The organism is Halomonas sediminis (assembly GCF_044871105.1).
GTDB lineage: Bacteria > Pseudomonadota > Gammaproteobacteria > Pseudomonadales > Halomonadaceae > Vreelandella > Vreelandella zhuhanensis.
Map to the genome: position 1 here is coordinate 282,121 of NZ_CP085246.1, position 230,686 is coordinate 512,806.

Consider the following 230,686-nt stretch of genomic DNA (forward strand, 5'->3'; position numbering starts at 1 on the left):
TGAGCATCGGTTTTTTCATGCTACGCGCCTGGTGGTCGGTGCGCGAGTCGCCCATGCTCGGGCAACGTTGGGTGAGGGTGTTACCCCACGTGATTGACACCAGCTTGCTTGCCCTGGGTGTCACTCTGATGGTGATGCTCTCAATGTGGCCACACCAGCCCCCGTGGTTGGCTGCAAAACTGATCGCTTTAGTGGTCTATATCGGAGTGGGGACGATCGCCATCAAGCGTGGCCCGACACCACTGGTTCGTGGCGTGGGCGCGCTTGTGGCGGTGGCGGTATTTATTTACATGCTGGGGGCGGCTATTCACCATAGTCCCCTTTCCTGGTTGGGTTGAGGGTTGAGAAGTGTTGGGCTGAGGCCTTCACCGGATCATTCGAAGGTGTCGCAGACCGGGGCCTGTTCCACGGGAGCATGCCGCGCCACTTCGATCATATCCCCGCTGGGCTCGCCGAGCGGAATACGCCATTGATGGTCGATATCCACAGGGTCGCAAACCCCTTCTTTACCGCCACCAAAGTTGGAATCGATCCAGTAATGCAGATCGTAGAGTTTGCCTTCTTCGAGTGCGTCAGAGAAGTGGAAAAAGAAGGCGGGGTCTTCGGTACCCGAAATGGTCTCCGACTGCTTGGCCACGACCTCATCAGCATGGATATCGACGATAGCCGCGTGAACGCTGTGGCCGGCATGAGGTATGGAAAAGCTGCCATCACCCTCAAACGTCAGGTCGTAGCTTTCGTTTGCCATGGCTTGAAGAGCGACGAAACATAAAGGAAGAAGCAACCAACGTTTCGTTGAGCTGGAGAGAAGAGCTGGGATTGGCATGAGTCACCTCGCTAAACAGACGTTATGAAATATTCCAGACCACCTTATCTCCAGCATAGACTCGATTTCCAGGCCATGCCTGCGGTCTATCCATAATTCAATGACTAAAAATCCGGGCTATTGAAGCACCTGATGGCTGAAGTAACTCAAGGATTCAGCTCTTCGAACTGGTTCGATAGCTTACCGCTACCAGCTACCGCCGCTTGTGAACTTGGTTACTGAAGCCCCGGCGTTACCGGCACCGAAAATGCCCATGACCAGGCCTTGACGATCCTTTTCGTACCATTTGGCAGTGTAAGTGATACCTACAGAGAAGGAACCGCCAGCCAGGCCGATAAAGCCACCAAGTACCAGAAACTGCCAGTATTCGGTGGCGAACTGCACCATCCAGATCGGCGGTACGATGAGCATCAGGATCATGAAGAATACCGAACTGGGTACCGTTGAGCGCTAGTTGTTCGGCAATAGACACGCCGATTTCGCCGAACATGGTCCAAACCATGAAACACATGGTAAAGGCGAAGGTATTGGCGATGAGTACTGAAGTCAGTTTGAAACGCTGGGAAGCCATGAGATTTTCTGCAAAAACTGAAAAGGACGATGGCCGGTTGCCGGCCATCGTCCGGGCTGAGAATGATCAGCCTTTTTGCGGTTTTACTTCTGTACCTTGGCAGTTCCCTGTTCCTCGAGCATGCGATCGACAGAGGAGACATAGTATTCTTCGTCAAAGCCGCCTTCCGGTTCCTTGAGCCAGAGAAAGCAGATCAACCAGCTGAGGAAGGCGCCGGCGGCGATAATGTAGAAGAACTGGGTGGGCGTGACGAAGGTGTAGATGGTCAGATAGACCACCGCCCCCACGTTGCCGTAGGCACCGGCCATTCCCGAGATCTGCCCGGTGATGCGGCGCTTGATCGAAGGGAGGATGCCGAAGGTCGCGCCTTCCGCTCCCTGCACGAAGAAGGAGGTGAAGATGGTAATGGCCACCGCCACGATCAGCGGCCAGCTTGAATTGAGCATGGCCATCATCACAAAGCCGATGCCGATGCCGAACATGTAGCTGAGCATGACGAAACGGCGGTTGCCCATGCGATCCGACACCATGCCGCCCATCGGGCGGGCCACCAGGTTGACGAAGGCGAACGAGGCAGCGATCACCCCAGCCATGGCGGCACTGAGTCCCCATGTTTCCTCGAAGAACATCGGTAGCATCGAGACCACTGCAAGCTCGGCGCCGAAGTTGGCGAAGTAGGTGCTGTTGAGTGCAGCCACACTGCTGAAGGGATACTTGTCGTCCTCCGGCACACCTTTTTTCAGAATTGGAATGTTAACTCTGAGAATCTGCACAATCTGATAGATAATGATGGCCACAATCGCCAAGTAGGCGACCATCGCCCCTGTGGTGGAAAGGTAGCCCATGTCCTGAATGCGCCAGACAAGAATGCCGAGCACCCCGACTAGCGGAATCGTCCAGATGATCAGCTTGATCATATCGGCCCAGGTACTGACTTCCATGGCGGCCGCCTTGCGTGGCTTGCGGTGGGCCTTGGGGTCAGGGCCATCGGTAATGCCGAACCAGTAATAGACGCCATAGGCGGCCATCACGATGGCGCTTTGGGCAATGGCCCAGCGCCAGCCGTCATCACCACCGTACATGGTGATGGCGATGGTGGGCAGGGTCATGGCCGCGGCGGCGGAACCGAAGTTGCCCCAGCCGGCATAGAAGCCCTCGGCAAAGCCAATATCGCGGGGTTTGAACCACAGTGCGGTCATGTGGATACCCACCACGAAGCTCGCACCGATGGAACTCAGCACCAGCCGCGAGATGAGAAGCTGCGCCATGGTGTTGCCGAAGGCGAACACCAGTGCCGGAATTGACATGGTCACCATCAGCACGGAGAACACCCGGCGCGGGCCGAAGCGGTCCAGTGCCATGCCCACGATGATGCGCGCCGGAATGGTCAGGGCGACGTTGCATATGGCGAATAATTTGAGGTCGTCCGAGGTCAGCCAGTCAACGCTCTTGAGCATGCTCGACGCCAGTGGCGCCATGTTGAACCACACATAGAAGGTGATGAAGAAGGCGATCCAGGTCAGGTGCAGAGCCCTGATCTCCGGATTTTTTACCTTGAACACGGCAGAGGCTTTCATGGTCGTCTATTCCTTGTTTCCGGTGTCGCCTGTGGGAAGAATCAGAAGCGGACACTCGGCCCGGCGGGTCAGAAATGAGCTGACGCTGCCGAAGGTCATGTAGTCGAACTCGTCGAAGATAGCGTTGAGCGACTTGGCGATAAAGCTCGGGTCGGGTTCGTGGCTGTGGCGTGCAATCACCAGCAGGTCGGGTTTCTGCTTGTGGGTGGCCTGCAGGAGTAGCTTGCGCGGATCGCCCTCGGCGATCAGGAGCTCGGCTTCGAAGCCTTCCTTGACAGCGATCTCGACGCCTTCCTTCAAATGCCCCTTGAGCTCCTCATATTCCTCCTCAAACATGTCCTCGTTGGCATCCGTGGCATCCCGGGGGTTTTCCACCACGCCCACCAGCATCAGGGTGGGTTCGCTTGGGCGAAACATCTTTATGGTCTCCTCCAAGGCCAGTCTGGCGTTCCGGGAGCCGTCATAGGCAAGCATGATCTTCATTTTGGTGACCTCGAACGGATAGCGGCGAGGCACCCGTCGTGGGCGCCTCTCGACGGATTCAGGGATTCTTCACATAGGCGTTCTTGCGCAGGTAGAACCACCAGTTGACCACTAGGCAGAGCGCGTAGAAGATCGCGAAGCCGTACATGGCAAGTTCGGGGGTGCCGGCCTGGATCTGCTCGCCCATCACCCGTGGGGCGATGAAGGCGCCATAGGCGGCCACAGCCGAAGTCCAGCCCAGTACCGGGCCCTTCTGCTGCGCGTCGAATATCACCCCGATGCTGCGGAACGTGGAGCCGTTGCCGATGCCGCTGGCGGCGAACAGCGCGATGAACAGGATCAGGAAGATGGGGAAGTAGCTGTTGGGATCAGTGGCGTTGTAGGCCAACATCATCACGTAACCCACGGCCGCGGAAGCCAGGACCATCACCACCGAGATTGCCTGGGTGACGATGGCGCCGCCTACCTTGTCGGAAATCCAGCCGCCTACCGGGCGAATCAGCGCGCCGACGAAGGGTCCTATCCAAGCCCAGGTCAAGGCACTCGGACCTTCGGGGTTGTCGACTCGCGTCATGATGCCATCGGCACCCATCTCCATCATGCCGCCGAAGATGACATTGATGGACAGCGGCAGGGCCGCGGAGAACCCGATGAAGGAACCGAAGGTGGCGATATAGAGCACCGTCATCGACCAGGTATGCTTGTTGTTGAAGATGGCGAACTGTTTCTGGATATTGGGCTGAATGTCGCCGGGAATCAGGCGCAGTGCGAATACCGTGATCAGGATGGTCAGCGGCAGCGCGATCCACATGTTAAGCCACACCAGCGCCAGCATGCCGATCACCGAGGTCACAAGCCCTACACCATAGAGTCCCAGGATCTTGCCGAAAGCCTGGGCTGGTGTGCCCGGGTTGGGCGTGATAGTGCGCAGGTTGTTCATGCCGAACCAGCCGGCGAAGGCCAGCGGAATCAGAAACACCAGCCAGATGAAGGCGGCGTTCTGGATCCAGGTTTCGGTGCCTGCCTCTATGCGCCCGATCAGGGTGCCGCTCGCGCTTTCAAGGGCCATGGGTGCCCCGGCAAGGCCGCCGAAGATGCCCACCGTCATCACCAGAGGAATCAGGATCTGCATGGTGGTGACGCCGAAGTTGCCCAGGCCCGCGTTCATACCCAAGGCATAGCCTTGCTGCTTCTTCGGGAAGAACGTGGAGATATTGCTCATGGAGGCGGCGAAGTTGCCCCCGCCAATGCCGGAGAGCAGCGCCAGTGCCTGAAATACCCAGAAAGGCGTGCCGGGGTTCATCAGCGCGATACCGGTGCCCAGCGCCGGGATCATCAGTAGTGCCGTGGTCAAAAAGATAGTGTTGCGCCCGCCGGCGATGCGAATCATGAAGGAAGCGGGAATGCGCAGGGTGGCGCCGGCAAGCCCGGCAAGGGCAGTCAGGGTGAACAGCTGGTCGATGCTGTAGGGGTAGCCCAGGTTCTGCATCTGGGTGGTGATCATGCCCCACATCAGCCAGACGGCAAAGCCCATCAAGAGACTGGGAATGGAGATCCAGAGGTTGCGGTTGGCAACCTTCTTGCCCTCCTGCTCCCAGAATTGTTCATCCTCGACATCCCAGCGTTCGATGTCGGCATTTTTTTTGCTCATGGCGATTCCCCTTCGTGGAACGACGCTTTCATTTGAATGGCGGTGCCGTATTTTCGGCATGCACATCAAAGGTCTGTTGAAAATGATCCTTGAGGCGAAAGATACGTCACGATGGCGAAAGAGGAAATGGCTCAAGAAAGGCATAAAAACACCCCTATACCTCTCTGTAGGTATAGGGGTGTTTTTGTATATATCTGATTTAAAAGTGATTAATGGCGATATGCCTCTCTAGTGGAGAGGCCTTGTCGGCCTGAGGGGTATTTGGAGGTATCCAGTATTGGCGACGGGCCTGCTCAGTGCTCGAGGCCCTCCTGGACGGCCCAGACTGCTGCCTCCACTCGCGAGCGCAGGTTGAGCTTCTTCAAGAGGTGCTTGACGTGAACCTTGACCGTGCCCTCGGTGATGTTGAGTTTGCGCGCGATCAGCTTGTTCGAAAGGCCGCCTGCAAGCTCGCGGAGAATCTCGCGTTCACGCTGGGTGAGGCTATGAATATCGGGTGTTGCGGGCGCGGTGCGCTGGTTACGCAGGGCTTCGGCGAGCAAGGCGGTCAAGCTGTCGCTGATCACCATACGCCCGAGTGCGGCCTGGCGGAGCTGGCGCACCATGTCCTCGGGTTCCATGTCCTTGAGCAGGTAGCCATCGGCACCGGTGCGCAGGGCGGCGACCACATCATCCTCATGGTCTGAGACGGTAAACATCACCACACGCCCGCTGTAGTCGGCGTCGCGCAGGCGGCGCAGAACTTCCAGCCCATTCATCCCCGGCATATTCAGGTCGAGCAACACGACATCAGGTTCGAACTTGAGTGCCAGTTCAATGCCTTCTTCAGGTTTGCCGGTTTCGCCGACCAGTTCGAGATCATCTTCCAGTTCGAGCAATTGGGCGACCCCACGACGCAATAAAGGGTGGTCGTCGATGATCAACAGGGTGGCGGGCGGCTCGGTGGTGGTTGGCTCTGTGGCTGGCGTTAGCGTCATGACGATGTTCTCGTTCCAGGTTGAGAGGCGAAAGCGTCTTCCATATCAGGCTGTTGTTGAATCAAGCGAGCGGTAGTGGGCGTGAATTCGAACTCGATTTTAACCCCCCCCGCCTGACGGTTGCTGATGTGTAATTCTCCGCCTAGGGTCTCGGCCCGGTCGCGCATGATGACCAGGCCATAATGCAGGGGTGGAGAGCGGTCATCAATCAGGCCGATGCCGTCATCTTCAACGCTCACCCATAGCCGCGCATGCGCGAAACGCACGGTGACGGCGGCCCAATGCGCGCGGGCGTGTTTATGGGTATTGGCCAGCGCCTCCCGAACGATCTGCAAGACGTGGATTTCCTCGTTCGGGTTCAGCAGATAAGGCGGCACGTCATAGAAAAGTTCCACCGGCACTGCCATGCGGTCGGCGAATTCGCCGGTGGTCTGGCGCAGCGCCGAGTGCAGGCCGGGAGCATCCAGTTTGAGGCGGAACGTGGTGAGTAGCTCGCGCAATTGGCGGTAGGCACTGTTGAGACCGGTGCGCAGCTCATCGAAGACCGCGCTCTGGGCCTCGCGTGGAACTTCCTTCTCCTGCATACGCTCCAGGCGTGCCACCTGCATTTTGAGATAAGACAGTGATTGAGCCAGAGAGTCGTGAAGCTCCCGGGCGATAGTGGTGCGCTCGTTGATAAGTGTTACTTGCTGCTGCTCCTCGATACGGCGTTGCAGATATACTGCAGTGGCCAACTGATCTGCCAGTACGGTCAGTAAGCGCCGAGTGCTGTCGGCGAGCTGCTTTTGTGGATGCCAGATTTCCAGGGTGCCAAGCATGGCATCGCCCACGCTGATAGGCAGGAGTAAACACTGAGCCTGGTCGCTTGCCATGATCTCCAGGGGCTGAGGGTCGATCAGGCAGGCATGACATTCCTGATCCCGACAATACACCGGACGTGTATGTGAATGCGTTTCCAGGACGGGCATTTGCCGATGATCGACAGGATCATTAAGCGACAGCCGGATGGGGCCCAGCCCAAGCAGGGTTTCCAGCTGGCGCAGCATGGGGGCGGCACTTGAGCATAGATCGTTGCCCCCACCATACAAGGTGCGGCTAGCATCGTGCATCAACTGCATCGCCTGATTGCTGCGCTCGAGTTCCTGTTTCTTGCGTGAGACTTTTTCTTCCAGGGTGGCGTAGCTTGCCGCCAGCTGCTCGGACATATCGTCGAAAGTGCGACCCAGCAAGGCAAGTTCGTCGCTACCCTTGAGGTGGGTGCGGTATTGGAAGTTATGATGTGCAGTCTCTCTGGCAAGTATCACCAACTGATGCAGAGGGCGCGTCAGGTTGTGGCGAATATCAAAAAGCGCAATCGCTACCACCGCGATGGTAAGCCCCAGGAAAAGTAACTGCAGTGCGCTCAATAAATGAATCTTGGCTTCGGTATTTTGCTCAAGAAGCGTCACCAACGTCTCAATATCGGCGACCAAGCTGTCGAGCGTCTGGTTGAGCGCTATGTTGCTTACTGGCTCACCCCCAATGGCGGCTTCCAGCTGCGGGGACAGCTCTTGCTCCCAGCGTTGGATGATCAGTTGGTGCTGCTCCTGGAGGTCATGATTTGCATCGTCGGGAATCGCGTTGGTCAGTTCGATGCTTGTCAGGCGCGAATCAAAGCGTTGGGTCAGCGCTTGTACCTGCTGACGATTTTCTGCGCCTGGCTGCTGCTGATAACGTTGAAGCGCGGCGACGATCTGGTAGGTATGCATACGTAGCGAACCCGCCATATTGATGGCGGCGGCGTCGCCGCGGCTGCTTCCCGCGACCACGATGGTCACCACGATGCTGATCACCACCATGCTGCTGATGGCTAACAGCGAAGCAATGATACGAGCAACCAACGAGCGTTGGAGTAATTTCATCGGGTCGAACGACCTCCGCACAGGCATGACGAATGGCATGGTGGCTTGGAATAGTGGCTTGGAGTGGTATCAAAACCACTCAATTATACCCTACTAGGTAGGCGCAGCCTCCCTTAAAGAATACCTCCAATGCCCTTTTGACGGTTCGCGTGGTTATGACGAGAATCCAGCAATATCCTCGCGAGTTCAACCCTATGATACCTGCCAAGGAAGCCCTCATCGCTGAGGTGTCCAATGGCTATCGCTCGCTGGTGGTGGTGGTGTTGTCTCCACTGGCATTTGCGCTGGTTTTCGCTTGTTGGACGATTTTCGCCGTGTTGGGTATAGAGCTGCAAGACGCATTGGGCTTTGGGGATGTGGCTTTCGCCGTGCTACTGACGGTACCCATGCTGACCGGTGCCTTGGCGAGCTTACCCATGGCGCGCCTGGCGGAGCGTAAGGGGGGTGGGCGCGTGATGGTCGGGTGTCTGCTGCTGATCTGCCCCTTTTTATGGTGGATCGGACATGCCGTTAACTACCGAGAGTTTATCGCCGCTGGTGCGGGGCTGGGCTTGGGTGCCGGCTCGCTGGCGGCCGGGTTGGTGTACGTGGCGCGTTGGTGCCCGCGTCAACGCGTCGGTCTGGCGCTTGGCCTGTATGGTGCCGGCATGTTAGGGGCGGGCTTGAGTTATTTGTTGCTGCCTTTGATCAGCGAAGCCTATGGGTGGCGAATGGCGCCCAAGCTTTATTTGTTGCCGGTATTGGTGGTAGCGGTGCTGTTATGGCTGTTTGCCGATCACGATGCCGATTCGATAGATAGACGACACCCGTCCTCCTCTCGCAAGACATATTCATTGGCGATAACCAGCCTGTTCGGACGCCAGGTCTGGCGCTTGGCGCTTATCTATAGTTACTTCTTCGGTGCTTTTGTGGCGTTAACCCTATGGTTACCGGGCTATCTGGCGGCGCAATATCAATTGCCGCTTAAAACAGCCGCCTTGTGGGCACTGTTGTTCCCACTTTCCGGGGGAGTCGGTCAGGTTCTGGGAGGAATGCTGGCCGACTGGCGAGATTTTCGTACGCTGCGCTGGTGGGTGAGCGCCTGCGTGCTGGCGTGCCTGTTCTTGCTTTCCTACCCCTCATTCGAGATGCGCATCGAGGGGGTGCACGGCGAAGTGATGGTGCACGTAAGCACCTCCTTATCGGTCTTCGTCGGTTTATTGGTGGTCATGGGTATGGCCATGGGCATTGGCAAGGGCAGCTTGATGCGTCTGATACACCGAGATCATGTCAATCAAATGGCGTTGGTCGGTGGCCTGGCAGTGACCTTGGGTAGCCTGTTCGCGGCCGTGGTGCCGTTGATGTTCGTGCTAGGCAATGAATGGATTGGTATTCGTACCGCCGGCTTCATGTTCCTGTATGGCGCCTTGGTCGTCTGTATGTTGCTGATGCTGTGGGACCATGCCAACCCCACCTCCGCTAGTCTCTCTTCCTGATATCTGTCTTTTGAACGCTCGGGCGGGTGTCGGTACTTTCATGGAAAGCCTTCTTTTTATTCTTTTGATGATTGGGATATCGGCTTATCCCCCTGGTTTCAGGCATCTATCCCCTTGGAGGTAGAGAGGGTGTATATGGAGGTAATCACGCAGTAATCCGCTGGTCGTTCCCTCACAATCGACTCCATGGAACCTGTCCAGCAGGTAACAAAAAATTTTCGAGGAGCCTGGAGATCGACCATGAGTCATTTCATAGATCGGCTGAATTTCTTCCGCAAGGCCCGTGTGCCTTTCGCTAACGACCACGGCGAAAGCCGTGATGAATCCCGTAGCTGGGAGGATGGTTACCGCTCCCGCTGGCAGCATGACAAGGTGGTGCGCTCCACTCACGGGGTGAACTGTACCGGCTCGTGCAGCTGGAAAATCTACGTCAAGAACGGCCTGGTCACTTGGGAAACCCAGCAGACCGATTACCCGCGTACCCGCCCCGACCTGCCCAACCACGAACCGCGTGGCTGCCCGCGTGGCGCGAGCTACTCCTGGTATCTCTACAGCGCCAACCGCCTCAAGTATCCCTTGGTTCGCAAGCCGCTGCTGGCGCTGTGGCGCGAAGCGCTCAAGGCGCACCCTGACCCGGTCGATGCCTGGGCCTCCATCGTCGAGGATCCGGCCAAGACCAAACAGTACAAGCGTGCCCGCGGCATGGGCGGTTTCGTGCGCGGCGACTGGGACGAGCTCAACGAACTGGTCGCGGCCTCGAACGTCTATACCGCCAAGGAGTTCGGCCCCGACCGCATCCTGGGCTTCTCGCCGATTCCCGCCATGTCGATGGTTTCCTACGCCGCCGGCAGCCGTTACCTGTCGTTGATCGGCGGCGTCTGCATGAGCTTCTACGACTGGTATTGCGATCTGCCGCCGGCCTCGCCGATGACCTGGGGTGAGCAGACCGATGTGCCCGAATCCGCCGACTGGTACAACTCCGGCTACATCATCGCCTGGGGCTCCAACGTACCCCAGACGCGTACCCCGGATGCGCACTTCTTCACCGAAGTCCGCTACAAGGGCACCAAGACGGTCTCGATCACTCCGGACTACGCCGAGGTCTCCAAGCTGACCGACGAGTGGCTGTCCGCCAAGCAGGGTACCGATGCGGCCCTGGCCATGGCCATGGGTCATGTGATCCTCAAGGAGTTCCACCTCGACAAGCCCAGTGCCTATTTCACCGACTACGTGCGTCGTTATACCGACATGCCGTTTCTGGTGGAACTCGAAGCGCGTGAGGATGGAAGCTTCGCCCCGGGCCGCCAGTTGCGCGCCAGCGACTTCGATGCCGCCCTGGGTCAGGAAAACAACCCCGAGTGGAAAACCGTCGCCTGGGACGAAACCCGCGACCAGCTGGTGGTGCCACGTGGCTCCATCGGTTTCCGTTGGGGCGAGACCGGCGACGAAGTGGGCAAGTGGAACCTCGAATCGCTGGACGCCGAAGGCACCGAGATCAAGCCGCTGCTCAGTTTGGCCGAGCACCACGATAGCGTCGCGCGAGTGGCCTTCCCCTATTTCGGCGGCATCGAACACGAGCACTTCGAGCATGTAAAGGGCGCAGGCGCGGGTGCCGCCGATGATCTGCTGTTCCACAACCTGCCCGTCAAGCGCCTGAAGAAGGCCGATGGCAGCGATATGCTGGCGGTCACCGTATTCGACCTGATGTGCGCCAACTACGGCATCGACCGTGGCTTCACCGGTGACGGCGAAGATGATGGCGCGACTTCTTATGATCAGATTCGACCCTACACGCCGGCCTGGCAGGAGAAGATCACCGGTGTGTCGGCTGCGCAGTGCACGCGCATCGCCCGGGAATTCGCCGACAACGCCCACAAGACCAACGGGCGTAGCATGATCATCGTCGGTGCCGGCATGAACCACTGGTACCACATGGACATGAACTACCGCGGCCTGATCAACATGCTGGTCATGTGTGGCTGTGTCGGCCAGAGTGGTGGTGGCTGGGCCCACTATGTGGGGCAGGAGAAGTTGCGCCCGCAAACCGGCTGGACCCCGCTGGCCTTCGGCCTCGACTGGCAGCGTCCGCCGCGTCACATGAATTCCACCTCGTTCTTCTACAACCACTCCTCCCAGTGGCGCTACGAGAAACTCGAGATCAAGGAAATCCTGTCGCCGCTGGCCAAGGCCGAGGACTACCCGGGCAGCCTGATCGACTTCAACGTGCGCTCCGAGCGCATGGGCTGGCTGCCGTCGGCGCCTCAGTTGGATACCAACCCGCTGCGCCTGGCCAAGGCCGCCGAAGCCGCTGGTATGTCCACCGCCGACTATGCTGTTCAACAACTCAAGAGTGGCGAGCTGCGCTTTGCCGCGGAAGACCCGGACAGCCCGCAGAACTTCCCGCGCAACATGTTCATCTGGCGCTCCAACCTGCTGGGCAGCTCCGGCAAGGGCCACGAGTACATGCTCAAGTACCTGCTGGGTACGCGTCACGGCATTCAAGGCAAGGACTTGGGCGATTTTGGCGGCCAGAAGCCCGAAGAAGTCGTGTGGCATGACGAAGCGCCGGAAGGCAAGCTTGACCTGCTGGTGACGCTGGACTTCCGCATGTCCACCACCTGCCTGTACTCGGATGTGGTGCTGCCCACCGCGACCTGGTACGAGAAGGACGACCTCAACACCTCCGACATGCACCCCTTCATCCACCCCTTGACCGCGGCGACCGACCCGGCCTGGGAATCGCGCAGCGACTGGGATATCTACAAGGGCATCGCCAAGGCGTTCTCCAAGGTGTGCGTGGGGCACCTGGGCGAGGAGACCGACCTGGTCACCCTGCCGCACCAGCACGACTCCCCGGCGGAACTGGCTCAGGTGGAGGTCAAGGACTGGAAGAAGGGCGAGTGCGAGCCGATTCCCGGCAAGACCATGCCCGCGCTTATCGAGGTCAAGCGCAACTACCCGGAAACCTACGAGCGCTTCACGTCCATCGGGCCGCTTCTGGAAAGCATCGGCAACGGCGGCAAAGGCATCGCCTGGAATACCGACGCTGAAGTCGAGCTGCTGGGCAAGCTCAACCATCGCAAGCTGGACGGACCGCACAAGGGGCGCCCGCTGATCGAGAGCGCCATCGATGCCGCCGAAATGATTCTGACCCTGGCGCCGGAAACCAACGGCCAGGTAGCTCTCAAGGCATGGGGTGCCCTGGGCAAGATTACCGGGCGGGATCACTCTCACCTGGCGCTGCCCAAGGAAGACGAGAAGATTCGCTTTCGCGATATCGTCGCCCAGCCGCGCAAGATCATTTCCAGCCCGACCTGGTCAGGTCTGGAAGATGAACATGTCTCCTATAACGCTGGTTATACCAACGTTCACGAGATGATTCCGTGGCGCACCGTCAGCGGCCGTCAGCAGTTCTACCAGGATCACCCCTGGATGCGCGCCTTCGGCGAAAGCCTGCTGGTCTATCGTCCGCCGATCGACACCAAGGCGGCCAAAGGCTTCAAACTGCCCGAAGACAACGGCAACCCGAGCAAGGCGCTGAACTTCATCACGCCGCATCAGAAGTGGGGTATCCACTCCACCTACAGCGACAACCTGATGATGCTGACGCTGAATCGCGGCGGCCCGGTGGTCTGGCTTTCCGAACCCGATGCGGCATCGATCGGTATAGAAGACAACGACTGGATCGAGGTCTACAACGCCAACGGTGCCATCGCAGCGCGGGCGGTGGTCAGCCAACGGGTCAAGGACGGCATGGTGATGATGTATCACGCCCAGGAGCGCACCGTGAACGTGCCCGGCTCCGAAGTGACCGGTACCCGTGGCGGCATTCACAACTCCGTGACGCGAGTGTGCCCCAAACCGACCCACATGATCGGTGGCTATGCGCAGCTTTCCTATAGCTTCAACTACTACGGCACCGTCGGCTCCAACCGTGACGAATTCGTTCTGGTTCGCAAGATGAAGAACATCGACTGGCTGGATGGCGAAGGTAATGACAGCGTGCAGGAGGCCGTCAAATGAAGATTCGTTCCCAGGTAGGCATGGTCCTCAACCTTGATAAATGCATCGGGTGTCACACCTGCTCGGTGACCTGCAAGAATGTCTGGACCAGCCGCGAAGGCATGGAATACGCCTGGTTCAACAACGTCGAGACCAAACCGGGTATCGGCTATCCCAAAGAGTGGGAAAACCAGAAGAAGTGGAAGGGCGGTTGGTTGCGGCGCAAGGACGGCAAGATCGAGCCGCGTATTGGTGGCAAATGGCGGGTGTTGGCGAATATCTTCGCCAACCCTGACCTACCGGAAATGGACGACTACTACGAGCCGTTCACCTTCGACTATCAGCATCTGCACACCGCCAAGATCGGTGATCACCAGCCGGTGGCGCGCCCCCGTTCGCTGATCTCCGGTCAGCGCATGAAGAAGATTGAGTGGGGTCCCAACTGGGAGGAAATCCTGGGCACCGAGTTTGCCAAGCGGCGCAAGGATGCCAACTTCGAACAGGTGCAGGCCGACATTTACGGCCAGTTCGAAAATACCTTCATGATGTATCTGCCGCGCCTGTGCGAGCACTGCCTGAACCCGACCTGTGTGGCGAGCTGCCCCAGCGGTGCGATCTACAAGCGTGAAGAGGACGGCATCGTCCTGATCGACCAGGACAAGTGCCGCGGCTGGCGGATGTGTATCTCCGGCTGCCCGTACAAGAAGATCTATTACAACTGGAAGACCGGCAAGTCCGAAAAGTGCATCTTCTGCTATCCGCGCATCGAAGCCGGTATGCCGACCGTGTGCTCCGAGACATGCGTGGGGCGTATTCGCTACCTCGGCGTGCTGCTGTATGACGCCGACCGTATCGAGGAAGTAGCCAGCTCGCCGGACGAGCGCGACCTCTATCATCGTCAGTGCGAAATCTTCCTCGATCCCAATGATCCGGAAGTGGTTGCTCAAGCCAAGCGGGATGGTATCCAGGAGAATGTGATCAAGGCCGCTCAGGCGTCGCCGGTTTACAAGATGGCGATCGAGTGGGGCCTGGCGCTGCCGCTGCACCCGGAATATCGCACCCTGCCGATGGTCTGGTACGTGCCGCCGCTGTCGCCGATTCAGTCCGCCGCCGAATCCGGCAAGGTCGAGTACGACGGCGTGATGCCCAAGATCGAATCCTTGCGCATTCCGGTCAGGTATCTTGCCAACATGCTCACCGCCGGCGAAGAAGAACCCGTGGTGCTGGCCCTCAAGCGTTTGATGGCGATGCGTGTCTACATGCGCGGCAAGCATGTGGAAGGCAAGACCGATGCCAAGGTGCTCGATGCCGTCGGCTTAAGCGAAGCTCAAGTGGAAGAAATGTATCGCTACCTGGCGATTGCCAACTACGAGGATCGCTTCGTGATCCCCACCAGCCATCGCGAAATGGCCACCGAAGCCTTCCCCGAACGCGGCGGTTGCGGCTTCAGCTTCGGTGACGGCTGCCATGGCGAGAGTAAGCCCAGCCTGTTCAATGGCCGGTCTCAGACTACTACCCTGGTCCAGCCGGTGGATGTCTTCGACCCAAAAAAACAAACCGAGGAGGCTCGTCATGACTGATGCCACTATCCAGTTGACGCCGACCGAACCGACGTTCGAACCGGCACTCGGCATGCGTAGCCTGCGCGTACTGGCCCGCTTGCTGGACTATCCGACAGAGGCGCTTCAGGATACCTGTGGCGAATTGATCGAAGTCATCAACGCTGAGTGCCGCCTGGGGGCGGCTCTCAAGACCGCGCTGATGGACTGGTGCCAGCGTACTCAGGAAGGTGAGCTGCTCGAGCTTCAGGCCGAGTATGTGGCGTTGTTCGACAAGGGCCGTGCCACCTCGCTGCTGTTGTTCGAACACGTGCATGGCGAATCGCGTGACCGCGGTCAGGCGATGGTCGACCTGATGGCCGAATATAGTGCCGCCGGTTTTGAACTGGATGCTCGCGAGCTACCCGACCATTTGCCGGTCTTTTTGGAATACCTTTCGCATTGCGACGAGGCCGAGATCGGCCGCTGGTTGGGCGAAATTCGCCATATCCTGGCGCTGCTCACCGCGCGCCTTGAAGAACGTGATGCCGATCATGCCCTGGTGCCGTTGGCGCTGCTGGCGCTGATCGGGGCCGAGGGCGATGTCGAGATGCATCGTTCCAAGGTCAAGGAAGAAGTGCCGGATGATACCCCCGAAGCGCTGGATGCGGTCTGGGAAGAGGAGGCGGTGCGCTTTTCCGCGACATCCGACGAGGACTGTGCATTGCAGTCCGCCGAAGGACGGCGGCTTGCCGAGCGCAAGAATGCCGTGCATAGCGATCCCGTCAGAATCATGCCGTCCGCCGGGGGGACTTCCCCTTCCTCAACCGTGGCCGATCGCTAAAAAGGAGAATCGCCATGTTCATTGAATACCTGCAACATCTTATCTACGGCTACTATCCGTATCTGGTCGGCACGGTATTTCTGCTCGGCAGCCTGATGCGCTACGATCATGGCCAGTTCACCTGGAAGGCAGGCTCCAGCCAGATGCTGTCCTCGAAAAACATGCGCCTGGCGAGTAATCTCTTCCATGTCGGCATCATCGTGATCTTCTTCGGCCATCTGTTCGGCATGCTGACGCCCCATTGGGTCTATGAGCCCTTCCTGCATGCCGGTACCAAGCAACTGATTGCCATCGTGGTTGGCGGCATCGCCGGCGCCATGTGCGTGGTGGGCGGCGCCATGTTGCTCTATCGACGCCTGACAAACTCACGCGTGAAGGCGTCGTCGAGCATGATGGATACATTGATTCTCGGCTTGATCGTCTTCCAGGCGGCGCTGGGCATGGTGACCATCATTTTCTCGCTGGGTCACTTGGATGGTGAAATGATGCTGACACTCTCCAGCTGGGCGCAATCCATCGTGTTCTTCAGTGGGGGTGCGGCTGACTACATGGCCGAGGTTCACTGGATCTACAAGCTGCATATCTTCATCGGCCTGACCATTATTCTGTTATTCCCCTTCACTCGTCTGGTGCATGTGTGGAGCGTGCCGTTCGGTTATGTTACTCGGCGCTATCAGATTGTCCGCCGCCGCGGCTAAACACTGGTTTTGCCCGGCCATGCGTAAAGGAAAAATGACATGCAAATGATCGATATCGAACAGCTACCCGGGGGCGTAAGCCCCCCACCGGTTCGGGTCGGTGAGACTCTTATCGAAGAGGCAAGCATCGCTCAGGAAATGCAATACCACCCGGCAGACAGCGCGGGCACCGCACAGCTGAAGGCCGCACGTGCCCTGGTGGTGCGCGAGCTTTTGATCCAGCGCGCCATCGAGCTTGGCCTGATGGAGGCAGGTGCAGACGTTTGTGGAATGGAAGATGAAAGCGATGCGGTGATCGCTGAACTGCTGGAGCAGGAGCTGGATGTGCCTGCCCCCTCGGAGGAAGATTGCCGTCGCTTTCATGCATCCTACCCGGCGCGTTTCAGCGAGCCGTCCCAGATGAGCGTTCGCCACATTCTGTTGGCAGCGGCACCCGACGACGCCTCGGCGCGCGATGCCCAATACCGGCTAGGCGAGTCACTGGTCAAGGAGCTCCAGTCGATTCCCGAGCGCTTCGACGAGTTTGCTCAACGCCACTCCGCCTGCCCGTCAAAGGAGATGGGCGGTGACTTGGGTTGGCTGGTGCCGGGTCAGACGGTGGGCGAGTTGGACCGCGCCCTGCAGCACCTGCCCGAAGGCCTGCACGAGCGGCCTCTGGCATCTCGCTATGGCTGGCATGTGGTGTTGATCGACAAGCGCATTGAAGGGCGTGAGTTACCCTTCGAGCAAGTCGCCGACCATGTACGCCACAGCCTGCGCGAGCAAGCCACCCGCCGGGCGTTGCGCCATTACCTTCTGGCGTTGGAAGCCGATATCGGCGTCGAGGGCGTCACCCTGGATGACGATGCCGCCGGTTCATTGATGCAGTAGTGGAGATTGCCATGGCCCATGTTCATGCACAGACCCCTTTCGTTGCGCTAGGGCTTGCGGTATTGACCGTCTCGGATACCCGCGGTTTCGACCAGGACGGCAGCGGCGACCTGCTCAGCGAACGCCTGCTCACGGCAGGTCATGTGCTGGTCGAACGCCGGATCGTTGCTGATGATATCTATCGTATCCGTGCGGTGGTCAGCGGATGGATCGCCCGCGAGGATATCCAGGCGGTGCTGGTCAACGGTGGTACGGGCTTCACGGTGCGTGACACCACGCCGGAAGCGCTGGCGCCGCTGTTCGACAAGACCATCGATGGCTATGGCGAGCTATTCCGCCAGCGCTCTTATGCGACTATCGGTGGCTCAACGATTCAATCGCGTGCGGTGGCCGGCGTGGCCAACCGCACGCTGATCTTCGCCATGCCGGGGTCACCCAAGGCCTGCGCCACTGCCTGGAATGACATTATCGCGGCGCAACTGGATGCACGGACCCGGCCCTGCAATTTCGTGGCCATGGTACTGCCTGGTATTCAGCACTGTGCCAGCCGCTCCACCGAAATAGCGCAGGAGGTCAGCATATGAACTGTGGCTGTGCGGATAATCCCACCACCGGCCTGCTTGACCTATGGGACGCTCGCGCCCGGCTGATCGAAGCCGCCGTGCCGCTCATGGACAGCGAGACGTTGCCACTTTCTCAGGCCGCAGGACGCGTGTTGGCGACATCCGCCCTGGCAGCCCTGGATCTGCCCAGCGAAGATAACAGCGCCATGGATGGTTATGCCATGCGCCTGGCCGAGCTTGAGCAGAGCCAACGCCAAGGAAACGGCCTGCCGGTGATGGTGCGTGTTCCCGCCGGTGCCGGTGTGATGAGCCTGCCAAGTGGCGGTTGTGCGCGCATCTTCACCGGGGCTCCCGTCCCCCAGGGAGCCGATGTCGTGGTTCCCCAGGAACGGGTCCACTGCGATGAGCAGGGACGGGTACATGTCGCTCAGGAAGTGACGCTCGGCGCCAACATTCGCCGCCGTGGGGAAGAAGCCCGTTTTGGCGACCTAGTGCTGGCGGCGGGTGAGCGGTTGAGTCCGGCGGCCATCGGGCTGCTTGCCAGTCATGGCATTGCCGAGGTCGTCGTGAAGCGGCGGTTGCGGGTGGCGCTGCTATCCACGGGTGACGAATTGATCGAGCCGGGCACGCCACGCCTGCCGGGCCAGGTGTACAACAGTAATGCGGCCATGCTGAAAGCCTTGCTGGCGGAGCAGGGCTGCGAGGTGGTGGATAAAGGCATCATTGCGGATACCGCCGAAGCGCTAAGAACGGCATTGAGCCAGGCACGCGACAGCGCCGACATGGTGATCTGTACCGGCGGTGTGTCGGTCGGTGAGGAAGACCATGTGCGGCCGGTACTGGATGCCTTGGGCAGCCTGCATTTTCATGGCATCGCGCTCAAACCCGGCAAGCCTTTCACCTTCGGCACCCTGCACGATGCTAGCGCCGCCGGCGTGCCGCTGATCGGCCTGCCGGGCAATCCCGTGGCCTCGTTGGTGGGCTGGCAGTTACTCACCTTGCCATTCGTTCAGGGCTGTCAGGGACGCTCATCGCATCGGCTTGAACGTTTTACCGTCAAAGCAGGCTTTGCGCATCGTGCCAACCGCCAACGCTACGAATGTCTGCGGGTGGTACTCGAGGATTCCGAGCAAGGGCCGGTGGCGTTGCTCGCAGGTGGCCAGGGGTCGCACATGTTGAGCGCCGCAGCGGTGGCCCATGGCTACCTGATCATAGACCCAAGTAGTGAGGTGAAAAAAGGCGATGACGTTACCTATTGCCCCTGCAGCCAATTCCTCACCTGAGGGGCCGCCAAATGCAGCCGACCTGCAGGAGCTGATCCGGGGGGTCAGCTGGCTGGCGGCACTTGAGATCAACGACGTGGAAATGCTACTGAAGCATTCTCACGTACAGACGCTGAAAGCGCATGAGTGGATTTTTCACCAGAACGGGCAAGCGGACTGGCTGTATGTCGTGCTCAGTGGCGCCGTGCGTCTGGTGCATGGTGTCGGTGAGAAACGCTTGGCTACCGTACGTTGCGTGGAGCATGGAGGCACCCTGGGCGAACTGAGCATGGCATCGCACACCGGGTTTTATCTCTACTCGGCGGAAGCCTTGCGTAATACCCGAGTGCTGGCGATTCCCGCTGAACAATGTCGCCAACAGCTGGATGCCTACCCGGCCTGTCGTGCTGAGTTCATGAGCCGCATGGCCCTTGAGTTGAGTGAGCGCCTGGAAGACCTGGTGCTGGTGACTCAGTCCGACGCCATGGCCAGGCTGGTCAGTTATTTGCTACGCCAATTGCCCCCGGGGCGCCATCAGCGCCCCAAGACATTGCCATTGACCATACCCCGCTACTGGCTTGCCGCTCAGCTTTCCATGACGCCGGAAACGCTGTCACGCTTGCTGGCCAAGTTGCGTGACCAGGGCATCATGCAAGTGGACCGCCGCCATTTAGCGATCATCGATGAGGAACGCTTGCGTCACTGCTTGATAGAAGGAGATACCTAATGCCACAACGTGCCCGTCAAAAGACCGCCACCACCCTGGTGTATGCCTGCTCTGGCTGCTCCGATGTAGCGCAGTTGGCCAATGACGTGGCACTGCGCCTGGATCATGGCGGCGTAGCGGAAATGTCCTGTATCGCCGGTGTCGGCGGCGGTGTGAAAGGGTTGGTACGCACGGCACGCTCCGGTCGTCCTATCGTTGCGATCGACGGTTGTCAGCTACATTGCGCCAGTCATTGCCTGGCCAATGCAGGCGTTGAACCCACCGAACACGTCAAGCTCTATGAACGTGGGTTTCGCAAGCGGCGCGGAATGCTCTATGGTGAGGATGAAGTGACTGAAGTTTCAGCTGATGTCGGTGAGCTGATCGCCCGACTGCAGGTGTCTATGGAGAATACCCAATGAGTGTCCTGGTTGACGGTTTCGGCCGCACGATTCGCTATGTTCGGTTATCGGTGACCGACCGTTGTGATTTTCGCTGTGTCTATTGCATGGCCGAGGAGATGACCTTCCTGCCACGCGCTCAAGTGCTGACCCTTGAGGAAATCGCCACGGTATCGCAAGCCTTCGTCGAGCTGGGCGTGGAGAAGATCCGTCTCACCGGCGGCGAGCCGCTGGTGCGTCAGGGGATCGAAACGCTCGTCGGGTCAATTGGTCGCCTTGAAGGGCTGCGTGATTTCGCCATGACTACCAATGGCAGCGGCCTGGTCAAGCATGCCAAAGCGCTGCACCAGGGCGGCCTTGCCCGGCTCAACATCAGCCTTGATTCACTGGTGCCCGAGCGCTTCCGGGCACTCACTCGCACCGGCGACCTCAAGCGGGTCATTGACGGCATCCGTGCGGCCCGCGAGGCGGGCTTTACCCGCATCAAGCTCAACGCCGTGATTCTCAAGGGGCGCAATGACGACGAAATTCTCGATCTGGTCGACTTCGCCCGCAACGAAAACGTGGATATCAGCTTTATCGAGGAAATGCCACTGGGGCAGGTGAGCGAGCACGATCGTGCTGAGACATTCTGTTCCAGTGACGAGGTGCGCAGCATCATCGAAGCCCAGCACGCGCTATTACCCACCACCGAAACCACCCTAGGCCCGTCGCGCTATTACCGAATGGCCGACAGTGAGTCGCGCATCGGTTTTATCTCGCCGCACAGCCATAACTTCTGCGAGGCCTGCAACCGGGTACGCGTCACCGCCGAGGGGCGTTTGCTGCTGTGCCTGGGCAATGAGCATTCGGTCGATTTGCGCAGCGTGATACGCCGCCATCCCGGTGACATGGAGCGCCTCAAGGCAGCGATTGTCGATGCCATGCGTTTCAAGCCCGAACGTCATCATTTCACCACCGACGGTGATGTGCAGGTGGTGCGCTTCATGAACATGACCGGCGGCTGAGAGCCTGCGTTATTTAACGGTGATGTTGTTTTCTACCGCATTCACCTGCTCATGGTCCCGCGTAATGGCTTCAGCCCGTTCGCGCTGCTGCGAGGTCTCGACGAAACCGCCCAGAATGGCTCGGTCGCCCTCCAGATCGACGTCGATGGCCGAACCGGCCAGGTCCGGTGCTTCGAGAAGCCGGGCCTTGATCTGTACCGCTTCAGCCGAATCTTGCTGCGCGAGCCTGGCGGATTCATTGACCGGGGTGTCGGCACAGCCGACCAGAAGCCCGGCTAGGAGTAGCCCTCCTAGCATCAGGGCGCTGAACCAGTGGCATTGACGCATTATTCGATGCCCCCCTCTTGTATCGCTTCGCGAGAACGATTGATCAAGCCTTGGCAATATTGCATGTCAGGACCTGTACCTACATCCACTAGCGGCAAGAGGGCGGTAATGGGGCCGGCAAGGGCGCCAAGCGCAGCGCTGGTGCCGGTTCGCATTATAAGCTCTTCGCTATGCACGCTCACTTCGATGTTATCGAAGGTGCCCCCTAGGTGAAGCGGCGACCGTCCGACAAAGACACTAGGGTCTTGGGGATGGGTTATGAGGCTGATATCCAGGCGTTCCGTATTCAGATCCACCTGGCCGCCCACCGTGAATGTGGTGTCGTCAGTATCCACCACGAAAGTATCCAGGTGGGTAACGCCGTTTCTCGCCTGAAGATCGGCGTACGCGCAATCAATCGGGATGGGGTCACGCCCCCGCACCCAACTCAGAAACGTCTGACCGGCATCCAGGCCGGCGATTTCCACAAGCAATGCTTCGAGTCTTCCACCAGTCATCAGCAAGACCACGCCGCCATCGGCGGAAGCCAATAACTCGGCGACTGAAGCGCCTTCAACCCAGAGTTTGCCGCGTCCCCCGATGGTGCCGACACTGTCGTCAGCCAGATCCCAGTTGCGTAGCGCATCGTTGAGATCCACTCCCTGCACTTCCACTTGCATCGTGCCGCTGGGGGGTTGGGTGCCGGCGTCCAGGTCGAGGGTGAGATCGACACTTCCTTCGCCAACTCCAAAGCCCACGGGTTCGAACTGCCCGCGCCCGTCCTGAAGAGCAAAGTCGATGACCACGTTGCTTAATGGAATATCCCTGGCGCGCACGGATTGCCCCCTGTAGCTTACATCCGCCGACACCCTTTGCCATGCCTCGGTAATGATGGGTGTGTCGGGCAGGACGAAACGATCATCGGTTTGGGTTTCCTCCGGCGTTACTCCGGCGAGAAAGCCCAGATCCGCGATATCGAGATGCTCGGAGCTCAGCTCCCCGCTCAGTCGAGGCGGCCTGACGTTTGTGTCGAGTGCCAGGCGCCCATTGAGATCACTATCGCCAATCACCCCCTGCATGTCGGTGAACGTCCAGCGCTGCTCTTCCAGGTCCAGACTTCCCGATACCGAATAGGCAGGGAGCTGCGGCAGCGCAAAGCCCAGCAGGCGGCTCAGACGTTGTGGGTTCGGACCTTCTAGAGCGAGTTCAAGGTCCAGCCCTTCCAGCGCAAGAGGACGCAGAAGCGTCCCTTGGAGCCTCAATTGAGTGTCGACGATATCCGCCTCGAGATCCACCGCATAGGGGCGGTCCGGGTCGCGGGCATTGAGCAAGGGGTCGCCTCGTAGACTGAGCGAGGCCGGTGCGCCATCGTAGCGCCCTTCACCTTGCATTTGGAGCGTTTGCGCCCCAGCGGCGGGGCCTTGGGTTTCAAGGCTCAGGGTCAGTCGGGTGTCGGCCTGTGGGTCACTGAAACGCAGCTCCGAAGGCTCGAAACTCAGACGGCCGATGAACGGCAACAGCAAATCATCGCGTCTGTCGCCGGGGAGCGTTTCACTCATTGCCAGGTGCAGCTCTCCGGAAACTTTGCCAAGCCGGTCCTCGATGGGGGTGAAGGTGTCAGCCAGCCTGGCCAATGAAATGTCGTCGAAATCGACATCCATCTGCCCCGAGGCGGGTAGCTGCGTCGCGTCCAGTGCAAGGTTAGCGATAACTGAACCTTCTCCCAGGCGAAACTGGAGAGGCTCTGCCTGTAGCCTGCCTTCTTCCAGTTCGGCGTTCAGCGCAAGCTCATTCAGCTCGAGCCCGTTGGGTAACACCAACGTATTGGCGTTTAGCTCCAGCTGTCCATCGAAGCTGCGCAGCGGCGCCAGCAGGGAGTCGTCCTGTGCTTCATCAGCCTGTGCTTCATCGTCCGACGCTTGAGTCGTAGCGGAAATCAACTGGGCGATATCGATGCGCCCGGCTTCAAGGTCGACGTTCACTGCCGGGCGTTCGGTAGTGAAAACTTCAACGTTTCCGCTGACATTGGTCGAGCCTATCTCACCTTCAAGCCCAGTGACGTTCCATTGTTCATGATCACGGCTCAAGCGGCCCGCGAGACGAAACTCGGGCAAAGGAGGCAAAACTGGGCCGAGCCAGGCTTCCAGGGCCCGGCTACTATCCGCGTCGAGGACCACATCCGCTTCAAGCGTCTGAGGTGCCAGGATCGAGGCCAGGGTGGTGTCCGCCTGAACAAACAAGCCGTTTGAGGTGGCTTCGGCTTCAAGCGGGTAATCCTGTTGCAGCGAGCCATCTTCCAGGTCGACCAAGCTGGGTAGCGGAGCCCCTCTGACCTGCATGTCCAGCGGCTTGTCGCGGAAGGTGCCATTCACATTGAGCAGCAGCCGTGGCGGCTCTTGCTCGCCGGTGGTCTCGAGTGTCGCCTCGAGGTCACTGCCGGCCTCGGCGTTGCGATAAGCCAGACGAGCATTGTCGATACGTAACTGGGCAAGCAGCGTATTGAGCTCGAACGTCGAGCGTTGCTCGAGTGGCTGAAGCTCAAGAGAGAGTTCGGCGTCCAGGGTGTCGCCGGCGGGCAGGGTACTGCTTAGTTTCGTCATGTCCAGATTCTGCAGGCTGATCTGGGCCTCTGCGGTAACCCTTTCAGGGCTACTGGTCAGGCTTGCCTGTGCCTCGACATTGCCGTCTGCAATCTCAAACGTCAGGGGTTCAAGCGCAACCGAGTGTTCGGCAAGCTGCACCTGAGTTTGAACGTTCTGAAGTACCGCTTGCTCCAGTATCAGACGGTCTACGGACAGAGCAACGTCTCCGCGTAGATCGGGTAACACGGGCACGGATAGGCCCTCTTCCTCGGATTCCGGCAAGGCTGCGCGTAGAGCAGCGACATCGAGTTGCGATGAGTGCAGTTGACCATCAAGGCTGGGCGCTTCACCGGCGGTATCCATCGTCAGCTCGCCGGTTACCCGGTTCTGGGCGATTGCTGTGTCGATGTCGTGTAATCGCCATTCGCTGCCTTGGCGTTCCAGGCGTGCCGCTATCTCGAGGCTATCCAACTCGACCTGAGGTAATTTCAGCCATTGTGACCAGTCGGCGAGATTGTGCAGGCTGAGCTCTCCATTCGCCTCTAATCGATCCAATACCGGCGCTTGGGGAACCTCAAAGGTGCTGGTGAGCTGGCTCTCGCCGGAGCTGAGCGTAAACTCGCCACCGAATGCCTGGGCATCGTCGATGAAGGCCTCGATGGGGTCAGTTTGTGCTTGTAGTTCAAAGCGTCGTTGCTGAAATGTCAGTGTCGCCTGGGTGTGCAAGGTTTCGTCATCCGCTTGCATCTGCAGAGATGAAACGGAGAGTTCGAGCGGAGTGTCGGCCTCGGCAGTCCAGTAACGCACCTCTGAGTCGGATAGCGAGAGGTTGCGGATATCCAAAGGCGAGGCGGTGTCTTCATCGGCTTGCGCTTGTCGATTGGCTGGTTCACCAAGCACCCAATTACCGGGAGCCTCAGTACGTCGCTCCAGATTCAGGGTCGAGCCGGCAATTTCAATGTTATCCAGCACGACCTCACCTTGGATCAGGTCGCTGAGTGATGGTGAAATACTGACGCGCTGCGCCTTGAGGATGTGCGAGGAACCGGCCCATTCGGGGTTGTCGAGCTCGATTTCGTGAAGCGACAGCTGCGGACGAGGAAATAGGCTGATTCCCACATCGCCGTGAATGGCTGCCGAGCGCCCGGTTGCCTCCTGGATACGCTCGGTGATGACAGGCTTTAAAAAATTCCAGGACATTAGTTCCACCGCAGCGACGATAAGCGCCACCAGAATGACCGGGACAAGCCACCACCAACGTAGGAACCTTGAAGCTCGATGTTGCATTATGTCGGCTACCTTGCACCATGAAGTTTACGCGCATCGACACCTCGCCATGCGCAGGGTTCATTGCAGTTTTTTTCTCAGGCCCACCTTTCTCATAATTAATGTAGTCGCTGAGCCTTGGAACTGCATTTAGTCAGTTTGGAAGTTGTAGTAGCAAGAATGACATGCCTTGTTCCTATTTTTTATGGCCATTCGAGAAAATAGACTGAATTTTTTAGTCAATAATATTTTAAAGTAACGTTTATTTAATAGGTGGTGATTGTTTGAAAAAATAAAGCGTGCCTATTTTTAATTTGCAGAAATGGCAGCTAGCTTGATTGCTGTATGGCTTGGCTATGACACCCTTCAAGCTACACTTGAGTTTCGTCTAATGACTAAAGGAGATGGTCATGTTCAAGAAGCTACTCATTACAGCAGCAATTTCGACCGCACTGGCGACTACCGGGTCTGCTATGGCGCAGCAATGGGACCAAGATAATCGGTGGCAAGATCAAGATCGCAATCGTTCCTACAGCCAGGACAATCAGTGGCACGATCAGGACCGTGATCGCTATCAGCAGGATCGTCGGGATGACCGCTGGCGCGACCAGGATCGTCGGGATGACCGCTGGCGCGGCCAGGACCGTCGGGATGACCGTTGGCGCGGCCAGGATCGTCGGGATGACCAGTGGCGCGGCCAGGACCGTCGTGATGACCAGTGGCGCGGCCAGGATCGTCGTGATGACCGCTGGCGCGGTCAGGATCATCGTGATGACCACTGGCGCGGTCAGGATCGTCGTGATGAGCAGTGGCGCGGCCAGGATCGTCGTGATGACCGCTGGCGTGATGAGGATCGCAACCGCTATAACCAGTACCGCAACTAAGCCAGTTCTGACAGCTAGTGATTAAGTACCAGCTGCTTTAAACCAAGTGGTTAATCGTTTTTCGGAGGAGTTATGTTTAAAAAACTGGTCATTGCGACTGCCGTGTCGACTGCACTTGCTACAAACATGGCGGTTGCACAACAAGATAGCCGCAGCGATGGCTACGGTTACGATAATATGCAAAGAAATCAGCAAAGTTATCAATCAAGGGATAACCAGGATCGTCAGCAATATCGTGACGAACGCTACGGCGGTGATTACGACCAAAGGGATCGCCAGCGCGCCCAGGGTTGGGAGGATCAACGCCGTCAATACCGAAGCGACAGCAATGGCTATGATGATGATTACGGCCGAAGAGACCCGCAGCGTAGCCGGCCATGGGATGAGCAACAAGACCGTCAGCAATATCGGCGCGATAGCGATAGATATGACCACGGGCAGAGATATCAGCAGGATCGCCGGTATGACCAGTCGCAAGGTCGCAATCAGGAAGATGCTCACATTTTCTTGCAGGGCTACATCGAGGGTAAGGAAGAAGGGCTTGAGCAAGGCCTGATAAGAGGTTACCGGCAGGGCTATATACAGGGACTGCAAGATGCCGCTCGCCAGAACGCAAGCGTTAATCAGCAAGGCGACACCAACCAGCGCAACAGGCTTGATACCGAAAACCAGACCCCGCCGTCCCCCGTGGGGACAGAAGGCACCGAAGGCCCAGCCGACATGCTGAGTCCGGAAGATCAAAACGACACGAATACCGACGACACGGATACTGAACAGGAGTAACCAAACTGTAATGGGTGCCGGGGTGAAACAAAAGGTGCATGCTATCGATGCACCTTTTTCAGCAGTGCTTGCGGTTAATGCTGTGTCTCAGGCGCAGGTGCGCCCGCAGGCGGCGAGCGAGGATATCTACGCCGATGTTGAGCAAGGCGGTGATCAGGATCAGCAGCATGGCGCGGTCGAAGCGGATTTCCTGAATAGCGCTGTCGACGTAGAAACCCAGGGTGGCGATGCCCAGAATGCCGAGAATCGCCGTTTCGCGCATGATGATTTCCCAGCGATAGAAAAGTAACCCCATGAAGGGCCCGTAGACCCGAGGAGCGATCTCATAGGCGTAACGGTTGATGCCCTTGGGTGCATCCTGGCGCAGCTGAATTGTGTTGCTGCGCCTGCCCACAAGATGGCCGATGATGCCGCCGTTATGCAGCGCCAGCGCCACCACGGCGGGCAGCATGGAAGGCCCCCACAGCTGCAGCAGGATGAATGCCAGCAGATATTCCGGGGTGGCACGCATCACCACCAGAATTACATAGCCGCAAGTTCCGCTGAGCTTTCCGGTGAAGTGGCGTGAAATCAATGGAAATAGCGCCATGGCGAGTATTCCGGTCAGCGCCAAGGCTATCTGGGTAAGCAGCAGGGTATTCCAGATGCCCGGCAGCGCCTGGTTGAGCATAAGCTCACCGAGCCAGGGTAGTAGACCCTCGATACCTTCACCCTGGCGAAGCGGGGCGGGAATGATGTCGTGAGTGAAGAAACGCGAGACGTTGCTCCACATGATGGGAAGACCTGTGCCCAGACAGAAGGGCGCTACGATCAGGTATAAGGGCAGCAACCGCGGGCGCACCCAGTACCGCAGCGTACCGATCAGAAGGTAGAACAGAATCAGCAAGGCGCCGACGGTGTTGTAGTGGCCTTGGGCAAAAGCGCCCGCCAGGTGAAAACCGAGAGTGGGCATGCCGACGAAGCCGATCACCGCACTCGAACGCAGGCCGCATTCCAGGCGGTAAGACGTGTAGCTGACCAGATGTGGCCAGGCTTGGCTGATTCGGCTGTAAAGCAGTGCCGAGAACCGCCCGGCTCGATGGGGCAAGGTGCGGGCGGGCTCTGGGTCGGTCTCGTCGAGAATTTCCGCGTAAACCTTGGCGAAAATACCCGCATAGGGAATGGCGATGGCCAGTACCCCGGTAATGGGGTGCAGGCCGAAGCTCTGCAGAAAGATCAATGCCCAGAACAGCTCGTGAATCGCCCGGATGAATGCGCAGAAGGTGCGCACCCAGAGATGTTGAAAGGCAAGCGCCAGCAGAAAGCCGGCGCCGGCACCCAGCCCCACCCCGACGAAGGCGAAGGCCAGGGTACGCAGGATCGCCTCGCCGAGAAAGTCGACGCGTGACAGGTCCGGCTGAACCAGACCCATGAAGAGTCGCCCAAGCGCTTGCCAGGGAGCGTGAGTGCTGATCTCGAAATCGCCCAGTGACAGGCATACCAGTGCGAGCGCTATCAGGCTCAGGCTGACACGTGCGGTCGGGGTCAAGGGCATCAGTAGAGCGGCATGAGATCGGCAGTCGTCAGCGTTCGGCTGGGCGCATCCACGGCGATGGCGCCATCCTGTATACCGATGACCCGGGTGCAAAAATGCAGTGCCAGGTCGAGATCGTGCATGGCCAGCACCGACATCGAATAAGTCGCGAGTAATGCCCGGATGACGCTTTCCGCCTGAGGGCCGTCCAGCGCCGAGACGGGTTCGTCGGCCAGCAGTATCCTGCCCTGTTGATAGAGCACTCGGGCGGCGGCGACGCGCTGGCGCTGACCGCCGGAGAGTTCACCGCAGGGCGTCCAGCACTTTTCTGGAATACCGAGCTGAGTGAGCAGAGCGTCGATCTCGGCAATATCACCTTTCAAGGGGCGGGCCAGGGTAAGCAGGTTGCGCCACCAGGGGTGGCGGTCCAGGCGTCCCATATAGACGTTGTGAAACACCGAAAGATTGGCGACCAGCCCCAGGTCCTGGGGCATCAGGGCCGCGCCTTGCGCATGCCAGTGATCGTACATTACCGCGAGCAGGCTCGACTTGCCGGCGCCGCTCTTGCCCACCAGCGCCAGATGTTCGCCGGGCGCAAGGCTCAGATTCAAGGGGCCGAGCACGCGCACCTCGCCGTAGTCGGCGACAGCGTTTTTCAAGGCAAATATGGGCAAGGCAGTGGTCATCAGTCGAGCAGGTCGAGCTGACGAGCGACCTTGATCAGCTCCTGATAGTCGGCGTTTTCCGCAGGAATGAAGCCGCTGCGCGGGAAACTTGCCAGGAGTTCGGGATCGTCCATATCAATTAGCGCCCGTTGCAGGCGTTGAGTAAAACCTTCGCCAAAGCGCGCATCGACGTCGCCACGTACCGTCCATTGATAGTCGGGGTAAGTGGGCGTTTCCCAGACCACCTGGACGCGATCCAGATCGACAGCGCCGTTTTCCACTTCATTTTCCCAGGCCTTGTAGCTGACCACGCCGGCCTGATAGGCACCCGATTGCACCAGGGAAATAGTGCGGCTGTGGTTGCCGCTGAAGCCGACACGCTCGAAAAGTGCCTCGGGCGAGGCGCCCAGGTGCTCACGCAGGAAGTATTCGGGCATCAAACGGCCGGACGTCGAGCTTTGCGAGCCGAAGCTGAAGGTCACGCCGCGCAGCGCTTGCGGGGCGGTGTCTCCTTCGTGGGGCTCGATGCCAGTGGCATGGTTGGCGATGAAGTAGCTCTTGTATTCGGGGTCTTCAACGCCCTGGGCGATAGCGATGGAGCCGGGGACCATGCGGCGCGCCTGAACCCCGGTGAAGCCGCCGAACCAGGCGAGCTGTACCTGATTGTTGCGAAAGGCGGTGACAGAAGCGGCGTAGGAGGTGACCGGGATGAAGCGTACATCCACTTCGAGCGCTTCGGAAAGATAGTCAGCGACGCTCTGAAAGCGTTCCTGTAAACGGGTCTCGTCTTCGTCGGGAATGGCGGTGAACACCAAGGTATTGGCGACAGCCAAGGGGGTGGCTGCCAGCGTGAAGAGCGTGGCGAAGAGAGTGACGAGCGCCAATGCAAGCCGACGAGACATGAAGTGTCCTTGATGAAAGTGGGGTGAATTTTCCGGGCGAAGCATACCGCACCGCCTTGTCCCGTGCATTGTCGTGCATAGCCATTATCGAAAGTGGTTCTTCGGCGGGGGTGTTTGCTTGAGGCGTTCAAGAGGCTAAGCTGGACTAGGTGGCTTGCTCATACCTTGATTTCGTCATTCCTCTTTAGAAGGAAAATTTCATGTCTAAACAAGAACTTCCATCCGGTGCCGGCCAAGTGGCCGAGCAGTACCCTGATGTCTGGGACGCCTACGCAGCGTTGGGCAAGGCGTGTGCCGATACTGGCCCGCTGGATGAACGTACCCGCCGCCTGGTCAAACTGGCATTATCTGTGGGCGCAGGTTCTGAAGGCGCGGTGCATTCTCATGTGCGGCGCGGCCTGGAAGAAGGCGAGTCGCCGGAAGCTCTGAAACAGGTGGCCATATTGGCCATTCCCACCTTGGGGCTACCTAGCGGTGTCGCCGCTCTGACCTGGATCGAGGATATCACTGACTAGAAATGCTAGTCAGGCGTGATAACAAACAGTCCGCGCATCAATGTCTCGACGATAGCGTCACGCTCTTCGGCAAGCGAATATTGATCAATGTCTTGCAGCCAGTCGAAGCAGGCGCCGATCAGGAACATATGGAACTGGCGTCGGGCGCTGGTCGGGGACAGGCCAGCGCGCAGCGTGCCTTGCTGCTTGGCATCTTCGAAAAGCCGTTCCACCCGGGTTTGGGCATGCTGGGATAGTCGTGTGATGACGCTGATCCGGGGGTGGTAGTCTTCAAGCTTTTCGCAGCGGTGAAAGACGATGGTGGAAACGCGTTGCAGTTGTCGATCGTCGTGCATCCTTTCCAAGGCGCCCAGGGCGATTTGCCGTAACCGCTCGGCAGGAAAAGCCGGTGCACCTTGCTCGGCCAGATCGACAATTTCATCGATGGGAATGCGCACGCGCTCCAGCAGGGCGTCGAAGAGTGCCGCCTTGTCTTCGAAATGCCAGTAAATAGCCCCGCGCGTCACCCCGGCGGCCTGGGCAATGTGCGCCAAGGTAGTGCGTGATACGCCTTGAGCCAGAAAGGTGGCTTCGGCGGCATCGAGAATCGTCTCGCGTGTACGTTCGGCTTCTTCCTTCCTTCGAGTCATGACAGCTCCCGTTAAATTATCCCTATCTTGTCATCGACACATGGCAAAGTCGCCTCGTGGTGATTAGTATACCCACATTCACTGACATTCATGAATGTCAGTGAATGTGCACTCACCCTAAATGCGCTTGCTGTTTTCGATTGCTGAGCGTTCATTTCCCGAGGAGCTGTCACCGTGCCTGTCATCCGTATACGCCTGCTGTTGGGGGTTCTGGCTTTGCTGACGTTGGCTGGCTGTGAAAAGTCGCAAACGCTTGAGCCCGCTTCAGCCCGGCCAGTCAAGCTGCTCACCCTGGACGATGCCGGCGCTGCATTGATGCGCCACTTTCCGGCTCGTGTTGAAGCCTCCACCCGCAGCGATCTGTCGTTTCGCATGGCTGGCGAGCTGCTGGAACTCAATGTCGCGGCGGGCCAGCGAATCTCAGCCGGTGAGATGATTGCCCGTATCGACGATAGCAATGCGCGGAGCCAGCTCGAAAGCGCTCGTTCCAGCCTGGAGCTGGCCGAGGCGACTTTCGAGCGCATGCGCTACACCCTGGAGCGGGGCGCTATCAGCCAGGTGCGTTTCGACGAGGCTAAAAGCCAATTGCGTGCGGCCCGTTCAGCCTTTGAGCAGGCCGATGAGCAGCTTGAGCATACCCGTTTGCGTGCTCCCTATGACGGTGTGATTGCTCGCGTTCCTGTTGATAACCGCCAAATGGTGCAGGTCAAGGAAACGGTGGCAGTGATCCAGCAGCCCGGCCAATTGGATGTGGTGTTTCACTTGCCGGAGCAGATCGTACGGCGAATAGTTCCCGCCAACGACAGCGCGCTTCCCTTTGGCAACATGCTGGCTCATGAGGTGTATTTTTCGCAGGATGGCTCTGCCTACCTGGCGCAACTCAAGTCTTACACCACTCAGGCCGACGCCCAAAGTCTGGCCTATGAAATCACGCTCACGTTGTCCCAGCCAGACGACATCACCTTGCTCGATGGAATGAGTGCCACCGTCCGGTTGGATTTGAGTGCCTGGATGCCTCAAGACGTGACACCGGTGTGGCGGGTTCCCCCCGAGGCGGTGAGCTATGCGGGCGAAAACCCCGATCAGGCCCGCGTGTGGCGTTTTCAAAGCCCCGACAGCATCGAGTCGGTTCCGGTAGAAGTCGGCTCGCTGACCTCGGCCGGTCTCGAAGTCAGGGGGGAACTGGCGCCCGACGATCGCTTGGTGGCGGCGGGAGCGAGTCGCTTACGTGCCGAGATATCGGTCATCCCCTGGGAAAAGGAACAGGGTCTCTAGATGGTCGATTATTTTCTACGCCATAAGGCGGTTAGCTGGTTGATGACCGTGGTGCTGCTCGTCGGCGGGACGCTGTCCTTTCTTGACATGGGCCAGCTCGAGTTTCCCGAGTTCACTATTCGCAACGCCTTGGTGACGACGGCGTATCCCGGCGCCACTCCCAGGGAAGTGGAGCAGGAGGTCACTTCCACGCTTGAAGAATCGATCCAGGGCATGCCCAGCATCAAGCGCATCAGCTCGATCAGTTCCGATGGTTTGTCGCAGATCACCATAGAGTTGCAAAGCACCGTGCAGGAGGATGAGCTCCAGCAGTTATGGGATTCATTGCGGCGCAAGGTGGAAGACGCCCAGCCTCGTTTGCCGCCGGGAGCGCGTCAATCGCACATAAACGATGACTTCGGCGATGTCTTCGGCTTGATGGTCAATCTCACCGGCGAAGGCTATGCGATGGCCGACCTGGCGGATCATGCCGATTTTCTCAAGCGTGAGTTGGCGCTGGTCGATGGGGTGAAAAAGGTCTCGCTGGGAGGGGAGCATCCGGAACGCATCTACGTCGAGGTCGATCGTGAACGCCTGAGCGCCTTGAATATTCCCCTTGCGCGCCTGCAACAATTACTCGATACCCAGAATGCCGTCGCTGATGCCGGCCACCTGAAGCAGAATGGACGCCGCTTTCTGGTTTCTCCCACGGGAAGTGCTGCCGATATCGAAGACTTGCGGGCATTGATCGTCAGTGAAGGCAATGGAGAGCTGGTCCGGCTGAGCGATATTGCCAAGGTTTACCGTGATCTGGCCGATCAACCGCAACAGCTGTATCGCGACATGGGCCGCCCGGCGCTGTCACTGGGGGTATCGTTCAAGAGCGGCGTGAATGTCGTCGATGTCGGGGAGCGTCTCGACCGGCGCCTGACCGAGCTCGAGGCCCGTACCCCGGTGGGCATGGAACTCAACGTGGTCTACGACCAGCCGCAGGTCGTAGACGATGCCGTCTCTGGTTTCTTGATCAGCCTGATCCAGGCGGTGGCCATCGTTATCGTGGTGCTGATGCTGTTCATGGGCTGGCGCAGCGGTATCCTGATGGGGTCGATTCTGCTGATTACCATCATCGGTACTTTCATGATGATGCGCATTCACGGCCTGCAGCTCGAAAAAATCTCTCTGGGGGCGCTGATCATCGCTTTGGGAATGCTGGTCGACAATGCCATTGTGGTGACCGAAGGCATGCTGGTGGGACTCAAGCGCGGCTTGACGGTGCATGAGGCTGCTCATCAGGTCGTCCGCCAGAATGCCTGGCCCCTGCTCGCGGCAACCTTGATTGCCGTGGCGGCATTCGCGCCTATCGGGCTTTCACCGGACACCACCGGCGAATTCATCGGCTCGCTGTTCTTCGTGCTGCTTTATTCGCTGCTGTTGAGTTGGGTGACGGCGCTGACCTTGACCCCGTTCTTCTTTGCAATGTTCTTTCGCAATGTCAGCGGGGGAGACGCGCAGCAGGACCCCTATCGTGGCGCGGTGTACCAGCTGTTTCGCCGCCTGATTACCCTCGGTATCCGCCTGCGTTGGGTAACGTTGGTCATGGTAGGACTGGTGCTGATGAGCGCCGGCTATGGTTTCACCTTCGTCAAGGATGCCTTTTTCCCGGCCTCCAATACGCCGATCTTCTTCGTCGATTACTGGATGCCGGAGGGTACCGATATCCTCGAGACCCAGCGGCGGATAAGTGAGCTCGAAGAGACGGTGATGGCGATGGAAGGTATCGAGCATCTGACCACCGTGGTAGGTGGTGGTGCACAGCGCTTTACCCTGACCTATTCACCTGAAGAGCGTTATGCCAGCTATGCGCAACTGATTGTGGAAACGCCGGACAAGCAGACTCAACATCAGCGCATGGGCGAGGTGGAGGCGGCGCTTGAACGTTACCACCCTGACGTCGATTACAAGATCATGCCGCTGGAAGTCGGCCCTGCGCCCAAGGCCAAGCTCGAGGCGCGGCTCTACGGCAGCGACCCCGAGGTGCTGCGTCAACTTGGTGCCGACGTCGAGGCGCTGTTCCATGACGAGCCCCTGGCAACCAGTGTGCGACAGAGTTGGCGCAACCGGGTGCAAGTCATCAAACCGGTATTTCTCGAGGATGCCGCGCGTCGCCTCGGTGTCACTCGCGCCGGCCTGGCCGATACCCTGGCGCTCAATACCAGTGGCGCCCAGGTGGGTATCTACCGCGATGGCAGTGACCTGATTCCAATTATCGCTCGGGCGGGGCCCGGGCAGCGTCACGACGTGGATAACGTCGGTTCATTGAATGTCTGGAGCGAGGAGCGCGGTCGCTATATTGCCGCTGATCAAGTCATCGAGCGGGTCACCACCCAGGTCGCCGACCCGCTGATATTGCGCCGCAATCGTCAGGGCATGCTGGCGGTGTATGCCGAACCGCATCCGCTGAGCGGCGTTACCGCAGCAAGCGTTCTGGAGCGGATTCGACCCGAAGTCGAGGCGCTTGAATTGCCTCCGGGCTACCGGCTGGAATGGGGTGGCGAGTACGAAACCGCGGGCGAAGCGCAGAGCGGCCTGTTCGCCTCCCTGCCGCTGGGGCTGGTGGTCATGTTCATCATCACGGTGGTGCTGTTCAACAACCTGCGCCAGGCACTGGCGATCTGGTCGTTGGTACCGCTGACGATAATCGGCGTGGTCGGGGCTCTGTTGCTGACTGGCTTGCCTTTCTCGTTCATGGCGCTGCTGGGAACCTTGAGCCTGATCGGCATGGTGCTCAAGAACGCCATTGTGCTGGTCGAGGAAATCAACGTGCAATTGCCGCTACACGAGCATCGTTACCATGCCGTGGTGCGTGCAGCGGTAAGCCGCGTGCGCCCGGTAGCCATGGCGGCGCTGACCACCATGCTGGGCATGATTCCGCTGATCAACGATGCGTTTTTCTCCAGCATGGCCGTGGCCCTGATCGGCGGCCTGGGTGTGGCAACGCTATTAACACTGGTGGTACTGCCGGTGGTGTATTGCGTGTTGTATCGTATTCGGGTACAGGCGTGATGACTTAGTTTGATCAAGCAATTCTTGGTAATTTTTGGTTATTAGATGGGGCGCTTTTCATTTTCATGAGCTACGTTTTCATGTTGTTTGGCTGGCTGGATTCCTATGAGAGTACGCTATAGTTGGGTCATTTTTGCAGTAATCCTGATGTTTTCGTGTGCTTCTTTCGCGCAGGACGAGGAAGAGAGCGAGCGTCTCTGGTTCTCGGCTGACTCCCTGAACGAAGGGTTAGGTGAGGTGCCGGAAGAGGTCGAGCGCTCGACACCAAGAGAGGCGATAAGAAGTTTCATCGAACTCACCGAAAACGATGAGCATTCTGCCGCCGCTCACATCCTCAATCTTTCGGACATTCCAGCCTCCGAGCAGAAAAGCAGAGGAAGCCGGTTGGCAATGCAGCTTTCGTCGGTTCTCAGGCGCGGGGAGTGGATCAATATATCGAGTCTTCCAGGGCGGCAGGATGCTCTAGTTCAGGACCCGAGCGGTAAGCACCCGCGAGCCGGGGAGCCACGACGTTACCTCGAGGTGGTCTCGCTCAAGGCCCAAGGGCAAACCTATGATGTTCATCTAACGCGTTACAAGGTAGCGGAACAGGATCCGGTTTGGCTGATTTCGCCGGAAACAGTCGACATCATTCCAATCCTCTACGAAAAATTCGGCCCCTCCTGGATAGAGCAGTATATCCCCGAGCGATACAAACAGTCGCTTGGCATGCTGCAGCTGTGGGAGTGGATTGCGATTCCGGTGTTTCTTGTTCTTATCGGGTCGCTCGGTTTTGGCGTATATGCCCTTGTTGGACTGGTGAAACGGTGGCTGCCCCCGGGCATGTACAGCATGTTTGCCGGTAGGATCGGGATGCCTATGGCCTTCATCGTGATGGCTATCGTGACCCAGATTCTTCTTGGCTATGTGGTTTCGTTTTCAGGCGCCGGCACTACTTTCTTCAGGTTGCTTTTGGCGGTCATCACGGCCTGGGGGGCCGCTCTCATAGCCCTGCATCTGGTGGATACGATGTTGCTCAAGGTGACTGCACGCCTCGTGGGCGATATCGATGATACGAAATACAAGGATGAGCGGAAGTTACTGACCTCCCTATATACGTTGCGCCGCACAATCATTCTGGTCACCGTGGTCGCTGCAGTGATCTATGTGCTGATAAAGATTGAAATCTTCGAGACGCTGGGGACGACGCTACTTGCATCAGCGAGTGTCGCGGCAGTGCTGGCGGGGATTGCCGGTCAGGCAGTGCTGGGTAATATCATGGCATCGTTTCAAGTATCGTTGGCGAAGCCTATCCGTATCGGCGACAGCATTCTCTTCGAGGGGCAATGGTGCTATGTGGAAGGTATCTTTTATACCTACATCCGTCTGAGGGTCTGGGATGATCGCCGACTCATCGTGCCAGTGAAGTACTTTGTTTCACAACCGTTCGAGAACTGGTCGGCCAAGAGTGCCAAAACCTACCGGAATATCGTGTTGACCCTTCACCTCAATGCGGATGTGGAATACTTGAGAGAGAAGTTCAAGACGTTTGCCAAGCAGGAAGAGGGCGTCATCGAACATGACAAGCTTTTATGCTTCGTGACCGGGCAGACGGCTGCCGCCCAGGAAATCACGTTCTACCTGATGACGCCGGAGCCAATGGCCGGATGGGTTGCGGAAATGAACGTGCGGGAAAAGTTGCTGGCTTTTATCAGGGATAACCATCCCGAATGGTGGCCCAGAGACGTGGTGGTCATCAGTCAGCAGGACGTAACGCGTGGCGATGAGAAAAGCGACCACTGAGGGGTGTCTATGTAGTAAGCCAATTTGCGGTCACCAGCACAGGTATTCCTGGGAGAGTACACAGGAGCCTTGAACACGACAAGTGCTGCGCTTATTGCTTGAATTCAAGCCAGGCAGTAATCTCTTTTACAAAGAGCCATCAGATTCCAGGGAAAATGAGGAGAGGAAAGCTTGGTTGAGTTGATCACGCACTCGTCCTTCACGGAAATTGCGGCACTTCTGGTGCTGGCAGCCCTCCTGGGTTTCGTTGGCTTATTGCTGAGGCAACCACTGATTGTGAGCTTTATTGCCGTTGGCCTGATTGCGGGGCCATCGGTTCTGGATATTGTCCATTCCGAGGAGCAGATCGAACTGCTTTCCGAACTGGGGATCGCTGTCCTGCTGTTTCTGGTGGGTATAAAGCTGGATGTAAAGCTCATTCGGTCCATCGGCGGTGTGTCCCTGCTCACGGGGCTTGGGCAGGTCGCCTTCACTTCCATCATCGGTTATTTCATCGGGCTGGCTGTTGGCCTGGATCACATTGCCAGTATCTATGTGGCGGTCGCGCTGACGTTTTCATCCACAATCATCATCGTCAAGTTGCTGTCGGATAAACGGGAAATCGACTCACTGCACGGTCAGATTGCGCTGGGTTTTCTAATTGTTCAGGATCTTGTTGTGGTTTTGGCGATGATCGTTCTGGCGGCTATCGGCATAGGTGCCGGGCAGGGGGACGCGGACAGCGCATCCATGTGGCAGGTGACGCTCTCTGGCATCGGTTTGCTGTTATTTGTCATCGTGTTTGTCCGATACATCGCCAACCCACTCACTGAGCATCTGGCGAAATCTCCGGAACTGCTGGTCATTTACGCGATCGCGCAAGCCGCCCTGTTTGCAGCGATCGGTGATCTGATCGGCCTGGGCATGGAAGTGGGTGGCCTGCTGGCCGGTGTCGCACTGGCATCCACCCGCTATCGCGAAAGCATCTCTGCCAGGCTTGCACCGTTAAGGGACTTTTTGCTGCTGTTTTTCTTTATCGCATTGGGGGCGTCTCTGGATTTGTCGCTTATGAATGCCCATATCCCCGGAGCAATCATATTCTCCCTGTTTGTGCTGATCGGTAACCCGCTTATTGTGCTGGCCATTATGGGGGCGTTGGGCTACCGCAAAAGGACCGGATTTCTGGCGGGCTTGACTGTGGCACAGATCAGCGAATTTTCCCTGATTTTCATTGCCATGGGCGTGAGTCTGGGGCATGTGCAACAGGATGTGCTGGGCCTGGTAACTCTGGTCGGCATCGTCACCATTGCGGCATCGACTTACATGATCACCTATTCCCACAGCCTCTACACGCTTCTCGAACCGCTAATAGGCGTTTTTGAGCGCACAGGCACCCCACGCGAACAATCTACGGAGCAGCATCCAGGGGGGCATTATCAGGTCGTCATTTTCGGGCTGGGCCGCCTGGGCACCGCCATTGCCGCACGACTCAGGGAAAATGGCATCAAGGTGCTGGGGCTGGACTTCAATCCTTCGGCCATCAAATATTGGAATTCTCTAGGGTTGGATACAGCCTACGGAGATGTGAAGGATGCCGAGTTTATGGGGGAGTTGCCGCTTCGCAATGCGCATTGGGTTGTGTCCACGATACCGCATCACCATACCGGGGTTTCGACCGAAGATACGATAAAAACTATCATACAATTAACCCGGTCGGCAGGATTCACCGGTAATCTGGCGGCGGTATCGCAAAGCAGAACAGAGACTGAAGAGTTAAAATTGCTGGGTGTAGAGCTTGTACTTGAGCCCTTTCAGGATGCTGCTGATCGAGCTACGGAATTGCTATTGGAAGGCCTTGTTTCCGAACCCCGTCACCCCTGATTTTCAAGGAGCGCTGCTCTATGAAAAGGTTCAAGAACATTCTTTTCGTGCTGGGCAATCGCACCGATGAAACCTCGCCGTCGTTGATGCGTGCCATTGCTCTGGCCAAAACCAACCAGGCTGATTTGACGCTGCTATATGTACTTCCGAAGCTTTCATTAACATCCTATTCAAAAAAAATTGGTATTAGCAGTCAGCAGCTCAAGGAAAAGGTGCAGGAACACGAGGAGGCCAGATTACATCAGCTTTTCTCTTCGCTGGAGCCGGATCTTGGGATCAGAACAGAGCTGAAGGTTGGTAAAAGATACCTCGAAAGTATTCGTGCAGTGCAGTCCGAGAGCTTCGATCTGGTTATCAAGGAGGCCGACGCCATCGACTGGTTTTCTCGATTTCTCGGTAGCGACGACATGCATCTCCTGCGCAAGTGCCCCTGCCCGGTTTGGCTGATGAAAAAAGATGAAAAAGCCGATTATCGCAACATCATGGCGGCTGTTGATTTTGACACTGGCAAGGATAAACCGAGCAGCGATGCCCTTAATCAGACCATACTTGATCTTGCCTGCTCATTGTCATTGTCAGAACTGGCAGCGGTTCATGCCGTGAACGTTTATGACGTACCTGAATCCGGATTTATCAGCCTGTGGGTAGAAAATGCGGATAAAGTTGAGCAGGAACTGGCGGAAGATGAGCGTCGTCATAGGCAGTACAGAATGGATGCACTTCTTGACGAGTTAAAAGGCAGAATGGGGGAAGAGACCTATCATTATCTGTCACTGCGTACTCATGTTGTTCCGGGAATTCCAGGTCGTGATCTGCCCAAAATGGTAGAAACTATCAAAGCCGATCTAGTGGTGATGGGAACGGTCGCCCGCACCGGGGTTGCCGGCGTTATTATTGGCAATACCGCAGAGGCCGTTCTTTCACAACTCAACTGTTCCGTGCTGGCGATCAAGCCAAAAGGTTTTGAGTCTCCGATATTCTAGTAGCTTTGAAGTCATGCCCCGGCAAGCTGACGCATCTACAGAATTTTTTTAACAAGGGCTTACGCAGGCCAAGATGTAGGAAATAGGGGCTTGCCTGCGGAGCCAAGCGAAAATGTTCGACCCTCTTCCCGCAGCAGGCAACGTGTCACCCATTTGTCACCTTGCACAGAGCCCAACAAAAAACGGCCACTTGCTCGATGAGCTAAGTGACCGTTTTTACTGAATTTTTTGGTCGGAATAGCAGGATTCGAACCTACGACCTCTGCCTCCCGAAGGCAGCGCTCTACCAAGCTGAGCTATATTCCGATATTGCATCAAACCGCTGTGTGGCTCGACGGTGGTGGATAATACGCATTCTTCTGAGACTTTTCAAGCCTTTTGGGGGCAATTCGTTGCGTTTACGCCTTGCGATCCACTGCAAGATGGGCCAGCTCAACCATGCTGTCGCGGTACGGGCTGGAGGGGATAATCGCCAATTGTTCCAAGGCCTTGGTTGCCATTTCTTCAGCACGGGCACGGGTGTATTCCAGTGCGCCGGTGGCATTGACGATATCCAGCACAGCCTCCAGCTGGTCGAGCCCGCCCTGGCGAATGGCTTGGCGAATCAACTTGGCCTGTTCCGGAGTGCCGTTGGCCATGGCGTGGATCAGCGGCAGGGTGGGTTTGCCTTCAGCCAGATCATCTCCCACGTTTTTGCCCATGGCCGTGGCGTCGCCTTGGTAGTCGAGCAGATCATCGATCAACTGGAAGGCCAGGCCCAGGTAGCGACCGTAATGCTGGAGAGCGCTTTCCTGTTCCGGTGTGGCGTCGGCGAGCACGGCACCGCTGTGGGAGGCCGCCTCGAACAGCATGGCGGTCTTGCCCTGAATGGTTTCGAAGTACTCGGCTTCCGAGATGTTCGGATTGCCCACGTTGGTCAGTTGCTGCACTTCGCCTTCCGCGATGACACAGGTAGCACTGGAGAGAATGCTCATGATGCGCATCGAGCCGACATTCACCATCATCTGGAAGGAGCGCGAATAAAGAAAGTCGCCGACAAGCACCGAGGGCGCGTTGCCCCAGGCTTCATTGGCGGTTTTCTTGCCGCGACGCATGTGAGACTCGTCGACCACGTCGTCGTGCAGCAACGTCGAGGTGTGCATGAACTCGATCAGCGTGGCCAGGGTGATGTGCTTGTCCTGGTCATAGCCCAGCGAGCGGGCGGCCAGCAACACCAGCAAGGGGCGCAAACGTTTTCCGCCGCTTTCAATAATGTACTGGCCAATGGTTTCCACCAGCGGAATCTTGGAGGCGAGCTGTTCGATAATTGTACGATTGACTGCCATGAAGTCATCCGCCACCACGGCGTGCAGCGGAGAAGGGGAAGGGCTGGCAGGCTGGGAGGACGAGGCTGTGGCTGACATGAGTTCCATCATCGCGGGTAGTGGAGGCGGCAATGGCCGACTGTATTTCGGTTCATGCTATGGGGCTACCCGTGAGGCGTCAAGGTGATGAAGGTTTCTCGTTGACGAGAGGGTGGCCGTTGTGTTGATGATAGTTGTGGTAGGGTGCAATTGTCGTTATAATCCGCGACCCACTCATCATGCTCCCTGTCAGATGGTTGCCAAAAGAGGCGCCACTCGCCGCAGGTCTATCAAGAGCACGACTCGAAAGAGCGTAAGGCGATGAGAGCCGGAACGCCCGGCATTCACGACAGTCCCGGAGAGAGACATGTACGCAGTTATCAAAAGCGGCGGTAAGCAGTACCGTGTAAAGGAAGGCCAGACGCTCAAGCTCGAGAAACTGGAAATTCCTACCGGTGAAAGCATTGAATTTGACGAAGTGCTGATGGTTGCCGATGGCGAAGACGTCAAAATCGGTGCGCCGATGCTGGAAGGTGCCAAAGTGGCCGCGGAAATCGTGTCTCACGGCCGCGGCGATAAGATCACCATTATCAAGTTCCGTCGTCGTAAGCACAGCATGAAGCGTCAGGGCCACCGTCAGTGGTTCACTGAAGTCAAGATTACTGGAATTTCCGCGTAAGCGGCCAATTCTTCTAGATCAACTTGCTATAGGAGTATTTTGCAATGGCTCATAAGAAGGCAGCCGGCTCCACGCGTAACGGTCGCGATTCCGAATCCAAACGCCTTGGCGTCAAGTTGTATGGTGGCCAGGCGGCAATTGCCGGCAACATTATCGTGCGTCAGCGTGGCACCAAGTTCCACGCCGGTACCGGCGTCGGTTTGGGTCGCGATCACACCCTGTTCGCATTGAACGATGGCGTGATCAAGTTCGAGACCAAGGGTCCGAAAAATCGTAAGTTCGTCAGTGTCGTTTCTGCATAAACGCCCGAACCTGCGATAAAAAAGGCCCCGCCATGGCGGGGCCTTTTTGTCCCTCATTGTTTTTCAAGTGCATATTTTTCAAGTGCACGTTTTTTAAGTACACGTTTTTATGTGCCTGAATGACTCTTTCAGGTACAGGGCGGCGGAAGCGGCCAGGAGAGAGAACCATGCAATTCGTCGATGAAGCCTCGATCATTGTCGAGGCGGGGAAAGGCGGGAATGGCTGCCTGAGCTTTCGCCGCGAGAAATACGTGCCCAAGGGTGGTCCGGATGGCGGTGATGGCGGCCATGGCGGAAGCGTTTACCTGATTGGGGACGATGCTCTCAATACCTTGATTGACTTCAAGTTCCAGCGTTTTTACAAAGCCGAGAACGGCCAGGGCGGCATGGGTCGTCAGATGAGCGGCAAGGCGGGGGAAGACCTGCACGTCAAGGTACCGGTGGGTACCACGGTCATTGATGAAGATACCCTGGAAGTGATCGCCGACGTTACCGAAATCGGCCAGGTAGTCCTGGTGGGACAAGGTGGGCGTCGAGGTCTGGGTAACATCCATTTCAAATCCTCGACCAACCGCGCGCCACGCAGAATCACCCCGGGTACGGAAGGTGAGCGCCGCAACTTGCGCCTGGAAATGAAGGTGATGGCGGATGTCGGCCTGCTGGGCATGCCTAACGCCGGCAAGTCCACATTGATTCGCTCGGTGTCGGCGGCCAAGCCCAAGGTGGCCAATTATCCTTTCACCACCCTGGTACCCAATCTGGGTGTGGTGAAACTCGGCCTGCACGAACACTTCGTGATGGCGGATGTGCCGGGCTTGATCGAAGGTGCTTCCGATGGCGCCGGCCTGGGCTTGCGCTTTCTCAAGCACCTGACCCGTACCCGCTTGCTGTTGCATGTGGTGGACGTGGCACCGTTTGATGAATCCGACCCGGTCGAGGCTGCCGAGGCGATTATCCACGAGTTGGGACAGTTCTCCCCGACGCTCGCCGAGCTGCCTCGCTGGCTGGTACTCAACAAGCTGGACCTAGTGCCAGAAGAGGACCGCCAAGCGGTGGGCGATGAGATCGTCCAGCGCCTGGGCTGGGAAGGGCCGGTATTTCGTATTTCGGCGATCAGCAGTGAGGGCACCGACGCCCTGGTGCAGGCGGTACACCGCTGGCTCACCGAGCAGCAGCGCCTCGAGCATGAAGATGAAGAGGTTCACGCCCGCGAGCAGGAAATGCGTCGGCGCATGGAAGAAGAATCCGTCGCCCGTACTGAAGCGCGTCTGGGTCGTCGGCGCAAGCCCGCCGAAGGCGAGGAAAGCGATGACGACTTCGACGATGATGATTACGATGTCGAGGTTGAATACGCGCCCTGACAGAAGAGCAATGGATGAGGCTTTCAGGAGATAAGCGGTGAGCGATGAGCAAGGCCTCGGGCGCGAAGCGTTGGTGCAGGCCAGGCGTGTGGTGATCAAGATCGGCAGTGCCTTGCTGACCAATGATGGCCGTGGATTGGATGAAGCAGCGATCGGCGGCTGGGTCGACCAGGTGGCTGCCCTGCATCGTCGCGGCATCGATGTGGTACTGGTGTCTTCCGGCGCGGTAGCGGCCGGCATGGTACGCCTGGGCTGGCAGGCAAGGCCGAGCGCGGTGCATGAATTGCAGGCTGCGGCCGCAGTGGGACAGAATGGCTTGACGCAGTGCTACGAGCAGCATTTTGCCCGCCACGGCCTGGTCACCGCCCAGGTGTTGCTGACCCATGATGACCTTTCCAATCGCAAGCGTTATCTGAATGCACTTTCCGCGCTGCGCACCTTGGTCGACTTGCGCGTGGTGCCGGTGATCAACGAAAACGATACCGTGGTTACCGATGAAATTCGCTTTGGTGACAACGATACCTTGGGGGCGCTGGTCGCCAATCTGCTGGAAGCCGATGCCTTGATCATTCTTACCGATCAGGAGGGCTTGTTCGATGCCGACCCGCGCCATGATCCCGCCGCAAGGTTGATTGCCGAAGGCGATGCCGACGACCCGGCCCTGGCGGCGGTGGCCGGTGGTGGCGGCGCTCTGGGGCGCGGCGGCATGAGCACCAAGGTGCGCGCCGCCACCTTGGCCGCTCGTTCGGGGGCGGTGACCGCGATTGCCAGTGGACGCCAGGCGAATGTGATTACCCGGCTGGTGGATGGCGAAACCCTGGGTACCTTGTTGCGCCCCAAACAGGCCCCCATGGCGGCGCGCAAGCGCTGGCTGGCCGGGCAACTGCAAGTGCGCGGCAGCCTGACGCTGGACGCCGGTGCGGTAAAAGTGTTGCGCGGCCAAGCCAGTCTGCTTCCGGTGGGCGTCACGGCGGTTTCCGGGAATTTCGTGCGCGGCGACATGGTGGTGTGTGTCGACGAGCACGGTGAACCGGTGGCGAAGGGCCTGGTCAATTACGGCGTTGACGATGCCCGACGGCTCCTGGGCCAGCCGAGCCATCAGATAGAAGCCATTCTGGGCTATGTTGAAGCGCCGGAGCTTATCCATCGTGACAACCTGGTAGTGCTTTGAGGCGGGATGATGGCGCTGGCAAGGCTGAAAACAGCGTGATAGAATGCGCCATCCTCTCAGACAAGACCCGTGAACAGGCAGCTTGAACGACAATGCCTGTTGCACCTTATGGCCCACCAATCGTTAGACGATGGTTAGCCAAATCAATCGGTTATTACGCAAGGGCTGTGTGTCAGCAGCCGGCTAATAGTTAATCCGTCGTCCTAGACGACAACCTTTATTCTCCAAGGAGATACTCAGTGGCGAACAGCAAGCAAGCACGCAAGCGCGCCCGTCAGGCCGAGAACCGTCGCGTCCTGAAATCCAGCCAGCGCAGCATGGTCCGCACTTATATCAAGCGCGTGATCAAGGCGATCAGCACCGGTGACCACGCCCAGGCGATGGAGCAGTTCAAAGCCGCTCAGCCGGTGATTGACCGTATCGCTGACAAGGACGTGCTTTCCAAGAAGAAAGCCGCGCGCCTGAAGAGCCGCTTGAACAAGCGTATCAAGGCACTGGCGGCGTAAGCCGGCAAGCGCCAGAAAAAACCGGCTTAGGCCGGTTTTTTTGTGTCTGGATGATCTCATGAACTCCTCTCAGCAAGCCGATGCCTCCCCGCCGTCCGCTTCGCCACCCCCGCGCCGGGGACTGATGCGTTCGGGCCTGATCGTCAGCGCCATGACCATGCTCTCGCGGGTGATGGGACTGGTGCGTGATGTCGTGGTGGCCACGTTCCTGGGTGCCGGAAATGGGGCGGATGCCTTCTTTGTGGCATTCAAGATTCCCAATTTCCTGCGCCGGCTGTTTGCCGAAGGGGCGTTCAACCAGGCGTTCGTGCCGGTGCTGTCGGAATATTCCACCCAGCGCACCCGCCAGGAAATCCGGGAACTACTCAATGCCGTGGCGGGGAGTCTCACCGCCGTACTGGCGTTGATCACCGCCGTGGCGATGCTGGCGGCCCCTTGGCTGGCGTGGGTATTTGCCCCCGGCTTCGGGCGTGACCCGGAAAAGTTGGCGCTCACGGCGGACATGCTGCGGCTGACGTTTCCTTATCTGCTGTTGATCTCGCTCACGGCGTTTTCGGGCAGCGTGCTCAATACCTGGAACCGTTTTGCAGTGCCGGCCTTCACCCCGGTGCTGCTCAATCTCTCCTTGATTGGCTCGGCACTGTTGTTGATGCCGTTGATGAAAGAGCCGGCCATGGCGCTGGCCTGGGGGGTGCTGATAGCCGGGGCGGCGCAGCTGGTGTTTCAGGTGCCGTTCCTGTTGCGTCTGGGATTGATGCCGACCCCTTGGCCCCACTTTGCTCATGAAGGGGTCAAGCGGATACTCAAGCTGATGGTGCCGGCACTGTTCGGGGTTTCGGTGTCCCAGATCAATCTGCTGCTGGATACCGTCCTGGCGTCGTTGCTGACTGCCGGGAGCGTTTCCTGGCTGTACTATTCGGACCGCCTGGTGGAGTTGCCGCTGGGGGTGTTCGGGGTGGCCATTGGCACGGTGATTCTGCCGGCGCTTTCCCGGCGGCATGCCGAGCAGTCGCCGGGTCACTTTGCCGCCATGCTCGACTGGGCCATTCGTACCGTGCTGCTGCTCGGCTTGCCTGCCGCCTTAGCGTTGGCGATTCTTGCCGAACCGCTGCTGATAACCCTGTTTCATTATGGGGCGATGACCGATCACGATATCGCCATGGCGGCAATGAGCTTGCGTGCTTACTCCTTCGGTTTGGTGGCCTTCATGTTGATCAAGGTGCTGGCACCGGGGTTTTTCGCGCGCCAGGATACCGCGACCCCGGTGAAAGTGGGTATCGTGGCGATGGTCGCCAATATGGCGCTCAACCTGATGTTGATCTGGTCGTTGGCGCATGCGGGACTGGCGCTGGCCACCGCGCTCTCGGCATTCCTTAATGCTGGGCTTCTGGGATACCTGTTGCACAAGCAGAAAGTACTGGTGTTTCAGCCTGGCTGGGGGCGATATGCTGTGCAACTGCTGGGTGGCTGCATACTGATGAGCGTGTTGCTTGGGTGGCTGTCCCCCGCCTGGAATGAATGGCTGGGGTGGGGGCTATGGCAACGCATCAGATGGATCAGCCTATTGGTGGTACTGGGGGCGGGCAGTTATTTCGCCTGGCTGGTGGCCTTGGGCATGCGCTGGCGGCATTTTCGTATCGCCGGCTAAATTTTCGCATCGCAGGCTGAGGCGTCACGCCATGGCTGCCAGTCGCCGGGCATTTCGTTATAATCGGTGGTCTTTTGTGGGCCACGTCAACCAGGGCTGAACGGATTTCATGCGCGTCATTCGAGGACTGCACAATCTGCGTGAATCGCATCGTGGCTGCGTGGCGACCATCGGCAATTTCGATGGCGTGCATCGCGGCCATCAGGCGATCCTGGAACAATGCCGCGAACATGCAGCACGGCTTGGCGTGCAGGTTACCGTGGTGGTCTTCGAGCCTCAGCCACGTGAGTTCTTTGCCGGTGACCAGGCGCCGCCACGCCTGACGCGCTTGCGGGAAAAGGTTCGCTTGCTGGCGGAGCACGGCGCCGAGCAGGTGTTGTGCCTACCGTTCAATGACGCCCTGCGCAGCCTCACCGCACGGGAATTCATCGATCAGGTGTTGATCGAAGGGCTGGGTGTACGCCACCTGGTCGTGGGGGATGACTTTCGTTACGGCTGCGATCGCCGCGGCGATTTCACCTTGCTGGAAGCGGTGGGGCGCGAGCATGGCTTCGGTGTCGAGCACACCCGCACCTTTACCCTGGATGACGAACGGGTTTCCAGCAGCCGGGTACGCACATTGCTCCTGAGCGGCAATTTTTCCGCCACCGCCCGTCTGTTGGGGCGCCCTTACAGCGTTTCAGGGCGGGTGGTACGTGATCAACAACTAGGGCGCACCATCGGCGTGCCCACCGCCAATATCCCCTTGTTGCCCCAGCCGCTGACGCTGCGCGGCGTGTACGTGGTGTTCGCCGAACTTGCCGACGGGCGCTATTACGGCGGGGTGGCCAATGTCGGTTGGCGGCCTACGGTCGGGGCGGACCGTCCCACCCTGGAAGTGCATTTGTTCGATTTCGAAGGCGACCTCTATGGCGAACGGCTTACGGTCTATCCTTGCGCGCGGCTGCGCGGTGAAATCAAGTTTGACGGTCTCCAGGCCCTTAAAGCGCAGATAAACCACGACCAGGCACGCGCACGGGACTACCTGGCGGCGCATCCCGGCTTGGCCGATGGCACCTTGCATCTGGCTGACGGCTCTTTTCCGCTGGCATCCGCGCCGTTGGGGCGTGATGCAGTAACTTCTTCTGAATCTTCGTCGGCGGGACGTTCCGCCGATCATAACGACGGCTGACCGGACTATGGATTACAAGCACACGCTGAACTTGCCCGAAACCGAATTTCCCATGCGCGGCATGCTGCCCAAGCGTGAGCCGGGCCGGGTTTCCCAGTGGCAGGATATGAAGCTCTACCAGCGCCTGCGCGAAGAGCGGGCGGGAAAACCGCTGTTCGTGCTGCACGATGGCCCTCCTTATGCCAACGGCAGCATTCATATCGGTCACGCCGTCAACAAGATTCTCAAGGATATCATCGTCAAGTCGAAGAACCTGGCGGGTTTCGATGCACCCTATGTGCCGGGCTGGGATTGCCACGGCCTGCCTATCGAACACAAGGTGGAAACCACCCACGGCAAGCACCTGGAACCCGAAAAAGCACGCGGTCTATGCCGTGACTACGCCGCTGCCCAGATCGAAACCCAGTTGACCGATTTCGTGCGCCTGGGCGTGGTGGGTGACTGGGATAATCCTTACCGTTCGATGGATTACGTCAACGAAGCCGGGGAAATTCGCGCTCTGGCTGACATGGTCGAGGCAGGCTATGTCTTCAAGGGCTTGAAGCCGGTCAACTGGTGTTTCGATTGCGGCTCGGCGCTGGCCGAGGCCGAAGTCGAGTACGCCGACAAGAAATCCGACGCCATCGATGTCGCCTTCCCGGTGGAAGATGCCGACAAGCTGGCGGCAGCCTTTGGCTTGAGCGAACTGCCCAAGCCTGCTGCCGTGGTGATCTGGACCACCACCCCCTGGACGATTCCCGCCAACCAGGCGCTCAACGTCCATCCTGAATTCACCTACGCCCTGGTGGACGTGGGCGAGCGCTTGTTGCTGCTGGTGGAAGACCTGGTGGCCTCGTGCCTGGAGCGCTTCGGCCTGGAAGGCGAGGTGATTGCCACGGCCAAGGGGGAAAGTCTCGACCTGATCAATTTCCGCCATCCGTTTTATGCGCGTCTCTCGCCGGTGTACCTGGCGGAGTATGTGGAAGCCGAGGTCGGCAGCACCGGTATCGTTCACTCGGCGCCCGCCTACGGCATGGACGATTTCATCACCTGCCGTGAGCACGGCATGAGCTTCGACGATATCGAAAGCCCGGTACAGGGCAACGGCGTCTATTCCGATGAACTGCCGTTCTTCGGTGGGCAAATGATCTGGAAGGCCAATCCGCATATCATCGAAAAACTGCGCGAAGTGGGTGCGTTGATGGCGCATACGCCTATCAAGCACAGCTACATGCACTGCTGGCGTCACAAGACGCCTGTGATCTATCGCGCCACCGCCCAGTGGTTCGTGGGCATGGACGTGGCGGGCAAGGACGGCAAGACCCTGCGTGAACGAGCGCTTGAAGGTATCGAGGCCACCGAATTCACGCCCGCCTGGGGTCAGGCGCGTTTGCACTCGATGATCGCCAACCGCCCGGACTGGTGCATCTCGCGCCAGCGTAACTGGGGCGTGCCGATTCCGTTCTTCCTCGACAAGGCCAGCGGCGAACTGCATCCGCGCACTGTCGAGCTGATGGAAGAAGCCGCCAAGCGTGTCGAGAAGGAAGGCATCGATGCCTGGTTCCGTCTCGAGCCCGCCGAGCTTCTCGGCGAAGAAGCGGATAATTACGAAAAAGTCACCGATACCCTGGACGTCTGGTTCGATTCCGGCACCACCCATCGCCACGTGCTGCGCGGTTCGCACCCCCACGGCCACGACCAGGGGCCGATCGCGGATCTGTACCTGGAGGGTTCCGACCAGCACCGCGGCTGGTTCCACTCCTCGCTGCTGACGGGGTGCGCCATTGACGGTCATCCGCCTTATCGTCAACTGCTGACCCATGGTTTCACCGTGGACGCTCAGGGTCGCAAGATGTCCAAGTCGGTCGGCAACGTGGTCGCGCCTCAGACCGTCATGGACAAGCTCGGCGCGGATATCCTGCGCCTCTGGGTGGCCTCCACCGATTATTCCGGTGAAATGGCGGTTTCGGATGAAATCCTCACGCGTACCGCTGATGTGTATCGCCGGATTCGCAACACCTCGCGTTTTCTGCTTTCCAACCTGAATGGCTTCGAGCCGCAGCGTGATCAGGTGGCGTTCGAGGACATGCTGGCGCTGGATCAGTGGGTGGTGGATCGTGCCGCGCAACTCCAGGCGCGTATCGACAAGGCCTATGAAGAGTACCGCTTCCTGGATGTCTATCAGCAAGTGCATGGTTTCTGTGCCCGCGAGCTGGGCGGCTTCTACCTGGATGTGATCAAGGACCGTCAGTACACCACCCAGGCCGACTCGCTGGCCCGGCGCAGCGCTCAAACCGCGCTGTATCAGGTCGTCGAAGCGCTTTCCCGCTGGGTGGCACCGATCCTTTCCTTCACTGCCGAGGAAATCTACGAGCATATCCCCGGCAAACGTGGCGACAGTGTGCTGCTGGAAACCTACTACACCGGCCTGGGCATGCTTGAGGCTGACGCCTCCATGGGGCGTGATTTCTGGGAGCAGGTGCTGGACGTCAAGCAAGCGGTCAACAAGCGCCTGGAAGATGCGCGTAACGCCAAGCTGATCAAAGGCAGCCTGGCCGCCGAAGTGACCTTGTTCGTGGATGACTCGCTGCGCGCCACCCTGGAGAAGCTGGGCGATGAACTGCGTTTCGTGATGCTGACCAGCGACGTGACGCTGGCGCCCTTGGCCGAGGCAGGCAGTGCCGAAGCCACCGAGCTTGACGGCTTGAAAGTCGCGGTTGCCACGAGCCCGCACCAGAAGTGCGAACGTTGCTGGCATCACCGTGAAGACGTAGGCACCCATGCCGATCATCCCGACCTCTGTGGTCGCTGTATCAGCAACCTGCCGGAAGGACCGGGTGAAGTGCGTCACTATGCTTGAAGAAAACATGCCACCCATGCGCCAGCCACTGCGCTGGCTGTGGCTGTCCCTGACGGTGATCGTGCTGGATCTGGCCACCAAATACGCCGCCAGCGCCATGCTCGGCTATGCTCAACCGGTGGAAGTGCTGCCGTTTTTCAACTTGACGCTGCTGCATAACACCGGTGCCGCCTTCAGCTTCCTGGCAAGCCACCCCGGCTGGCAGCGATGGTTCTTCGCCGTAGTCGCTATTGGGGCCAGTGTGGGCTTGACTATCTGGTTGCGTCGGCTCAAGGCCGATGAAACCCTGTTGGCAGGCTCACTGGCATTGATCATCGGCGGGGCGCTGGGCAATCTGTATGACCGCCTTGTGCATGGCTATGTGGTGGATTTTCTCTCCTTCCATGTGGCGGGCTGGTACTACCCGGCCTTCAACGTGGCGGATATCGCGATTACCCTGGGTGCCGCCGGTTTGATCTGGGAGTCGCTGTTCGGTGAAAAGCGCAGACGCAGCCAGCGCCAATCCTAATCCTGTATTTTGACGACGAGTGCCCTATGACCGATTATCCGATAGATGAAAACATGGAAGTCACCCTGCACTTCACCCTGAAACTGGAAGATGGCACGGTGGTGGATACCACGCGGGAGAAAGCGCCCGCCACCTTTCAGTTCGGTGACGGCAACCTGCCGCCGGGGTTTGAAAACCCGCTGAAAGGGCTGAAAAAAGGCGAAACCGGCTGTTTCACCATTACCCCGGAGCACGCTTTCGGCCAGCAGAATCCTCAGAATGTCCAGCTGCTCAAGCTTGACGATTTTGCTGATGAAACGCCGGAAATCGGCATGGTGATGTCGTTTGCCGATGCCGCGGGGGGTGAACTGCCCGGGGTGGTCAAGAGCATCGAGGGCAATCAGGTGGAAGTGGACTTTAACCATCCGCTGGCGGGGCGTACCCTGATGTTTGATGTAGAAGTGCTGGAGGTGACGCCCGTTACGACTCACTAACGGTCGCTCCTTTATAGCGTACTTCCCGTTATCACTCGACACGATGCCCACCGGCATCAAGGCAAGGCTTCTTTATGCAAACCCCGCCTGTGGAACAGACCTCCATGCAAATCAAGCTCGCCAACCCGCGTGGCTTCTGCGCCGGTGTGGATCGTGCCATCGAAATCGTCAATCGCGCCCTGGATGTGTTCGGCCCGCCGATCTACGTGCGCCATGAAGTCGTGCATAATCGCTTCGTGGTGGAAACGCTGCGCGAACGCGGCGCGATTTTCGTCGAAGAACTACACGAAGTACCGGATGACGTCATCGTGATCTTCTCGGCTCACGGGGTTTCCCGCGCGGTTCAGGAAGATGCCCAGCGACGTGGGCTGAAAGTGTTCGATGCTACCTGCCCGTTAGTCACCAAGGTGCATATGGAAGTGCTGCGCTACGCCAAGCGCGGCCAGGAATGTGTGCTGATCGGCCACGAAGGCCATCCGGAAGTGGAAGGCACCATGGGGCGTTACGATGCCCGGCATGGCGGCCACATCTATCTGGTGGAAGACGAAGCGGATGCCGCTCGGCTTGAGGTCAAGAATCCGAGCACCCTGGCGTTCGTCACCCAGACGACGCTCTCCATGGACGACACTGCCAAGGTGATCGATGTGCTGCGCGGAAAGTTTCCCGAGATCCAGGGTCCGCGCAAGGATGACATTTGCTACGCCACTCAAAACCGCCAGGACGCCGTGCGCGAGCTTGCCGCGGAAAGTGATTTACTGCTGGTGGTGGGAAGCCCGAACAGCTCCAATTCCAACCGCTTGCGTGAGCTTTCCGAGCGTATGGGCACCCCGGCTTATCTGATCGACAACGCCGAGCAGATTCAGCCGGATTGGCTCGAAGGGGTAAGCAATATCGGCATTACCGCCGGCGCCAGTGCACCGGAAGTATTGGTCAAGGGCGTGATAGAGCGGTTGCAGTCCCTGGGTGCGACAGTGCCGCAAGAGCTTGCCGGGCGTGAAGAAACCATCACCTTTTCCATGCCGACCGAGCTGCGTCAAGCGGTGATCGCCAGCAGTTGATGCAAACCGTACCAGTTTGAGACATACTGAAACGGTATGAAAAAACTGGTACAGGAGAGCATCCGCGTGACCAGAATCCTCCTTTCTCATCGCGCTGGCCGGCCCACCGCCCGCCAGCGTGGCTTTACCCTGATCGAGCTGATGATCGTCGTAGCGATTATCGGCATCATCGCCTCCGTGGCCTATCCCAGCTACACCCGCTATGTGGAACGCTCGATACGCACTGATGCCTACGCTGGTCTATCCCAAGCTGCCTCCGACTTGGAACGTTGCTACACCCAAAATTATAGTTATGCGGGCTGTAGTGGTTTTCTCAAGTTTTCTCCCGAGGAGTACTACACCATCAGTCTCGATACGGATGGAGCGAATGACGGTGGCTATACCTTGACGGCTACTCAGGCTACGGGGCGCGACGATGGATGCGATGAGTCCCTGACACTGGATGCACTCGGCAAGCGTCAACCTGACGGTTGTTGGTAGCTTATGAAAAAATCTGGTTTCACTCTGATTGAACTGCTGATTACCCTGGCCATCGCCGCGATTTTGGCCACGGTGGCCGTCCCTGCGTTTTCCACTTTCCTTGCCCGCCAGCAGCTGGCCAGCGATGTGAATGAAATGATCTCGGTGCTCAGCTTGGCCCGCAGTGAAGCCATCAAGCAGCGGCGTGATATGAAAGTGGTGTTTTCGCCGCGAGAAGTGAGTAACCCCCGTGGTGTGTGCAATGAAGGGCAGAGTGAAAAGCTAGATAGTGAGGGTGTGACTCGTTATATTTATCCCTCGTGGTGTTATTGGGTTAAACCTGTCAATGAAGCTAGTGAAGATAAGGTGCTTCGCATCGGTCAAACAAATAATATTAGCCATAATGCGAGTAGCAGTGAGTTAGAAATTATCTTTGAATCGCTGGGGAATGCAGAAACGTCTAGCTGCCTAAATTCTGTCTGCCAAATCACAATAAGCTCGCGTCAAGATAATCCATCAATTGATCCTGTGACACTGGCAGTTCGCACCACGGGCAGTATCCGCAACAAGGAGAGTGGGTCATGAGGCGCCAGCGAGGCTTTAGCCTTATCGAAGCGTTGGTAGCGCTGTTGGTGCTGTCATTTGGTCTTGTCGGGGTGGCAGCGATGCAGCTTAAAGCACTGCAAAGCGCCACCGCTGGTTATCAGCGCTCGGTGGCAACGCTGGCCGCTGTGGATGCCCAGGAAAGACTATGGGCGGAGTTGGTGAAAATGGATCAAGATTCAGAAGATACTCGCCAAGATTGCTCTGAAATTGAAGATGATTATGTAAAAGGTATTGAAACCAATTGGCAAGAAGACTGGTTTGAGTCAAGCACAGCAACTCCACTTCGACAGTTCTCGGGTAATATTAGCGGCGGGGATGAAGAGTGTGAGTTTAATATTGAGATAGTTTTTGATAGTGATCCCGATAGCCAGGATTCCTTTATGTACACCTTCCGTCTTCCAAAACTGGAGGAATCCTAATGTCATTCTATCGGCAAAAAGGCTTCACCCTTGTCGAACTGATGGTCGCGATGGTGATCGGTACCATTATTGTCCTTGGGGCTGGGCAACTGTTTCTTACTACCTTTCAAACCTTTCGCCAAGTTGATGAGCTGAGTCGTAAACAAGAAACGTTGATTTTTGCAGCGAATACGCTGGTCAGAAGTATACGAAGAGGTGAAATAGCTCGGTTTGAAATAAGATCTCCTGATGATAGTGATTGGGATGCCCACACGATTTACGATACACAAGAAAATGACCATGTTGTTGGTGGATTGAGAGAATGTGGTGAAGAAGTGTTAATAGTTGAAGATTCTGTGCTTTCCAATGTCTATATAGTGACATTGTGTCTAGAAAACGAAGAAACGCCTATCGTGTTTCGTGTTGCCGATCGCCGCACCATCATAAACAATTAGATGATTTTTTATTCGAAAAGCACCTTTTTAAGACGACAAACTATCGAGGAGTGGTCATGAAAAAACAACAAGGTGCCGCACTCATTATCGTTCTCGCCCTTTTAGCCGGCTCATTAATGCTCGGCCTTTCTGGTATGAACTCCGCCTTGATTGATGAACGGTTGGCGGGAAATTATCGAGCGTCAGCGCTGGCGCAGATGGCGGCTGAGTGGGGAGGTAGTGGACTTGATAGTAGTGATATTGATAGTAGTAATAGTCAAGGAAATTGTAGTGCGCTTTTAAGTGATGGTAATGCATTTGATATGGGGGGAGGTGGCGATGTCGATAGCCTTTCTTCTTACAAGTATGTTACTTGTAATAATGATAGTGGTGGTTATTCTTTGTTAGTCAGAGGACAGGTTTTAGATGCTTCTTCTGTTAGCTTTATATTGCTTATTTTTCCTGGTGGAATAGATATTGATGATTTCTTTGAATGGGTGGATGATAATTCAAACTCATTTTTTTATGCTTGCGATTCGGCTGCTATAAATGGTCCTGGTGTTTATTATTGCAATGGAGACTTTACAGATAAGACCAATAGTAGTTTCGATGGTGTCACTTTGATAGTAAGTGGAAATTTTGATTCGAATGTTCAAGATGATATATCAGGTTTGACAGTTATTGTTAAAAAAATGACGACTTTTAAAGGTATAGGGAATGATGACGTTGGTGCTAATATTTGGTCTGGGGGTGAAGTAACTATGAGTGGTGACGGTGCACAGGCAGTACTTGATTTAGAAATTTGTGCTCCTGATGCAAGAGTTGATGGTGTTGGGGATGCTGATAATAATAACTGTGAATGGGTAGAAGTTTTTCTAGAAGATAGTGACTATGAAGGTGGTAGTACAGACTGGGTACAGCTATGACCATTAATGAACTCTAGCTGTTTCTCGAAGCATAAATTGATAACATCGTCGCACGTTTTTTGATTTTACAGGTAGCCGCATTCCAATGACCCAACCCAAAACCCGTGTTCTCACCGGTATCACCACCACCGGTACCCCGCACCTTGGTAACTACGTCGGGGCGATCAAGCCGGCGATTGAAGCCAGCCAGGACCCCAACGTCCAGTCGTTCTACTTTCTGGCCGATTACCACGCCCTGATCAAGTGCCAGGACCCCAAGCGGGTGCAGGAATCGCGCCTGGAAAGCGCCGTCACCTGGCTGGCGCTGGGGCTGGATACCGACAATGCCATCTTCTATCGCCAGTCGGATATTCTGGAAATTCCCGAACTCACCTGGATGCTCTCCTGCGTGTGCGCCAAGGGCTTGATGAACCGTGCCCATGCCTATAAGGCCGCGGTGGCGGAAAATGAGGCGGCGGAAAATCAGGATGCCGATAAAGGCATCACCATGGGATTGTTCGGTTACCCGGTGCTGATGGCCGCGGATATTCTGATGTTCAATGCCAATAAAGTGCCTGTGGGGCGCGATCAGATTCAGCATATCGAGATGGCGCGCGATATCGCCGGGCGCTTCAATCACCTCTACAAGGGGCAGTATTTCACCTTGCCGGAAGCCGTGGTCGATGAAAAAGTCGAAGTGCTGGCTGGCCTGGACGGGCGCAAGATGTCCAAGAGTTACAACAACACCATTCCGCTGTTCGTCCCCGAGAAAAAGCTCCAGAAACTGGTGCGCAAGATCAAGACCAACTCCCTTGAGCCCGGTGAACCCAAGGACCCGGATAGCTGTACCCTGTTTCAGATCTATTCGGCGTTCGCCACTGCCGAGGAAACTGCTGCCATGCGCACCGACTATGCCAACGGCATCGGCTGGGGCCAAGCCAAGGATCGCGTCTTCGAGTATTTGAATGAACATCTGCGTGAGCCACGCGAGCGCTACAACCGCTTGATGGAAGATCCTGCCCATATCGAAAGCGTGCTGCATAAAGGCGCCGAGCGTGCACGGGCCGAGGCGGCAACCACCATGGAGCGTCTACGTTCTACCGTGGGCTTGGGACGCTTCGTCTAACAGCGCCGCTGCCAGCAAAACAGCCTGCTGCCTACGGCTAGTCGGGCACTGATGCCTGAAGCAGGCATCATGTCTATTGTGTGGCCATGTTTGTTGAAAGACGCCACGAAAGAGCGTCATATGTATCGAACCGGCCCAATTGCCTGCAGATAGAGAGTGTCTTCATGACGACCAAGAGCAAACGCCCCTTATATATTCCTTATGCCGGCCCCTCATTGCTGGAAATGCCGTTGCTCAACAAAGGCAGCGCCTTCACCCAAGAAGAGCGCCTGGCGTTCAACTTGATTGGTCTGCTGCCGCAAAAAGTGGAAACCATCGAGGATCAGTTGGAGCGGGTCTATCGTCAATACCAGCAGTGTCATGGTGACCTTGAACGCCATATCCACCTGCGGGCGGTTCAGGATGACAATGAGACGCTGTATTTTCGTATGGTATCGCAACATCTCGAAGAGATGCTGCCGATCATCTACACCCCGACGGTCGGTAAGGCGTGTCAGGAATTTTCCAATATCTACCGCAATCACCGGGGACTGTTCATCAGTTACCAGGATCGCGAGCACATGGAAGATATCCTGCGCAGTGCGACCAAGGACAATGTCAAAGTGATCGTGGTCACCGATGGCGAGCGTATCCTGGGGCTAGGAGATCAGGGTATCGGGGGGATGGGTATTCCCATCGGGAAGCTGGCGCTGTACACCGCCTGCGGCGGTATCAGCCCAGCCTACACCTTGCCGATCATGCTTGATGTGGGGACCAATAACCAGATGCTGCTGGATGACCCCATGTACATGGGGTGGCGCCACGAGCGTGTTGACCAGGAAGACTATGACGTTTTCATGGAAGAATTCATCACCGCGGTGAAACGGCGCTGGCCGGATGTCCTGCTGCAGTTCGAAGACTTTGCACAGGCCAATGCCATGCCACTTCTGGAGCGCTACCGCGATGAACTCTGTTGTTTCAACGACGACGTTCAGGGCACGGCCTCGGTCGTTGTGGGCACCTTGATGGCAGCGTGCCAGGCCCGCGGTGAAACTATTGCCGATCAGCGGGTGGTGTTCGTGGGAGGTGGCTCCGCCGGCTGTGGTATTGCCGAGCAAGTCGTCGTGGCCATGCAGGCACAAGGGCTTTCGGAAAGCGCAGCCCGCCAACGCATAGGCATGGTGGACCGCGATGGCCTGATGACCACCGACCAGGCGTGGCAACGAGAATTTCAACGCCGCCTGGCCCACGACCCGGCCCTGGTGGCCGAATGGAATGGCCAAGGGCTGGAAGAGACCGTTGCCCAGCTCAAACCGACTGTGTTGATCGGGGTTTGCGGGCGTAAAGGCATCTTTACCGAGTCGGTGATTCGTACCATGCATGCCGGTTGTGAGAATCCTGTGATCATGCCGCTTTCCAATCCGACCTCTCAAGCGGAAGCGCTGCCGGAAGACGTCATTCGTTGGACTGATGGCAAGGCATTGGTGGCCACCGGCAGTCCCTTTGCACCGGTGGTATATGAGGGGCGTACCTACCCTATCGCTCAGTGCAACAATGCGTATATCTTCCCCGGTATCGGTCTGGGCGTGGTGGCGGCCAGGGCAACCCGCGTGACTGACGACATGTTGATGAGTGCATCCAGGGCGTTGGCGCGTGAAGCACCGCTGGTCAAGGAGGGTAAAGGCAGCTTGTTGCCGCCCTTGTCGCGCATCAAGGAAATCAGCAAGTCGATTGCCTTTGAAGTGGCCGCGCAGGCCCAGCAGAACGGGGTGGCCTTGAAAACCGGCGGCACCGAGCTGCGTCATGCCATTGAGCGTGCCAGCTGGACCCCTGAGTACCGTGAGTACCGGCGTCGCGCTTTTTGATTCGTTTTCTGTTGCAGACAAAATGTTGCAGGCAAAAAAACCCCCACCGAGGTGGGGGTTGCAAGCATTGGCAAGTTCTTACTTCAGGCTGCGCCGATCATCTTGCGCAGCACGTAGTGGAGGATACCACCATGGCGGTAGTAAGCCAGCTCGTCGGCGGTATCAATTCGGCACTTGGCTTCAACGGTCGTTTCCCCATCGGCACCTTCGATAATCACATTGACTGTGCCCCCCGGCGTGAGATCCGCCAATCCAGCGATGGAAATCTTTTCATCACCGGTTAGGCCCAGGCTCTTGCGGTCCTGGCCTTCGGGGAATTGCAGCGGGACGACGCCCATGCCGATCAGGTTGGAGCGGTGAATACGTTCAAAGGACTCCGCCAGCACAGCACGTACCCCGAGCAGCCGCGTACCCTTGGCCGCCCAGTCACGGCTGGAACCGGTGCCGTATTCCTTCCCCGCAATCACTACCAGGGGGGTGCCTTCTTCGGCGTACTTCATTGCCGCGTCATAGATTGGCATCTGTTCGCCTGACGGTACGTGACGCGTTTCGCCACCCACGACGTCCTCGAGCATTTCATTTCTGATACGCACATTGGCAAAGGTGCCGCGCATCATGACTTCGTGGCTGCCACGGCGAGAACCGTAGGAGTTGAAGTCCACCGGCTTGACGCCGTGCTCTTGAAGATAACGCCCAGCGGGGCTATCGGGCTTGATTGCCCCGGCGGGGGAGATATGGTCGGTGGTCACGGAGTCGCCGAGCATGGCCAAGACGCGGGCGTCGCTGACGTCTTCGATCGCCTCGGGCTCGCGGCCCATGCCTTCAAAGAACGGCGGATGCTGAATGTAGGTGGACTCCGGCCACTGGTAGACCTTGCTTTCAGGCACCTGGATATTCTTCCAGACGGCATCGCCTTCGAACACTTCGGCATATTCCTTGCGGAACATCTCGGTATTGACCTTTTCCACGGCCTCGGCGATCTCTGCCTGAGTGGGCCAGATATCCTTGAGATAGACGGGGTTGCCGTCACTATCGTTGCCCAACGGCTCCTGAATGAGGTCACGGCGCATGTTGCCGGCCAAGGCATAGGCTACCACCAAGGGGGGCGAGGCCAGCCAGTTGGTCTTGACCATCGGATGAATGCGCCCTTCGAAATTACGGTTGCCCGAAAGCACCGATGCTACCGTGAGATCGCCTTTTTCAATGGCTTCGTCAATGGCTTCCGGAAGCGGACCGGAGTTGCCGATACAGGTGGTGCAGCCGTAGCCCACCAGATTGAAGCCCAGGGCGTTGAGGTCTTCGGTAAACCCGGCGGCGGCGAGGTAATCGGTGACCACCTTGGAACCCGGCGCCAGGGAGGTCTTGACCCAAGGCTTGGTGGAGAGACCCTTTTCGCGGGCTTTGCGCGCCACGAGCCCGGCGGCCATCATGACGCTGGGATTTGAAGTATTGGTACAGGAGGTAATGGCGGCGATCACTACTGCGCCAGGGTCGAGATGGAAGCTGTTGCCCTCGAGATTGACTTCCTGGCTGTCGGTATGCGAAAGACTCCGTTCAGCGCCTACCGCGGTTTGGCCACCGCCTTCGGAAAGTAGCTTGCCTTTTTCCGTGGAGGAAGGCTTATCGTCGTCGGACATGACGCTTTCGAACGCGGTTTGCATGTCTTTCAGCGCGACACGATCCTGCGGCCGCTTGGGCCCGGCCAGGCTGGCTTCGACCTCGCTCATGTCCAGCTGCAGGCTATCGCTGAAAACCGGTTCATCCCCGGGCTCGCGCCACAGTCCCTGGGCTTTGCTGTAGGCTTCGACCAGCGCGACGTGTTCATCTTCACGACCGGTTAGGCGCAGGTAGTTCAGGGTTTCTGCATCGACCGGGAAAAAACCGCAGGTGGCGCCGTATTCCGGGGCCATATTGGCGATAGTGGCGCGGTCGGCGAGCGGCAGGTCGTCGAGGCCGTCACCATAGAATTCCACGAACTTGCCCACGACCCCTTTGCTGCGCAACATCTGGGTCACGGTGAGTACCAGGTCGGTGGCCGTGATCCCTTCCTTGAGCTTGCCGGTCAATTTGAAGCCAACCACCTCGGGAATCAACATGGAAATCGGCTGACCCAGCATGGCGGCTTCAGCCTCGATACCGCCCACGCCCCAGCCGAGTACGCCCAGGCCGTTGATCATGGTGGTGTGGGAATCGGTGCCCACCAGGGTGTCGGGGTAAGCAAAGGTCTTGTCGCCCTCTTGCTTGGTCCACACCGTCCTGCCCAGATATTCCAGGTTGACCTGGTGGCAGATGCCGGTACCCGGCGGCACCACGCGGAAATTATCGAAAGCATCCTGGCCCCATCGCAAGAATTCATAGCGTTCCCGGTTACGCTGCATTTCGATGTCGACGTTTTCCTGAAAGGCGTCAGGGTCACCGAAATTATCCACCATGACGGAGTGGTCGATAACCAGATCTACCGGGGAGAGGGGGTTGATCCTTGAAGGATCTTCGCCGAGCTTTTCCACCGCTGCGCGCATCGAGGCAAGATCCACTACACCGGGAACGCCGGTGAAGTCCTGCATCAAAACCCGTGCCGGGCGGTAACCGATCTCGCGGGTCGAGCGGGCGTCTTTCTGCCAATCGACCAGCGCCTGCATGTCGTCCTGGGAAACACTTTCTTCGTCGACGAAACGTAGTTGATTTTCCAGCAGGATCTTGAGGGTCTTGGGCAGGCGGTCGATATTACCCAGTGTCTCGGCCGCTTGAGGAAGACTGTAGTAATGATAGGTAGTGCCACCTGCATCAAGCGTATGCAGGGTATCGGGTATCTTGCTCATGCAGTTCTCCTTCTTGGCTTTACCAGTTCGATGTTGCTTTCATTATGGCTCAACCTATCAATAACACATGGGCGTGTTAAGTGTGGGTTTCAAGAGGAAAGCCCAGCGCGAGGGGTTTCCTCTTGCCTTGGGTTGCGCTTGGCACCATTTCAGGCAGACTGCCCTCAGATTTCCCTTTGCCATCGCAGGGTCTTGCTACTGACTGCGTTAACGTTACGAGGATAGAGCATGCAAGAAGCACGTCATGAACGTTTGATTATTCTGGGTTCCGGCCCGGCTGGTTATACCGCAGCCGTTTATGCTGCCAGGGCGAACCTCAAGCCGCTGTTGATTACCGGTATTCAGGCCGGTGGACAGTTGACCACGACGACCGATGTGGATAACTGGCCGGGAGACGCCCAGGGCGTGCAAGGGCCGGAATTGATGGAGCGCATGAAACAGCATGCCGAACGCTTCGAGACCGAGGTGCTGTTCGACCATATCAATGCGGTCGATCTCAGCGAAAAACCGTTCACCTTGAAAGGCGATAGCGGTGCTTACACCTGTGATGCCTTGATCATTGCCACCGGTGCCAGCGCTCGCTACCTGGGTCTGGAAAGCGAACAGCAGTTCATGGGGCAGGGCGTATCGGCTTGTGCCACCTGTGACGGGTTTTTCTATCGCAATCAAGAAGTGGTGGTAGTGGGCGGCGGCAATACCGCAGTGGAAGAAGCGTTATATCTGGCCAATATCGCCTCGAAAGTTACCCTGGTGCATCGCCGCGACACGCTTCGTGCAGAGAAAATCCTGCAAGACAAGCTGATGGAAAAGGTCGAGGCCGGCAAGATTGTCTTGGAGTGGTTTCAGCAGGTGGATGAAGTGCTGGGCGACAACACCGGTGTGACCGGGGTGCGTTTGAAATCGACGCGTGATGGAAGCCTCAAGGAAGTCAACGCTCCGGGCCTGTTCATCGCGATCGGCCATAGCCCGAACACCGCCATTTTCAATGACCAATTGGAGATGACGGGAGGCTACATCAAGGTGCACTCCGGGTTGGAAGGCAATGCCACGGCCACCACCGTGCCGGGTGTGTTTGCCTGTGGTGACGTGATGGATCATGTGTATCGCCAAGCGATTACTTCCGCCGGTAGCGGCTGCATGGCGGCGCTGGATGCCGAACGCTATCTGGATGACTTATGAGTCGTCGCTGAATCGTTCTGAATACCCAGCAAACAGGGCTCAAGGCGGGCAGGGAATGTCCGCCTTTACCCTCACGCGGCCAAGCTGGCTGAGGATCACCTCGCTGCCATTACCTTGGGCGGGGCATACCGTAAAGCGACCATTGTAGCCACTGGCATGGCCTAGAATGTCATAACGCATACGCTTCCATTCGCGATTGTAGGTGACAGTGACATGGGGGGTGGCCGGGAGCGTGCGCAAGATCGTGTCAGCGCTGAACCCATCGCTTCCGCTCGGGTCGTCAATGATCATCAAGGGGCCGCTCCAGTTGTTTTCACAGGCATCGCCGCCTGCATTCGCCGGGCAAAGAGTAATCTTGCTCTGGCGTGTAATCGCTGTGTTGCGCGCCAGTGTAAGCGCCCTCTTGATTCGCATCACCTCGCTGCTGAGTGCCGTTCGTTCTCCCAATGCTTGAAAGCTGGGAATGCCCCAGGTCGCTATAATGGCAGCCAATGACAGGGCGACGAGAAGTTCAATCAAGCTCAGACCACATTGAGGATGGTTATAGTTCTGTGGGTCTGTTTTGGCGAACATGAGTAACTCCCGGAAACTTGACCTGGCCTTCGCGGTGGTTATGCTCGTCTCTCAAGGCACGGCCGGGGGTGAATAGTCTTATTGACCTTAGCTTGTAACCCCTCTTTTTCTGTAAGCCAAAGCGGATAATAGTGTGAGAGATTTCCTGATTATTGGTGGTGGCGTTATCGGAATGCTGACCACATTACAGCTGGCCGATGCCGGCCACTCTGTCACTCTGGTGGAACGAGGGACTTGTGGGCAAGAGGCCTCCTGGGCCGGGGGAGGTATCGTCTCACCGCTGTATCCGTGGCGTTATTCCGGGCCGATTTCTCGTCTGTCACGTTGGTCGGAAGGGGCCTATCCTTCGCTTTCCCTGCGGCTTCTGGAAGAAACCGGAATCGACCCCGAATACCGTCAGAAGGGGCTTTTGTACCTGAGCGTAAAGGATGAGCAGGAAGCACTGTCCTGGGCTCGCGAGATGGGCAAGCCACTGGAACGGGTGAATGGCGACTTCCTGTATGCCAAGGAGCCCCATGTCGCCCCGGGAATTGAGCAAGCACTTTGGATGCCGACCCTGGGTAGCGTACGTAACCCCCGCTTGGTACAGGCCTTGCGCGCGCGCCTGGCCGTCATGCAGCAGGTCAGCCTGCATGAGCAGTGCGCGGTACAGGGGTTTCAGCGACAGGGCACCCGCATTACCGGGGTGGTAACGCCTCAAAGCGTGATTCAGGGCGGCCAAGTGGTGGTCTGTGGCGGGGCTTGGGCGGCTTCTTTATTGGCAGAGCTTGAGGTGACAGTGCCGGTGCGCCCGGTGAAAGGGCAGATGATTGCCTATCAGACACCACCGGGTTTGGTGAACCGCGTGATACTCAAGGATGGGCGTTACGTGATTCCGCGGGCCGGTGGGTTGCTGCTTGCCGGCTCGACCCTGGAGGAAACCGGCTTTGATAAAAGCACCGATGACGCTGCCCTGATAGCGTTACGCCAAAGTGCTGAAGCTATCGTGCCCGAACTTGCCCAATGCAAGGTGGCGCATCAATGGGCAGGCTTGCGGCCGGGCTCACCCGACAACCTGCCGTTCATTGGTGCTGTGCCGGGGTGGGAAAACCTGCATGTCAATGCCGGGCATTATCGCAATGGCCTGGTATTGGCGCCTGCGGCCACCCATTTGCTGGTGGATCAGTTGCTCGGGCGTGAGCCGCTTGTCGACCCTGCGCCGTATCAGCTTACGCATGCACGCTTGGCCGACAAGCCGGAAAGCGCTTAACCTCAATTCTGTTTGTCTTCTTTCTGGTTGTCTTCGTTCTGGGTCTGTTCCTGAAGGTAGCGGTCACGATGAGCGCTGGAGCAGAACCACTGGCCCTGTTCGCGAAGGGCTTCATCTTCGGGAACATGCACCTCGCACCAACGACAGCGCACCATCTGGCCACCTTCGTGGCGGTCTTCCTTTTCCAGCAAGGCCTCCCGATCGAGTTTCCATTGGCGATACATGCCGTATAACTTCAAACCGGCAAAGAACAGCACAGCAAAAATAATCAAACGAATGATCAATAGGTTCATCCTTTTATAACTCCCAGGTTGGGAATAAATTGCTCACTCAGGCCTTTGCCAGGCGGCGGCCCTTGCGTGACAATGCATGATGACCTGAATTCTCAAGAGATTTCTACGCCCATGCAAGATTTAACGCTGGTAATGGCGCAACTCGATCCCCTGGTAGGGGATATTCCCGGTAATGCGGACCGGGCCATCGAGGCGGTACGCGAAGCCCGGATTGAGCACGGCGCTGATATTGTGGTATTTCCTGAACTTTTTCTTTCGGGCTATCCCCCGGAGGACCTGTTGCTGCGGCCTTCGATGGAGGCGCGCTTGCGCCATGCCCGTGCGCACATGGCGGAAAAGATGGCGCGTGACGTACTGGTAATCATCGGTTACCCCGGAGTGCGTGAAGGCAAACGCTATAATCTGGCGGGACTGCTGCATGATGGCCAATGGCAAGCCGAATACGCCAAGCAGGCACTGCCCAATTATGAGGTGTTCGATGAGCAGCGTTATTTCCTGCCCGGAACGACGCCGCTGGTATTCGAGCACAAGGGGGCATCGCTGGGCATTCTGATCTGTGAAGATCTATGGGATGGAGGACCAGTGCAAGCGGCGTGCGACGCCGGAGCCGATATCCTGGTTAGTTTGAATGCTTCGCCTTTTCATCATGATAAACCTAACGAACGGCGGCGCTTGCTGGAACAGCATGCTCAGGACGTTCAACGGCCGATTGTCTACGTCAATACCATCGGCGGCCAGGACGAGCTGGTCTTCGACGGCGGTTCCAGCTGTATGGACGGCTTCGGCCAGCTGCAAGTGTTGGCGCCTTGCTGGCAGGCGGGGTTGATGCCGGTCCAGTTCGTGCAGAACGAGGGTGGCTGGATACCGCAGTCGGGTGAGATCGAACCCGAGGTGGACGCTGAAGAAACGCTTTACTGCGCATTGGTCACCGGGGTACGCGACTACGTCAATAAAAGTGGTTTCAAGGGCGTGGTGCTGGGGCTTTCCGGGGGCATCGATTCGGCGCTTTCTCTGGCGATTGCGGTGGACGCCCTGGGGCCGCAGCGGGTGCAGGCGGTGATGATGCCCTATCATTATACGGCTGACATCTCGAAAGCCGATGCCGCGCAACAGGCTGAGTTGCTGGGGGTACATTACGAGATCATGCCGATCGAGCCGATGGTCGATGCTTTCATGGCGACGCTGGCGGAAAGCTTTGCCGGTACCGAGCGAGACACCACTGAGGAGAATCTTCAGTCACGTTGTCGCGGCGTGGTACTGATGGCAATTTCCAACAAGAAAGGCCTGATGGTGCTGACGACCGGCAACAAGAGTGAGATGGCGGTCGGCTACGCGACGCTCTATGGCGATATGGTGGGGGGTTACAACGCTCTCAAGGATGTCTATAAGAGTTGGGTGTATCGGTTGGCTCGCTGGCGTAATACGCAATCTTTAGCGATTCCCGAGCGCGTCATCGAACGCCCGCCGAGTGCCGAGCTGGCGCCGGACCAGCAGGATAGCGATTCACTGCCGGGTTACGACGTGCTCGATGCGATTCTGATGCGATATATCGAAGGCGACATGAGCGCCGAGGCGATCATTGATGCAGGCTACAAGGAAGAAGATGTCTATCAGGTGGTCAAGCTGGTGGACCGTAGCGAATACAAGCGTCGCCAGGCTCCGGTTGGGGTGAGGGTTACCCCGCGTGGCTTCGGCCGTGACCGTCGCTATCCCATCGTCAATGGGTGGCAGCCAGGCGACTAGCAACCACTTTGGCAAATGCCTTCTGGGCCGCAAAAAAAAACCACGCTTCGGCGTGGTTTGAGAAAAAGTGCCCTGCACAAGGCAGTTTGAAAAATGCTTGGACAAGCTTAATTCAAGGGGGTGCGCATGCTGAGATACTTCGGCTGGAAGCGCCGGCCATCGAGTTGGTCATGGTCAGGAGCGTTTTCGATCAGAACCGCTAAGGTCTCTTTAGCGCGGTCGCGCATTTCCAGACCCAGATAGCCTTCCACCATGGTCGCCAGGGCATCACGGGTGGCATTGGATTCGGGGTAGTTTTCCACCACCCAACGCCCGCGTTCCACCGCGGCCAGGTAAGCCCCCTTGCGCAGGTAGTAATCGGCCACATGCAGTTCATGGCGGGCCAGGATATCGCGCAGATAGACAATACGCTGTCGGGCATCGGCCACGTATTCGCTTTGCGGATAACGCTGAATCAGCTCGCGAAAATCCTGGTAGGCATCCCGGGATGCGCCGAGGTCACGTTTGGAAATGTCGATCAAGCGTAGGCGCTCAAGGCTGAAGCGTCCTGCCTGCCAAGCCGCCAGGCCACGCAGGTAATAGGCATAATCCACCTGGGAATGGTCCGGGTGCAGACGAATGAAGCGGCTGGCGGCTGCGCGGGCGGCTTCCCATTCACCATTTTCATAATAGGCGTAGATCAGCTCCAACTGGGCCTGTTCGGCATGCACACCGAAGGGATAGCGTGTATCCAGCGCCTCAAGCTTTTCAGTCGCAGTAGCATAGCGTCCGCTATCCAGCGCTGAGCGAGCTTGTTCGTAGAGCTCACGTTCGGCAACGTTGGCATATTCATCGTCGTCGGCATTGTTGGTATCGTTGCTGGCGCACCCGGCCAGCAAGGCAATAGCCAGCGTCAGGGCGGCAACACGGGTGGCAGCGGAAGAAACGCGCATGGTAGTCCTCATGTCAAACCAGCCGTCATCGGCAAAAAGCCAAAGCGGCCGTGATAGAATCAGTGGCAATTCGCCCACTATAAATCACCTCGACATAAAACGCAGGCCTTCCGGTCTTCGTGAATCATGTCGTCATCAAGGGGATCAACCCGCATGCCTCGGATTCTTGAAGCCAAATACCGCGTACCCGACACACTGGCAGGGTCGCGGCTCGATCAGGTGGCGGTGGAGTTGTTCGACGGCCACTCGCGGGAACGCTTGAAAGGCTGGATCAAGACGGGCGAGCTAAGCGTCGACGGTCTGCAGGCCAAGCCCAAGGACAAACTGCACGGTGGCGAGTACCTGGCTTTGCACGCCACCTTGGAAGACGATATGCGCTTCGAAGCGGAAGACATTCCGCTTGCCATCGTGTTCGAAGATGAACATGTCATCGTCATCGACAAGCCCGCGGGGTTGGTGGTGCACCCCGCCGCAGGTAATGCCAGCGGCACACTGCTCAATGCGCTGTTGCACCATTGTCCGACGCTGGCACAGATTCCGCGGGCGGGCATCGTGCATCGTCTGGACAAGGATACGACCGGGCTGATGGTAGTGGCCAAGACACTCACGGCACAGACGGCGCTGGTCGAACAGCTCCAGGCACGCACCATGTCACGCCATTACGATGCCGTGATCATCGGTACACCGGTGGCGGGTGGCAAGGTGGACGCACCGATTGGCCGACATCCCAAGGATCGCAAGCGCCAGGCGGTCAATGCCTCGGGAAAGCCTGCGGTGACCCATTACCGGGTAGTGGAGCGTTTTCGTGCCCATACCCATGTGCGTTGCAAGCTGGAGACCGGGCGCACTCACCAAATTCGTGTGCATATGGCGCATCAGCGCTATCCTCTGATTGGCGACCCTGTCTACGGCGGCCGGGCAAAGCTGCCACCGGGCGCTGCATTGCCGCTCAAGGAAATTCTGCGTGAATTCCCGCGTCAGGCATTGCATGCTCGCAAGCTCGCTTTTGTGCATCCTGAAAGTGGTAATGACGTCAGCTTTCTTGCGCCGTTGCCAGACGATCTGTTGTTGCTGCTGGACTACTTGCGTGAAGACAGCGAGACGATGCGATGAGTGATGCCATAGAACTGCACCCGACACTGATTAAGCCCGACTGGCCGGCACCGGCCAATGTGCGTGCTTTTGTCACTACCCGCGAGACCGGCCCCAGCCAAGGTGACTTTGCTGCTTTCAATCCGGCCCAGCATGTCGGCGACAACCCGGCGCATGTGGCGCTTTGCCGCCGTTTGCTGCACAAGGTGATCGGTGATGAGCGGCCTTTACTCTGGCTCAACCAGACCCATGGGGCGCGCATTCAGCAGCGTTATGAGGCGGATTGTCCCGAAGCCGATGCGGCGGTAGCCACCACGCAGGACTACGCTTGCGTGGTGTTGACCGCAGATTGTCTGCCGGTATTTTTCTGTGACCGAAACGGTACTCGGGTAGCCGTGGCGCACGCCGGCTGGCGGGGGCTTGCCGGCGGTGTGCTGGAAGCCACGGTGGCGGCGTTGGGTGTGGCGGCAGAGGATATCCTGGTGTGGCTGGGCCCGGCGATCTCCAATGCCCAGTTCGAAGTCGGCCCGGAAGTGCATAATGCCTTTGTTGCGGTGCATCCTGACGCGGAGGAGGCATTTGACCATAGCCCTTATCGCTTGAGTCATCACATGGCGGATCTTTATCGCCTGGCGCGCCTGCGCCTGGAAGCGCTGGGCGTCACCCAGATCAGTGGCGGGCACTTCTGTACGGCCTGCGAGCCACGCTTTTACTCCTATCGTTGCGATGAAGGGATTACCGGGCGGATGGCCAGTGTGATCTGGCTGGGTTGACCCTCCTAGATGCATGGAATAACTGCTTCAATATCGCTTTCTCCCCTTGAAACATGCCCAGGCTGATGCCATCTATATTGTCAAGTCTTGAGTCAGTTAATGACGGTTTTTCAAGAGTGTTTTTTTAGCCTATGTTTCGGGTCAAGCGGTGCGTCCGAACGCATCGCCATCCAGGGAGGAAGTAGATGCGATTCGACAAGTTCACTGCCAAATTACAAAACGCCATTGCTGAGGCGCAGTCTTTGGCCGTCGGCCACGGACATAATCAGCTTGAGCCCGGCCACTTGCTGTTGGCCCTGCTGGATGAGCGAGATACCGGGATCAAGGCGCTGATTCAAAAAGCCGGTGGCAACGCTAGCCAGCTGCGCGATGGGTTGGTGGCGCATCTCGATGATCTGCCCAAGGTCAGCGAATTCACCGGCGATGTTCAGCCCTCGCGCGATCTGCTCAAACTGTTCAATCTCACCGATCGGGAAGCCCAGAAACGTGGCGATCAATTTATCGCCAGCGAGCTGGTGCTGTTAGCTGCACTGGAGATGAGCCATCCGGTGAGCAAGCTATTGACTCACGCCGGGGTCAACCGCAAAGGGTTGGAAGCCGCCGTCGACAGCCTGCGTGGAGGAGAAACAGTCGATGACCCCAATGCCGAAGAGCAGCGCGAAGCGCTCAACAAGTACACACTGGATCTCAATCAGCGTGCCCTGGATGGCAAGCTTGATCCGGTCATCGGCCGCGATGATGAAATTCGTCGCACCATTCAAGTGCTTCAGCGGCGCACCAAGAACAACCCGGTGTTGATCGGGGAGCCGGGTGTGGGTAAAACCGCCATCGTCGAGGGGCTCGCCCAGCGTATCGTCAACGGTGAGGTGCCGGAGGGCTTGAAAAGCAAGCGCGTGCTGTCGCTGGACATGGGGTCGTTGCTGGCGGGCGCCAAGTTTCGCGGTGAGTTCGAGGAGCGCTTGAAAGCCGTACTCAAGGAGCTTTCACAGGAAGAAGGGCGCGTGATCCTGTTCATCGATGAGTTGCACACCATGGTCGGGGCCGGCAAGGCTGAAGGCGCCATGGATGCGGGCAATATGCTCAAGCCCGCCTTGGCTCGCGGTGAACTTCACTGCGTGGGCGCCACCACCCTGGATGAATATCGCAAGTACATCGAAAAAGACGCTGCCCTGGAACGGCGTTTCCAGAAGGTATTGGTGGATGAACCTACCGAAGAAGATACCGTGGCGATCCTGCGTGGCTTGAAAGAACGTTATGAAGTCCATCATGGCGTAGACATTACCGACTCGGCGATTATTGCCGCGGCCAAGCTTTCCACGCGCTATATCACCGACCGCCAGTTGCCCGATAAGGCTATCGATTTGATCGATGAGGCGGCATCGCGTATCCGTATGGAGTTGGATTCCAAGCCTGAGGAAATGGATCGCCTTGATCGCCGCTTGATTCAGCTGAAGATGGAGCGTGAGGCGCTGAAAAAAGAGACCGATGAGGCGACGAAAAAGCGCTTGGAGGGTCTGGAAAACCAAATACATGACCTGGAGCGCGAATACGCCGACCTCGATGAAATCTGGAAGGCGGAGAAAGCCAGTATCCAAGGGGCGGCTCAGTACAAGGCCGAGCTTGAACAGGCGCGTACTGACCTGGAGCAGGCCCGCCGCCAGAGCGATCTGGGGCGTATGTCGGAGCTTCAGTACGGCAAGATTCCAGAGCTTGAAAAGAAAATAGCCGAAAGCAACGATACCGCGGCGGATACCGCTAGCCATCAGCTGCTGCGTTCCAACGTCACCGAGGAAGAAATTGCCGAAGTGGTCTCGCGCTGGACCGGGATCCCCGTGACCAAGATGCTCGAAGGTGAGCGCGACAAGTTGCTGCGCATGGAAGAGGCGCTGCATCAGCGGGTTATCGGCCAGGAAGAGGCGGTGGAAGCGGTATCCAATGCCGTGCGTCGTTCGCGTGCTGGTCTTTCTGACCCCAATCGCCCCAACGGCTCGTTCCTGTTCCTGGGCCCCACCGGCGTGGGCAAGACCGAGCTTTGCAAGTCGCTGGCCAACTTCCTGTTCGACACCGAAGAAGCCATGGTGCGTATCGACATGTCCGAGTTCATGGAGAAGCATTCCGTGGCACGGCTGATCGGCGCGCCTCCCGGCTATGTCGGTTACGAGGAGGGTGGTTACCTCACCGAAGCCGTGCGGCGTAAGCCGTATTCGGTGTTGCTGCTCGATGAGGTCGAAAAGGCCCATCCGGATGTGTTCAACATCTTGCTGCAGGTGCTCGAAGACGGTCGCCTGACCGATGGTCAGGGGCGCACGGTGGACTTTCGCAACACCGTGATCGTAATGACCTCCAACATGGGCTCGGACATCATCCAGCGCATGGGTGGCGAAGAGACCGACTATCAGCAGATGAAGGACATGGTCATGGCGGTGGTGGGCGATCACTTCCGCCCCGAACTTATCAACCGCATCGATGAGGTCGTGGTCTTTCATGCCCTGGGTCAGGAGCAGATTCAGGCCATTGCCGGTATTCAGCTTGAACGCTTGAAGGCACGTCTGGCCGAACATGACCTCAAACTCGAAGTCAGTGACGATGCAATGGCGCAACTCGCGGTAATAGGCTTTGACCCGGTATTCGGGGCGCGGCCGCTCAAGCGGGCGATTCAGAGCCGTATCGAAAACCCGCTGGCGCAGGATCTGTTGGCAGGCAAGTTTGCCCCGGGCGAGACCATTCGTATTTCCGCTGAAGAAGGTAAACTTATTTTCGGCAGCTGACCTCTTGGTAGGTGCTTTGTTGAATTTCTGCCCCGCCCGGCTTAAGCCTGGCGGTGCTTTTTATATGCCTTTCTTGCTAGATGATGGGTGAGCTTGGGCGCTTGACGGTTGACATGCTGACAGCGCTAATGGAATCTTGACGCTTCCTGATTGCGGGCGCGGATCGAAGGGCAACCCCCAACTCCCGCGCGAAGGGTAGGCCAAGTGGCCTTTACCCGCCGAAGGACTTCCGGGTTTGGGTCAACCGCCCAACCTGGCCAACGCCCCGACGCGGCAATCCGCCGTGATGAGAGTGCAGGCCCCAACCGGGCCGAAAACTGCCAGGGTTTGGCATCAGGTGCCGGCACGGCCGGCAGTGGCATACCGCCGCACTCGACCCCGTGTTCCTTCAGTGAATACGGATCGCACTCGAGACCTCCAGGGGAGAAACACAGTGGAACTGCTTTCCGGCGCAGACATGATCGCCCGCTTCTTGCAAGATGAGGGCGTTGAGTACATTTATGGATATCCCGGTGGAGCCGCGCTGCATATTTATGATGCGCTGTTCCGCCAAGACAAGGTGAAGCATATTCTGGTGCGTCACGAACAGGCCGCCACGCATGCCGCCGACGGCTATGCCCGCGCTTCGGGCAAGCCCGGTGTCGTGCTGGTGACATCAGGTCCTGGTGCCACCAATGCGGTGACCGGCATTGCCACTGCCTACATGGACTCGATTCCCATGGTGGTGCTTTGCGGCCAGGTGATGAGCCACCTGATCGGTGACGACGCCTTTCAGGAAACCGATATTGTCGGCGTGACCCGACCGATCGTGAAACACAGTTTTTCAATTCGGCACCCGTCGGAAATTCCTGACGTATTGAAAAAGGCGTTCTATCTGGCAGCCACAGGGCGTCCCGGCCCGGTGGTGGTGGATATTCCCAAGGACATGACCGCTCCTACCGAGCGCTACGAGTACATCTACCCGAAAAAGGTCAAGATGCGCTCGTATAACCCGGTAACGCGTGGCCATACTGGCCAGATCAAGAAAGCGGTCGACATGATGCTTAAGGCCAAACGGCCGGTGTTCTACACCGGAGGCGGCGTGGTGCTCGGCAAGGCCTGCGAAGGGTTGACCGATCTGGTCCAGCGCCTTGATTACCCGATCACCACCACCTTGATGGGAATCGGCGCTTACCCGCAAAGTGACCGTCAGTGTCTGGGCTGGCTGGGAATGCACGGCTCCTATGAGTCGAACATGGCCATGCACCATGCTGATCTGGTGATTGCCATCGGGGCGCGCTTTGATGACCGTGTGACCAACAATACCTCCAAGTTCTGTCCTACGGCCAAGATCATTCATGTGGATATCGACCCCAGCTCGATCTCCAAGACGATACGCGCGGATGTACCTATCGTCGGTCCGGCGGCCAGCGTGATCAATGAAATGATCAGTCTGGTTCAGGGGCAAGACATCGCTAACCCCGATGCCTTGGCTCAGTGGTGGCAGCAGATCGATGGCTGGCGCGCAGAACGTATGGGCAAGCTTTACGAGCCTTCTGACGGCGGTGTGTTGAAATCCCAGGAAGTGGTCGAAGCGTTATGCCGTGTCACGCAGGGTGAAGCGTTCGTGACCACGGACGTTGGTCAGCATCAGATGTTCGCTGCCCAGTACTATAAGTTCGATAAACCCAATCGTCTGATCACCTCGGGAGGCTTGGGTACCATGGGGTTCGGTTTCCCCGCCGCCATGGGTATCAAGCAGAGCTACCCTGACGATCACGTCGTCTGCGTGACGGGGGAAGGTAGTTTCCAGATGATGATGCAGGAGCTTTCCACCTGTAAGCAGTACGCCATCGGGGTGAAAATCGTCAATCTCAACAATGCCTCGCTGGGGATGGTGCGCCAGTGGCAGGATCTCAACTATAAGTCCCGTCATGCGCATTCCTACATGGAATCATTGCCGGACTTTCACAAGTTGATCGAAGCCTATGGCTTTACCGCCATCACGGTGAATACGCTGGATGAGCTTGAGCCGGCGCTTGAACGCGCCTTTGCCGATAAGCATGAGTTGGTGTTTCTGGACGTGAAGGTAGATCCGCACGAGCACGTTTATCCGATGCAGGTGCCTTTGGGCTCCATGCGCGACATGCTGCTTTCCAAGACGGAGCGAACCTGATGCGTCATATCATCTCGATTCTGATGGAAAACGAACCCGGCGCCCTGTCCCGCGTGGTGGGGTTGTTTTCCCAGCGTAATTTCAACATTGAAACCTTGAACGTGGCCGCGACGGAAGATCCGTCATTGTCGCGCTTGACGGTTACCACCGTGGGTGATGATCGGGTGATCGAGCAGATCACCAAGCATCTCAACAAGTTGATCGATGTGATCAAATTGGTGGATCTCACCGAAGGCAATCATATCGAGCGCGAACTGATGTTGGTGAAAGTGAAGGCGCTAGGTGCGGCACGCGATGAAGTGAAGCGCACGGTGGATATTTTCCGGGCGCAGATCGTCGATGTCACGCCTAGCCTTTATACGGTTCAGATCACCGGCGACGCCACCAAGCTGGATGCGTTCTTGCAGGCAATGGGTCCGGTGGGAATATTGGAAGTGGCGCGTACCGGGGTGTCGGGCATCGCCCGCGGCGACAAGGTGCTGTCACTTTAACGCTTGTTATAAAAAAGCTTGCCGTAAGCAGTTGGTATCCATCTGCGTTCTGCAAGCCTTGTATTGATTAGCCGCCTTCGGGGCGGCTTTTTCATGTTCGTTCGTTGACTTCATCCCACAACGCCTGGGTCAGGGGGCTTTTTAAACGCCGGTTTAACACGCATAGCCCCACATCGTAGTGAGGTAGTTCGGGCTTGACTGCCAATATGCGTACTCGCTCGGCAAGGGGGCTGTTATCCAGCACAATTTTGGGAACCACACCTATGCCGAAACCCAGCCCGACCATGCTGACGATGGCTTCGTGACCGGCAACCTGGGCATAAATGCGGGGAGTGATACCTAGCGCCTTGAACCAGGTATCGGCATAGTCCCGCGAAAGGCCGGCCTCGGAAAGAATCATGGGTACATCTTGCCATTGAGTCGGCGTGGGACTTTCCGGTGTATCAGGTACCCAGTTCATAGCCGCCCCGGTCTTCGTGAAAGGGGCGATAAACACCAAGGGTGAGCGAGTCAAGGACTTGAAAGCCAGGGATGGCGGAAGCACGCGCGGTCGTGGCGTAATCGCCATATCGTCGTCTCCTGCCAATACTCGTGCCATGGAATCTGCCGGGTCGCCGGTGTGAAGTTTCAATTCAATGCCGGGGTGGCGGCTGCGAAAGGCACTGAGCAATTCGTAAAGAAAACTGTAGCTGGCGGTCACCGAGCAATAAATGCTGATCTCGCCAGTGAGCTGTGTCGCCTCGGCGGCCAAGGTATGACGTAGTGCCTCCCATTGCTCGAGTGTGTCACGGGCGTAGCGTTGCAGAATCAGCCCTTGGCGAGTCAAGGCTACATGCCGGTTGTCGCGTTCAAAAAGGGGGGCGTCGAGCGCTTCTTCCAATTGCCGGATTGAGCGACTCAAGGTCGAAGGGCTGACATGGCATAGCTCGCTGGCGCGGCCGAAATGCAGTGTTTCAGTCAGTGTCAGGAAGTGCTTGAGCTGGCGAAAGTCCATGGAAATCCACGTTGAGGTTATGCATTGCATATTATGCAATACAACGTTTCAAATATAGCGTTTTACGCAATAATCTGGCTGGCGTAGAGTTGGGCTCAGCGGCGTTACGCCTAGTATCCAACCACCTTTCCGGAGCACATCATGCGCGTTTTTTACGATAAAGATTGCGACCTTTCGTTGATCCAAGCCAAGAAAGTCACCATCGTCGGTTACGGCTCTCAGGGGCATGCCCATGCCAATAACCTGAAGGAATCCGGCGTTGACGTGACGGTTGCTCTGCGCAAGGGCTCTTCTTCCGCAGCCAAGGCTGAGGCGGCGGGTCTCAAGGTGGCCACTGTGCCTGAGGCCTGCAAAACCGCTGATGTAGTGATGATGCTTGCACCGGATGAAAATCAAAAAGCGATTTACGAGCAAGAAATCGAGCCGAATCTGAAAGAAGGCGCTACCTTGGCTTTTGCCCACGGTTTCAATATTCACTATAACCAGATCGAGCCGCGTAAAGATCTCGACGTCATCATGATTGCACCCAAAGCGCCGGGCCATACCGTGCGTTCCGAGTTCGTCAAGGGCGGCGGTATCCCTGACCTTATCGCTATCCATCAAGATGCTTCCGGTAAGGCCAAGGAGCTTTCGCTGTCTTACGCTGCCGGCGTGGGTGGGGGGCGTAGCGGTATCATCGAGACAACTTTTAAAGACGAAACCGAAACGGATCTGTTCGGTGAGCAAGCCGTGCTGTGTGGCGGCGCGGTGGAACTGGTCAAGGCCGGTTTCGAAACGCTGACTGAAGCAGGTTATGCGCCCGAAATGGCTTACTTCGAGTGTCTCCACGAACTCAAACTGATCGTCGACCTGATGTACGAGGGCGGCATTGCCAACATGAACTACTCCATCTCCAATAATGCGGAATATGGCGAGTACGTGACCGGCCCCGAGATCATTAACGACCAGTCACGCGCTGCGATGCGCAATGCACTCAAGCGCATCCAGACCGGTGAATATGCAAAAATGTTCATCAATGAAGGTAACAGCAACTATCCTTCGATGACCGCTCGCCGTCGTCTCAATGCAGAGCATGACATCGAGCAGGTCGGTGCCAAGCTTCGCGGTATGATGCCGTGGATTGCCGCGAATCAGTTGGTAGACAAATCCAAGAACTGATTTCCAGCAATCTGAGCTAGTGGCGGACAAGGGCGCGAATTATCGCGCCCTTGTTGCGTTTGTTCAGGCGTGTACTTCCTGCATCAATCTCACCGTGTAGAATGAAATCCATCACTGCTATGGTGAGCTCATTTTAAATGGACGACACGTATGACTCAGGAACCTCGTAATACGGAACAAGACCCCGGCGCTGATCGCGATACAGAGAAGCAGGACGCGGTGGGTAATGAAGACCTGACAGCAGCTTTTCTACGCGAGACAGAGGTTGTCGAAGAATCTGTCGAGGACGGGAAGAAGGTGCGTCGCAAGGGTATCTATTTACTACCTAACCTCTTCACTACCTCCGCACTTTTCTCGGGTTTTTTTGCTGTGGTGGCTGGTATCAATGGTGATTTTGCCGCTGCCGCCGTGGCTATCTTCATCGCGATGGTGCTGGATGGGCTGGATGGCCGAGTCGCTCGCATGACCAATACCCAAAGTGCCTTCGGTGCGGAATATGACAGCCTATCGGATATGCTTTCTTTTGGGGTGGCGCCTGCGCTGGTGGCATTTACCTGGATACTGCAGGATATCGGTAAGACGGGTTGGGTCGTGGCCTTCTTATATGTTGCCTGCGCGGCGCTGCGCCTGGCACGTTTCAATGTTCAAGTCGGCAGTACAGACAAGCGCTGGTTCATTGGCTTGCCCAGCCCTTCTGCTGCGGCCTTGATAGCTGCTTGTGTCTGGACGTTTTACCATTTCGATGCCGATGCACTGGGTTTCAAGCTGTTGATGCTGTTTGTTGTGGCCGCAGCAGCTGTCCTGATGGTGAGCAACATCCGTTATTACAGCTTCAAGGATGTCGATCTCAAAGGGCCAGTGCCCTTTGTGGTGCTATTGGCAGTAGTGATTGGCTTCGTTGTGATTTCTATCGAACCTTCCGTCATGCTGCTTCTGCTTTTCAGTGCTTACGTAATTTCGGGGCCAATATTGGCAATAATGCGCAAGGCAAAAAGCTAGAAACTGAAGTTTTTTACACGGAAGGCTTGCCAGTGTCCCGGCCAGGGGGTAGAGTACGCATCCGCTGCCGGGAACGCCAGGCGTTTCCAGCGGTGGAGCTTGCTGAAAAGCAAGCAGTGTCAAGGGGTTAGCGCTTTTTTTCAAAGCCTGGCTCGCCGAAGGAAGGAGATGAAATGATCGCCTTCAGTTCAATCGGTCCTTGACATTCTCGGTTAACGGCGTAGAATACGTCTTCCTCGCCGGGTGCTGATGAGGCGCAAGCCGGACAGCGACCGCGAGATGCTCTTTAACAATTGATCAGGTAATTCATGTGGGCGCTTGCCGATGAGGGTGACAATGTCACCGAAAATCAAGGCAAGCGACTCAAGCAATAAGGTTTTTCGGAACCTGTGTTGAATGAAATCGTTTGAACCTTGAGCCAAGTTTGATCCACTTCTGTGACTTTCGAGTGACAGGCAAGGATCACAATGATTTGAAACTGAAGAGTTTGATCATGGCTCAGATTGAACGCTGGCGGCAGGCCTAACACATGCAAGTCGAGCGGTAACAGGCCCTTCGGGGCGCTGACGAGCGGCGGACGGGTGAGTACTGCATAGGAATCTACCCGGTAGTGGGGGATAACCTGGGGAAACTCAGGCTAATACCGCATACGTCCTACGGGAGAAAGCAGGGGCCTTTTGGCCTTGCGCTATCGGATGAGCCTATGCCGGATTAGCTGGTTGGTGAGGTAATGGCTCACCAAGGCGACGATCCGTAGCTGGTCTGAGAGGATGATCAGCCACATCGGGACTGAGACACGGCCCGAACTCCTACGGGAGGCAGCAGTGGGGAATATTGGACAATGGGGGCAACCCTGATCCAGCCATGCCGCGTGTGTGAAGAAGGCCTTCGGGTTGTAAAGCACTTTCAGCGAGGAAGAACGCCTGGCGGTTAATACCCGCCAGGAAAGACATCACTCGCAGAAGAAGCACCGGCTAACTCCGTGCCAGCAGCCGCGGTAATACGGAGGGTGCGAGCGTTAATCGGAATTACTGGGCGTAAAGCGCGCGTAGGCGGCGTGATAAGCCGGTTGTGAAAGCCCTGGGCTCAACCTGGGAACTGCATCCGGAACTGTCAGGCTAGAGTGCAGGAGAGGAAGGTAGAATTCCCGGTGTAGCGGTGAAATGCGTAGAGATCGGGAGGAATACCAGTGGCGAAGGCGGCCTTCTGGACTGACACTGACGCTGAGGTGCGAAAGCGTGGGTAGCAAACAGGATTAGATACCCTGGTAGTCCACGCCGTAAACGATGTCGACCAGCCGTTGGGTGCCTTGAGCACTTTGTGGCGAAGTTAACGCGATAAGTCGACCGCCTGGGGAGTACGGCCGCAAGGTTAAAACTCAAATGAATTGACGGGGGCCCGCACAAGCGGTGGAGCATGTGGTTTAATTCGATGCAACGCGAAGAACCTTACCTACCCTTGACATCCTGCGAAGCCGGAAGAGATTCTGGTGTGCCTTCGGGAGCGCAGAGACAGGTGCTGCATGGCTGTCGTCAGCTCGTGTTGTGAAATGTTGGGTTAAGTCCCGTAACGAGCGCAACCCTTGTCCTTATTTGCCAGCGGGTCATGCCGGGAACTCTAAGGAGACTGCCGGTGACAAACCGGAGGAAGGTGGGGACGACGTCAAGTCATCATGGCCCTTACGGGTAGGGCTACACACGTGCTACAATGGCCGGTACAAAGGGTTGCGAGCTCGCGAGAGTCAGCGAATCCCAGAAAGCCGGTCTCAGTCCGGATCGGAGTCTGCAACTCGACTCCGTGAAGTCGGAATCGCTAGTAATCGTGAATCAGAATGTCACGGTGAATACGTTCCCGGGCCTTGTACACACCGCCCGTCACACCATGGGAGTGGACTGCACCAGAAGTGGTTAGCCTAACGCAAGAGGGCGATCACCACGGTGTGGTTCATGACTGGGGTGAAGTCGTAACAAGGTAGCCGTAGGGGAACCTGCGGCTGGATCACCTCCTTAAACGACACGTCAGCCCTTGCGGCAAGCGCTCACAATGAATTACCTGATCAAGACGCTGAGAGTAAGCAGTGAACAACCATCTAAGCGGTTAGCGATAGATGCTTTTTCACTGCTTATCAGCAGTCGCTCTTTAACAATGTATATCATGCTGATGAACGCAGAAGACGCAAGTCTTCTGCATGTTGTCATTGCGACCCAGACTCCTTCGGGTTATAGGGTCAAGCAATGAAGCGCACACGGTGGATGCCTAGGCAGCCAGAGGCGATGAAAGACGTGGCAGCCTGCGATAAGGCTCGGCGAGGTGGCAAACAACCTGTGACCCGGGCATTTCTGAATGGGGAAACCCACTCATCACAAGATGAGTATCGTGCACTGAATACATAGGTGTACGAGGCGAACCAGGGGAACTGAAACATCTAAGTACCCTGAGGAAAAGAAATCAACCGAGATTCCCCTAGTAGCGGCGAGCGAACGGGGACCAGCCCTTAAGCGTGTGACTGATTAGGCGAACAAGCTGGGAAGCTTGGCCGTAGCGGGTGATAGCCCCGTAGTCGAAAATCTGATCACGTGAAATCGAGTAGGTCGGGGCACGAGAAACCTTGACTGAACATGGGGGGACCATCCTCCAAGGCTAAATACTCCTGGCTGACCGATAGTGAACCAGTACCGTGAGGGAAAGGCGAAAAGAACCCCGGAGAGGGGAGTGAAATAGATCCTGAAACCGTGTGCGTACAAGCAGTCGGAGCCCACTTGTTGGGTGACGGCGTACCTTTTGTATAATGGGTCAGCGACTTATTTTCAGTGGCGAGGTTAACCGTATAGGGGAGCCGTAGGGAAACCGAGTCTTAACTGGGCGCGCTAGTCGCTGGAAATAGACCCGAAACCGGGCGATCTATCCATGAGCAGGGTGAAGGTTGAGTAACATCAACTGGAGGCCCGAACCAGGATCTGTTGAAAAAGATTTGGATGACTTGTGGATCGGAGTGAAAGGCTAATCAAGCCCGGAGATAGCTGGTTCTCCTCGAAAGCTATTTAGGTAGCGCCTCATGTATCACCACCGGGGGTAGAGCACTGTTTCGGCTAGGGGGTCATCCCGACTTACCAACCCGAGGCAAACTCCGAATACCGGTGAGTGCAGCGTGGGAGACACACAGCGGGTGCTAACGTCCGTTGTGAAAAGGGAAACAACCCAGACCGTCAGCTAAGGTCCCCAAATCCTGGTTAAGTGGGAAACGATGTGGGAAGGCTCAGACAGCTAGGAGGTTGGCTTAGAAGCAGCCACCCTTTAAAGAAAGCGTAATAGCTCACTAGTCGAGTCGGCCTGCGCGGAAGATGTAACGGGGCTAAACCAGGTACCGAAGCTACGGGTGCGTTCTTAGGAATGCGCGGTAGAGGAGCGTCGTGTACGCCGATGAAGGTGGATTGAGAAGTCTGCTGGAGGTATCACGAGTGCGAATGCTGACATGAGTAACGATAAAGGGCGTGAAAAACGCCCTCGCCGGAAGACCAAGGGTTTCTGTTCGACGCTAATCGGAGCAGAGTGAGTCGGCCCCTAAGGCGAGGCCGAAAGGCGTAGTCGATGGAAAACGGGTCAATATTCCCGTACCGGACATGATTGCGATGGGGGGACGGAGAAGGCTAGGTGGGCCAGGCGTTGGTTGTCCTGGTGAAAGTGAGTAGGCCGAGGTCCTAGGCAAATCCGGGACCTTAACGCCGAGACACGAGATGAACTGACTACGGTCAGGAAGTCACTGATGCCACGCTTCCAGGAAAAGCCTCTAAGCTTCAGATCATGTGCGACCGTACCCCAAACCGACACAGGTGGTCAGGGAGAGAATCCCAAGGCGCTTGAGAGAACTCGGGTGAAGGAACTAGGCAAAATGGTGCCGTAACTTCGGGAGAAGGCACGCCGGCGTAGGGTGACGGGACTTGCTCCCTGAGCCCGAACCGGTCGAAGATACCAGGTGGCTGCAACTGTTTATTAAAAACACAGCACTCTGCCAACGCGCAAGCGGACGTATAGGGTGTGACGCCTGCCCGGTGCCGGAAGGTTAAATGATGGTGTTAGCCCTCGGGCGAAGCTCTTGATTGAAGCCCCGGTAAACGGCGGCCGTAACTATAACGGTCCTAAGGTAGCGAAATTCCTTGTCGGGTAAGTTCCGACCTGCACGAATGGCGTAATGATGGCCACGCTGTCTCCACCCGAGACTCAGTGAAATTGAAATCGCCGTGAAGATGCGGTGTACCCGCGGCTAGACGGAAAGACCCCGTGAACCTTTACTATAGCTTCACACTGGACGCTGATGTTGCCTGTGTAGGATAGCTGGGAGGCTAGGAACCCCGGACGCCAGTTCGGGGGGAGCCAACCTTGAAATACCAGCCTGGCATCATTGGCGTTCTCACTCAGGTCCCTTATCGGGATCGAGGACAGTGTGTGGTGGGTAGTTTGACTGGGGCGGTCTCCTCCCAAAGCGTAACGGAGGAGCACGAAGGTACCCTCAGCACGGTCGGACATCGTGCATTGAGTGCAAGAGCATAAGGGTGCTTGACTGCGAGACAGACACGTCGAGCAGGTGCGAAAGCAGGTTCTAGTGATCCGGTGGTTCTGTATGGAAGGGCCATCGCTCAACGGATAAAAGGTACTCCGGGGATAACAGGCTGATACCGCCCAAGAGTTCACATCGACGGCGGTGTTTGGCACCTCGATGTCGGCTCATCACATCCTGGGGCTGAAGTCGGTCCCAAGGGTATGGCTGTTCGCCATTTAAAGTGGTACGCGAGCTGGGTTTAGAACGTCGTGAGACAGTTCGGTCCCTATCTGCCGTGGGCGTTGGACGTTTGAGAAGGGCTGCTCCTAGTACGAGAGGACCGGAGTGGACGACCCTCTGGTGTTCCGGTTGTCACGCCAGTGGCATTGCCGGGTAGCTATGGTCGGACGGGATAACCGCTGAAAGCATCTAAGCGGGAAGCCCCCTTCAAGATGAGACGTCCCCGAGGCCTTGAGCCTCCTGAAGGGCCCAGCGAGACCAGCTGGTTGATAGGCACGGTGTGGAAGCGCTGCAAGGCGTTGAGCTAACGTGTACTAATGGCCCGTGAGGCTTGACCCTATAACACCCAAGGGGTCTGATCGCAGGACAACAGACAATCGGCCCGCCGCCAAGGCGACGTGCCCATCAGCATGATAGACATTAAAGTTTTGCCTGACGACCATAGCGTCCGGGAACCACCTGATCCCTTGCCGAACTCAGTCGTGAAACCGTTCCGCGCCGATGGTAGTGTGGGGTCTCCCCATGCGAGAGTAGGTCATCGTCAGGCACCTATTCGAAAAAATCCCCCGAGGCTACCCGCCCGGGGGATTTTTTTTGCCTTGTATTCAAGAAGGTCCTGACTCACAAAAGTGATAACCTCTAGTTATCTTCAAAAGCGAAAGAGATAAACATGAGTAAAATATTGCATAAACTGATTCTTATCCTGTTGGTTAGCATACTGACTGCTGGGCTAACAGCTTGTCAGGATGAGCCGGGGCCGGCAGAGAAGGCAGGGCAGCAGTTTGATGAGGCAATGCAAGAAACGGGTGATAGCATCGAAGAATTGGGCCAAGATATGAGAGATGCCGCCGAAAAAGATTAAAAGGAACGCCAGGATGTTATTGAGCCGAGAAAAGAGCCTGATGTTGATGGTCGATTTGCAGGCGGGGTTGATTCCAGTCATCGATGGAGGCGCTCAGGCGGTGGAAGAAGCCGCCTGGATGGGGGGAGTTGCCGAAGCATTGGAAGTGCCAATGTGGGTGACCGAGCAATATCCTGAAAGACTAGGCGGAACGGCAACTGGCTTACTTAACGCCTTGCAAGATTATCGGTTATGGAAAAAGTGCCACTTCGGCATCATGGCGGAAACCGAGTTTGGTGACGCCCTGCGCGAAACCGGTCGGACCCAGATCGTTCTGTGTGGTACAGAAGCCCATATTTGCGTGTTGCAGACAGGATTAGGCCTGTTGGCTGCAGGTTATGAGGTCTACTGGCTGACGGAAGCCACCGCCAGCCGCCGCATGGAAGAAGCCCAACTGGCCCGCCAGCGGGCCTGTCAGGCAGGTGCCGTTGCGGTCAGTGCCGACATGGTGGCCTATGAATGGTTGCATCGTTGCGATACGTCAACCTTCAAGCAGGTTCATCAGGAATTCTTGAAACCACGTTCGGCTCGCCCACTGCGCTTTTTCTAACCCGTCACGCTTTTCCTAGCCATTACGTTTTTCTACGGGCAAGGAACTATCGGCTAGTTTCGTCACGCGTAAAGACATAGGTATTTGCTTCCGACATGGCAGCGTTATAACGATACCCTGCCACGTCGAATTCCTTGAGCCCTTCCGGATCGTCTAGGCGTTGCTGGATGATCCATGCCCCCATCAGCCCGCGCGCTTTTTTAGCGTAAAAACTGATGGTCTTGTAACTGCCATTTTTTTCATCCTTGAAGACTGGTGTAATCACTCGCGCATCAAGGGCTTTCGCATCGATGGCCTTGAAGTATTCATTGGATGCCAAGTTAACCAGTGCGGGTGAACCACTGGCCTGGATAGCTTCTTGGAGTGCCTGCGTTAGCTGAGGTCTCCAGTGCGCGTAGAGATCCTTGCCTGCTGGATTAGGCAGTTTAGTACCCATTTCCAGACGATATGGCTGAATCAGGTCCAGCGGGCGCAACAGACCGTAAAGTCCTGAAAGGATGCGCAGGTGGTCTTGAGCAAAACGGTTGTCACTCTCAGTGAATGTCTCTGCTTTCAGACCGGTGTAAACATCACCCTGAAAGGCTTGGGCAGCAGGTTTGGCATTGTCCAGATCGAAGGGTAGCTGCCATTGAGCAAAACGCGCTGCATTGAGGCCGGACAGCTTGTCGCTTATGCCCATGAGTTGGCCTAGCTGATGCGGTGAGTAATCCCTCAGGATATCTACTAGCTGCTGGCTATGTTCGAGAAAATCCGGCTGAGTGACATGGTCGGTAGTGGCGGGTGTCTCGAAATCGAGGGTCTTGGCAGGCGATATCACGCTCAGCATAGAAAAGCTCCTGTAGCGGCAAATAACAAGAGTATACCAAGCCCCGAGTAATCCCGGGGCTTGTCTCCAAAGCTATCTCCAGGGCTATCCACGCGATTTTGTGCGTTCAGGTTCAGGGGCAGGGATTTGGCATACGTTGATGGATGGCGTCGATAGCCTCAAACATCTCATTATCAAGCTTCAAGCTTTCGCTTTCCAAGTTGCTTTCCAGCTGCTCCATATTAGTGGCGCCAATAATATTGCTGGTAAGAAAGCTGCGTGAATTGACAAAGGCCAATGCCATTTGAGCGGGGTCTAAGCCATGCTCGCGGGCCAGCTCGACATAGGCGCGGGTGGCTGTCTCAGCTTGAGAGGACGTATAACGTTGAAAGCGTTCAAACAAGGTGAGGCGGGCATTTTCAGGTTGAGCCCCATTCAGGTACTTGCCGGAAAGCACACCGAAACCCAATGGTGAGTAAGCCAACAGTCCGACGTCTTCACGGTGGGCTATTTCAGCCAAACCGACTTCAAAGCTGCGGTTAAGCAAGTTATAGGGATTCTGAATGGAGACTACTCTGGGCAGACCCATGGTGTCGGCCAAGTGTAATGCGCGCATGACGCCCCAAGGCGTTTCGTTTGACAGGCCAATGGCGCGAACCTTGCCGGCATCGACCAGCTCCTTTAACGCTCCTAAACTTTCTTCCAACGCCACGGCATCCTCTTCCTTGTCATGGCGATAATCGAGCTTGCCGAAAAAATTGGTATTGCGATCCGGCCAATGTAATTGATAGAGGTCGATGTAGTCTGTGTTTAGTCGCTTGAGGTTTTCATCGGCGGCCTGAAGAATCTGGCGGCGAGTCAGGCGTGAGCCACCGCGTAGATAATCCATGCCCGGTCCGGTTACCTTACTGGCCAGAATGATATCGTCCCTTGATCCACGAGCCTTGAGCCAGCTGCCGATATAGGTTTCCGTCAGGCCTTGGGTTTCTGCCTTGGGAGGCACGGGGTACATTTCAGCGGTATCGATGAAATTGATACCAAAGGTCACCGCACGATCAAGTTGTTCGTGTGCATCAGCTTCACTGTTTTGTTCACCGAAGGTCATGGTGCCGAGGCAGAGTCGACTGACTTCAATGCCGGTTTTGCCGAGAGGGCGCGTCTGCATTCTTGAACTCCTTGAGGAGGTGGTTGTGCCTTGAATGGCGGCGGTGCCATGTCCGTCATGCATGGTAACGAGAGGCTACCTAACCAGCAAATCAAGGGGGGTTGAGTCGCTGGCAAGGCGGGCGTATGCTTGCCAGCCCATCCGCTGGCAGCTACCGCTGGCGACTCATGTGGTCAGGCGATTGGGACAAGGAGTTCCGCGCGTTGTTGAAGCGTCCCTGGTCCAAGGTAATTAGATTCAAAGGCAGGATGGTTTGCCATGCCCCAGGCAGCATCATTGTTCATTCGGCTTGAGTACGGTCTAGCCGAGAGACTATTTCATAATCGTTGGCTGTTGCCACGCTCGCCACGTGCGCAGCGTTTAACCATGCGCTTGTTCAAGCGCTGCGCCGAGGCAGGCCACCCCGTGGCATTATCGGTTTATGGCCATATCTTGTTCCATCGCAGCTTGTCACCGCAGGACAAGGCGCGTGGGGCACGCTATGTGATCGAAGCCGCTCATGCGGGTGATCTCAAGGCACAGTACCAGATCGCGCAGATATACGAGCATGGGTGTGTACAATATCCACGTCGGGAAGACTATGCTGTCACTTGGTATGCGCGGGCAGCACAGGCCGGCCATTATCTGGCTGCCGAGCGGCTGGCTCGGGCATATTGCTATGGCGAGCTGGATTTGGCGGTCGATAATGAAAAATCTACTTTTTGGCATCGTCAGGCTGACGCAAAGCAGGGTATTCAATCTGCTCCCGCTGCCTGATACATCATCAGCTTTCAATGGATAAGGTATCCCGTGTTCGAGACGCTACCAACAGTGCTGGATATTGAAGCGTCCGGATTCGGGCGTGGCAGTTATCCCATTGAAATCGGCCTGGCAAGAGCTGATGGAAGTAGCTGTGCCTTCCTGATTCAGCCATTGGATGAGTGGACGCATTGGGATCCCAAGGCTGAATTGTTGCATGGCATCGCTCGAGAACGTTTGGTACGCGAAGGTTATCCGGTGCGCCAAGTGGCGTGTTGGATCAATGATGAAATGGAGGGTATAGACAAGGCCTACAGTGACAGCTGGGGGTATGACAACACTTGGCTATCCTTGCTATTTCACCATGCTGGCATGTTGCCGCATTTTCGTCTCGAGGCGCTACGCATCTTGCTCAATGAAGCGCAGCAGGCCATGTGGAGTGACACCAAGGAAGCCATCATTACCGAATGTGGCATCCATCGTCACCGGGCTGGCGAAGATGCCCGGCTGCTGCAATTGACCTATCAGCGAACCTGCAAGTTGATCGAGAATGATTAACCCTCGCCGTTGATGCAAAGCAGTACCTTGCCGATGTTAGCGTCTTGCTGCAGATACTGATGAGCGGCCTCAGCGTCTTCGATTGACCAAGTGCGATCCACCAGTGGCTTGAGTTCGCCAGTCGTCAAACGTGGCCAGACGTGAGAATAGAGAGCATCCAGGATGGCACCCTTGGCAGCGGGTGGCTTGGCCCGTAATGTTGAACCAATGAAGCGCTGGCGTTTCATCAACATGCGGCCCATGTCCAACTCGGCATTTCTACCGCCCATCAGCCCGATCAGCACCAATCGCCCATCGGCATTGAGCACCTTTTGATTATCCGCCAGGTAGCTCGCGCCCACCGTATCCAGAATCACGTCCGCGCCGCCCCACGATTTGACCGCCTCGACAAAGCTCCCATCATGGCGATTCCAGCCAGCATCCGCCCCCAAGGCACGGCAAGCCGCAAGCTTTTCTGCGCTGCCGACGGTGACAAAACAAGGATGCTCGAAGGCACGGCATAGCTGAATGGCAGCGGTGCCCACCCCACTGGCGCCCGCGTGTAGAAGCACTCGCTCATGAGTGCGCAAGTTGCCTTCCATAAAGAGATTGAGCCAGGCGGTGGCAAACACTTCGGGTAGGGCGGCAGCATCGCGCAAGCTGATCGCGGGCGGCAGGGGAAGCACCTGCCGGGCATCGACCACCACTTCTTCGGCGTAGCCGCCACCGGCAAGCAGCGCACACACCCGGTCACCGGGACGAAAGCGACTAACATCGGAGCCTGTTTCCATGACGCTGCCGCTGACTTCCAGGCCCAGGATTTCGCTAGCGCCCGGGGGCGGTGGATAGTGGCCCGCACGTTGCATCAGATCAGCGCGATTGACGCCCGCCCAAGCCACGCGAATTCGCACCTCTTGAGCAGCCGGGCCGCTGGGCGCCGCAACCTCGCGCCAGGCAAGCTGCTGATTATCTATGCAGATGGCATACATGGCACACACTCCTTGTTTAAGCAGGATCAGCCTCGCAGATGGCTCTCCAGGGCGTCAAGCAGGGTACGAGGCGTTTCCGCATCCATCAGCATGTCGCGGGTAGTCGTGGCCATGAAGCCTTGCGTTACCGTGGCATCCAAAAAGGCCAAGAGCGGCGTGTAGAAGTCGTTGATATTGAGCAGAGCCAACGGTTTGTCATGCAGCCCCAGATAACCCCAGGTCCAGACTTCAAACAATTCTTCGAAGGTGCCGATGCCGCCAGGCAACGCAACGAAGGCATCCGCATGAGCCGCCATACTGGCTTTGCGCTCATGCATGTCGGTAACGCGAATCAACCGAGTCAGGCCCAGGTGCGCCTGTTCACGTTCAACAAGATGCGTCGGCATCACCCCGGTAACCTCACCTCCGGCTTCCAGCACGCTATTGGCCAGCTCCCCCATCAGCCCGATGCGCGCACCGCCGTAGACCAAGGTATGCCCGCGCTCGACCAGGCTGTGGCCGAGAGTTCGCGCTGTTTGGCGAAACTCCGGGTCGTGGCCCTCCCGGGAGCCTAGATACACACAGATTCGCGACATGGTGATAGCTATCCTTTCAAGGCAAGCAGTGAGTGACAGGGTAGTGTGCGTCCATCCATTGACCGATGACATTATCAGCCGGGCTATTACTGCCCAGATGATGGGCGTACTGGGTATGCAGGCAGCGTACCTGATCCCAGTTACTGATGCCGCCGATTCCCCGTTGGGTCAATACTTGGGTATAACCTAAGCGTGCCACCTCGGCTTTTTGTGGCCCGCTCATGAACGCCCAGCGGCTGGCTACGTAAGCATGATGGCTTTGATGATAAGTCGCCAGAAAGTCAGGTTCCTGTTGCAGGCGTTGTTCCAGTTGCTTGATCACTCCATCGGCTTCAATGTGTGAAATTTCGACCTTCAAGCGCTCAGAACACAGCCAGTACAGGGTAGGAAACGGCTTGTCATCGATAATGGGTGCCATACGCAGCACCAGCGGCGTGCCGCTATCATCGGTGGCGGCGACGGCCTCTATGCCGCGTGGGGCACGGCCCAGCTGTTCAGCGATGATCGCCAACTGACGGGCATCAGGAACTTGATTGGTTCGAATCACCATCGTTGGAGTCTCTTACAAACTTGTTGGAACGCCCGACGGCGCGAAAGAAACAGCGATTAAGCTGCTCGGGACTGGCAATGTATTGCCAATGACGCTCCGCATAGTCCGCTGCGCGCGCCATCAGCACATCATAAAGGCGATTGAACGGGGAGTCATAATCGTAGGGATCGGCACCGAACAAGCGGATATGCGGGTAATCGGCGAAGCGCTCCATGAAAAAACGTTCCAGATCGGCCTCGACAGCGCGATGCAACGGCGTGTTATCGGGGTCTAGCCACAAGGTGTAACGAATCGCCATGTGCGGCTCCTGCATGGCCCCGGTTTTCCGGGGCGAAGATAGCTTAGAGAGATGCCGGTGCCTTCTGGAGGTGTGCTTCAAGTGCTTGACGCAACTCGCCTTCGATGGGGACGGAACATTTTGCCTGGTGATCGTAGTGCACCATCACAGCGTGGCCAAGATTGGTCAGCTTGCCGTGTTGGCGTGCCTCCTGGGTGACCACAAAGGAGCTATTGCCCAGCCGGGTCAAATAGGTACGAAGTTCGATGTCATGACCGTAAAACAGTTCGGCGCGGTAGTCGATTTCCATGCGCGCAATGATCAGGCGCCATTTTTTGGGATCAAGGTCCGGGGTAAACAGTTTGAAGAGATCGTTGCGGGCCAGCTCGAACCATGCCGGCAAGCGCGTGTTGTTGATATGGCCCAGCGCATCGGTGTCGTAGAAGGCAGGCTCGATGGTGCGTGTGAACATAGGGAGATTGTCCTTGTTATGAATGGCGTCACAGGCGCTCAGGATTACCCCAAGCAAACGCTTGGTCAAGTATTGCCATTGGCCAGGCGCAAGGTTCTCCACGCCTGAAAGCGCATCCAGCCCCAAAGCCACAGGGTCGCCACGCTAAACCCGACAAGCGTTCCCCATACCAGTCCCAGAGACGAGTAGGTGAGTGAGACGCAGAGGGTATAGCTCAGCAACGATCCCAGGCCCATCGGGTAATGCTTGATCACCGTGGCTACCGGTGCCGCGCCGTGGCTCAAATGCAAGATCAGCAGGAACGGAAACATCGTGACCGGAAACGCAGCCAGCACGCCGGCCCAGGCGGGAGGCAGCCAGTGCGCCAGGCCAGTAATGGTAAAGATGATCAGCGTCGCGAGAGCCGCTCTCAGGCCCAGTGCCTGCCATGAAAAGACTCGGCTGGCGTTGACTCGGGCCTCGGGCACTTGACGATAAAGCCAACTGAAAAGACCGATAGCGGCCAGCGTGAACAGGGTGCCACTCAAGCGGGTAAAGCTGAATTGGGTCAATATCAGGCTCATCGCCAGCCAGGCGGCAAGCCCTCCCGCGCTACCGGCAACCAGCCCCTTGAGGCCATCTTGCCGCCCGCAGAGTAGGTAACCGCCCCCCAAGGCCAGGGTGGCAGTGAAGCCGGCCAGGGTATGCACGGCACTTTGGGTGGCGAACTGAGGCGAGATTTCCAGGCCGATGAAAAATAACGCCAGGGCGGTGCCCAAGGGGTAGCCTGCCAACAAGCCTGCCACACGCGGGCTGACCCTGACCGCCACCGCACCGAGCCCCAGCACCAAGGCGATAGACACGCACAATTTGGCCAATTGCCAACCGAGGGGAACATCTGCCACTGTTTTAATCCTTTTATAACGTGCTCTTGTGACGGGCTCTTGTGACGGGCTCTTGTAGAGGCTACGTCGATTGCTAAATCAGCCGTAGCCCTTGCTGGTCGGCCCATGCCGCTTCCAAAGGCTCAGCCAGAGGTGCTTGCAAGTGCTCGGGCAAAGCCGCTCTGGCGGTATCGATATCGCTGAACTGACGGTTGCGCAGCCAGCAGTAAGCCCAGGCAAAGGCTTCCGCTTCGCTGTAAGGCACTGGGCGAGCGGGCATCTGATTGAGCAGAAATACCGCGGTACAGGGTGCCCACAACGGGATATCGTGAGCTTCCGGGGCCTGGCTCCAGGTAACCAGGGTCTCACCGCTGGGAGTGCTCTCGGGTTCGGCAAGTTTGGCAACGCGTGCGGTTTCCGCAAGTAGCAACGCCAGTCGGTCATTATCGGCCTGGCCCACTGTCAACCATTGGTGGAGCAGGGCCGGCAGACCTCGGCGCACCTTGGCATAGAAGTCACTTTGCGGCATCGTCGACTGCATCTCTATATCCCTTTAGCGAGGAAGGTTCATGGAATTTGATTTTGCCACGCCTGTCGAGCGTCGCCACCCTGAAGGCCGTTGGCCTTCTCAGAAATGGCACCGTTATTCAGAGGATATCCTTCCCCTGTGGGTGGCGGACATGGATTTTCGCTCACCGCCGGCAGTGGTCGACGCCTTACAGCAACGAGTGGCTCATGGCGTCTACGGTTATGGCGAAGTGCCGGATTCGCTCAGGCAGACACTCTGTGAGTGGAGTGCCCACCATTATGACTGGAAAATCGCGCCTGAGTGGCAGCAGTGGCTGCCCGGTGTGGTGCCCGCCTTGCACCTGGCCAGCCGGGCGTTGACCCAGCCGGGCGAGGGGGTATTGACCCTTACCCCCATTTACCCACCCTTTCTCGACGTTGCCGCTCGTACCGGACGTTTATCCCAGCAAGCCGCCATGGCGCCGCCCGCTCATTCTGGCGAGCCATGGCGCCTGGATCTCGATGCGCTGGAAACCGCCATAACCCCGGCGACTCGTTTGTTGCTATGGTGCCAGCCCCACAACCCCACCGGCCGTGTATGGCGTCAAGCCGAGCTCACCGGTTTAGCCGAATTGGTGGAGCGCCATGATTTATGGGTGATCTCCGATGAATTGCATTGTGACCTGCTGCTCGAGGAGGGCGCTCGCCACCAGCCGCTGGCCGCGGCCTTTCCCGCGCTGGCGAAACGCATCGTGACACTCTGGGCACCGTCCAAGACGTTCAACCTGGCCGGGCTGACCACCGCCTGCGCAATTATTCCTGATGAGCACTTGCGAAAGCGTTTTGCTGCGGCCTCCAAGGGATTGTTGCCGGATGGCAATGTGCTGGGGTTGGTGGCGGCAGAAGCCGCGTATCGCCACGCCGAGCCATGGCGCCAGGTGTTGCTCAAGGTACTAAGGGATCATCGAGACACCTTGGATAAACGAGTGCAGACTTGGCCTGGGGTCAGCATGAGTACACCGCAAGCCACCTATCTGGCCTGGCTGGACATGCGCCAGGCCGGATTGGGAGACTGCCCGCAGAAAACATTGCTCAAGCAAGCCGGGGTGGCACTTTCCGATGGCGCGGCGTTCGGCGCGCCGGGGTTCGTGCGCCTCAACTTCGGCACCACCGCCGTTCAGTTGGAAGCGGCGTTGGCGCGTCTGGATCACCTACTGCGCTGAACCTGTTTAAAGGCTCAATACATCATGGTAAACAGCTTGCGGCGGTAGGCGACGGTCAGGGGATGATCGGCCCCCAGTGCATCGAATACCTGTAGCAGCATCTTGCGCGCCGCATCGTCGTTGTAGCCACGGTCCTGCTTCATCAGGGTAAGCAGGCTCTCCAGGCCAGCTTCATAATCGCCGTCGGCGACTTGGCGCAAGGCGCGCTGGAATTGCGCCTCGCTATCGTCACGGCCTTGCATGGCGTCTATCTCGGCATGAGAAAGCGCCTGCTCGCCGAAGGCGATACTGGCGCGTACACCACGCGCCGCCGGTGCCTCGCGCTCTTCCGGCGGCAGGTTGTCCAATAAACTGCGCGCATCTTCCGTCAAGCCTTCAGCAACCAGGGCGCGAGCCAAGGCCACTTGATAGGCGTAATGCTCGGGGTATTGCGCGACAAGCTGCTGATAAATTTCGCGTGCGGTCGCGGCGTCGCCTGCAGCAAGCGCTTTGGCAGCCTGGTCTTCCGGGCTGGGCGGGACATCTTCCGGAGCGGGGAAATAGCGTGCCAGCCACTCGCGAATCTGTTTTTCCGGCAAGGCTCCCTGGAAACTGTCCACCAGGCCGCCTTGGCTGACCAGCTTCACATCCGGCACCGAACGAACCCCTAACTGGCTGGATATTTCCGGATTGGCTTCCACGTCCAGCTTTGCCAGCAGGAAGGCGCCGTTATATTCGATGGCGAGCTTTTCCAGAATCGGGATCAAGGTCTTGCAGGGTTCGCACCAGGGAGCCCAGCAATCCAGTAGCACCGGTACCTGCATCGAGGCTTCGAGCACTTGCTGAATATTACCGGCATCCAGCTCGATGATGACATCTTCAGCGCGCAATGGCGCCGCATCGGCGGCGGGTTGAGTCGACGCCTCCTTGGGTGAGACCTGGGGTGAGGAAAGCGGCTCACCCGTACGGGGATCAACAATGGGCATGATAGGACCTTGCACAGAAATGGATTTGGTCTGGATATGCAGGCGATAGCGGCCGGATTCAAGGGTGAGGCTTTTTTCAACGGCACCACAGGTTTTTGGAAAGTAAATTTACATAAAGATACGTTCTAATTGTTTAGGTTGTTTTATTGTCATTTTTCCGGCCGTTTGGTTATTTTGGCTTAGTGGTGCCGATCAGGCTTATGAGCGGTAGGATGCTAGCCGATGGTAGCCAGCTGCTTTGGGAAGGGATGAATACTGATGACAGTTTTGCAGCGCGTATTGTACGTTGAGGACGACCCGGATATCAGTGAGATTGCCGCGCTGGCACTGGAGGCTGTAGGAGGCTTGACGCTCAAGGGCTGTGAGTCGGGTCATGAGGCGTTGGCCGAGGTCGACAGCTTTGCGCCGGACCTCATCTTACTGGATGTCATGATGCCCGGGATGGATGGCCCGGAAACGTTGGAGGCATTGCGCCGGCAGGGTTCAGTCACTTCAAATACGCCTGTGGTATTCGTGACGGCCAAGGTACATCCAGAAGACTTAAGCCGTTATCAAGAAATGGGGGTGATCGACGTAATTTCCAAGCCGTTTGACCCCATGACGCTTGCCAATGAATTACGTGCCATCTGGGAGCGTTTCCATGCCTGAGCAGAACGATCCGTCCGACCTTGAATCACGCATGACTTCGCTGCGGGCCGCCTATCGCCAGCGTCTGGTCAAGGATTTGGCTGAAATCGAATCGGTGGTAAGGCGTCTGCGGCCCGGCGCCGACAATAGCGAGGCGCTTGGCTTTCTGCATCACGCCTTGCACAAACTGGCAGGGTCGGCCGGCACCTTCGGCTTTGATAAACTGGGGCGACAGGCAAGGCAGCAGGAACAGGAAATCGAGCATTGGAAACAACGACTCAGCGGTTCGATAGGCGCGTTTGAGGTAACACAGCTCGGCCACTGGCTCGGGCGACTCAACGCCAGCCTTAGAGCCGACGAGATAAGTGCGGGTACCATGGCAGTGGAGTCACGCTCGGAAAAGGAAGGGGATAAACAGACCATCTGGCTGATCGAGCGCGATCGGATGCTGGCGGATTACATGGCCCAGCAACTGCGTAGTTTCGGCTTTGTTGTGCGGCATTATCTGAATGTCGAGCAGATAGAAGGCATCGATGATGAACAGCCAGATCTATTGTTGGCGGATCATCGCGCAAGCAACAACGGCGATGCCTTGCGCCAAGAACCGGTCACATTTTGGCAGGAGCGCCTGGCGCGATATCTCTGTCCGATCATCTTTACGGCGGGAGAAGAGAATTATACCTCACGGCTGACTGCCGTTCGCAGCGGTGCTGAGGGGTATTTCGTCAAGCCGATCGATGTGCCTCAGTTAGCCGCCCATGTCGCGCAGCTGCTCAAATCCGGCGATCAATCGCCGGAGCGGGTGTTGATTGTTGAAGGCGACCAAGCGCTGGCCGAGAGCTGTGTCGCCGTGTTGGCGCAGGCGGGTATGCAAGCTCGGTGCATTCACGATCCGCGGCACCTGATCCAAATCGCCAGTGAGTTTTCTCCCGAACTGATCCTGATGGATCTTCAGCTGCCGGGAGCGACGGGTGCTGAGCTGGGGATGATGCTTAGGCAGTTCGAGCGCTGGCAGCACCTGCCGATCATTTATCTGTCATCAGCGTCTTGTCAGTACCAGCGGGAAGAAGCCTTGATGCGCGGCGGCGATACCTTTCTGGAGAAGCCGGTGGATGCTCGGCTTCTGGTCAACACCTGCCGTGCCCGCGTGCAACGCGTGCGCAAGCTTGAAGAGGCGATGATCCGCGATGGACTGACTGGCCTGCTCAAGCACGCCAGCATCAAGGAAGCCCTAGCGGCGGAGTGGCGTTCAGCCCAGCGTAGCGGTAATCCTTTCAGTGTCGTCATGCTCGATATCGACCACTTCAAGTCGGTCAATGACACTCATGGGCATGCCGTGGGCGATTTGGTTATCAGTGCCGTGGGCACCTTGCTGCGCCAACACTTTCGCAGCACGGACCGGCTCGGTCGATATGGCGGTGAAGAATTTGCCCTGGTGCTACCAAACTGCGAGGTAGACGTTGCTGCCAGGTTAGTCGATAGCTTGCGAGATTCCTTTGCGGCGATTCAATTCGTGGGCGGCAATGATTTTTCCTGCACGCTATCGGCGGGTGTTGTCGATAACCAGCAATTGCCGGAAGGGCACGCAGGCGAGTTGCTTGAAGCCGCCGACAACGCGCTCTATCAGGCTAAAAATGCAGGGCGTAACCGAGGCTGTATCGCCCTGCCAAAAAGTGCGTGAAAACAAGTGCCTGAAAAACAATAAAAACAGGTGTCATGCTAAAACGAGGTCGTTTCATGCAAGAGCCAGCAATACCTGAGGACGAGCCTGCCCGACAGCAGGCGTTGGATGAAACCGGCTTGATCGACTCGAAAACCGAAGAACGTTTCGATCGTTTGACGCGTATGGCCTTGCGTCACTTTTCTTTGCCTATCGCCTTACTGACGCTGGTGGATGCTGAGCGGCAATGGTTCAAGTCCTGCCAGGGGCTGAATGTACTCGAAACGTCTCGAAATATTTCTTTTTGTGGGCACACCATTTTATTCGATGAGCCATTGTTGGTGGAAAATGCCCTCGAAGATGAGCGCTTTGCCGATAATCCCTTGGTACAGGGCGAGCCAAACATTCGTTTCTACGCCGGCATTCCCCTGCATGCCGCCTCCGGCCATCGCATCGGTACGTTTTGTATTATCGATCGCCAGCCAAGGACTTTTTCTGAAAAGGATGTTGAAGCGCTGCGTGACTTTGCCGGCGCGATCGAAGATATGATGCTCGCCGACGTGCTGGAGCGTCAGGCTCGCTCTTCGATACAGCACGCACTAGTGGACAATGAGCGGCGCGCGCGGTTGGTGATCGAAGGAACTCGGGTAGGCACCTGGCAGTGGAACGTCCAGACAGGTGAAACCGTATTTAACGAACGCTGGGCCGAGATCACAGGTTACACACTCAGCGAGTTGGCACCGATTTCTATCGAGACCTGGTTGAGTCTTGCCCACCCTGACGACCTGGCTCACTCCGAGACGTTGTTGAAGGAACATTTTTCGGGCGAGACGAGTGAGTACGATTGCAAGGCCCGGATGCGTCATCGCGACGGACATTGGGTTTGGGTGCATGACCGTGGGCGTCTGTTCGAGTGGACCCCGGACGGTCAGCCGCTATTGATGTTCGGCACCCATGCCGATATCACCGCAGAGGTCGAGGCCGAGCAGGCGCTTGTTGCAAGTCGAAATGAATACGCCTCCCTGGTGGCTAACATGCCTGGCATCACCTATCGGTGCCTGCCGAATGAATGCTGGACCATGCTCTACATGAGCGATCAGGCGGAACGCGTCACTGGGTACCCAGCCGCCCACCTGATCGATAATGTCCAACTCAGTTACGCGGAACTCGTTCATCCAGACGATACCGCTCGACTCGATACCGTCATTCGGAATGCCATGCGTTTGGGTGAAGAATGGCACCTTGAGTATCGTATTCAACATCGTGACGGTCGCTGGCGCTGGGTGGAGGAAAGGGGCCGGTCTCATGTTGAGGAGAATGAGCAGGGGGCGGTACTGGAAGGATTTATTATCGATATTACCCGCCAATACGAGGCCAGGGAGCAACTGGCTCACAACCATGAAGCATTGAGTCTGTTGAATCAGATCGCCTTTAACATCGAAGGTGATCTGGACGAGCGTATCAATCGGGCCCTATTGCTCGGGCGCGACTACCTTGGCATGGCGGTGGCTATCGTCAGCCAGATCGAAGCCGATGATTACATCGTTCGCTGGTGCGATACCACACAGGATTTCGCGTTGGCTCAAGGCCAACGCTTTTCGCTTGGGCAGACCTACTGCCAACTGACACTGGATCATGTGGGTGAACTTGCCATCAAGCACATGAATCGTTCGCCTTTTCACGGGCATCCCTGCTACCAGGCTTTTGCCCTGGAATCTTATGTGGGTATTGAGATTGAGGTTGAGGAAAAGTGTTTCGGTACACTGAGCTTTTCCTCTGCGCAGCCTCGTGAGGAAAACTTCAGTGATAGTGAGTTGCTATTCGTTCGCCTATTGGCACGCTGGTTGAGTGATACGCTGCGGCATTATTTCTCCAATGAGCGCTTGAACAAGCTGCTTGCCCAGGTGCCGGGAATGATCTATCAGTTCAGGCGCTTTCCTGGGGGGCGTGTCTGCTTTCCTTTTAGTTCGCCTGGCATTCAAATGATCCATGGCATCTCGCCCGAGTCAGCGGCCGCCGATGCCGGCTCAGCATTCGAGCGCATCCATCCTGATGATCTCCACAGTGTTGCTGAATCCATAGAGCACTCGGCAGAGACCCTGCAGACCTGGGCGGCACAATATCGGGTGCAAAATAGCAACGACGCCGGCTATCGCTGGGTGTCGGGCCAGGCACGCCCCGAACGTCTTACCGATGGAAGTGTGCTTTGGCATGGCTACATCCAGGATATCAATGAGCGTAAACAGGTCGAGTTGGCGCTGGAGTGCAGTGAAGCCAGGCTACGCAGCCTATTTGAGTTTGCACCTATCGGGATTGCACTCAATGACTTGGAAACCGGGCAGTTTATAGAGCTGAACGACGCCTTGGTTGCGCCGTCAGGCTATAGCCGAGAAGAGTTTTCCCGTTTGAGCTATTGGGATATCACGCCTCAGGAATATACAGCCGAAGAAGAGGACATCCTTAAAAGCCTGGAAATCTTGGGCCGCTACGGACCCTTTGAAAAAGAATATATTCGCAAGGACGGCACACGTTACCCGGTGCGTCTGCAAGGGATACTCAGCTACGATCCTGACGGTCGTCGAGTGGGCTGGTCCTTGATTGAGGATATCTCGGAGCGAAAGAAGCTTGATCAGATGAAGGATCAATTCATCGCCACGGTCAGCCACGAGCTGAGAACGCCGTTGACGTCGATCAGTGGCTCGCTAGGGCTGTTGTTGGGGGGTGCCGGTGGCGTGTTGTCTGACAAGGCGGAGCGATTGCTTGAGATTGCGCAACGTAATAGCCAGCGCCTTGCCATACTGATCAATGACTTGCTTGACATGGAAAAGTTGGTGGCGGGCAAGATGCCCATGCACCTGGAGGTGCAAGCCTTGATGCCTATCATCGATGAGGCACTGGAAGCCAATGCCGACTACGGCAGCCAGTACGGTGTGATTCTCCAACCACCTGACCAACGACCGGATGTCGCCGTGAAAGTTGATCGTCAGCGGCTGGTCCAGGCGCTTTCCAATCTACTGTCCAATGCCATCAAATTTTCTCCCGATCATGGTGTGGTCGACGTGCAGGTATCCATCGATGCGCATCAGGCGCTTATTAACGTGCGCGACCATGGCCCCGGTGTCGATGCCTTATTTCGAGACAAACTTTTTAAGCGGTTTTCCCAAGCCGATAGTGGGGATAAACGCAAGTTGCCGGGTACTGGCCTGGGGCTTGCCATTACGCGGGAAATCATGGAACAGATGAATGGGGCAGTCGACTATCAGGAGGCTGACGGTGGTGGCAGCTGTTTCTGGATACGCTTGCCTTGTCGGGAAAACGTCTGATGTTATTGCGCAATCGAATCATCCTGATCATATGCTTGGCCAGTGGGCTGACCATGACCGCCATGATGGTCACGGTTTATCAACTTCTATTAGACGATTATGAATCTTTGGTTGCCGAACATGAGTCAAGCAGCCTTGCAGACCTATCCCATCAAGTCGAACAAGGGTTGCAGCAGAGTCTTATCGCGCTGGAATCCGTCTCATGGCGTCTCGTCGATAGCAATACCGGTACCTTGTATCCTCTCAAGGAGCTGGAGGCGATCATGCAGCAAAGCAGGCTGGCAAACGACCGCTTTCCCGATGGCCTGCTGATCTTCGATGCTGACGCCACCGCAATCGCCGAGAACATACATGTGCCGGGGCGTCTAGGAACCAATTACGCAGATCGGGCACATTTCAGGCGGCTTTTCAAAAGCGGTGGGCCTATCATTTCTGAGCCGATTATAGGACGAACCACAGGGTTACCCCTGCTCTCCTTTCTTGTCCCGGTACTTTCCGATGAGGGGAAGCGCCTCGGGATCGTAGGGGGGGTTATAGATTTGTCGAAAAATAACATTCTCCCGGAGGGTATCGACGAAAATTGGCAAGATGACAATACCTTTCTCATTGTCGACGTCAATAACCGCTTGTTTGTCTCGATGCAGCAAAAGTTCGACGAGGTGCAACCTTTACCTCCGCCAGGTCAGAACGCTCTGGTGGACGCGGCGTCGCGTAACCTGCATTCCGGCCAGGTAACCACGGCCGATAACCAGCGTTATGTCGTGGTGACACGCGAGCTGGCCGATTTAGGTTGGGTAATGCTACGAGCCATCCCTTATCAGCGAGCGATCGCCCCAGCGCTGAAATCCTTTGCTAATTTTTCCATTATTAGCCTATTTGTCGCCATCACCGTGGCTATGATCGGGTGGTGGGTGGCTCGTTCTTTGACGAGGCCCCTTGAATATATTGCCCAGCGTATCGACAGCATGGCCGACGATCCCAGTGAGGTGAGTATACTCACGGCAAAAGGTGGGCCGGAGATTCAATCGCTGACGCGTGCCATGAACCGCCTGGCAAAAGAGCGTCAGGCCGTGGATCGGCTCAAGGATGACTTCATCTCGAGTGTCAGTCATGAGCTGCGCACCCCGATGACCTCGCTCCATGGAAGCCTCAAATTGCTCAATGCGGGCGTGACTGGCGACTTGCCAAGCAAAGCGCGCTCGATGATCGAGTTGGCCTTGAGAAACTCCGAGCGTCTTCAGCTACTGGTGCGTGATCTTCTCGACTTCAATAAATTGATTTCGGGTAATATCGTGTTTGAACGTCACTCCTTTGCGTTAAGCGAACTCTTGCAGCAAGCAGTCAATGATATCGGCCCGATGGCTGCCGAATGTGGGATTCGTTTCGACATCCATGACGATCAGCACTTAGATGCGTGGGCGGATGCGCAGCGGTTACGCCAAGTCGTGGACAATCTTCTCAGCAATGCAGTCAAGCATTCTCCGCAGGGAGGTGAGGTTCGAATCACGATCGAACCAGCGTCACCTGAACGTGTTCGCGTGACGGTAAGTGATCAGGGAGGTGGCGTTCCCGATGAATTTTCTCCCCGGATCTTTGAGCGCTTTGCACAGGCTGATCGCGGCTCGAAACGTGCCGCCACGGGCACGGGACTCGGTCTTGCCATCGCCAGGGAGCTCATCATGCGAATGGACGGCGCGATTGGTTTTTACAATAACAAAGGGGCGAATTTCTGGTTTGAACTGCCCAAGGCTAGGAAACGCCAACAGGAATCACAAGAAGAAAGTACGCTTGGTTAATGCCTGATAACTGATCTCGCCAGACACACGCCGAGCGAGCGGTCACGTATCAGAAGTCGTAAACCGAGATGGACGGGTCACGCATCATCTCGGCCATCGTTCCTGGTGCTGCCACGCCTACGCCTTCTAACAACTCATCTTCGCCGTACTCAGCGTTAGGTAGATAGATGGCGCATACATCCACTGTTACTCCCTTGCCCATCAACATCTGCAGGAGTCCTTCCGGCTTGACCTGCTCCATCGAATGCCCGGGCGGTGTGTTGATCGCTTCGGCGCTGAAATAGCCATCAACGGCCAAGTTGCCAGCGGCATCACACAGCAAGACATGCAAATCGGTGCCTTGCTCGCGCATGGCGTTGCCTAAGATCATGGCCATGCTCTGGGTTTGGACGGCATCACTGGTGACGATCATCAACGCTTGATCTTCCGCATTGCCGTGATTATCGGCAACGGCAAGCGTCGGCAGGGCGAAAGCTGTCAGGGTTGCCGCCGCAAAGTGTGAATAACGCATTGTTTCTCTCCTCATAAAAAAACGCTAAAAGTGGTGGTGAAAGTAAAGAACGATGTGTTGTAGCGTAGACTTTAAGTATAACAAAATCATCTATGTTAATAACGTTAACTTGGAGGATGGCTAAGAAAGCAAAGAGCCATATGCGGTGCTTTGTCGCAAGAGGGAAATCATTCTGGAGGATAGTAAAGATAGTAACGTGAGCCCACCACCTGGAGCGAGGCTTCAACGCCAAGAGTAAAAATAGCGACATCCATTGGTGAACAGCCTGGATGCGCGCGCACATTGAGATTGGCCGTGCGCTACAAGCATTGGCGCATGAAAATATGCTGGTGATTGGTTCCGGTTTCTCGTTTCACAATATGCAGGCGTTTTTTGCGCCCCATACTTCAGAGATTCAAACGCGTAATCAGGCGTTTGAGGATTGGTTGGAAGCTACCTGTACCGATACGCGTATGGATGAGTCGGAGCGAGCCGAACGTTTAGCGCAATGGGAGGATGCTCCTCATGCTCGGTTTTGCCATCCTCGTGAAGAGCACCTTCTACCATTGCATGTCTGTTGTGGGCTGGCGGGAAGAGCCAGTGATGTTCGTATTTCTTCAATCATCCTCGGCAAAGAATCGGGAATGTTTCATTAGCGCTCGGCCCAGCGAAGCTAGACTATTCACGTCACTATGAGCTAGTGTTAAGTGATTGATGTTACTCGTCACAAACTTGCGACTGTATTCTAATTAAGATGATGGTGCTAAATAAGGAATTTCATATAGAAAATTGGGTTGGCATTTAAAAGGAGGGCAATATCCTATGGGCTTATCGACGACATCTTCTGCACCTAGTAAGACCGCACGTGTCTTCCGCATGAAGACAGAGGAACATCTCTGTCCTTTTGGCCTTAAAACTGTAGATCTGCTCAAGCGAAAAGGTTATCAGGTCGAGGATAATCTTTTGACCTCGCGTCAGGAAATTGAAGATTTCAAGGAAAAGGCTGAGGTCGATACCACGCCGCAAGTCTATATTGGGCAAGAGCGAGTAGGGGGTTATGAAGAAGTTCGTGCCTACCTTGGCTTGAGTGTTCCGGGTGATAAGGAGACAACCTATCGGCCTGTCATCGCTATCTTTGCCACCTCCTTGTTGATTGGCCTGGCGGTTAGCTGGGTAGATAGTGGTCCTCTCCTATCACTGCGAATGCTTGAGTATGCCATTGCCGCTGCCATAATCCTCTTGGGTCTTCAGAAACTGCAGGATGTTGAAAGCTTCAGCAATATGTTTCTCAACTATGATCTGCTGGCCCAACGGCATGTGCCCTATAGTTACGTTTATCCCTACGCCGAAACCTTGGCCGGTGTCTTAATGCTGGCCGGGGCGCTGATATGGTTTGCTGCTCCATTGGCGCTGTTTGTCGGCACTGTGGGAGCGGTATCAGTATTCAAAGCGGTCTACATCGATAAACGTGAGCTGAAGTGTGCCTGTGTCGGTGGGAATAGCAACGTCCCACTGGGGTTTGTATCGTTAACCGAGAATCTTGTAATGATAGGGATGGGTATCTGGATGCCACTCAAATCCTTCATCTTATAGCACTGGGGGGAGGCTTAGATGTCCAAATCAATGGATAGAACGCCACAATACAAACAAAATAGCCTCTCCCTAGTGGGCGCGATTGCCTTAGGGACGGGGGTCATGATTGGTGCTGGCATTTTTGCCTTGACAGGACAGATGGCCGAAATGACAGGGAAGCTTTTCCCTCTCGCTTTTTTGTCATCGGCGCTGATCGTAGCCTTCAGCGCATACTCTTACGTGAAGATGTCCAATGCCTATCCGTCAGCGGGTGGAATCGGCATGTACCTCCAGAAAGCGTATGGCCCGACACTGCCCACCGCTTTTCATGCACTTTTAATGTATTTTTCCATGGTGATTGCCCAAAGTTTCCTGGCGAGAACGTTTGGGTCCTACACGCTTGAGCTTTTCGATGCAGGAGATAGGTCGTTGCTCGTCCCTTCATTGGGTGTTGCACTACTGCTAACGGCATTTTTAATCAACCTTGCTGCCAATAAGTTAATACAAGGTGTTGCGTCAGTACTTGGGTTCATAAAGATTGGTGGGATTATCCTGTTCGGGGTGGTCGGTGTCATCGTCGCTGACTCCGTCGGCATGAAGACCTCGGCGTCGGCACCTGAAGCATCCTTTACGGGATTCCTGGGTGCTACCGCTTTGGGTATCTTGGCCTTCAAGGGGTTCACGACGATCACTAACAGTGGGTCAGAGATAAAAGATCCGCATAAGAACGTGGGCAGGGCGATAATGATATCGATCAGCCTTTGCGTCGTGATCTATGCATTGGTGGGGTTTGCGGTAGCAAGTAACCTTTCCCTGACTGAAATTATCGAAACACAGGATTACTCGCTAGCGGCTGCTGCGAGGCCGGCTCTTGGAGAGACCGCTGTCTGGTTCACCGTCATTCTTGCCATGCTGGCCACTGCGGGAGGCATCATTGCCAGTATATTTGCCGTCTCGCGAATGTTGGCAATGCTGACTGAAATGAAGCTGGTGCCGCATCGTCACTTTCACATGCCAGGCAGTATTCAGAAGCATACCTTGGTTTACACGGTCGTGCTTGGTTTGGTCTTGACAGCATTTTTTGATCTTAGCCGCATTGCTGCGCTTGGTATCATTTTCTATTTAATCATGGATATAGGCATTCATTGGGGAGTGTTTCGCCATCTTCGAAAAGAAATTGATGCAAATGCCTCTATATTAGTGATGGCTATATTGCTTGATGTAATCGTTCTGGCAGGTTTCCTTTGGGTGAAGGCTACGACAGATCCTCTGGTACTTATCGTTGCAGCGGTAATGATGGTGGTTATCTTTTTGGCTGAGCGACTCTTTCTGTTTAGCAAAGGATCCTACAGCTTAAGCGATAATACTCATTCTCATTGATCTTCAAAGAAGAGGCGTTCGTTCAACTGCCCATCGTCGATAGGACGAGCAGAGCCACTCGTACGGAACGGCTGGATTGTGGTAGGTCCTCACGAAACGTGCTCTGTCTTAGCCAATAATCCTGTGCAATTCACAGCCCAGCGACCTGAGCATCGGGTATGCTCTTGGCCTGTCCATCCCTCGGCTGGTCATTGCATAGGAGGCTACTACCCATGTTTTCCCCACGACATATGGCGAGCAGAGCGCTTGTTATCATATTTTTGCTGCTTCCGCCCGCGCTGCTTGCGCAGGACGCCCACATTGGCAGTGTACGGACGGAGTTCAAGCTACTTGGTCCGAACAGTACCATCGAAGTGGAGCGCTTCGATGACCCGAAGGTACAAGGCATCTCTTGCTATATTTCCTATTCCCAGATTGGCGGGATCTCGGGTGCGGTGGGACTTGCTGAGGAGGCCAGTGAGGCTAGCGTGGCATGCCGGCAGACCGGAGAGGTTGTCTTCGAGGCCGCCGAAGTGGAGCAGCAAGAGGTGATTTTTACTCAGCGTCGTTCTGTGCTTTTCAAGAACATGCGCGTAGTACGCATGCACGACACGCAAACCCAGACCTTCATATACCTGACGTACAGCACCAAGCTTGTCGATGGCTCGCCGAAGAACGCGATTACTGCCGTTCACTATGGCGATCTGTAATTGCCTGAGCCGGCGCGGCGCGTAAGAACGCCACCAGCTCATCGCCGTGGTGGACAAGGCTTGCGCTCAAGTCGTGCCCGCCTTCCACCAAGCGCAGCGTCACATTAGTTCTCCCGGCGCTCGCAAGTATGTGTGCATCATCAGGCGGAATCAGCGTATCACTCACGCCATGTACCAAGAGCACCGGGCAGCGAATCCTGCCCAGCGTATTCACTGGTGCGATTGCATCGAAGCGGTGGCCGATCACACGCTCGACGTAGCGCAGCACGTACCAGCCCAACGGGAAAAACGGCAGGCCTTTCTGCGCTAGCCAGCGGCGCATCATGCTATCCGGGTGGGCAAAGCTTGCCAGACTCACCACGGCGGCAATATCGTCGCGGCGTGAGGCGGCGAGAAGCGTAGCCGCCGCTCCCACCGAGTGGCCGATCAGCGCGGTGGGAAGCGCAGCTTGCGTCTGTTTCAACCAGGCAAGCGCCGCGTCGATATCTTCGGCAAAGCGCGGCATGGAAGAGAACGTATCGCTGTCGCTGTTGCCATGATTGCGGACATCAAATAGCAACACATTCCAGCCAGCTTCAAGCAACAGCGGTGCAAGTGGCAGTAGGGTGGCACGGTTCGCACCCCAGCCGTGTGTCAGCACCACATGGCCTTGAGGCGATGCCGTGGGTAGCCACCAGCCCTCCAGCCATCGTCCGCGTTGACTGGGAAAGCGTGCCGCTTCACCGTGTAATCGGTGTGCTTCCAGCGTTGTTGCCACCGGCTCCCTTGGGGCGGCAAGCTCTCGCTGCAGGCGGCGATGAAAGCGCCTCCGCAGCGTCACCCCTCCTGCAACACCGCCCGCCAATATGTTCGCCACATAAAACCATATGCTCACTTTCACCTCCTGATTCAAGCGGGAATTGTAGTTGCTGCAAGGCATAACGTTAGCTATATCGTGTCAGCTTGCTTCGCTTGAGCCCACATAAAAAAGCCACCGGAATCATCAGGGTGATGCCAAGAGCGCGAACACGAGATTTTCTTCCACTGCCAGCTCTCCTCCGTCATTTTCGACTAGACTTGAGTCAAACCGCTGGTTCCTTTCAGGAGTGGCACGGTTGTCATCGCGCTTCTGGATGGTCATGGTCTCTGTCGGAGCTTTTATAAGTGGAATTCAAGGATTACTACCAAGTGCTCGGGGTGGCGAAGACCGCGACGACCGAGGAAATCAAGAAAGCCTACCGCAAGCTGGCGCGTAAGTTTCATCCCGACGTCAGCAAGGAGCCCGAAGCCGAACAGCGTATGCAAGAGCTTAATGAGGCCAAGGCAGTGCTGTCCGATCCGGAGAAGCGTCTCGCCTATGACCAGCTGGCTCAGCAATATCGGTCGGGACAGGATTTTCAGCCGCCCCCTGACTGGGATGCGGGCTTCGAGTTTAGCGGGCGTGGTTTCGAGGAGGCTGATTTCGGTGAGTTCAGTGACTTCTTTGCCAACCTGTTTGGTCAAGGTAGCCGGGCAGGGCGAAGGGGCCGCAGCTATCAGATGCGCGGCGAGGACCGTCACGCCAAGATCAATATCGACCTGGCGGATGCTTTCCATGGCGCGACCCGGGCGATCACTCTGCAAGTGCCCGAGCTTGATGCGCAAGGCCATGTGGTTTCCAGGGAACACACCCTGAGCGTGCGTATCCCCAAGGGCGTCAAGGAGGGCCAGCATATTCGCCTGACGGGGCAGGGCAGTCCCGGTGTTGGAGGTGGCCCGGCGGGTGACCTGTATCTGGAAATTCACTTCACGCCGGATTCGCGTTATCGGGTCGAGGGGCGGGATGTACATCAAAGAGTACCGGTGACACCTTGGGAGGCCGCTCTGGGGGCCAGTATCGAAACCCCGACTCCCTCGGGAATGGTGAAGCTTAAGGTGCCTGCCGGGTCACAGACCGGTCGCAGATTGCGCCTGAAGGGGCGGGGTATCCCAGGGCTGGAGCCGGGTGATCTTTATGTGGAACTCGAGGTGGTACTGCCCCCGGCCGATACCGACAAGGCACGCGAACTGTATAAGACCATGGCGCATGAACTCGCTTTCGACCCGCGCCAACGCAGGGGAGGTTAGGACATGATGCAGCAGCGTATCATCAGAGGCGAACTGATCGATGAGGCGACCCTGACCCTCGAGGATCTGGCTCGTGCCTGCTCGGTGGAAACCGATTGGGTCGTCGAGCGCATCGAGAGCGGTCTGCTGGCCGATGGTTCGCCCTATATGGCGAGCTGGCGCTTCACCAGTCATGACCTGACCCGTGCCCGACGGCTGAGTCAGCTGGAGCGTGACTTCGAGGCAGCGCCCGAGCTCGCCGCCCTGGCGACCGACCTGATCGAGGAGAACCAGCGCCTGAGGGATCGCTTGCGGGCCGCGGGACTGGTTGATGACTAGCACTGCTCACCCATGGCTGTGTCGATCAATACCGATTCTGCAAGCGTTGGTTCTCCTCAGGAATAGCGCCGGCGCTTGAAGGACACATCCCGCAGGTAGGCGGGATTCGTCCCGATCCGACGAAGGTTGGCCCAGGTCCCCTTGTAGTAGGGAATATGGTTGCGATCGGTCCATTCGCTGACAACGTCGCCCTGTACCCCGTTGGGATAGCCGAACATCATGAAGACCTGTCCGCGCTTCAAGTCGGGTTCCAGGTAGGCCATGGCGGTGGTTGCGCCGTAGTCGTTGTAAACCTCGACGATATCGCCGTTGGTGATGCCCAGAGTATCGGCATCCTGGGGGTGAATTTCAATCGGTGCCATGGGGTAGCGGCCCTTGCGAAAGGCCAAGTGCTGGTCGTGGTAGGCAGATTGCCAAATCTGGTTGGTGCGACCGTTGTTGATCCAAAAGTCATAGCGCTCTTTCTGGCGCTCGATCACCTCGGGGAAACCGTTCCAAGGCGATGGCTGGAAATGCGCCTTGCCGTCATCGGTATCGAAGTTATTGTCGGTGTAGAGCATCTCGGTGCCGATGAGTTTGCCGTCTTGGTACGCCTTGATGGGCAGTTGGACGCCGTTGTTGCCAGCTGCGCACAGTCGCTCATAGGTGGCCAGGTGCCCGGTCGGGCCACCCTGGCTGTCGATCTCCTTCTCGTGAGCCATGCGGAAGCCGTCGTTGAAGGCATCCTCATCGGTCGTCCAGTCGAACCCGGCGAAACGCTCGGCCATTGCCGTGTAGCCAGCCGACTCGTAGCGTTGCTTGAGGGCATTGGCCATGTTGGCCGCAATCAGCCAGTCTGGCCTTGCGATGCCGGGAGGGTCCATGAAGCGCTCGGACAGTCGTAGCCGCCGCTCGCCGTTCATGGAGGTCAGGTTCATCTCCCCAGGATGGGTCGCCGGCAGTACCAGATGGGAATATTCGGCGAACTTGGTGCGGTAGAGGTCGATATCGACGATGAACAGGCCGCCCTGGTTCTTGACGGCGTCATAGACGATATCGATAAGCTCATCAGTGGTGGCGCCACGCGCTTCGGCCAGTGCCTGGTTGACGATGGCGGCCCGACGCTTGATGACCTGACGATAGGTTTCGGCATTGAGGGTGGTCTGAAAAGCATTACAGGCCCAGACCGTCAGCATCATGCCGTTGCCCTTGATCAGTTCCTGATCGATATAGGGCGCCGGGCGCCCACCGGGATAAGGCGGGCGCGTATAGCCTTCCTGGTGACCGCCCATACGCACCACGCCGGTGCCTCGACGGCCCACGTTATGGGTCGCCACAACGAGATTGACGATGGCGGATTGAATCCGATAGTTGTCGTTGCCCCAGATCACGCCCTTCTCATAGGCGTGCATGGTGCGCGGGGCATGGCCGCTGGCCTTGGGTCGGTAGGCCCACTCGGCGGCCTTGATGATATCGGCCCGATTCACGCCGGTAATGCGGCTGCACGCGTCCAGCTCCATGCGATTGGCGGCGAGCATCTCATCAAAGCCGCTGGTGTGCTCGGCAATAAAGACCTGGTCGTGCCAACCCTGATCGACCACATAGGTGAGTAGCCCATTGAACAAGGCAGTATCGGTGCCCGGTTGGATCGCCAGGTGCAGGACATTTTCCTTCCCGGCAACGGTCTCGCAGATCGCCACGGTCGGCGTGCGCCGTGGGTCGACCAGGATGACTTTACCCTTGCCGACCGTCTCGGCGGGGAACCATTCCCGTTTTTTGGTGATGTTGGCACCCCTAAGGTTCGGCTCCCAGTGGGCCAGAAACCAGTTCGATTGCGTCTCGTAGGAGTTGCCGCCGATGGAAAAGATGACATCGCAGACTTCCGCATCTTCGTAGCTGTTATTGAGCTCACCGATGCCCATATCACGGCTGGCATGGCATTCCGAGTTGTAGGCGGGACGGTTGTGGATCCGCACCATTTTTGTCTGCATGCCATTGAAAATCAGCTTGCCAGTCGCCCAGGTATTCTCGAAGCCGCCGCCCGCACCGCCATGGTCGAAGAGGTTAAAAAACAGCTGGTCGGGCCCGTCATTATCGAGGATGCGTTGGGTCAGGCCGGCATACAGGACCATGGCGCGTTCCCAGTTGGTTTCCACCCAGTCGTCCCCGCTATACACCAGCGGATACTTGAGGCGCCGCTCGCCGATCGGGGTTTGTTCCGAATACATCACGCTGGCCATCTGGCCGCCCCGCGTCGAAGATAGTCCCTGGTTAACGCTGCACGCTTTGTCGGGCAGAATCATGATGTTGTATTCGCCTCCATCATGATCCTTGATCCGGTTGACCATGGCCGGTGTCATGGTGATCTGCATGGGAGGAAGCTGGCGGGTGAAGTCGAGCCCTAACGCATTCTGGCCAGCGGCCCTGCCGCCTTCTTGGTTGGCGGGCCACTTGTAGACATGGTAACCACAGCCGACGATGCAGAAATGGCAGGCCATATTGGTTTTCTGGGCATCCACCGGAGGCAGGGGGATACGATCCTTGAATTGGGTCATTGTTATTCTCCCGGTTCAGATGATATTGGCCTGGCGACCATAGATCAGGCCATCGACCGACACGGCAAGCAGGGTATCCTCGGCTTCGTCATACTCCAGAAGGATCCGGGGTAGGCCTTCGGTGGCATGGCCGATCACCATCTGGCCGGCGTTGTCAGGGTCGAAGATGCTGTAATGGCAGGGACACTTGAAGGTCTCCGCCTCCTGGTCGTAATTGACCGGGCAGCCCATGTGCGTGCATTGGGTGCTGTAGGCCACCACGTCTCTGTCCGGACCTGCCCCACCCTTGACCTCGCGGCCCTTGCGAATCAACACGCAGGGCGAGCGATTGTCGGGATAGTTGAAGTAGACGGGCTGATTGACGGTCACGTCGTCCAGCCGGGCAACCACATCACGCGGATAGGGTAGGGTGGTGCTGCCGGCGGGAGGCGAGGAACTGCCTTGCTGTGCCTGGACAACGGGAGATAGCGAAAGAGTGCCTAGAGCGGCACTGCTACCGGTCAACTTCAGGAAGTTACGGCGGCTCAATCGTGACATCGTCTGGCACTCCGGTGTTGTTGTTAGGGAGGCTTGTATCGGGATGGTTCCGTTGTGATATGTGGATATTCGTATTTGATGGTCTAAAATCTAGTTCTGTTCTGGCAGGTGTGCAAGGGCAGGTGGCCGAGTCGGCGAGGAGAACAGTAAGGCCAGGGTGATGCCTAATGAAATTTCCGCACTGGTAAAGCCCAGAAACAACGGGATGTTCGAGCAGGAATAGAAGGGGATGATGGCACCGAAGCCTGCACCGAGCCCATAACCGGCCAGTCCTGGCTTCTGCTGAAAGTAGTTGAGGTACCCGCTCCAGGTTCAGCGGAGCGCGCATCAGGGCGAAACCCTATGTCTATTCATGGTGCGCGCGATGACAGCCGTTGCGGGGGGCGCTGGGGCTCGGCCGTCATTTTGTCTCTCTACAGAAAACTTGTGGCAAGCCGCTGGCGCGTCGTGACATGCCAGCGGCCGAGCGTCAGAGGGTTTCCAGCGCCAGGGCGATGCCCTGACCACCGCCGATACACAAAGTGACGATGCCGCGGTGTTCGCCGTTACGCTGCATGGCATGTAACAGCCGGGTGGTCAGCACCGCGCCGGTGGCACCAATCGGATGGCCGTGAGCGATAGCGCCGCCCTCCACGTTGACGATCTCTTCCGGCAGGCCGAGTTCGCGCTGGCAGGCCAAGGCAATGGCGGCGAAGGCCTCGTTGATCTCCACCCGGTCCAGATCATCCACCGACCAGCCGGCGCGCTCAAGCGCCTGCTTGACTGCCGGTACCGGGCCGATGCCGAAGTAGCCAGGCTCCACGGCGCTGATGCCGAAAGCCACCAAGCGGGCCACGGGGGTGAGGCCCTGCTGCTCGGCCCAGTCGCGTTCGGCAACGATCATCGCCGCCGCGCCGCTGTTTAGACCCGGTGAATTACCTGCGGTGATGGTACCTTCTTTACGAAAAGCGGGCTTCATCTTACCCAGCGATTCCAGGGTGATATCCGGGCGGTTGTGCTCGTCGCGGGCGAAGGTGGTGGTACCCTTGCGGCTGGTGAGTTCCACCCCGGCAATTTCAGCATCGAAGTGGCCGGCTTCCTGGGCCTTGGAGAAGCGCTGCTGAGAGCGCAGCGCCCAAATGTCCTGGTCTTCGCGGGAGATGCTGTAGCGGCTCACTAGATCTTCGGTATGCCAGCCGGAGTGCTTGCCGCTGAAGGCGTCGTTGAGGCCATCAAGCAGCATAGTATCGTGCATGGTCACGTCGCCCATGCGTGCGCCCCAGCGCCCCTGGGGCATCACGTAGGGTGCGCGGTCCATGTTCTCCATACCGCCGGCAATCGCGCAGTCAGCCATGCCGCTCCAGATCTCCATGGCGGCGCTGACCACGGCTTGGGCCCCGGAGCCGCAGACCCGATTGACGGTAAGCGCCGGGACTTCCACGGGAAGCCCTCCGCCGATGCCGGCCTGACGGCCCGAGTTCATGCGACAGCCCGCCTGAATCACGTGACCCATCACCAGCGAATCCACCTTCTCGGCGGCAAGCCCCGAGCGGGAAAGCGTTTCCTGAATGACCCGTGCGCCCAGGTCGGTGGCGGGTGTGTCCTTGAGGCTGCCGCCATAGGTGCCGATGGCCGTGCGGACGGGATGGCAGATGACGACGTCGCGAGTTGACATAAGTACTCCTCTAATCGTTTGGGTAAACGGCCGGAGCGGCCGCAGATCAGGACATTTCACCTATAGCACTGAGTTGGCGCCGAGGCCATGGCAGGCCAACCAGCGTTCGCGTCAGAACGAAGTCAGCCGCCGAACTTTTCATTTTCGCCCAGGTTCGGGGTAGCGTCTTTCTTGACGTTGGCCTTGGCGATCTCATAGAGCTGGAACGTCTTGCTCTCCTTGGCCTTCCAGTGCTCACCCATCTGTACCTTGATTTCCAGTAACGCCACATCCGGGTCGTCCTTGCCTTCAGGGAACCAGGCCCCGATGAAGGGATTCCAGTATTTCTCGATCAGCTCGCGGTCATCGGTCAGGTTGGCCTGGCCCGAGAGCGACACGTACACGCCTTCTTCCTGATCGGAGAAGCTGAGGCAGACGTCGTGATCACTGGCGGTTTCAAAGACCTTCTCGGCACTGCGGCGGGTGAAGAACCACAGGGTGCCATCGTATTCATCCTGAACCAGGTGCATCGGCCGGGCACGAGGCATATCGCCATCCAGCGTAACCAGCATGCCGACTTTGATGCCCTTGATCATCTTCCAGATCTTCTGCTTGTGCTCAGGACTGGACATAGCTTCAATCTCCTGTCGAATACGGTGCGGCGAATAGGAAATGACGATGCTAATGCTAATGCATTGAACATCACTAGAATCAGCCTAGTTACCATTATTAACCTCGGCAAACCGAAGGGCGCGAGTATGCAATCACTATTAAACGAAAAAACGCAGGTCACCGAGGCGGCACTGAAAGCCATTGCCCACATGCCCACCGCCAGCCTGTCGGCGTTGATGGATGAGGCCTTCATTCGTCGCCTGAGCGATGCCGATTTCATGCGGGTCGCGGTGCTGCTGGCGCGCAAAAGTTATGACGAGGGCGGCTGTCCCATCGGCGCGGTGATTATCGACAACGTGACGCGGCGGATTGTTGGCAAGGGGCATAACACCCTGGTGCAGGAGAACCATCCTTACAACCATGGAGAGACCGCTGCCATGCGCGATGCGGGTCGTCTCGACTTCAGACAGACGACCCTGTTCACCTCCTTGAGCCCCTGCGAGATCTGCGCCACGCTGCTGCATATGCGCGGCGTCTCGCGTGTTGTGGTGGGCGATATCACCAATGCCGCGGGCACGGAAGCGCTGCTGCGTGAGAAGGGTGTTCAGGTCGATATTTTGGAAGACACCCAAGGTATTGCACTCTACGCGCGCTTCCGCGAAGAAAATCCTGCGCTTGAGCATGAAGACTGGAAGGGTATGCGGTAAGAAAGGCTAGCGCTGGGGGGAATAAACGGGGGGAGGAAAATGCTGGTCTGTCGCCTGAAGCTCATGCGATTTTTTGCGGCTCAAGGCGGTCAAAAAATGTGAACACAGAAAAGATCGAGAAGCCAAGCCAAAAAAAAGGCAGATCAGTAAGTGACTGATCTGCCTTTCGAAATATTGGTAGCGGGGACCGGATTTGAACCGATGACCTTCGGGTTATGAGCCCGACGAGCTACCAGACTGCTCCACCCCGCATCAACGTGAGATGCATACTACTCTTTTTCTGGATTATGTCAAGCGTGGCTTTAAAACGATTAGCTTATGGTAGTTGCTTTCATTCTGCTGCAACATGGTGATGTTAAGACTATGCTTGATTTACAAATGTGAAAAACTATAACGTCGCGGTCGTTGGGGCCTCATTAGAATCAGGGCATCGACCGCCAAGATTGTAATAAAAAAGCGCTTGAGCGCTTTTCACTAGAATGGCTTGCCTGCAAGCAGCATGCTGCCAAGTCATGAGTCATTATCAGGGAGGTAGTCAATGGCAAATCAAGTCCCCGTCGCCTGGGTAACTGGTGGAACTGGTGGTATCGGTACGGCAATTTGTCGTTCTTTGGCGGATGCGGGTTTTCAGGTGGTTGCGGGGTACCATAACCCGGATAAGGCTAAAACCTGGCTGGAGACACAAAAAGCCGATGGCTATACCAACATCGCTCTTTCCGGTATCGATCTTTCCGACCATGATGCCTGCCTCGAAGGCGCCCGTGAGATCAACGAAACGCATGGTCCTATCCAGGTGCTGGTCAATTGTGCCGGCATCACCCGCGACGGCACCATGAAGCGTATGACTTACGACCAGTGGTACCAAGTCATTGATACCAACCTTAATAGCGTTTTCAACACCTGCCGTGGTGTGGTTGAGTCGATGCTTGAGCAAAACTACGGGAGGATTATCAATATTTCCTCGATCAATGGGCGCAAGGGCCAGTTCGGCCAGGTTAACTATGCGGCTGCCAAAGCCGGTATGCATGGCCTGACGATGTCGTTGGCTCAGGAAACCGCCACCAAGGGTATTACCGTGAACACGGTATCGCCTGGCTATATTGCGACAGACATGATCATGAAGATTCCCGAAAAAGTCCGGGAAACCATTCGTGAAGGTATTCCCATCAAGCGCTTCGGTACACCGGAAGAAATCGGCCGTCTGGTTGCGTTTCTTGCTCACGAAGATTCGGGCTTCATTACCGGGGCCAATATCGATATCAACGGCGGCCAGTTCATGGGCTGAATCGGTACACCAACTTTTTCGCTGCATAAAAAACGGGAGGCCTGGCCTCCCGTTTTGCTGTCTTGCTTTTCCTTCAAGGCGGAGGTAAGCGGACCAGGCAGCCAAGAAGTTCATCCAATTCGGCGGCTTCGTCTTGCCATAGCGCCTCGGAGATGGGGCCAATGGCGAGAAGTTCAGCAAGCACATCGGTCAGCTCGGAGGCGGGGGTAAGAGGCTGAACGAGGCCTTCGTTGAGCCTTTCCACTTGAATTGCCAGGCGTAGTGGCTCATCGCGTTGACGTACCCGGCCCATGGCCAGTAATGACAAGCGCATCCGATTGCGAGCCAGTGCTTCTTCGACCTCGGGCATGATGCTATCCAGGGAAGTGTTGCTGATGTCTCGGCGTGCCTTGTTGCGCTTCTCGTGAGCGGCCTGGAAGGGTGGCTTTAGCGGGAAGGCGACAACCGCTTGAGCGATGACCTCCTGAGTAACGTTATGGTTGATAAACTCTGCATCCGCTGCCAGATGCGCATTGAGCAAGGGATATAGCTCGCGCCAGTATTGTACGATCTCGCCCACCTCCAGCCGATTCAAGTGCTCGCGTCTTGTGCGTACGATCCCGCTGAGCCGCCGCTGCATGCCTTCACCACGTCGATTGCTCGGCAGTGGCTCAAGTGTGGCAGCCTCCTTGAGTGCATCCTCTAGAATCTCGACTTCGCTGGCTTCCCTGGGTTGCCAGCTGTCCAGGCGTTCGATTAGTTGCTGCATGGCATCCAGCTGGTCTTGCTGCGGCGTGGCTTGTTGGGCCTGGGCGGCGTCGCGCAGCATGAATATTTGATCACACAGCTGGCGAAATTCCTGCCATAACGTTTGTTCTTCTCCTTTGGGAGCGCGCCCCAGAGAGCGCCATTGCTTTTGTAGTGCCTTGGCTTGTGTGGCGCGCTCCCGAGGTGCCAATGTCTCGTCACTCAAGAGGTGACGAGTGGCTTCGATCAGATCGCGTTTGGTGGTGGCAATGGTATGCGCGCGTTGATCAATCAGCGCCTGAAGGTGGTGGCGAACCTTGCCGAAGCGTCGTCCAATGGTCTCGGCCTGCTCACGGGGTACCGGTGAATAATGCCGCCATTGCTGGCGCGCCTTGTCGCGAATCTGACGCAATACATCCGGGTCTGCATCTTCAGCGGGTTGAGCGAGCAGCGTTTCGAGCTGTTCACACAAGGCTTCACGCGCCATGAGATTCTGCTGACGCACCTCTGCCAAACCTTTACGCCAAGGCGCCAGGCGGGCTTGAATACGGTCCGAGGAGTGACGAAAGCGAGCAGACTGTTCACGATTGGCCGCCGCATCGCCCAAGTCTTTCCACTCCTTTACCAGTTGACGATGACGACGGTCTAGGGCCGCTTCGTCCATTGCCGTGTCGTTAGCCAGGGCATCGATCAACTCACACAGCTGTTCACGTTTGGGGCCGGCAACGAATCCTCGCCAGTCACGCAATTCAGCCAGTCGAGCCCCAAGTTTCTTAAGCCTGTTTTTCAATGGCTGGCTGCTGTTGCGGGAAGATAATGCTTCGATTTGGGGCTTGATGCGTTGATGTAATCTGCTGGCACTCTTGAAGGCGCCGCGTTCGAGAAACTGTTCAAATTTGTCAAGTTGCTCGGCAAGACCATCGAGCTTTTCAGTGGCAGTGGCATCCGTTTGCTCGCCTTGTGAGGATGCCAAGGCTTCTCTGGCGCGAACGAGCAGTGCCGGGGGCGTCAGGTGTTCCGGCCATTGGCTCTGTTTGGTCAGCGCCTGTAATGCCTTGAGGTCATGCTCGGTCAGCGCATTTTCCACTTCCTTGGCAAGTAGTTGCCAGCGTTCCCATGCGTGATAACAGCGCTCGTAGTCGTGCATCATGCGGGCATAACGTTGTTGCTGCTGCTCGCTGGCAGGATGAATGTCGGAGAGCGCTTGCCAGCGATGAGCCAGAAGCTGCTTCTGGGAACGCAAGCTGGCAATGTCCTGCGTCATTAGGGTGGCACCGTGACAGATGCTTTCCAGGCTTTCTTCTATTCCTTCAAGCAGTTCGTCACGCGTCTGGTTGGCGTCTTCCTGGCGCTGTTGGTCGACCAGGCGTGCTTGTTCCTGGGCTTCGTGATCGCGCAACGTCTTGCGACAGGTCAGGCAAGCATCTTGGTAACGGGCCTCCTGGGTAGAATCGGGAGACGCCTTGAGTGCCTCCCACTCACGCTGCAGATGACGAAAACGTCCCCCATAAAGAGGCTCCCAAGCCATACGAGCATGCTGCTCCAGGCGGGTCAGCAAGGTTTCACGCTGCTGATATTGGTCATGAAACCATTGGCTGTCGGCCCGTAGCCGTGTAAGACGCTCACGGGCGGTGCGTATTACGCGGCGATCACGCCGAGCCTCCTTGAGCAGGCGCTTGAGGTCAGCTTCCTCATGCAGGCGTTCGGCAGCACTGTGACGCACCACCGCTACTCCGTTATGGCAAGCTTGATAAATAAGATCATCAGGCGCACTAAGTTGGGCCAAGGCCGCCAGACGCAAATCGAGATTGTCACCCTGCAGCGCTACGGTGTTGAGCAAACGTGCATCGGTGATAGTCTCGATCAGCGCTTGACGACTGGCGAGATCGGCATGCCCTGTCTGACCGCAAAGCTGACGACTCACCTCGGCAAACCAAGCCTCGTTATCTATCTGAGCAGCGTACCCATCAAGCAGTGCCTGAAGATCGACTAATGCCACCAAGGCTGCCAGCCTGATGTTACTGTCTTCATCTTGGGCTAGGTGCTGAAGTGCCTGGCGTTGTTCGGGGCGCTGGGGGTCAAGCCGTGCTAATGCCTCGCGGCGTACGGCGGCGTCGGGGTGTTGCCAGCGTGGGGCAAACAGGCGTCTTAACAGTCCGTGCATGAATCATCCTGCTGAGGAACACGTAGCGTGAAAAAATGACAAGCCGAGCATTTGTTACATTCAGCGGTTGCAGTCGTTGGCGCTGTCGCTTAGCTTTGCCTTACTGGGTAGTGCTTAAGAAAGTCTCTAAGAAAATGAGAATGCCAAACTTGGCATTGCCTGGGTTGAAATCCAAGCCTTACGACGGCTTTCAATGCACTACGCTTATTTTATCTGAGCTTGATTTTACCTGAACATGACGTGGAGTTCGGCAATGAGCCTAAAAATGGATAGCGCCACCATGGCCTTTACCTTCAAAGGCGGCATGTTGCCGATGACTATCATGGAGTTAAACAGTGCCGACCCGGAGCGCATCCGCCGCCAATTAGCCGGTAAGCTGACCCAGTCGCCAGCATTTTTCCAGCATACACCGGTGGTGCTCAGTGTGGAAAAACTGAATGAGCCGCACTTGGCGCTTGAACGTATCTGTGCCGTGTGCCGCGACCACAAACTGCTTCCCGTCGCCGTCAAGGGAGGAGCTGAACCCGTCAAGCAATCGGCCTGGGCACTCGGGTTGGGCTGGTTTCCTTCCAGTGATGGCGGTCGTGGGCGAATCCTGGAAACCGTGGATACTGAAAACAGCAAGCCCACGGAGCCGGTTCCCGCACCGCAAGCTGCGAGTGGCGAATTAGCCGCTACGCGTCTTTATCGTGGCACGGTACGTTCCGGCCAGCAGGTGAGCGCCGCCGAGGGTGACCTGGTAGTGGTCGGGGCGGTCAATGCGGGTGCCGAGGTGCTGGCAGCAGGCAATATTCATGTTTATGGTGCATTGCGAGGGCGTGCACTGGCGGGTATCCATGGTGATTTATCAGCAGGTGTTTACTGCCGGGAACTGCATGCCGAACTACTGTCGGTAGGAGGCAATTACAAACGTTTGGAAGACATTGATTCAAGACTGCTTGGGGCACCTGCAGAAGTACATTACTCGGCCGAGCAGCTGGAAATTCGACCGTTGGTATAATAGCGAAAGACTTATAAAGTAAGGATCCATATCTTGGCCAAGATTATTGTAGTTACCTCCGGTAAAGGGGGTGTTGGAAAAACCACGAGTGCAGCAGCCATTGCCACCGGCCTTGCCCTGCGTGGCAAAAAAACAGTGGTCATCGATTTCGATGTGGGGCTGCGTAACCTTGATTTGATCATGGGGTGTGAGCGCCGGGTGGTTTATGACCTGGTTAACGTGATCCAGGGAGAAGCAGGGCTCAATCAGGCGCTGATCCGTGACAAGCGTGTCGAAAACCTTTTTATCCTGCCCGCTTCCCAGACACGCGACAAGGATGCCCTGACACAGGAAGGCGTTGAGGAGGTTCTCGATACACTGAAAGAAACGTTCGACTATATCCTGTGTGACTCCCCGGCAGGTATCGAACGAGGCGCTCAATTGGCGATGTATTACGCCGACGAAGCCATTGTAGTCACCAACCCAGAAGTTTCCTCGGTGCGTGACTCGGATCGTATTCTGGGGTTGTTGTCATCCAAGACGCGTCGTGCCGTGCAAGGCGATGATCCGATCAAGGAGCATCTATTGGTTACCCGCTACAACCCGGAGCGCGTGACCCAAGGCGATATGCTGACACTGGATGATATCCGGGAAATCCTGGCGATCAATCTATTGGGTCTGATTCCGGAGTCCGATGCGGTGTTGCGGGCTTCCAACCAGGGCGTACCTGTGACGCATGATGCGGATAGTGATGCCGGCCAGGCGTATACCGATACCGTGTCGCGTTTGCTCGGTGAAGACGTACCGCTGCGCTTTCATGAGTGGCAGAAAAAAGGACTGCTGAGCCGTATGTTTGGGGGAGGTCGTCGATGAAACTGCTGGAGTTTTTGAAGCGTGAGCGCAAAAAGTCGGCCTCGGTAGCCAAGGAGCGCCTACAGATCATCGTGGCTCACCAGCGTAGTCAGCGGGGCCAGCCGGATTATATGCCGATGCTCGAGCGTGAACTATTGGAAGTCATCCGTCGTTATGTGCATGTGGGGGACGATGCCATTCAAATCTCGCTGGATAGCGAAGATAACTGCTCGGTGCTCGAGTTGAACGTGACCCTGCCCAAAAGTGAAAGGAGCTGAGCCATGGCTAGGTGAGTTGGGTGGTAATCGAACGCAAGGGGTGTGCTAGGCTTGGGGTTTTATTTGCCTAGCGGAGTGCTTAGTTCATGGCGCCGACCAATGCCGCCCCGGTCAGTTACCTGTGGCACGATTATGAAACCTTCGGGGCTGATCCTCGCCGCGACCGCCCGGCTCAGTTTGCGGCCATCCGCACGGATGCCGACTTCAATGAAATAGGCGAGCCTCTCGAGCTTTACTGCAAACCTGCCGACGATGATCTGCCGCATCCGATCGCTTGCCTGATCACCGGGATTACGCCTCAGAAGGCACGTCGCCACGGCCTGCCGGAAACCGAGTTTGCCGGGCGCATCCTAGAGTGCATGAGCGAGCCCGGCACCTGCGTGGTTGGGTACAACAGTTTGCGGTTCGACGATGAAGTCAGCCGTCAGCTGTTTTACCGTAATTTCATCGATCCTTATGCGCGTGAATGGCAAAACGGCAACTCGCGCTGGGATCTGATCGACGTGGTAAGGGCCTTTTATGCCTTGCGTCCTGAGAAAATCCAATGGCCGCTGCGCGAAGATGGTGCCCCCAGTTTCAAGCTTGAACACCTTACCCAGGCCAATGGCATCGCCCATGAAGGCGCTCATGACGCCTTGGCGGATGTGCGCGCCACGATTGCCTTGGCGCGTTTGCTCAAGGCAAACAATCCCAAGCTGTTCGACTATCTTCTGGGGTTGCGTGGCAAACGTGCCGTGGCGCGGCAAGTGGACTTGCCCGGGGGCAAGCCGCTGCTGCACATCTCGCGTCGCTATCCGGCTGCGCGAGCTTGTGGCGCCTTGGTGCTGCCTTTGGCGGAACATCCCACCAATGCCAACGGGATTATTGTTTACGACTTGAGCGTCGATCCCGCCGATCTCATGGCGTTGAGTGCCGAGAAAATCCGCGAGCGAGTATTCGTCAGCCAACAAGACCTGGCGGAAGGCGACACGCGCATTCCGCTCAAGGTGATTCATCTCAACAAATGCCCGGTCGTGTTCCCCGCGGGAGCCTTGAAGGATGTGTCCGGCCCGCAGCGGGGCGAGTACGGCGACATCGTAAAGCGTCTGGGGCTGGATATGGCGATGTGCCGTGCGCACTGGAAAACCTTGCGCGAGGCGAGTGGCGTGGCGGCGAAGGTCATCGAAGTGTTCAGCGCCCCTTACGCAGAGGAAATTCACGACCCGGACCTGATGCTCTATTCGGGTGGGTTTTTCTCGCCGGCGGACCGTCGGGAAATGCAGGCGGTGCGCGCAACGCCGCCCTGGGATCTGGTGGGCAAACGCTTTGCGTTTCAGGATTCACGATTGGAGGAAATGCTGTTTCGCTATCGCGCCCGAAACTATCCGGAAACCTTGGAAGGTGAAGAACTCATCCAGTGGGAAGCCTTCCGCTGGACGCGCATGAACGACAGCGCCCTGGCCGGGTTTACCTTGAAGGATTTCGCCCGTGAAATAGAGCGTTACAATCAGCAGTCGCTCAGTCAGTACGAGCGACAGATACTGGAAGAGCTGGTGATGTACGTCGAATCGATCATGCCGGCCCAAGCCTTCGATGCATGAAGGCTCGGGCCGGTGGGTCGTTGCGCTTAGTCGTCAGCGCTTGGCAGGGGTGGGCGAGACTCGCGGAATTCCTGCAGCTCACTGGGAATGACACCTGGGTCGAAGCGTATATCCAGCGACCGCTCGAGCAGTGAAGGCCACAACGTCTGCAGCGTATCCACGCTCACCTCCAGGGCCCGAGCGGCATGTTGTTCGCGTCGCTCGAAATTGATCTCATCAAGAGCCGTGGCTTGCCAATAGCGATTGGCCAAGCTGCCGAGGCTGGTAGCGCGTTGCTGCAACTGGTCATGCACCGCTTGGCGATAAGGCGCCAGATCGGCCTCGTCAAGAGCTGCAAGGCGTGTCCCAGTGTTTTTCAGAAAGGTATCTATATGCTCGGCGATTGCGGCGCTATCCACGTCCGAGGACTGCACCATCAAGGCAATTCCCGGAGCGTCGAGCAGGGGTGAATAGCCGGCATTGACCACATAGCCCAGCTGTTGTTCAGTGCGTAGACGCTGATAGAAGGGTGTGTCCAGCCATTGGCCGAGCACGCTCAACGCTGCCTGCTCCTGAAGCGAGCGTTCATTGCCCTGCAGGTAACGCAGCACCAGAGACTCATTGCGCTCACTGTGGGGGTGCAACACCGGGGCGTCATCGCCTACCGAAAGCGGGGTCAAGGATGGGATGTCGCGTCGCGTCAGACGCGGCAACAACATGGCTCTCACCTGTTCGGCTTGCGCCTCGGCCTGCTCGGGTGTCAGGTTACCCACCGCCATGGCATCGACATAAAGCCTATCGACAAAGCGCTGACGAAAATCTTCCAGGTTGTGCAGGGTCAAGACATCGCTGGCTTCTAGCAGCGCTTCGGTAGACCACTGAGGGCGAATCAATGCCTCGCTCAGCGTGTCGCTCGCCTGACGGTAGAGGGCGTCCTGGGGGGCGTTCTGCCATTGCTGCTGGTAGCGGTAGCGCACACGCTCGAAGGTGGCGGGATCGATATGGCCTTCCTTGAGTTGGGTGATCACCTCTTCCATCAACGGCGCCTGTCCATCGCGCCAGCCGGAAAAAGCCAGCGTCATGCCGCGAGCATGCGCATAGGCATTCATCGAGTGGCCGGCTATCCGTGCCGGATAAAGCCGCTCGTTAAGGCTATCGTTGAGCCAGCCGGCGAGTAGCCGGGCGAGCACCGCTTCTTCCGCGGAGTAGCTAACGCTGGGGTGTTGCAGGCTAACGCGCCATTCGACCTTGGGAGTGTTGAAACTATCGTTTTGCAAGTGCCAGAAGGCGAAGGAAGGCGTGTCGATCAAGGCCGTCGGCTTGTCATCCTGCCCTTCGATAATTTCCAGGTTTTCCGCGATGAAAGGGTTGGGCTCGGGCAGGGCCAGCCCGGTCAAGGCCTCTCTGGTGGCGATGCTCTCGACCTCGTCCCAGGGAGCCTGGAACCAGGGGGAAATGCTATCGCCTTCCACGTCAGGGCCGCTATAGAGACGAATCAGCGTCTCCGGGCGTAAGGCATCTACGTAGGCTTTAGTGCGTTCAGGGGTAAAGTCCTCCATGCGGTAGGGGGCGTACTGCACATCCTTCAGCGGATAACGCGACAGGTTCATCGCCAGATGGGTGGCTTCCTGTTGAGGCGCGCCGCGTTGCTGAAAACGAAACGCCTGTTCGGCAAGCCGGGCCTGTTCTTGATAACGCCAAGCCTCGAGGCCGTTTCCACGAATCAGTTCAATGGCAGCAAATAACGTGGCTTGAATGACATCGAGCTGGTCGGCGCCTTCCGGGGTCAGGCTGATCGACACGGAAAACAGCGCATCCTGGCCGTCACTGCGTCCGACGCCCGCAGAAAGGCCGTCGGCCAGGCCGGCTTCACGCAGCACGTCCAAGAGGCTGCCTTCGCCTTCATGGCCTAACAGGTGGGCCACGAGATCCGCTGGCTTGTGCTGGTAGTCGTTGATCGGGTCGGGGATCGGGAAGGAAAAGCGTGCTTCGTGATCGTCACGCAGTGACTGCATTTCGGCATAACTAGGCAGTGTTTCTTCCGTGGCCAACGGCTCTTCAATCACCGGCGCCTCGAGCCCACGATCCGAGATATCGGCAAAGCGCTCGACCACCCAGCTTTCCAGGATGTCGAGCGGTTGTGGCGCCACCACGGCCAAGTGCATGACATTAGGGCCGTAATGGTTGTGATAAAACTCGATCACCCTTTCGCGTAGGTCGGGTTCTCCCGGTGGCGGGCTCGCCAATGTCTCGCGGCTGCCCACGGCAAAGCGGGTAGTGGGGTGTTCGGGGTTCAGCAACTGGTTGAGGACATCGTTTTCTCGGCGTCCTTCATCACGAATGCGCGCCATGTACTCGGAATGCACGATGTTGCGTTCGCTTTCCAGCCGTTCGGCATTGAACAGCGGCGAAATAAAGAAAGCGCTGAAGCGATCCAGGGCGCCGGGCAACGCCGAAGGCTCTATATCAAAGAAGTAATTAGTGTCCTGCGAGGCGGTAAAAGCATTGTGCGAACCGGCATTTCGGGAAATATAGCTCTGATAAGCGTCGGCTTGAGGATAAGGCTCCGTGCCCAGAAACAGCATGTGCTCCAGAAAATGAGCTAGACCCTGCAAGTCTTCGGGATCCTGGGCGCTACCCACCCTGACATTCATCGAAGTGGCCGCCTTGTCGGCATCGGGGTCGCTGACCAGCAAGGCGGTGAGGCCGTTTTCCAGCGCCAGGACTCGATAATCCCGACTGTCATGAGGACTGACGATCGGCTTGATCACCTCGGCCAGAGCATCCTCGTCGGACAAGGCCCAAGCCGAATCAGCGAACCAGGCAGTGCCGGAAAGCAGTGTGCCGGTCAATAGCGTGCCGGCCAGGGTCGCAAAATGACGCCGGGGCCGGCCGGATAAGCGGGCAAGATGAGACATTAAAGCTCCTGAGACGAAGCCCAGCGCAGCATCGAACCAACTGGATAGGCGCAGTCCGATGACTGATAGGCAGGGTTGTTTACCCTTGTTGATACCGGAAATGCGCCTAACAGTTCCAAAGGCGCGGGAGTCAGTAATGCAGCGACCTGTTCCGCCGGGGTTGCAGGGTCGAGCCAAGAGGGTGCCTGTTCCGGCTGAATGATCGCGGGCAAGCGATCACTCAGCCGGGAAAGCCAGGCATTGGCCGGCACCGTAATCAGGGCGGTGGAGTCGTTGAATTGCGTCAAGCTGGTATGATATCGACACCAGATTCCAGCCAGCAGCAGCGGGGCACGACCGACCTCGGTGACCAGAAACGGCTGCTTGGCGCGAGGACGTGATTTCCATATATAGACGCCGGTGACGGGAATCAGGCAGCGCCGTGCGTGAAAGGCTTCGCGGAACATGCTGCGGCTTTCCAGCGACTCCGCACGTGCACAATGCGGTGCATGATCAAGCACGTTCAGCCAGGGGGGTGTCAAACCCCAGAAGAGCGTGGTCAGGCAAGTGGTGCTGCCTTCACGACGAATGGCCGAAATAGGCTGGCGCGGCGCCAGGTTAGGCGATTCAATCAACGCCTGGCTGAGTTCCAGCATGGGAAGTAGTCGGGTGGGGTTGAGCCCGTGAACATGCAGGCGTCCGGTCATGAGAGTCTCCTGACGCAACACTGTAATGTAACGATGACCGATGGCTTGGACGGAACCAGGGGTGCAATAAACCGTGAAATGTATGTTTCTAGTATCGAAAACACTGTTCGATGTAAGGTATCCTATATCAGTACTTCGTTGCGCTAAAGCGTAGTGAAGCGTTTCCTTGTCGCAGTCGTTCAAATAGAGAAAACCATGGCTCGTCCCAGACAGCATGCGCCCGATGCCTTACATGCGCAGGTCATGCAGGCTTGTGATGCCTGGCTTGCCTTGCGGCCGGTTCACAACCTGTCGCTGCGTGCGCTGGCCCGAGAAGTGGGCTGTGCGCCCAGTACGCTACTCAAGTTATATGGCAGCTTCAACAACTTGTTGCAGCACGTCAACGTGGAAACGCTGGCGCGCCTGCAACAAACCATCGCCAGTCTGGATGACGACGCCCCGGAGCCCTGGTTGCGCGCCTTGGCGCATACCTATTGGCATTTTGCCGAAGCGGATCGTTACCGCTGGCAGCTGCTGTTTGATCATCCCCTGGCTGAAGAAGGCGAGTTGGATCAACGTCAGGGTGACTTGATCGGCGCTTTGTTCATGCAAGTGGAAGCCGCCTTGAAGCGCTACCAACCGGCGCTCGACGACCTCGAAGCCAGTCGGCTGAGTCGTACTCTCTGGGGCAGTGTGCATGGGTTGGTGCAGCTGGGACTTAATGAGCGCTTGGGGTATTGGCAGGGTCAGCGGCTCGAAGTGGATGAATTGCTCGATCAGCTGATGAGTACGGTGCTGGCGGGCCTGAATCATCAGGAACCCCCTAAATGACAGCCTGGTGGCTAGCCGGTTCGCTGGGAATGGCGGCGTTATTGAGTGCATTGAAGCCCAGCCGTTATTGGCTGCTGCGCGGCCTTCGCCAGCTCCTGCGGCTTTTGATCCTGCTGATCATGCGGCTTTGCTATCGTTTGCGGGTTCACGGCCTCGAGCATGTGCCTCGAGAAGGCGCGGCATTGATCGTGTGCAATCATGTCAGCTTCATGGATGCCCTCATATTGGGCGGCGCCTGTCCTCGGTCGTTGCGCTTCGTGATGGAGCGAACTATCTTTGAGTCTCCCTGGCTGAACTGGTGGTTTCGTCTGGTTGGTGCTATTCCCATCGAGTCGGAACGCCGTAATCCGGGGTCGTTGCGGAAAACCTTGGAAGCTATCAGCCGAGCGTTACGTAACGGCGAAGTGGTGATGGTGTTTCCCGAAGGAAAATTGACCACGGATGGCGAAGTGCATACCTTTCGGCGCGGCCTGGACGCTATTCTAGCGCGTGACCCCGTGGCGGTGATTCCGGCCGGCATCACCGGGCTATGGGGATCCTGGACCTCTCATCATGAAGGGCCCGCGCTGAAAAAGTGGCCGCGCCGCTGGCGCGCCCGCGTCAGCCTGCGCTTTGGCTCGCCGGTAACGCCCCAGGCGTTGGTAAGTCAAGGGCGCGCCCGTCAGAATGCGTTGCGGCATTATCTGGAGGCGCGGGTGCGGGTACTGACCGCCCTGGCGGATGACGAACAGATCAGTTCCTAGCGCGTGCCAGGCGACCTTGTTGCCAGCAGCGTGCCGAGGTAATCAAGTTGTCGCGAATCTCCAGGATTTCCATCCGCGTGTTACCTACCTGCAAGCAGGCGGGCCCCTCGGGGAAGGCTTCCAGATGTTCGAGAATCAGCCCATTCAAAGTCTTGGGGCCATCGGTGGGTAGTTGCCAGCCTAGTGCCTTATTGATTTCCCGGATATTGGCGGTGCCTTCGATGACGTGGCTGCCATCCTCCTGCTGATGAATTTCCTGATCTTCCGAGACGTCGGTAGTGAACTCGCCGACGATCTCTTCGAGTATATCCTCCAGCGTGACCAAGCCGTCGACATCCCCGTATTCATCGACAACGATACCGATACGGCGTTTCTGTTTCTGGAAATTGAGCAACTGTGTATGCAGGGGCGTCGATTCAGGGATGAAATAAGGGTCACGCGCTTCCTGAACGATGGCCGCCTTGGTCACTTCGTCACGGGAAAGAAAGCGAGCCGCATTACGCAGGTGCAGCATTCCGATGATGTTGTTGATATCACCTTTGTACACCGGTACCCGCGTGTGTTGGCTGGTGCGTACCTGAGTCAGAATGTCTTCCAGGGAATCATCAAGGTCGATCCCGACGACTTCATGGCGGGGCACCATGATGTCGTTCACGGTGACGTTTTCCAGATCCAGAATCGACAGCAGCATGGTCTGGTGACGGTAGGGGATCAGAGTACCCGCTTCATGCACGATCGTACGCAATTCATCCCGGCTCAGATTGTCCCCGCCGCCTTCCACGCTCTTGACCCCGGCCAGCTTGAGCAAGCTATTGGAAATCACGTTGACCAGCCATACCAAGGGGTAAAGCAGCTTGAGCAGCGGTTCGAGCACCACGGAGGTGGGGTAGGCCACCCGTTCGGGGCGAATCGCGGCATAGGTCTTGGGGGTGACTTCGGCAAAAATCAGAATGGTGATGGTCAATAACGATGTAGCCACCACCGGCCCGGTAACTTCGCCAAAGAAATGAATGGCGATAATGGTGGCGATCGAAGCGGCCAGGTTATTGACGAAGTTGTTACCGATCAGAATCACGCCAATCAAGCGGTCGGGTCGTGCCAGGAGCCGAACGACGCGCTTTGCTCGGCTGTCACCGCTATTGGCTTGATGGCTCAAGCGGTAACGGTTGATAGACATCATGCCGGTTTCAGAGCTTGAGAAAAAAGCGGAAAGTAAAACAAGCAAAGCTAGCAGGCCGAACAATAACCCCAAGGGGAAGTCGTCGCTCAAGTCGAAAGGTCCTCTGTAACGTGTCAGGCTTGATTTGTAGGGAGCGAGGGGCAATGTGTCAAGTTAGCGAAACGTCGCCTTGTCCCTGTCCAAGTGTCAGTTTTGGTTGAGCAGAATTTCCAGAACGAACTTGCTGCCGAAATAAGCCAGCAACAAGAGGGCGCAGCCCCACAGCGTCCAGCGTACCGCGCGCATGCCTCGCCAGCCGAACCGATAACGACCTACCAGCAAAGTAGTGAAAATCAACCAGGCTGCCAGCGAGAGCACGGTCTTGTGCGCCAAGTGTTGTGCAAAGATATTATCCAGAAACACCAGTCCGCTGATAATCGATAAGGTAAGGAGAATGACGCCCGCCCACACCAGTTCGAACAACAGGCGCTCCATGGTGGTCAAAGGAGGCAGTGATTGGACGATGCCGCGGATGTGATGATGACGCAGCGCCTGATTCTGAAGTCCCACCAGCACGGCCTGTGCCGCCGCGATGGCGAGCATGGCAAACGCCAGGGCGGAACTGGCCGCATGGAGCAGGATGCCCGGGGTCAGGCCGGTTTCGCGTCCTTGGCTGGGCAGCCAGGTAGCCATGACGAGCGCCAGTCCGGCCAGGGGAAACAGCGCGATGGCGGCATTGAGCACCGGCTTGAACAGGCTGGCGACCAGAAGCAGATTGACCACTACCGCCATCAATACAGTGGCGCTGGTGGTCAGTCCCGGCAACAAGCCGGGCGCTTGAGAGACTAGTTCGACCACGACCGGAATATGCATCAACAGCCCGAGCGCGCCGAGCAGACGCACTATGCCGGGACGTGGGGGGACGCGACGTAAAAGCGTCATGCCTTGCCAGATGGCGGCGGCAACGTAAAGTACAAAGGCTAGAGTGGCGAAAGGGAGCGCCTGCATTGTGCTATCCGTGCGCCTTGCCAGCGCGTTGCAAATGAATCGGTTATCTGGATCAAGCTCTATTTATCAGAGACTATGTATCAAGGCGGTTACTATAACCAATCCTGATGGCGCCGCACAGTCATAGCCCAATGACATCTTCGCAGACCATGGAGACTCGGCGCCACAGGGCGTATAATTGCGCCCAAATTATTTCAGGTCGTGATGTGCAAAGCGACGGAGGCAAGCAGCCCCATGTTTGAGAGTCTCAGTGAGCGTCTATCCCAGACGCTGAAATCGATCAAAGGTCAGGCCCGCCTGACCGATGACAACATCAAGGATACTCTGCGCGAGGTGCGTAAGGCGCTTCTCGAGGCGGATGTCGCCCTGCCGGTGGTCAAGGCCTTTATCGAGCGGGTGCGCGAGCGCGCGGTCGGGCAGGAAGTGTCGAAAAGCCTGTCGCCGGGCCAGCAGTTCGTCAAGATCGTCCAGCAGGAACTTGAAGCGATCATGGGGGAAGCCAACGAAGGGCTTACCCTGAAAGGCTCCCCTGCGGTAGTGTTGATGGCTGGACTGCAAGGGGCGGGTAAAACCACCTCGGTTGCCAAGCTGGCGCGCTATCTGCGCGAGCGAGAAAAGAAAAAAGTGTTGGTGGTGTCGGCGGATGTCTATCGCCCGGCGGCGATTGATCAGCTGGAAACCCTGGCCAAGGAAGTCGAGGTGGATTTCTTCCCCTCGCGCTCTGATCAAAAGCCGGTCGACATCGCGGAAGCGGCGATCAAGCATGCCAAGATTCAGTTTCATGACGTGCTATTGATCGATACCGCCGGTCGTCTGGCGATCGATGAAGCAATGATGGCCGAGATCCAGGCGCTGCACAAAGCCGTCTCACCGCAGGAAACGCTGTTCGTGGTCGATGCCATGACCGGTCAGGATGCCGCCAATACCGCCAAGGCCTTCAATGAAGCCTTGCCGTTGACCGGGGTCATCCTGACCAAGGCCGATGGTGATGCGCGCGGCGGTGCGGCGCTTTCGGTGCGGCATATCACCGGCAAACCGATCAAGTTCATGGGGGTGGGGGAGAAAGTCGATGCCCTGGAACCGTTCCACCCCGACCGGGTCGCATCGCGCATTCTCGGCATGGGCGACATGCTTTCCTTGATCGAGGAAGCCGAGCGTACCGTCGACAAGAGCAAGGCCGAACAGCTGGCCAAGAAGGTCAAGAAAGGCGAAGGCTTCGATCTTGAAGATTTCCGCGATCAGCTCCAGCAGCTCAAGAAAATGGGCGGCATGGGCGGACTGCTGGGCAAGCTGCCCGGCATGGGACAGATGGCAGAAATGGCTCAGGGCCCCGGCCCGGAAAAGGAATTGGGCAAGCTTGAAGCCTTGATCAACTCCATGACGCCCAAGGAACGCCATAAGCCGGACATCATCAATGGCTCGCGCAAGCGGCGTATCGCCGCCGGAGCGGGCTTGCAGGTGCCGGACCTCAATCGTCTGCTCAAGCAGCACAAGCAGATGCAAAAGATGATGAAAAAAGCCGGCAAGAAAGGCGGTATGCAGAAAATGATGCGCGGCATGTCCGGCATGATGGGCGGCGGCCCGGGCGGCCCGGGCGGTCCCGGTGGTATGGGGGGCATGGGCGGCCCCGGTGGTATGCCCCGCCGGTAAGCGTTCGGCTTGACGGCTCTGGGGTTTTCTGGCCGTCAGGCTTTCCAAGCCCTGCGCATTTGCGTAGAATGCGGCCTCTTCATGCGTGGGCCATGCGCGAGTGCCGTGAAAACCGGCCCGGCCGGTCCACATGAAGCAAGCATTACCCATGAAGCACACCTTCAACATGAAGTGTCATTTCAACTATTTGAAGGGCTACTTCACGTTCCCGTAACCTCAACCGAAGGATAGTTATCGTATGGTTACCATTCGTTTGGCACGTGGTGGCGCCAAGAAGCGTCCCTTCTATCATTTGACCGTTACTGACTCACGCAACGCCCGCGACGGTCGTTTCATCGAGCGTGTCGGTTTCTTCAACCCGGTTGCCCGTGGTCAGGAAGAGCGCCTGCGCGTCGATCTGGATCGTGTGACTCACTGGCAGAGCCAGGGTGCACAGGTTTCCGGGCGCGTTGCTGAATTGCTCAAGGAAGCTCGCAAGCAGGCCTGAGCCTGAGATGCGAACTCTTGCGCAATCGTTGCATATCATGGGAGCACAGTGAGGTCGTCGATGAATCGTAGTATTACCAACCGTTCTGGCGACGAGCATGTGGTGCTGGGCAAGCTGACCAGCCCCTATGGGGTGAAAGGCTGGCTCAAGGTGTATTCCTACACCAACCCCATGGATAGCATTCTGGACTACCCGGAGTGGTGGATACGCCAAGGGCAGAGCCTTTCACGTTACACCGTCCTTCAGGGGCGTCGTCAAGGCAAGGGGCTGGTGGTCGAGCTCAAGGGTGTGGATGAGCGCGGTGCGGCGGAAGCGCTTGCCGATGCCGACATTCTCATGAGCAAGCAGGAACTCCCCGAGCTTTCCGATGACGAGTTTTACTGGCATGAGCTTGAAGGATTGACTGTCTTCACTCAGGCCGGCGAGCGGTTGGGACAAATTATCTATTTGTTCGAAACCGGCGCCAACGATGTCATGGTGGTACGCGGTGACGACGACGCGATCGACAAGCGTGAGCGTTTGCTGCCGTTCTTGCCTGAAAAGGTCATCCTGGAGGTGGACCTGGAAAATCGCCGCATGGTGGTGGACTGGGACAGCGAGTTCTAGGAAGGGGCAGGCAACGCAATGAATGAGACGGCCAGGTGGGTATCTTCGACATGTGGATAGGTGTGGTGTCGCTGTTCCCGGAAATGTTCGAGGCGATCAGTCGTCACGGCGTAACCGGTCGGGCAGTGGAAAGGCAACACATCACGCTGGAATTCTGGAATCCGCGTGACTACGCCACAGATCGACATCGCAGCGTGGATGACCGTCCTTACGGCGGTGGTCCTGGCATGTTGATGAAGGTGGATACGCTACGTGCCGCCATTCATGCCGCCCGTGAACGGGCCGAGCAGGCCACCGGTCAGGCGGCCAAGGTGATCTATCTATCGCCCCAGGGGCGAAAGCTGGATCAACAAGGGGTCAAGATGCTGGCTGAGGCAGGACCATTGGTCGTGGTCGCCGGACGCTATGAAGGCATCGACGAACGCCTGGTCGAAAGTGACATCGATGAAGAATGGTCAATCGGTGACTATGTGCTCAGCGGCGGTGAGTTGCCGGCGATGGTGCTGATTGACGCAGCGGCAAGGCTGGTGCCCGGCGTTCTTGGTCATCAGGATTCCGCTGTCGAGGATTCATTCAACAACGGTTTGTTGGATTGCCCGCACTACACGCGCCCGGAAGCAATTGATGGGCGACAGGTGCCGGCGGTACTGCTGAGTGGCAACCATGGGGCGATCAAGCGCTGGCGCTTGAAGCAGTCCCTGGGGCGCACCTGGCAGCGGCGTCCGGATCTGCTCGAGAAGCAGACCCTCGACGCCGAACAGCGAACACTGTTGAAAGAGTTTATCGACGAACACGCCCTGTCCAGCAGGTAGGTCAGGGCGGAGGTGCAGGGCGATGCCCGGGGCTAACCCGAGGGCGGCATCTGCGTCACCCATGACGACTCCCGCCTAGCTCGTTTCGAGCGCCGGGATCACGGCTCCCGCCAGCCATGCCAGATACAGCCGGCACAACGAGTGGTGAGCCAAGACATTATTCAGGAGTAATAACATGAGCAGTAAGAACAAGGTGATCCAGGCGATCGAAAATGAGCAGATGTCCAAGCAACTGCCTCCCTTCGCCCCCGGCGATACCATCATCGTTCAGGTCAAGGTAAAGGAAGGCACCCGCGAGCGTCTGCAGGCGTTTGAAGGCGTGGTGATCGGCAAGCGTAACCGTGGTCTGAACTCCGCTTTCACCGTGCGCAAGATCTCTCACGGTGTGGGCGTCGAGCGTACCTTCCAGACTTACAGCCCGCTGGTTGACTCCCTCGAAGTCAAGCGTCGTGGTGATGTGCGTCAGGCCAAGCTTTACTACCTGCGTGAGCGCAGTGGCCGTTCTGCCCGTATCAAGGAAAAGCTGGCTTAATCAGCGAATTTCCGCGGGCGTTGCGGCGCCCGGGCATACAGGACCCCGTCACCGCTTTGCGGGGCGGGGTTTTGTTTGTTGATGAGATGAGAGAGATGCCATGGACAGGATAGAAGCGTTTCTGGATGCGCTGTGGTTGGAGCGCGGGGCGAGTGATCATACCCTGAGCGCCTACCGCAGCGATCTGGTGGCCTGGCAAGCGTATCTCGCCACCTCTGAGCAGGATATCCTGCATCCCGATTCCGAGGCGCTGCCTGTCTGGTTTGAACAGCGTCGCGAGTCGGGGTATCAGCTACGCAGCAATGCGCGGCTGCTGTCGAGTTTGCGTAGTTTTTATCGCTGGGCGCTACTGCACGCCATGATCCAACACGACCCCTTGGCAGAGGTGCGTTTGCCACGCGTGCGCCCTGGGCTGCCCAATATCCTGGATGAAAACGAAGTGGAACGTCTGCTGGCCGCCCCGGATACCGACACTGACCTGGGGTTGCGTGACCGGGCCATGCTGGAACTTCTATATGCCTGCGGCCTGCGCGTCTCGGAGTTGGTCGGTTTGACCACCGATGCGCTCAACTTGCGGCAAGGGGTTGTTCGGGTGCGAGGAAAGGGCGATAAAGACCGCCTGGTGCCTTTGGGCGAAGAAGCCGGATATTGGTTGGGTCGTTATCTGGAAAGGGCGCGTCCCGCGCTGATGGCGGATGTCACACGTCCGGCGCTGTTCCCAGGGCGAGGTGACAAGTCGATGACCCGGCAGACCTTCTGGCACCGGATCAAGGTGCATGCCGCTTGCGCCGGAATCAGCCGGCCGTTGTCACCGCATACCTTGCGCCATGCATTCGCGACGCATCTGTTGAATCATGGTGCCAATCTACGCGTGGTGCAGTTGTTACTGGGTCACAGTGATCTGTCGACCACACAAATTTACACGCATGTCGCCCAGGCTCGCCTGGAAGCGTTGCATGCCGAACATCACCCACGAGGTTGAACTGATGATTCGTCGTTCCTCTGTATTTTTTCTGGCGCTGGCGACTGCCATTTTGCCTTTGTCGGCCAATGCCGATACGGTGCCCGACCAACTCACGGAAACCCTGAGCGTCAACGGCCAGCGCATGCCGGTCGAACGGGTCGAGCCCACGCCGCTCGAGGGTATTTTTTCCGTGCGCCTGGAAAGTGGCGAAACTTTCTATTCCAATGCCTCGGGCAGTCATTTTCTGGTGGGCGATCTTTACGACAATAGCGGTGAAGGCTTGGTCAACCTGACCGAACAATCGCGCAACGAGGCACGCGCCACGGCGATTGAGGAAATACCGGAAAGCGAACGCGTGGTATTTCGTGGCACGCAGCCGACCCGGGCCACCGTGGTGGTATTTACCGACCCGACTTGCCCTTACTGCGCTCAGCTGCATGAACAGGTGCCCGAGCTCAACGAGCGCGGCATCGAAATTCATTACCTGGCGTTTCCACGCAGCGGAATGAACGGAGCCGCCGCCAGAACCATGCAGCAAATCTGGTGCTCGGATAATTCAGGCGATGCAATGACGCGTGCCAAGCAAGGCGAGGCACTGACTAACGCATCGAGCTGCGACAATCCGGTTGCAGCCCAGTATGATCTAGGCATGCAGCTCGGGGTTCAGGGTACGCCGGCATTGGTTTTACCTGACGGACGGCTGGTGCCGGGCTATGTGCCGCCCCAGCGGCTAGCCGACATGCTGGGTCTTGACGACTGATCGCCACGACCAACAATGAGCACGCGGCCTGTCGTAGCAGCCGTCGCATTATGCCAAATCACTCGTATGTTCACGTTATGCAAAGGGGAAAGACATTGAAACCGGTGAGAGTAGGTATCTGTGGATTGGGCACTGTCGGTGGCGGTACCTTCAACGTATTGACCCGGAATGCGGACGACATTGTTCGCCGCGCCGGACGGCCGATCGTCATTGAGCAGGTCGCTCACCGCAGCATTCACCCGGACTGCGATATCACCGGTATCAAGGCCACCAGCGATGTGTTTGAAGTGGCCACCAACCCGGACATCGATGTCGTTGTCGAGCTGATCGGCGGCTACGATATCGCCCGTGAATTGGTTCTGACCGCGATCGCCCATGGCAAGCATGTGGTCACTGCCAACAAGGCGTTGATTGCGGTACACGGCAACGAGATTTTCAAGGCCGCCCATGAAAAGGGCGTGATCGTGGCGTTCGAAGCGGCCGTGGCCGGGGGTATCCCGGTGATCAAGTCGCTGCGTGAAGGCCTGGGCGCCAACCGTATCGAGTGGGTGGCGGGCATCATCAACGGTACCGGCAATTACATTCTTACCCACATGCGCGATGAAGGCCGCACCTTCGAAGACGTCCTGACCGAAGCGCAGGCGCTGGGCTATGCCGAAGCTGACCCTACCTTCGACGTGGAGGGCATCGACGCTGCGCACAAGCTCACCATCCTGGCGTCCATCGCTTACGGCGTGCCGCTGCAATTCGACAAGGCCTTCACCGAAGGCATTTCACGGATTACCGCTGAAGATATCCAGCAGGCCGACAACCTAGGCTATGTGATCAAGCATCTGGGGATTTCCAAGCGCACCGATCACGGCCTTGAGCTGCGCGTGCATCCCACGCTGATTCCCAAGGAACGTCTGCTGGCCAATGTGCATGGGGTCAAGAATGCCATCGCCATCATGGGGGATGCCGTAGGGCCGACCCTGTATTACGGCGCCGGCGCCGGTGCCGAGCCTACCGCTTCGGCAGTCGTGGCTGACCTGCTCGATGTGGCGCGGGACATCACCACCGACCATCATTACCGAGTGCCGTATCTGGCCTTCAGCGGTATCGGCGAAGATGTCGGCAGCCTGCCGATCATGCCCATGGAAGATATCATCACGGCCTATTACCTGCGCTTGCTGGCCGTGGATCGTCCGGGTGTGCTGGCGCGAGTGGCGACCATCCTGTCCGAGCAGGGCATTTCAATCGAGGCCTTGATCCAGAAGGAAGCCACCGAAGGTGAGCTGGTACCGATCATTCTGTTGACCCACCGCACCAAGGAAAAGCAGATGAACGAAGCCATTCGTCAGATCGAAGCGATGGCAGATATCGCTGGGTCGGTGATGCGGATTCGCGTGGAAAGCCTCGACGAGCAGGAGTGAACATGCGCTATATCAGTACACGCGGCCAGGCGCCGGCGTTGTCGTTTGAAGACGTGGTGCTGACCGGCATGGCCAGTGATGGCGGCCTGTATGTGCCGGAAACCATCCCGCAGCTTTCCCATGATGACTTGGCCGCCATGGCCGGGCTCTCCTATGCCGAGATCGCCTTTCAGGTGATGCAGCCGTTCGTGGGCGGCGAGATCGACGACGAGACTTTCCGCGAGATCGTGCGCGAGGCTTACGCCACCTTCAATCATGACGCCGTGGTGCCGCTCAAGCAGCTGGATGCCAATCATTTCCTGCTCGAACAGTTTCATGGGCCGACCTTGGCGTTCAAGGACGTGGCTCTGCAATTGCTCGGACGGATTCTGGATCACTTCCTGAAAAAGCGCGGCGAGCGCGCGGTGATCATGGGCGCGACCTCCGGCGACACTGGCTCCGCGGCGATCGAAGGCTGTCGCCATTGCGATAACCTCGACATCTTCATTCTTCACCCGCACAACCGTGTCTCGGAAGTTCAACGTCGCCAGATGACTTCGGTACTGGCCAACAATGTCTTCAATGTGGCCATCGAAGGAAACTTCGACGACGCCCAGGCGATGGTCAAGGCCAGCTTTGCCGATCAGGGTTTCCTGAACGGTACTCGGCTGGTGGCGGTGAACTCGATCAACTGGGCGCGCATCATGGCGCAGATCGTCTACTACGTAGCGTCCGCCGTAGCGCTGGGTGCACCGCATCGCCAGGTCAGCTTCAGCGTACCCTCGGCCAACTTCGGCAATGTCTTCGCCGGCTACATGGCTCACCAGATGGGCTTGCCGGTCAAGCAGTTTATCATTGCCACCAACACCAATGACATCCTGCATCGCACCTTGGCGGCCAACGATTTTTCCAAGAAGGAGCTGGCGGCGACGCTTGCGCCCTCGATGGACATCGTGGTGTCGTCCAATTTCGAACGCCTTCTGTTCGATGCCTACGGACGTGATGGCAAGGCCGTGGCGGACCTTCTCGAACGCTTCCAGAAAGAACCGACGGCCTTGGCCGATGCGCCCCTGGCCAAGCTGCGCGAGCTATTTTCCAGCCATAGTGTGGATGACAGCACGATTCTGGAGGTGATTCGCGAGGCCCATCATCGCACAGGTGAATTGCTCGACCCTCACACCGCCACCGGCTACCGCGCCGCCGAGCGTGAGCGGGCCGATCAGTCCACGCCGGTGATCACCCTCGCCACGGCGCACCCGGCTAAATTCGCCGAAGCAGTGGTCAAGGCCGGTTTCTCAGGGGTGCCATTGCCACCGCACATGGAAGACCTGCTGGAACGCGAAGAACGTTACACGGTACTGCCTGCTGATCTTGCCGCGGTGCAGCGCTTCGTCGCGGAAAATCGGCGTTGAGCGTGATATGACGGCTTCCAGCAACCCGCACTACCATGCGACGCGGCCCCGCCTGGAGCCGCGTCTGCGTGATGCGAGTATTTACGCCCGTGCCCAGGCCGAAGGGCTTTCCGAGCTTCAGGCACGCATCCTGGCCGGTCGGTTGAATGGCTACGCAGGCGACTTGGCTCCCTTGGTGACCCCCAGCTTGCGCTACCTGGCGCATCCAGAAAAACTTGCCGATGGCCGCCGCGCCGCCGAGCGTATTGCCCAGGGGGTGGTGGACGGCGAGCACATCGGTATCCTCACCGATTACGACGTCGATGGGATTACTTCGCACGTGGTGATTCGGCGTACCCTGGTCGAGCTGTTCGGGGTGCCGGAAAGCAAGTTGCACAGCCTGATCGGTCACCGTATTCACGATGGCTACGGCATCAGCCTGCCGCTGGTCGAACGTACCCTGGCGCTCAAGCCGGTACCCAGTCTGGTGATTACCGCCGACTGTGGCAGCTCCGATGAGCCGCGTATCGCCCGGCTTAAAGCGGCGGGCATCGATGTGGTGGTCAGCGATCACCATGCGCTACCTGTGGAAGGCCCGCCACCCTCCGCGCATTCAGTGGTCAACCCCACCCGGGACGATTGCGCCTATCCCGATCCCACCATCGCCGGCTGCATGGTGGCCTGGTTGGTCATGTCGCTGGCGCGGGGAGTGCTGATCGAATGGGGGGTGCTGTCGGCAACCACGCCCAAGCTTTCGCCCTGGCTTTCCTATGTGGCGTTGGGCACCGTGGCCGACTGTGTCTCTCTGGGTGAAAGCCCTGCCAACCGGGCCGTGGTCAATTTCGGCCTGCAATTGATCAATCGCATGGATGCCGCCTGCTGGCGGGCCATGGCGGCACGGCTGGGCGCCGACAGTGTGCCCTTCAACGCCGAAACGCTGGCGTTCCAGATGGGGCCGCGAATCAATGCCCGTTCGCGCCTGGATGACCCCTATGCGGCGCTGCACTTCATGCTCGCGGAAAGCGATGCCGTGGCGCAGCGCCAGCTTGAGGTCCTGGACCAGGACAACCAGTCGCGCAAGGCAATCGAGCTGGACATGGCGGAAGAGGCGCGCGCCCTGGCGGCGGTGCCCTTGGCTGCCGGTGATCCGGCGCTGGTGGTGTTTCTGGAAGATGGCCACCCCGGCGTTCAGGGAATCGTCGCCTCGCGTCTGGTGCAGGCCTATGGCCGCCCGGCCATGGTGCTGACCCCGGCCTCGGCACCCGGCATGCTCACCGGCTCCGGGCGCTCCATCGATGCGCTGCATTTGCGCGATGCCCTGCAACGCACCTTCGCCTTGGCTCCCGAAACGTTACCGCGTTTCGGCGGCCACCGTGGGGCGGCGGGAGTGGGGGTGCCGGTGGCTCAGCTGGAACGTTTCCGCGAGGCTTTCTTGCAGGCCGTTGGCGAGCAGTTGGGGGATACGCAACTTTATCCGCGCGTCTGGACCGACGGGCAGCTGACCCCGGCCCAGCTGGATCTGGCAACACTGATCGAACTCGATGCCCTCGGCCCTTACGGCAGAGAGTTCGATTCCCCCCTGTTCGAAGGCGAGTTTCTGGTCGAAACGCTCAAGCCGGTAGGGGCCGATGGCACCCATCTGATGCTGGAGCTGTCCAGTGGGGCCGTGACTCATCGGGCGATCTGGTTTCGGGCACTGACGCCAGGTGAGCTGCCCGCCTTCGGCGTGGGAGACAGCCTCCGCTGCGCCTACAAGCTCAACCGCAACCGCTGGCGAGGCCGTGAGACGCTGCAGTTGATGGTCGAGCACGCGGAGCCGAGCTAGGCTTTCCCGCCTGGCATCTGTTGTTGAAGCATAAAAGGATGTTTTTCATGCACGAGGATAACTTGCCTCGGGACCCGCATCGGCCTTACGAGGATGTCATGGCGATGCTGTTGGGTACGCTGTTCGTCGGCCTGGGGGTAACCTTCTATACCCATGTGGTACTGCTTACCGGGAGCACCGCGGGCATGGCACTATTGCTGACCTATGCCAGCGAAGCGGCGGGGGTATCGAGTCTAGGCTTTGGCGCCTGGTTCTTTCTGATCAACCTGCCGTTTTATTACCTGGCGATCAAGCGCATGGGGTGGAGTTTCACGCTACGCACTTTCGTCGCCATCGGGCTGGTATCGTTGTTTTCCGAACTGACCCAGCGTTGGGTGCAGTTTGAGCAAGTGCCAATTCTATACGCGGCGATCATGGGTGGCGCCCTGATGGGAATCGGCATGCTCATGCTGTTTCGTCACCGTACCAGCCTCGGCGGCATCAATATTCTCTCGCTGTACCTGCAGCAGCGTTACGGTCTGCGCGCGGGCTATGTCCAGTTGGGCATCGATGGGGTGATTCTGCTGGTGGCCCTGGCGTTGCTGCCGCCGGACCGTGTGGCTTACTCGGTGCTGGGCGCCTTGATCCTGAACCTGATCATCGCGCTCAACCACAAGCCGGGGCGCTATATCGGAGTTTCCTGACAGCGCGGCTCTGCCGGCGCCGGCAGAGCCGCAGGCGTCCCCGCCTGTTCTGTCTTCTCTTTCATCCGCACTCCCTTCCCGTTCCCTTCCATGTCCTGCCGCCGGTCGTGAGTCTGGCGGCACGCATTCGATAAAGAATGCCTTCTACCGTCATTCGTAGATCGGGCTTGAGATAAATTCTTTGTTGAAGCAGGATAGTTTTCAGCTTCGACCAGTGTTCATTGTTGAGCATAGCAATCAGGACTTTTCAGGCAAACCGTAGAGTGCTAATAATTAAAATGTATTAGAAACATGTCGGTTGACTCACGGCGAGTCGATGCGGTGTAAGCGAATTCCGCGTCAGGCGTAATACAACGTTGGAACGACGAGCGTGGTGGTGCCTGGTGCAAGGCGAAATCTTCGAGGGGGACAGTATGGGAGAGGTCAACGGCCAGAGCGAATCCCGCTCCGGCGGCAATCTGCGTGAGTGGCTTGTCTTTGTTTTTGTAACAGCGGTGATAGTGCCACACCTCACCTTTGCCGCAGAACGCGACCAGAGCTGCGTGGACTGCAAGCTGCCCGAGCAAATGGGCAGCACCGATCCTATGCTCGCACGTCTTGTGCGTGAAGCGACCTCGGTCAGCCTGGATGAGGACGAAACTTACTATAGTGCCAAGTCTGTGGATCTGTATACCGATGCCGAGCGCACCATGCAGGCGGGCATGCTTCAGATTGCGACAGCAGTTATTGTGCTTGAGACTCAGGGCGACAGCGTAAAGCTGGCTATTCCTTCTTGGCGTAAGGAGAAAGGCTTTGGTCGCATGCTGTATGACGACTTAGGGCAGAACATCAGCAACGCCATTCTCGATAAAGACGTTGCACAGGATGAAGCGCTCATCGAGACTCAGGAGAGTGAGGTCGTCGATGACCTGACCGGCCTACCCTGGGCCAAAGTGAACGTGGAATTGTGGGCCGAGAAGGGGGCCTACCTTACAAACCGCGATGCACTGTGGGAGACCGCCGGGCAAATCTATCGCGATGCTTGCAGCGTATGCCATACCGAACCTGCTCCCGAACACTTCGATGCCAATACCTGGCCAGCCATGTTCTCCGGAATGGTGGGGTTCACCAACATGAGTGCAGGCACGCAAGGGCTGGTACTCAAATATCTTCAGACGCACTCCTCCGACTATGTCGACGGTACCCACTGATATCTCTTAAGGAACTTTCATGATTATTAGCCGTAGAAGTTTCCTCAAGGGGGCGATGGTGGGTTCCGCAGCCTCGCTGATTGGCCCGGGACTGCTCGCCAAGTCGGCCGCCGCCGGGGTGACCGAGCAGGGCGTCTGGAAAACCGCCGGCTCTCACTGGGGGGCCATGAATGCTCTGGTGAAGGGCGGCAAAGTCGCCGAGGTGAAGCCGTTCGGCGCCGACCGCTACCCCACCGAGATGCTTAACGGCATCAAGGGACTGATCTATAACCCGTCACGCATCCGCTACCCGATGGTACGCCTGGAGTGGCTCAAGAATCGCCACAATGGCGATCGCACCACACGAGGCGACAATCGCTTCGTGCGCTTGACCTGGGACGCCGCGCTCGACCTGTTCCACGAGGAGCTGGAGCGCGTCCAGACCGAGCACGGCCCCTGGGCGCTCTACGCTGGCGCCACCGGCTGGCGGCAGACCGGCCAGGTACACAGCTGCGGCAACCATATGCAGCGTGCGATAGCGATGCATGGGAACTTCGTCAAGAAGGTGGGTGACTACTCGACAGGGGCAGGGCAGGTCATCCTTCCCTATGTCCTTGGCTCCACCGAGGTCTACAGCCAAGGCACTTCCTGGCCGCTGATCCTGGAGAACAGCAAGACGGTGGTGCTGTGGGGAAATGACCCCTACAAAAATCTGCAGGTGGGGTGGAACTGCGAAACCCATGAGGCCTACGCCTATCTGGAGGAGCTCAAGGCCAAGGTGGCAGACGGGAGTATCCGGGTGATCAGCGTGGATCCGGTGCGCACCAAGACCCAGAAATATTTGGGGTGCGAGCAGCTCTATCTAAACCCGTTGACCGACGTAGCCTTCATGCTGGCCATGGCGCACACGCTCTATAACGAAGGCTTGTACAGTCAGGCGTTCATCAACGCCTACGCTCTCGGCTTCGAAGAGTTCATCGCCTATGTACAGGGCGAGAGCGATGACGGCGTAGCCAAGACGCCGGAGTGGGCTGAGTCCATTTGTGGCGTCGCTGCCGAGCGTATTCGCGAGTTCAGCCGCTTGTTAGCTGCTGATCGCACCCAGTTGCTGTTCGGCTGGGCGATACAGCGTCAGCAGCATGGCGAGCAGCCTTACTGGATGGGGGCCGTGCTGGCGACCATGCTGGGGCAGATTGGCCTGCCCGGCGGCGGTATCAGCTACGGTCACCATTATAGCTCCATTGGTGTCCCTTCATCGGGGGCCAGTGCACCAGGGGCTTTTCCGCGCAACGTGGATGCCGGCAAGACACCCGAACATACCAACACCGACTTCCAGGGAGCCGCATCGACCATTCCCGTGGCGCGCTGGATTGACTGCCTGCTCAATCCCGGGGAGAAGATCCAGTACAACGGCAGCGACGTGGTGTTTCCGGACATTCGCATGTGTATCTTCAGCGGCTGTAACCCTTGGCACCATCACCAAGATCACAACCGCATGAAGCAGGCTTTCCACAAACTCGAGACAGTGGTCACCATTGACTACTCCTGGAACGCCACCTGCCGCTTCTCCGACCTGGTGCTACCAGCCTGCACGCAGTTCGAGCGAAACGATATCGACATCTATGGCTCCTACTCCAATCGCGGCGTGCTAGCCATGCACAAACTGGTGGACCCGCTGTTCCACTCCCGCAGCGATTTCGACATCTTTACCGACCTGTGCCGGCGCTTCGGACGCGACGAGGAGTATCGCCAAGGCCTGAATGAGATGGGCTGGGTGAAGAAGCTCTATGATGAGTGTCGCGAGGCGAATAAGTCCTTCAGTCCCGCCCCCGGAGGCGATCAGGCGACCTCATCGATGCCGAAGTTCGCAGACTTCTGGAAAGAGGGCTACGTCGACTTCGGGCCCGGTGAAAACTGGGTACGCCATGCGGACTTTCGCCAGGCCCCCGAGGTCAATGCGCTGGGAACGCCCTCCGGCTTCATCGAAATTTCCAGCCGCAAGATCGCACGCTACGACTACGATGATTGCCGTGCCTACCCCACCTGGATGGAGAAGACAGAGCGTTCTCATGGTGGCCCCAACTCGGATCGCTACCCGCTGTGGCTGCAGTCGGTGCACCCTGACAAGCGGCTCCACTCCCAGATGTGCGAGTCCGAGGAGTTTCGCGCCACCTATACGGTGCAGGGCCGCGAGCCTATCTTCATCAGTCCGCAGGATGCGACGGAGCGCAGGATTCAGGACGGTGACCTGGTGCGAGTCTTCAACGACCGAGGTCAGCTGCTGGCCGGTGCGGTGGTGTCCGACGACTTTCCGCCCGGCGTGGTTCGCATCCAGGAGGGTGCCTGGTACGGACCGGTGGGGCCGGAGATCGGCGCGCTGGACACCTATGGTGACCCTAACACCCTGACCCTTGATGTAGGCACCTCCAAGCTGGCCCAGGCGCCAAGCGCCAACACCTGCGTGGTGGAGATCGAGCGCTTCGAAGGCGAGGCGCCCGCGGTGACTTCCTTCGGTGGACCGATCATGGTGGAGATATGAGAGAACAGACATCGTTTTCGCCACACGCTGGCCAGGCGAATGCCTCGGCCACTGTCGTCGGTTCGGAGGAGGAGCACGCCAGATGGGCGGCTGCCTGGGAGTCGGAAAGCCTGCTGTGCCGGTGGTTGGCAACCCTGCTCAGTATCGAGTTGGATGACGCTACGTTAGCGCGCTACCGCAAGGGGGAGGCGACTCCTCTGCTGGAGCTCCTGCGCGATGAGCATGGGCTCCAAGTGGAGGTGGAGCGGCTTGAATCGGCGTTGGCAAAGCTGGTCATGCTCACGACACCGCACCTTGAGCTGGCCGCCGATTTCGCCGAGCTGTTCCTGGGGGATGCGCGTAGCGGCGCGCCGCCCTATGCCTCGCTGTATGCCGACGAGAAGGGGAACTTTCACGGCGCACCGACCGAGCGCATGGAGGCGCGCTTGTCTCAGGCGGGCTATGCAGTCAAGCAAGAGGTAGGCGAGCCCGCCGACCATCTAGCTGTCATGCTCGACTACCTTGCCACCCGCTGCATGGCCCTAGTTGCGGCAAAGAGCAGTGAACGCGAGGCGCAGCGTGACGATATCCGGGAATTTCTGGGGCAGGAGCTGTGCAGCTGGCTGCCGCGTCTCGACGCCCGCTGCGCACAGGTAAAAATCGTTAGCGATTTTTATCCAGCACTGGTGGCGCTGACCGCTGCCTACTGCCAACGCCTGGGGGCATCGGAGCATTAGCCGGTCAATAAGTCGGCCAGACGCCTGGTGTCGCCAGTTCGATCAGGTGTCCGTCGGGATCGCGGAAGTAGAGGCTCTTGCCGCCGCGTGGCCAGTGGGTGCGGCCCTCGATCTTCACGCTATGGTCCTCGAGCTGATGCTCCCAGTTGATCAATTCTCGCTCGGTGATGGCGAAGGCCAAGTGGACACGTCCCTTGCCATCGTGGGGTGGGATGGTGCCCATGTCCTTGGGCAGTACCACCGTCTCCAGGGTTTCGCCTTGGCGGAACAATAGCAACACCGAACCCGCGCCGGCGTCGTAGGCGGTAAAACGATGGTCGGCATTGAAGGGCACGAGCCCCATTATTCCCTCGAAAAAGGCCCGTGCCCGGTCCATGTTCTCGACATAAAGCGCTGTTTCCAGCACGCCGTTGAGCTTGGACATGTCCGTATCTCCCCGCTACCGATTGGTTATCTCTAAGCGTAGCAGCTTTCGCTTCTTGCCCGGCTCTAGGTGGGTTTCCAGAACCACCAGACAATCGCCACGATTAGACCTAACCCTGCAAGATTTATCAGCCAGCTCATGATGTCGCCTCCTGTGCTTTTGTGGAGATAGGGGCTTTGGGAGCCGTCGATGCCGAGCTCGTCTTGAACAAGCGCAAGCGGTTGGCGTTACTCACCACGGTGATCGAAGAGAGCGACATGGCCGCCCCCGCGATTATCGGTGAAAGCAGCATGCCGGTGAAGGGATAAAGCACCCCGGCGGCAATCGGGATGCACAGGACGTTATAACCAAAGGCGCCCACCAGGTTCTGCTTGATATTGGTGAGGGTAGCCCGGCTGATCTCGATAGCATCGGCAACGCCGTGTAGCGACCCACGCATCAACGTGATGCCCGCGCTTTCGATCGCCACATCGGTGCCTTGGCCGATGGCAAAGCCGACATTCGCCCGGGCCAGTGCCGGCGCGTCGTTGATGCCGTCTCCCACCATGCCCACGATGGCACCTGAACGCTGCAGGCGCTCAATTTCGGCGTGCTTGTCTTCCGGCAACAGGCCGGCGCGAAACTCATCGATTCCCACTTCTCGGGCAATGGCGGCAGCGGTGTGACGGTTGTCGCCGGTCAACATCACCACGCTCAGACCGTCCGCTTGCAGGCGTTTGACGGCCTCGATGGTGTCGTGACGCAAGGGGTCGCTGATGCCGAAAACCGCTGCCAGGCGACCGTCCATGGCCAGATAGACCACGGTGCGAGCGTTCTCCTCCCACTCCCGCGAGACGTCGCCTGCATCAGTCAGGTCGATCCCCGCCTGCTCGAGCAAGCGTGCATTACCCAGCAGCAATTCAGTCCCCTGAGTCGTCTGCGCTTTTACCCCACCCCCGGTCACACTGTCGAAATTAGCAATCTCAGAGGCGCTGGCGCCCTGGTCTTCGGCATGGGCGAGCAGGGCATTGGCCAGGGGGTGCTCGGAGCTACGCTCCAGGGCGGCGACGTACCCTAATACTTGGCCGCTATCCTCATGAAATATCTTGGTGTCGGTCACGGTGGGCTTGCCCTGAGTCAGGGTGCCGGTCTTGTCGACGACCAGGGTGGTGAGTTTGGTGGCGGTCTGCAGGGCATCACCGCTGCGTACCAGCACGCCATGCTCGGCAGCCTTGCCCACGCCGATCATGGTGGAGATCGGTGTGGCCAGGCCCAGTGCACAAGGGCAGGCGATGATCAGCACCGTGGTGGCGGTGATCAGCATATGCAGCACCCGGGGTTCGGCACCGAAATTGAACCAGGCCAAGGCGGTTAGCACGGCGATGATCATCACCGAAGGCACGAAAACACTCGAGACCTTGTCGGCCAGATGGCCGATGGGTGGGCGCGAGTTCTGGGCGCTGGCGACCTGCTCGGTGATTTGACCCAGGCGCGTGTCGGCACCCACGCGCGTTGCGCGATACACCAGGGATCCCTTGCCGTTGACCGTACCGGCGTTGACCTCGTCGCCTGGTTGCTTGGTCACCGGTAATGGCTCACCGGTAAGCATGGATTCATCGATATGGCTTTTGCCCTCGGTAACCTCCCCGTCCACCGGCAGGCGCTCACCAGGGCGCACACGGATGTGGTCGTTCTCGCGTACCGCATCGATGTCGAGCTCGCGCTCTTCACCATCACGAATCACCCGGGCGGTGCGGCTTTGCAGATCCAGTAGGCGTTTGAGGGCGTCGCTGGTGCGCCCGCGAGCGCGTAACTCCAGCGCATTGCCCAGCAGTATCAGGCCGATGACCATCGCCGAGGCTTCAAAATAGATACCCAGCGCCATCTCCGGCAGCCAAGGAGCAAATATCACCACCATCATGGAGTAGAGCCAGGCGGTTCCGGTGCCCATGGCAATCAGGGTATCCATGTTGGCTTGATGATGTTGAAAATTCCTCCAGGCGTTAATGAAGAAGTGGCGCCCCGGCCCCATCAGGATCGCCAGAGTAAGCAGGCCGATAACCAACCAGAAAAGCCGCCCCATCCCTGTCGGGTGAGGGTGATAGATGAACATTCCAGCCATCAGCGGTACCGCTAGCGCCAGCGACCAGGCGCTGCCCTTGAGGCGTTGCCGGTAGGTTACGGCATCCTTTTGCGCACGCAGGCGTTCGGCTTCACGCATGTCGACAATGGGTTCGGCGGAATAGCCCGCACTGTCCACGGCAGCGATAAGCGCCTGGGTGTCGGCATTGCCGCGCACTTGCGCGGTGTGGGTGCCGAAATTCACCTCAGCGGATGTCACGCCGGGTGTTTTCTCCAAGGCTTTTTGCACATTACTGACACAGCCGGCGCAGGTCATGCCGGAAACGGCCAGGCGAATAGTAGGCTCGCTCTCGGAAGGCGCTTTCGAGTCGGTTGGCGCTGACGCTGAGCTATCTGAAGTCTGTCTTGAAGCCGGTTCCAAAGCCGGCTCTGAAGAGTCCGTGACGGGTGGCGACTCAATCTCGCCCGGGGGGAAGCCGGCATCGACCAGTACTTGATCCAAGCTGGCTTTATTCAGACGGCTGGTGACCTCCAGATGTTTCTCCGCGGGTGTGCCGATAACCTCGGCAGTGGGGTCTTGCGCCTGGATCGCTTCACGCATGCGTTTGACACAGCCTTGGCAATTCATGCCGGGAACCGTGCGCTCAAGGGTATGGCTCATGGAGTGTCCTCGGGAAAGTTTTCGATCAAGCGGCAAAGGCTGTGGCCGTCCGGTGTGCCGTCGGGCATGTCGGCCCAGGTCTCAAGGGCCTGTTCCATGCGCGCCGCAAGTGCTTGGAGTTCGGTAATACGTGCATTTATCTGAGGCAAACGCTCGGCCATCAGGTCCCGCACCAGCGGGCAGGGGGAGTCACCTTGGTCGGCATGCAGCAGAATGTCGCGAATTTCGTGCACGCTGAAGCCCAGGGTGCGTGCCCGTTGGATAAAGTTCAGGCGCTGCAGGTCGGTGTCGCTGAACAGCTGGTAACCGTTGTCCGGATGACGCCGGGGAGAGAGCAGCCCTTCCCGGCTGTAGTGACGTACGGTTTCAGCGGTGACCCCAGAACGCTTGGCAAGTTCACTGACTTTCATCGGCGGCCTCGGTGGGTGGAGAGTGTACCTAGTGTAAAACCTATTTGTTACCCATAGGTCAAGCGACTTTTTGGGTTAAGGTGATAGTGGAATAAAACAATGATTTAAAACGAACGTTAGACTTATGTCTGGGGGCTAAATAAAATAAAACGAACGTTTGCCCTTGAACCTTTTGGCCAGGTGCGAGAAAAGATGCAGGTACACACAAGCACAGTAGGTAAATAGTGCGGCCAGCATTAAAAAAATAAGCATGTTGGTTTATTAGCAAAAGGGTTTCATCATGAAAAACAATTTCCACAAGCTTGCCTTGGTAGTCTCCGTTGCCACAGCCTTCGCCAGCCAGGCTCATGCCGGTGGCTATCAAATCAATGAGCAAAGTGCCAGTGGACAGGGTTACGGTCATGCTGGGCGTAGTTCCAACGTCAACGATGCCACTATCGTCTTCGGCAATCCGGCGGGGATGTCGTTTCTCGATCGTGCACAGTTCAGTGCGGGCGGTACTTACCTGAATGTGAACAGCAGCATTTCCAATGCCCAGGCATCCCAGAGTAGCCCGGCATTTCTTCAGGCCACGGGAGGGCAGACCGATACATTGCCTGTCACAGGTTCCAACGATGGCGACATGGTGCCGGGAACGTTGATTCCCTATCCGTTTTACGCTCATCCGGTGGATGACAACTTGGCGTTCGGTTTTGGCGTCTACGCTCCTTTTGGCTCCAAGACCGACTATGAAGGCGGTTTCCAAGGTCGCAATCAGGGCAACTATACCGAAGTGAAGGTCATTAGCGCTCAGCCCACCGTCTCCTACCGCTTCAACGACCAGTGGTCGGTGGGGGCGGGGTGACTTATAACCGTGTCGAGGGTGAGCTGCATCGCCAAGTGCCGGTGGCGACTCCCCTTGGTCTCACCGAAGCGGATTCCCGCGTGGATGGTGAGGATGAGACTTGGGGCTATAACCTGGGGATAATCTACCAGCCGGTTCCGGAAACAACGTTCGGGCTGACATATCGCTCCAAGGTCGACTACAACCTGGAAGGCGATTTTACAGCGACTTCGCCGGTGCTGGATCAATTGGGCATCGGCACCGTCACCGACGATGCCACTCTTGATTTGACCATGCCGGAAACTGTCAACTTCTCCTTGACCCAACAGATGAGCGATAACCTCAAACTCATGTTCGGTGCTTCCTGGGCACGCTGGAGTCGTTTCGAGCAGATTCGCGTGGATGGGGGCGAGCGAGATGCCATCACACTGGAAAAGCAGGATTACAGCAATGCCTGGGCCTTGTCGACCGGTGGCGAGTATCAGCTGACGCCAGAGCTTGCCTTGCGTGCCGGTGTCGCACTGGACTTCACGCCGACCAACGATGATACCCGTAGTGTGCGCATCCCTTCGGATGATCGCCGCATCTTTTCCTTGGGTGCCGGTTGGTCGCCGACCCCTGATCTGACCATCGACGTGGCGTATTCCTACCTGACCGAACGTAGTACCCATATAGAGCAGTCTAAAACAGATAGTTTCAAGGTGGCGGGGCAGAGCACACCACCGATCACCTCGAATTATTCCGCCGACTACAAGAACGAAGCCCACGGTTTCGGCGCGCAGCTGACCTACCGCTTCTAACGCCTGACGTCTGAAACGTTTCGCTCGCAGACAACCCGGTATTCGCCGGGTTGTCTGTTTTGCAGTAGGGCAATGGATGCGAGTAATCGCCAATTTGGGTACAATGCCTGCCTTTTCCGCACGCCACGCTGCTTTCTTGGGGACAAGTCTTGGAGACAGGGCTTTCTTGAACCTGGCCTGAGCAAGCGCTGTGGCGGCGAATGCTTCCCCGCAACGTTATCAGTCACTCAATCAGGGCGAACCCATGCTGGAAACCAACCCGATTCATAACCTCATCAAGGACCTGTCTGAGCGGACAGACGTTCTTAGGGGGTATCTTTGACTATGCCGAAAAGCAGGATCGGCTAGAAGAAGTCACCCGTGAACTTGAAGACCCCGCTATCTGGAACGACCCGGCCTACGCGCAGAAGCTAGGCAAGGAACGCGCTTCTCTGGAAGCCATCGTGGCCACGATCGATGAATTGGATCAAGGCCTCGCCGATGGCCGCGACCTGCTCGAGCTCGCTGAGATAGAAGACGACGAAGACACGGTAGAAGAAGTGCGTAAAGAGCTTGATGGCCTGGCGGCTTCGCTCGAAAAGCTCGAATTTCGGCGCATGTTTTCCGGTGAGATGGACGCCAACAATGCCTATCTGGATATCCAGTCGGGTTCCGGGGGCACGGAGGCCCAGGATTGGGCCAACATCCTGCTGCGCATGTACCTGCGCTGGGCCGAAAGCCACGGCTTCAAGGCTGATATTACCGAAGTGTCCGCCGGTGATGTGGCGGGGATCAAGTCGGCTTCGATCCACATCCAGGGCGATTACGCCTTCGGCTGGCTGCGCACCGAAACCGGGGTGCATCGTCTGGTCCGCAAGAGTCCGTTCGACTCCGGCGGCCGCCGCCATACCTCGTTTGCCTCGGTGTTTCTGTCGCCCGAGATCGATGACAGCTTCGAGGTCGAGATCAATCCTTCGGACTTGCGCGTTGACACCTATCGTTCCAGCGGTGCTGGCGGTCAGCACGTCAATACCACCGATTCCGCGGTGCGGATTACCCACGAGCCGAGCGGCATCGTGGTGGCCTGTCAAGGCCAGCGCAGCCAGCATGCCAACCGTGACTTCGCCATGAAACAGCTCAAGGCCAAGTTGTGGGAGCATGAGATGCAAAAGCGCAATGCCGCCAAGCAGGAAGCCGAAGATGCCAAGGCCGATATCGGCTGGGGCAGCCAGATCCGCTCCTATGTGCTGGACGATCAGCGCATCAAGGATCTGCGTACCGGCGTGCAATCGAGCAACTGTGAAAAGGTGCTCGACGGCGACCTGGATCAGTTTATCGTTGCCAGCCTGAAACAGGGCTTGTGAGCTTCTTTTTTTTCTAAACACTCTTAATTTTCCAAGTACTTTTAATTATATAAGCACTTTTGATTATTTAAGTTCTTCCCGAGCCCGGGTATGTAATTTTTCCGATAGGGTATGACATGGCCAATCAGGACGCTTCCTCCAATAGTCCGCAGCATGACGAGAACCATCTGATCGCTGAGCGCCGGGCCAAGCTGACCGCGCGTCGCGAGCGTGCCGCTGCCACCGGTACCAGTGCCTTTCCCAACGATTTTCGCCGCGATAGCCTGACCGTCGAGCTACATGAAGAGTTGGGCGACAAGGACAAGCCCGAGCTTGAAACCCTTGGCCGGAAGGCATCCGTCGCCGGACGTATCATGCGCCAGCGTGGGCCTTTCATCGTGATCCAGGATGTGGCCGGACAGATCCAGCTTTACGTGGACAAGAAAGGCCTACCGGCGGACATGCTGGAAGACATCAAGAGCTGGGACATCGGTGACATTGTTGCCGCGCGCGGGCCGGTGCATAAATCGGGCAAGGGCGATCTTTACGTCATGATGGTCGAGGCCCAGCTTCTGACCAAGAGCCTGCGTCCCTTGCCGGATAAGTTCCATGGCCTGACCGACATGGAGGCGCGCTACCGCCAGCGCTACGTCGATCTGATCATGAACCCCGACTCGCGAAAGGTGTTCGAGACCCGGGCCGGGGTGATCAGCGCCATGCGCCGCTTCTTCGAGGAGCGCGGCTTCATGGAGGTGGAAACTCCCATGCTGCAGCCGATTCCCGGCGGCGCCACCGCGCGCCCCTTCGTTACCCACCACAATGCGTTGGACATCGACATGTACCTGCGCATCGCCCCGGAGCTGTACCTCAAGCGCCTGGTGGTGGGCGGCTTCGAACGGGTCTTCGAGATTAACCGCAACTTCCGCAACGAGGGGCTCTCCACCCGGCACAACCCCGAGTTCACCATGATCGAGTTCTACCAGGCCCATGCGAACCACAATGACCTGATGGACCTCACCGAGGAGATGCTGCGCAGCGTGGCCCTGCAGGTGCTGGGCACCACCACCGTGGTCAATACCGTGCGCAACAGCGAGGGGGAGGTGCTTGAGACCTTCGAATACGATTTCGGCAGCCCGCTGAAGCGCATCACCGTGTTCGACGCCATCCTCGAGTACAATTCCGACATCCACGCCGAGGCGCTGGCCGATGAGGCCGCCGCGCGCCAGATCGCAGAGCGGCTGGACATCGACGTCAAGGACGGCTGGGGACTGGGCAAGATCCAGATCGAGATCTTCGAGAAGACCGTCGAGCACCGCCTGAAGCAGCCGACTTTCATCACCGAATACCCCACCGAAGTGAGCCCGCTGGCGCGGCGCAAGGACAGCAACCCCTTGGTCACCGAGCGCTTCGAGTTCTTCGTCGGCGGGCGTGAGATCGCCAACGGCTTCTCGGAGCTCAACGACGCCGAGGATCAGGCCGAGCGCTTCCGCGAGCAGGTGGCCGAGAAGGAGGCCGGCGACATCGAGGCGATGTACTACGATGCCGACTACGTCCGTGCGCTGGAGTACGGCATGCCACCCACCGCCGGCGAGGGCATTGGCATCGACCGGCTCGTCATGCTGTTCACCGACAGCGCCTCGATACGGGATGTGCTGCTGTTTCCGGCGATGCGTCCCGAAGCGCCGGAATAAACTGGAAAGTCGCGGAATAATTGGTAAGGAGTGCTTCAAACGCCCATAATGGTCGGCGTTTCGACGGCGAGGAGAGTTCCCATGAAACTGCTTAACCGCTCCGCCCTGAGCGTCAGGCCGACCCAGGACTTTGTAGACTGGATCAATGCGCTCGAACCCACCATGGGAGACGACGACCTGACATTGGACGACGTCGAGCGTGAAAGCACGATTTACCTGATTCCCGAGATGGATACGCCGGAAGCGCTGGCCACCTTCGTTCACGAGCGCTACCCGAAAATCCTGGAAAACGAGCTGCGTGCTTGGGAAGAAGACGAAGAACAGTGGCCGGACAGCCTCGATTGGTCGCTGTTTCAGCGCTTTCTTCAAGTGGAACACAGCTATCTGGCCATCGATCTGGATGATGAAACCGCTCTGGAAATTTCCGAAGTGGATGATGCGCTGCTGCTGGATAATGAATAGCATCAGGCGCCGGCTCTCGATGAACCATAAGAAACCGGCTGCGGCCGGTTTCTTGTTTTAGAGACAGCGTATCGGCATGCGATTGTTTGAAACCCGCCCCGGTGATGATGGCCTGCCCGGACATGAACGGGCCTTGGCGGTATTGGCGTTGATCACCGGCACCTTGATGGCGGTGGTCGACACCACCATGATCAACCTGGCGCTGCCTTCCATTGCGCTGGACCTGAATGTTTCCGCCTCTCGAGTGGTGTGGGTGACCAACCTTTTTCAGGTGACGTGCGCCGCTTTTTTGCTGGTGTTTGCCGCGATCAGTGAATTGGTCACGCGGCGTCGCCTGTATCTATTTGGCACTGGGCTGTTCGTGCTGGCCTCCATGGGCAGTGCCTTTTCGACCAGCCTGGAAACACTGCTGGTATTTCGCGCCCTGCAAGGCTTGGGGGCCGCCGCGACCCTCTCTATCGGACCGTCGATCTATCGCTCGATCTTTCCTTCGCGGCTACTGGGCAGCGCCCTGGGCCTGAGTGCCCTGGTGGTGGCCGGAGGCTATGCGGCGGGACCCACCTTGAGCGGAGTGATTCTCTCTTTCGCCGACTGGCCGTGGCTATTTGCCTTGAATGTGCCCCTGGGCGCCTGCGCCCTGTTCTTCGGCTTTCGCGCCTTGCCGCGCGAAACCCCACGCCAGGGAAGTTTTGACTTCCTGGGGGCCATGCTGTCGATCAGCATGTTGGCAAGCTTCTTTCTGGCCATGGACGCCCTGGGACATACCGCACCCCCCTGGCAGAGTGGCGGCTGGGCCATGCTGACGTTAATCGCCGGGGTGGGGTTTGTGGTGCGTCAGAAACGAGCACCTTTCCCCCTGTTGCCGTTAATGGTGTTTCGCGAGCGCCGCTTCACCCTGGCGGTCTCCACCTCGGGCCTGGCCTTCGTCGGTCAGGGGCTGGCCTTCGTTGCGCTGTCGTTTCTGTATCAACAGGAATTGGGTTTTTCACCCCTGCAGACCGCCTGGTTGTTCACGCCCTGGCCACTGGCCATCATGCTGGTCGGGCCGATTGCCGGACGACTGGCGGACCGTATCAACCCTAGCGTGTTGTCGAGTACAGGGCTGGTGCTGTTGATTGTGGGATTTGTCGCCTTGGCGTTGGTGGATGAAACCACCGGTGTCCTGGGAGGTTTATGGCGCATGGCTCTGTGTGGCGTGGGTTTCGGTCTTTTCCAGCCGCCCAACAATCGCGAAATGATGGCCAGCCTGCCGGCGGAGCGCAGTGCCAATGTGTCCGGCGTGATGAGTACCACCCGCACGGTGGGGCAGTCGTTGGGTGTGGCATTGGTGGGGGCGGCGTTGGCGGCAGGTTCACCGGTGCAAACCACTCTCTGGTTGGGCGCCTTCACCACCTTGCTGGCCTTGGGTACAAGCCTTGCCCGAATGCCCCTGGCCAGACGTGCCATGCTGGAACGTCAGGCATCGTCGCGTCCTGACTAAAAGCGTATAATTGAGGTTTTGGTTTTATAGGAGAAGTGTCATGAAGTGGCAGGCACTGATTGAAGAAAAACTCCAGGCACTGACGCCGGAGTATGTTCAGGTTGAAAACGAAAGCCATCGGCATAACGTTCCGGAAAATTCTGAAACGCACTTTAAGGTCACTTTGGTGAGCGAGCGCTTCGAGGGCATGATGCCGGTCAAACGTCATCAACAGCTGTATGCCTTGCTTGCCGATGAACTTTCCGGCCCGGTGCACGCCTTGGCCTTGCACCTCTATACCCCGGTGGAATGGCAGGCGCGTGGCGGCGAGCGCCCGACTTCCCCTGATTGTCGTGGCGGCGGGCAGTGACCGGCGACGTCCAACGTCTGCAATACCTTCAGGCCATGGGGATTACCGCCTGGGCCAGTCGTTACCGCCTGCCCAATGCCCGACCCACTCCCGCCTGTGAGTGGGAGGCGCCCGAGCTCGAGACGCAGCACGCCAGCGCCAAGCTGCATGCTCTGCTCGATGAAGCGCAGCAAACAGCCTCTAGTCGCCAGGAAGAGCAAGCATTTGTCCAGGAGAAGGCGGGTGAGCCCGTAAAACTGGGAGACGTGCGGGCGTTGCTGGGAGATGCCGGCGCACCCACTGGCGAGAAGCCGCCGGTCTTGGAACAAGTGCCCGCCGCTGATAGCGTGAAAGCCGTGCAAGACCCGACCCAGCCGCTGCGCTTTCAGCTGTCGTTGATCTGCCTGGAGGGGCGCTGGCTGAGCCTTCAGTCGGGTGAGATAAGCGCGGAAGAGCAGCGCCTGCTGAGCGCCATGCTGAAGGCGGCGGGGATTCAGCTAGCCACGCCGCTGGTCATCGAAACCTTTTACTGGCCGATGGTGGAAGGACTGCCTGCGGATGACCCCCTGGAAGAAGCCCGTGAGGGCTTGGAGGCTTATATCGCCGGTTGCGCCACGCGCCATGGTTGGTCATTGAACCAGGTGTTGTGGTGGAGTGGGTCGTCATCAGACGATGAAACACACGCCACCTTGGCAGAAGTGCTGGATATCGCTAGCAGCGCCCAGGGGCAGGTGCAAAGCCAGGCGTTAGGTTTACCCGTGTGGCAGGCGCCGAGCCTTTTACAGCTACTTGAAAGTGCCGGGGCCAAGCGAGCCTTGTGGCCTGAGCTGGTCGAACTTGGTACCCGCTGGCGACAGCTGGCAGCCAAAGAGGATGACGCGCGGGAAGAGGCGGCACGGGAAAAGTCGGATGATCATTGAACTCTCGTCCGAACACCTGGAGGCGTTGCTAGCCCTCGAGGCCGTGGCCGGCAGCGGCGCAAGCGCCAATCAGCTGGCCACGGCACTGGCCGACGCTGACTGCCGGCTGATCGGTGTTTGGCAAGGCGCTCAGCTGGGCGGTTACGCCTTGCTGGCGCGTCTGCCGTTCGATGCCGAGCTTCAGGCGCTGGGTGTCTCGCCGCTTCATCGGCGCAAAGGGCTGGGGCAAGGCTTGCTGGAAGAGGTAGCCAGTATCGCGGAGGCGTGGCAAAGCGAGCGGCTGTTGCTTGAAGTCCGGGCCGGCAACACAGCGGCTGTCACGCTCTACCACCGCTGTGGCTTTCAACTTGACGGGCGACGCAAGGGCTACTACTCAAGCCGCTCCGGGCGCGAGGATGCCTTATTGATGTCGCGGGTGCTTTTGCCTATGGCGCCAAATTTACTCTAGCTCGGGGCCTAGCTCTGGTCGTCGATGCTATCGAACTTGCCCAGCAAGGCGCTCAGGCGCTGTTCCCATTCTTCACGTTCCTGCTTGAGCTTGGTGTTTTCATCACGCAGCTCGTCATTTTCCATTTTCATCATTTCCAACGCTTCTACAGCGTTAGTGACTTTTTGCTCAAGCTTATTGAACAGTTCCAGACTCATCGATACCTCCAAAAGGACCAAGGCAAGTGCGTAGCGCTCGCCGAATGATTGACAGCGGCGAGCGTAACGCCGGGGGCGTGGCGCGGCAAGAGGATAAAGGGAACTAAAAGCTGGCCAATGTTACAAAAGGCGCTGATAAAGACGGCCAATGCTTTCTCCCGCTCGGGTTTCGCGGTGCAGTGACCAGCAATTCGGCACTGGCGGTGACAGGCTGGCCTCGGTTTCCACATAAATCATTGCCTGGGGGGTAAGCCAGCCGTTTTCCAGTGCCTGGCAGCAAGGCTCGACCAGCGCTTGATGAAAGGGCGGGTCAAGGAATACCAATGAAAAGGCTGTGCTGGGGGGTGTGGTGAGAAATGCCGACACATCACGGCTGATCACCGAGGCGTTCTCCACTTCAAGCAGCGCCAGGTTATGACTCAATTGCGCAGCCACTTTCGAATCGCGCTCCACCAGACAGGCGCTTGCCGCCCCACGCGATAGCGCTTCAATACCCAGTGCACCGGTGCCGGCGAACAAATCCAGCACTTGTGCGCCTTCCACATGTGCCGCCAACCAGTTGAACAGCGTTTCCCGCACGCGGTCCGGCGTGGGGCGCAGCCCCGGGCTTTCCAGCACCGGTAATTGGCGGCGACGAAATTTTCCGCCGATGATACGCAATTTCCCACTCTTGTCGGGTGCGCTGGCGCGAGGGTCTCGCGACGGACGAGAGGAATTTTTGGAAGGGGAGCGTTTTGGTCTCATGGCGGGGATTGTAGCGGTCTGATTGTCCAAAGTCTCGATGGGCAATGGTAGGATGGAGCAAATGTTCACTCCTTGAAGTGGGATTCCCTAGATGCTCGGTTTTTTCAAGCGCAAGAAGAAGCAGGACGAGGACGCCAAGTCCAAGGAAAACGCTCAGCAAGCAGAGCGTGAAGTAAAACAGCAACGCGACGAAACCGGTGAACAGCCGGAAAAAGCGCCTGCCGAGGAGACGCAGCCCTCTCTTGAGCCCTCGCATGAACCATCGCCACCCGCGAAGGTGGAAGTGCCGCTGCCGGAAAAGGTGCCCGAGCCTGAACCCGAACCCGAAATAAAACCTGCCCCCGCGCCTGAGGCTGAACCGGCCAAACCGGCATTGCAGGAAAAACCGGTAGCGGAAAAGAAGGGTTGGTTTGCACGCATCAAGTCCGGGCTAGGCAAGACCCGCGCCAATTTTACGGAAGGCCTGGCGGGTCTGTTTCTGGGCAAGAAGCAGATTGACGATGAGTTGATGGAGGACCTCGAGACGCAACTGCTGATGGCGGATGTCGGTATCGAGGCGACCAGCGATATCATCGATAGCCTGACTGCGCGTGTCTCACGCAAGGAACTCAACGAGCCCGAGGCGCTTTATCGTGCGCTCCAGGAAGAACTGGAAGCGATGTTGGCACCCGTTGCCGTACCGCTTGAACTTACCAAGCAAGGTCCGGGGCCTTTCGTGATTCTGGTGGTGGGCGTCAATGGGGTGGGCAAGACCACCACCATCGGTAAGCTGACCCAGCGTTTTCAGCGTGAAGGCAAGAGCGTCATGCTGGCGGCCGGGGATACCTTCCGTGCCGCCGCCGTCGAACAGCTCAAGGTGTGGGGCGAGCGCAATAAAGTACCGGTGATCGCTCAGCATACCGGGGCGGATAGCGCCTCGGTGATCTACGATGCCGTGGCTGCCGCCACCTCGCGGGGCGTGGATGTATTGATCGCTGATACTGCTGGCCGGTTGCACAACAAGGGCCATCTGATGGAAGAGTTGAAAAAAGTCCATCGCGTCATGGGCAAGCTGGATCCAAAAGCGCCGCATGAAGTCATGCTGGTGCTGGATGCCGGCACTGGCCAGAACGCGATTTCTCAAGCCAGCACCTTCAATGAAGCGGTGCCGGTCACCGGGATTACCCTGACCAAGCTCGATGGTACCGCCAAGGGCGGGATTATCTTCGCCTTGGCCAAACAGCTCAACATGCCGATTCGCTTTATTGGCGTCGGCGAAGGTCTGGATGATCTGCGGCCATTCGCGGCGCGGGATTTCGTCGAGGCCTTGTTTTCCAAAGACCCGCTCGAGAAAGACTCGCTCGACAAGGATGGCCGGCAGCGAGGCGATACTAACGCATGATTGCGTTCGAACACGTGGGCAAGCGTTACGGCGGGCGTTTCGAAGCCCTGGCCAATATCGACTTTGGTGTGGCGCGCGGTGAAATGGTGTTTTTTACCGGCCATTCGGGGGCCGGTAAAAGCTCGCTGTTGCGCCTGATCATGCGCCTGGAGCAGCCCAGCCGCGGGCGCGTGATGGTGGCGGGACATGATATTGCCCGGCTGCATGCCAGCCAGGTGCCTTTTTATCGGCGCCAGATCGGAGTGGTGTTTCAGGACCACCAGTTGTTGTTCGATCGCAGTGTCTTTCATAACGTGGCACTGCCTCTGGAAATTCAGGGCGTAGAGCCACGCGAGTCGGCACGTCGGGTACGGGCGGCACTGGACAAGGTAGGGCTCTTGCACCGCGAGAAAGCCCTGCCCATCGAGCTTTCCGGCGGTGAACAGCAGCGAATCGGCATTGCTCGCGCAGTGGTCAACAAGCCGGCATTACTGCTTGCCGATGAACCAACCGGTAACTTGGACCCCCAACTTTCCGCCGATATCATGGCCCTGTTTGAGGATTTCAATCGCATCGGCACGACCGTGATGATCGCCAGCCACGACCTGGCATTGATCGCCCGGCTGCGCCATCGCACCCTGCGTCTGCGCGACGGCCGCCTGGTCGCGGATGAGAGAGCCACATGAGCCAAATACTTCCTTCCCAACGCGGAGCCCGTAGTCACAAGACCCGCTTATCCAGTCGTTTGCGTGCCTGGGCGAGACACCATCGCGCTATGCTGGTGGACAGTGCCTGGCGGTTGGTGCGTCATCCACTGGGTAACCTTCTGACAATGCTGGCAATCGCTATCGCCTTGGTGCTGCCCGCGGCCCTGTGGCTGACGCTGGATGGCGCACGGCTGTTGGATGCCGAGCTGGAAGAGAGTGCCACCCTTACCGTTTACCTGGCCCAGGAAGTGGACGAGATGCAGGCAAGTCGCATCGAACAAGCGGTCCAGGCGCAACCCGAGGTAGCCGCTACCCGCTTGATCAGTGCAGAAGAAGGGATGGCTGAATTCCAGCAAGCCTTGGGGCTGGATGATGCCTTGGTGGGGCTTGCCGATAATCCTCTGCCGGCAAGTATCGTCGTGCATCCGGCATCACCCGAGCCGGCGGCGATGCAGCGGCTTTCGCAGGTACTGAGCGAGTTGAACGGCGTGGATGACGTACGCCTGGATCTTGCCTGGATCGAACGATTGCGCCATCTTGCAGAATTGGGGCGGCGCTTGGCGTTGGCGTTGGCGGTGCTGTTCGGGCTGGGCGTGTTGCTGGTGGTGGGCAATACCATCCGTCTGGCGGTGGAGAGCCGGCGCCGGGAAATCGAGGTGGTAATGCTGATCGGCGCCACCCATGCTTTCGTACGGCGTCCTTTTCTGTATAGCGGTGCCTGGTACGGCGTGGGAGGCGGGCTGCTGGCGCTGGGGCTTCTGACGTTGGGCAATCACTGGCTGTCGCTGCCGGTGAGTGCGCTAGCTGCCAGTTACGGCGCTAGCTTCAGCTTGCCTCAGCTTGACTTGGCAGGCTCTACAATTCTGCTATCTTGCAGTACACTGCTTGGCTGGTTGGGCGCTTGGCTTGCGGTAGGGCGACATCTGTCGAGTATCCGGTCGCGTTAGTGCAAGGCATCCGGGTGATGTCCATGTCTGGATTTCAAGTCGTGTTGATTTCAGTAGGAATGCCAGCAGGGCAGCGTTTGTCATCGGTAATCAGAGTCAGCGGTATCGAGTGTCAGAAATAGATAGATGCAGGGTCAGTTTAAGTGATCGCAATGCTTGATTCGTGGTCAAATATATTATGGAACAGGTTTATAGGGAGACAAAACGTCACATGAGTAAAAGTCTTCTACCGATAGGCCAGATTTCTCCGGGGCATGACTTGGGCGGCTACATCCAGGCCGTGAACGGAATTCCGGTGCTTAGCGCTGATGAAGAGCGCGAGCTGGCCTTTCGCTTATACGATGAAAGCGATTTGGAAGCGGCGCGTCGTCTGGTATTGTCGCATCTGCGGTTTGTGGTGCATGTCGCACGCAGCTATTCCGGCTACGGCCTGCCCCAGGCAGACCTGATCCAGGAAGGCAATGTGGGCTTGATGAAAGCCGTCAAGCGTTTCGACCCCAACCAGGGCGTTCGGCTGGTGTCCTTCGCGGTGCACTGGATCAAGGCGGAAATCCACGAATTCGTGCTGCGTAACTGGCGTATCGTCAAGATCGCCACCACCAAGGCTCAGCGTAAACTGTTCTTCAATCTGCGCGGCGCGAAAAAACGCCTGGCATGGCTGAACAACAGTGAAGTCGAGGCCATCGCCAAGGATCTTGACGTCAAGCCGGAAGTGGTGCGCGACATGGAAGGGCGCCTCTCGGCCTATGACGCTGGTTTCGATGCCTCACCCAGCGACGATGAAGACAGCGTTTATCAGTCGCCGGCGCATTATCTGGATGATGCCGCCTCCGATCCGGCTACCAAGATTGAAGACAGCGACTTTGCCGGTGATGCCACGCGCCGCTTGCAGCTGGCGCTGGAGACCTTGGACGAGCGTTCGCAGGATATTCTCCAGCGTCGCTGGTTGAGCGAAGACAAGGCGACCTTGCATGACCTGGCGGATATCTACGGGGTCAGTGCCGAGCGGATTCGTCAGCTGGAAAAAAATGCGATGAAGAAGATTCGTCAAAAGATGGGCGATACCATGGCAGCATAACGGCTTTAGGTTGAAATATACCCGCTTCTTCGGCCTTGGCCGGGGAAGCGGGTTTTTCAGTCTCGCTTGCGGTTAGTCGGCATCGGTGATCAAGGTGCCGACCCCGGCATTGGTGAAGATCTCCAGCAAGACGGCATGAGCCACGCGCCCGTCGATGATATGAGCACTCTTGACCCCGCCTTTGACCGCATCGAGGGCACAGCGAATCTTGGGCAGCATGCCGCCGTGGATGGTGCCGTCGGCAATCAACTCATCCACCTGAGCAGTGGAAAGCCCGGTCAATACTTCTCCTTCAGCGTTCATCAGGCCGGCAACGTTGGTCAACAGCATGAGTTTTTCCGCGCCCAGTGCTTCGGCTACCTTTCCAGCGACCAAATCAGCATTGATGTTGTAGCTGCGGCCTTTCTCGTCCACGCCTATGGGGGCGATCACCGGAATGAAGTCCCGCGCGGCGAGCATTTCGATCAGTTCGGTGGAGATGTGTTCGACCTCGCCGACATGGCCGATATCGATGATCTCGGGGGCGGTCATTTCCGGGCTCTGGTGTTCCACCTGGAGCTGGCGAGCACGGATCTGAGCGCCGTCCTTGCCGGTCAAGCCGATGGCCTTGCCGCCGCTCTGATTGATCAGGTTGACGATACTCTTGTTGACCAGTCCGCCGAGCACCATCTCTACAACGTCCATGGTCTCGGCATCGGTGACGCGCATGCCGTTGACGAAGCGCGACTCGATATTGAGTTTCTTCAGCAACTCTCCGATCTGAGGGCCGCCGCCGTGTACTACCACCGGATTGATGCCGACTTCCTTCATCAGCACGATGTTGCGAGCGAAGGAGTCAATCAGAGTGTCTTCGGTCATGGCATTGCCGCCGTACTTGACCACGACGGTCTTACCGGAGAACTGCTGGATATAGGGAAGGGCTTCGGAAAGCACCTCCACGACGACACGAGGGTCGCGGCTGGTTGGGTTCATCGGGTTTCCCTTGCTACGGTTTTCACTCAGAGAGGTATTTCCAGTTCCGGTGCTGCCTGCTTGAGTGCCTGGGCGAATTGCTCGCGAATGCGTGCCAGGGCGGCATCGTCCTTGCCTTCGAAGCGCAGCACCAGCATGGGCGTGGTGTTGGAGGCGCGGCACAGACCCCAGCCATCCGGGTAATCCACTCGAATACCGTCCAGGGTAGTCTTGACACCTTGGCCGAAGTCGCCTTCGCGAGCAAGTCGAGCTACGATGTCGAATTTGTTCTCGTCGGTGACCTCGATGTTGATTTCCGGGGTGCCCACGTCCTGAGGGAAGCTGTCGAAGAAGGTGTCGGCATCGAGGTCCTGCTTGGCCAGTATTTCGAGTAGCCGCACGGCTGCATAGAGGCCGTCATCGAAGCCATACCAGCGCTCCTTGAAGAAGATATGGCCGCTCATTTCGCCGGCAAGCGCGGCGCCGGTTTCCTTCATGCGAGCCTTGATAAGGGAATGCCCGGTGCGCCACATTTCCGGCTCACCCCCGGCATCGCTGATCACGCGGGTCAGGTTGCCGGTGCATTTGACGTCGAAAATCACCTTGGCGCCCGGGTTGCGCTCGAGCATGTCGGCGGCGAATACCATCAGCAGATGATCCGGATAGATTAACCGGCCCTTGGGGGTGATCACCCCCAGGCGGTCGCCGTCGCCATCGAATGCCAGGCCGATGTCGGCATTGGTGTCGGCAACGCTTTTGATCAGATCCTGGAGGTTTTCCAGCTTGCCGGGGTCGGGGTGGTGATTGGGAAAGTTGCCATCGATCTCGGCGAACAGGGGAACCGTCTCCACACCGAGTTTTTCGATCAACTGCGGGCCGAGTTCCCCGGCAACGCCGTTGCCGCAATCCACCACGGCCTTGAGCGGGCGCGAGACCACCACATCACCCAGGATGCGATCGAGATAGGCTGAACGCAGGTCTTCCTGGCGTATGCTGCCCTGGCCGCTTTCGAGCTGGTTGTCCTGCAGGCGCTGATGAAGGGCGGTAATCGCTTCGCCGGAAAGCGTTTCTCCCTTCAGCACGATCTTGAAACCGTTATAGTCTGGTGGGTTGTGGCTGCCGGTGACCATGACACCGGAGGAGGTGCCCTCGAGAACATGGGTGGCGAAGTAAAGCACCGGGGTGGGCACCATGCCGATATCCACCACATCCCGCCCGGCGGCGTTGAGCCCGCGCATCAAGGCGGCCTGCAGCCGCGGTCCGGAAAGACGGCCGTCACGGGCGACGACGACGGTGGATTCACCACGAGCGGCGGCTTCACTGCCGATGGCGCGGCCGATCAGTTCGACGTTGGCTTCGGTCAGGGTGTCGTCCACGATACCGCGAATATCGTAGGCGCGAAAAATGGAAGCGGGTACCGGGTTTTCGAAGTTGGAATTCATGATCGTCCCTGCAGAATGTGTCAGTGAAAAGGGCTGAGCAAAGCCCTTGGTAACGCTCTTGGCAAAGCTATTGGCAAAGACCTCAGTGAGAGCCGGTGCTACCGAAGCCGCTGCTGCCGCGAAGGCTGTCGGTGAACATGTCCACCAGTTCAAGCTTGGCTTGCACCACGGGCACAAGCACGTACTGCGCCAACCGTTCGAAAGGCTCCAGCGTGAAGGCTTGCGTGCCCCGGTTCCACACCGAAATCATCAGCTCGCCTTGGTAGTCGGAGTCGATCAACCCCACCAGGTTGCCCAGCACGATGCCGTGTTTATGCCCCAGGCCGGAGCGTGGCAGGATCATGCCGGCAAGAGCGGGGTCGGCAATATGAATGGCCAGGCCCGTGCGAACCAGCTCGCACTGCCCCGGAGCAAGCGTCAGCGGGGCATCGAGCATGGCGCGAAGGTCCATGCCTGCCGAGCCTTGGGTCGCGTAATGCGGCAGATACTCACGCATGCGTTCATCAAGCAGTTTGAGTTGCAGGCGTGGCGCTGAAGCCGAGGCAGTCATGGGGTCTCTCCAAAAGCTAGCAGATTCAGGGCGCGCTGGATAATATCGCTGGCGAGTCGTGTCTTGGGTTGCGATGGTAGCGCTTCGCTGGCTTGGCCATCGGCTGTTTTCCACAGCAGCCAGGCGGCGTTGTCATCGCTGCCGAAGACACCCCCCGCCTGGGACACATCATTGGCCACAATCATGTCCAGTCCCTTGCGAGCCAGCTTGTCGCGCGCGTAGTGTTCAACATCCTGAGTTTCTGCAGCAAAGCCGACTACCAGTGGGCGTGAGGCGGTGGGCAGGGCGGCGATATCCGCGATGATGTCAGGATTTTTCACCAGGATGAGCGTCAAGCTGTCTTCGTTCTGGCGTTTTTTTATCTTGTGCTCGGCGGGCATTTCAACGCGAAAATCCACCACTGCGGCGCAGCCGATGAAGATATCCGCACCCTGAGCGAGCCGCTGGGCGGCAGAATGCATTTGGGCGGCGCTGTCCACATCGATGCGCTCCACCCCGGCAGGCGTGGGCAGGTTGACCGGCCCGCTGATCAGGCTGACCCGGGCGCCGGTTCTGGCGGCTGCGCCAGCCAGAGCATAGCCCATCTTCCCGGAGCTGTGATTGGATAAGTAGCGCACCGGGTCCAGGGCTTCACGGGTGGGACCGGCGGTGATCACGATGTGACGCGAACGACTCGATTGGGTAGGGCGAAAGATATTGAACACGGCCTCGGCCACGGCTTCCGGCTCGCTCATGCGCCCGGGGCCGGTATCGCCGCAGGCCTGGTCCCCTGCATCGGGGCCAACCCATTGCCAGCCATCGCGGGAAAGCTGCTCAAGGTTGCGCTGGGTCGCCGGGTGGCGCCACATGGCCTGGTTCATTGCCGGGGCCATCAGCCTTGGGGCTTCACTGGCCAGGCACAGGGTGGTGAGCAAGTCATCCGCCATGCCATGGGCCAGGCGGGCCATCAAGTCGGCGGTGCCCGGAGCGATCAAGATCAAGTCGGCCCAGCGGGCGAGTTCGATATGGCCCATGCCGGCCTCGGCGTTGGGATCGAGCAGTGAGGTGCGCACCGGCTCGCCGGAAAGGGCTTGCAGCGTCAAGGGGGTAATAAATGCCTGGGCACCGTCGGTCATGACCACGCGCACCTCCATACCCGCCTGCTTGAGCAGGCGAATGATCAGCGCGCTTTTGTAAGCGGCAATGCCGGCGCTCACGCCGAGCAGGATGCGCTTTCCAGCAAAGGGGAGCATGTGGGGTTCCCGCATCGTTAATTGAGGGATTTTACCATACCACCACAGCCATGCCTTGCGTAGGCAGTGCGCGGATTATCCTGAGTGTTATCTCACTAAAACAACTGGGTATACTGGTGGGACTAAAAATAATGAAGGGCGGTGTCACGAGGCCCGCCTGGCAAGCCAGGGACAATCAGGCAGGGAGGCGGATAGAATGGGAATCAATCATTGGCCGGAAGGTGAGCGGCCCCGGGAAAAATTGCTCAACCTGGGCGCTCAGGCATTATCCGATGCCGAGCTTTTGGCAATCTTTCTTCGGGTGGGCGTGCAGGGGCGCTCGGCGGTGGATCTGGCACGTGACTTGCTGAGTGCCTTTGGCGGTCTACGCCAATTTCTCGAGGCCGACCAAGTGCGTTTTTGTGAAGCGCACGGCCTGGGTAACGCCAAATATGCCCAGCTGCAGGCGACACTCGAACTTTCCCGGCGCCATCTGGCCAGTCAGTTGGCACGGGGCAATGCACTGACGTCACCGGCCTTGGTCAAGCACTACCTGAGCTCTCAGATGCGCCATCTCGGTCATGAGGAGTTTGCCGTGTTGTTTCTGGATACGCAGCACAGAATTATCCGTTACGAATCGCTGTTTCGTGGCACCCTGGACAGCGCCTCGGTGTACCCGAGGGAGGTCGCCAAGCGTGCGCTGGAGCTAGGCGCGGGGGCAGTCATCCTGGCGCACAATCATCCTTCCGGTATCGCCGAGCCGAGCGATGCCGACCGGCGCATCACCGAGAGGCTCAAGGAAGCCTTGGCGTTGTTCGAGGTGCGGGTGCTGGATCACTTTGTGGTCGGCGACGGCGAGGTGGTTTCGTTCGCCGAGCGCGGCTGGGTCTAAAAAATTGAATATGAAGAATAAAGCTGTTTCAGGCCTTTTTCAAAGGTATTTAGCGGCTTTGCTTGCCCGGCGGGAGTCTCTCTGGTATAAAGTTCCCCCTTTGAACTTGGGTCGAATCACGGACAGGGCTGAGTCGCGCGGTAACGGATGTTACGAGGTTATCCGGCGCGCCCTTTTCCGGTTTGCCCGACAGGTTTTGAACTACTCGCCAAGCGGTTGGAGGCTCTCATGTCCAAAGTATGTCAGGTTACCGGCAAACGTCCGGTGACTGGAAATAACGTTTCTCACTCCCAGCGTAAGACGCGTCGTCGCTTCTTGCCTAACCTGCACAGCCACCGTTTCTGGGTGGAAGCCGAAAATCGCTTCGTCAAGTTGCGCGTCTCCAGCAAGGGCATGCGCATCATTGACAAGAGAGGTATCGACACGGTTCTGGCTGATATCCGCAAGCGCGGCGAAACCATTTAAGCTTGAGCTACGGCTGCAAGCAGACGTTTTTGGGAGATTAAAACCATGCGCGACAAGATCAAGCTGGTGTCCAGTGCCGGTACCGGCCACTTCTACACCACTGATAAGAACAAGCGCAACACGCCGGATAAGTTCGAATTCAAGAAATACGACCCGGTAGTGCGTAAGCATGTCATGTACAAGGAAGCTAAAATCAAGTAAGCATTTGCTTGTTGATTGCGCTTTCACCGCAGGCGAGTGCCTGTTGAAGAACCCGGCTAGCCGCCGGGTTCTTGCATGTCCGCTGTATGTAAAATCGCTGTATGCAGAAACTGTCATTATAGGCCGCTATCATGCCTGAGCTGCCCGAAGTCGAAACCACGCGTCGCGGTATCGCACCTTACCTGGAAGGTGCCGAAATTACCGAGGTTCGGGTGCGTCAGTCACGCTTGCGCGTGCCGGTGCCTTCGGACCTTGTTGAACGTCTGATCGGTGCACGCATCGAGCCACTTTCCCGCCGGGCAAAATACCTGCTGATGCCCCTGGATTCGCCTGAAGAAAGCGCCACCTTGCTGTGGCACCTGGGAATGTCCGGTAGCTTGCGTATTTCCCGGGTGGGAGAGCTTCCACGCAAGCACGACCATGTGGATCTGGTGCTGGCTAATGGCTGGATGCTGCGCTATCACGACCCGCGCCGGTTTGGTTTCGTCGATTGGCTGCAGGGCGACGAGCATAGCGACAAGCGATTGGTTCACCTGGGTCCCGAACCGCTTTCCGAGGCCTTCAACGGTAAGCGGCTGTACGAGATGTCGCGCGGCCGTCGAATAGCGGTGAAGCCCTTCCTGATGGATAACCGGGTGGTGGTCGGGGTGGGCAATATCTATGCCTCCGAGGCATTGTTCATGGCGGGTATTGACCCACGCCGAGCCGCCGGGCAGATTTCGCAAGAGCGCTATGAACGGCTCGCCGAAGCCGCTCGCGAAGTTTTGGTCGCGGCGATCACTCAGGGCGGCACCACCTTGCGTGATTTTGTCAGTGGCCGGGGTGAGCCGGGCTATTTCGCTCAGCGGCTGAATGTCTATGGTCGCCATGGCCAGCCATGCCCCCGCTGTGAATATGAACTTATCAGGGTGACGCTAGGCCAACGTGCCAGTGTGTTTTGCCCCGGCTGCCAGCATTGATCTGTCGGCCCAATTGATTGTGGAGACTGTTGTGACCCAACGCTTGCGCCTGAACAAGAACGCCGACCGCCGCCTCAAGGCCGGTCATCTATGGATCTACTCCAATGAAGTGGATATCCAGGAAACTCCGCTGAAAAACTTTGCCGCCGGTGAGCCGGCGCTGGTCGAAGCGTCCAACGGCAGGCCGATGGGGGTCGCTTACGTCAACCCTCACTCGCTGATCAGTGCACGCCTGATGTCGCGCGACCCGGCCATGCGCCTGGATCGCTCGCTTTTCGTGCATCGTTTCAACCAAGCGTTGGGGCTGCGTCAACGGTTGTTCGCCGAGCCGTTCTATCGCTTGATTCACGGCGAAGGCGATTTGCTCCCGGGCTTGATCATTGACCGTTTCGGCGATGTGGTGGTTGTGCAGCTGAATACCGCCGGCATGCAGGCCCTGGCTGACGAAATTGTCGATGCGCTGGAAAAAGTCCTTGACCCTGAGGTGATCGTGTTCCGCAACGATACCGGGGGTCGCCGTCAGGAAGGGCTGGAGGCCAAGGTTGAAGTGGTCAAGGGCACCCTTCCGGATGAAGTGTTACTGGTGGAAAACGGGGTGCGTTTTGCCATCCCGATTCTGGGCGGTCAGAAAACCGGCTGGTTCTATGACCACCGTGCCAACCGTGCCTGGCTCAACAGCCTGGTAGCCGGTAAGCGTGTGCTGGATGTGTTCAGTTACGTGGGTGGCTGGGGCGTTCAGGCAGCCGTCAATGGCGCCTCTGAAGTGCTATGTGTCGATGCCTCGAGCAGTGCCCTGGAACAGGTGGCTTATAATGCTGCGCTCAACGGGGTAAGCGAGCAGGTGTCGGTCAGCGAAGGCGATGCCTTCGAGGTGCTGGCGGCACTCAAGGCCGAGGGTGAGGAATTCGACGTGGTGATCCTGGATCCGCCGGCATTCATCCGCAAGCGCAAGGATATTCCTAACGGCGAGCGTGCGTATTCCCGTCTTAACCGTGAAGCCATTCGCCTGCTGGGGCGCGATGGGTTGCTGGTCAGCGCCTCGTGCTCCATGCACCTGGCGCCCGAGCGTCTGATGGAGGTGGTGCGTGGCGCCGTGCGCCATCAGGACCGCCATGGTCAGGTGATCTTCCAAGGGCATCAGGGTCCTGATCACCCGGTACATCCCGCCATCCCGGAAACGTCTTACCTCAAGGCATTGGGCGTACGGATATTCCGCGACTGAATCACTTGAATGTGGAATGACGCTAGTTTTTTATTGTGTCGTTCCACATTTCAGTAGATTTTTCTTCTGAAAAGCGCCTTAAACGGCGTTTTTCTTGTTTTACTCTCAAGGGGATGGGTGAGCGGACGAGCTATGCTGTAATAGGGGTGGAATGTCATCCCCAACAGCATTGCATGCATCAGGAGAGTCTTCATGAAAGTCGCCGTGCCCAAGGAAATCAAGAACCATGAATATCGCGTCGCCCTGACGCCCACCGGTGTTCGTGAGCTGACCGGACGTGGTCATCAGGTAAGTGTTCAGGCTGCCGCCGGTGAAGGTGCGGGTTTCACCGATGCCGACTATCAGGCTGCCGGCGCACATGTAGAAGCGGATGTGGACGCTTTATGGCAAGGTGCCGAGCTGATACTCAAGGTCAAGGAGCCGCAGGCGGAAGAAGTGGCGCGACTGAATTCCGGACAGACGCTTTTCACTTACCTGCACTTGGCTGCGGAAGAAAAACTGACGCTTGGGCTTCTGGAGAGCGGCGCTACCTGTATCGCCTATGAAACCGTCACCGATTCCCGTGGTGGTTTACCGCTGCTGGCGCCGATGAGTACCGTGGCCGGGCGCATGGCTGTGCAGGCAGGGGCGCATAGCCTGGAAAAGGCGCAAGGCGGTGCCGGCGTATTGTTACCCGGGGTGCCGGGCGTCTCGCCGGGCAAGGTGACCGTGATCGGTGGCGGTGTGGTCGGGGAAAATGCGGCACGCATGGCGCTGGGGCTGGGGGCGGACGTCACCATTCTGGATAAATCTCTTGCACGCCTGGAAGTTCTGGATGACCGCTATCAGGGACGCATCAAGACCGTCTATTCGACTGCCGATGCGCTGGATGAGGCGGTGCGCGACTCGGATATGATCGTCGGGGCAGTGTTGATCCCCGGTGCCGCTGCGCCCAAGCTGATCACTCGCAAAATGCTTGCTGACATGCAGCCCGGAAGCGTACTAGTGGATGTGGCTATCGACCAGGGCGGCTGTTTTGAAACCAGCAAGCCCACCACCCACGCCGACCCCACCTATACCGTCGATGGTATCGTGCATTATTGCGTCGCCAATATGCCTGGGGCGGTGGCGCGCACCTCCACCCTGGGGTTGACCAATGCCACGCTACCCTTCGTGATCGCCCTGGCCGACAAGGGCTGGCAGAAGGCCCTGGCCGATGATGCGCATTTCCTTCCAGGGCTGAACGTGCATGATGGTCGAGTGACTTATCAGGCGGTCGCCGATGCCTTCGGCCTGGAGTACACCGATCCAGCCTCGCTGGTCGGCTAAGCACAAATCTTCAAACCGTTATTGGCGGCTCACGTTATTTACGACTCACGTATTTAGGGCTCAATAGTGCGGCGGCACCTCATCCTGCGAATTGAACCCCTCGGGATTGGGTGCCGCTGTCGTATCCGCGTCTTGCAAGGCCTGATGCTGCTCGCGCAGGCGCTCGCTCATCATGCTGCTAAGCTGTTCCAGGCGTGCCAGACGCCTCTCTTGTTGAGCGGTGGCTTGATCGAGGGTGTCCAGCCAATGCTCCTGGTAGGCGATACGGCTTTCCAGGGCTTCAAGACGATTGTCAAGCTCGGCGGGCGAGAAGTGTTCGCTCATGATAACATCGCAACCTTGTGTATATTATGCCCGGTTCTGTTGGGCGTGGGCCTGATAGACTGGGTATTGTCCTTTGTCTGTTATTGCTACAACAAGAGAGCTTTTATTAATCATGAATCTAAAAGTTGTGTTTCGCTGCATATTAATCAGCCTGCTTCTCGCCGCTCCGGCACCGCTACTGCTTGCCGGATTTGCCCACTTGGCCGACCCATTGCTTACCAAACAAGTGTTTGCCGAGTTTCTGGTCAGTGGTGTGGCGAGTATCTATTTTGCCATGGCTTTGGGTAGCTTCGCTATTTTACTTGTGGGTGCTTTAGCTGCTGCCGCCTTGGCGCCGTTGCCTGCGGCCTTGCCCACCCAAAGAAGAGTCGGGCAAGCGGACGCTCCCGAACCTGCCCAGCAGAGGCAAGAAACACTGGCTGATGAAGAGGACGATGATGAAGTCGATATCATCGATTACAACGATGGCCGAGAAGAAGGAGAGGTCAAATGGTTCAATACCAACAAGGGCTACGGTTTCATCACGCGGGATAACGGCGATGATGTATTTGTGCACTTCCGTGCGATTCGTGGACGCGGAAACCGGATGCTGACCGAAGGTCAGATTGTGCGTTATCAGGTGATTCATAATGAACGCGGCCTTCAAGCGGACGATGTCAGTATTATCGAGTGAATTTTTGCTGACAGTGCCATCTTGATCGAAGTAGTTGCAAACGGCTCCGCTTAGCGGGGCCGTTTGCTTTTGGCTTAACGGCCTGAGTCAGGCCACTCGATCGGTCCTTCGCGGCCGTCAGGCAGTACCTGCCAGAAACGATCCGGATCGTCACCCGGGTGCCAGCCGCCCAACGAGCAGCGCACTTCCACCGCCAGTTGCTCGGCGGCCTGCTGGGCGCAGTCCTGATCGGTGATCCAGGGCGTCTCGCCGCTATCGAACCACAGGCTGGCAAAACCTTCGGCGGCTTTTTCCACCAGCAAGACGGGAATGCGCCGGCCTTGGTAGGTCCCGTGAGTCTTCCACTGGCCTCTGCCTGCAGGGCTCAGTGGCGGGGCATCGATTGTCTGCTCCAGCCAGCGATTCAGCGCCGTTAATGATGCTTGGGCGAGGTAGATCTCGATATCCGGATAACGTTGCATCATGGCGTCACGCTGGCTGATGGGATGAATAGATGGCGCAGGGTCGCTTCGTATACCCGGCTCAAGTCATCCAGGTCGCTCGCGAGAACGCGTTCGTTGACCTTGTGGATGGTAGCGTTGAGAGGGCCGATTTCCACCACCTGGGCGCCCAGAGTGGCAATGAAACGGCCATCGGAGGTGCCGCCACTGGTGGAAAGTATCGGTCGTCGGCCGAGGGCTTCTTCCACCCCGCCGAGAACGGCATCCACCAACTCGCCCTCGGCGGTCAGGAAGGGCTCACCATTGAGTGTCCAGTCGATGTGATAGCTGAGCCCGAAACGATCCAGGATCGCCTCGGTGCGTTCACGCAGTTGGGTATGGGTCACTTCCGTGGAAAAACGTAAGTTGAAAACAACCTCCACTTCACCGGGAATTACATTGGTGGCACCGGTGCCCGAACGGAAATTGGAGATCTGGAAGCTGGTGGCGGGGAAGAAATCATTGCCCGCGTCCCAGTGCTCGGTGACTAGGGCGTCGAGTGCCGGCATGGCCTGATGAATGGGGTTGCGTGCCAGATGCGGATAGGCCACATGACCCTGCACCCCGGTCAAGTGGAGAACGCCGCCTAAGGAGCCGCGTCGACCGTTCTTGATCACATCCCCCAGCACCGCCGTCGAGGAAGGTTCCCCCACGATGCAGTAATCCAGGCGTTCGTGGGTTTCGCGCAGGTGCTCGACCACCGCCCGGGTACCGTCCATCGCGGGGCCTTCTTCATCCGAGGTGATCAGAAAGGCAATCCGGCCGTCATGATCCGGGTGTTCGGCAACAAAGCGTTCCACGGCGGTGAGCATGGCGGCCAGGCTGCCTTTCATGTCCGCCGCGCCGCGTCCGCAGAGCATGCCCTGGTCGTCGATGCAGGGAATGAAAGGGGGGAATTCCCAATTGGTGTGCGGCCCGCTGGGCACCACATCGGTATGCCCGGCAAAGGCCAGAACCGGGCCGTGATGGCCGCGTACCGCCCAGAAGTTATCCACGTCACCAAACGGTAGATGTTCCACGTGAAAGCCGATCCGCTCCAGGCGTTCGATCATCAGCGCCTGGCAGCCTTCGTCATCGGGGGTGACCGAAGGTCGGCGCATCAGGTCGAACGCCAGCGCCAGCGTCGGTGACAGGCCTTGAGGTTCAGTTATGGGCATGCAGTGCCTCGTTGAGCGCCACGGCACTTTTGTTGGTCAAGCATTCGATGCGGCCATTCTGGGAGTTGCGACGCAGCAGCAGGTCCGGTTGTCCGGCCAGAGTGCGTGCGGCAACGGTCTCGACCTCTTGGCCCTGGTCGTCGAGCAGCGTGACCTTGGCGCCGGCGGTAATGTAAAGCCCGGCTTCCACGGTGCAACGATCGCCCAACGGAATCCCGATGCCGGCGTTGGCGCCGATCAAGCAGCCTTCACCTACGGAAATAATCATATTGCCGCCGCCGGAAAGCGTGCCCATGGTGGAGCAGCCGCCGCCCAGATCCGAGCCTTTACCCACCATGACGCCTGCCGAAATGCGGCCTTCGATCATGCCCGGTCCTTCAGCACCGGCATTGAAGTTGACGAACCCTTCGTGCATCACCGTGGTGCCTTCGCCTAGGTAAGCGCCCAGGCGTACCCGGCTGGTATCGCCGATACGGATGCCGGTGGGTACCACGTAGTCGGTCATCTTGGGGAACTTGTCGACGCAGTCCACCGAAAGCGAGCGCCCGGCGAGACGCGCCTTGAGGCGACGCATGGGCAGCTCTTCGATGTCGATGGGGCCTTCGTTGGACCAGGCGATGTTGCGCAGCAAGCCGAACATGCCGGTCAGGTCAAGATCGTGAGGCTTGACCAGACGATGCGAGAGCAGGTGCAGCTTGAGGTAGACCTCCGGCGCACTCTGCGGCGGCAAGTCGGTATCGAGGAACATGGCCACCAAGGGGCGCTGGCTATGTGCCAGGGCTTCGGCAAGTTCGGCCTGTATGCCGTGGCCGGCGGCTTCCAGCGCCTTTGCCAGGGCGGTGCAATGTTCCGGCAAGAAGCTCACGGAAGCATTGCCTTCCGGCGCGTCGAGCACCTGCCTGGCCGCAGCGACCAGGCTGGCGTCGGGGTTGAGCAAGGGAGTGGGGTAGTAAATTTCCAGCCAGTCGCCCTGAGTGTTCTGGGTGCCGATTCCAAGCGCAAAGCTCAGCATGAGGTGATGTCCTTGTTCAAGATGTGGTCGGAGCCTAAAGGTTGGCTTCAAACTCGCAATGGGTAGTGAAAAAAATGGTCAGTGAAGAAAAAGGTAGCGTGAATAACGTGACTATCCCGAGGGATGAAAACCGATATTCAGCCCTTTAGATCGTCATAGTCACCCTCGCGATACCCCACGCGAATTTCGTCAGCGTTTTCCAGCAAAGGGCGCTTGAGCAGCGTGGGGTATCGCATGATCAGTTGGCGGGCGGCGTTGGAGTCAAGCCTGTCCTTGTCCGCCTGAGGCAGGTCGCGCCAAGTCTTGCTGCGCTTGTTAAGCACGTTCACCAGGGGCACACGGTGCAGGATATGTTCGAGTAACGCCGCGGAAAGGCCATCTTCACGCAGATCATGGGTCTTGAACGGGATGCCTCGGCTATCCAGTGCCTTGAGCGCTTTGCGGCAGGTGTCGCAGTTCTTGATCATGTAGAGCGTCAGCATTTAAAGCTTTCCTTCCAGCAGATCACGAATACGTTGGGCGGCCTGTACCGTCGGTTCCAGTTCGGCCACCAGTGCCAGTCGCAGGCGCCCCTCGCCGGGATTGATGCCTGTCACGCCAGCCCGGCCCATGTAAGACCCCGGCAGTACGCTGACATGGGCCCGCTCGAATAGACGCCGGGTGAAGGCTTCGTCGTCACCGTCGGGTACCGCGGGCCAGAGATAGAAACCCGCCACGGGAGTGGGGAAATCCAGTACTGGCGAAAGGATGCTAGTGACGGCAGCAAACTTTTCCCGGTAAGCGTCACGGTTGGCGCGCACATGAATTTCGTCCTGCCAGGCGCTGATGGAGGCACGCTGCAAGGGCAGCGACATGGCGCAACCATGGTAGGTGCGGTAACGCTTGAATGGCGTAATGAGAGCGGCATCCCCCGCAACGAACCCCGAGCGCAGCCCCGGCAGGTTGGAGCGCTTGGACAGGGAATGAAACACCAGGCAGCGCTGGTACTCGTGGCGACCAAGCTCGGCACAGGCCTGGAGCAGGCCGGGGGGTGGCGCCGCTTCATCCAGGTAAAGCTCCGAATAGCACTCGTCCGAGGCGATGATGAAGTTGTACTCGTCGGCAAGCTCGATCAGTTTCTTGAAATCTTCCAGCGGTGTGACCGCCCCGGTGGGGTTGCCCGGCGAACAGAGAAATACCATCTGTACCTCGCGCCAGGTATCCGCGGAAATTGCGCTGAAGTCCGGGCGAAAGTGGTTGCGCTCGGTGCAGTCGAGGTATAGCGGCTCGCCGCCGGCAAGCAGGGTGGCGCCTTCATATATCTGATAGAAGGGATTGGGCATGGCCACCTTTGCCGGTCGGGTGCGGTCGAGTGCCGCCTGGATGAAGGCAAAGATCCCCTCCCGGGTGCCATTGACCGGCAGCACCTGGCGTTCGCTGTCCAGGCCGGCCAGCGCAAAGCGACGCACGGTCCAGTCGGCAATCGCTTGGCGCAGCTCGGGCAGCCCAGCGGTGGCCGGGTAGCGGCCCATTTCGTGCTGATAGGCGACGAGTGTCTGAAGCGCCCCGCTGAAAGGGGCATGCTGAGGCTCGCCGATGGTCAGGGGAATGTGCGGCAGTCCCGGCGGCGGGCTCAAGCCTGCCTTCAGCGCCGCCAACTTTTCAAACGGATACGGATGCAAGGCGTCGAGATCTGGGTTCATGGGGCTTACCGGCTGTTGAGTAATAGGTGGCGAACAGGCCGTCGATTATAGGCAAGCCCCGGGTCGGTCTCAAACCTAACCGGGGTGGGTGCCCTTTACACGTCTAACACGTCGATCAGGCGAGCGCGTAGTTTCTCCTGGCGCTCAAGGTCGAGAAGGGGGCTTCCAGCCTTGGTGGTAATGAAGAAAACGTCTTCCACTCGTTCCCCCAGGGTGGCGATCTTGGCGGCGGAAAGGGCGATGTCCTGCTCCATGAAAATCTGCCCCACCCGCGCCAGCAACCCCGGGCGGTCAGGGGCGGTAAGCTCCAGCAGGGTGCGGTCGTTGGCCGGGTCCTGCTCGATCAGTACTTCCGTGGGCACCTTGAAATGCTTGAGCTGGCGCGGTGTATGACGAGTGACGATCTGGGGATAATCCTCCGGGTCGTCGAGTTCCTCCACCAGATGGCTACGCATTTCCTCGATGCGTTCGGGGTCGCGTATCGCCTGTCCCTGGTGATCCAGCACAATGAAGGTATTGAGCGTCCAGTCGTTGCGTGACGTGGCGATTCGGGCGTCATGGATCGACAGACCCAGCTGTTCCATGGCGGCAGCGGTCGCGGCAAAAAGATCTTCCACCGAACGCGTGTAAATAAACACCTTGGTACCACCTTCGGCCATGTCATCGGTCGGTGCGCTGATCAATATCAAGGGTAGTTGGGAGTCGCCATGGGCGAGAATGCCCTGCGTTTGCCAAACGATTTCACTGGGGGCGTACTGAAGAAAGTAGTCTTCGCCCAGCGAGTCCCACAAGTGGTCGATATGGGCGATGTCGACGCCGATGCTGATCAGCAGTGAACGGGCTTCATTGCGCGTTTCACGCACCCAGTCATCGCGATCGGGCGGGTTGTTGAGCCCGCGCCGCAAGGCACGCTTGGTTTCGGTATACAGCTGACGCAATAACGAGGCCCGCCAACCGTTCCACAGCGTGGGGTTGGTGGCATTGATATCAGCCACGGTGAGTACGTACAGATAGTCCAGCCGCATTTCGTTGCGCACGATTCGTGCAAAGTCACGTATCACGTCCGGGTCGGTAATGTCGCGTTTCTGAGCGGTCATCGACATCAGCAGATGGTATTCCACCAGCCAGCGCACCAGGCGGGTGTCGTGTTGGGGAACATGGTGGCGGATACAAAAGTGCTCGACGTCAACCGCGCCGATCAAGGAGTGGTCGCCGCCGCGTCCCTTGCCGATATCGTGAAACAGCCCGGCGATCCACAGAAGCTCCAGCCGGGGAAGCTGCGGAATCAATGCAACGGCGACCGGAAACTCTTCACGCGCCTCGAGGTTACGAAAGCCCTGAATGAATTTCAACAGGCGCAGGGTGTGGGCATCCACGGTATAGATGTGAAACAGGTCGTGTTGCATTAGCCCCACCGCACGGCCGAACTCCGGCAGGTACTTGCCGAGAATGCCGTAACGGTTCATGCGACGCAGTTGCCGCGGAACGTTGCCTCCCGAACGTAACAGCGCCATGAACAGGCGTTGATGGCGGGGTTCATCGCGATAGTGGTCATCGATCTGATGGCGGTGGTCGCGGATCAAGCGAATGGTATCGGCACGCACGCCCTCGATTTCGGGGTGCTTGGCCATCAGCAAAAACAGCTCCAGCATGGCCTCGGGATGGTCACGAAACAGGCTGCGCCTGCGCGCCTGAATGTAGCCCCCCTTGGTTTCAAAGCGAGCGTTGAGCTTGACCGTGGACAGCGCCTGGGTACCGCGCAATATCACCTCATCGAAGTGCTGCAATAGCATATCGTTGAGTCCGGCCAATGCCGTGACATGACGATAATAGCGCTTCATGAACTGTTCGACGGCCAGGCGCTCGGGCGTGTCGCGAAAGCCGAACAGCTGCGCAATGGTGCGCTGGTGGTCGAACAGCAGGCGGTCTTCCGCGCGGTCGGTGAGCATGTGCAGGGCATAGCGCACCTGCCACAGAAAGGCCTGGCCCTGGCTCAGAATACGCAGTTCGGCATCGTTCATGAAGCCGTTGGCGACAATGTCTTCATAGCGTTCGGTACCGAAATGACGTTTGGCCACCCAGCCGATCATCTGGATGTCGCGCAATCCACCGGGAGAGCTCTTGATGTTGGGTTCCAGGTGATACTCGGAGTTGTTGTAGCGGTAGTGACGCGCAATCTGCTCTTGCCACTTAGCTTCAAAGAAGCGATCCGCCGGCCATAGGTGCTCGCTGCTCAAGCGTTCGCGCATGGCGTTACGCAGCCGTTCGGGGCCGGTTATCAGGCGCGATTCGAGCAGGTTGGTGATCACCGTCACATCGGCTTCGGCCTCGCGTTCGCAATCGGTGAGCGAGCGGACGCTGTGGCCGATTTCCAGGCCGATATCCCATAGAAAGGTGATAAAGGCAGTCAGGGGTTCGCGGTAGGCCCTGTCGTCGTCAAACTCCAGCAAAAACAAGAGATCCACATCCGAATGCGGGTGCAGTTCGCCACGTCCGTAGCCTCCCACTGCGAGCAGAGCGATGCCGTCATCCGGCCAACTATGTTGTTCCCAGGCGAGTGCCAGCAGGCGGTCAAGGCACCAGGCGCGTCCATGGACGAGATCCCGAATGTCGGCGCCGGCGTGAAAGCGCTCATCCAGGCGCGCCTGAATCTGTCGCAAGGCTGCCTTGAACGGCGCGATGGGCGAGCGGCTGCCGGCGAGTTCGCCGTGAAAGCGCTGGACATCGAACAGCGAGGTGTCGGGGGTGAAATGGTAATGATGAAGTAGCATTAGCGGTCGAGAAAGCCGAGGTCTTCCTCGCCTCGCGCGGTGAGCACTTCCACCCCGGTTTCGGTGACCAGCAGGGTGTGCTCCCATTGAGCGGACAGGCTGCGATCCTTGGTCACGGCGGTCCAACCATCACGCAATACCTTGGTTTTATACTCACCGACGTTGATCATCGGCTCGATGGTAAAACACATGCCGGCAGCAAGGGCAATGTCCGCATCCGGGGCATAGCCGTCATAGTGGAGAAACTGGGGTTCTTCGTGAAAGTCGGCGCCGATGCCATGGCCGCAGAAGTCACGCACCACCGAATAGCCGTTGGCTTCGGCATGGGCCTGGATGACGCGGGCAAGCGTAGAGAGGCGCACGCCCGGTTTGATCAAGGCGATGCTCTTGTAAAGACACTCCTGGGTAATGCGACACAGGCGCTCACCCTGAATGTTTTCTCCGACGATGAACATCATGCTCGAATCGCCATGGTAGCCGTCGGCGGTCTTTACGGTGATGTCGATGTTCATGACATCGCCTTTCTTGAGCTTCTTGGCGTCATCGGGAATGCCATGGCAGACCACGTGGTTGATCGAGGTGCAGATCGACTTGGGAAAACCATGGTAATTGAGCGGTGCGGGCGTCGAGCCGAGCTCATTGACGATGTAGTCGTAACACAGCTTGTCGAGCTTGCCGGTGCTTACCCCGGCCTCGACATGAGGGGTGATCATTTCCAGTACGCTGGCTGCCTGGCGACCGGCTTCGCGCATTTTCTCGATTTCTGAAGGCGTCTTGATGGGAACGTTCATGGCGTCTCGATGTGGGAAGTCGCTTTGGGGAACACGCCGTAAACAGCAGGCGGCTTCATCTTAGCAAGGATCTATGGTATAAAGCCGCGCGCTTTCCTGCAATCGTCATCCTGCACCATGCCTGCTGAGCAAGCCTGGCCGCCGTTGCGATGCTGAAAGCGTTAATCACGGTAGTAAATGATAGTAACGCCTTGAAAACACACATGCACCGACACATGGTCCCGGGTGCCGCTGCGGCTGAATTGGTCGCGTGGTCGGATCCATGGGGTGCGTGGAGGCCTAACCCGTAAAGTCTAAGGAGTCATCCATGGCACACGTCAATATGCGTGACCTGCTCAAAGCAGGCGCTCACTTCGGTCACCAGACCAAATACTGGAACCCGAAGATGAGTAAATTCATCTTCGGTGCGCGCAACAAAATCCATATCATCAACCTTGAGCATACCTTGCCGGCGCTCAATGATGCGATTGATGTGGTCGAGAAGATGGCAGCCACCAACAACAAGATCTTGTTCGTGGGTACCAAGCGCAGCGCCAGCAAGATCATCAAGGAAGAAGCCAACCGCGTCGGCCAACCTTTCGTCAACCATCGTTGGCTCGGCGGCATGCTGACCAACTACAAGACCATCCGTGTTTCCATCAAGCGCCTGCGCGACCTGGAAACCATGCATGAAGATGGTACTTTCGAGAAGTTGACCAAGAAAGAAGTGTTGATGGCCACGCGTGAGCAGGACAAGCTCGAGCGCTCCGTGGGCGGCATCAAGAACATGGGCGGCTTGCCGGATGCCCTGTTCGTGATCGACGTCGACCACGAGCGCATCGCGATCAACGAAGCCAACAAGCTGGGCATCCCGGTGATTGGGGTAGTGGATACCAACTCCAACCCCGATGGTGTTGACTACGTGATCCCGGGTAACGATGACTCCATCCGCGCCATCCAGATCTACGTCAAGGGCATCGCTGATGCCTGCGCACGTGCCAAGGAAGGTCGCCCGGACGAATTCGTCGAAGTGAGCGAAGAAGCCGCAAGCACTGAAAGTCCGGAAAAAGACGCAGCGGCGGAATAACGGTCAAGCGTTTGTCGGTGCGGCCTTGTTGAGCGCCGTGCCAGAAAAGGGGGCAATGGCCCCCTTTTTTTCCCAATTGCGGTGAATGCCGTGGTGGGACGCATTCAGTCCGGCGCCCCGGTGTCGGCAGGGTAATGCTAGGCCTTGCAGGGTTCAGTGTTGCTTTTAAGTTCTCAGCTTTTAAAATTCTCAGTCAGATAGAACCATTCAGAGGTGAATTCCCATGGCAGCTATCAGCGCCTCTCAGGTCAAGGAACTACGCGAACGTACCGGACTCGGCATGATGGAGTGCAAGAAGGCACTTACCGAAACCGAGGGTGATATTGAAGTCGCGATCGAAAACCTGCGTAAAAGCTCCGGTCTCAAGGCCGCCAAGAAAGCGGGCCGTACCGCCGCCGAAGGCGCCGTGGTCACTAAAGTGGCCGATGACAACTCCTACGGTGTGATGGTCGAGATCAACTCGGAAACCGATTTCGTCGCCCGCGACGACAACTTCAAGGCGTTCACCGCCAAGATCGCCAGTGCCTTCTTCGATGCCAAGAGCGAAGATGTGGCCGCGGTCATGGAAGGCGCGCTTGAAACTGCACGCGAGCAGCTGGTGCAGAAGATTGGTGAGAACATCGGTGTGCGTCGTGCCGTGGTCGTCGAAGCGGGCGAGGGCGGCATCGTGGGCGAATACGTCCATGGCGGTCGCATCGGCGTCTTGACTGTGCTCAAGGGTGGTACTTCGGAAGTGGCCAAGGACGTTGCCATGCACGTGGCAGCCATCAACCCGGCGGTTGCACATCCGGAGCAGATGCCCCAGGAACAGCTGGATCAAGAAAAGGCCATCATTCTGGGGCAACCTGATATGGCCGGCAAGCCGGAACAGATCGCCGAGAAGATGGTGCAAGGCCGTCTGAAGAAGTACCTGGCCGAGAACAGCCTGACCGAACAGCCGTTCGTCAAGGATCCCAACCAGTCCGTGGCCGAGTACGTCAAGGCGGCGGGTGGTGAAGTGCTCGACTTTACTCGCTTTGAAGTGGGCGAGGGCATCGAGAAGGAAGAAGTCGACTTCGCCAAGGAAGTCATGGAACAGGCCGGCCGTCGCTGAGGTCTGAAGTTCCAATGTAATAATGGCGTGCGCGTAAGCGCACGCCTTCGTGTATCCGGCCCTTGCCCGTTCCGGTGCCGGGCTGCCCCGCCCGCCTGCTCTCAGGCCCACTTCAGGAGACATGCCATGACCCTTGATGCCCAGGAAACTTTCCCCACCCCCAATGCCAAACCGGCAAGCTCCAAGTCAAAATACAAGCGTATCTTGCTCAAGCTTTCCGGTGAGGCGTTGATGGGTGAGCACGATTTCGGGATCGACCCCAAGGTACTCGACCGCTTGGCGCTGGAAATCGGCCAGTTGGTTGGAATAGGTGTTCAGGTAGGTATCGTGATCGGGGGTGGCAACCTGTTTCGTGGCGCGGCCTTGAATGCTGCGGGAATGGACAGAGTTACCGGTGACCATATGGGCATGCTGGCCACGGTAATGAATGCGCTGGCCATGCGCGATGCACTGGAGCGTTCCAATATTCGTTCCAGAGTGATGTCGGCGATTCCCATGAGCGGTGTGGTGGAACATTACGATCGCCGCACGGCAATTCGTTACCTGACCTCGGGCGATGTGGTGCTGTTTTCCGCCGGCACGGGTAATCCCTTCTTCACCACCGATTCCGCTGCCTGCCTGCGAGGTATCGAAATTGACGCCGATGTGGTGATCAAGGCCACCAAGGTTGATGGGGTCTACGACAAGGACCCGGTCAAACACGCCGATGCCATCAAATACGAAAAGCTATCCTATGATGATGCCCTGGATCAGAAACTGGGGATCATGGATTTGACCGCTATCTGCCTGGTACGTGACCATGATATGCCGGTGCGGGTATTCGACATGAACAAGTCTGGTGCTCTGCTGAACCTGGTAGTCGGGGGCAAGGAAGGCACGCTGATAGACAGAGGATAATATTGTGATCAACGAGATCAAGAAAGATGCGGAAGCCCGCATGAAGAAAAGCGTTGAAGCGCTGCATGGCAACTTCAACAAGATTCGTACCGGTCGCGCTCACCCGAGCATTCTGGATACGGTCACGGTGGATTATTACGGTAGCCAGGTGCCGCTCAATCAAGTGGCCTCGGTCAACGTTGAAGATGCCCGTACGCTTGCTGTGGTGCCCTGGGAGCAAGGTATGGTGCCCAAGATCGAGAAGGCTATCATGACCTCCGACTTGGGTTTGAACCCTGCCAGCGCCGGTACTGTGATTCGAGTGCCCATGCCGATGCTGACCGAGGAAACGCGCAAGGGCTACATCAAGCAGGCGCGCAGTGAAGCTGAACATGCGCGTGTTGCCGTGCGTAATATACGTCGCGATGCCAATGGCGATTTCAAGGCCTTGCTCAAGGATAAGGAAATCAGTGAAGACGAGCAGCACCAGGGCGAAGATGCCATTCAGAAACTGACCGATAAGTATATTGCCGAAATCGACAAGATGCTGGAGGCCAAGGAACACGACCTGATGCAGGTATAACTGTTCTGACTATCCGGCGGGTGGCTTGGTGTCACCTGCCATGCTTTTGAGTTTGAGTGAGAGTTCAAGCTTTGAGTCAACGATCCACCTGGATGCGAGAACCCATGACGCCATCGCAACTTTCCGACGAGCAGCCCGGCGGCGCCCTTTCCCTTGCTTGTGATCAGGGCGGCTTGCCCGGTCATGTCGCCATTATCATGGATGGTAATAATCGTTGGGCGAAAGGCCGTGGCCTTTCCGGCGTGCGCGGCCATCGCGCCGGTGTCGAATCGGTCAGAACGGTGGTGCGCCGAGCCGTCGAACGGCAAATTGAAACGCTGAGCCTGTTTGCCTTTTCCAGTGAAAATTGGAAGCGTCCAGCAACCGAAGTCAACGCTCTGATGGAACTGTTTCTGATTGCACTCAAGCGTGAAGTGAAGAAACTTCATGAGCGCGATATTCGGCTTTCCATCATTGGTGACCGGCACGGATTTTCGCATGCCATCCAGAAGCAGATCGAGCGCGCCGAGACATTGACTGCCGATAATGCCGGCATGCACTTGGTGATTGCCGCCAACTATGGCGGTCAATGGGATATCGCAGAGGCGGCACGTCAGCTTGCACAGCGTGTCGCTGCCGGGGAATTGGCGCCGGAAGCCATCGACGAACAGTTGATGGCGTCATCCTTGTCGACCCATCACATTCCTCCCGTGGACCTGTGTATTCGCACCAGCGGTGAGCAGCGAGTGTCGAACTTCATGCTGTGGCAGCTGGCGTATGCCGAACTGTACTTCACGCCCCAGCTGTGGCCGGATTTCAATGCTGAATCCTTTGATGCGGCGCTGGTAGATTATTGCCGGCGTCAGCGACGTTTTGGCATGACGGACGAACAGATCGAGGCGCAAGGTGCTTAAACAGCGAATCATTACCGCCGCCTGGCTGGCACCCTTGATGCTGGCCGGGCTATTTGGCCTCGAGGGCGCTGCCTTCGCTCTGTTTACGGCAGTTATCGTGTTGTTGGCGGGCTGGGAATGGACGCGCCTGGCCGGTATCGAAGAGACTCCCCAGCGGCTTGGTTGGGTGGGGTTGATGATCGCGCTGATGGGGCTGATGTGGATACTTGATGCAGCACTCGCCATTTGGCCTTTGTGGCTTGCCGCCCTGGGTTGGCTGGTGACGCTTTACTGGGTGGCGCGCTATCCCGAGGCGAAGGCTCAGTGGCAGTCAGTACCGCGGCGCTTGTTGATGGGGTTGTGGGTGCTGCTGCCTGCCTGGGTAGGGCTTAATGTGCTGCGTGACAGCGGAGTGTGGCTGCTGTTCGTGCTGCTGTTGGTGTGGGGCGCGGATATCGGGGCTTATTTCTCCGGCCGTGCCTATGGTAAACACAAGTTGGCGCCACGGGTAAGCCCGGGGAAATCCTGGGAGGGCGTCTTCGGCGGCATGCTGGTAACGTTTCTTCTGGCGGTGGGGTTTGCCGTCTGGCAGGGGTTCGGTATGGCCAGTACGCTGGTGTTGGTGATAATCACCGCTCTGGTGACGCTGGTCTCGGTACTGGGTGATCTGCTGGAAAGCATGCTTAAACGCCATCGCGGGCTCAAGGATTCCAGCAATCTCCTTCCGGGTCACGGTGGCGTACTCGACCGTATCGATAGCCTGACTGCCGCGATTCCCTTGTTTGCTCTATGTTACCTGACGGCCCTTTCCCCATGATGCAACCGCAAGGAAGACAGGCCGTTACCGTGATGGGCGCCACGGGGTCCATCGGTACCAGTACCCTGGATGTGATCAGCCGTCATCCCGAACGTTACCGGGTCCATGCGCTCACCGCTCACCGCTCGCGCGAGGCGTTGTTCGAACAGTGCCGACTATATACACCGGATATCGCGGTATTAGCAACCGAAGCCGATGCAGCTTGGCTGCGCCAGCGATTGGCGGATGCTGGGCTTGCCACCCAAGTGCGTGCCGGAACTCAGGCCTTGATCGATGTTGCCCGGGACGATGAGGCCACCATCGTGATGGCAGCGATTGTCGGTGCTGCCGGGTTGCTGCCTACCTTGGCAGCAGTGGAGGCCGGCAAGCGGGTACTGCTGGCCAATAAGGAAGCATTGGTAATGAGTGGTGCACTGTTCATGGAGGCCGTGACGCGCTCCGGTGCCACGCTATTGCCAATTGATTCCGAACATAATGCCATCTACCAGTGTCTACCTATCGAGCATCGGGGTGGATTGGTTCGCCACGGTGTCTCCCAGCTGTTGCTAACCGCTTCCGGTGGACCGTTTCGTGGTTGGAGTGCCGAGCAAATTGCTCGGGTGACCCCTGAACAGGCCTGTGCTCACCCTAACTGGGCGATGGGCAGAAAGATTTCAGTGGATAGTGCCACCTTGATGAATAAGGGGCTGGAGTTGATCGAAGCCTGTTGGCTGTTCGATGCTTCGCCGGAGCAAATTCAGGTCGTGGTCCATCCGCAAAGCGTGATTCACTCCATGGCGGCCTATCATGACGGCTCGGTCATCGCCCAGATGGGCAACCCGGACATGCGCACTCCAATTGCCTATGGGTTGGCTTGGCCCGAGCGTATCGATGCCGGGGTAAAACCACTGGATTTGTTCGCTGTGGCCCGACTGGATTTTGATGTGCCGGATGAAGACACTTTTCCGTGTCTACGTCTCGCTCGTGAGGCGATGAAGGCCGGGGGTACTGCACCGGCGATTCTCAATGCTGCCAACGAAGTCGCGGTCGAGGCTTTTCTTGAAGGCCGACTGAGCTTTACCGGGATCGGCGAGGTGGTAGCCCGCGTCCTGGATCGCCAAACGGTGGCCTCTGCGGATACGCTGGAAGGCATACTTGAGGCAAACCGGCAGGCACGCCACCTCGCCCAGCAACTGCTCGACGTAAAAACGTGAACGACCCGAGGAAAAACATGCCTGTGAGGAGCCAAATGTGGGCCTGATTCAAAACATTCTTGCCGTCATCGTGGTGCTGGGCTTGTTGGTGACCTTCCACGAATATGGCCACTTCTGGGTGGCGCGACGTTGTGGTGTCAAGGTCTTGCGCTTTTCCATAGGCTTCGGTAAGCCGCTGTGGTCGCGCTATGACCGGCATGGCACCGAGTTCGTGATAGCTGCCATTCCACTGGGTGGCTACGTCAAGATGCTGGATGAACGCGAAGCACCGGTGCCTGAAAACCAGCTTGATCAGGCCTTTAACCGTAAGAACGTCTGGCAACGCATCGCCATCGTTTTTGCAGGTCCTCTGGCCAATTTCCTGCTGGCCATCGTGGCGTACTGGGCATTGTTCGTGGTGGGTACCACCACGGTGTCCCCCGTGATCGGGGCCGTGGAGCCGGAATCACCCGCCGCTCACGCCGGGTTGCAAAGCGGCCACGAAATAACCGCCGTACAAGGTGAGAAAGTCAACTCCTGGGGGGAAATCAACCTCAAACTGGTGTCTGCTATCGGCGAAAGTGGTGAGCTTGTTCTCCAGGCCCGTCAGGATATCGATCAGAGTGCGCGCGATTATCGGCTGCCGGTAGACGACTACCTGGTGCGCCAGGACCCGCCGCAGCCACTCTCGACCCTGGGTATTACGCCCTGGCAGCCGGAGTTTCCGCCGGTACTCGGCCAAGTGCTAGACGGGGAGGCGGCCGCTGAAGCCGGCTTGCGGCCGGGCGATAGAATCAAGGCGGTCAATGGCGAGCCGGTGGATGACTGGATGCAATTCGTCAATATCGTACGCGGTAACCCCGGTGAGTCGCTATCGCTGGAGATTGAGCGTGATGGCCAGCGCCAGAGCATGACGCTCACCCCCGGTCGCACCACGCTGGAAACCGGGGTGGAAATCGGCTACATCGGCGCGGGTGTTGAACCGGTGAGCTGGCCGGAGGAGTACCGGCGTGAAATACGCTATGGACCGGTCGAAGCGGTCGGCCAGGCCTTTTCGCGTACCGGCGAGATGACATTATTGACCCTGGGCGCCATTCGCAAGATGCTGGTGGGCCTGATTTCACCTTCCAATCTTTCTGGGCCGATTACCATCGCTCAGGTGGCTGGGGACTCGGCGCGTACGGGGGTGGAAGCTTTCATCACCTTCTTGGCGTATCTTTCGATTAGCCTTGGGGTGTTGAACCTCTTGCCCATCCCGGTACTGGATGGCGGCCATTTACTTTATTATTTCATTGAAGCGGTACGCGGACGTCCCGTATCCGAACAGGTGCAGGCGATCGGGCTACGTATTGGCCTGGCTCTGGTGGGTAGCTTGATGCTGATGGCGCTTTACTTCGACCTGATGCGTTTGTGGTAACCAGGCGAGCAATGACGATGCCTGGGATGGCTACGCCTGCGATGACTCAGTTTTTCATGAGCAAGTGTTTCATGAACCAGCCTGTCATGACCCGAAGCAGGGAAGACTGAGTCTGTGACGATGACGCGCGCGAGCAGCTTCTGCCTTGTCAGCTGCCCGCAAAAATGTATATGGTGCCTGTCTGAACAAGGTGGGTAGACCAACGCGAGCGAACTGACTGCATGAAAATAAAGACCTTTGGAATAGCGGCATTGGTGCTGGCTAGCGCTGGTAGCGTACAGGCACAACCCTTTGATGTTTCAGATATTCGTGTTGAAGGATTGCAGCGGGTTTCGGCTGCATCGGTGTTCAATGCCTTCCCGGTGAGTGCACGCGACCGTGTCGACGAACGTGAACTGGCCGAGGCAACGCGCAATCTTTTTGCCACCGGCCTGTTTGAAGACGTGACGCTTGCCCGCGAAGGCGATGTGTTGATCATCCAAGTGGTCGAGCGACCCACCATTGCACGGCTTAATATCACCGGCAATAAACAGCTTTCCGAAGATGACCTGCGTGAAGGGCTAAGAGAATCCGGCTTGGCCGCCGGCCAGGTGCTGCAGCTTTCCACCTTGGAAGAGATCCAGCGTGAGCTTGAAGGTCTCTATCAATCCCAGGGACGCTATAGCGCAAACATCGAAACCGAAGTTGAAGAGGTTGACGAAGGCCGAGTTCAGGTCAATATCAACATCAACGAAGGCGCGGTAGCCACGATTCGTCAGATCAATATCGTGGGCAACGAGGCCTTCGACGATCAGACTTTGCGTGACGTATTCGAGCTTGAAGATCAGCCGGGCCTTCTGTTTGGCTGGTTCTCGAGCGACGAATATTCACGGGCTGCGCTTGCTGGTGACATCGAGCGGCTGCGCTCCTATTACCTGGATCGTGGCTATGTCAATTTCGAGGTGACTTCGACTCAGGTCTCGATCAGCCCCGATAAATCGGACATCTTCATTACCATCAATGTCGATGAGGGTAATCAGTACCGTGTCGGTGACATTCGCTTTGTCGGCGACATGGAAATCAGCGAGCGTGAGGCGCGCGAATTACTCGAAGTGGAGCGTGGAGAAATCTTCTCGCGTCGCGATGTCAATGCTTCCGCTGAAGCATTGCGTGCCCGGCTGGGCGCGGACGGTTTTGCCTTTGCCGAGGTGGAAGGCATTCCCGAGCTTGCCGATGACGGTAAAACGGTCGATCTGGTGATGGCAGTGGAAGCCGGTCGGCGCGCTTATGTCAGGCGTATAGAATTCTCCGGCAACACCACCACCCAAGATGAGGTGTTGCGCCGTGAAATGATTCAGATGGAAGGCGCGCCGGCTTCCACCGAATCGATCACTCAGTCACGCCAACGTCTCCAACGTCTGGGATTCTTCAGCCAGGTGGAAGTGGAAACCCGCCCTGTGCCGGGTGAACCGGACATGCTGGACGTGGCTTACAATGTCGAAGAACAGCCCTCCGGCTCGGTTTCGGCAAGTGTCGGCTTTTCACAAAGCGCCGGGGTGATCTATGGTGCGGCGCTGGCCCAGAACAATTTCCTGGGCACCGGCAATCAGGTCAACATCGGCGCTCAACGCAGTGATACCTTCACCAGCGTCAACTTCGGTTTCACCGATCCTTACTGGACCATCGACGGCATTTCGCGAGGCTATAATCTTTTCTACCGCGAAACTGATTACGCTGATTCGGATATCTCTACCTATTCCACCGATGCTTATGGCGCGGGTGTCAATCTCGGCTATCCGGTTAGCGAGCTGTCACGGCTGAACTTCGGTGCCAGTGTGGAAGACCTTTCGATCAAGACCTATACCGATACGGCCTCGGAAATTCGCCGTTACGTGGAAGATCAGGGCTCCGATGCTCAAAGCCTCAAGCTCACCGCCAGCTGGACGCGCAATAATCTCAACCGCGGGATAATGCCCACGGCGGGTAGCTATCAGCGTCTCTCTCTGGAAACCGGCGTGCCGGGAAGTGATGCCGAGTACGTCAAGTTGCGTGCTCGCGCCCAGAAGCTTTACCCACTGGGCGATGACTGGTCACTGAAGTTCAGCGGCAATTTGGGCTATGCCGATACGCTGGGCAGCAACGACCCTTATCCCTTTTATGAAAATTTCTATTCCGGTGGCCTGGGGTCGGTGCGCGGTTTTACCTCCAATACCTTGGGGCAGCCGACCACACCGGCTCGGGAAGGCGGACGTGACCGCACCATGGGCGGTAACGTGGTAGTGGAGGGCAGTGCTGAAGTGCTGTTCCCCATGCCGTTCATTGAAGACAGACGTTCGATACAGACATCGCTGTTCTTCGATGCCGGTAATACCTTTTTGACGTCTTGTTACGATGTTCTGGAAGAAGATGCCGCTCGGCAACGTTGCAGTTCCGGAGTGGATATGGGCGATCTACGCTATAGCGTGGGGGTGGGGCTTTCATGGCTGACGCCGGTGGGCCCGTTGACCTTCAGTGTAGCGGAGCCCCTGAACGAAGAAAGTGACGACGATACCCAATTCTTCCAGTTCTCGCTGGGTCAGTCGTTCTGATCGAGCCTCGATACAAGGAGAAAGACCGATGCGCAAACTGACCGCAGCCATATGCTTGTTGGGCGCCATGATAGTGCCGGCCCATGCGGCAGAAGTGGCCGTGCTGGACTGGCGAGCGGCGTTGATGAACACCCAGTCAGCTCAACAGTCGGTGAGCCAGCTGGAGAGCGAGATCGGTGCTCAGCAGCGTGAAGCACAGTCGCTGGGCAACGAGTTGCAACAACTCCAGCAGCGTCTGCAGAACGAGGGTGAGATCATGCCTCAGACCGAACGTCAGGCGTTGATCGAAGAGCTGCAGCAAAAAGGCGGACGTTTCGAACAGCTACGCCAAGAGGTCATGCAGGCCCAGCAACGCTCCGAACAACAGTTTCTGGAAAGCGCGGAAACCCGGCTGGAGCAGGCCGTGGAGCAAGTCATCGAGCGCCACTCCATCGATGTGCTGGTGGAGCCCCAAGGTGTGCTGCATTCAGCCATCGACCTGCCCAACCTGACCGATGAAGTCACCCAGATATTCGATTCTCTGAATTGATACGGGTCCATCCCGATCCTGTCCATCGTAAGGGGCGGCTTCCAAAGCGCCCCTCCAGCTCCCCAGGCTCCCATGACGCACGTTCTCGACCAACTGACCCTGGCTGACATCGCCCGACATCTTGACGCCACCCTGGTGGGTGATGGCGGGCAAGCCATTCGTGGCTTGGCAACCCTCAAGGATGCCGAGCCGGATGAAGTGGCCTTTGTGGCCAACCGCGCCTACCTCAAGGACTTGCCTAGTACGCGAGCAGCCGCTGTGCTGCTGCATCCCGAACATGGCAAGACCTGCTCGGTACCTCGCCTGGAAATGGAAAATCCTTATCTGGGCTATGCCAAACTCTCCCAGCTGTTCGATCCGGTTCCCGCACGTGATCGCCCTGGAGTTCATCCTTCCGCCATCGTGGCCGAAGACGTCACGCTAGGGGCTGAGGTGTGTATCGGACCGCATGCCGTGGTCGAGGCCGGAGTGGTATTGGAAGCCAAGGTGGTGATCGGTTCAGGCAGTGTGGTGGGAGCCGACACCATGATTGGAGAGGAAACGCGCCTGCATCCCAACGTCACGGTGTGCCATGGCGTGATCATCGGCAAGCGCGCGATTCTGCACAGCGGATGCGTGATCGGCGGCGATGGCTTCGGCTTTGCTCATGACGGCGCCCGATGGCACAAGATCGCTCAGCTGGGGGGCGTGGTGCTGGGAGACGACGTGGAAGTCGGCAGCTGCTCGAGTATCGATCGGGGTGCGCTGGGAGATACCGTGATCGGCGACGATGTCAAGATCGACAGTCAGGTGCAGATTGCTCACAATGTGCGTATCGGTGAGCACAGTGCACTGGCGGGTTGCGTGGGCATTGCCGGTTCAACCCAAGTCGGCAGGCATTGCATGCTGGGCGGCGGTGTGGGGCTTTCCGGGCACCTTACGATTTGCGATGGCGTTCAGGTCACCGGCATGAGTCTGGTGACCAATTCGATTCATGAGCCAGGCGTGTACTCGTCGGGAACCGGTTCCATGAATAACGCTCAATGGCGCAAGAACGCAGTGCGTTTCAAACAGTTGGATGACATTGCCAAGCGCTTGTCGCGATTGGAAAAACGTACTCGCACCCCATGAAAGCAGTGTCGTTCGGTGGGTTTCGCGTATTGAAGCGAGGGGAAGGCGCGCTATAATCCCCGCCATTTTGCCGGCAGGGCTGCCGGCACTCGCCTGGCAGCTGGCCAGGCATCTTGTCATTTCAGAGGTTGCTACGATGGTTATGGACATCAACGAGATCCGCGAATACCTGCCTCACCGTTATCCGTTTTTGTTAGTGGACCGGGTAACGCAGCTTGTCGAAGGCGAAACCATCGTTGGTTACAAGAATGTGAGTATCAATGAGCCGTTTTTCAACGGCCATTTCCCGCACCATCCGATCATGCCAGGTGTGCTGGTGCTCGAAGCATTGGCGCAAGTGTGCGGCATCCTTGGCTTCAAGACCGTCAACAAGCGTCCTGCCGATGGTTATGTCTATTATCTGGTGGGAAGCGACAACGTGCGCTTCAAACGTCCTGTCATGCCGGGAGATCAGTTGGTTCTCGAAGCTAACGTGATTCGCGGCAAACGTGGCATCTGGAAGTTTGCCTGCCGTGCGACTGTCGATGGCGAGTTGGCCTGTGAAGCTGAAATCATCTGCGCCGAGAGGAAGGTGGCTTGATTCATCCTACTGCTCTGGTCGATCCCGCCGCCCGGCTGGCCGATGACGTCAAAGTAGGGCCGTTCAGCGTGATCGGCCCGGATGTGACGATCGGCGCCGGCTCACATATCGGTCCCCATGTGGTCATCAAGGGGCCGACCAAACTGGGTGAACGTACCCGTATTTTCCAGTTTGCCTCGGTAGGCGAAGACTGCCAGGACAAGAAGTATGCCGGGGAACCCACCCGCCTTGTCATGGGTGATGACAACGTCATTCGCGAGTGTGCAACCCTGCATCGGGGCACCGTCCAAGATCGCGGTGAAACCACCATCGGTTCGCGTAATCTGTTCATGGCCTACGTACACGTCGGCCATGACTGCGTTATCGGCAGCGACTGCATACTGGCCAACCAGGTGACTCTGGCTGGCCATGTCACGGTCGGCGATTTTGCGATTCTCGGCGGACTGGCAGCGGTGCATCAGTTCTGTCATTTCGGAACGCATGCCATGGCCGGTGGGGGTTCCATCATCACCAAGGACACCCCTGCCTATGTAATGGTCAACGGCAACCCGGCAAAAACCCATGGCTTGAACCTAGTGGGGCTCAAGCGGCGTGGTTTTTCCCGTGAGGCTATCCAGGCACTGGGTGAGTCCTACAAGCTAATCTATCGCCAAGGGCTTACTGTGGAGCAGGGGTTAGCTGAAATTCGCTCGCGCTTCAGCTTGGCCGAGACCCAGACATTCGCTGACTCCATCCAGGTCTCGACGCGCGGCATTGTCCGCTGAACAGGGCACCTCTATGACGATCAAGCGTGTCTACCTAGTGGCAGGCGAACTTTCCGGCGATATTTTGGGCGGCGGCTTGATGCGTGAACTCAAGGCACGGCATCCCCATATCGAATTTCGCGGTATCGGCGGCCCACGCATGCTGGCTCAAGGCATCGATAGCCGCTTTGCGCTTGAAACGCTGTCGATCATGGGGCTTGTCGAAGTGCTCAAGCACCTTCCCGGCCTGATCAAGGTACGGCGGGCGCTCAAGGCGGATGCCTTGGCCTGGCGGCCGGATGTCATGATCGGTATCGATGCGCCCGATTTTAACCTGGGGCTGGAACGCCAACTGCGCGAGGCGGGTATTCCCACCGCCCATTATGTCAGCCCGACGGTATGGGCCTGGCGCCAAGGCAGGGTCAAAGGCATCGCCAAGTCGGTGGATGCGATGCTGACGTTACTGCCGTTCGAAGCCGCTTTTTATCGCAAGCATCAGGTGCCGGTGGTCTTTGTCGGGCATCCTCTGGCCGATGAACTGCCGCTGGCAAATGACCGCTCTCAGGCCCGCGAAGTACTGGGCCTGGCGCAGGATCAGCCGGTACTGGCATTGCTTCCCGGTTCGCGCGCCAATGAAATTCGCTTTCTGGGCGCGACCTTTCTGGAAGCCGCCGAGCAGCTCTGCCAGACCCGCCCGGGGTTGCAAGTGGTGATTCCCGCCGCAACGCCGGCTCGCTATCAAGAGCTTGAAGCGCTGCTGACCCAGTATCCGGTACTGAACGCGGTGGTCCGCTTGCTCGATGGGCAGGCCCGCGAAGCCATGGTGGCCTCGGACGCCGTGTTGTTGACTTCGGGTACCGCCGCCTTGGAAGCCATGCTTTGCCATCGGCCCATGTTGGTGGCCTACAAGCTGGCGCCGGCGTCGTACTGGCTGCTCAGTCGCCTGGTCAAGAGTGAATGGATCTCCTTGCCCAACCTGATTGCTCGAGAAAACCTGGTGCCCGAATTGATACAAGAGCAAGCCACGAGCACGGCGATTACCCGAAAAATGAATGAAATGCTTGATGACCCGGATGGTCGCGCCGCCCTGGAAAAACGCTTTGTCGAGCTGCATGCCGGCTTGCAGCGCAATGCCAGTGCGCGCGCCGCCGAGGCGGTTGATGCTCTGGTGGCCAGGCGCTCGCTTGCGGAGGTGGCCGATGGCTTCATCCAATGAATGTTTCGAACCCTTGATAATCGACTATTCCGGCCGCTGGTTGGCTGGGGTGGATGAAGTCGGGCGTGGCCCGCTGGTAGGGGCGGTGGTGGCTGCAGCGGTGATCCTCGATCCTGATGACCTCATCGACGGCCTGGCGGATTCCAAGGTGCTTGCCTCGCCCCGGCGTGAAGCCCTGGATCGACAGATTCGTGCTCGTGCCCTGGCGTTTGCCGTCGCTGAAGCGTCGCCTGAAGAGGTGGATGCGCTGAATATTTACCACGCGACTCATCTGGCCATGCGGCGTGCCATCGATGCGTTGACGCCGGCGGCGGAATATTTGCTGGTGGATGGTAACAAGCTGCCCGGCCATGCGCTTCCTGGCCAGGCGGTTATCAAGGGCGATTCACGCCACATGGCGATTGCCGCCGCCTCAATCCTGGCCAAGGTGGCAAGGGATGCTCAAATGGTGGCACTGGATGCACGCCATCCCGAATATGGCTTCGCTCGCCATAAAGGCTATTCCACGCCCGAGCATCTGGCGGCGCTACAAGCCCATGGCCCTTTACCCGAGCATCGCCGCAGCTTTGCCCCGGTACAGCGGCAACTAGCGCTGCTCTAGCGCTGCTTTTCTTTTTCTGTTTTCTGCTGAGTTGCCCATGACGGTTCCTTTTGTTCATCTGCGTTTGCACAGTGAATACTCCCTGGTGGATGGCTTGCTTAGGCTCAAGTCGCTGATCAAGACCACCGCCGAACGCAGCATGCCGGCCTTGGCCCTTACCGATGAAGCCAACCTGTTCGGTCTGGTGAAATTCTACAAGGGCGCCCAGGGAGCCGGGCTCAAGCCGATCATCGGTTCGGATCTCTGGCTTGCCAACGCCCATGATCCCCTGCATCCCTATCGCCTGACGCTATTGGCGATGAACGAGACCGGCTACCGTAACCTCACCGAATTGATCTCCCAGGGCTGGATGGAAGGTCAACGGCACGGCAAGGCGATTCTCGATAGGCAATGGGTGCTGGCCAAAAGCGACGGCTTGATTGCGCTGTCCGGCGGCCGCGATGGCGAAATCGGCCGTCACCTGCTCTCGGATCACTATGCGGAAGCCGAAGCGCTGCTGGCGGAGTGGCAAGTGGCATTTCCCGAGCGCTTTTACCTTGAACTGGTACGTACCGGGCGCTCGATGGAAGAAGCCTGTGTGCATGAAAGCGTCAAGCTGGCCCTGGCCACCGGCACCCCGGTGGTGGCTACCAACGATGTGCGTTTTCTTGAGCGCGACGACTTCTGGGCTCACGAGACCCGGGTTTCCATCGGAGAAGGCCGGGCCTTGGACGATCCCCGGCGCGAACAGCGCTATACCGAAGAACAGTACCTCAAGAGCCCGGCGGAAATGGCCGAGCTGTTCGCCGATATTCCCGAGGCGCTGGAAAACAGCGTGATGATCGCCCAGCGCTGTAACGTCGATGTACGCCTGGGCGAAATATTCCTGCCGGAATTCGAGATTCCCGAGGGCCTGACCCAGGACGAGTTCTTTCGCAAGGTCTCCCACGACGGCCTGAACCAGCGTCTGGATTTCCTGTTTCCCGCGGAGCGTTACTCGAGAGATAGCGAGGAGTACGCGGAAATCGATGCCCGTTACCGCAAGCGGCTGGATTTCGAGCTGGATATCATTATCCAGATGGGGTTCCCCGGTTATTTCCTGATCGTGATGGACTTCATCCAATGGGCCAAGGACAACGACGTGCCGGTCGGGCCGGGACGTGGCTCCGGCGCCGGCTCGTTGGTGGCCTATGCCCAGAAAATCACCGATCTCGACCCTATCGGCTACGACTTGCTGTTCGAGCGCTTCCTGAATCCCGAACGTGTCTCCATGCCCGATTTCGATGTGGATTTCTGCATGGAAAAGCGCGACAAGGTCATCGAGTACGTCGCCGAGCGTTACGGGCGCGATGCCGTCTCCCAGATCGTCACCTTCGGCACCATGGCGGCCAAGGCGGTGGTGCGCGATGTGGCTCGGGCTCAGGGCAAGCCTTATCTGCTGGGGGACAAGCTCTCCAAGCTGATTCCATTCGAAGTGGGCATGACCCTGGGCAAGGCCATCGAGGCTGAGCCGGCGCTCAAGGAATTTCTCGATGCCGACGAAGACGCCCATGAAATCTGGGAAATGGCCCAGAAGCTCGAAGGGGTGACCCGCGGTACCGGCAAGCACGCCGGCGGCGTGGTGATCGCCCCCACCAAGCTCACCGACTTCGCGCCGCTGCTGTGCGACGAGGACGGCGGCGGCTTGATGGTGCAGTTCGATAAGAACGATATCGAGGAAGCCGGGCTGGTCAAGTTCGACTTCCTGGGGCTGCGCACCCTGACGATCATCGATTGGGCGCTGGAAATGGTCGACAAGGTGCGTGCCGTTGAAGGCCGGGGCCCGCTGGATATCGACAGCATTCCCCTGGATGATTCGCCGACCTTCGAGATGCTCAAGCGTGCCGAGACCACGGCGGTGTTCCAGCTGGAATCCCGCGGCATGAAGGAGCTGATCAAGCGCCTGCTGCCGGATTCTCTGGAAGACATGATCGCCCTTGTCGCCCTGTTTCGCCCCGGCCCGCTGCAATCCGGCATGGTAGACGACTTCATCAACCGTAAGCACGGCCGCGCGGAAGTGTCTTATCCACACCCAGATTACCAGCACGCCCTGTTGAAACCAGTACTGGAACCGACCTACGGCATCATCCTGTATCAGGAGCAGGTGATGCAGATCGCTCAGGTGATGGCCGGTTATTCCCTGGGTCAGGCCGATATGCTGCGCCGGGCCATGGGCAAGAAAAAACCCGAGGAGATGGCCAAACAGCGTGCCGGTTTCATGGAAGGGTGCGCTGACCATGGCATCGACAAGGAACTGGCGGGCAACATCTTCGACCTGGTGGAAAAATTCGCCGGTTACGGTTTCAACAAGTCGCACTCGGCGGCCTACGCCCTAGTGTCTTACCAGACCGCCTGGCTCAAGGCGCATTACCCCGGCCCGTTCATGGCGGCGGTGATGTCCACGGAAATGGACAACCTCGACAAAGTCGTGCCGTTGATCGAGGAATGTCGTCAGCTCAAACTCACCGTGACGCCGCCGGATGTCAACGTGGGTGGTTACAAGTTCACCGTGGATAAAGACAAGCGCGTGGTTTACGGCCTAGGCGCCATTCGCGGGGTGGGTGAAGGGCCGATCGATGCCATCGTGCAAGCGCGCGAGACCGGGGGTGCCTTTACCGACCTGTTCGACTTCTGCCGCCGGATCGACCCCAAACGTCTGACCAAGCGCACCCTGGAGGCACTGATTCGCTCCGGCGCACTGGACAAACTCGGTCCCAACCGTGCAGTGCTGGCGGCGGCATTGGAAGATGCGCTCAAGGCAGCGGCACAGAACCATAGCAACCAGAACCGGGGCATGGTCGACATGTTCGGTGAGGCCTTCGTGGAGCAGGACGACACGGACGTTTACGCCAATTACCTGAATGTCCGAGAATGGACGGACCGCGAGCGCCTTTCCGGGGAAAAAGTCACTCTGGGGCTGTACCTGACCGGTCACCCCATCGATGAATACGAGAAGGAGCTTGCGCGCTTCGTCTCGACCCGTATTTCCGATCTCAAACCATCGCGTGAGTCCCAGCGGGTCGCCGGCTTGGTGGTGGGCATGCGCACCATGAAGTCCAAGCGTGGCGACACCATGGCGTTTCTTACCTTGGACGACCGCACCGGGCGAATTGAAGTGTCGCTGTTCGGCGAGCTTTTCGAGCAATTACGCGGCTATATCGACGCCGATCAGGTGTTGATCGTCGAAGGCGAGGTATCGAGCGATGACTACTCCGGTGGCTTGCGCCTGCGCAGCAAGGACGTGACCCCGATGCTCGAAGCGCGCAAACGCTATGCCCAGGCAGTGGAAGTGGCGCTGGATGGCGGCAGGGTCAACGGACGCCTGGTGGACAGCCTGCGCGATTATCTGACCCCGCATCGCGATGCCCAGGGATTGCCGGTGCGGCTGAAATACCGTAACCATGAGGCCAGCGGTTGGCTGGAACTGGCCGAAGAGTGGAAGGTGGCTCCCAGCGATGACCTGCTGCTGATATTGCGTGAGGTCCAAGGCCAGACCGGGGTGCAGCTGCGCTACCGATGATCATTGCTGCTGTACCGTATCGCTTCAGCTTATCGTTACGTCGGCAAACATGCCTGATTTTGCCTTTCCTTGCGTGGCAGGGTCAGGGTGCGATAATGCCGTCATTGAATGCTCGTTTCACAAGGCCTAGTCGATGAACCCCAATTATCTTGATTTTGAACAGCCCATTGCCGAGTTGCAGGCGAAGATCGAAGAGTTGCGCCTCGTCAACTCCGACAGCCAGATCAATCTTTCCGACGAAGTGGCGCGCCTGGAAGAAAAAAGCCGCAAGCTGACCGACTCCATTTTCAAGGATCTTAGCCCTTGGCAGGTGTCGCAGATATCGCGCCACCCCCAGCGTCCTTACACCCTCGATTACCTGGATCTTGTGTTCACCGATTTCGATGAGCTGCACGGTGATCGACACTTTGCCGACGATGCGGCGATCGTGGGCGGCGTTGCGCGGCTGGACGACAAGCCGGTGATGGTGATCGGGCATCAGAAAGGCCGTGACGTGAAAGAAAAAGTGCGCCGCAACTTCGGTATGCCGCGCCCTGAGGGCTACCGCAAGGCCTGTCGCCTGATGGAAATGGCGGAACGCTTCAAGATGCCGGTACTGACCTTTATCGACACCCCGGGCGCCTACCCAGGTATCGATGCCGAGGAACGCGGCCAGTCCGAAGCCATCGCTTACAACCTAGCGGTGATGTCGCGCCTCAAGACCCCGATCATTTCCACCGTGGTCGGGGAGGGCGGCTCCGGCGGCGCTCTGGCCATCGGGGTGTGTGATGAGCTGCACATGCTTCAGTATTCGACCTACTCGGTGATCTCGCCGGAAGGCTGCGCCTCGATCCTGTGGAAAAGTGCCGAGAAGGCCTCGGATGCGGCACAGGCCATGGGAATCACCGCTGAACGCTTGAAAGAGCTGGGCTTTGTCGATGCCTTGATCAAGGAGCCCTTGGGCGGTGCCCATTGGCACCCGATAGATACCGCGGCAAGGGTCAAGGAGGCGCTGTTGGCAAGCCTCGGGCGTCTTGAAACCCTAGACACCGACGCATTGCTCAAACGCCGCTATGAGCGCTTGATGAGCTATGGGGCGCCGGTCTGACGCCGGATGTCAGTCAATGCTTTACTTGATGACGCCCTGGCCGACAGCGTGCCGGGGCGTATCGTCTGGGTGGCGCTTTCCGGCGGACTGGATTCCTCATTGCTTTTGACGCTGGCGGCACGCGCTTGCCATCGTCATGCACGACCCTTGTATGCCCTCCATGTCAATCATGGTCTTCAGGCGGCGGCGGCTGGGTTCGAGATTCATTGTCGGCGTCTGTGTTCACGGCTGGGGGTGCCGCTTTACGTCGAGCATGTTCAGGTGGAATCAGCCGGGCAAGGGATCGAGGACGCTGCTCGCAAAGCCCGCTATGGCGCTTTTTCAAGGCGTGTGAGAACCGGTGACACCTTGCTGTTGGCTCAGCACCAGACCGATCAGGCGGAAACCTTTCTGCTGGCCGCTCTGCGCGGCAGCGGGGTACGGGGCTTGGCGGCAATGCCCGCTGTCCGCCAGTGGCATGGCGCCCGGCTGGTGCGCCCTTGGCTTGCCATCAGCCGGGCACGGCTAAAGGCCGAAGCCGAGATCGAATTGCTTGCCTGGGTGGAAGACCCGACTAACCAAGACAGGCGCCTGTCGCGCAATTTTCTGCGCCAGGCGATTTTGCCGCGCCTGGAGCTGCATTGGCCTCAGGCGGTGAGCAGCCTGGCCCAGGCGGCCAAGCAGGCGAGTGAGGCGGATGCCTTGCTCGATGAATTGGCTGAAATGGATCTTCAGGCGGCGGGAGGCGAACCGTCACACTTGATGCTGGCCAGTTTGTTGACCCTTTCCAGGGCAAGGCAGCGCCTGCTGATACGTTACGCCTGCCAGCAGCTGGGGCTCGCCACGCCGCCACGCGCACGCCTGGAGACCTTGCTCGAACAGCTCGAGGCGCGCCATGACGCTCAGCCCCTTGTCGCCTGGGAGCAAGGAGAAGCACGGGTCTGGAAGGGGAGGCTGTATCTATCAGCCCCGCTGCAAGCCTTGCCGGCAGGATGGCAGGCCGGTTGGGATGGACGCTCCCGACTGGTCACTCCCTTGGGAACGTTGGCGTTAGTCGCGCATGAAGCTCCCGAGCCCTCACTTTGTGCCACCGCGCTTTGTGAAACGATGTTTGAGGTCAGGCTACGTGGCGGGGGAGAAGTACTGATGATACCCGGACGTGGCCGGCGCGACCTCAAGCGCTTGCTTCAGGAAAGTGAGCTTCCGCCCTGGGAGCGTAAGCGTCTATTGATAGTGACTTTTCAGGGGGTCTGTGTTGCGGTGCTGCGCCCGCCGGGCGAGGTCATCGCTCAGGCGGCGGGCTGGCGCTTCAGGCCTGCTTGAGCGACAGCGCAAACCCAGCAGTCTCCATGTAGCTTTGTTCCTGCTCCAGGTCGGTGAGCAGCAGGGTGGGCTCCTCCGTTTCCGGTAGGGCAAGATGCATGGCGTCGTTCTTGAGCGTAACCGCCGGTGGCGTGGAGGGTTGTTCCGGGCGAGAGTGGTTGAGTAGCACCGCCAGGCGCAGCAGGCGAGCTAGCCTTGCGTAGCTGGGTTGCAGCGATTTGGGCAATGCCTGCCACTCCTTGAGCGGAAACTTGCGCCGGTGAGCGCGCACCAGAAATGCCAGCAGCTGCTGTTCCGGGCGGGAAAAGCCCGCCAGGTCCGAATGCTCGAGTAAATAGGCCCCATGGCGATGAAACTGGCTATGCGAGATCGCCAGGCCGATTTCATGCACCTGGCAGGCCCAGGCCAGGTAACGTCCCTGGTGTTCATTCAGCTTCCAGGTTTCCTGCACGGCTTCAAACAATAAGTGTGCCGTTGTCGTGACGTTATCCGCTTGGCGGCTATCCACGCCATAGCAACGTTTCAGGGTCTCCAGGCTTTTAAGCCGTGAATCTTCCGCATTGCGGCGCCCGGCCATGTCGTACAGCACGCCTTCTCGCAAGGCGCCATCGGAAAAGCGCATTTGCTTGAGTGAAAAGGCTTCGAAGATGGCGCATAAAATTGCCATCCCGGCGGGAAACACCCGGGCACGGTCGGGCTTGAGCCCCTCGAGAGCGACCTTGTCCAGGTGTTTGTGCTTGAGTAGCCGCTCACGCAGCTTGTGCAGGCCTTCGCGGGTGATCAAACCCTCTTGCTGACTGTCGCCATAGGCGTTCAATACGCTGGCGACGGCCTTGATGGTGCCGCTGGAGCCGACCGGGTCCTCCCAGCCCAAACGCTGATAAGGACGTTGGATATTGGCGAGCTCGGAAAGGGCGGCGAGTTCGGCACGCCGCAAGCATTTTGCATTGAGTTCGCCTTCAGGGAAGAAGCGTCGTGAAAAGGTCACGCAGCCCATGCGCAAGCTTTCCAGCGCCTTGGGCTCGAACTGCTCGCCGATGATGAATTCAGTGGAGCCGCCGCCGATATCCACGATCAAACGGCGGCCGTTTTCCGCCAGCGCATGGGCGGCGCCGAGATAGATCAGGCGTGCCTCTTCGCGACCGGCAATGATCTCGATCGAATGCCCCAGCTGGGTTTCGGCGCGTTCAATGAATGCCTGGCTGTTGGCGGCATCACGCAGGGCATTAGTGCCTACGATACGCAAGTTCGCCGGGGGAATGTCTTCCAGAAAGGGGGCGAAACGGCCCAGGCAGTCAAGGGCGCGCTGGATGGCGTCCTCCCCAAGAAAACCCTGTTCATCCAATCCGGCGGCGAGTTGCACTTTTTCGCCTTCACGGGCGACCACCTGAAGCCGCTCATGTTGATAATTGGCTACCAGCAGGTGAAAACTGTTGGAGCCCAAGTCTATGGCGGCTAAGCGGCTTGGGGCGTCCGATGTGCCCTCGGCAGAAAAAGAGCTCTCGGTGGAAAACGAGGTGTCCTGGAGCATGGGCTATCCTTGGTTGGCTATGGCAAGGTTGCGGGCGAGTTCGGGTGTTGTCAATTCCTCTTGATACCGAGGCTTGCGTTTCCTGCAAGGCTTGACTAACATCGGGTCACTGGCCTGATCCGATGAACTCTCGGTTTTTACCTGCGGTCTATACTCGCGGTTCTTAGTTGAGTCTTCCCCGATCTTCGATTTCACATGGCAGCCAGATTCCCAAGTCGTCAGATAGCCCGCTGATCCAGCCATTATCCCAGTGCTGATCAGTCAACATGTGCTCGCACTCTCGATTGAGCCTAGAAAAATATCTGGTTTGGTCAACGTCCCTTTCATAACGAGCACCTGTCTTTTTCGGGTCTGAACGCATCACGCGGCGTTTTCTCCTCGCCTCCCGTCTATTCCGGCGCCTTGCGCCAGCTTCCATGAGCAACTTTCAACACACCGATGAATCTCACAGAACTCAAGCAAAAACCCGTTCCCGAGCTGCTGGATATCGCTCGCGAGATGGGTATCGACAATCTGGCCCGTTCGCGTAAACAGGACATCATCTTCGCCATCCTCAAGAAGCATGCCAAAAGTGGCGAGGATATCTATGGCGACGGTGTGCTGGAAATCCTCCAGGATGGCTTCGGCTTCCTGCGCAGTGCGGATAGCTCCTATCTGGCCGGCCCGGATGACATCTATGTCTCCCCGTCGCAAATTCGCCGCTTCAACCTACGTAAGGGCGATTGTATTTCCGGCAAGATCCGACCGCCAAAAGAGGGTGAACGCTATTTCGCTCTGCTCAAGGTCAGTCAGATCAATTTTGACCGCCCGGAAAACGCCAAGCACAAGATCCTGTTCGAGAACCTGACGCCGCTGTTCCCCGATGAACGGATGGTGATGGAAATCGGCAACGGTTCCACCGAAGATCTGACCGCACGCATCATCGATCTCACCGCACCGATCGGCAAAGGCCAACGCGGCCTGCTGGTGTCGCCGCCCAAGGCGGGCAAGACCCTGATGCTGCAGAATATCGCCACCTCGATCACCCGCAATAGCCCGGAATGTCATCTGATCGTGCTGTTGATCGATGAGCGCCCGGAAGAAGTCACCGAAATGTCGCGTACCGTGCGCGGGGAAGTGGTGGCCTCTACCTTCGACGAACCGCCGGCGCGTCACGTCCAGGTCGCCGAGATGGTGATCGAGAAGGCCAAACGTCTGGTCGAGCACAAGAAAGACGTGGTAATCCTGCTGGATTCCATCACTCGCCTGGCGCGGGCCTATAACACCGTGGTGCCCAGCTCCGGCAAGGTGCTTACCGGCGGTGTCGATGCCCATGCCCTGGAAAAGCCCAAGCGCTTCTTCGGTGCGGCACGCAACATTGAGGAAGGCGGCAGCCTGACGATCATCGCCACGGCACTGGTGGATACCGGTTCGAAGATGGACGAAGTGATCTTCGAGGAATTCAAGGGCACCGGCAACATGGAAGCGCACCTTGATCGCAAGCTGGCGGAAAGGCGGGTGTTCCCGGCAATGAACATTCGCCGCAGCGGTACACGCCGCGAAGACCTGCTGGCCTCGGAAGACGAAATGCAGCGCATGTGGATTCTGCGCAAGCTGCTCAATCCGATGGAAGATACGGCGGCTACTGAATTCCTGATTGACCGCTTGAAGGATACCAAGACCAACCTGGAATTCTTCGAAGCCATGAAACGTCGCTGATCGCGTCAGCTATGACCCAGAGAGGCCTGCCGTGAAGTACAAGGATTTACGTGAGTTCATCACCGCTCTCGAGGCCGCTGGTGAATTGAAACGTGTCACTGTCGAAGTCGACCCTTATCTGGAAATTACCGAGATATGTGACCGCACCTTGCGTGCCGGTGGTCCTGCGCTGTTATTCGAGAACGTCAAGGGTCATGAGATGCCGTTGCTGGGCAATCTCTTCGGGACCCCCAGGCGAGTAGCCCTGGGCATGGGGCAGGATTCAGTGGAGGCGCTGCGTGAAGTGGGCAAGTTGCTCGCCTTCTTGAAAGAACCCGACCCACCCAAGGGCTTGAAGGACGCCTGGGACAAGCTGCCGATCTTCAAGCAGGTGCTCAGCATGGGGCCGAAGAACGTACGTCGAGCGCCCGTGCAGGACGTGGTCTACGAAGATGATGAAGTGGATCTCGGCCGTTTACCCATCCAGCACTGCTGGCCGGGTGATGCGGCACCTCTCATCACCTGGCCGTTGGTGATCACCCGGGGGCCGCATAAAACGCGCCAGAACCTGGGCATCTACCGACAGCAGAAAATCGGCAGAAACCGCCTGATCATGCGCTGGTTGTCGCATCGGGGCGGCGCGCTGGATTTTCTCGAATTTCAGAAGGCCCATCCCGGCGAGCCATTTCCGGTGGCGGTGGCGCTGGGCGCCGATCCGGCAACGATTCTTGGCGCGGTGACACCGGTACCCGATACGCTCTCCGAATACGCGTTTGCAGGCCTTCTGAGAGGCTCGCGGACCGAGTTGGTCAAAGGTGGTCATGTTGACCTGGACGTGCCGGCATCGGCGGAAATTATTCTGGAAGGCTTTATCTACCCTGACGACATGGCGGCGGAGGGGCCGTTTGGCGATCACACCGGCTATTACAATGAAGTCGATCATTTTCCGGTATTTACTGTCACCCGCATGACCATGCGTCGTGACGCCATCTATCATTCAACTTACACCGGCCGGCCGCCGGATGAGCCGGCGATTCTGGGTGTGGCACTCAATGAAGTCTTCGTACCGATACTGTGCAAGCAGTTCCCGGAAATCGTCGATTTCTATCTGCCTCCGGAAGGTTGCTCCTACCGCATGGCGGTGGTGACCATCAAAAAGCAGTACCCCGGCCATGCCAAGCGGGTGATGATGGGCGTCTGGAGCTTTCTGCGCCAGTTCATGTATACCAAATTCGTGGTGGTACTCGATGATGATGTCAATGCCCGCGATTGGCAGGATGTGATCTGGGCGATCACCACGCGAATGGATCCTGCTCGCGATACCGTCCTGGTGGAGAACACACCCATCGATTACCTCGATTTCGCTTCTCCGGTCTCCGGGTTAGGGTCAAAGATGGGATTGGATGCCACCAACAAATGGCCCGGAGAAACTCAGCGTGAGTGGGGGACTCCCATCGTGATGGATGAGGCGGTCAAGGCGCGTGTCGACAGTCGCTGGGATGAGTTGGGAATCGATATCCCCTTGCCCAGGGCGCGTCATTGACGTTCTTGGCGGCTATTTTCTTTTATGACATCAAACCATTTTTCTCTCCCCTAAAAAACTGTAAGAGACGCTATGAGCGCAAGGATACTGACCTGCCAGGTTACCGCCGTTGAAGATCTTAGCCCCGACGTGCTCGGGGTGACCCTGCAAGGTCGACCCGAAGCCATGCAGCATGCGCCGGGGCAGTACCTGGAGTTACAGCTGGACGAGGACACCTGGGTCCCGTTTTCGATCGCCAGCGCCGAGCGCGGTGATGGTGTGATAGAGCTGCATATCCAGCACTGGCCTGAGCGTGAGAATTCCGCCCGGCTGCGTGAGTTGCTGCAAGTGGCCAACCGGCTCAATGTGCGCCTGCCCGGTGGCAAGAGCGTGCTGGACCTGGAAAGCCAGCGCCCTCTGCTACTGATTGCCGCGGGTACCGGTTTCGCCCAAATGAAGGCGATCATTGAAGCGGCAGTGCATCATCAGCCTGAACGCAAAATCTCGCTATGGTGGGCGGTACGCGAATGGCGCGACCTCTATCATGAGCAGCTCGCCAGTGAATGGGCTCGGACGCTGTCCCAGGTCAGTTTTCATGCCGTCACCGAAAGTCCGCTGGAAGCGGCGTTGCCCGCGGATAATGCCAGTTGGCATCATCTAGGACGTATCGACAGGGTGCTGGCGCAAGAGATCGACGATCTCCAAGGGTGGGATGTCTACCTTTCCGGCTCGCCGCCGATGGTGTATGCCTGCCTTGACGTTCTGGAAGAAAAAGCGCTGGAGGCCGATCGCGTGTTTTCCGATGTGTTCGCCTACGCACCGCGCAAGGCCTGAATCACGTTCTCGCTGAATGAAGCTCGATTGGTTAAACTTGTCTGTTGATCGTGTCGCTTTACCCCCGACAACATGGCATATGGCTCAGGCCGTAATACATAATAGATAAGGAAGCTTCAATGGCTCATCATGACGAAAACTTCAAGGATCCCTCAGGATTGCCGTCGATCATTCTCGGCTTGATTGTATTGGTCAGCATGGCGGCATTGCCGGCGACCATCGGCTGGGTACAAGTATTTACCGGCTGAAGGGTTGCCATCCGTGAATCCGACAGGCAGGATTGATTCATCGAGTTACCCATAATCCGGCTCACCCCGGTTAACCCTTGATAGGATATTCCATGAGCGCGACACGTTTTCCTTTCAACGCAGCTAGCATGTCGGCCTTCGCCGGCAAGGGTGCTGTGTTGAAGAAAACGTCCGCTCAGGCATATTTCTGGTATTGGTTTAGCCACGGTGTGCCCATGGCCGACGCCTAGCGTCGCGTCGACAGGCACACCCTTCAAGGGTCGCCTGCCGAAAACAAGAAAGCCCCGGTCGGCAACCCCGACCGGGGCTTTTTTATTTTTTAACCATGGAGAATTGATAATGAACGCCCCAGCAAGCCAAGCTCTTGCCATCACCGAAACGCTCTTGTCCAGGGATACCCCGGCCTCGGTGAGTTACTTACCCACGCCCGCTCAGTTGCGCGCATCCATCGATCTTTCTCCGGCACTCGAAGCGCGTATCCAGCAGCAGCGCGGCGCGGTCAATGCGATTCTCGATGGCAGTGATGATCGCATGCTGGTAGTGGTCGGGCCTTGCTCCATCGACGACCCCAGGGCGGCACTGGAATATGCCGACCGCCTGGCTGCCTTGAGCGAAGAGGTGGCGGATACGCTATTGCCGGTAATGCGGGTTTACGTAGAGAAGCCGCGCACCACCGTGGGCTGGAAGGGGCTGGCCTACGATCCGCATCTTGATGGACGTGGCGACATGGCGCAGGGCCTGACGCTTTCCCGTCAATTGATGCATGACGTGGCGGAACGTGGTCTGCCGGTCGCCACGGAACTTCTTCAGCCGATGCTTGCCCCTTACCTCGAAGACCTGTTGAGTTGGGTGGCGATTGGCGCGCGCACCACGGAATCACAATTGCATCGTGAACTGGCAAGCGATTTGCCTGCCGCGGTAGGCTTCAAGAACGCCACCAGTGGCGATGTGCAAGTGGCGCTTGATGCCATGATGGCGGCAAAGCATCCTCATCAGCGTTTCGCCCTGGAGGCCAATGGTCGCCCCACGGTTCAGCAAAGCGCGGGTAACCCTCATACGCATCTGGTACTGCGCGGTGGCCACGGTGAGCCCAACTATCAGAGCGACCATGTGGCGGCTGCCACGCGAGCGCTGCGCAAGGCCGGGCTCAACCCGCGCCTGATGGTGGATTGCAGCCATGCCAATGCGCGCAAGGACCATCGCCGCCAGGTGGAAGTCATGCTGGATGTATTAGCCCAACGTCAGGCGGGCAATCCGCATATCGCTGCCTTGATGCTGGAAAGCCATTTGCATGAAGGCAAGCAACCGCTCAAGCCGGGCGCCATGCGTTACGGTGTTTCGGTGACCGATGCCTGCCTGGGCTGGGAAACGACCGAGCGCCTGCTGAAACAAGCCGCCGAGCGGCTGGGCTGAGCAATACCCATCTCGGTGCTTTGTTTAGCACCGCCTGCGCCGTATCATGAGGGACTTTTGATATGGTAGAGAGACTTCGTATGGCGTTTTACTTGGAAGAGCATGACCCGGAAACCTACCGGCGCAAGGGACGCTTGATCAGTCTGGCGATGGCTGGGCAGCTGATCGTACTGGGCTTGGTATTTTCCCAATTATTGGTGGCCACGTTCGGTAGCAGCCTGTGGCTGAACGCGCTAGGGGTATTGCTGGGACTGCTTGCCACCGGTGCAACGTTCACCGTACTTAAGGATCGGCCATGGATGAAAGAAGTACGCTACGTCTGGCAGCTTAAACATCATCTAGGCCAGATCAGCGGCTACCTGCCGGGTTTGCGCAAGGCAGTTGAAGAAGGCAACACCACCGCGCTGGATCTACTGACTTTTTATCATCAGGGCATGGCGCAGCTGGCCGAACTCAACGGCCGTACGCCGGATGATGACTCCGAGCGACTTGCCGAAAAGATGCAGGTACGTCTGAAGCGGGAAGAAAAAGGGCTTCCCGATAAGGTCAATGGCTTTGATCCGTTGGATCTCCAAGCCTTCAAGCGTGGCTGAGCCCCGTTTCGCCCAGGCTGTTTTTCGCTTGGACTATTTTGTCGCCCCGATGTGGAGTATCGATTTTGCCTTTTGCCTACTTTTCCGCATGCTTGCCCGCCGCCTTGTTCGTGTTACTGAGTGGCTGTGTCGCCCCGGCGGCGAGTACAGCCCCCACAGCTCCGTCGAATAAGGCCTCCGGCTCGGCCGGTACTTCCTTAAATGCCGCGCCTTTGTTGCCCTCGTCTTTTTTTTCCGGTGGTGCCGAGCAATTTTCCGCCTGGCAGTGTCAGCCGGCCAATCAGCATTTGGTTACCGCCACCACAGGCAGCGACGAGCTTCGGTTATGGTCATTGCACGGTGCCTGGCAACTGCCGGCGGCCGTGGTGGCCAGTGGCGCACGTTATCAGGCGGGTGATATCAGCTTCTGGAATCGGGGCGAGCGGGCACAGGTGGAAACCCCGCGTGGCCAGCTGCAATGTCGCTTGACCACACAACGCGACGCCTTCACGCGTAGCGACCACCCTGGAGTGATGTTTCGTGGGCAAGGCAACGAGCCGGGTTGGTGGGTGGAACTGGCGCATGACACTCCGACCCTCTCATTGGCGCTGGATTACGCGACTCGCAAGGAAACCCGGGCCTACCGCGTTAGCGTCATGGACAATGAAGATGGGCGAGTGGTTCTGGAAAGTACCCGGCCTGAGCAGCCGTTTCGTCTGCGCCTGGAAGCCGGTGCCTGCTTTGACGGCATGAGTGGAAAACCTTTTCCCGCCAGGGTGACGCTGACCTTCGAAGGCACTCAATACAGTGGTTGTGGACAGGGGATTGCTCCGGGAGGCTAGTTTCTCTTGCATGAACAAGGTCTTGCGCGAAAGGCTCAAAGTCGTTAGGTTGAGTGGCGCGTCAAGCCGTGACGCTTGCCCGTCCACTTTCGAGATTCAAGTGAGATGGGGGCAAGATAGCAAATGAAAAAAATCCCTATAAGGAGCTTCACCCATGGCGTTTGAATTGCCTGCCCTGCCGTATGAAAAAAATGCTCTCGAGCCGCATATCTCCGCCGAGACGCTCGAATATCATTATGGCAAACATCACCAGACTTATGTCAACAAACTCAATGAGTTGACCGAAGGCACCGACGACGCCAAGAAATCTCTGGAAGAGATCATCAACGCCTCATCAGGTGGCCTGTTCAACCAGGCGGCACAGGTGTGGAACCACACTTTTTACTGGCATTGCCTGTCGCCCAACGGCGGCGGTGAGCCGACAGGCGCTCTGGCCGATGCCATCAATGCCAAGTTCGGCTCCTTCGAGGAATTCAAGAAGACCTTCAATGCCAATGCGGCGGGTAACTTCGGTTCCGGTTGGACCTGGCTGATCAAGACCGCCGATGGCGGTGTCGATATCGTCAACACCAGCAACGCCGACACCCCCATTGCTCACGGTCAGACGCCAATCATGACTATCGATGTGTGGGAGCATGCTTATTACATCGATTACCGTAACGCCCGGCCCAAGTACCTGGAAAATGTCTGGAACGTGCTTAACTGGGACTTCGTCGCTCAGAACTTTGCCTGAGACGTAACGCAAGCCCGCTAACACGACACCGCTTGAATGCAGCTCAATCGAATACGCTGCCCCAAGCCGTGAAAACCCCGCGAAAGCGGGGTTTTGTGTTTCTGGTCACTAACTGTTCCTGCTCAACGGCTGTTCCTGCTCAACAACTGCGGTCAGGCTCGATATGCCAACGCGGTTCGACAAAATCGCCCGGGCATAGCGCTGTGGGGCGGCCCAAAGCGCGGCGGGCGAGCCGCACCAGGACCTCCAGTTGCAAGTCGCGTGATGTGTCCACCAATCTGGGTGCTTCCAGTGCCTGCCAGCGCCTCTCATCACGTCTCGCTAAGGTAAAGCTGAACGGATAGAAACCGGGAAAGCCCAGACGGATGTCCGTGGCCACCAAGGTGAGCTGTTCATCGATCAGCTCCGTGGCGTAGCGCAGGAAGGGTCCGGCAAACCAGTCTAGACGTTGCCCATGCCGCGTTTCCAGGGCGAGCGGCTCAAGTTGGGCGCCGCGATGGAATCGCGCCAGGTACGGCTGATGGTCGCCATCGAACACGCTGATCAGGCTTTCATGATGCTCATCCTGGGCAATGATCGTGACTCGCCACAACAGGATATTGAAGGGCGTGGGTTGAACCAGACGGGGAGCTTGCTGCAGCCCATGCTCAGCGAGTACCGGCGCCAGGCGGTATTCCACCCATTGCTTGGCACCTGTCGCCAGCAGCAAGTAAAAGCAAGAGATAGCCAGCCCCCAGGCACAGGCACGCTGCACCCGATGACCGACTAGCGCCACACCGAACCCGAGCAGAAGGGGAAGGCTGTAAAGAGGGTCGATGATAAAAATGGTCGGCCAGGCCACCGGTGGTGTGGCCGAAGGCCAGAACAATTGGGTGCCGTAGGTGGTCAAAGCGTCGAGCAGCGGATGGGTAGCAAGCCCCAGGATAAAAAACCACCACCAGCGCGTCAGTGAGATATCGCGGGCCGGGGCGAAACGCGCGGCCAGAAGCGCCAGAAGTGTGCCCAGCAGGGTGAGGACCCACAGCGAATGAGTGAAGCCACGATGCTCGGTCATGTTGCTCACGGCATCGCCGTAATCCAACGCTATATCCAGATCGGGCAGGGTGCCCAGCAATGCCCCGATCACGACGGCCTTGTGTCCCAGACGCTTACCCAGCAAGGTACCGCCGACGGCGGCCCCGAGTGCCGCCTGAGTCAAGGTATCCACGGCTTTCTCCTGTCAGCAATCACAGCTAAGATGGGGAATCATTCAACTATACCGTTTTATTCAAGAGGTCGTCGCCATGTCACGTTCTCGTATAAACAAGCTGTTATCCGGTGCTTGTCTGCTGGCGGTGTTCGCGGGGGCTTCACCGGCCTTTGCCGACCCTGTCATCGAAGTGCACAGCGACCCCAATTGCGGCTGTTGCGGCGCCTGGGTGGAACATTTGCAAGACAATGGTTTCGAGGTGGCGCATCACAAAGAGCCCGATATGCGCTCGATCAAGATAGAACAGGGCGTCGCCCCGGAATTGGCTTCCTGTCACACCGCCATGGTCGAAGGTTATGTGATCGAAGGCCATGTGCCGGCAGCGGATATCAAGCAACTGCTGGAACAGCGCCCGGATATCGCCGGGCTGAGCGTGCCGGGTATGCCGCACGGCACCCCGGGTATGGAAACTGGCCGTGTGGATGACTATGCGGTGCTGAGCTTTACTCGCGATGACCGGACCCCGGAAATCTTCCGCGAATATACCCACTGAGCAAGGAGAGTCACTATGCAATACCTGCATAGCATGCTGCGTGTCAGTGACTTGGATGCCTCGCTGCATTTTTACTGCGATCTGTTGGGTCTCAAGGAAGTGCGCCGCAAGGAAAGTGAAAAAGGCCGTTTCACGCTGGTGTTTCTGGCGGCCCCCGACGATCAAGCCAGCTCCGAGGAGCATCAGGCTCCCGAGATCGAACTGACCTACAATTGGGACCCGGAAACCTATACGGGTGGGCGCAATTTCGGTCACCTGGCTTATCGTGTCGAGGATATCTACGCCTTATGCCAGCACCTGCTGGATAATGGTGTGACCATCAATCGCCCGCCGCATGATGGGCATATGGCGTTCGTCAAAAGCCCCGATGGCATCTCCATCGAACTGCTGCAAAAAGGCGATGCCCTTGCTCCCCGGGAGCCTTGGGTGTCCATGGAAAAGACCGGTACCTGGTAACAGGCCGGCACTTGTTAAGCGAGATATTGATGATGAAAAGCGCATACCGTATCGCCCCGCTGGCAGTCCTGGCGGCGGTGATTTTGGGACTTGTGGGTTGCAGCAGTACCCCGGATACCCAACGCCTGGATGAGCCGTCATCGCAAGGGCTTTTTGGCCCGGTGGTGGAGCAGCGCTGGAATCTGCTCCTGGTAGGCACGAATGAGCGACTTTCCATGCCGGAAACGCCGTACTTTCGTATCGAGGCCAACGGCAAGCTGAGCGGCCACGATGGCTGCAACCGCTTCAGCGGCGAAGTGGCATTGGGCGACAACCAGCGTATCGAAGTGAGCGAATTGGCCACCACGCGTATGGCCTGCCCACAGCTGGAAGATGCACAGCGAGTCACCGATATGCTGGAAACCGCCTATCGCTACCTGATCGACCATGATCGCCTGGTGTTCTTCGGCCCCGACAGCCGGGTGCTGGGCGGTTTCAGAAAGGCCGGTTGAAGCGGGCGATAAAGCGCGCATCGATGCGTTTTTTCCAGCGCCACACCCAGCGCCCGGAAAATCCGATAAAACCGCGGCTGGCAATGGCTCGGCCATCGCCGGTACCGATCAAGGCGAGTACGCGCCTGGGTGGTTGCCAGGGCTTGAGTGCCTGGCCATGGCAGGCGTGGCGCAGGTTTTCAGCCAGAGGTGGCCCCATGCGTACCGCATAGACGCCGGCATTGGGCAACGGCGGGTCGAAGGCCGTGCAGTCCCCGGCGGCAAACAGCTGAGGCATGCCGCTTACTGTCAGGGTGTTTTCTACCTTGATGAAGCCTTTTTTATCCAGCGGTAAGTCACTTGCGACAAGCCAGCCATGGCCGACCGCACCAGTGGCCCAGAGCACGATATCCGCCGGATGTTGCCGCCCCTGGTGATCGCGTACTGCGCCTTTAACGAGCGCTTCTCCCCGTGAGTTTCCTTGCCAGGTCACACCCGCTTGCTTGAGCGCGCGCCTCACCAGCGCGCGCGGCAAGCGGCCCGCCTCGGGCAGTGGCTGCTTTCCCGCACTCATCAAGGTGCCGCGCCAGATGATATCCGGGCGCTGTGACCTGAGTTGTGTCAGGACGCTCATCAGGGTTTCGCATCCCGCCGCACCGCCACCCACCCCAAGCACGCGGCGCTCGGTTCCGCCCGGCCAGGCCTGTACTGTTTCCAGCAAGTCTTGCCAGCGCCGTTGAAGCTCATTCAAGGGGCGCATGGCCAGAAGGTACGGCGGGGAATCGCTTTGCTGCGCTGGTCTTTCAAGGGTCGAGCCGACATTGAGAGAGGCGATATCAAAATTGATTTTCTCACCGCCAGCCAATGTTACATGGCGGTTTGCACCGTCGATCGCCACCGCGGGCTCCACAATCAAGCGGGCACCGGCCCGTTCGCATAAAGCGGCGATATCGATCTGCGCTTCTTCCAGGGAGCATTCCCCGGCCAGCCAGGCGGGTACACAACCGGAATAGGCGGCCTTGGGGCGATCGCTGATCAGCGTCAGCTCAATACCCGCATCCGGGCGTTCGGCGAAAGCTTCCAGCACGAAGGCATGGGCGTGTCCGGCACCGACCAGCACCAGCTTCTTCACGAAGACACCTCATCCTTGCGCCGCCAGGCAAAGTAGCGCTTTAGCAGGCGCAACAAGCGCTCGGGCTTGTGGGCGTTCTTCCATACCCCGGCCGTTGCCTTGGCGGCTTCACCCAGGGTGGGGTAGGGGTGAATGGTGCCCAATAACTTGTTCAGCCCCAGACCGTGCTTCATGGCCAGGGTGAACTCCCCCAGCCATTCCCCGGCATTTTCGGCCACGATGGTCGCGCCCAGAATGCGGTCACGCCCGGGCATCGTCAGCACCTTGATGAAGCCTTGCGTCGCGCCTTCGGCGATGGCTCGGTCACTTTCACTCATCATGTAGCGGGTGACTTCATAATCAATGCCTTTGGCCTTGGCCTGTTTTTCGTTGAGCCCCACCCGGGCGATTTCCGGTTGCACATAGACCACCGCCGGCATGAAGCGATAATCCACGCCAAAGCTCTTGAGTTCGCCGAACAGCGCATTGACCGTGGCGTGCCAAGCCTGATGAGCGGCGGCATGCGTGAGCTGGTAAGGCCCGGCGAGATCACCGCAGGCCCAGATATTGGGCATGCGGGTCTGCAGGCGGTTATTCAGCTCCAGCGTGCCTGACTCAGAAGCACTGATGCCCAGCGCCTCCAATCCCAGCCCTTGGGTATTGGCCTGGCGCCCCACGCTGACCAGCAGCCGGTCGAAAGGCAGTGTACGACGCTTTCCGTCATGTTCGATCACCAGAGCGTGGCCTTCATCGGTGGCAATCACTTCCAGTGCCTTTGCCTGGGTAAGCACATCGATTCCTTCGCTGCCGAGTACCTGGGTGACGTGTTCGCCGACCTCGCTGTCTTCGCCGCCGAGCAGTTGATCTGCGCCCTCCACCAGGCTGACCCGGCTACCCAGGCGTGCGAAGCTCTGGCTCAATTCGCAGCCGATGGCGCCCCCGCCAAGCACCACCAGACGCTCGGGTAATGTCTTCAGTGACCAGAGGTTTTCCGAGGTGAGCACGTCGATCTGCTCTATTCCCGGCAGGTGCGGCACCTTCGGCCGGGCGCCGGTGGCCAGGACGATATGCCGGGCGTTGAGAATCTTGTCGCCGACCTGAACTTCCCAGGGCGAAACCAGGGTGGCGCTGTCCTGAATGACATCCACCCCAAGCCCGGTATAGCGCTCTACGCTGTCGTGAGGGGCGACGTTGGCAACGGCTTCATGCACATGGCCCATGACCGCCGCAAAATCGACCTCGGGTTCCTGGGTCTTGATGCCGAAGCGATGGGCATTGCGAACCTCATGGGCGCTACGCGCGGCACGAATCAGCGCCTTGGAAGGCACGCAGCCGGTATTCAGGCAATCGCCGCCCATCTTGCCGCGTTCCACCAGCGCTACCTTGGCTTTCACCGCACTGGCGATATAGCTTGCCACCAGGCCGGCGGAGCCTGCGCCGATTACCAGGATGTCGTAGTCAAAGTGCTTGGGCCGAATGAAGCCCCGATACATCTTGCGCCGCTGAACCAGCAGCACCAGGCGCCGGGCGACCCAGGGGAACACCGCAAGCAAAGCGAAAGAAGCCAAGAGCGACGGCGACAGTACGCCGCCCAGGGATTCCAATTCGCCCAGCTGTCCCCCGGCGTTTACATAGACCAGGGTGCCCGGCAGCATGCCGACTTGGCTCACCCAGTAGAAGGTGACGGTCTTGATTCGCGTCAGGCCCATCACCAGGTTGATTATGAAAAAGGGAAACACCGGTACTAGACGCAAGGAGAAAAGGTAAAGGGCGCCATCGCGCTGGATACCGCGATTGACCGTTTCCAGCTGGCGGGGAAAGCGCTGCTCGATGAGCTTGCGAAACAGAAACCGTGACAGCAGAAAGGCAAGCGTCGCACCGATGGTGCTGGCAAAGGAAATGATCAACAGCCCCCAGCCCAGGCCGAACAAGGCGCCGCCCAACAGCGTCAGCAGGGTGGCACCGGGCAGCGAAAGCGCGGCCATCAGCACGTAAATCGCAAAGAAACCCCCGCCGACTTGCCAAGGGTGCTGCACGAACAGTTGTTGAAACTGAGCTTGATACGTCTGGAGGTTGGCCAGGGTGAAAAATTCATCGAGGCCGGTCAGAAAGAAGGCGGCGATGGCAAGCGCCACCAGGGCGGCAATGAACAGGCGTTGTCTCGTCACGGGCGTATCTCGTAGGAGGAATGAATAGCTAGGTCGCTGAAAACACGAAAACCTTACTAATTAGCGCGTAAAGCATCGCCCAGTCGGGCGGTGATGCAAGCGCGCACCGCGTAGCGGTGCCTCACTTGATACTGCCACTAACCCCTGATATTTTTCCAGTATGACAAAACGTGCCTACAAAGAACGCTTGTACCCCACCCCCGAGCAGTCTGTGCTGTTGGCACAGTCGTTCGGTTGTGTTCGTTTTATCTGGAACAATACATTGGCGTTTCGTACCGAGGCGTATCAGCAGCACGGCGAGTCAGTGTCTCACTCTGTCGCGGAAAAGCGCTTGGTGGACTTGAAAGCTGAGTATACTTGGCTGGGCGATGTGTCGAGCGTCATCCTGCAACAAACTCTGCGTGACCAGAAAGCCGCCTTCGACAACTTCTTCAACCCCAAACTCCAGGCACGCTATCCGCGCTTCAAGCGCAAGGATGGGCGGCAGTCGATCCGCTTGACGAAAGCGGCGTTTCGCTATCGTGATGGCGAGACCATTATCGCCAAGTCCAAGGTGCCGTTGCCGATCCGCTGGAGTAGGCCGCTACCCAGTGCGCCCTCAAGCATCACGATTTCGCAAGACCCTGCGGGCCGCTATTTCATCAGTTGCCTATGTGAGTTTGTCCCGGATGCCCTCCCGATCACGCCGAAGATGACCGGCATCGACCTGGGGCTCACTGACCTGTTCATCACCAGCGACGGTGCGAAATCCGGCACCCCGCGCCACTTGAAACGCTACGAAGCCAAGCTGGCCTACCTTCAGCGCCGGCTGGCCAAGAAGCAAAAAGGCTCGAAGAATCGGGCCAAACTGCGCCAGAAGGTGGCGCGGTGCCATGCCAAGATCGCGGACTGCCGCCGCGATGCGATCCATAAAGCAACCCGCACGCTCGTCAACGAAAACCAAGTGCTGTGTGTCGAGTCGCTGAACATCACCGGCATGGTCAAAAACCGCCATTTAGCCAAGGCCATCAGCGATGCCGGTTGGGGCGAGTTTGTCCGCCAGCTTGAGTACAAGGTTACCTGGGCAGGGCGGCAACTGGTGAAAGTGAGCCAGTGGTTCCCCAGCAGCAAGCTGTGTCATGGCTGTGGCCACAAGGTTGAAAAGTTGCCGCTGTTGCAGCGCCATTGGCACTGTGAAGGCTGTGGCCAAGCGATTGACCGCGACGTTAACGCGGCCAAGAATATCCTAACCGCCGGACTGGCGGGGCTCGCCTGTGGAGCGACTTGAGCGGGGGCAGCGGCCTAGCCGTTGTCTAGTGAAGGCGCGTCGAAGCAGGAAGGTTCTCGGGGTGACCCAAGAACCCACGCCCAAAGCGCGGCGGGCGGGGGAGTGTCAGAGCAGCGGTAGGTTAAGTGCTTGCCAGCGCGCCCAGTCTTCCGGGCGGTCGATATCCCAGAGGGTGGCCGGGCAGGCAAGCGATAGCCCCAGTTGCTGGATGCGTTGTTGAGTCATCGCCATGACGTGAGCGCTTCCCCAGGCGATTTCCCTGAACAGCTCCGGCTGGGGATGGGTCATGCCGATCAACCCATAACCGCCGTCTTCGGCGGGTAATATCACTACGTCATGGTCGGCGAGTGCTTGGCCACAGTGCCGCAGCAGCGCGGGGCTAATCAGCGGGCAATCGCTGCCCATCAGCAATGTCGGCCCTGGCGCGCAGCCTAGCGCATGCAACATCCGCGCACCCAAATCGCCTTCCGGCTGGGGCGCCAGACTTATGGCGTATTGCGCTTGTAGCTCGATGAACAAAGGATGAGCGTGATCCAGCGCCGTCCAGAGGGTGATTTGCGAGGCTGCAAGCGCCTGACAGGCGGTGGCCACGCTATGTCGCACCAGGTCGGCATGAATCTGGGCGGCGCGTTGTGCCCCCACGCCTGGAATCAAGCGCGTCTTGGACTGGCCGGGCAGCGGCGCCTTGGCCAGAATTCCCAACTGAATGTCAGCGTGCATGACTTAAGTCCACTTGGTAACATGTTACATGTATCTAACTGTCTGTTTTACAATGCATAGACTGCAGATAACACTTTTCAATATTTGGGTATCCAGATTAAGTGGCGTATCCGGTCTTTTACCAACACATTGTCACACTTTGCTCTCTCCGTATTTTCTGGTTGGCAGGAAAGGGGGAGTGGTGGCCTCAAAGCCGCTGTCGCTTAATGTCCCGAGGAGGGATCACAAAGGGCTGGAGAAGCATACGATCCAGTCGTAGGTCCGCGACTTCCTGAAGTCCTCAATGCCGATTGTCATGTTGAGATGCCCGGCGGCTGGTTGGTCTCTATAGGTGCCGAACAACCGATCCCACCAAGACACGCTGAAGCCGAAGTTGCTGTCGGTTTCCCGACGGACGATGGAGTGGTGGACGCGGTGCATGTCTGGGGTAACCACGAGAAGGCGCAGTCGGCGATCAAGCCAATTGGGCAGGCGGACATTGCCGTGATTGAACATCGAGGTGGCATTCAGCAACATCTCGAAGATCAGCACTGCTAGAGCAGGGGCCCCGAGCAACGCCACGACAACGAGCTTGATGCCCATCGACACCAGGATTTCCAAGGGGTGAAAGCGCAGTCCTGTAGTGACATCGAACTCCAGATCCGCATGGTGCATGCGATGCAGCCGCCAGAGCCAGGGAACCGCATGGAAGAGGCGGTGTTGAAAATAGATGGCCAGGTCCAGTACGACCACGGAAACGATCAAGGCCAGCCACATCGGGGCAGCGATCATGTTAAAGAGGCCCCACCCCCGTTCAGCAGCGACCAGGGAGGCACCGACGGCAGCCAGCGGGAAGACCAGACGAACCACCAAGGTGTCGAGAGCGACGATCGCCAGGTTGCTTGGCCAGCGCTGGCGACGCTGAATGCGCTGGGGCCGACGCCTGGCGGCGATTTCCCACAGCGCCATTGCCAGCAGGACGAAGGCGAAGACGGCCCCACGAATCAGCGGCTCATTCGCCAGGAAGATATCGGACATGGTGGTGCCTTCTATTACGACGCTACGGGTAGGCCCGCCGCTTTCCATTCCGGATAGCCTTCTTGGAAGCGTCGAACTCGGTAGCCGAGTTGCCGCAGGCGCTGCACGGCCTCATGCGACAGGACGCAATAGGGACCCCGGCAATAGGCGACGATTTCCCGATCCTGGGGCAACTTGTCCAGCATGTTCTCCAGCTGCGCCAAGGGTATGTTGATCGCCTTGGGCAGGTGGCCTGCCTCAAACTCCTCCTCGGGACGCACGTCTAGCAGTGCCACCTTGCCGCTAGAAAGCCCAGCTAGAAGCTCGTCCCGACTGACCGCCTCCAAAGCGCCATTGGCGTCCTCATCTGCAAACAGCTGACCGACCAGGCGCTCCATCTCGGCCAAATTCGTCTCGGCTACCTGCCTGAGCAGGCTCAGCAATGTGACAATCCGTTCGTCGGTCAGGCGATAGATCATCTGCTTGCCGGAGCGGTGGGCGGTAACAAGACCCGCTCGCCGCAGGTGTTGAAGGTGCTGAGAGGCATTACCGATGGTCAGATTGGCGGTGTTGGCCAAGGTCTCCACCGAGGTCTCAACTTGGGCCAGGCGCTCCAGCAATGCCAGTCGGTGACCGTTACCTAGGGCACGGGCAACCTGGGCCAGCGTATCAAGAAGATCCTGCTGCGAGGTCATTATCTGTCTCCGAAAAGTGCAAGGTAGCATCGTGCCACTTGACAAATATAGTTAATCTTACAATCATTCTATCAATTCATTGAATGATGGCAAGGAGAAGGCCATGCATACCCTGATCATCATTAACGATCCACCCTATGGTACCGAACGCCTTTACAATGGCTTGCGGCTGGCCCATGCCTTGCTCAAACGAGACGGAGAGGTGACGGTCTTTCTGATGGGCGATGCTGTGTCGGGCGCCAAGAGCGGCCAGAAGACGCCGGATGGCTTTTACAACACTGAACGCATGATCAAGCGTGTCACGACTAAGGGGCAGGTGCTGTTGTGCGGCACCTGCATGGACGCTCGCGGCCTCACTGATGACGAGGTAGTGAAAGGCGCCGAACGCAGCACCATGGACGCCCTGGCCGAGGCTACCGAGCAGGCCGACCAGGTGCTGGTCTTCTGAATCTAGCCAGAATCACCCTCACCTGAACCGCCAGCCAAGGAGCGCTACCGATGTCGACACTGCCCCGTGAAAAGCCCAACGTGGCCACCCTCTGGCTCCGATTGAACAGCACTTCACAATCTGCGGGCCAAGTCTCAAGCCTGCATGAACAATAAGGGCGCTTCCGCCATGTCAGTTCCTGTCTATCTGGATCATAACGCCACCACGCCAGTGGCCTCGGAAGTGGCCGAGGCGATGACCATCGCGTTGCGGAAAAGCTTCGGAAATCCGTCGTCTGCCTATCCGCTGGGCCAAGCGGCGGTAGAGCAGGTCGCGGTAGCACGAAATGCCGTCGCATCACTTATCGGCGCAAAGGCCGAGAACCTGGTGTTCACTGGCTGTGCCACCGAGGCCAACAACCCAGCCCTGCTGGGTGTGGCCAGTGCCTGTACCCCCAACAAACGACATCTGGTGATCAGTGCCGTCGAGCATCCGGCTGTCATGGCACCGGCTCGACAGCTGGCGGCTCAGGGATGGAGCCTGACCATCGTGCCTGTCGACGAAGCGGGACGGGTCTCTGTCGAGGCCGTTGTTGACGCAGTGCGTCCGGACACGGCCTTGGTCTCGATCATGTTGGCCAACAACGAGGTCGGCACTCTTCAACCTGTCGCTGACATTGCCAAGCAGCTCGATAACCATGACGTCTTGCTACACACCGATGCCGCCCAAGCCGTAGGCAAGATCGCCGTCGATGTCGAGGCACTGGGTATTGATTTGCTGACAATCGCCGGTCACAAATTCCAGGCGAGCAAGGGAATCGGTGCCCTCTACGTGCGTCAGGGTATCCCGATACGGCAGATCCTGTTTGGTGCTAACCATGAACGCGGGCTGCGTCCCGGTACCGAAAACGTACCGGCTATCATCGGCCTGGGCGTGGCTGCCGAGCTGGCTGCAAAGCGTCTGGCGCAAGCCAAGACCGCTATGCGTGATCGCCGAGACCAATTGCATCAACTGCTGAGCGCTTCCATCCCCGGCCTGAGCCTCAATGGCCATTTTGAGGCTCGCTTACCCAACACCTTGAACGTGTCGTTTCCGTATGTCAGCGGCCAGGCATTGCTCAATGCCGCCAGCGATACGGTGATGGCCTCGGTGGGCTCGGCGTGCCATGCCGGGGAATCTGCCCCCAGTGGTGTGTTGGGGGCGATGGGACTCGATACGCAACGTGCGCTCGGTGCCGTGCGCCTGTCGGTGGGTTGGGACACCACGCAGGATGAGATCGCGGCCGCCGCCGCTGCGCTGGTTCACGCTTGGCGGCGTCTCGCCTATGATGCTTAAGCACCTTGATCACGCTGCAATGGTGACGTCTGATCGTAGGCAGCGGCGCCTAGCTGGCCAGGTCTGCCACGACCAGCAGAAAGGCGCCGCTGATTCAGGAGGCCAAGCGCAACACGCCGACGAGCGACTGACCATTTCCCTCACCGCCTGACGCTCGTCATCGACAAAACACAGCGCGGTAATCGATAACAGCCCAACCCAGTGCCAGAGAGATGATTATGTCACCATCAAATCCCTCCCATGAACACTATACGCATGGCATCCGCGAGAACCTCCACCAATTCAGCCATCAACTGGGGCAGGTCTTTCTGGTTGGCCTGACCATCGGGATGATGCGTACCGTGGTCCCGGCGCTCGCCGAGTCAGAGTTTGGCGTCGCCGAGGGGTCTTTCATGATGCTCACGGCCTTCGTGGTCGTCTTCGGCTTCGTCAAGGGCACCCTCAACTTCGTGGCCGGGCGGCTCGCTGAACGTATCGGGCGAAAGAGAGTCCTGCTGCTGGGCTGGCTGTCGGCCATCCCGATTCCGCTCATGATCCTGTATGCCCCGTCATGGAGCTGGATCGTCGCCGCCACCGTGCTGCTGGGTATCAATCAGGGCCTGTGCTGGTCAATGACCCAGACCGCCAAGATGGATATTACCCGAGCAGACGAGCGCGGCTTTACCATGGGCATGAATGAGTTCTCGGGCTATGTGGGGGTGGCCGTGGCGGGGATCGTCACCGGCTACCTGGCCATCGGCCTTGGACCGCGCTTGGGGTTGTTCGTCTTCGGTGTCGCGGTCATCGCACTGGCCATCCTGCTGACCCTGACCTCGATTCGCGAGACTCACGGCTGGGCCAAGGCCGAAAGCGCCCGACACGCGAGCGGCACCCTGGCTGGCCCCAAAGCGCGGATTCCTAAGCACGTCTCTGACAATCCCACCACAGGCGAGATGTTCGCGCTGATGAGTTGGGGCGACAAGCGCATGGCCGCCTTCAGCCAGGCGGGGATGGTCGAGAAGTTCGTCGATGCCCTGGTCTGGGTCTTCTACCCGGTATTTCTTTACCAGCAGGGGCTGGGCCTAGGTGCCATTGGCTGGGTAGTCGGTGTCTACGGCTTTGTCTGGGGTGGCTCGCAATTCGTGACCGGACGGCTATCGGATCACATTGGCCGACTCAAGCTGATCATCTGGGGCATGTGGATTTGCGGCGGCGGCGTGGCGCTGATGCTGCTGGGCACCGGCGTGATCTGGTGGTCCTTTTCCGCAGCTGTAACAGGGCTGGGGATGGCACTGCTCTACCCGAACCTTAGCGCGGCGGTGGCCGACATCTCCCACCCCAACTGGCGCAGCTCCGCCATCGGGATTTATCGCTTCTGGCGTGATCTGGGCTATGGTATTGGGGCCCTGGGTTTCGGCCTGGTGGCTCATCTGTCGGGCGCGGTCACGGGTGGCTTCTGGTTCGTCGCCATCGCCATGTTCCTCTCGGGCGCCCTCGTCATGCTATGGGGGGAAGAGACCCACCCTCGATTGAACCCTGCGCCAAGTGCGAGAGCTGTTGATGGGCGATGACCTCATGGTGTCCGGTGGTAGTGAAATCATGTACACGCAAGACAGAAAGTGGCTGGTCAATGAAGTGGATGCGCTGATCGACCAGCATGGTTTCGATACTCTCGCGAAGGACATTCTTAGCGACTGAAACTTCGCCGAACCCGAAAAGAACTACGGCGTCGATCTATCACCAGGTAATCTAGTCTACTTATCATAGCGGTACTCCTTTGCCAGACGCTCGGCGGGCTCGCCACGCCAGTAGCGGTAACGCAGTCGCCACATCAGTAAAATGGTCTTCCAGGCGCCATGCTTATCCCATCGCCTTCCGGCACTGGTGACTTTCTGCTCCAGGCAGGCGGGTCTTGAAAGCCGCTTGAGCCTGCGTGATATCTCGATATCCTCCATCAGCGGCTGGTCGGGAAACCCGCCGACCCGCTCAAAGGCATTTCGGGTCATGAACATCGCCTGGTCGCCGGTGGCAATCCCGGTGAGCCGCGAACGCCGGTTCATCATGGCGCTGATCATGGGTAGCATGGAACTGGCACCGCTCAAATGAATATCGAATCGCCCCCACACTCTATTGCCCGCTCGACTGTCGCCCAATGCCTGGCAAAGCGCTGATAGCGCATCTTCAGGCAGGCGTGTATCGGCGTGCAGAAACAGCAACCACTCACCGCTGGCTGCGTAAGCCCCGAGATTCATCTGCCGCGTGCGGCCAACGGGGCCTTCCAGCACCTGATCGGCAAGCGGCTGAGCAAGGGTAAGGGTGGCATCCTGACTGCCGCCATCCACCACGATGACTTCCACGCCGCTGTGTCGCAGCGGAACAAGCGCTTCGAGTGTTGCAGCGAGCATGCCTGCCTCGTTCAAGACGGGAATCACGATGCTCAGGTGATGTTCAGAGTTCAATCAGTGGTCCTCCCGCTGCCTGGGCGTCTTCCTGATCATGGGTGACCAATAGGCTGGGCAGGCCCGCTTCACGCAGCTGGCTGAATACCAGGTCGCGCATTTCCCTACGCAGGGTGGTATCCAGCTTGGAAAAAGGTTCATCCAGCAGTACTGCACAGGGTTTGGAAAGCAACAGGCGCATCAAGGCGACACGCGACTTCTGGCCCCCGGAAAGGGTGGCCGGGTCGCGATTGCCGAAGCCGCTCAGGTTGATCTGTTCAAGCGCCCGCTCAATGCACTCGGCCTTGTTCGGTGTACGTTGCGGCAGGCCGAATCCCAGGTTGCCGGCCACGCTCAAGTGCGGGAATAACAATGGGTCCTGAAACAGCAGCCCGACCCCGCGAGACTCCGCCGGCAAATGGGTGATGTCGCGATTTCCCAGCCATATTTCCCCTTCGGCTTGAAAGGTGGGCGACAGGAAGCCTGCCACATAAGCCAGAAGCGTGGACTTGCCCGAGCCGGAAGGGCCCATCACGGTGAATACCTCGCCTGGAGGGATGATTTGATCCACGCCGACCAGACAGCGGTTTTCCAGTTGGATGCGTACCTGTTTCAAGATCAATGAATCGTTCAAGGCGCACCTCGCATGCCGCTTCGATTGGCCCACAGCAAGCGGGGCAGGCCGATTGCTAGCATGAAGCCGATTAACGGGAGCACAGCCTGCACCAGTGCCCAGACGCCGATCAAGCGACGGTTGCCGCCTGAGGCGAGCGACACCGCCTCGGTGGTAATCGTCGTGACACGCCCGCCGCCGAGTAGTTGCGTAGGCAGATACTGGCCGATGCTTATGGCGAGACCCACGGCCACGGCGGTGAGAATCGGGGCCAGCAGCAACGGTAGGCGCACTTGAAAGAAGGTGCGCAGTCGGGAAACGCCCAAGGTGCGCGAAAGCTGAAACCAGCGCGGATCGAGACGCCGGTACGCTTCGGCAAGCGATAGGTAAAGGTAGGGCAGAACGAAGAGTAAATGTCCGGCTACCACAAGCCCTAGCTGCGGGCGTATCCCCAGGCTTTCCGCCGCCACCACCAACCCGAACAGAAAGGCGATCTGAGGCATGATCAACGGCAGATAAAGTAGCCACAGGGCGCGTGAAGGCAGGATCTGTCGCCGGTATTCATTTTCCAGCGTGGCGAGTACCAGCACCAGGGCGACCAAGGTGGAAGCGCAGGCGATGGCCGCTGTCGTGATCAAGGGGGATTGCAAGGACGGCAAGGCACGCAACCAATGCACAACCACAAAATCTTGCGGCAATGCTTCGGGAAAGCGCCAGAAGCCGGCAAAGGAGAACAGAGCCAGGCCGCCGATCGCGGCAAAGGCGGTCAGCGTGGTCAGCAGAATCAACCCACGGCCTGCAATGCGCAGGGGGAGCTCGCCGCCTCTGCGGTTGCCACGCTCGATCCAGTGCTGCATCGAGCGGCGAGCCAGGGTTTCCAGCCCCCACCAGGTCGCCAGGGCGGCGAGGGTGACGCCCAGTTGCAGCACTGCCCCTGCCGAGGCCATGAAGCGGCGGGTCAAGTCCGGGTCGTGAAACCATTGCAAGACCGATACGCTGAGCGTGGAGGGCAGGGTCGGCCCCAGAATTATCGCCATATCGACAACCGAGGACGCATAGGCGATCACCGCATAAACCGGCAGGCGAATCAGCGGATAGAGCGCCGGCAACACCGCCTTGAACCAGGCAATCGTGGGTCGATAGCCCAGTGAACGGGCCATCATGATTCGCTGCTCCGGGTTCAGTTGAGGCAGGGCGGCCAAGCTCATCAGCAGCAGAAAGGGTATCTCTTTCAGAACGAGCCCTGCCATGAGCGAAAGCCCCCAGGCATCGTTGACGATCAATAAATCCGGCGGACGCTCCCAGCCGGTCAGCGCCGGCGAGATAAAGCGTGAAATCAGCCCCGAAGGCGCGATCAGAAATGCCAGCCCAAACGCCGTGGCGGCGTGGGGGATCGATAATAATGGCGATACCAGGCGCCGAATCGCACGGTCCAGTCGTGAGCCGCTGGCGGCGGCTAGAAACAGCACCACGATACTCAATGACACAATCGTGGTGAGAAGCCCGGTGGAGAAACTCACCCACACCGAGCGCCACAGTCCCGGCTGGGCGAAGAGTTCATACCATGGCGTCAGGCTCAGGGTCTCGCCACCGAGCACCGGTAGATAACCGAAGGCGGGAAGCAGCATCATGGCGAGCCCTGCCATTACTGGGCCGACCAGCAACGTCATGGTAATGGCGGGGGCGAGCCTTACCAGCATGAGGGCGTCCGAACGGCGTTATGGCATGTATTGGGGCTATTCTCAATTGCCCACATAGCGCTCTTGCCAAGCGTTCTGCAAGGCGGTCATCCAGCTTGGGTGTGGCTCGGGCAAGGTGTTGGCCAATGCCTCCGGCGCCAGCATGGCAGGGTTGTTCTCATCGATGGCGAAGCGTTCCCGTTCACTCGCGTCCAGGGTGCTCATGTCGAGGATGGTGCGGTCCCCCCATACATCAATATCCTGTTTATAGGCTTGAGCTTCAGGCGAAAGCAGGAAATTAGCCAGCAGCATGGCACCTGCCTTGTGTGGCGAGTTGTAGGGAATGGCGACGAAATGCACATTGCCCAGCGTGCCTCCTTCAAGCACATAACTGCGCGTGCTTTCGGGCAGTTCATAGCCGGCAACGGCGGCAGCGGGTTGGGAAGGGTAGAAAGTAAACGCCAGTGACAGCTCACCATTGCTCATCAAGGTGCGCAGGGTGGGCCCTGCATCGGGAAAGGCGCGCCCACTGCGCCAGAGGTATGGGTGCAACTCGTCCAGATAAGCCCAGAGCGGCGCCGTGACAGCCTGGAAATCGCTCTCTTCCATTGGCGCATAGAGGGCGTCGGGATTATCACTGAGTTCGATCAATGCCTGTTTGAGAAAAGTACTGCCGGTGAAGTCGGGAATGCGTGGGTAAGTGAAATCACCGGGGTTGGCTTCAGCCCAGTCGAGGAGTTCGGCCATGTCGGTAGGCGGTGTCTCGATACGCTCGCTGTCGTAATAAAACGTGATCTGGGCCTTGCCCCAGGGCGACTCGTAGCCTTGCGTGGGCAAGGTGAAGTCGGTGACTACCTCGGGGTTGGCATCGGCGTTGGTCAGCGTGAAGTTGGGTAGCGATTCCGCGAAAGGCCCGTACAGCAAGTCGTTCTCACGCATGGCGGCGAAATTTTCGCCATTGATCCAGATGAGACCCACGCTGCCGTCAGCGTCATTGCCCGCCTGCTTTTCCGCCAGTACGCGCGAGACGGCGCGGCTGGTGTCATTGAGTTTCACGTGACGTACATCGACATCGTGTTCACGCTGCATTTGCTCGGCGACCCACTCGATATAGCGATTGGTATGGGTGTCGCCACCCCAGGCATTCCAGTAGACGGTCTGGCCTTGCGCTTGTTCAAGCACGGCGTTCCAGTCGCTGGGGTCGGCGGCACTTGCGCTATGCGCGGGCAGGGCGAACAGCAAGGCAAGGGCTGCAAACGGCAAAGTGGGCATGGACATCAAAAGGTTCCTTTCAATTGTTCAAATTCATTTTGCACGTGAACGATGGCGTCTTGTGACAAGTAATGATCGACCCGATCACGTACATGGGTAATCAAGTTGTCGTCGCTCAATTCGAATGACCAATCCTCGCCGCGTTGGCGAGCGTCGCGGGTTTCCAGATGGCTAGCTCGCCATTTGGCACACCAGGTCAATGACCACAGCCAGGTGGCGCGACGACAAGCCAGAAGCGTCTCGGCGCTGACGCTTTCAGGCATGGCCGCTTGCCAGCCTCGATAAAAAGCCAGCACCTGCTCGCTATCCAGTATGGCGCGGTTGGTGATGTCCCAGGTGGTCGAGGTGTAAAGGCTGGTATGGGCCAGATCGATACCCGGCAGGCCATAGCGACATTTCTCCAAGTCTACCAGGATGGCGCGGTTATCCGGGGTCACCAGAAAATTACCGGGATGGGTATCGAAGCTTATCAGCGAGGGGCTGGCCTCCTCGAGGCCTTTCGGCAGGGCGGCAAGCTCGGCCTGGATTGCCCGGATAACCTCGCGGGGAAGACAGGCCGATTCCAGCCATCTTGCTTGAACTTCCACTTCATTGCGCATGGCGCCCCAAGGGTCGGCGGGTGCGAGTAACGGCATACGCTGCGCTCGGGGAGGAAGTGGCAGACTGTGCAGGCTCGCCAATGCCTTGGCAATCAATGCAAGGTCTTGCGGGAGACGCGCCAGGCGTCCATCGATGGCTTCCACCAACAGCGCACCACGTGGCAGCGACTCACTGGGTGCAAGCATTCCATGAAAATGCGGGGTATGCCCACCCTGGCTGGTGCGCTGATAGCAGGCCGCTTGATAGTCGAGATTGGCCTGGGGGGGCAGGTTCATCTGGCTCTGCTTGGGCAGGCGTGCCACCCAGTCGGCACCTTCTCGGGAAATCCATATGTGGTCATGGGCCAGGCCGGTGTCGGGCATGGGGTCAAGGTTATGGAACGCAATGCCCGCCTGGTGAAGCTCGGCCGCCAGCGCATTGAGGCGTGTCTCTGAAAGTGTCGGCATAGAAACGTCTGTTGTCCGTGAAAAGCGGGCTGTCTTGAGTCTTCAAGAAAGGCTGCTTGAAAAACTTGGTTTAGAAAATCTTTCTTGCAGACCCTTGTGCCGGAAAAGGCTTGGCATACTTGGGTGTCGCTGCATGGCAAGACCTTACACTGCCGGGACAGGAAAATTTCGTCAAAAATTTTTGGGTGCCGGGTAGCGCCTTCTTGACAGTGAGGCGAGACTTGCCAGGGACACCATTCCTTCTGCTTTTGGCCTTCTCTTGATCGCATGGAAGGTGACATTGGCTCATGCTCACGGATTATGCCTTTCGTTATTGTCTTTAAGCATTAAGTAGTTCTGATGTTTAAATGTGTGGTCAATGCATTCGTGAATGTTACTTTAGTAAATAAATTTTATTTTATTTTTAAGCGTATGTTTTTCTGGTATTTATTAGAATTTTTAACGTAAGTTGTTTTTTATGTTTTATAAGACGGAAAAATGATGAGATTTTTATTTGTTATTCAGTAGCCTAGGAGAGTGCTGGAAATGTCCGATTAACCTTGATCAATAAAAAATATAATATTTTACTATTAGTTTGAAAATTTGCTTACTTTGGTTAACAATAATAAGTTTGAAGCTGTCTAGCTGGCTACCTATGTTTATACTGCTAGTTCAAAAATAGACGTTAGTAGAAGCTGGTTGCCGAAGCTATCAAAGGAAGAGCAAGAGGAGTTAGTGACATAGCTATTAATGGCATAACTCTAAACTCTAAGGAGATTCGAAATGGCACAGCAAAACAATCCTGGCAATTTCGCCAATGATCCCGAGAAAGCTTCTGAAGCAGGCCAGAAAGGTGGTCAGCATAGCGGCGGCAATTTCGCCAATGACCCTGAAAAGGCTTCCGAAGCGGGTAAGAAAGGTGGTCAGCATAGCGGTGGCAACTTCGCCAATGACCCCGTAAAGGCTTCTGAAGCAGGTAAAAAAGGCGGCCAGAAGAGCGGCGGACAGCACTGATATTGTCTGCTTGACGTCTCGTATCTTACAGAGGAGGTAATGCATGGCCAGTCCTGTAAAAGACAAAGATTTCGATTTGATCAGTACGCTATATCATGCCTTGCAAGGGGCGGAACTTAGCGAACAGTATGCCTCTGATGCACAAATAGAGTCTGATCAGGAAAATCACGAGTTCTTTACCAAGGTGGCAAAGGATTATGCCAATATCGCACAAGAAGCGAAAAGATTGGTAAAGGATAGGCTCTAGTCTAGATGTGTTTGATCAAAACATGGTGCCAAGGAGGGCAAGCCGTCTAGGAAGCTCGGTAATAAAGGAATAAAATCCCAGGATGGGGTTGCAGAGTAAAGGAATGATAATTCAAGGAAGATGCTCGCTAAGGAAAGCGAGAGATCAGAGGAGTATCAGGGTAGACGCAGCTGTCAGAGAGTATGTTTTCTCTGACAGCTTTCTTAGGGCTACCCCTTCTGCTGTTGTCGTTTTCTAGATGTTGTCACGGGGAATTACTTTCTCCCAGTTTTTAGAAAAAACCCTATAATCGTCTTCATAAGCATCAAGTTGGGCATGAATATAAAAATTTTCGCTCGTACAGCTTAATATCGTACGGGTATAGACTTCCGCATTCCAATCTTCACGCCAAAAGACTCTCTCTGTATAGGTTTCACCCCGCGCTGAGCTGAAGTTTTCGTCCTCTGTGGAGTACCATTCGCGGGTGCTACGATGAATTTCCGTGCCTATATCATCGATACGAAAATTACCCTGGTCATTGACCACTTCCAAAGTGGACGTTTTTTCAGCAAGGTCACGATGGAACAACCAGTTATGCTCGCTCGATTGCAGAGTCGTGGTG

At 57.9% G+C, this 230,686-nt stretch carries 211 protein-coding genes, 2 tRNA genes, 3 rRNA genes and 2 pseudogenes (2 of these 218 running past the window's edge); 144 read left to right on the forward strand and 74 right to left on the reverse strand.

What is annotated here, in order from left to right; translation table 11 throughout:
• On the forward strand, positions 1-338 hold the 3' portion of the coding sequence (locus LG290_RS01450; RefSeq protein ID WP_499835944.1) for a SirB2 family protein. It extends 49 nt beyond the left edge of the window; the window shows 338 of its 387 coding nt (coding positions 50-387); its start codon lies off the left edge, out of view; it ends in the stop codon at positions 336-338.
• A gap of 35 nt (positions 339-373) precedes the next feature.
• On the opposite strand, the gene LG290_RS01455 is transcribed toward LG290_RS01450, so the two are convergent.
• From LG290_RS01455 to LG290_RS01485, 7 genes are all read right to left on the reverse strand, one after another.
• Positions 374-784, reverse strand: a complete 411-nt coding sequence (locus tag LG290_RS01455; protein ID WP_499835945.1) for a hypothetical protein — start codon at positions 782-784, stop codon at positions 374-376.
• A 228-nt stretch (positions 785-1,012) separates the two neighbouring features.
• On the reverse strand, positions 1,013-1,246 hold the full coding sequence (locus LG290_RS01460; protein WP_499835946.1) for an MFS transporter: 234 nt from the start codon (positions 1,244-1,246) through the stop codon (positions 1,013-1,015).
• Positions 1,247-1,480: 234 nt separating this feature from the next.
• Complete coding sequence (locus LG290_RS01465; RefSeq protein WP_499835947.1) at positions 1,481-2,974, reverse strand: MFS transporter; 1,494 nt, start codon at positions 2,972-2,974, stop codon at positions 1,481-1,483.
• A gap of 6 nt (positions 2,975-2,980) precedes the next feature.
• Positions 2,981-3,457 (reverse strand): universal stress protein, encoded by a 477-nt coding sequence (locus tag LG290_RS01470; RefSeq protein ID WP_499835948.1) that lies wholly within the window; start codon positions 3,455-3,457, stop codon positions 2,981-2,983.
• Positions 3,458-3,515: 58 nt separating this feature from the next.
• On the reverse strand, positions 3,516-5,108 hold the full coding sequence (locus LG290_RS01475) for an MFS transporter (protein WP_499835949.1): 1,593 nt from the start codon (positions 5,106-5,108) through the stop codon (positions 3,516-3,518).
• A gap of 293 nt (positions 5,109-5,401) precedes the next feature.
• Positions 5,402-6,085 (reverse strand): two-component system response regulator NarL, encoded by a 684-nt coding sequence (gene narL / locus LG290_RS01480; RefSeq protein ID WP_499835950.1) that lies wholly within the window; start codon positions 6,083-6,085, stop codon positions 5,402-5,404.
• Positions 6,082-7,986: a type IV pili methyl-accepting chemotaxis transducer N-terminal domain-containing protein gene (locus tag LG290_RS01485; RefSeq protein ID WP_499835951.1), complete on the reverse strand. Its 1,905-nt coding sequence runs from the start codon at positions 7,984-7,986 to the stop codon at positions 6,082-6,084. Before LG290_RS01485 ends, narL begins: the two co-directional genes overlap by 4 nt.
• 194 nt (positions 7,987-8,180) lie before the next feature.
• Between LG290_RS01485 and LG290_RS01490 the strand changes: the two genes are divergently transcribed.
• From LG290_RS01490 to moaA, 11 genes are all read left to right on the forward strand, one after another.
• Positions 8,181-9,461 (forward strand): MFS transporter, encoded by a 1,281-nt coding sequence (locus LG290_RS01490; RefSeq protein ID WP_499835952.1) that lies wholly within the window; start codon positions 8,181-8,183, stop codon positions 9,459-9,461.
• A gap of 240 nt (positions 9,462-9,701) precedes the next feature.
• Positions 9,702-13,484: a nitrate reductase subunit alpha gene (locus LG290_RS01495; RefSeq protein ID WP_499835953.1), complete on the forward strand. Its 3,783-nt coding sequence runs from the start codon at positions 9,702-9,704 to the stop codon at positions 13,482-13,484.
• The gene (gene narH / locus LG290_RS01500) at positions 13,481-15,043 is read left to right on the forward strand and encodes a nitrate reductase subunit beta (RefSeq protein WP_499835954.1); all 1,563 of its coding nucleotides are present in this window, start codon (positions 13,481-13,483) and stop codon (positions 15,041-15,043) included. Before LG290_RS01495 ends, narH begins: the two co-directional genes overlap by 4 nt.
• Complete coding sequence (gene narJ, locus LG290_RS01505) at positions 15,036-15,845, forward strand: nitrate reductase molybdenum cofactor assembly chaperone (RefSeq protein WP_499835955.1); 810 nt, start codon at positions 15,036-15,038, stop codon at positions 15,843-15,845. Before narH ends, narJ begins: the two co-directional genes overlap by 8 nt.
• A 14-nt stretch (positions 15,846-15,859) precedes the next feature.
• A complete protein-coding gene (gene narI, locus LG290_RS01510; RefSeq protein ID WP_499835956.1) occupies positions 15,860-16,543 on the forward strand; it encodes a respiratory nitrate reductase subunit gamma in 684 nt (227 codons plus the stop codon).
• 39 nt (positions 16,544-16,582) lie between these two features.
• On the forward strand, positions 16,583-17,413 hold the full coding sequence (locus LG290_RS01515) for a peptidylprolyl isomerase (RefSeq protein WP_499835957.1): 831 nt from the start codon (positions 16,583-16,585) through the stop codon (positions 17,411-17,413).
• An 11-nt stretch (positions 17,414-17,424) separates the two neighbouring features.
• A complete protein-coding gene (gene moaB, locus LG290_RS01520; RefSeq protein WP_499835958.1) occupies positions 17,425-17,997 on the forward strand; it encodes a molybdenum cofactor biosynthesis protein B in 573 nt (190 codons plus the stop codon).
• Positions 17,994-19,259 (forward strand): molybdopterin molybdotransferase MoeA, encoded by a 1,266-nt coding sequence (locus LG290_RS01525; protein ID WP_499835959.1) that lies wholly within the window; start codon positions 17,994-17,996, stop codon positions 19,257-19,259. The genes moaB and LG290_RS01525 overlap by 4 nt, the downstream gene beginning before the upstream one ends.
• Positions 19,219-19,965, forward strand: coding sequence for a Crp/Fnr family transcriptional regulator (locus tag LG290_RS01530; RefSeq protein WP_499835960.1), 747 nt, complete (start codon positions 19,219-19,221; stop codon positions 19,963-19,965). The genes LG290_RS01525 and LG290_RS01530 overlap by 41 nt, the downstream gene beginning before the upstream one ends.
• Complete coding sequence (locus LG290_RS01535) at positions 19,965-20,366, forward strand: putative zinc-binding protein (protein ID WP_499835961.1); 402 nt, start codon at positions 19,965-19,967, stop codon at positions 20,364-20,366. The genes LG290_RS01530 and LG290_RS01535 overlap by 1 nt, the downstream gene beginning before the upstream one ends.
• The gene (moaA, locus tag LG290_RS01540; RefSeq protein WP_499835962.1) at positions 20,363-21,352 is read left to right on the forward strand and encodes a GTP 3',8-cyclase MoaA; all 990 of its coding nucleotides are present in this window, start codon (positions 20,363-20,365) and stop codon (positions 21,350-21,352) included. The genes LG290_RS01535 and moaA overlap by 4 nt, the downstream gene beginning before the upstream one ends.
• Before the next feature lie 9 nt (positions 21,353-21,361).
• Here moaA and LG290_RS01545 read toward each other — a convergent pair whose 3' ends face one another.
• Both LG290_RS01545 and LG290_RS01550 read right to left on the reverse strand, forming a co-directional pair.
• Positions 21,362-21,679 carry a BON domain-containing protein gene (locus tag LG290_RS01545; protein ID WP_499835963.1) on the reverse strand — a complete coding sequence of 106 codons (318 nt, stop codon included), beginning with the start codon at positions 21,677-21,679 and terminating at the stop codon, positions 21,362-21,364.
• Complete coding sequence (locus tag LG290_RS01550) at positions 21,679-25,527, reverse strand: AsmA family protein (RefSeq protein ID WP_499835964.1); 3,849 nt, start codon at positions 25,525-25,527, stop codon at positions 21,679-21,681. The genes LG290_RS01545 and LG290_RS01550 overlap by 1 nt, the downstream gene beginning before the upstream one ends.
• 389 nt (positions 25,528-25,916) lie before the next feature.
• On the opposite strand from LG290_RS01550, the gene LG290_RS01555 reads away from it, so the two are divergent.
• Both LG290_RS01555 and LG290_RS01560 read left to right on the forward strand, forming a co-directional pair.
• The gene (locus LG290_RS01555) at positions 25,917-26,390 is read left to right on the forward strand and encodes a hypothetical protein (RefSeq protein WP_499835965.1); all 474 of its coding nucleotides are present in this window, start codon (positions 25,917-25,919) and stop codon (positions 26,388-26,390) included.
• Between the two features lie 72 nt (positions 26,391-26,462).
• Positions 26,463-27,173 carry a hypothetical protein gene (locus tag LG290_RS01560; RefSeq protein WP_499835966.1) on the forward strand — a complete coding sequence of 237 codons (711 nt, stop codon included), beginning with the start codon at positions 26,463-26,465 and terminating at the stop codon, positions 27,171-27,173.
• A gap of 58 nt (positions 27,174-27,231) precedes the next feature.
• Here LG290_RS01560 and LG290_RS01565 read toward each other — a convergent pair whose 3' ends face one another.
• Genes LG290_RS01565 through LG290_RS01575 form a run of 3 tightly spaced genes read right to left on the reverse strand, consistent with a single transcriptional unit; the run spans position 27,232 to position 30,253 of the window.
• Positions 27,232-28,707, reverse strand: coding sequence for a PhnE/PtxC family ABC transporter permease (locus LG290_RS01565; RefSeq protein ID WP_499835967.1), 1,476 nt, complete (start codon positions 28,705-28,707; stop codon positions 27,232-27,234).
• On the reverse strand, positions 28,707-29,372 hold the full coding sequence (locus tag LG290_RS01570) for an ATP-binding cassette domain-containing protein (protein ID WP_499835968.1): 666 nt from the start codon (positions 29,370-29,372) through the stop codon (positions 28,707-28,709). The genes LG290_RS01565 and LG290_RS01570 overlap by 1 nt, the downstream gene beginning before the upstream one ends.
• Positions 29,372-30,253 carry a putative selenate ABC transporter substrate-binding protein gene (locus LG290_RS01575; RefSeq protein ID WP_499835969.1) on the reverse strand — a complete coding sequence of 294 codons (882 nt, stop codon included), beginning with the start codon at positions 30,251-30,253 and terminating at the stop codon, positions 29,372-29,374. Before LG290_RS01575 ends, LG290_RS01570 begins: the two co-directional genes overlap by 1 nt.
• A 200-nt stretch (positions 30,254-30,453) precedes the next feature.
• Between LG290_RS01575 and LG290_RS01580 the strand changes: the two genes are divergently transcribed.
• Complete coding sequence (locus tag LG290_RS01580; protein ID WP_160419358.1) at positions 30,454-30,768, forward strand: carboxymuconolactone decarboxylase family protein; 315 nt, start codon at positions 30,454-30,456, stop codon at positions 30,766-30,768.
• Positions 30,769-30,773: 5 nt separating this feature from the next.
• Here the strand turns inward: LG290_RS01580 and LG290_RS01585 are convergent, their stop codons facing one another.
• Positions 30,774-31,397 carry a TetR family transcriptional regulator gene (locus LG290_RS01585; protein WP_160419359.1) on the reverse strand — a complete coding sequence of 208 codons (624 nt, stop codon included), beginning with the start codon at positions 31,395-31,397 and terminating at the stop codon, positions 30,774-30,776.
• A 174-nt stretch (positions 31,398-31,571) separates the two neighbouring features.
• Between LG290_RS01585 and LG290_RS01590 the strand changes: the two genes are divergently transcribed.
• From LG290_RS01590 to LG290_RS01610, 5 genes are all read left to right on the forward strand, one after another.
• Positions 31,572-32,672, forward strand: coding sequence for an efflux RND transporter periplasmic adaptor subunit (locus tag LG290_RS01590; RefSeq protein ID WP_499835970.1), 1,101 nt, complete (start codon positions 31,572-31,574; stop codon positions 32,670-32,672).
• On the forward strand, positions 32,673-35,714 hold the full coding sequence (locus tag LG290_RS01595) for an efflux RND transporter permease subunit (protein WP_499835971.1): 3,042 nt from the start codon (positions 32,673-32,675) through the stop codon (positions 35,712-35,714).
• A 105-nt stretch (positions 35,715-35,819) separates the two neighbouring features.
• Positions 35,820-37,496, forward strand: coding sequence for a mechanosensitive ion channel family protein (locus LG290_RS01600; protein ID WP_499835972.1), 1,677 nt, complete (start codon positions 35,820-35,822; stop codon positions 37,494-37,496).
• 171 nt (positions 37,497-37,667) lie between these two features.
• Entirely contained in the window at positions 37,668-39,356 is a 1,689-nt protein-coding gene (locus LG290_RS01605) for a cation:proton antiporter (protein ID WP_499835973.1), read from the forward strand.
• A gap of 20 nt (positions 39,357-39,376) precedes the next feature.
• The gene (locus LG290_RS01610; protein ID WP_499835974.1) at positions 39,377-40,339 is read left to right on the forward strand and encodes a universal stress protein; all 963 of its coding nucleotides are present in this window, start codon (positions 39,377-39,379) and stop codon (positions 40,337-40,339) included.
• A 229-nt stretch (positions 40,340-40,568) separates the two neighbouring features.
• On the opposite strand, the gene LG290_RS01615 is transcribed toward LG290_RS01610, so the two are convergent.
• Positions 40,569-40,645, reverse strand: a tRNA-Pro gene (locus tag LG290_RS01615).
• Positions 40,646-40,737: 92 nt separating this feature from the next.
• Positions 40,738-41,742, reverse strand: a complete 1,005-nt coding sequence (gene ispB / locus LG290_RS01620; protein ID WP_499835975.1) for an octaprenyl diphosphate synthase — start codon at positions 41,740-41,742, stop codon at positions 40,738-40,740.
• 307 nt (positions 41,743-42,049) lie between these two features.
• On the opposite strand from ispB, the gene rplU reads away from it, so the two are divergent.
• From rplU to LG290_RS01710, 18 genes are all read left to right on the forward strand, one after another.
• Positions 42,050-42,361: a 50S ribosomal protein L21 gene (rplU, locus tag LG290_RS01625; RefSeq protein WP_114487145.1), complete on the forward strand. Its 312-nt coding sequence runs from the start codon at positions 42,050-42,052 to the stop codon at positions 42,359-42,361.
• A gap of 44 nt (positions 42,362-42,405) precedes the next feature.
• Positions 42,406-42,663, forward strand: a complete 258-nt coding sequence (rpmA, locus tag LG290_RS01630; protein ID WP_160419366.1) for a 50S ribosomal protein L27 — start codon at positions 42,406-42,408, stop codon at positions 42,661-42,663.
• A gap of 167 nt (positions 42,664-42,830) precedes the next feature.
• Complete coding sequence (cgtA, locus tag LG290_RS01635; protein WP_160419367.1) at positions 42,831-44,024, forward strand: Obg family GTPase CgtA; 1,194 nt, start codon at positions 42,831-42,833, stop codon at positions 44,022-44,024.
• Between the two features lie 37 nt (positions 44,025-44,061).
• The gene (gene proB, locus LG290_RS01640) at positions 44,062-45,195 is read left to right on the forward strand and encodes a glutamate 5-kinase (protein ID WP_160419368.1); all 1,134 of its coding nucleotides are present in this window, start codon (positions 44,062-44,064) and stop codon (positions 45,193-45,195) included.
• A 239-nt stretch (positions 45,196-45,434) separates the two neighbouring features.
• On the forward strand, positions 45,435-45,701 hold the full coding sequence (gene rpsT, locus LG290_RS01645) for a 30S ribosomal protein S20 (RefSeq protein WP_114487149.1): 267 nt from the start codon (positions 45,435-45,437) through the stop codon (positions 45,699-45,701).
• A gap of 58 nt (positions 45,702-45,759) precedes the next feature.
• Positions 45,760-47,349, forward strand: coding sequence for a murein biosynthesis integral membrane protein MurJ (murJ, locus tag LG290_RS01650; RefSeq protein WP_499835976.1), 1,590 nt, complete (start codon positions 45,760-45,762; stop codon positions 47,347-47,349).
• Between the two features lie 109 nt (positions 47,350-47,458).
• Positions 47,459-48,520 (forward strand): bifunctional riboflavin kinase/FAD synthetase, encoded by a 1,062-nt coding sequence (gene ribF / locus LG290_RS01655; RefSeq protein ID WP_160419369.1) that lies wholly within the window; start codon positions 47,459-47,461, stop codon positions 48,518-48,520.
• 7 nt (positions 48,521-48,527) lie between these two features.
• Positions 48,528-51,359: an isoleucine--tRNA ligase gene (gene ileS, locus LG290_RS01660; RefSeq protein WP_499835977.1), complete on the forward strand. Its 2,832-nt coding sequence runs from the start codon at positions 48,528-48,530 to the stop codon at positions 51,357-51,359.
• A gap of 16 nt (positions 51,360-51,375) precedes the next feature.
• Positions 51,376-51,867 (forward strand): signal peptidase II, encoded by a 492-nt coding sequence (lspA, locus tag LG290_RS01665; RefSeq protein ID WP_499836997.1) that lies wholly within the window; start codon positions 51,376-51,378, stop codon positions 51,865-51,867.
• A 26-nt stretch (positions 51,868-51,893) separates the two neighbouring features.
• Entirely contained in the window at positions 51,894-52,340 is a 447-nt protein-coding gene (fkpB, locus tag LG290_RS01670) for an FKBP-type peptidyl-prolyl cis-trans isomerase (RefSeq protein WP_499835978.1), read from the forward strand.
• 104 nt (positions 52,341-52,444) lie between these two features.
• Positions 52,445-53,398 (forward strand): 4-hydroxy-3-methylbut-2-enyl diphosphate reductase, encoded by a 954-nt coding sequence (ispH, locus tag LG290_RS01675; RefSeq protein WP_499836998.1) that lies wholly within the window; start codon positions 52,445-52,447, stop codon positions 53,396-53,398.
• A gap of 66 nt (positions 53,399-53,464) precedes the next feature.
• Positions 53,465-53,878 carry a type IV pilin protein gene (locus LG290_RS01680; RefSeq protein WP_499835979.1) on the forward strand — a complete coding sequence of 138 codons (414 nt, stop codon included), beginning with the start codon at positions 53,465-53,467 and terminating at the stop codon, positions 53,876-53,878.
• 3 nt (positions 53,879-53,881) lie between these two features.
• Entirely contained in the window at positions 53,882-54,442 is a 561-nt protein-coding gene (locus LG290_RS01685; RefSeq protein ID WP_499835980.1) for a pilus assembly FimT family protein, read from the forward strand.
• Positions 54,439-54,882, forward strand: coding sequence for a type IV pilus modification protein PilV (gene pilV / locus LG290_RS01690; RefSeq protein ID WP_499835981.1), 444 nt, complete (start codon positions 54,439-54,441; stop codon positions 54,880-54,882). The genes LG290_RS01685 and pilV overlap by 4 nt, the downstream gene beginning before the upstream one ends.
• Entirely contained in the window at positions 54,882-55,316 is a 435-nt protein-coding gene (locus LG290_RS01695) for a PilW family protein (RefSeq protein ID WP_160419375.1), read from the forward strand. The genes pilV and LG290_RS01695 overlap by 1 nt, the downstream gene beginning before the upstream one ends.
• A 56-nt stretch (positions 55,317-55,372) precedes the next feature.
• Positions 55,373-56,221, forward strand: a complete 849-nt coding sequence (locus LG290_RS01700) for a pilus assembly PilX family protein (RefSeq protein ID WP_499835982.1) — start codon at positions 55,373-55,375, stop codon at positions 56,219-56,221.
• Between the two features lie 85 nt (positions 56,222-56,306).
• On the forward strand, positions 56,307-57,326 hold the full coding sequence (trpS, locus tag LG290_RS01705; RefSeq protein WP_499835983.1) for a tryptophan--tRNA ligase: 1,020 nt from the start codon (positions 56,307-56,309) through the stop codon (positions 57,324-57,326).
• Positions 57,327-57,490: 164 nt separating this feature from the next.
• Positions 57,491-59,170: an NAD-dependent malic enzyme gene (locus tag LG290_RS01710; protein WP_499835984.1), complete on the forward strand. Its 1,680-nt coding sequence runs from the start codon at positions 57,491-57,493 to the stop codon at positions 59,168-59,170.
• Between the two features lie 83 nt (positions 59,171-59,253).
• On the opposite strand, the gene acnA is transcribed toward LG290_RS01710, so the two are convergent.
• Positions 59,254-61,989: an aconitate hydratase AcnA gene (gene acnA, locus LG290_RS01715; RefSeq protein ID WP_499835985.1), complete on the reverse strand. Its 2,736-nt coding sequence runs from the start codon at positions 61,987-61,989 to the stop codon at positions 59,254-59,256.
• A 228-nt stretch (positions 61,990-62,217) separates the two neighbouring features.
• On the opposite strand from acnA, the gene trxB reads away from it, so the two are divergent.
• Complete coding sequence (gene trxB, locus LG290_RS01720; RefSeq protein WP_160419380.1) at positions 62,218-63,168, forward strand: thioredoxin-disulfide reductase; 951 nt, start codon at positions 62,218-62,220, stop codon at positions 63,166-63,168.
• A gap of 39 nt (positions 63,169-63,207) precedes the next feature.
• On the opposite strand, the gene LG290_RS01725 is transcribed toward trxB, so the two are convergent.
• A complete protein-coding gene (locus LG290_RS01725) occupies positions 63,208-63,741 on the reverse strand; it encodes a GspH/FimT family pseudopilin (RefSeq protein ID WP_499835986.1) in 534 nt (177 codons plus the stop codon).
• A 133-nt stretch (positions 63,742-63,874) separates the two neighbouring features.
• On the opposite strand from LG290_RS01725, the gene thiO reads away from it, so the two are divergent.
• Positions 63,875-64,990: a glycine oxidase ThiO gene (gene thiO, locus LG290_RS01730; protein WP_499835987.1), complete on the forward strand. Its 1,116-nt coding sequence runs from the start codon at positions 63,875-63,877 to the stop codon at positions 64,988-64,990.
• Between the two features lie 2 nt (positions 64,991-64,992).
• Here the strand turns inward: thiO and LG290_RS01735 are convergent, their stop codons facing one another.
• Positions 64,993-65,283, reverse strand: a complete 291-nt coding sequence (locus LG290_RS01735) for a PP0621 family protein (protein WP_499835988.1) — start codon at positions 65,281-65,283, stop codon at positions 64,993-64,995.
• Positions 65,284-65,394: 111 nt separating this feature from the next.
• Between LG290_RS01735 and LG290_RS01740 the strand changes: the two genes are divergently transcribed.
• A complete protein-coding gene (locus tag LG290_RS01740) occupies positions 65,395-67,026 on the forward strand; it encodes an NAD+ synthase (RefSeq protein ID WP_499835989.1) in 1,632 nt (543 codons plus the stop codon).
• Positions 67,027-67,133: 107 nt separating this feature from the next.
• Here the strand turns inward: LG290_RS01740 and LG290_RS01745 are convergent, their stop codons facing one another.
• Positions 67,134-67,958 carry an outer membrane protein assembly factor BamD gene (locus tag LG290_RS01745; protein WP_499835990.1) on the reverse strand — a complete coding sequence of 275 codons (825 nt, stop codon included), beginning with the start codon at positions 67,956-67,958 and terminating at the stop codon, positions 67,134-67,136.
• A 153-nt stretch (positions 67,959-68,111) separates the two neighbouring features.
• On the opposite strand from LG290_RS01745, the gene rluD reads away from it, so the two are divergent.
• The 5 genes from rluD to ilvN all read left to right on the forward strand — a co-directional run bounded on the left by rluD (position 68,112) and on the right by ilvN (position 75,237).
• The gene (rluD, locus tag LG290_RS01750; RefSeq protein WP_499835991.1) at positions 68,112-69,071 is read left to right on the forward strand and encodes a 23S rRNA pseudouridine(1911/1915/1917) synthase RluD; all 960 of its coding nucleotides are present in this window, start codon (positions 68,112-68,114) and stop codon (positions 69,069-69,071) included.
• A complete protein-coding gene (pgeF, locus tag LG290_RS01755; protein WP_499835992.1) occupies positions 69,068-69,823 on the forward strand; it encodes a peptidoglycan editing factor PgeF in 756 nt (251 codons plus the stop codon). The genes rluD and pgeF overlap by 4 nt, the downstream gene beginning before the upstream one ends.
• A gap of 185 nt (positions 69,824-70,008) precedes the next feature.
• Positions 70,009-72,591: an ATP-dependent chaperone ClpB gene (clpB, locus tag LG290_RS01760; protein WP_499835993.1), complete on the forward strand. Its 2,583-nt coding sequence runs from the start codon at positions 70,009-70,011 to the stop codon at positions 72,589-72,591.
• Between the two features lie 433 nt (positions 72,592-73,024).
• Complete coding sequence (locus LG290_RS01765; RefSeq protein WP_499835994.1) at positions 73,025-74,746, forward strand: acetolactate synthase 3 large subunit; 1,722 nt, start codon at positions 73,025-73,027, stop codon at positions 74,744-74,746.
• A complete protein-coding gene (gene ilvN / locus LG290_RS01770) occupies positions 74,746-75,237 on the forward strand; it encodes an acetolactate synthase small subunit (RefSeq protein ID WP_114488629.1) in 492 nt (163 codons plus the stop codon). The genes LG290_RS01765 and ilvN overlap by 1 nt, the downstream gene beginning before the upstream one ends.
• A gap of 91 nt (positions 75,238-75,328) precedes the next feature.
• Here the strand turns inward: ilvN and ilvY are convergent, their stop codons facing one another.
• Entirely contained in the window at positions 75,329-76,231 is a 903-nt protein-coding gene (gene ilvY / locus LG290_RS01775) for an HTH-type transcriptional activator IlvY (protein WP_499835995.1), read from the reverse strand.
• 141 nt (positions 76,232-76,372) lie between these two features.
• On the opposite strand from ilvY, the gene ilvC reads away from it, so the two are divergent.
• The 7 genes from ilvC to LG290_RS01810 all read left to right on the forward strand — a co-directional run bounded on the left by ilvC (position 76,373) and on the right by LG290_RS01810 (position 84,616).
• Complete coding sequence (gene ilvC / locus LG290_RS01780) at positions 76,373-77,389, forward strand: ketol-acid reductoisomerase (RefSeq protein WP_114488702.1); 1,017 nt, start codon at positions 76,373-76,375, stop codon at positions 77,387-77,389.
• Positions 77,390-77,539: 150 nt separating this feature from the next.
• A complete protein-coding gene (gene pssA / locus LG290_RS01785) occupies positions 77,540-78,388 on the forward strand; it encodes a CDP-diacylglycerol--serine O-phosphatidyltransferase (RefSeq protein ID WP_499835996.1) in 849 nt (282 codons plus the stop codon).
• A gap of 475 nt (positions 78,389-78,863) precedes the next feature.
• A 16S ribosomal RNA gene (locus LG290_RS01790) occupies positions 78,864-80,397 on the forward strand.
• A 216-nt stretch (positions 80,398-80,613) separates the two neighbouring features.
• Positions 80,614-83,504 (forward strand): 23S ribosomal RNA (locus LG290_RS01795).
• A 92-nt stretch (positions 83,505-83,596) separates the two neighbouring features.
• Positions 83,597-83,712, forward strand: a 5S ribosomal RNA gene (gene rrf, locus LG290_RS01800).
• Together the 16S, 23S and 5S rRNA genes form the textbook arrangement of a ribosomal RNA operon.
• A 123-nt stretch (positions 83,713-83,835) precedes the next feature.
• A complete protein-coding gene (locus LG290_RS01805) occupies positions 83,836-84,027 on the forward strand; it encodes a hypothetical protein (protein WP_160417624.1) in 192 nt (63 codons plus the stop codon).
• Positions 84,028-84,040: 13 nt separating this feature from the next.
• The gene (locus LG290_RS01810) at positions 84,041-84,616 is read left to right on the forward strand and encodes an isochorismatase family protein (protein ID WP_499835997.1); all 576 of its coding nucleotides are present in this window, start codon (positions 84,041-84,043) and stop codon (positions 84,614-84,616) included.
• Positions 84,617-84,662: 46 nt separating this feature from the next.
• On the opposite strand, the gene yaaA is transcribed toward LG290_RS01810, so the two are convergent.
• Both yaaA and LG290_RS01820 read right to left on the reverse strand, forming a co-directional pair.
• A complete protein-coding gene (gene yaaA / locus LG290_RS01815) occupies positions 84,663-85,442 on the reverse strand; it encodes a peroxide stress protein YaaA (RefSeq protein ID WP_499835998.1) in 780 nt (259 codons plus the stop codon).
• A gap of 112 nt (positions 85,443-85,554) precedes the next feature.
• Complete coding sequence (locus LG290_RS01820) at positions 85,555-86,586, reverse strand: NADP(H)-dependent aldo-keto reductase (protein WP_499835999.1); 1,032 nt, start codon at positions 86,584-86,586, stop codon at positions 85,555-85,557.
• Between the two features lie 258 nt (positions 86,587-86,844).
• Here LG290_RS01820 and LG290_RS01825 point away from each other — a divergent pair, with 258 nt between their 5' ends.
• Both LG290_RS01825 and LG290_RS01830 read left to right on the forward strand, forming a co-directional pair.
• Complete coding sequence (locus LG290_RS01825; RefSeq protein ID WP_499836001.1) at positions 86,845-87,342, forward strand: tetratricopeptide repeat protein; 498 nt, start codon at positions 86,845-86,847, stop codon at positions 87,340-87,342.
• A 33-nt stretch (positions 87,343-87,375) separates the two neighbouring features.
• A complete protein-coding gene (locus tag LG290_RS01830; protein ID WP_160417619.1) occupies positions 87,376-87,882 on the forward strand; it encodes a hypothetical protein in 507 nt (168 codons plus the stop codon).
• On the opposite strand, the gene LG290_RS01835 is transcribed toward LG290_RS01830, so the two are convergent.
• From LG290_RS01835 to LG290_RS01865, 7 genes are all read right to left on the reverse strand, one after another.
• Positions 87,879-88,850 (reverse strand): NAD(P)H-quinone oxidoreductase, encoded by a 972-nt coding sequence (locus tag LG290_RS01835; RefSeq protein WP_499836002.1) that lies wholly within the window; start codon positions 88,848-88,850, stop codon positions 87,879-87,881. The two genes, LG290_RS01830 and LG290_RS01835, sit on opposite strands and share 4 nt — an antisense overlap.
• 26 nt (positions 88,851-88,876) lie before the next feature.
• The gene (locus LG290_RS01840; protein WP_499836003.1) at positions 88,877-89,425 is read right to left on the reverse strand and encodes an LOG family protein; all 549 of its coding nucleotides are present in this window, start codon (positions 89,423-89,425) and stop codon (positions 88,877-88,879) included.
• Between the two features lie 16 nt (positions 89,426-89,441).
• Positions 89,442-89,975, reverse strand: a complete 534-nt coding sequence (locus tag LG290_RS01845) for a DUF501 domain-containing protein (protein WP_499836004.1) — start codon at positions 89,973-89,975, stop codon at positions 89,442-89,444.
• Positions 89,947-90,273 carry a hypothetical protein gene (locus LG290_RS01850; RefSeq protein WP_499836005.1) on the reverse strand — a complete coding sequence of 109 codons (327 nt, stop codon included), beginning with the start codon at positions 90,271-90,273 and terminating at the stop codon, positions 89,947-89,949. The genes LG290_RS01845 and LG290_RS01850 overlap by 29 nt, the downstream gene beginning before the upstream one ends.
• Positions 90,274-90,316: 43 nt before the next feature.
• Positions 90,317-90,724, reverse strand: a complete 408-nt coding sequence (locus LG290_RS01855; RefSeq protein WP_499836006.1) for an acyl-CoA thioesterase — start codon at positions 90,722-90,724, stop codon at positions 90,317-90,319.
• A 65-nt stretch (positions 90,725-90,789) separates the two neighbouring features.
• Positions 90,790-91,608, reverse strand: a complete 819-nt coding sequence (locus LG290_RS01860) for a hypothetical protein (protein ID WP_499836007.1) — start codon at positions 91,606-91,608, stop codon at positions 90,790-90,792.
• A gap of 73 nt (positions 91,609-91,681) precedes the next feature.
• Positions 91,682-92,116, reverse strand: coding sequence for a hypothetical protein (locus LG290_RS01865; protein ID WP_499836999.1), 435 nt, complete (start codon positions 92,114-92,116; stop codon positions 91,682-91,684).
• Between the two features lie 40 nt (positions 92,117-92,156).
• Here LG290_RS01865 and LG290_RS01870 point away from each other — a divergent pair, with 40 nt between their 5' ends.
• Positions 92,157-93,317 carry a MalY/PatB family protein gene (locus tag LG290_RS01870; protein ID WP_499836008.1) on the forward strand — a complete coding sequence of 387 codons (1,161 nt, stop codon included), beginning with the start codon at positions 92,157-92,159 and terminating at the stop codon, positions 93,315-93,317.
• Positions 93,318-93,331: 14 nt separating this feature from the next.
• Here the strand turns inward: LG290_RS01870 and LG290_RS01875 are convergent, their stop codons facing one another.
• Entirely contained in the window at positions 93,332-94,282 is a 951-nt protein-coding gene (locus tag LG290_RS01875; RefSeq protein WP_499836009.1) for a tetratricopeptide repeat protein, read from the reverse strand.
• Positions 94,283-94,540: 258 nt separating this feature from the next.
• Between LG290_RS01875 and LG290_RS01880 the strand changes: the two genes are divergently transcribed.
• Genes LG290_RS01880 through LG290_RS01895 form a run of 4 tightly spaced genes read left to right on the forward strand, consistent with a single transcriptional unit; the run spans position 94,541 to position 101,688 of the window.
• Positions 94,541-94,930, forward strand: a complete 390-nt coding sequence (locus LG290_RS01880; protein ID WP_499836010.1) for a response regulator — start codon at positions 94,541-94,543, stop codon at positions 94,928-94,930.
• Positions 94,923-96,590 (forward strand): diguanylate cyclase, encoded by a 1,668-nt coding sequence (locus tag LG290_RS01885; RefSeq protein ID WP_499836011.1) that lies wholly within the window; start codon positions 94,923-94,925, stop codon positions 96,588-96,590. Before LG290_RS01880 ends, LG290_RS01885 begins: the two co-directional genes overlap by 8 nt.
• Positions 96,591-96,646: 56 nt before the next feature.
• Positions 96,647-99,892, forward strand: coding sequence for a PAS domain-containing protein (locus tag LG290_RS01890; protein ID WP_499836012.1), 3,246 nt, complete (start codon positions 96,647-96,649; stop codon positions 99,890-99,892).
• Complete coding sequence (locus LG290_RS01895; protein ID WP_499836014.1) at positions 99,892-101,688, forward strand: sensor histidine kinase; 1,797 nt, start codon at positions 99,892-99,894, stop codon at positions 101,686-101,688. Before LG290_RS01890 ends, LG290_RS01895 begins: the two co-directional genes overlap by 1 nt.
• Positions 101,689-101,737: 49 nt before the next feature.
• Here the strand turns inward: LG290_RS01895 and LG290_RS01900 are convergent, their stop codons facing one another.
• Positions 101,738-102,199, reverse strand: a complete 462-nt coding sequence (locus tag LG290_RS01900; protein WP_499836015.1) for a DsrE family protein — start codon at positions 102,197-102,199, stop codon at positions 101,738-101,740.
• Between the two features lie 269 nt (positions 102,200-102,468).
• Between LG290_RS01900 and LG290_RS01905 the strand changes: the two genes are divergently transcribed.
• The 4 genes from LG290_RS01905 to LG290_RS01920 all read left to right on the forward strand — a co-directional run bounded on the left by LG290_RS01905 (position 102,469) and on the right by LG290_RS01920 (position 105,819).
• Positions 102,469-102,834: a DODA-type extradiol aromatic ring-opening family dioxygenase gene (locus LG290_RS01905; RefSeq protein WP_499836016.1), complete on the forward strand. Its 366-nt coding sequence runs from the start codon at positions 102,469-102,471 to the stop codon at positions 102,832-102,834.
• A gap of 166 nt (positions 102,835-103,000) precedes the next feature.
• Positions 103,001-103,771: a MauE/DoxX family redox-associated membrane protein gene (locus LG290_RS01910; RefSeq protein ID WP_499836017.1), complete on the forward strand. Its 771-nt coding sequence runs from the start codon at positions 103,001-103,003 to the stop codon at positions 103,769-103,771.
• A gap of 18 nt (positions 103,772-103,789) precedes the next feature.
• On the forward strand, positions 103,790-105,130 hold the full coding sequence (locus LG290_RS01915; protein ID WP_499836018.1) for an APC family permease: 1,341 nt from the start codon (positions 103,790-103,792) through the stop codon (positions 105,128-105,130).
• Between the two features lie 212 nt (positions 105,131-105,342).
• A complete protein-coding gene (locus tag LG290_RS01920; protein ID WP_499836019.1) occupies positions 105,343-105,819 on the forward strand; it encodes a CreA family protein in 477 nt (158 codons plus the stop codon).
• On the opposite strand, the gene LG290_RS01925 is transcribed toward LG290_RS01920, so the two are convergent.
• On the reverse strand, positions 105,791-106,693 hold the full coding sequence (locus LG290_RS01925; RefSeq protein WP_499836020.1) for an alpha/beta hydrolase: 903 nt from the start codon (positions 106,691-106,693) through the stop codon (positions 105,791-105,793). The two genes, LG290_RS01920 and LG290_RS01925, sit on opposite strands and share 29 nt — an antisense overlap.
• A 269-nt stretch (positions 106,694-106,962) precedes the next feature.
• Between LG290_RS01925 and LG290_RS01930 the strand changes: the two genes are divergently transcribed.
• Together LG290_RS01930 and LG290_RS01935 are read left to right on the forward strand one after the other, a co-directional pair.
• On the forward strand, positions 106,963-107,904 hold the full coding sequence (locus LG290_RS01930; RefSeq protein WP_499836021.1) for a DnaJ C-terminal domain-containing protein: 942 nt from the start codon (positions 106,963-106,965) through the stop codon (positions 107,902-107,904).
• Positions 107,905-107,907: 3 nt separating this feature from the next.
• Positions 107,908-108,222 carry a chaperone modulator CbpM gene (locus tag LG290_RS01935; RefSeq protein ID WP_499836022.1) on the forward strand — a complete coding sequence of 105 codons (315 nt, stop codon included), beginning with the start codon at positions 107,908-107,910 and terminating at the stop codon, positions 108,220-108,222.
• A gap of 56 nt (positions 108,223-108,278) precedes the next feature.
• On the opposite strand, the gene LG290_RS01940 is transcribed toward LG290_RS01935, so the two are convergent.
• From LG290_RS01940 to LG290_RS01960, 5 genes are all read right to left on the reverse strand, one after another.
• Positions 108,279-110,756: an arsenate reductase (azurin) large subunit gene (locus LG290_RS01940; RefSeq protein ID WP_499836023.1), complete on the reverse strand. Its 2,478-nt coding sequence runs from the start codon at positions 110,754-110,756 to the stop codon at positions 108,279-108,281.
• Between the two features lie 15 nt (positions 110,757-110,771).
• Positions 110,772-111,293, reverse strand: a complete 522-nt coding sequence (locus tag LG290_RS01945; protein WP_499836024.1) for an arsenate reductase (azurin) small subunit — start codon at positions 111,291-111,293, stop codon at positions 110,772-110,774.
• A gap of 90 nt (positions 111,294-111,383) precedes the next feature.
• Positions 111,384-111,563, reverse strand: coding sequence for a hypothetical protein (locus LG290_RS01950; RefSeq protein ID WP_499837000.1), 180 nt, complete (start codon positions 111,561-111,563; stop codon positions 111,384-111,386).
• A 199-nt stretch (positions 111,564-111,762) separates the two neighbouring features.
• Positions 111,763-112,947 carry a thiolase family protein gene (locus tag LG290_RS01955; RefSeq protein WP_499836025.1) on the reverse strand — a complete coding sequence of 395 codons (1,185 nt, stop codon included), beginning with the start codon at positions 112,945-112,947 and terminating at the stop codon, positions 111,763-111,765.
• Positions 112,948-113,069: 122 nt separating this feature from the next.
• Positions 113,070-113,558, reverse strand: a complete 489-nt coding sequence (locus tag LG290_RS01960; protein WP_499836026.1) for a pyridoxamine 5'-phosphate oxidase family protein — start codon at positions 113,556-113,558, stop codon at positions 113,070-113,072.
• 126 nt (positions 113,559-113,684) lie between these two features.
• Between LG290_RS01960 and LG290_RS01965 the strand changes: the two genes are divergently transcribed.
• Complete coding sequence (locus LG290_RS01965) at positions 113,685-114,245, forward strand: nucleoside deaminase (protein ID WP_499836027.1); 561 nt, start codon at positions 113,685-113,687, stop codon at positions 114,243-114,245.
• A gap of 175 nt (positions 114,246-114,420) precedes the next feature.
• Here LG290_RS01965 and LG290_RS01970 read toward each other — a convergent pair.
• Positions 114,421-114,497 (reverse strand) — tRNA-Met (locus LG290_RS01970).
• A gap of 286 nt (positions 114,498-114,783) precedes the next feature.
• On the opposite strand from LG290_RS01970, the gene phbB reads away from it, so the two are divergent.
• A complete protein-coding gene (gene phbB, locus LG290_RS01975; RefSeq protein ID WP_160417593.1) occupies positions 114,784-115,530 on the forward strand; it encodes an acetoacetyl-CoA reductase in 747 nt (248 codons plus the stop codon).
• 73 nt (positions 115,531-115,603) lie between these two features.
• On the opposite strand, the gene LG290_RS01980 is transcribed toward phbB, so the two are convergent.
• Positions 115,604-118,420 carry a DUF349 domain-containing protein gene (locus LG290_RS01980; protein ID WP_499836028.1) on the reverse strand — a complete coding sequence of 939 codons (2,817 nt, stop codon included), beginning with the start codon at positions 118,418-118,420 and terminating at the stop codon, positions 115,604-115,606.
• A 253-nt stretch (positions 118,421-118,673) separates the two neighbouring features.
• Between LG290_RS01980 and minC the strand changes: the two genes are divergently transcribed.
• The 4 genes from minC to sbcB all read left to right on the forward strand — a co-directional run bounded on the left by minC (position 118,674) and on the right by sbcB (position 122,109).
• Positions 118,674-119,420 carry a septum site-determining protein MinC gene (minC, locus tag LG290_RS01985; protein ID WP_499836029.1) on the forward strand — a complete coding sequence of 249 codons (747 nt, stop codon included), beginning with the start codon at positions 118,674-118,676 and terminating at the stop codon, positions 119,418-119,420.
• A 33-nt stretch (positions 119,421-119,453) separates the two neighbouring features.
• The gene (minD, locus tag LG290_RS01990) at positions 119,454-120,272 is read left to right on the forward strand and encodes a septum site-determining protein MinD (protein WP_160417590.1); all 819 of its coding nucleotides are present in this window, start codon (positions 119,454-119,456) and stop codon (positions 120,270-120,272) included.
• Entirely contained in the window at positions 120,269-120,529 is a 261-nt protein-coding gene (minE, locus tag LG290_RS01995) for a cell division topological specificity factor MinE (protein WP_499836030.1), read from the forward strand. Before minD ends, minE begins: the two co-directional genes overlap by 4 nt.
• Before the next feature lie 86 nt (positions 120,530-120,615).
• Positions 120,616-122,109 carry an exodeoxyribonuclease I gene (gene sbcB, locus LG290_RS02000; RefSeq protein ID WP_499836031.1) on the forward strand — a complete coding sequence of 498 codons (1,494 nt, stop codon included), beginning with the start codon at positions 120,616-120,618 and terminating at the stop codon, positions 122,107-122,109.
• A gap of 26 nt (positions 122,110-122,135) precedes the next feature.
• Here sbcB and LG290_RS02005 read toward each other — a convergent pair whose 3' ends face one another.
• Both LG290_RS02005 and LG290_RS02010 read right to left on the reverse strand, forming a co-directional pair.
• The gene (locus LG290_RS02005; RefSeq protein ID WP_499836032.1) at positions 122,136-125,006 is read right to left on the reverse strand and encodes an insulinase family protein; all 2,871 of its coding nucleotides are present in this window, start codon (positions 125,004-125,006) and stop codon (positions 122,136-122,138) included.
• Positions 125,006-125,692 carry an SOS response-associated peptidase gene (locus tag LG290_RS02010; protein ID WP_499836033.1) on the reverse strand — a complete coding sequence of 229 codons (687 nt, stop codon included), beginning with the start codon at positions 125,690-125,692 and terminating at the stop codon, positions 125,006-125,008. The genes LG290_RS02005 and LG290_RS02010 overlap by 1 nt, the downstream gene beginning before the upstream one ends.
• Positions 125,693-125,887: 195 nt before the next feature.
• Between LG290_RS02010 and LG290_RS02015 the strand changes: the two genes are divergently transcribed.
• Positions 125,888-126,502: a TetR/AcrR family transcriptional regulator gene (locus LG290_RS02015; protein WP_499836034.1), complete on the forward strand. Its 615-nt coding sequence runs from the start codon at positions 125,888-125,890 to the stop codon at positions 126,500-126,502.
• Between the two features lie 29 nt (positions 126,503-126,531).
• Entirely contained in the window at positions 126,532-127,245 is a 714-nt protein-coding gene (locus LG290_RS02020) for a lysophospholipid acyltransferase family protein (protein WP_499837001.1), read from the forward strand.
• Here the strand turns inward: LG290_RS02020 and LG290_RS02025 are convergent.
• Both LG290_RS02025 and LG290_RS02030 read right to left on the reverse strand, forming a co-directional pair.
• Positions 127,235-128,515 carry an HlyC/CorC family transporter gene (locus LG290_RS02025; protein ID WP_499836035.1) on the reverse strand — a complete coding sequence of 427 codons (1,281 nt, stop codon included), beginning with the start codon at positions 128,513-128,515 and terminating at the stop codon, positions 127,235-127,237. The genes LG290_RS02020 and LG290_RS02025 overlap by 11 nt on opposite strands.
• Positions 128,516-128,611: 96 nt before the next feature.
• A complete protein-coding gene (locus LG290_RS02030) occupies positions 128,612-129,412 on the reverse strand; it encodes a cytochrome C assembly family protein (RefSeq protein ID WP_499836036.1) in 801 nt (266 codons plus the stop codon).
• 234 nt (positions 129,413-129,646) lie between these two features.
• On the opposite strand from LG290_RS02030, the gene ffh reads away from it, so the two are divergent.
• The 11 genes from ffh (at position 129,647) to LG290_RS02085 (ending at position 140,513) form a co-directional block, all read left to right on the forward strand.
• A complete protein-coding gene (gene ffh, locus LG290_RS02035) occupies positions 129,647-131,062 on the forward strand; it encodes a signal recognition particle protein (protein ID WP_499836037.1) in 1,416 nt (471 codons plus the stop codon).
• A gap of 238 nt (positions 131,063-131,300) precedes the next feature.
• Complete coding sequence (gene rpsP / locus LG290_RS02040; protein WP_114487608.1) at positions 131,301-131,549, forward strand: 30S ribosomal protein S16; 249 nt, start codon at positions 131,301-131,303, stop codon at positions 131,547-131,549.
• A gap of 60 nt (positions 131,550-131,609) precedes the next feature.
• Positions 131,610-132,155 carry a ribosome maturation factor RimM gene (gene rimM / locus LG290_RS02045; RefSeq protein ID WP_160417582.1) on the forward strand — a complete coding sequence of 182 codons (546 nt, stop codon included), beginning with the start codon at positions 131,610-131,612 and terminating at the stop codon, positions 132,153-132,155.
• A 50-nt stretch (positions 132,156-132,205) separates the two neighbouring features.
• Positions 132,206-132,967, forward strand: a complete 762-nt coding sequence (trmD, locus tag LG290_RS02050; protein WP_499837002.1) for a tRNA (guanosine(37)-N1)-methyltransferase TrmD — start codon at positions 132,206-132,208, stop codon at positions 132,965-132,967.
• Between the two features lie 175 nt (positions 132,968-133,142).
• The gene (gene rplS, locus LG290_RS02055) at positions 133,143-133,499 is read left to right on the forward strand and encodes a 50S ribosomal protein L19 (protein WP_160417581.1); all 357 of its coding nucleotides are present in this window, start codon (positions 133,143-133,145) and stop codon (positions 133,497-133,499) included.
• Positions 133,500-133,599: 100 nt separating this feature from the next.
• Positions 133,600-134,481 carry a site-specific tyrosine recombinase XerD gene (gene xerD / locus LG290_RS02060; RefSeq protein ID WP_499836038.1) on the forward strand — a complete coding sequence of 294 codons (882 nt, stop codon included), beginning with the start codon at positions 133,600-133,602 and terminating at the stop codon, positions 134,479-134,481.
• A complete protein-coding gene (locus LG290_RS02065) occupies positions 134,456-135,223 on the forward strand; it encodes a DsbC family protein (RefSeq protein ID WP_499836039.1) in 768 nt (255 codons plus the stop codon). Before xerD ends, LG290_RS02065 begins: the two co-directional genes overlap by 26 nt.
• A gap of 95 nt (positions 135,224-135,318) precedes the next feature.
• Entirely contained in the window at positions 135,319-136,635 is a 1,317-nt protein-coding gene (locus LG290_RS02070; RefSeq protein ID WP_499836040.1) for a homoserine dehydrogenase, read from the forward strand.
• Between the two features lie 2 nt (positions 136,636-136,637).
• Positions 136,638-138,026 (forward strand): threonine synthase, encoded by a 1,389-nt coding sequence (thrC, locus tag LG290_RS02075; protein WP_499836041.1) that lies wholly within the window; start codon positions 136,638-136,640, stop codon positions 138,024-138,026.
• A gap of 7 nt (positions 138,027-138,033) precedes the next feature.
• Positions 138,034-139,830 carry a single-stranded-DNA-specific exonuclease RecJ gene (locus LG290_RS02080; RefSeq protein WP_499836042.1) on the forward strand — a complete coding sequence of 599 codons (1,797 nt, stop codon included), beginning with the start codon at positions 138,034-138,036 and terminating at the stop codon, positions 139,828-139,830.
• A gap of 47 nt (positions 139,831-139,877) precedes the next feature.
• A complete protein-coding gene (locus LG290_RS02085; protein ID WP_499836043.1) occupies positions 139,878-140,513 on the forward strand; it encodes a YitT family protein in 636 nt (211 codons plus the stop codon).
• A gap of 121 nt (positions 140,514-140,634) precedes the next feature.
• Here LG290_RS02085 and LG290_RS02090 read toward each other — a convergent pair.
• Positions 140,635-140,745, reverse strand: a pseudogene (locus LG290_RS02090) (IS5/IS1182 family transposase); the annotation flags it as partial.
• Positions 140,746-140,869: 124 nt separating this feature from the next.
• Here LG290_RS02090 and LG290_RS02095 point away from each other — a divergent pair.
• From LG290_RS02095 to torD, 3 genes are read left to right on the forward strand one after another with little or no spacing between them, the layout of a single operon-like run.
• Positions 140,870-141,703, forward strand: a complete 834-nt coding sequence (locus tag LG290_RS02095) for a hypothetical protein (RefSeq protein ID WP_499836044.1) — start codon at positions 140,870-140,872, stop codon at positions 141,701-141,703.
• A gap of 19 nt (positions 141,704-141,722) precedes the next feature.
• The gene (gene torA, locus LG290_RS02100; protein WP_499836045.1) at positions 141,723-144,221 is read left to right on the forward strand and encodes a trimethylamine-N-oxide reductase TorA; all 2,499 of its coding nucleotides are present in this window, start codon (positions 141,723-141,725) and stop codon (positions 144,219-144,221) included.
• Positions 144,218-144,937: a molecular chaperone TorD gene (torD, locus tag LG290_RS02105; protein ID WP_499836046.1), complete on the forward strand. Its 720-nt coding sequence runs from the start codon at positions 144,218-144,220 to the stop codon at positions 144,935-144,937. The genes torA and torD overlap by 4 nt, the downstream gene beginning before the upstream one ends.
• Positions 144,938-144,941: 4 nt before the next feature.
• Here torD and LG290_RS02110 read toward each other — a convergent pair whose 3' ends face one another.
• From LG290_RS02110 to LG290_RS02120, 3 genes are all read right to left on the reverse strand, one after another.
• Positions 144,942-145,361 (reverse strand): VOC family protein, encoded by a 420-nt coding sequence (locus LG290_RS02110; RefSeq protein ID WP_499836047.1) that lies wholly within the window; start codon positions 145,359-145,361, stop codon positions 144,942-144,944.
• A 136-nt stretch (positions 145,362-145,497) separates the two neighbouring features.
• On the reverse strand, positions 145,498-148,083 hold the full coding sequence (locus LG290_RS02115) for a heavy metal translocating P-type ATPase (RefSeq protein WP_499836048.1): 2,586 nt from the start codon (positions 148,081-148,083) through the stop codon (positions 145,498-145,500).
• Complete coding sequence (locus LG290_RS02120) at positions 148,080-148,493, reverse strand: MerR family transcriptional regulator (protein ID WP_499836049.1); 414 nt, start codon at positions 148,491-148,493, stop codon at positions 148,080-148,082. The genes LG290_RS02115 and LG290_RS02120 overlap by 4 nt, the downstream gene beginning before the upstream one ends.
• A gap of 280 nt (positions 148,494-148,773) precedes the next feature.
• Between LG290_RS02120 and LG290_RS02125 the strand changes: the two are divergent.
• The 8 genes and pseudogenes from LG290_RS02125 to LG290_RS02160 all read left to right on the forward strand — a co-directional run bounded on the left by LG290_RS02125 (position 148,774) and on the right by LG290_RS02160 (position 156,767).
• Positions 148,774-150,116 (forward strand): annotated as a pseudogene (locus LG290_RS02125) (OmpP1/FadL family transporter).
• 244 nt (positions 150,117-150,360) lie between these two features.
• A protein-coding gene (gene prfB, locus LG290_RS02130; RefSeq protein ID WP_499837003.1) for a peptide chain release factor 2 occupies positions 150,361-151,459 on the forward strand; the annotation gives its coding sequence in 2 pieces (ribosomal slippage) (positions 150,361-150,435 and positions 150,437-151,459; 1,098 coding nt in all).
• Positions 151,460-151,575: 116 nt separating this feature from the next.
• Positions 151,576-153,129: a lysine--tRNA ligase gene (gene lysS / locus LG290_RS02135; RefSeq protein WP_499836050.1), complete on the forward strand. Its 1,554-nt coding sequence runs from the start codon at positions 151,576-151,578 to the stop codon at positions 153,127-153,129.
• An 81-nt stretch (positions 153,130-153,210) separates the two neighbouring features.
• Positions 153,211-153,591 carry a hypothetical protein gene (locus LG290_RS02140; protein ID WP_499836051.1) on the forward strand — a complete coding sequence of 127 codons (381 nt, stop codon included), beginning with the start codon at positions 153,211-153,213 and terminating at the stop codon, positions 153,589-153,591.
• A 76-nt stretch (positions 153,592-153,667) separates the two neighbouring features.
• On the forward strand, positions 153,668-155,071 hold the full coding sequence (locus LG290_RS02145) for an MFS transporter (protein WP_499836052.1): 1,404 nt from the start codon (positions 153,668-153,670) through the stop codon (positions 155,069-155,071).
• Between the two features lie 40 nt (positions 155,072-155,111).
• A complete protein-coding gene (locus LG290_RS02150; protein WP_499836053.1) occupies positions 155,112-155,420 on the forward strand; it encodes a BolA family protein in 309 nt (102 codons plus the stop codon).
• On the forward strand, positions 155,417-156,319 hold the full coding sequence (locus LG290_RS02155) for a hypothetical protein (RefSeq protein ID WP_499836054.1): 903 nt from the start codon (positions 155,417-155,419) through the stop codon (positions 156,317-156,319). Before LG290_RS02150 ends, LG290_RS02155 begins: the two co-directional genes overlap by 4 nt.
• Positions 156,309-156,767 carry a GNAT family N-acetyltransferase gene (locus LG290_RS02160; RefSeq protein WP_499836055.1) on the forward strand — a complete coding sequence of 153 codons (459 nt, stop codon included), beginning with the start codon at positions 156,309-156,311 and terminating at the stop codon, positions 156,765-156,767. The genes LG290_RS02155 and LG290_RS02160 overlap by 11 nt, the downstream gene beginning before the upstream one ends.
• Positions 156,768-156,775: 8 nt before the next feature.
• Here the strand turns inward: LG290_RS02160 and LG290_RS02165 are convergent, their stop codons facing one another.
• Positions 156,776-156,964, reverse strand: coding sequence for a cell division protein ZapB (locus LG290_RS02165; protein WP_114485992.1), 189 nt, complete (start codon positions 156,962-156,964; stop codon positions 156,776-156,778).
• Positions 156,965-157,084: 120 nt separating this feature from the next.
• Positions 157,085-157,708: a 16S rRNA (guanine(966)-N(2))-methyltransferase RsmD gene (gene rsmD, locus LG290_RS02170; RefSeq protein ID WP_499836056.1), complete on the reverse strand. Its 624-nt coding sequence runs from the start codon at positions 157,706-157,708 to the stop codon at positions 157,085-157,087.
• Positions 157,709-157,799: 91 nt separating this feature from the next.
• Between rsmD and ftsY the strand changes: the two genes are divergently transcribed.
• The 4 genes from ftsY (at position 157,800) to rpoH (ending at position 161,800) form a co-directional block, all read left to right on the forward strand.
• A complete protein-coding gene (ftsY, locus tag LG290_RS02175) occupies positions 157,800-159,089 on the forward strand; it encodes a signal recognition particle-docking protein FtsY (protein ID WP_499836057.1) in 1,290 nt (429 codons plus the stop codon).
• Positions 159,086-159,754, forward strand: a complete 669-nt coding sequence (ftsE, locus tag LG290_RS02180) for a cell division ATP-binding protein FtsE (RefSeq protein WP_499836058.1) — start codon at positions 159,086-159,088, stop codon at positions 159,752-159,754. Before ftsY ends, ftsE begins: the two co-directional genes overlap by 4 nt.
• The gene (gene ftsX, locus LG290_RS02185; protein WP_499836059.1) at positions 159,751-160,722 is read left to right on the forward strand and encodes a permease-like cell division protein FtsX; all 972 of its coding nucleotides are present in this window, start codon (positions 159,751-159,753) and stop codon (positions 160,720-160,722) included. Before ftsE ends, ftsX begins: the two co-directional genes overlap by 4 nt.
• A gap of 211 nt (positions 160,723-160,933) precedes the next feature.
• Positions 160,934-161,800: an RNA polymerase sigma factor RpoH gene (gene rpoH, locus LG290_RS02190; protein ID WP_160417563.1), complete on the forward strand. Its 867-nt coding sequence runs from the start codon at positions 160,934-160,936 to the stop codon at positions 161,798-161,800.
• A gap of 72 nt (positions 161,801-161,872) precedes the next feature.
• Here rpoH and argB read toward each other — a convergent pair whose 3' ends face one another.
• The 4 genes from argB to coaBC all read right to left on the reverse strand — a co-directional run bounded on the left by argB (position 161,873) and on the right by coaBC (position 165,975).
• Positions 161,873-162,772 (reverse strand): acetylglutamate kinase, encoded by a 900-nt coding sequence (gene argB, locus LG290_RS02195; RefSeq protein WP_499836061.1) that lies wholly within the window; start codon positions 162,770-162,772, stop codon positions 161,873-161,875.
• 26 nt (positions 162,773-162,798) lie between these two features.
• Complete coding sequence (locus LG290_RS02200) at positions 162,799-164,193, reverse strand: phosphomannomutase/phosphoglucomutase (RefSeq protein WP_499836062.1); 1,395 nt, start codon at positions 164,191-164,193, stop codon at positions 162,799-162,801.
• An 82-nt stretch (positions 164,194-164,275) separates the two neighbouring features.
• Entirely contained in the window at positions 164,276-164,743 is a 468-nt protein-coding gene (dut, locus tag LG290_RS02205; RefSeq protein ID WP_499836063.1) for a dUTP diphosphatase, read from the reverse strand.
• Positions 164,740-165,975 carry a bifunctional phosphopantothenoylcysteine decarboxylase/phosphopantothenate--cysteine ligase CoaBC gene (gene coaBC / locus LG290_RS02210; RefSeq protein ID WP_499836064.1) on the reverse strand — a complete coding sequence of 412 codons (1,236 nt, stop codon included), beginning with the start codon at positions 165,973-165,975 and terminating at the stop codon, positions 164,740-164,742. Before coaBC ends, dut begins: the two co-directional genes overlap by 4 nt.
• 196 nt (positions 165,976-166,171) lie before the next feature.
• Here coaBC and radC point away from each other — a divergent pair, with 196 nt between their 5' ends.
• From radC to ald, 6 genes are all read left to right on the forward strand, one after another.
• Positions 166,172-166,846 (forward strand): RadC family protein, encoded by a 675-nt coding sequence (gene radC / locus LG290_RS02215; RefSeq protein WP_160417558.1) that lies wholly within the window; start codon positions 166,172-166,174, stop codon positions 166,844-166,846.
• 228 nt (positions 166,847-167,074) lie between these two features.
• Positions 167,075-167,311: a 50S ribosomal protein L28 gene (gene rpmB / locus LG290_RS02220; RefSeq protein ID WP_160417557.1), complete on the forward strand. Its 237-nt coding sequence runs from the start codon at positions 167,075-167,077 to the stop codon at positions 167,309-167,311.
• Positions 167,312-167,356: 45 nt separating this feature from the next.
• On the forward strand, positions 167,357-167,512 hold the full coding sequence (gene rpmG / locus LG290_RS02225; RefSeq protein ID WP_027337782.1) for a 50S ribosomal protein L33: 156 nt from the start codon (positions 167,357-167,359) through the stop codon (positions 167,510-167,512).
• Between the two features lie 131 nt (positions 167,513-167,643).
• Complete coding sequence (gene mutM, locus LG290_RS02230) at positions 167,644-168,471, forward strand: bifunctional DNA-formamidopyrimidine glycosylase/DNA-(apurinic or apyrimidinic site) lyase (RefSeq protein ID WP_499836065.1); 828 nt, start codon at positions 167,644-167,646, stop codon at positions 168,469-168,471.
• A gap of 31 nt (positions 168,472-168,502) precedes the next feature.
• Positions 168,503-169,693: a class I SAM-dependent rRNA methyltransferase gene (locus LG290_RS02235; RefSeq protein ID WP_499836066.1), complete on the forward strand. Its 1,191-nt coding sequence runs from the start codon at positions 168,503-168,505 to the stop codon at positions 169,691-169,693.
• 192 nt (positions 169,694-169,885) lie between these two features.
• Entirely contained in the window at positions 169,886-171,001 is a 1,116-nt protein-coding gene (ald, locus tag LG290_RS02240) for an alanine dehydrogenase (protein ID WP_499836067.1), read from the forward strand.
• Positions 171,002-171,061: 60 nt separating this feature from the next.
• Here the strand turns inward: ald and LG290_RS02245 are convergent, their stop codons facing one another.
• Complete coding sequence (locus LG290_RS02245) at positions 171,062-171,325, reverse strand: SlyX family protein (RefSeq protein ID WP_499836068.1); 264 nt, start codon at positions 171,323-171,325, stop codon at positions 171,062-171,064.
• 112 nt (positions 171,326-171,437) lie between these two features.
• Here LG290_RS02245 and LG290_RS02250 point away from each other — a divergent pair, with 112 nt between their 5' ends.
• Positions 171,438-171,998, forward strand: a complete 561-nt coding sequence (locus LG290_RS02250; protein ID WP_499836069.1) for a cold-shock protein — start codon at positions 171,438-171,440, stop codon at positions 171,996-171,998.
• A gap of 74 nt (positions 171,999-172,072) precedes the next feature.
• On the opposite strand, the gene LG290_RS02255 is transcribed toward LG290_RS02250, so the two are convergent.
• The 7 genes from LG290_RS02255 to map form a co-directional block, all read right to left on the reverse strand.
• Positions 172,073-172,462, reverse strand: coding sequence for a hypothetical protein (locus LG290_RS02255; RefSeq protein ID WP_499836070.1), 390 nt, complete (start codon positions 172,460-172,462; stop codon positions 172,073-172,075).
• Positions 172,459-173,634: a succinyl-diaminopimelate desuccinylase gene (gene dapE, locus LG290_RS02260; protein ID WP_499836071.1), complete on the reverse strand. Its 1,176-nt coding sequence runs from the start codon at positions 173,632-173,634 to the stop codon at positions 172,459-172,461. The genes LG290_RS02255 and dapE overlap by 4 nt, the downstream gene beginning before the upstream one ends.
• Entirely contained in the window at positions 173,621-174,646 is a 1,026-nt protein-coding gene (dapD, locus tag LG290_RS02265) for a 2,3,4,5-tetrahydropyridine-2,6-dicarboxylate N-succinyltransferase (protein WP_499836072.1), read from the reverse strand. Before dapD ends, dapE begins: the two co-directional genes overlap by 14 nt.
• A gap of 137 nt (positions 174,647-174,783) precedes the next feature.
• Positions 174,784-175,128: a Spx/MgsR family RNA polymerase-binding regulatory protein gene (locus LG290_RS02270; protein ID WP_499836073.1), complete on the reverse strand. Its 345-nt coding sequence runs from the start codon at positions 175,126-175,128 to the stop codon at positions 174,784-174,786.
• Positions 175,129-176,328 carry a succinyldiaminopimelate transaminase gene (gene dapC, locus LG290_RS02275; protein ID WP_160417547.1) on the reverse strand — a complete coding sequence of 400 codons (1,200 nt, stop codon included), beginning with the start codon at positions 176,326-176,328 and terminating at the stop codon, positions 175,129-175,131.
• A 95-nt stretch (positions 176,329-176,423) separates the two neighbouring features.
• Complete coding sequence (locus tag LG290_RS02280; protein WP_499836074.1) at positions 176,424-179,099, reverse strand: [protein-PII] uridylyltransferase; 2,676 nt, start codon at positions 179,097-179,099, stop codon at positions 176,424-176,426.
• Entirely contained in the window at positions 179,099-179,890 is a 792-nt protein-coding gene (gene map, locus LG290_RS02285) for a type I methionyl aminopeptidase (RefSeq protein WP_499836075.1), read from the reverse strand. The genes LG290_RS02280 and map overlap by 1 nt, the downstream gene beginning before the upstream one ends.
• Before the next feature lie 307 nt (positions 179,891-180,197).
• Here map and rpsB point away from each other — a divergent pair, with 307 nt between their 5' ends.
• The 18 genes from rpsB (at position 180,198) to tilS (ending at position 201,059) form a co-directional block, all read left to right on the forward strand.
• Complete coding sequence (gene rpsB, locus LG290_RS02290) at positions 180,198-180,956, forward strand: 30S ribosomal protein S2 (RefSeq protein WP_499836076.1); 759 nt, start codon at positions 180,198-180,200, stop codon at positions 180,954-180,956.
• 223 nt (positions 180,957-181,179) lie between these two features.
• On the forward strand, positions 181,180-182,049 hold the full coding sequence (gene tsf, locus LG290_RS02295; protein WP_114485968.1) for a translation elongation factor Ts: 870 nt from the start codon (positions 181,180-181,182) through the stop codon (positions 182,047-182,049).
• A gap of 126 nt (positions 182,050-182,175) precedes the next feature.
• A complete protein-coding gene (gene pyrH, locus LG290_RS02300; RefSeq protein ID WP_160417542.1) occupies positions 182,176-182,946 on the forward strand; it encodes a UMP kinase in 771 nt (256 codons plus the stop codon).
• 4 nt (positions 182,947-182,950) lie between these two features.
• Entirely contained in the window at positions 182,951-183,508 is a 558-nt protein-coding gene (frr, locus tag LG290_RS02305; protein ID WP_160417541.1) for a ribosome recycling factor, read from the forward strand.
• A 104-nt stretch (positions 183,509-183,612) separates the two neighbouring features.
• Positions 183,613-184,401 (forward strand): polyprenyl diphosphate synthase, encoded by a 789-nt coding sequence (gene uppS / locus LG290_RS02310; RefSeq protein WP_499836077.1) that lies wholly within the window; start codon positions 183,613-183,615, stop codon positions 184,399-184,401.
• The gene (locus LG290_RS02315; protein ID WP_499836078.1) at positions 184,394-185,197 is read left to right on the forward strand and encodes a phosphatidate cytidylyltransferase; all 804 of its coding nucleotides are present in this window, start codon (positions 184,394-184,396) and stop codon (positions 185,195-185,197) included. The genes uppS and LG290_RS02315 overlap by 8 nt, the downstream gene beginning before the upstream one ends.
• Positions 185,197-186,390: a 1-deoxy-D-xylulose-5-phosphate reductoisomerase gene (ispC, locus tag LG290_RS02320; RefSeq protein WP_499837004.1), complete on the forward strand. Its 1,194-nt coding sequence runs from the start codon at positions 185,197-185,199 to the stop codon at positions 186,388-186,390. Before LG290_RS02315 ends, ispC begins: the two co-directional genes overlap by 1 nt.
• Before the next feature lie 37 nt (positions 186,391-186,427).
• Complete coding sequence (rseP, locus tag LG290_RS02325) at positions 186,428-187,786, forward strand: sigma E protease regulator RseP (protein ID WP_499836079.1); 1,359 nt, start codon at positions 186,428-186,430, stop codon at positions 187,784-187,786.
• Positions 187,787-188,007: 221 nt separating this feature from the next.
• Positions 188,008-190,353, forward strand: a complete 2,346-nt coding sequence (gene bamA, locus LG290_RS02330; protein ID WP_499836080.1) for an outer membrane protein assembly factor BamA — start codon at positions 188,008-188,010, stop codon at positions 190,351-190,353.
• A 28-nt stretch (positions 190,354-190,381) separates the two neighbouring features.
• Positions 190,382-190,882: an OmpH/Skp family outer membrane protein gene (locus LG290_RS02335; RefSeq protein WP_499836081.1), complete on the forward strand. Its 501-nt coding sequence runs from the start codon at positions 190,382-190,384 to the stop codon at positions 190,880-190,882.
• Between the two features lie 72 nt (positions 190,883-190,954).
• Complete coding sequence (gene lpxD, locus LG290_RS02340; protein WP_499836082.1) at positions 190,955-191,992, forward strand: UDP-3-O-(3-hydroxymyristoyl)glucosamine N-acyltransferase; 1,038 nt, start codon at positions 190,955-190,957, stop codon at positions 191,990-191,992.
• A gap of 136 nt (positions 191,993-192,128) precedes the next feature.
• Positions 192,129-192,572 (forward strand): 3-hydroxyacyl-ACP dehydratase FabZ, encoded by a 444-nt coding sequence (fabZ, locus tag LG290_RS02345; protein ID WP_499836084.1) that lies wholly within the window; start codon positions 192,129-192,131, stop codon positions 192,570-192,572.
• Complete coding sequence (gene lpxA / locus LG290_RS02350) at positions 192,569-193,336, forward strand: acyl-ACP--UDP-N-acetylglucosamine O-acyltransferase (protein WP_499836085.1); 768 nt, start codon at positions 192,569-192,571, stop codon at positions 193,334-193,336. Before fabZ ends, lpxA begins: the two co-directional genes overlap by 4 nt.
• Positions 193,337-193,349: 13 nt before the next feature.
• On the forward strand, positions 193,350-194,531 hold the full coding sequence (gene lpxB, locus LG290_RS02355) for a lipid-A-disaccharide synthase (RefSeq protein WP_499836086.1): 1,182 nt from the start codon (positions 193,350-193,352) through the stop codon (positions 194,529-194,531).
• Positions 194,515-195,132: a ribonuclease HII gene (gene rnhB / locus LG290_RS02360; RefSeq protein WP_499836087.1), complete on the forward strand. Its 618-nt coding sequence runs from the start codon at positions 194,515-194,517 to the stop codon at positions 195,130-195,132. The genes lpxB and rnhB overlap by 17 nt, the downstream gene beginning before the upstream one ends.
• Before the next feature lie 37 nt (positions 195,133-195,169).
• Positions 195,170-198,670: a DNA polymerase III subunit alpha gene (gene dnaE / locus LG290_RS02365; protein ID WP_499836088.1), complete on the forward strand. Its 3,501-nt coding sequence runs from the start codon at positions 195,170-195,172 to the stop codon at positions 198,668-198,670.
• A 133-nt stretch (positions 198,671-198,803) separates the two neighbouring features.
• The gene (accA, locus tag LG290_RS02370; protein ID WP_499836089.1) at positions 198,804-199,757 is read left to right on the forward strand and encodes an acetyl-CoA carboxylase carboxyl transferase subunit alpha; all 954 of its coding nucleotides are present in this window, start codon (positions 198,804-198,806) and stop codon (positions 199,755-199,757) included.
• Between the two features lie 6 nt (positions 199,758-199,763).
• Complete coding sequence (gene tilS, locus LG290_RS02375; RefSeq protein ID WP_499836090.1) at positions 199,764-201,059, forward strand: tRNA lysidine(34) synthetase TilS; 1,296 nt, start codon at positions 199,764-199,766, stop codon at positions 201,057-201,059.
• On the opposite strand, the gene ppx is transcribed toward tilS, so the two are convergent.
• Positions 201,046-202,590 (reverse strand): exopolyphosphatase, encoded by a 1,545-nt coding sequence (gene ppx, locus LG290_RS02380; RefSeq protein WP_499836091.1) that lies wholly within the window; start codon positions 202,588-202,590, stop codon positions 201,046-201,048. The two genes, tilS and ppx, sit on opposite strands and share 14 nt — an antisense overlap.
• Positions 202,591-203,028: 438 nt before the next feature.
• On the opposite strand from ppx, the gene rho reads away from it, so the two are divergent.
• The 9 genes from rho to LG290_RS02425 all read left to right on the forward strand — a co-directional run bounded on the left by rho (position 203,029) and on the right by LG290_RS02425 (position 210,431).
• Positions 203,029-204,288, forward strand: a complete 1,260-nt coding sequence (gene rho / locus LG290_RS02385) for a transcription termination factor Rho (protein WP_160417526.1) — start codon at positions 203,029-203,031, stop codon at positions 204,286-204,288.
• A gap of 31 nt (positions 204,289-204,319) precedes the next feature.
• The gene (gene ubiD, locus LG290_RS02390; RefSeq protein WP_499836092.1) at positions 204,320-205,810 is read left to right on the forward strand and encodes a 4-hydroxy-3-polyprenylbenzoate decarboxylase; all 1,491 of its coding nucleotides are present in this window, start codon (positions 204,320-204,322) and stop codon (positions 205,808-205,810) included.
• Between the two features lie 72 nt (positions 205,811-205,882).
• Positions 205,883-206,623: an NAD(P)H-flavin reductase gene (locus LG290_RS02395; protein ID WP_160417524.1), complete on the forward strand. Its 741-nt coding sequence runs from the start codon at positions 205,883-205,885 to the stop codon at positions 206,621-206,623.
• Positions 206,624-206,742: 119 nt separating this feature from the next.
• Positions 206,743-206,871: a hypothetical protein gene (locus tag LG290_RS02400; RefSeq protein ID WP_264766789.1), complete on the forward strand. Its 129-nt coding sequence runs from the start codon at positions 206,743-206,745 to the stop codon at positions 206,869-206,871.
• 92 nt (positions 206,872-206,963) lie between these two features.
• On the forward strand, positions 206,964-207,101 hold the full coding sequence (locus LG290_RS02405; protein ID WP_499836093.1) for a hypothetical protein: 138 nt from the start codon (positions 206,964-206,966) through the stop codon (positions 207,099-207,101).
• 109 nt (positions 207,102-207,210) lie between these two features.
• Complete coding sequence (locus LG290_RS02410) at positions 207,211-208,284, forward strand: 3-deoxy-7-phosphoheptulonate synthase (protein WP_499836094.1); 1,074 nt, start codon at positions 207,211-207,213, stop codon at positions 208,282-208,284.
• A gap of 80 nt (positions 208,285-208,364) precedes the next feature.
• Positions 208,365-208,877 (forward strand): DUF3087 family protein, encoded by a 513-nt coding sequence (locus LG290_RS02415; protein WP_160417521.1) that lies wholly within the window; start codon positions 208,365-208,367, stop codon positions 208,875-208,877.
• 65 nt (positions 208,878-208,942) lie between these two features.
• Positions 208,943-209,698 carry an MliC family protein gene (locus tag LG290_RS02420; protein WP_499836095.1) on the forward strand — a complete coding sequence of 252 codons (756 nt, stop codon included), beginning with the start codon at positions 208,943-208,945 and terminating at the stop codon, positions 209,696-209,698.
• Positions 209,699-209,852: 154 nt separating this feature from the next.
• Positions 209,853-210,431 (forward strand): superoxide dismutase, encoded by a 579-nt coding sequence (locus LG290_RS02425; protein ID WP_114485945.1) that lies wholly within the window; start codon positions 209,853-209,855, stop codon positions 210,429-210,431.
• Between the two features lie 139 nt (positions 210,432-210,570).
• Here LG290_RS02425 and LG290_RS02430 read toward each other — a convergent pair whose 3' ends face one another.
• Positions 210,571-211,638 (reverse strand): metal-dependent hydrolase, encoded by a 1,068-nt coding sequence (locus LG290_RS02430; protein ID WP_499836096.1) that lies wholly within the window; start codon positions 211,636-211,638, stop codon positions 210,571-210,573.
• A gap of 76 nt (positions 211,639-211,714) precedes the next feature.
• On the opposite strand from LG290_RS02430, the gene LG290_RS02435 reads away from it, so the two are divergent.
• From LG290_RS02435 to LG290_RS02445, 3 genes are read left to right on the forward strand one after another with little or no spacing between them, the layout of a single operon-like run.
• Positions 211,715-212,173 (forward strand): DUF411 domain-containing protein, encoded by a 459-nt coding sequence (locus LG290_RS02435; RefSeq protein ID WP_499836097.1) that lies wholly within the window; start codon positions 211,715-211,717, stop codon positions 212,171-212,173.
• Between the two features lie 15 nt (positions 212,174-212,188).
• Complete coding sequence (gene gloA, locus LG290_RS02440; protein WP_160417518.1) at positions 212,189-212,629, forward strand: lactoylglutathione lyase; 441 nt, start codon at positions 212,189-212,191, stop codon at positions 212,627-212,629.
• 29 nt (positions 212,630-212,658) lie between these two features.
• A complete protein-coding gene (locus tag LG290_RS02445) occupies positions 212,659-213,120 on the forward strand; it encodes an META domain-containing protein (protein ID WP_499836098.1) in 462 nt (153 codons plus the stop codon).
• Here LG290_RS02445 and LG290_RS02450 read toward each other — a convergent pair.
• Both LG290_RS02450 and LG290_RS02455 read right to left on the reverse strand, forming a co-directional pair.
• The gene (locus tag LG290_RS02450; RefSeq protein ID WP_499836099.1) at positions 213,104-214,231 is read right to left on the reverse strand and encodes an FAD-dependent oxidoreductase; all 1,128 of its coding nucleotides are present in this window, start codon (positions 214,229-214,231) and stop codon (positions 213,104-213,106) included. The two genes, LG290_RS02445 and LG290_RS02450, sit on opposite strands and share 17 nt — an antisense overlap.
• Positions 214,228-216,378: a dihydrolipoyl dehydrogenase family protein gene (locus LG290_RS02455; protein ID WP_499836100.1), complete on the reverse strand. Its 2,151-nt coding sequence runs from the start codon at positions 216,376-216,378 to the stop codon at positions 214,228-214,230. The genes LG290_RS02450 and LG290_RS02455 overlap by 4 nt, the downstream gene beginning before the upstream one ends.
• Before the next feature lie 160 nt (positions 216,379-216,538).
• Between LG290_RS02455 and LG290_RS02460 the strand changes: the two genes are divergently transcribed.
• A complete protein-coding gene (locus LG290_RS02460; protein ID WP_499836101.1) occupies positions 216,539-217,645 on the forward strand; it encodes an RNA-guided endonuclease InsQ/TnpB family protein in 1,107 nt (368 codons plus the stop codon).
• A gap of 105 nt (positions 217,646-217,750) precedes the next feature.
• On the opposite strand, the gene LG290_RS02465 is transcribed toward LG290_RS02460, so the two are convergent.
• The 3 genes from LG290_RS02465 to LG290_RS02475 all read right to left on the reverse strand — a co-directional run bounded on the left by LG290_RS02465 (position 217,751) and on the right by LG290_RS02475 (position 220,056).
• Positions 217,751-218,365, reverse strand: coding sequence for a TIGR04282 family arsenosugar biosynthesis glycosyltransferase (locus tag LG290_RS02465; RefSeq protein WP_499836102.1), 615 nt, complete (start codon positions 218,363-218,365; stop codon positions 217,751-217,753).
• Between the two features lie 222 nt (positions 218,366-218,587).
• On the reverse strand, positions 218,588-219,382 hold the full coding sequence (locus LG290_RS02470) for a sterol desaturase family protein (protein ID WP_499836103.1): 795 nt from the start codon (positions 219,380-219,382) through the stop codon (positions 218,588-218,590).
• Positions 219,383-219,396: 14 nt separating this feature from the next.
• Positions 219,397-220,056: an ArsR/SmtB family transcription factor gene (locus tag LG290_RS02475; protein ID WP_499836104.1), complete on the reverse strand. Its 660-nt coding sequence runs from the start codon at positions 220,054-220,056 to the stop codon at positions 219,397-219,399.
• Positions 220,057-220,159: 103 nt separating this feature from the next.
• On the opposite strand from LG290_RS02475, the gene LG290_RS02480 reads away from it, so the two are divergent.
• The 4 genes from LG290_RS02480 to LG290_RS02495 all read left to right on the forward strand — a co-directional run bounded on the left by LG290_RS02480 (position 220,160) and on the right by LG290_RS02495 (position 223,495).
• A complete protein-coding gene (locus tag LG290_RS02480) occupies positions 220,160-220,504 on the forward strand; it encodes a DsrE/DsrF/TusD sulfur relay family protein (protein WP_499836105.1) in 345 nt (114 codons plus the stop codon).
• Between the two features lie 168 nt (positions 220,505-220,672).
• On the forward strand, positions 220,673-221,818 hold the full coding sequence (locus LG290_RS02485) for a cysteine desulfurase family protein (protein WP_499836106.1): 1,146 nt from the start codon (positions 220,673-220,675) through the stop codon (positions 221,816-221,818).
• A gap of 218 nt (positions 221,819-222,036) precedes the next feature.
• The gene (locus LG290_RS02490; RefSeq protein ID WP_499836107.1) at positions 222,037-223,368 is read left to right on the forward strand and encodes an MFS transporter; all 1,332 of its coding nucleotides are present in this window, start codon (positions 222,037-222,039) and stop codon (positions 223,366-223,368) included.
• Complete coding sequence (locus LG290_RS02495) at positions 223,358-223,495, forward strand: hypothetical protein (RefSeq protein WP_499836108.1); 138 nt, start codon at positions 223,358-223,360, stop codon at positions 223,493-223,495. The genes LG290_RS02490 and LG290_RS02495 overlap by 11 nt, the downstream gene beginning before the upstream one ends.
• Positions 223,496-223,551: 56 nt before the next feature.
• Here LG290_RS02495 and LG290_RS02500 read toward each other — a convergent pair whose 3' ends face one another.
• From LG290_RS02500 to LG290_RS02520, 5 genes are read right to left on the reverse strand one after another with little or no spacing between them, the layout of a single operon-like run.
• Positions 223,552-224,202 (reverse strand): TIGR04283 family arsenosugar biosynthesis glycosyltransferase, encoded by a 651-nt coding sequence (locus LG290_RS02500; protein ID WP_499837005.1) that lies wholly within the window; start codon positions 224,200-224,202, stop codon positions 223,552-223,554.
• Between the two features lie 43 nt (positions 224,203-224,245).
• Positions 224,246-224,869 (reverse strand): ATP-binding cassette domain-containing protein, encoded by a 624-nt coding sequence (locus LG290_RS02505; RefSeq protein WP_499836109.1) that lies wholly within the window; start codon positions 224,867-224,869, stop codon positions 224,246-224,248.
• On the reverse strand, positions 224,866-226,548 hold the full coding sequence (locus LG290_RS02510) for an ABC transporter permease (protein WP_499836110.1): 1,683 nt from the start codon (positions 226,546-226,548) through the stop codon (positions 224,866-224,868). Before LG290_RS02510 ends, LG290_RS02505 begins: the two co-directional genes overlap by 4 nt.
• Before the next feature lie 42 nt (positions 226,549-226,590).
• A complete protein-coding gene (locus tag LG290_RS02515; protein WP_499836111.1) occupies positions 226,591-227,805 on the reverse strand; it encodes an ABC transporter substrate-binding protein in 1,215 nt (404 codons plus the stop codon).
• Positions 227,805-228,845, reverse strand: a complete 1,041-nt coding sequence (locus LG290_RS02520) for an aminoglycoside phosphotransferase family protein (protein ID WP_499836112.1) — start codon at positions 228,843-228,845, stop codon at positions 227,805-227,807. The genes LG290_RS02515 and LG290_RS02520 overlap by 1 nt, the downstream gene beginning before the upstream one ends.
• Positions 228,846-229,607: 762 nt before the next feature.
• Between LG290_RS02520 and LG290_RS02525 the strand changes: the two genes are divergently transcribed.
• Together LG290_RS02525 and LG290_RS02530 are read left to right on the forward strand one after the other, a co-directional pair.
• A complete protein-coding gene (locus tag LG290_RS02525) occupies positions 229,608-229,838 on the forward strand; it encodes a con-10 family general stress protein (RefSeq protein ID WP_499836113.1) in 231 nt (76 codons plus the stop codon).
• A gap of 43 nt (positions 229,839-229,881) precedes the next feature.
• Complete coding sequence (locus LG290_RS02530) at positions 229,882-230,085, forward strand: hypothetical protein (RefSeq protein WP_160417512.1); 204 nt, start codon at positions 229,882-229,884, stop codon at positions 230,083-230,085.
• Between the two features lie 234 nt (positions 230,086-230,319).
• Here the strand turns inward: LG290_RS02530 and LG290_RS02535 are convergent, their stop codons facing one another.
• Positions 230,320-230,686, reverse strand: partial view of a CocE/NonD family hydrolase gene (locus LG290_RS02535; protein WP_499836114.1) — the 3' portion only. 1,676 nt of this gene lie beyond the right edge of the window; 367 of the gene's 2,043 nt are visible here — the last part of the coding sequence; the start codon falls outside the window, past its right edge; it ends in the stop codon at positions 230,320-230,322.

Coding starts and splice junctions, on each gene's coding strand:
- LG290_RS01460 (WP_499835946.1), bottom strand. CDS start 1,246: ATGATCCTGATGCTCATCGTACCGCCGATCTGGATGGTGCAGTTCGCC.
- LG290_RS01465 (WP_499835947.1), bottom strand. CDS start 2,974: ATGAAAGCCTCTGCCGTGTTCAAGGTAAAAAATCCGGAGATCAGGGCT.
- LG290_RS01470 (WP_499835948.1), bottom strand. CDS start 3,457: ATGAAGATCATGCTTGCCTATGACGGCTCCCGGAACGCCAGACTGGCC.
- LG290_RS01475 (WP_499835949.1), bottom strand. CDS start 5,108: ATGAGCAAAAAAAATGCCGACATCGAACGCTGGGATGTCGAGGATGAA.
- narL (WP_499835950.1), bottom strand. CDS start 6,085: ATGACGCTAACGCCAGCCACAGAGCCAACCACCACCGAGCCGCCCGCC.
- LG290_RS01485 (WP_499835951.1), bottom strand. CDS start 7,986: ATGAAATTACTCCAACGCTCGTTGGTTGCTCGTATCATTGCTTCGCTG.
- LG290_RS01490 (WP_499835952.1), top strand. CDS start 8,181: ATGATACCTGCCAAGGAAGCCCTCATCGCTGAGGTGTCCAATGGCTAT.
- LG290_RS01495 (WP_499835953.1), top strand. CDS start 9,702: ATGAGTCATTTCATAGATCGGCTGAATTTCTTCCGCAAGGCCCGTGTG.
- narH (WP_499835954.1), top strand. CDS start 13,481: ATGAAGATTCGTTCCCAGGTAGGCATGGTCCTCAACCTTGATAAATGC.
- narJ (WP_499835955.1), top strand. CDS start 15,036: ATGACTGATGCCACTATCCAGTTGACGCCGACCGAACCGACGTTCGAA.
- narI (WP_499835956.1), top strand. CDS start 15,860: ATGTTCATTGAATACCTGCAACATCTTATCTACGGCTACTATCCGTAT.
- LG290_RS01515 (WP_499835957.1), top strand. CDS start 16,583: ATGCAAATGATCGATATCGAACAGCTACCCGGGGGCGTAAGCCCCCCA.
- moaB (WP_499835958.1), top strand. CDS start 17,425: ATGGCCCATGTTCATGCACAGACCCCTTTCGTTGCGCTAGGGCTTGCG.
- LG290_RS01525 (WP_499835959.1), top strand. CDS start 17,994: ATGAACTGTGGCTGTGCGGATAATCCCACCACCGGCCTGCTTGACCTA.
- LG290_RS01530 (WP_499835960.1), top strand. CDS start 19,219: ATGACGTTACCTATTGCCCCTGCAGCCAATTCCTCACCTGAGGGGCCG.
- LG290_RS01535 (WP_499835961.1), top strand. CDS start 19,965: ATGCCACAACGTGCCCGTCAAAAGACCGCCACCACCCTGGTGTATGCC.
- moaA (WP_499835962.1), top strand. CDS start 20,363: ATGAGTGTCCTGGTTGACGGTTTCGGCCGCACGATTCGCTATGTTCGG.
- LG290_RS01545 (WP_499835963.1), bottom strand. CDS start 21,679: ATGCGTCAATGCCACTGGTTCAGCGCCCTGATGCTAGGAGGGCTACTC.
- LG290_RS01550 (WP_499835964.1), bottom strand. CDS start 25,527: ATGCAACATCGAGCTTCAAGGTTCCTACGTTGGTGGTGGCTTGTCCCG.
- LG290_RS01555 (WP_499835965.1), top strand. CDS start 25,917: ATGTTCAAGAAGCTACTCATTACAGCAGCAATTTCGACCGCACTGGCG.
- LG290_RS01560 (WP_499835966.1), top strand. CDS start 26,463: ATGTTTAAAAAACTGGTCATTGCGACTGCCGTGTCGACTGCACTTGCT.
- LG290_RS01565 (WP_499835967.1), bottom strand. CDS start 28,707: ATGCCCTTGACCCCGACCGCACGTGTCAGCCTGAGCCTGATAGCGCTC.
- LG290_RS01570 (WP_499835968.1), bottom strand. CDS start 29,372: ATGACCACTGCCTTGCCCATATTTGCCTTGAAAAACGCTGTCGCCGAC.
- LG290_RS01575 (WP_499835969.1), bottom strand. CDS start 30,253: ATGTCTCGTCGGCTTGCATTGGCGCTCGTCACTCTCTTCGCCACGCTC.
- LG290_RS01580 (WP_160419358.1), top strand. CDS start 30,454: ATGTCTAAACAAGAACTTCCATCCGGTGCCGGCCAAGTGGCCGAGCAG.
- LG290_RS01585 (WP_160419359.1), bottom strand. CDS start 31,397: ATGACTCGAAGGAAGGAAGAAGCCGAACGTACACGCGAGACGATTCTC.
- LG290_RS01595 (WP_499835971.1), top strand. CDS start 32,673: ATGGTCGATTATTTTCTACGCCATAAGGCGGTTAGCTGGTTGATGACC.
- LG290_RS01600 (WP_499835972.1), top strand. CDS start 35,820: ATGAGAGTACGCTATAGTTGGGTCATTTTTGCAGTAATCCTGATGTTT.
- LG290_RS01610 (WP_499835974.1), top strand. CDS start 39,377: ATGAAAAGGTTCAAGAACATTCTTTTCGTGCTGGGCAATCGCACCGAT.
- ispB (WP_499835975.1), bottom strand. CDS start 41,742: ATGTCAGCCACAGCCTCGTCCTCCCAGCCTGCCAGCCCTTCCCCTTCT.
- rplU (WP_114487145.1), top strand. CDS start 42,050: ATGTACGCAGTTATCAAAAGCGGCGGTAAGCAGTACCGTGTAAAGGAA.
- rpmA (WP_160419366.1), top strand. CDS start 42,406: ATGGCTCATAAGAAGGCAGCCGGCTCCACGCGTAACGGTCGCGATTCC.
- cgtA (WP_160419367.1), top strand. CDS start 42,831: ATGCAATTCGTCGATGAAGCCTCGATCATTGTCGAGGCGGGGAAAGGC.
- murJ (WP_499835976.1), top strand. CDS start 45,760: ATGAACTCCTCTCAGCAAGCCGATGCCTCCCCGCCGTCCGCTTCGCCA.
- ribF (WP_160419369.1), top strand. CDS start 47,459: ATGCGCGTCATTCGAGGACTGCACAATCTGCGTGAATCGCATCGTGGC.
- ileS (WP_499835977.1), top strand. CDS start 48,528: ATGGATTACAAGCACACGCTGAACTTGCCCGAAACCGAATTTCCCATG.
- lspA (WP_499836997.1), top strand. CDS start 51,376: ATGCGCCAGCCACTGCGCTGGCTGTGGCTGTCCCTGACGGTGATCGTG.
- fkpB (WP_499835978.1), top strand. CDS start 51,894: ATGACCGATTATCCGATAGATGAAAACATGGAAGTCACCCTGCACTTC.
- ispH (WP_499836998.1), top strand. CDS start 52,445: ATGCAAATCAAGCTCGCCAACCCGCGTGGCTTCTGCGCCGGTGTGGAT.
- LG290_RS01685 (WP_499835980.1), top strand. CDS start 53,882: ATGAAAAAATCTGGTTTCACTCTGATTGAACTGCTGATTACCCTGGCC.
- pilV (WP_499835981.1), top strand. CDS start 54,439: ATGAGGCGCCAGCGAGGCTTTAGCCTTATCGAAGCGTTGGTAGCGCTG.
- LG290_RS01695 (WP_160419375.1), top strand. CDS start 54,882: ATGTCATTCTATCGGCAAAAAGGCTTCACCCTTGTCGAACTGATGGTC.
- LG290_RS01700 (WP_499835982.1), top strand. CDS start 55,373: ATGAAAAAACAACAAGGTGCCGCACTCATTATCGTTCTCGCCCTTTTA.
- trpS (WP_499835983.1), top strand. CDS start 56,307: ATGACCCAACCCAAAACCCGTGTTCTCACCGGTATCACCACCACCGGT.
- LG290_RS01710 (WP_499835984.1), top strand. CDS start 57,491: ATGACGACCAAGAGCAAACGCCCCTTATATATTCCTTATGCCGGCCCC.
- acnA (WP_499835985.1), bottom strand. CDS start 61,989: ATGAGCAAGATACCCGATACCCTGCATACGCTTGATGCAGGTGGCACT.
- trxB (WP_160419380.1), top strand. CDS start 62,218: ATGCAAGAAGCACGTCATGAACGTTTGATTATTCTGGGTTCCGGCCCG.
- LG290_RS01725 (WP_499835986.1), bottom strand. CDS start 63,741: ATGTTCGCCAAAACAGACCCACAGAACTATAACCATCCTCAATGTGGT.
- LG290_RS01735 (WP_499835988.1), bottom strand. CDS start 65,283: ATGAACCTATTGATCATTCGTTTGATTATTTTTGCTGTGCTGTTCTTT.
- LG290_RS01740 (WP_499835989.1), top strand. CDS start 65,395: ATGCAAGATTTAACGCTGGTAATGGCGCAACTCGATCCCCTGGTAGGG.
- LG290_RS01745 (WP_499835990.1), bottom strand. CDS start 67,958: ATGCGCGTTTCTTCCGCTGCCACCCGTGTTGCCGCCCTGACGCTGGCT.
- rluD (WP_499835991.1), top strand. CDS start 68,112: ATGCCTCGGATTCTTGAAGCCAAATACCGCGTACCCGACACACTGGCA.
- pgeF (WP_499835992.1), top strand. CDS start 69,068: ATGAGTGATGCCATAGAACTGCACCCGACACTGATTAAGCCCGACTGG.
- clpB (WP_499835993.1), top strand. CDS start 70,009: ATGCGATTCGACAAGTTCACTGCCAAATTACAAAACGCCATTGCTGAG.
- ilvN (WP_114488629.1), top strand. CDS start 74,746: ATGCGTCATATCATCTCGATTCTGATGGAAAACGAACCCGGCGCCCTG.
- ilvY (WP_499835995.1), bottom strand. CDS start 76,231: ATGGACTTTCGCCAGCTCAAGCACTTCCTGACACTGACTGAAACACTG.
- ilvC (WP_114488702.1), top strand. CDS start 76,373: ATGCGCGTTTTTTACGATAAAGATTGCGACCTTTCGTTGATCCAAGCC.
- pssA (WP_499835996.1), top strand. CDS start 77,540: ATGACTCAGGAACCTCGTAATACGGAACAAGACCCCGGCGCTGATCGC.
- LG290_RS01805 (WP_160417624.1), top strand. CDS start 83,836: ATGAGTAAAATATTGCATAAACTGATTCTTATCCTGTTGGTTAGCATA.
- LG290_RS01810 (WP_499835997.1), top strand. CDS start 84,041: ATGTTATTGAGCCGAGAAAAGAGCCTGATGTTGATGGTCGATTTGCAG.
- yaaA (WP_499835998.1), bottom strand. CDS start 85,442: ATGCTGAGCGTGATATCGCCTGCCAAGACCCTCGATTTCGAGACACCC.
- LG290_RS01820 (WP_499835999.1), bottom strand. CDS start 86,586: ATGCAGACGCGCCCTCTCGGCAAAACCGGCATTGAAGTCAGTCGACTC.
- LG290_RS01825 (WP_499836001.1), top strand. CDS start 86,845: ATGCCCCAGGCAGCATCATTGTTCATTCGGCTTGAGTACGGTCTAGCC.
- LG290_RS01835 (WP_499836002.1), bottom strand. CDS start 88,850: ATGTATGCCATCTGCATAGATAATCAGCAGCTTGCCTGGCGCGAGGTT.
- LG290_RS01840 (WP_499836003.1), bottom strand. CDS start 89,425: ATGTCGCGAATCTGTGTGTATCTAGGCTCCCGGGAGGGCCACGACCCG.
- LG290_RS01845 (WP_499836004.1), bottom strand. CDS start 89,975: ATGGTGATTCGAACCAATCAAGTTCCTGATGCCCGTCAGTTGGCGATC.
- LG290_RS01850 (WP_499836005.1), bottom strand. CDS start 90,273: ATGGCGATTCGTTACACCTTGTGGCTAGACCCCGATAACACGCCGTTG.
- LG290_RS01855 (WP_499836006.1), bottom strand. CDS start 90,724: ATGTTCACACGCACCATCGAGCCTGCCTTCTACGACACCGATGCGCTG.
- LG290_RS01865 (WP_499836999.1), bottom strand. CDS start 92,116: ATGCCGCAAAGTGACTTCTATGCCAAGGTGCGCCGAGGTCTGCCGGCC.
- LG290_RS01870 (WP_499836008.1), top strand. CDS start 92,157: ATGGAATTTGATTTTGCCACGCCTGTCGAGCGTCGCCACCCTGAAGGC.
- LG290_RS01875 (WP_499836009.1), bottom strand. CDS start 94,282: ATGCCCATTGTTGATCCCCGTACGGGTGAGCCGCTTTCCTCACCCCAG.
- LG290_RS01880 (WP_499836010.1), top strand. CDS start 94,541: ATGACAGTTTTGCAGCGCGTATTGTACGTTGAGGACGACCCGGATATC.
- LG290_RS01885 (WP_499836011.1), top strand. CDS start 94,923: ATGCCTGAGCAGAACGATCCGTCCGACCTTGAATCACGCATGACTTCG.
- LG290_RS01890 (WP_499836012.1), top strand. CDS start 96,647: ATGCAAGAGCCAGCAATACCTGAGGACGAGCCTGCCCGACAGCAGGCG.
- LG290_RS01895 (WP_499836014.1), top strand. CDS start 99,892: ATGTTATTGCGCAATCGAATCATCCTGATCATATGCTTGGCCAGTGGG.
- LG290_RS01900 (WP_499836015.1), bottom strand. CDS start 102,199: ATGCGTTATTCACACTTTGCGGCGGCAACCCTGACAGCTTTCGCCCTG.
- LG290_RS01905 (WP_499836016.1), top strand. CDS start 102,469: ATGCGCGCGCACATTGAGATTGGCCGTGCGCTACAAGCATTGGCGCAT.
- LG290_RS01910 (WP_499836017.1), top strand. CDS start 103,001: ATGGGCTTATCGACGACATCTTCTGCACCTAGTAAGACCGCACGTGTC.
- LG290_RS01915 (WP_499836018.1), top strand. CDS start 103,790: ATGTCCAAATCAATGGATAGAACGCCACAATACAAACAAAATAGCCTC.
- LG290_RS01920 (WP_499836019.1), top strand. CDS start 105,343: ATGTTTTCCCCACGACATATGGCGAGCAGAGCGCTTGTTATCATATTT.
- LG290_RS01935 (WP_499836022.1), top strand. CDS start 107,908: ATGATGCAGCAGCGTATCATCAGAGGCGAACTGATCGATGAGGCGACC.
- LG290_RS01940 (WP_499836023.1), bottom strand. CDS start 110,756: ATGACCCAATTCAAGGATCGTATCCCCCTGCCTCCGGTGGATGCCCAG.
- LG290_RS01945 (WP_499836024.1), bottom strand. CDS start 111,293: ATGTCACGATTGAGCCGCCGTAACTTCCTGAAGTTGACCGGTAGCAGT.
- LG290_RS01955 (WP_499836025.1), bottom strand. CDS start 112,947: ATGTCAACTCGCGACGTCGTCATCTGCCATCCCGTCCGCACGGCCATC.
- LG290_RS01960 (WP_499836026.1), bottom strand. CDS start 113,558: ATGTCCAGTCCTGAGCACAAGCAGAAGATCTGGAAGATGATCAAGGGC.
- LG290_RS01965 (WP_499836027.1), top strand. CDS start 113,685: ATGCAATCACTATTAAACGAAAAAACGCAGGTCACCGAGGCGGCACTG.
- phbB (WP_160417593.1), top strand. CDS start 114,784: ATGGCAAATCAAGTCCCCGTCGCCTGGGTAACTGGTGGAACTGGTGGT.
- LG290_RS01980 (WP_499836028.1), bottom strand. CDS start 118,420: ATGCACGGACTGTTAAGACGCCTGTTTGCCCCACGCTGGCAACACCCC.
- minC (WP_499836029.1), top strand. CDS start 118,674: ATGAGCCTAAAAATGGATAGCGCCACCATGGCCTTTACCTTCAAAGGC.
- minE (WP_499836030.1), top strand. CDS start 120,269: ATGAAACTGCTGGAGTTTTTGAAGCGTGAGCGCAAAAAGTCGGCCTCG.
- sbcB (WP_499836031.1), top strand. CDS start 120,616: ATGGCGCCGACCAATGCCGCCCCGGTCAGTTACCTGTGGCACGATTAT.
- LG290_RS02005 (WP_499836032.1), bottom strand. CDS start 125,006: ATGTCTCATCTTGCCCGCTTATCCGGCCGGCCCCGGCGTCATTTTGCG.
- LG290_RS02010 (WP_499836033.1), bottom strand. CDS start 125,692: ATGACCGGACGCCTGCATGTTCACGGGCTCAACCCCACCCGACTACTT.
- LG290_RS02015 (WP_499836034.1), top strand. CDS start 125,888: ATGGCTCGTCCCAGACAGCATGCGCCCGATGCCTTACATGCGCAGGTC.
- LG290_RS02020 (WP_499837001.1), top strand. CDS start 126,532: ATGGCGGCGTTATTGAGTGCATTGAAGCCCAGCCGTTATTGGCTGCTG.
- LG290_RS02030 (WP_499836036.1), bottom strand. CDS start 129,412: ATGCAGGCGCTCCCTTTCGCCACTCTAGCCTTTGTACTTTACGTTGCC.
- ffh (WP_499836037.1), top strand. CDS start 129,647: ATGTTTGAGAGTCTCAGTGAGCGTCTATCCCAGACGCTGAAATCGATC.
- rpsP (WP_114487608.1), top strand. CDS start 131,301: ATGGTTACCATTCGTTTGGCACGTGGTGGCGCCAAGAAGCGTCCCTTC.
- rimM (WP_160417582.1), top strand. CDS start 131,610: ATGAATCGTAGTATTACCAACCGTTCTGGCGACGAGCATGTGGTGCTG.
- trmD (WP_499837002.1), top strand. CDS start 132,206: ATGTGGATAGGTGTGGTGTCGCTGTTCCCGGAAATGTTCGAGGCGATC.
- rplS (WP_160417581.1), top strand. CDS start 133,143: ATGAGCAGTAAGAACAAGGTGATCCAGGCGATCGAAAATGAGCAGATG.
- xerD (WP_499836038.1), top strand. CDS start 133,600: ATGGACAGGATAGAAGCGTTTCTGGATGCGCTGTGGTTGGAGCGCGGG.
- LG290_RS02065 (WP_499836039.1), top strand. CDS start 134,456: ATGCCGAACATCACCCACGAGGTTGAACTGATGATTCGTCGTTCCTCT.
- thrC (WP_499836041.1), top strand. CDS start 136,638: ATGCGCTATATCAGTACACGCGGCCAGGCGCCGGCGTTGTCGTTTGAA.
- LG290_RS02080 (WP_499836042.1), top strand. CDS start 138,034: ATGACGGCTTCCAGCAACCCGCACTACCATGCGACGCGGCCCCGCCTG.
- LG290_RS02085 (WP_499836043.1), top strand. CDS start 139,878: ATGCACGAGGATAACTTGCCTCGGGACCCGCATCGGCCTTACGAGGAT.
- torA (WP_499836045.1), top strand. CDS start 141,723: ATGATTATTAGCCGTAGAAGTTTCCTCAAGGGGGCGATGGTGGGTTCC.
- torD (WP_499836046.1), top strand. CDS start 144,218: ATGAGAGAACAGACATCGTTTTCGCCACACGCTGGCCAGGCGAATGCC.
- LG290_RS02110 (WP_499836047.1), bottom strand. CDS start 145,361: ATGTCCAAGCTCAACGGCGTGCTGGAAACAGCGCTTTATGTCGAGAAC.
- LG290_RS02115 (WP_499836048.1), bottom strand. CDS start 148,083: ATGAGCCATACCCTTGAGCGCACGGTTCCCGGCATGAATTGCCAAGGC.
- LG290_RS02120 (WP_499836049.1), bottom strand. CDS start 148,493: ATGAAAGTCAGTGAACTTGCCAAGCGTTCTGGGGTCACCGCTGAAACC.
- lysS (WP_499836050.1), top strand. CDS start 151,576: ATGGCCAATCAGGACGCTTCCTCCAATAGTCCGCAGCATGACGAGAAC.
- LG290_RS02140 (WP_499836051.1), top strand. CDS start 153,211: ATGAAACTGCTTAACCGCTCCGCCCTGAGCGTCAGGCCGACCCAGGAC.
- LG290_RS02145 (WP_499836052.1), top strand. CDS start 153,668: ATGCGATTGTTTGAAACCCGCCCCGGTGATGATGGCCTGCCCGGACAT.
- LG290_RS02150 (WP_499836053.1), top strand. CDS start 155,112: ATGAAGTGGCAGGCACTGATTGAAGAAAAACTCCAGGCACTGACGCCG.
- LG290_RS02160 (WP_499836055.1), top strand. CDS start 156,309: ATGATCATTGAACTCTCGTCCGAACACCTGGAGGCGTTGCTAGCCCTC.
- LG290_RS02165 (WP_114485992.1), bottom strand. CDS start 156,964: ATGAGTCTGGAACTGTTCAATAAGCTTGAGCAAAAAGTCACTAACGCT.
- rsmD (WP_499836056.1), bottom strand. CDS start 157,708: ATGAGACCAAAACGCTCCCCTTCCAAAAATTCCTCTCGTCCGTCGCGA.
- ftsY (WP_499836057.1), top strand. CDS start 157,800: ATGCTCGGTTTTTTCAAGCGCAAGAAGAAGCAGGACGAGGACGCCAAG.
- ftsE (WP_499836058.1), top strand. CDS start 159,086: ATGATTGCGTTCGAACACGTGGGCAAGCGTTACGGCGGGCGTTTCGAA.
- ftsX (WP_499836059.1), top strand. CDS start 159,751: ATGAGCCAAATACTTCCTTCCCAACGCGGAGCCCGTAGTCACAAGACC.
- rpoH (WP_160417563.1), top strand. CDS start 160,934: ATGAGTAAAAGTCTTCTACCGATAGGCCAGATTTCTCCGGGGCATGAC.
- argB (WP_499836061.1), bottom strand. CDS start 162,772: ATGAACCCAACCAGCCGCGACCCTCGTGTCGTCGTGGAGGTGCTTTCC.
- LG290_RS02200 (WP_499836062.1), bottom strand. CDS start 164,193: ATGAATTCCAACTTCGAAAACCCGGTACCCGCTTCCATTTTTCGCGCC.
- dut (WP_499836063.1), bottom strand. CDS start 164,743: ATGACTGCCTCGGCTTCAGCGCCACGCCTGCAACTCAAACTGCTTGAT.
- coaBC (WP_499836064.1), bottom strand. CDS start 165,975: ATGCTCCCCTTTGCTGGAAAGCGCATCCTGCTCGGCGTGAGCGCCGGC.
- radC (WP_160417558.1), top strand. CDS start 166,172: ATGGGAATCAATCATTGGCCGGAAGGTGAGCGGCCCCGGGAAAAATTG.
- rpmB (WP_160417557.1), top strand. CDS start 167,075: ATGTCCAAAGTATGTCAGGTTACCGGCAAACGTCCGGTGACTGGAAAT.
- rpmG (WP_027337782.1), top strand. CDS start 167,357: ATGCGCGACAAGATCAAGCTGGTGTCCAGTGCCGGTACCGGCCACTTC.
- mutM (WP_499836065.1), top strand. CDS start 167,644: ATGCCTGAGCTGCCCGAAGTCGAAACCACGCGTCGCGGTATCGCACCT.
- ald (WP_499836067.1), top strand. CDS start 169,886: ATGAAAGTCGCCGTGCCCAAGGAAATCAAGAACCATGAATATCGCGTC.
- LG290_RS02245 (WP_499836068.1), bottom strand. CDS start 171,325: ATGAGCGAACACTTCTCGCCCGCCGAGCTTGACAATCGTCTTGAAGCC.
- LG290_RS02250 (WP_499836069.1), top strand. CDS start 171,438: ATGAATCTAAAAGTTGTGTTTCGCTGCATATTAATCAGCCTGCTTCTC.
- LG290_RS02255 (WP_499836070.1), bottom strand. CDS start 172,462: ATGATGCAACGTTATCCGGATATCGAGATCTACCTCGCCCAAGCATCA.
- dapE (WP_499836071.1), bottom strand. CDS start 173,634: ATGCCCATAACTGAACCTCAAGGCCTGTCACCGACGCTGGCGCTGGCG.
- dapD (WP_499836072.1), bottom strand. CDS start 174,646: ATGCTGAGCTTTGCGCTTGGAATCGGCACCCAGAACACTCAGGGCGAC.
- LG290_RS02270 (WP_499836073.1), bottom strand. CDS start 175,128: ATGCTGACGCTCTACATGATCAAGAACTGCGACACCTGCCGCAAAGCG.
- dapC (WP_160417547.1), bottom strand. CDS start 176,328: ATGAACCCAGATCTCGACGCCTTGCATCCGTATCCGTTTGAAAAGTTG.
- LG290_RS02280 (WP_499836074.1), bottom strand. CDS start 179,099: ATGCTACTTCATCATTACCATTTCACCCCCGACACCTCGCTGTTCGAT.
- map (WP_499836075.1), bottom strand. CDS start 179,890: ATGAACGTTCCCATCAAGACGCCTTCAGAAATCGAGAAAATGCGCGAA.
- rpsB (WP_499836076.1), top strand. CDS start 180,198: ATGGCACACGTCAATATGCGTGACCTGCTCAAAGCAGGCGCTCACTTC.
- tsf (WP_114485968.1), top strand. CDS start 181,180: ATGGCAGCTATCAGCGCCTCTCAGGTCAAGGAACTACGCGAACGTACC.
- pyrH (WP_160417542.1), top strand. CDS start 182,176: ATGACCCTTGATGCCCAGGAAACTTTCCCCACCCCCAATGCCAAACCG.
- uppS (WP_499836077.1), top strand. CDS start 183,613: ATGACGCCATCGCAACTTTCCGACGAGCAGCCCGGCGGCGCCCTTTCC.
- ispC (WP_499837004.1), top strand. CDS start 185,197: ATGCAACCGCAAGGAAGACAGGCCGTTACCGTGATGGGCGCCACGGGG.
- bamA (WP_499836080.1), top strand. CDS start 188,008: ATGAAAATAAAGACCTTTGGAATAGCGGCATTGGTGCTGGCTAGCGCT.
- LG290_RS02335 (WP_499836081.1), top strand. CDS start 190,382: ATGCGCAAACTGACCGCAGCCATATGCTTGTTGGGCGCCATGATAGTG.
- lpxD (WP_499836082.1), top strand. CDS start 190,955: ATGACGCACGTTCTCGACCAACTGACCCTGGCTGACATCGCCCGACAT.
- fabZ (WP_499836084.1), top strand. CDS start 192,129: ATGGTTATGGACATCAACGAGATCCGCGAATACCTGCCTCACCGTTAT.
- lpxB (WP_499836086.1), top strand. CDS start 193,350: ATGACGATCAAGCGTGTCTACCTAGTGGCAGGCGAACTTTCCGGCGAT.
- rnhB (WP_499836087.1), top strand. CDS start 194,515: ATGGCTTCATCCAATGAATGTTTCGAACCCTTGATAATCGACTATTCC.
- dnaE (WP_499836088.1), top strand. CDS start 195,170: ATGACGGTTCCTTTTGTTCATCTGCGTTTGCACAGTGAATACTCCCTG.
- accA (WP_499836089.1), top strand. CDS start 198,804: ATGAACCCCAATTATCTTGATTTTGAACAGCCCATTGCCGAGTTGCAG.
- tilS (WP_499836090.1), top strand. CDS start 199,764: ATGTCAGTCAATGCTTTACTTGATGACGCCCTGGCCGACAGCGTGCCG.
- ppx (WP_499836091.1), bottom strand. CDS start 202,590: ATGCTCCAGGACACCTCGTTTTCCACCGAGAGCTCTTTTTCTGCCGAG.
- rho (WP_160417526.1), top strand. CDS start 203,029: ATGAATCTCACAGAACTCAAGCAAAAACCCGTTCCCGAGCTGCTGGAT.
- LG290_RS02395 (WP_160417524.1), top strand. CDS start 205,883: ATGAGCGCAAGGATACTGACCTGCCAGGTTACCGCCGTTGAAGATCTT.
- LG290_RS02400 (WP_264766789.1), top strand. CDS start 206,743: ATGGCTCATCATGACGAAAACTTCAAGGATCCCTCAGGATTGCCGTCG.
- LG290_RS02405 (WP_499836093.1), top strand. CDS start 206,964: ATGAGCGCGACACGTTTTCCTTTCAACGCAGCTAGCATGTCGGCCTTC.
- LG290_RS02410 (WP_499836094.1), top strand. CDS start 207,211: ATGAACGCCCCAGCAAGCCAAGCTCTTGCCATCACCGAAACGCTCTTG.
- LG290_RS02415 (WP_160417521.1), top strand. CDS start 208,365: ATGGCGTTTTACTTGGAAGAGCATGACCCGGAAACCTACCGGCGCAAG.
- LG290_RS02425 (WP_114485945.1), top strand. CDS start 209,853: ATGGCGTTTGAATTGCCTGCCCTGCCGTATGAAAAAAATGCTCTCGAG.
- LG290_RS02435 (WP_499836097.1), top strand. CDS start 211,715: ATGTCACGTTCTCGTATAAACAAGCTGTTATCCGGTGCTTGTCTGCTG.
- gloA (WP_160417518.1), top strand. CDS start 212,189: ATGCAATACCTGCATAGCATGCTGCGTGTCAGTGACTTGGATGCCTCG.
- LG290_RS02445 (WP_499836098.1), top strand. CDS start 212,659: ATGATGAAAAGCGCATACCGTATCGCCCCGCTGGCAGTCCTGGCGGCG.
- LG290_RS02460 (WP_499836101.1), top strand. CDS start 216,539: ATGACAAAACGTGCCTACAAAGAACGCTTGTACCCCACCCCCGAGCAG.
- LG290_RS02465 (WP_499836102.1), bottom strand. CDS start 218,365: ATGCACGCTGACATTCAGTTGGGAATTCTGGCCAAGGCGCCGCTGCCC.
- LG290_RS02470 (WP_499836103.1), bottom strand. CDS start 219,382: ATGTCCGATATCTTCCTGGCGAATGAGCCGCTGATTCGTGGGGCCGTC.
- LG290_RS02475 (WP_499836104.1), bottom strand. CDS start 220,056: ATGACCTCGCAGCAGGATCTTCTTGATACGCTGGCCCAGGTTGCCCGT.
- LG290_RS02480 (WP_499836105.1), top strand. CDS start 220,160: ATGCATACCCTGATCATCATTAACGATCCACCCTATGGTACCGAACGC.
- LG290_RS02485 (WP_499836106.1), top strand. CDS start 220,673: ATGTCAGTTCCTGTCTATCTGGATCATAACGCCACCACGCCAGTGGCC.
- LG290_RS02490 (WP_499836107.1), top strand. CDS start 222,037: ATGTCACCATCAAATCCCTCCCATGAACACTATACGCATGGCATCCGC.
- LG290_RS02495 (WP_499836108.1), top strand. CDS start 223,358: ATGGGCGATGACCTCATGGTGTCCGGTGGTAGTGAAATCATGTACACG.
- LG290_RS02500 (WP_499837005.1), bottom strand. CDS start 224,202: ATGCTCGCTGCAACACTCGAAGCGCTTGTTCCGCTGCGACACAGCGGC.
- LG290_RS02510 (WP_499836110.1), bottom strand. CDS start 226,548: ATGCTGGTAAGGCTCGCCCCCGCCATTACCATGACGTTGCTGGTCGGC.
- LG290_RS02515 (WP_499836111.1), bottom strand. CDS start 227,805: ATGTCCATGCCCACTTTGCCGTTTGCAGCCCTTGCCTTGCTGTTCGCC.
- LG290_RS02520 (WP_499836112.1), bottom strand. CDS start 228,845: ATGCCGACACTTTCAGAGACACGCCTCAATGCGCTGGCGGCCGAGCTT.
- LG290_RS02525 (WP_499836113.1), top strand. CDS start 229,608: ATGGCACAGCAAAACAATCCTGGCAATTTCGCCAATGATCCCGAGAAA.
- LG290_RS02530 (WP_160417512.1), top strand. CDS start 229,882: ATGGCCAGTCCTGTAAAAGACAAAGATTTCGATTTGATCAGTACGCTA.